The sequence below is a fragment of the Amycolatopsis camponoti genome, from assembly GCF_902497555.1.
GTDB classification, from domain to species: Bacteria; Actinomycetota; Actinomycetes; order Mycobacteriales; family Pseudonocardiaceae; genus Amycolatopsis; species Amycolatopsis camponoti.
In genome coordinates, this window is record NZ_CABVGP010000002.1 from 980,907 (window position 1) to 1,203,939 (window position 223,033).

The following is a 223,033-nucleotide window of genomic DNA, read 5'->3' on the forward strand; positions in this document are numbered from 1 at the left end:
CCAGCACGTCGAGTCCGGCGCGCTCCAGCTCGAACGCGGTCAGCAGGCCGGTGGGCCCGGCGCCCGCGACCAGGACGTCAGGCATCGAGGTTCTCCTTGCGGAGGTACCAGACGTGCCAGACGATCAGCAGGGCCAGCGCGCCGAACCACGCCACGTTGGTGACCAGCGCGATCAGGTCGATCGGCAGCGTGTAGACGAGCACGATGTGCAGCACCGCGCCGGCCAGCAGCACCGCGCCCCAGGCGGCCGTGTTGATCCGCAGGCCACGCCGGAACCGGGCGTCGGTCTCCCAGCGGCCCGCCCACGCTTCCGCGCCCTCGGCACCGCGTTTGACCTCGGCGATCGTGCGCCCCAGCGTCAGCTGCGCCGGACGGCCGACGAACACCGAGACCAGCATCCACGCGCCGAACACCCCGCCCAGCGCCGCGGTCCAGCCTTCGCGGATCACCAGCGTGCGCGGGTCGTCCGAGAGCAGGCCCAGCACCACCGACAGCACCAGGACGCTCAGCGTGACCAGGGCGACGAGGTCGACCTTGCGGTTGCGCACGATCGTCCACACCACGTACGGCGCGGCCACCAGGACACCGGCCATCAGCGCCCACCACTGGCTCACGCCGGCGCCGCGCAGGCCGTAGAACAGCGCCATCGGCACGAGCACTTCGAACACCACGGTCAGCACGTTGGCGCGGACCAGCCGGCGCAGGCCGGCGTCGGGCACGGTCTTCTCTTCGATCATCATGCGGATCCCCCAGCGGATTCGGGTGCGGTCGCCCGCACGTAGAGGTCGGCGAGCTCACGGCCGATGCGCGTGAGCTCGGTGGGTGCCAGCCCGGCGGCGGCCGCCGTGGCGACGACGGCGTCGAGGCCGGAGGTGAAGGCGAGCGCCGTGGTCCGGGGGTCGAGCGGGCCGAACGCGCCCGCCGCCTGCCCGGTGCGGAAGTGCTCTTCGAACAGCGCGAGCCGCCCGTTCACGCCGGCGCTCTGCGAGCCGGCGTTCTTCACCAGGTCGATCAGCGCGCGGATTTCGGCCGGGTGCTCGCCGACGAGCTCGACGTTCGCTTCGACGAAGGCGCGCAGCTGCGCGACGTGCCCGACGGCGGCGTCGATGCGCGGCTGCATGAACGCCCCGGTGATCTCCTCGATCTCCGTGACGCACGCGGCGAGCAGATCGTCCTTGCCTGCGAAGTGGTAGCTGATCATGCCGGTGCTCGACAGGCCCGCCTGCTTCGCGATCCGGCTGAACGACGCCTTGGCGTAGCCGGCCTCGGCGATGACTTCGATCGCCGCCCGCACGATCTGCGCCCGCCTGCCGGACTCGGTGAACGTTCTTGCTCGCATGAGCAAAATTTAGCTCAGGCGAGCAAAAATGACAAGTTGCCTGGTCTAAGCCGAGAATTGGGGGTGTGCTTTAAGCCGTGGCGGTGCCGTCGACGACCTGGTTGCGGCCCGCGTCCTTGGCCCGGTACAGCGCCTTGTCCGCAGCCTGCAGCAGACGCTCGACGGCCGTCCCGCCGTCCGGGTAGGTCGCGACGCCGATCGACGCCGACAGGGCGTCGATCACGCGGAGGTGGCTGCCGTCCTCGTACTCCACTTTCAGCGACTCGATCGCCGACCGGACGCGCTCGGCCACCGCGAGCACCGCCGCCGGGCCGATGTCCGGCAGCAGGACCACGAACTCCTCGCCGCCGAACCGGCCGACCGAGTCGTAGTCGCGGACGGCGCTCTTGATCGTCGCCGCGACCGCGCGCAGCACCGTGTCGCCCGCCAGGTGGCCGTGCTGGTCGTTGATCAGCTTGAAGTAGTCGAGGTCGATCATCAGCACGCCGAACGTGCTGCGCGAGCTGCGCTGGGCGCGGGCCAGTTCGCGGGAAGCGAGCAGGTGCCACCCGGTCGTGTTGAACAGGCCGGTTTTCTCGTCGGTCGTCGCGGCGATCTCCAGCTGCTTGATCAGCACCGCCCGGTGCAGCACCAGCAGCGGCGGCACGATCGCGACGGCGAGCGCGGGCAGCGTCGCCAGCGTCAACGCCGTGAGCAGGCCCAGGCAGAGCGTCGCGACCTCGAGGAGGTTGTCGCCGAGGCCGCCGAAGAACGCCTTGATCGTGCGCTTCGTGATCGTCAGCGCCGGGACGATCGTGATCGCCGAGACCAGGAAGTACGTCACCGCGGCCAGCGCGATCGCCGTGATGCCGCGCCAGCCCGCCGTCAGCGCCGCGTACATGTCGCCGACGCCGAGCCGGGCGAGCACGAGCTCGGCCGAGTAGCAGGTGATGACGACCAGCGTGGCGTTCAGCGTGGTCCGGAACGGGGGGACGCGCTTCATCCGCGCGAGGCTGCGCGTCGCCAGGTGCAGGTAGAGGACGGCGATCAGGGCCGTGACGAGCGCGGGCGGGAGGAGCAGCACGCCGGCGAACGTCCAGACCGACGTCAGGTTGATGTGCGGGGTGTCGGACACCAGCCGCCGGACGCGCTCGATCTGCCGGCCGAGCTCCGCCTGCAGCACGCCGAGGGCGGCGAGGACGCCGAAGACGACGAGATCCCACCCGTGGACGGGCACCACGGCGGCGGTCCAGACGGTGGCGACGAGCGCCACGGACTCGACGAGGAAGCAGTAGAAGATCAGCGACCCGCGCTGCCGCCAGAGGGTCCAGTGAGCAGGGTTCAGCGCCCCACGGATCCGGCCCACGCGGGGTTCGGCCGGACGGGCGCCGTCCATACTCAAGGCGGGTGCAACTCCCCTGGGTGATCCGACGATCCGCGTCCACTTCACCACATCGGGCGACCTCGATCGACGATTGCCACACGTTCGGAGCAGCGAAGGGAGGTCGCCATGCGCAACCGCGAATCCTGAGCCGCTGCGGTCCACCGGAACGCCCGAGAGGAGATGCGCCGTGCGCAACCGCGAGTCGTGAACCAGTCGCCGTCCGCCCCTGCGCCCGAGAGGAGACGTGCCGTGCGCAACCGCGAGTCCTGACCCATGCCCGCCCGCACCCACGTCCGGAAGGAGACGCGCCATGCGCAACCGCGAGTCCTGAACCAGCGCCCGAACGAGCCCTACGCGCGAAAGGAGAGCCCCGTGCGTAACCGCGAGTCGTGAACCCATGCCCGCCCGCACCTACGTCCGGAAGGAGACGTGTCGTGCGCAACCGCGAGTCCTGAGCCCAAGCCCATCCGCCCCGCGCCCGGAAGGAGACGTGCTGTGCGCAACCGCGAGTCCTGACCACGCCGAACACCCGGTCCGTCCAGCAGGAGAGGGGAAACGTCACCATGCGCAACCGTGAGTCGTGAACGGCCGCCGGAAGAGCTCCGGCCTGCCCAGTACCCGCGGGCCCGGGTGGGGCCGCTCAGGCGGTCGCGCCGCCGTCGACCACCAGGTCGTGCCCCACGGTGAAGGCCGCTTCGTCCGAAGCCAGCCACAGCACCGCGGCGGCCACCTCGGCGGTGGCTCCCACCCGGCCCAGCGGGATCGCGTCCTTCAGCCGCGCGGCGCGGTCCGCGTCCGTCTCGCCGGGACGCAGCGACATGTCCGTGTCGGTCGCCCCCGGGCTGACCGCGTTGATGCGGACGCCGTCGGCGATGTGGTCGCGCGCCGCCGTGCGGGTCAGCACGCTGACCGCGGCCTTCGACGCCGCGTACGCCGCCATGTTCGGCAGCCGGCCGTGCGCACCGATGTTCGACGCCATGTTGACGATCTTGCCGCCGCCGTGCGCCCGCATGTGCGCGACCTCGTGCTTCAGGCACCGCCACAACCCGGTCACGTTCGTGGCCAGCACCGCCTCGAAAGCGTCCTCTTCGAGGTCGGCGACCGGGGCCGGCGACCCGAGGATGCCCGCGTTGTTGAACGCGACGTCCAGTGCGCCGTGTCGCGCGACGACCGTCTCGACCATCCGCGCCACGTCCGCCGAGTCGGTCACGTCGACCCTCACCGCACTCGCCGCGTCCCCGATCTCCTTGACCGCGGATGCGAGCCGCTGCTCGTCCCGGCCCGCGACGACCACCGTCGCGCCCTCGGCCGCGAACGCCTTCGCCGTCGCCAGCCCGATGCCCGAGCCGCCGCCGGTCACCAGGACGACCTTGCCCGCGAACCGTGCCCCCATGTCTGCCTTTCTTTCTGGTCTGATCAGTCTCGAATGAGTACGCGCATCGCCTGCGAGACGGCCGAGTGCAGCCGGCTAGCCGCGTCCGTGCCCTTGCCCAGGACGCGCAGCCCCTGGAGCACGGTGAGCAGGAACCGGGCCAGCGTCGCCGGGTCGCTGCCGTCCGGGAGTTCGCCCTGCGAGCGAGCGCGTTCGAGCGCCATCGTCAGCGCGACTTCGAGGGTGTCCCAGCTGCGCTCCACGATCCGGGCGACCGCCGGATCGCGGGGGAGCAGCTCGATCGCCGCGTTGACGACGAAACAGCCGATCGGCCCGTCCTCGCCGAGGATATCCGCCACATAACCGTCGAGAAGCCGCCGGACCGCGGCGACGCCCGGCCCCGGTTTCGACAGCTCGGACATGACCCGCGTGTCGGTCCGCTCGGCGTAGCGCTTCAGCGCCGTCACGTAGAAGTCGTGCTTCGTGCCGAAGGTCGCGTACAGGCTCGCCTTCGCGACGCCGAGGTGTGTGACGAGGTCGCTGACCGACGTCGCTTCGTAGCCTTGACGCCGGAAGAGCGCGAGCGCGGCGTCGCAGGCTTCGTCGACGTCGAACTCCTTGACCCTGGACATGATCGAACCCTAGCCGTATCCAGAACGATCGGTCAAATAAACCGGCCGCGGTGTGTCGCCTCCGATGACGGCTCGTGCGGTGGCACGATGGCTGACCTGACGGCCGGAGGGGGTGAGCGATGCAGGACCTCACGCTGCCGCCGACGGTCGTCGCCACCCACCTGCGCTCCTGCGCCGAAGAGCTCGCCGCGAGCCTGCGCTGCGGCGGCCCGGGCGCCACGACCACCGAGCTGACCGACGTCGTCGCGCACCTGGTCGCGGGCCAGGAAGCCATCTCTCACGCGCTCGCCGGACTCGCCGCCCGCGTCGAAGGCGGCACGAACGCGCTCGCCGCGGCCCCGCCCCTCGACGTCGAGGTCGTCACCGAGGTGCTCCGCGAGGCGGCGATCGCGGCCCGGTGCGCCGCCGAAGCGCTCGACGAGGTCACGCCGTCGTTCGAATGTGTGAGCGAATCCGTGGCGCCTGACACCCGTTTGTAGCTGTCGGGGCGCGCGGGCGCCTGTCTAGCCTGGGAGCTGCGGAGGTGGCTCGCATGCGCGCGATGTGGATGGGCACGATCGGGTTCGGCAGTTACGCCATTCCGGTGAAGGCGTACAGCGCGACCGAGGACCGCGAGATCCCGCTGCACCAGGTGCACGAGGCCGACGGCGGCCGCGTCCGGGTCAAGCGGGTGTGCGAGGTCGACGGTGCCGAGGTGCCGCCCGAGCAGATGGTCCGCGGGTACGTCGTGCCCGGCGGTGACGTCGTCCTACTGTCGGATCACGAGCTCGCGTCGCTCCCGATGCCCGGCCGCACGATCGCCATCCGCGGGTTCGCGCCGCTCGCCGACGTCGACCCGATCTGGTTCGCGAAGAGCTACTACCTCGAGCCGGAGCCGGCGGGCACGAAGCCGTACGTGCTGTTCAGCGAGGCCTTGCAGCAGTCGGGGCGGATCGCGCTGGTCACGGTCGCCCTGCGCCGCCGCGAGACGCTCGGCGCCCTGCGCGTGCGCGACCAGGTGATCGTGCTGGAGACGATGTTGTGGCCCGACGAGGTGCGCACGCCCGACTTCCCGTTCCGGCACGCCGACGTCGACATCCGGCCCGGTGAGCTGCGGCGCGCGGTGAACCTCGTCGAGGAGCTGACCGGCGAGTTCGACCCCGGCCGCTATCCCGACCGTTACCGCGAGGCGTTCCAGGCGTTGGTCCAGGCGAAGATCGACGGCGCGGAGGTCGTCCAGCCGACGGCCGCCGCGCAGGCGGAGGGCGTCACGCGGCTGCTGGCGGCCCTGCAGGAGTCGGCGTCCGAAGCCGAAGACGAGCGCACCGCGTCCGTCGCGAAGGCCAAGGCTGCGGCGTCGAGGGCGGCGAAGGCGCGCACGACGGCGAGGCGGGCCGCGGCCCGCAACCGCGCGAAGACGTCTTGAGTAGTACTACCCACGGGTAATTGAGGGTTCTCCCACTGCTGGCCGGGTGCCCGGCGCGGCAAACTTCGTTCTGCCAGCGGGTACCGGACCGCTGGTGAGGGGGAGGAAACCGGACGGCCCCTGGGGAGGTGAGCCGTCCGGGCACCAGGGTTCCGGGGCGGGCCGACGGAGGAGCGGCCCGTTCCCGGAACCCGTGCCGCACCGCGGGGAGGCGGAGCGGGAAGAGGGGATGGCCCGGAGCCGCCGTGGAGGGATCGAGGGGTCTCCGCGGCGGCTTTCAGGCGTCCGCGACCCGGAGCATCAGCTCCGAAGCCAGGCTCAGCAGCTGCCGCTCGGTCGGCGACAACGTCGACTCGATCGCGCCGGCCAGCCAGCGTTCCCGCCGGATGCTGTACTCGCGCAGCACGGCCAGCCCCGCCGGCGTGATGCTCACCAGCGAACGGCGCCCGTCCGCCGGATCCGGTGAGCGCGTCACCAGCTCGCGTTCGGTCACCCAGGCCAGGATCCGGGTCAGCGACTGCGGCTGCAGCCGCTCCGCCTCGGCCAGCTCGGTCGGCGTGTGCGTGCCCGCCCGGTAGAGCCTGCTCAGCACCGCCAGCACCGCCGGGCCCGGGCCGTTGAGGTCCCGCTCCGAGCGCATCCGCCAGTTCAGCCGTCCGACGCCCTCGCGGACCCGCCGGGCCAGCTCGGCCAGCTCGGGGTCCGCGCTGACCGGTGCTGCGACGTCGGGTTCGGGCTGCATGGCCCCCAGGTTACTGATCCGGCCCAAGGTAGGCCGACCTCCGCGCGGCACGTAACCGCTGCTACGAAGCCATTCGGCCGTGACTGTGGTCGGATCGGTAACGATCGGCTCAGTAGGCGGTTCCCCGCACCAGCCGGGCGTACCGCCCGTCGCGCGCCAGCAGCTCCGCGTGCGTGCCGCGTTCGACGATCCGGCCCTCGTGCAGCACCACGATCTGGTCGGCGTGCTCCACAGTGGACAGCCGGTGCGCGATCGTCAGCGTCGTGCGGCCCGCGGCGAGCCGGTCGAGCTCGGCCTGCACCGAGCGTTCGGTGCGGGTGTCCAGCGCGCTGGTCGCCTCGTCGAGGATGAGCACCGGCGGGTTGCGCAGCAGGATCCGGGCGATCGCCATCCGCTGCTTCTCGCCACCGGAGAAGCGGTAGCCGCGCTGGCCCACGACCGTGTCGTACCCGTCGGGCAGCCCGGCCAGGGTGTCGTGGATGTGCGCGGCCTTCGCCGCCGCCTCGATCTCCTCGTCGGTCGCGTCCGGTTTCGCGAAGCGCAGGTTCTCGCGGACGGTGTCGTGGAACAGGTAGGTCTCCTGCGACACCATCCCGACGCCCGCCGCGAGCGAGGCCAGCGTGACGTCGCGGATGTCGGTGCCGTCGATCTCCACGGACCCGTCGCTCACCTCGTACAGCCGCGCCACCAGGTACGCGAGCGTCGTCTTGCCCGAGCCGGTCGAGCCGACCAGCGCCGTCGTGGTCCCGGCCGGGACGTCGAGGTCGATGTCGTGCAGCGTCAGCGGGCCTTCGTCGTCGTAGCGGAAGGAGACACCGCGCATCGAGACGTCCCCATGCCGGACGTCCAGCGTGCCCGCGCCCGGCTTGTCGCTGATCTCCACCGGCAGGTCGAGGACCTCGAAGATGCGCCCGAACAGCGCCTTCGACGTCGCCACGTTCTGCCCGATCGTCTGCATCGCGCTGGCCGGCGCGACCAGGCGGTTGAGCATGCTGGTGAACGCCACGACCGTGCCGAGCGAGATCGGCGACGCGCCGCCCGCCAGCGCCAGCCCGGCGATCCAGTAGACCAGCGCCGGGATCACGGTCAGGCTCATCGCCCGCGACGCGAGCTGCCAGCGTCCGGCCAGTGCCGCCGCGCGTTCCAGCGACGCGATCTCCCGCGACTCCGCGCCGAACCGCTCGCGCATCGCCCGTTCGTTGCCCATGGTCTTGGCGAGCAGCACGCCGGTGACCGACAGGGACTCCTCGACCATCGTGGTCAGCCGGGCCATCCGCCGGGTCCGGCCGCGGGCCAGCGTCCGCCGCTTCTTGCCGAGCCGCAGCGTGAACAGCAGGAACAGCGGGACGACGATCAGCGAGAGCGCCGCGAGCTGCCAGTCGAGCGCGAACAGCGCCGCGGTGATGGCGATCGTCGTGGTCGCGTTCTGCACCATCGACCCGGCGGTCGTGGTGATGACGTTGTCGACACCGCCGATGTCGTTGAACACCCGCGAGAGCACTTCGCCGCTCTTCGTCCGGGTGAAGAAGCCCAGTGACATCCGCTGCAGGTGGCCGTAGACGGTGACGCGCAGCTCGTTCATCACCCGCTGGCCGATGGTGTTGGACAGCCCGGTCGTGGCGACGCCGAGGGAGCCGCTGCCGACCGCGCAGGCGATCATCCCCGCCGCCAGGACGCTGATCAGGAGCGTGTCGCGGTGCGGCAGCGCGTCGTCGAGGATCTCCCGCAGCAGGAACGGCGAGACGACGCCGAGGCCGGCCTGCAGCACGATCAGCGAGAACAGCGCGGCGAGGGGCCCGCGGTGCGGGCGGAACAGGCCGGCGATCCGCCGGAGGGGGACCGGCTCGTCGGTGTCGGCGGCCGGTTCGGCGAGCGACGGCCGGGGTCTGGTCGCGGAAGTCATACACGCATGTTTACCTATTGCGGCGATAGTCGCCAGTGAATTTCCGCAATTAAAGGCGACTTTACCTCAGTCTCGCCCGTGAAGTGGTAAATCTATGTGTACTAATTGCGTGCGCGAACTTCGCGTACCCGTGAGGTGGGGGAGCCGGAGCGACTACCCTCGGGAGGGCCGGCTTCGTCCGGCGCGCCACTCTCGACCCAGCTGGAGCGTGCACACCCGTGTTCGACACCCTGTCCGATCGGCTCACCGCCGCCCTGCAGACGCTCACGCGCAAGGGCAAGCTGTCCGACGCCGACATCGACGCCACCGCGCGCGAGATCCGCATCGCGCTGCTGGAGGCCGACGTCGCCCTCGGCGTGGTCAAGACCTTCATCGCGCGGATCAAGGAGCGGGCGAAGGGCGCCGAGGTCTCCCAGGCGCTCAACCCCGCCCAGCAGGTCATCAAGATCGTCAACGAGGAGCTCGTCGGCATCCTCGGCGGCGAGACGCGCCGGCTGAACCTGGCCAAGAACCCGCCCACCGTGATCATGCTCGCGGGCCTGCAGGGTGCCGGTAAGACGACGCTCGCCGGCAAGCTCGCGCTGTGGCTGAAGAAGCAGGGCCACGCGCCGATGCTGGTCGCCTGCGACCTCCAGCGCCCGAACGCCGTGACGCAGCTGCAGGTCGTCGGCGAGCGCGCCGGGGTCGTCACCTTCGCGCCGGAGCCCGGCAACGGCGTCGGCGACCCGGTCGACGTCGCCCGCCGCGCCATCGCCGAGGCGAAGCACGCGCAGCACGACGTCGTTGTGGTCGACACCGCCGGTCGCCTGGGCGTCGACGAAGAGCTGATGAAGCAGGCCGCGGACATCCGCGACGCCGTCCAGCCGGACGAGACGCTGTTCGTCGTCGACGCGATGATCGGCCAGGACGCCGTGACCACGGCGGAGGCGTTCCGCGACGGCGTCGGCTTCACCGGCGTCGTGCTGACGAAGCTCGACGGTGACGCCCGCGGTGGTGCCGCGCTGAGCGTCCGCGAGGTCACCGGCCAGCCGATCCTCTTCGCCTCCAACGGCGAGAAGCTCGAGGACTTCGACACCTTCCACCCGGACCGGATGGCGTCGCGGATCCTCGGCATGGGCGACGTGCTGACCCTGATCGAGCAGGCCGAGCAGGCCTTCGACCAGGACCAGGCCGAGAAGGCCGCGGAGAAGCTGTCGAGCGGCCAGCTCACCCTCGAAGACTTCCTCGAGCAGATGCTCGCGGTCCGCAAGATGGGCCCGATCGGCAACCTGCTCGGCATGCTTCCGGGCGCCGGCCAGATGAAGGACCAGCTGGCCCAGGTCGACGACAAGCACCTCGACAAGCTGCAGGCGATCATCCGCGGCATGACGCCCGCCGAGCGCGACAACCCGAAGATGATCAACGGGTCGCGCCGGCTGCGCATCGCCAACGGCTCGGGCGTCTCCGTCCGCGAGGTCAACGACCTGGTCAACCGGTTCTTCGAGGCACGCAAGATGATGGCCCAGATGGCCGGCCGGTTCGGCTTCGGCGGCGGGGGTGGCGGCTCCAAGACGCGCAAGGGCAAGAAGGGCAAGAAGGGCCGCGGCCCGACGCAGCCCAAGGTCCGCGGCGGCTTCCCCGGCGGCATGCCGATGCTGCCTCCCGGCGGGCAGATGCCCGGCGGGATGCCCGACCTTTCGAAGCTGGGCGGCATGAACGACGTCCCGGGCTTCGACCCGTCGAAGTTCAAGCTGCCGAAGAACCCCAAGGACAATTGAGCACCGCGCTCCACGCCGCCGGGGTGGTCCTGCCCGGCGGCGAGTCCCGGGACCTCTGGATCACCGGCGGCCGGATTTCGTTCGAGCCGGTGGCGGACGCCGAGACGCTGGGCCGGGACGTCTTCCTGGTGCCCGGCCTGGTCGACGCGCACTGCCACCCCGGCATCGGCGTCGGCGGGCCGGTCTCCCTGGAAGAGGCGACGGAGCAGGCACTGGCCGACCGCGCCGCGGGCACGTTGCTCATCCGCGACTGCGGCCTGCCGATCGACGTCCGGCCGCTGCAGCGGCGCGCCGACCTGCCGACGATCATCCGCGCCGGGAAGCACCTCGCGCTGGCCAAGCGCTACATCCCCGGCCTCGGCATCGAGCTGGACGATCCCTCGCAGCTGCCCGAGGCGGTCGCCGAGCAGGCTCGTGACGGCGACGGCTGGGTCAAGCTGGTCGGCGACTGGATCGACCGCGGCGCGGGCGACCTGGCGCCGCTCTGGCCCGACGACGTCCTGGCCGAAGCCGTCAAGGTCGCGCACGACCTCGGCGCCCGCGTCACCGCGCACGTGTTCGGCGAAGCCGCCCTGCCCGGGCTGATCGCGTCCGGCATCGACTGCCTCGAGCACGGCACGGGACTGAGCGCCGACCAGCTCGCGGAACTGGCGCGCAACGACGTCGCGCTCGTGCCGACCCTGATCAACATCGAGAACTTCCCGGGCATCGCGGACAAGGCGGGCAAGTACCCGGCGTACGCGGACCACATGCGGGCCCTGCACGCCGGCGTCGGCGAGATGGTCGCCACGGCCATCGAAGCGGGCGTACGCGTCTTCGCGGGCAGTGACGCCGGTGGCATGGTCGAGCACGGCCGGCTCGTCGACGAGATCGAGGCGCTGCACCGCGCGGGCATGACCCGTGAGGCGGCCCTGGCCAGCGCGTCCTGGGCCGCCCGCGACTGGCTCGGCCACCCGGGCATCGCCGACGGCGCACCCGCCGACCTGCTCGTCTACGCGAGCGACCCGCGCGAAGACCTGGGCGTCCTGCGGCACCCGGAGCACATCGTGCTCGGCGGTGTCGTCTACGCGTAGACCCCCGCCGTTTTCCTTGCGGGGTCGGCACTTTAGCGTGGGGCGCGTGACGGACGACGACGGCGCACGACGTGTGCTCAAGGCGCACTGGTGTTTCGTGGCGTTCTTCGCGGGTATCGCCGGCTACTACCTGATCAACCTCGTCATCGCCGCCGCGGTCAACCGCAACGTCGGCGAGTTCGACCCCCTCGAGCTGCACGACATCGGCCCGCTGCTGCTCCTGGCGTTCGTGCCCAACCTCCTGCTCGGCCTCGGCCCGGCGCTGGGTTCGTGGCGCTGGGGGGAGGGCCTGCGCGCGGACTTCGGGCTCAAGCCGACCTGGCGCGACGTCCGGATCGGCCTCGCCTGCGGCGCGCTCGCGCTGGTCGTCGGCTACGGCCTCAACCTGGTGCTGATCGCCGTCTACGGCGCCGACGACGTCTCCGACAGCCCGCTGAGCGACCTCGCCGACACCTTCGACGGCGACACCGTCTGGCTGGTGCTCGCCGCGGTGATCGTCATCGCCGGCGCACCGATCACGGAAGAACTGCTGGTCCGCGGCACGTTGTGGAACGCCCTGCAGTTCCACCGGGTCCCGCCGTGGGTGGTGCTCCTGCTCACCTCGCTGGTGTTCGCCCAGCTGCACGGCGAGCCGACGCGCACGATCGCCCTCTTCGGCCAGGGCATCGCGATCGGGCTGGCCCGGCACCTGTCCGGCCGGGTGAGCGCCGGGGTCATCGCGCACGCGGCCAACAACCTGCCGCCGGCGGTCCTGCTGTTCGTCGCGCACTGAGGGTGTTGCGATGATCGATGGACAGTAGTCGGACGGATACTGTGTGATCACTTCCCGGCCGCTAGGCTCGTCGTAGGAGCCGACCGATCGCGGAGGGCAACGCGTGACCACTTCCCAGCCCCGGGACCCGGCTCCCGACGCCGCGCCGTTCCCCGAGCCCGAGGAACCCGCCGCGACCGCCTTCCTGCCGCCCGCGCGGCGGCACCGGTGGGGCTTCGGGGCCTTCCTGCTCGTCGAGGCGGTGCTGCTGTCCTCGGCCGCGTTCGTGTCCGTCCTGGTCGGCGACACCGGTCCCGGCCCGCTGCCGATCCGGGTCGTGCTGCTCGGCACCATGCTGCCGACGATGATCGCGGCCGGCGTCGCCGTGCTGATCACGTACGTGCGCGGCAACGGGCCCGTGATCGACCTGCGGATCGAGTGGCGCTGGGCCGACGTGAAGACCGGGTTCCGCTTCGGCTGCGTCGGGCTCGTCTTCACCACCCTCGGCGCCTACCTGTGGACGCAGCTGGTCGGCAACGCCAACGCGACGTCGGCGATCAGCGCGTTGGTCGAGGACCGGAAGATGTCGATCTCGGCGGCCATCGTGATGTTCGTCTACCTGTGGCTGCTCGGGCCGATCTGTGAGGAGATCATCTACCGCGGCCTGCTCTGGGGCGCCGCCGAACAGCTGCAGTGGCGCAGCGAGCGCTGGGGCCGCGTCGCGGCGTTCCTGCTGTGCACGGCGGTGTTCGCGGCCAGCCACCTCGAGCCGCTGCGCACGACGTTGCTGCTGGTCATCGCGGTGCCGATCGGGCTGGCGCGGCTCGTCACCGGACGGCTGCCGGCGAGCATCGTCGCGCACCAGGTGAACAACTTCCTGCCGGCGCTCACCATCCTGCTCGGTGCGCTCGGAGTGGCCTCTTTCTGAGCCTCTTCCCAGGCCTCTGTCCCGGTGCGCGGGGGCCGTCTGGCAGAATGAGTCACTGCTTGCTTCCGCCGGACCCTCTCACCGCGCGAAAGCTCCTGACCTTCGGGTGCCCGCGTCCGTGTCCCCACTCGGACCGCGAGTGCCCACCCCAGCATCAGAGAGATACGAGGAGTACCCACACCCGTGGCCGTCAAGATCAAGCTGCAGCGCCTCGGCAAGATCCGTGCGCCGTACTACCGCATCATCGTCGCCGACGCGCGCACCCGCCGGGACGGCAAGGCCATCGAGACGATCGGCAAGTACCACCCGAAGGAAGAGCCGAGCCTCATCGAGGTCGTCTCCGAGCGCGCCCAGTACTGGCTGGGTGTCGGCGCGCAGCCGACCGAGCCGGTCCAGCGTCTGCTCGAGATCACCGGTGACTGGCAGAAGTTCAAGGGCCTGCCGGGCGCCGAGGGCACCCTGAAGGTGGCCGAGCCGAAGCCGTCCAAGCAGGACCTGTTCAACGCGGCGCTGGCCGCGGCCGGCGAGGAGCCCTCCACCGAGGCCACCACGCCGAAGAAGAAGTCCGCCCCCAAGAAGGCCGAGGCCGAGAAGGCCGAAGCCACCGAGGGTGAGAAGGCCGAGTGAGCTTTCTGGCTGACTCCCTCGAGCACCTGGTGCGCGGGATCGTCGACAACCCGGACGAGGTCCGGGTCGAGCTGCTGACCACGCGCCGTGGCCGCACGCTCGAGGTGCACGTGCACCCCGACGACCTGGGCAAGGTGATCGGCCGGGGTGGTCGCACGGCGACCGCCCTGCGCACCGTCATGGGCGGCATCGGTGGCCGCGGCGTCCGCGTGGACGTCGTCGACACCGACCGCTGAAGCCTGTTCGGAAACGGTCATGGACGTCGTAGTCGGTCGCATCGCCAAGGCGCACGGAATCCGCGGGGAACTCGCGGTGGACGTGCGCACGGACTCGCCGCAAGAGCGGTTCCAGGTCGGTGCGGCCGTGACGACCAAGCTGCGTGACGGCAGCAAAAGGGAACTCACCATCGCAGCCGCCCGCGAACACAGCGGGCGGCTGCTGGTGCGTTTCGAGGAGGTCCCGACCCGCGACGTCGCCGAGACGCTGCGGGGCGCCCTTCTGCTCGCCGACACCGACACCCTGCCCCCGACCGGCGACGACGACGAGTTCTACGACCACGAGCTGGCCGGCCTCCGCGCCGAGCTGCTCGACGGCACGGTGATCGGCAAGGTCGTCGAGGTCGTCCACTCGCCCGCCGGCGAGCTGCTGGAGCTCGACGTCGAGGGCCGCGAGGTCCTGGTGCCGTTCGTCCACGCGATCGTCCCCACCGTGGACATCGCGGGCGGCCGGGTCGTGCTCGACCCGCCGGAAGGGCTCCTGGACGCCTGAGATGCGCATCGACGTCGTCACGATCTTCCCCGAGTACCTCGACCCGCTGCGCGCCGCGCTGCTGGGCCGGGCCATCGACCGCGGCCTGATCGAGGTCGGCGTGCACGACCTGCGCGACTGGACTCACGACGTGCACCGCGCGGTCGACGACGCGCCGTACGGCGGCGGCCCGGGCATGGTGATGAAACCGCAGATCTGGGGTCCGGCGCTGGACGACGTCTGCCGTCCGGAGACCCGGCTGGTCGTGCCGACGCCGGCCGGGCGCCCGTTCACCCAGGAGCTGGCTCACGCCTACGCCGCGGAAAAGCACCTGGTCTTCGCCTGCGGGCGGTACGAGGGCATCGACCAGCGCGTCGTCGACGACGCCGCCAAGCGGATGCCGGTCGACGAGGTGTCGATCGGCGACTACGTCCTGGTCGGCGGCGAGGCGGCGGTGCTCGTCATGGTCGAGGCCGTCGTCCGGCTGCTGCCCGGCGTGCTCGGCAACGCGCGGTCCGCGGCCGAGGACTCGTTCTCCGACGGCCTGCTCGAAGGGCCCAGCTACACGCGTCCCGAGGTGTGGCGGGAGCTGCCGGTGCCCGACGTGCTGCGGTCCGGGAACCACGCCCTGATCGACCGCTGGCGGCGCGACCAGGCCCTGGAACGCACCGCCCACCGCCGCCCGGATCTCCTGGCGCGGCTGCCGGAAGGTAGTCTCGACAAGCATGATCGCGGGGTCCTGGAGGGCTTGGACCCCGCGCAGGCGTAGGGCCGGTTACTCCACCGGAACCCGGTCTGTAATACTTGACAGGTTGGCGTGAGTGGACCTCGTCGTCCACGAGCCCGCCAGCAGCCCCCTGGGTCGCCCGCAGCGGCACCGTTGCGCGCCCGGGGACGTGTACGCAAGCCATACGAAGACGAGGACGGACCACCGATGAACACCCTGGACGCGCTGGACAAGCAGTCACTGCGTTCCGACATCCCGGCCTTCCGCCCGGGCGACACGCTCAAGGTGCACGTCCGCGTCATCGAGGGCAACCGTGAGCGCAACCAGGTCTTCCAGGGCGTCGTGATCCGCCGTCAGGGCGGCGGCATCCGGGAGACCTTCACCGTTCGCAAGGTCTCCTTCGGCGTCGGCGTCGAGCGCACCTTCCCGGTGCACTCGCCGAACGTGGCCGAGGTCGAGGTCCACAAGCGCGGTGACGTGCGGCGCGCGAAGCTGTACTACCTGCGCGACCTGCGCGGCAAGAAGGCCAAGATCAAGGAGCGCCGCGAGAACCGCGAGACGGCTTCGGCTAACTGAGTCACAACCCGGTTACCGGTAGCCTGACGACGTGGCCGAACCCGTGTCCCAGAACGCTCCTGAGGATGACCCCGATCGCTCCGAGGAGGACCAGCCGAGGCGGTCCCGCTCCGAGGAGCGCGGGGGGTCCCGACGGCGGCGAGCCAAGCCCGCCAAGAAACGGTCGTTCTGGAAGGAACTGCCGATCCTGCTCGTGATCGCCCTGGTGCTCACGATCTTGATCCAGACGTTCCTCGCCAAGGTCTTCATGATCCCCTCGGGGTCCATGGAGGCCACCTTGCACGGGTGCCCTGGCTGCACCGGTGACCGGATCCTCGTCGATCGGGTCACTTACGACTTCACCGAGCCCTCGCCGGGTGACGTGATCGTGTTCAAGGGTCCGCCGGCGTGGGTCAACAACGAGATCGCGCCGCAGGAGTCGAGCAACATCATCGTGCAGGGCCTGCGCGGTCTCGGCTCGCTGGTGGGGTTCGCCCCGCCGGACGAGCGCGACTTCGTCAAGCGCGTGATCGCGGTCGGCGGCCAGACCGTCCAGTGCTGCGACACGCAAGGTCGCGTCGTGGTGGACGGCAAGGGGCTCGACGAGCCGTACGTCCACTGGGAAGACGCGTCCAACCAGAACGAGCGCGCCTTCGAGCCGGTCAAGGTCCCCGCGGGGACGGTCTGGGTCATGGGCGACAACCGCAACAACTCCGACGACTCCCGGTTCCAGGGCGGCGGCGGCGTGAACGGCGCGGTTCCCGTGGACAACATCATCGGCAAGGCGCGGATCATCGTCCTGCCGCCGGGCCGGTGGGGCGGGATCACCGACCACAACCCGCAGGAAGCGGCCCAGCCGGCGGCGCTCGGCGCCCCGGCGTGGCAGAGCGGCGTCCCGCTCGGAGCCGGCATCGCGGCGGCCTGGCCGGCGCTCTTCCTCGGGCGCAAGCTCAAGTCCGGACTGCGCCGGGCGGCCGGGCGGAAACGCTAGCCACCCCGATCCGTGCCGGCAGACGGGTGATCCAGCCTTGACTCTTCCCGTTCCCCTCACCGCGGCCGAGCCGATCCGGCCGCCGCGGGCCGTGGTGCGCGGCGACCTCTTCTGGGGTCTGCAGGGCGCGCTCGACCGCCGTGGCCTCGGCCCGGTCGCCGGTGTGGACGAAGCCGGCGCCGGGGCGTGCGCGGGGCCGCTGGTGGTCGCGGCCTGCGTGCTCAAGCAGGGCGACGCGGCGAAGCTCACCGAGCTGACGGACTCCAAGCTGATGACGGCCAAGGCGCGTGACCGGGTCTACGACCTGGTCCTCGCCCGGGCCGTCGACTACTCGGTCATCGTCATCCCGACCGCCGAGGTCGACCTCTACGGCATCCGGGTGATGAACCTGGAGGGCATGCGGCGCGCCGCGGCGGCGTTGCGCGTGTCCCCGGGCTACATCCTCACCGACGGTTTCCGCGCTCCGGGCCTCACGGCCCCGAACGCGGCGGTGATCAAGGGCGACCGCTCGGTGGCGTGCATCGCGGCCGCGTCGGTCCTCGCGAAGGTGACGCGCGACCGCATCATGGCGGGCTACCACGACGACCTGCCGCACTACGGTTTCGACGTGCACAAGGGTTACAGCACGTCCGACCACCTGGCGGCGCTGCGCGAGCACGGCCCCAGCGACGTCCACCGCTGGTCGTACACGAACGTCGCGACGGTGGCCGTCAAGCACGGCGTGCGGCCCGCACGACCGGTCCTGCTGACCTACGCGGCGCTGGAAAAGGCCATGGAGGGCGGGGCCGGCGCGGAGCTCGCCGCGGTCCTCGACGAGGCACTCGAGCCACAACTCAGCCTGCCGCTGCATGCCCCGGCCGCGGGTGTGGGTCACAATGAACGCTCCGCCGGCGGAGCAGCAGCACGATCCCGAGGAGGGGCGCGGATTTCATGAGCGCAGAGGATCTCGAGAAGTACGAGACCGAGATGGAGCTCTCGCTGTACCGCGAGTACCGCGACATAGTGGGTCAGTTCTCGTACGTGGTGGAGACCGAGCGGCGGTTCTACCTGGCGAACGCGGTCGACGTCCAGGTCCGCGACGGTGGCGGCGAGGTGTACTTCGAGGTCCGCATGTCCGACGCGTGGGTCTGGGACATGTACCGCCCGGCCCGCTTCGTCAAGCACGTCCGCGTCATCACGTTCAAGGACGTCAACGTCGAGGAGCTCGACAAGCCGGACCTCCGGCTGCCCGAAGACGGCCCGTTCTCGGGCTGAGCCGGTCTTCCACCCGCGCCGGTTCGTCCCTGGACGAGCCGGCGCGGTGCGTTTGGCGTGTCGACCCTCCGGTCAAATGAGTTGCCCCCTTAGCACAGCAGTCGGACGGTTCGGGCCGTTCCGGCGCGTTCGGTGGACCGGTTGTCCACATACCCCCGGTTGTCCACAGTCCGGCGATCCTGCTCTGGTTTCGCCGCCCAGACCCCTGGCATCGTCGAACGCACACGCACCGTGATCACCGAGACCTCCTCGGTGACCGGGCGTGCCGACGAGGGGGCGACCACGATGACGGGCACCGACCAGCTCGCAAGACACCGCCGCGACCTGGGCGCGTGGGGTGAGGACCTCGCTTCCCGGCACCTGCAGGACCGCGGCCTGGTCCTGCTCGGCCGCAACTGGCGCTGCCGCGAAGGCGAGATCGACCTCATCCTCACCGACCGCACCCGCGTCGTGTTCTGCGAGGTCAAGACCCGCACCGGCACCGAGTTCGGCCTGCCGTCGGAGACGGTCTCGGAGGAGAAGGCCGGCCGCGTACGCCGAGCGGCCCAACGCTGGCTGCGCGAGTTCCGGATCGGCTGGTGCCCGGTCCGCTACGACGTGGTGACGATCCTCGCCGAGCCGGGCACGCGCGCCCGCGTCCAGCACATCGAGGCGGCGTTCTGATGCCCATCGCCAAAGCCTGGTCCGTTGCCTTGCTGGGCATCGACGGCCGCGTCATCGAGATCGAGGCCGACCTCGGTGGCGGCCTGAGCCGCGTGACCCTCGTCGGTCTCCCCGACGCCGGGCTGCGCGAGGCCAAGGACCGCGTCCGCTCGGCCGTCCGCAACTCCGGCCAGCCCTGGCCGGACGGCAAGGTGACGCTCGGCCTGTCCCCGGCGAACCTCCCGAAGGTCGGCTCGGCGTACGACCTCGGCATCGCGGCCGCGGTGCTCGCGGCGACGGGCTCGGTCCCGGCGACGCGGTTGCTCGGCACGGTGCTGCTGGGCGAGCTGGCTCTCGACGGCCGCGTCCGTCCGGTCCGCGGCGTCCTCCCGGGTCTCCTGGCGGCCCGCGCGGCCGGGTACGAGCGAGCCGTCGTCCCGGCGGACTCGCTGGTCGAGGCGGGGCTGGTGGACGGCATCGACGTGGCGGGCGCGGCCCACCTGCGCGACCTGGTGGCGTGGCTGAAGAGGGAGGCCGACCTCGTGGCGCCGGAGCCCCCGGTACAGCCCGCACCGCCGGCGGTACCGGACCTCGCCGACGTCGTCGGCCAGCCGGAGGCGTGCTGGGCGCTGGAGGTCGCGGCGGCGGGCGGGCACCACCTCCTGCTCACGGGCCCGCCGGGCGTCGGCAAGACGATGCTGGCGCGGCGGTTGCCCGGTCTCCTGCCGCCGCTGTCCCACGGAGAATCCTTGGAGGTGACGGCGGTGCATTCGGTCGACGGGTCGCTGTCGAGGTCGTCGCCCTTGGTCACGGTGCCGCCGTTCGTGGCCCCGCACCACTCGATCACGGTGGCGGCGCTGATCGGCGGCGGCAGCGGCCTGGCCACCCCGGGGGCGATCAGCCGTGCCCACCGTGGGGTTTTGTTTTTGGACGAGGTTTGCGAGTTCGGCGGCCAGCGCCTGGAGTCGCTGCGCACGGTCCTGGAGGAGGGCGAGGTCCGCATCGCGCGGGTGAAGGGCTCGATCACGTACCCGGCGCGGTTCCAGCTGATCCTGGCGACGAACCCGTGCGCGTGCGCGCCCCCGAAGGAAGTCGACTGCGTGTGCTCCGCGGCGGCCCGCCGCCGCTACCTAGGCCGCCTGTCCGGCCCGCTGCTCGACCGCGTCGACCTCCGCGTCCGCCTGAGGCCCCTGAGCGCGATCAACGCTCACGACACGGGAGCGACGGAGTCGTCGGAGACGGTTCGCACCCGGGTCTTGCAGGCCCGCGACCGGGCAGCCCACCGCTGGCAGGCCCACGGCTGGCGGTCGAACTCGGAGGTTCCCGGCCCAGCTCTGCGGCGCGAGTTCACGCTCTCGCCGGCAGCGACGCAGCCACTGGACCGGGCAATGGACCGCGGAGCCCTGAGCGGCCGCGGAGCAGACCGCTGCTTGCGCATCGCCTGGACCCTGGCCGACCTGGACGGAGAGCCACGTCCAGGCCCAGACCAGGTCGGCTCGGCCTTGGCCTTCCGCGAGCGGGTGGTGGCATGAACCCCGACGAGCCACGCCCCGCCGCAGACGTGAAAATGAGCCTCCTCGAAGCGCACCCTGCTGCGGCTGGCATGAGCCTGGCGGAGTCGGGCCGTGCCGTAGTTGGCGGTACGAGTCCCGACGAGCCACACCCGACTTCGGGCGGCGACACGTGCCCGGCGAAGCCGTGCCCCGCAGTTTGCGGCATGAGCCTTGGGGATTTGCGCACTGCTGCAGCCGTGGGCGCGCGCCCAGAGGAGTCACACCCTGCCGCGGGCGGCGGCAGGAGTCCCGACCAGCCGCGCCCCGCCGCGAGAGGCGGCACGGCTTTCGACGAGTCGCGTAGTGCTGCGTGCGGTGGCCTGAATCCCTGCGAGCAACGCCCTGCCGCAGGTGGGGAGATGAGCCTGGACGAGTCACGCCGTGCTGCTCGCGGCAGCACGAGTTCCGACGATTCACGACCTGCCGTAGGTGGCGGCACGAGTGCCGACCAGCCGCGCCACGCCGCGCGTATCGGCGCGAGTCCCGACGAGTCGCGCCCTGAGGAAGGTGGCGGCAAGAGCCCGGACGGGCAGCCCAAGTCGCTCCCTACCGCAACCGCGGCAGTCGACGAGCTGCGCCGAGCCCGCGCCTACCTCCTGCGGGTGGCCGAACCCCCGGCCGCCGCACTGGTCGCTTTCGTGGCCCGGCACGGTCCGATCGACGCCGCCGCCCGGGTCCGTCGCGGCGACTGTCCGCCGGATGTGCTCAAGGCGACCGAAGCCCGCCGCGAGTACGACCTCGTCGGCCAGGACTTCGCGCGTGCCGCCGCGGCCGGTGCCCGGCTGGTCGTTCCCGAAGACGACGAGTGGCCCGCCTGGCCGCTGCTCGCCCTCGAACTCGCGGCCCGGCGCGGAGTGACCGAAGCCGTGCCTCCGCTGGCGCTCTGGGTCTCCGGTGAGGTCGCGCTCGGCACCGCCGCCGATCGTGCCGTCGCGGTCGTCGGGGCGCGGGCGGCCACCGAGTACGGCGAACACCACGCCGCCGAGCTGTCCTACGGTCTCGCCACCCGGGGTGTCCCCGTGTTCTCGGGTGCGGCCTACGGCATCGACGGTGCCGCTCACCGCGGTGCGCTCGCCGCCGGAGGGGTCACCGTCGCGGTGCTCGGCTGCGCCGTCGACGCGGGCTATCCGGCGGGGCACGTCGGGCTGCTGAACCGGATCGTCCGCAACGGCGGCGCGGTCGTCAGCGAATACCCGCCCGGCACCCCGCCGGCCCGGCACCGCTTCCTCGTCCGCAACCGGCTCATCGCCGCCCTCACCGAGGGGACCCTGGTCGTCGAGGCCGGGCGCCGCAGCGGCGCCCGCAACACCGCCGGCACCGCCAGCGCCCTCGGCAAGGTGGTGATGGCGGTGCCGGGGCCCGTCTCGTCCGGGATGTCCGTCGGCTGCCACGAACTGATCCGCGACGCCCGGGCGACACTCGTCTCGACGGTCGACGAGGTCCTCGAGACCGTGGGCCGCTTCGGCATCGCCGAAGACCAGGCCGCGCGGCCGAAACGACCGACGGACCGGCTGGGACCCGAGGCGTTGCGGGCGTACGAGGCGCTGACCGCACGTTCCGACCGGTCGGACACCGAAATCGCGGCCGAATCCGGGCTTCCGCTGCGGAAAGTACGGGCCCTGTTGCCCGCGCTGGAGATCGACGGATTCGCCGTCCGCGGGGAAGCGGGGTGGCGACGACGGAGGGAAAGCGCGTGAACGCCACGAAATCCGGGCGAAATCGTCGAAAGTGTTCGGCCGGTCCGGTGGGCCCGCGTGGCGATCCTTGACCGATGGCGGTTGTTCGCGCAGCGTGACAGCCATGCCGCCGCCATCACGCTCCGGCCGGGAGCGCCGCCCGGACCTGCGCGCGCTCCGGGCCGCGCTGCCCGCGCCGGTCCAGGACGTCGTCACCGGCTACGAACGGCACCTCGGGCTGGAGCGGGGGCTGTCCGCGCACACCGTCCGGGCGTACGTCGGCGATGCGGTGGCGCTGCTGGGGTTCGTCGTGGACGGCGGCGGCGGGCTCGCGGAGCTGGACCTCGCCCGGCTGCGGGCGTGGCTCGCCGCTCAGCAGTCCGGTGGGGCGAGCCGGACGACGCTCGCGCGGCGCGCCGCCTCGGCGCGGACGTTCACCGCCTGGGCGCACCGCACCGGCGTCCTCGCGACCGACCCGGGCGGGCGGCTCGCCGCCCCGCGGGCGCACCGCACCCTGCCCGGGGTGCTGCGCGCCGCGCAGGCGGGGGAGGTCATGCAGGCGTCGGCGGCCGGCGCGGCCCAGCGCGATCCTGTCGCACTGCGTGATCGCGCCATGGTCGAGCTGCTCTACGCCACCGGCATCCGCGTGTCCGAGTTGTGCGGGTTGGACGTCGGCGAGGCCGATTTCTCCCGTCGTGTCGTGACGGTGCTCGGTAAGGGCGGCAAGGAACGCGTGGTGCCGTTCGGCGTTCCGGCGGCGGAAGCACTGGACGACTGGATCACCGGTGGGCGGCCGAAGATCGTCGCGGAAACCGCCGGTGACGGCGTCGAGCCCGCGCTTTTCCTCGGTGTCCGGGGGAAACGCGTCGACCCGCGCGCGGTACGGCGTGTCGTTCATGACGCCGTCTCGGCGGTGCCCGGAGCGGCCGACATGGGGCCCCATGGCCTGCGGCATTCGGCGGCGACGCATCTGCTGGAGGGGGGTGCCGATCTCAGGAGCGTTCAGGAACTGCTTGGTCACGCTACGCTTGCCACGACGCAGCTCTACACTCATGTGACCGTCGACCGGTTGAAAGCGATCCATGACCGAGCGCACCCCAGGGCCTGAGGCGGCCCGGGGAGTCTCGCCGGGGTCGTCGCCAGCGGGTCCGGCGGCGCACGCGCATCCGCACGAGCACGGAGACGACACTGAGCCGCATGCCGAGAACGACTGTGCAATGACCGCAGGACCGCACGTGACCGACGCCACCGGAGTGACCACTCACGGTGACGCCGCCGTGTCCGCGGAAGCACGGGCCGGCAACGACGTCGACGCCGGGATCGCGGCGCTGTGGCGGCAGTTCGCCGACAGCCCCGACCAGGCGTCGCGCGATCGGCTCGTGCTGCACTACGCCCCGCTGGTCAAGTACGTCGCGGGCCGGGTCGGCACCGGTCTGCCGACCCACGTGGACGTGGGTGACCTCGTGCAGTCCGGCATCTTCGGGCTCGTCGACGCGATCGAGAAGTTCGACCCCGAGCGCGGCCTGCGCTTCGAGACGTACGCGATGCAGCGCATCCGCGGCGCGATCCTCGACGACCTCCGTTCGCAGGACTGGGTGCCGCGGGCCGTCCGCAGCAAGGCCAAGGAGGCCGAGCGTGCGATGGAGCGCCTCGGCGCCCGCCTGAACCGCACCCCGACCGACGCGGAGCTCGCCGCCGAGCTCGGCATCGGCCTCGATGACCTGCGCGACTTCTACGGCCAGCTGCAGCTGACCAGCGTCGTCGCGCTGGAGGACCTGGTGGCCGCGGGCAAGGACAGCGGCTCGCTGGTCGACACGCTGCCCGACGACGACGCCGTCGACCCGGTCGCGGTGCTCGTCGACCAGGACAACCGCCGGCAGCTCGCGCAGGCCATCGCGCAGCTGACCGAGCGCGACAAGATCGTGGTCAGCCTCTACTACTTCGAGAGCCTGACGCTCGCCGAGATCGGCAAGGTCCTCGGCGTGACCGAGTCGCGGGTCAGCCAGCTGCACACGCGGGCGGTCATGCGGCTGCGCGCCAAGCTGGTCGAGCAGACCGGCTCCTGATCAGGGACCACCTCCCCACGGCTTGAGCCGGAACTCGCCCACCTCACCGGTCAGGGCGAGGGGATCGACGTACTCGTCGCCCCGGCGCACGCCCCAGTGCAGGCAGGCGGCGATCGTGCAGCCGGGGTGCCCGGCGAGGACGGACCCGAGCACCTGCCCCCGGTAGACCTGGTCCCCGACGGCCACCTTCGGCTCGACGGGCTCGTAGGTGGTGCGCAGGCCGCCGTCGTGGTCGACGGAGATCACGGGGCGCCCGGCCACGAGCCCGGCGAAGACGACGACACCGGCATCGGCAGCCAGCACGTCCTGGCCGGGCACGGCGGCCAGGTCGACGCCACGGTGGCCGGGACCGTAGGGCGTTTCCGGGGCGTCGAAGTACTTCATGACCACCGGAACGGGTGAAAGTGGCCAGGACAGCCGCGCCTGCGGCACGGCTCGCGGATCGGCTGCCGGGATCCAGTGGCCGGCCGAGGTGCCCGGCCTGACCGGGATCGCCATGAGCGCGACGGCCCACGCTTCGGTCGGCGGCAGCCCGGCCTCGCCGGGGGTGGATGCCGGCAGCTCGGGGCCTGCGCGCCCCGTTTGTGGCGGCGGTGCAGGTGGCGGCCCGAGGCCACCCATCCGCGTAGGAGGTGGCGGCCCGAGGCCACCCATCGGCGCAGTAGGCGTCCCCAGGGCTGGCGTCGCAGCCCCAGCCGAGCCGCCGCCGACTACCACGGCCGTCGCGGCCGACCGGCCACCTGGCGCCGAAGCCCAAGCCCAAGCTCCACCGACCCCGATAAAACCGGCCGTGACCAGGGCGATCACGACCAAACCACCCCCCATCACCCACCGCCGGAAAGCATTGATCAACTCCATCTCTCCAGCCTGCGGCACCGTCGGCTCCCGTGGGGACCCGAAGCGGAATCTGTGGACAACCGGACCCGATGTGGACAACTGCGTCCGTCCGCGGCCGCCGGTGGGGGAGGGGCTGGTGGCAGGGGGTAGAATCTTTTCCGCGGTCCGCGTGAGCGGGCTGACTTCGCGTGCACGTGCGCGATCCCCCGGCTTTCGCACCACCTGGCCGGGCGAGTCGCACGGCGTCCGGCGGTCCCTGGGGTTCCTCACTCCTCGGGGTCCGGACACCGCCGCGGGCACCAGGGCGAGCGGCCACCCGGCCGCGAGCGACAAAACCGAGTAGCGCGTGACCGGCGAACCGCCGCGAGCGCGCACGACACAGAAGAGGTTGATTCCGGCAATGGCCGTCGTCACCATGAAGCAGCTGCTCGACAGCGGCGTGCACTTCGGGCACCAGACCCGTCGGTGGAACCCGAAGATGAAGCGCTACATCTTCACCGAGCGCAACGGCATCTACATCATCGACCTGCAGCAGACGCTGACCTACATCGACCGTGCCTTCGAGTTCATCAAGGAAACCGTCGCGCACGGTGGCACGATCATGTTCGTCGGCACCAAGAAGCAGGCTCAGGAAGCCATCGCGGCCGAAGCCTCGCGCGTGGGCATGCCCTACGTCAACCAGCGCTGGCTCGGCGGCATGCTGACCAACTTCCAGACCGTGCACAAGCGTCTCCTGCGCCTCAAGGAGCTCGAGTCGCGTGAGCAGACCGGCGGCTTCGAAGGTCTCACCAAGCGCGAGATCCTGACGCTGACCCGCGAGAAGGACAAGCTCGAGAAGACCCTCGGCGGTATCCGCGACATGGCCAAGGTGCCGAGCATCGTGTGGATCGTCGACACGAAGAAGGAGCACATCGCCGTCGGCGAGGCTCGGAAGCTGAACATCCCGGTCGTCGCGATCCTGGACACCAACTGCGACCCGGACGAGGTCGACTACCCGATCCCGGGCAACGACGACGCCATCCGGTCGGCCGCGCTGCTGACCAAGGTCGTCGCCGAGGCCGCGGCCGCCGGTCTCATGCAGCGCTCCAGCCGCAACGGTGCTTCCGCCGACTCCAAGCCGGAGCCGGGTGTCGCCACCGACGAGCCGCTGGCCGAGTGGGAGAAGGAGCTGCTCGCCGGCTCCGAGACCGCCGCCGCCGACGCGACCGAGGCCGCCGCGGCCGTCGACGCTCCGGTCGAGACGCCGGCCGAGGCCCCCGCCGAGCAGGCGACCGCCTCCTCCTGATGCACCGCTGCCCGTGCGGCCGGCCCGGTTCCCGGCCCGGCCGCACGGGTGTAGCACCCCCCAAAGATTTCACGTACCTGAAAAGGACGGATTTAGCAGAATGGCGAACTACACCGCCGCTGACGTGAAGCGCCTGCGCGAGATGACCGGCGCCGGCTTCATGGACTGCAAGAAGGCGATGGAGGAGAACGACGGCGACTTCGACAAGGCCGTCGAGTTCCTCCGCATCAAGGGCGCCAAGGACGTCGGCAAGCGCGCCGAGCGCGCCACGGCCGAGGGCCTGGTCGCCGGCGACGGCGGCGTCCTGATCGAGCTCGACTCCGAGACCGACTTCGTCGCCAAGAACGCCGACTTCCAGGCGCTCGCCGCGAAGATCGTCGAGGTCGCGAAGACCGTCAAGACCAGCGACGTGGACGCCCTCAAGGGCGCCGAGCTGGACGGCAAGACCGTCAACGAGGTCGTGCAGGAGCTGTCCGCCCGCATCGGCGAGAAGCTCGAGCTGCGCCGGGTCGTGTCCTTCGAGGGCCAGACCACGAACTACCTGCACCGCCGCGGCTCGGACCTGCCGCCGGCCGTCGGTGTGCTCATCGAGTTCACCGGTGACGACACCGAGGCCGCCCGCGCCGCCGCCATGCAGGTCGCCGCGCTGCGCGCGAAGTACCTGACCCGCGACGAGGTGCCCGCCGAGATCGTCGAGAACGAGCGCTCCATCGCGGAGAAGACCGCTCGTGAAGAGGGCAAGCCGGAGCAGGCCCTCTCGAAGATCATCGAGGGCAAGGTCAACGCTTACTACAAGGACAACGTCCTGCTCGAGCAGCCGTCGGTCAAGGACAACAAGAAGACCGTCAAGGCCCTGCTCGACGCGGCCGGCGTGACGATCACGAAGTTCGCACGCTTCGAGGTCGGCCAGGCCTGAGGCCAGGTCCGGGTATAGGTTTCACCCCCAGTGCCCCGTCTCCGTCCATCGGGGACGGGGCACTGTCAGGTCCAGAAGAAGATTTTTGAGGGTCCAAGGACCTAGGAGGCGACATAGATGGGTGACCGGGTCGAAGGTGGCTACCGGCGGGTGCTGCTGAAGCTGGGCGGCGAGATGTTCGGCGGTGGTTCGATCGGCGTCGATCCGGATGTCGTCCACTCGGTCGCGCAGCAGATCGCCGACGTCGCCCGCACCGGCGTCCAGGTCGCGGTCGTGATCGGCGGCGGCAACTACTTCCGGGGCGCGGAGCTCTCGCAGCGCGGCATGGACCGCGACCGCGCCGACTACATGGCGATGCTGGGCACCGTGATGAACTGCCTGGCGCTGCAGGACTTCCTGGAGAAGGAGGGCCTGCCCACCCGCGTGCAGACCGCCATCACGATGGGCCAGGTCGCCGAGCCCTACATCCCGCGCCGCGCCGAGCGGCACCTGGAGAAGGGGCGCGTCGTGATCTTCGGCGCCGGGGTCGGCATGCCGTACTTCTCCACCGACACCGCGGCCGCGCAGCGGGCGCTCGAGCTCGGCTGCGAAGCCGTGCTGATGGCCAAGGCCGTCGACGGCGTCTACACCGCGGACCCGAAGGCCGATCCGACCGCCGAGATGTTCCGCGAGATCACCCACCGCGAGGTGCTGGAGCGGGACCTCAAGGTCGCCGACGCGACGGCGTTCAGCCTCTGCATGGACAACAACATGCCGATCATCGTGTTCAACCTGCTCACCGAGGGGAACATCGCCCGCGCGGTGAGTGGTGAAAGAATCGGCACGTTGGTCAGCACCCCCGCCGACGGGGTGCCGGCCTAGACCTGCTGGGATCAGCAAGCGCCACACCATCACAACACCGGGAGTAGCCGTGATCGACGAGACCCTCCTCGACGCCGAGGAGAAGATGGAAAAAGCGGTGTCCGTCGCGAAGGACGACCTGACGTCGGTGCGCACCGGCCGGGCCACTTCGTCGATGTTCTCGCGCATCGTGGTCGACTACTACGGCGCGCCGACCCCGCTGAACCAGCTGGCCAGCGTCAACGTGCCCGAGGCGCGGATGGCGCTGATCAAGCCCTACGACCAGACCCAGCTGAACGCCATCGAGAAGGCGATCCGCGAGTCCGACCTCGGGGTCAACCCGAGCAACGACGGCAACGTGATCCGGATCGTCATCCCGCAGCTCACCGAAGAGCGGCGCAAGGAGATGGTCAAGGTCGCGAAGAGCAAGGGCGAGGACGCGCGGGTGACCATCCGCAGCATCCGCCGCAAGGCCAAGGAAGAGCTCGACCGCATCGGCAAGGACGGCGAAGCGGGCGAGGACGAGGTCGTGCGCGCGGAGAAGGAACTGCAGAACCTCACCGACACCTACTCGCACAAGGTCGACGAGCTGGTCAAGCACAAGGAAGCCGAGCTGCTCGAGGTCTGATGGCACAGGTGAGCGAGGAACGCGAGGACCGGGTGGAAGCCACCGGAGACCAGCCGGCGGCCGCTCCCGGGACGCCGGGCACGGCGGACGCCGGCACTCCGGCGACGCCGGAGTTCCCGGGTACCACCGGGGCGGCCCGCACTCCGGACGCTTCGGCGACCTCGGGTTCGGGTTCGGGTTCGGCCGAGACTCCCGCGGTGCCGGGCACTTCCGGAAGCGGCAGCTCGGCGGCGACTCCCGCGGTGCCCGGCACCTCCGGCGCCGGCAACCCGGCGATATCCGGCGACGCGGCGGAAAGTGCCGTGCCGGGAAATGCGGTGCTGGGAACTGGCGAAACGGACCGGCTGTCGGCCGCCGGGAGCGCCACGGCCGGACCGGCGGTGGCGCCCGAGGCCAAGAAGGCCTCCAAGGCCGGCCGGAACCTGCCCGCGGCCATCGGCGTCGCCCTGCTGCTCGGGGCCGCGATCATCGTTTCCCTGCTCACCGTGCGCTTCCTGTTCATCGGGATCATCGCGGTCGCGATCGCCGTCGGCACCTTCGAGTTCGCGGGGGTGCTGCGCCGGGTCGCCGACACCCGGGTCGCCATGATCCCGGTGCTCGTCGGCGGGCAGGCGATGATCTGGCTGGCCTGGCCGTTCGGCCGCGAAGGCGCGCTCACCGCGTTCGTCCTCACCGTGCTCGCCTGCCTGCTGTGGCGCCTGCCCGGCGGTGCGAAGGGCTACCTGCGCGACATCAGCGCGTCGGTGTTCGCCGCCGCCTACCTGCCACTCTTCGGCGCGTTCGCGGCGATGCTCGTGCCGCCGTCGGACGGCGTCGGGCGCGTTCTCACGTTCCTGATCGGCGTCGTCGCGTCGGACACCGGCGGCTACATCGCCGGCGTGCTCGGCGGCAAGCACCCGATGGCGCCCGCCATCAGCCCGAAGAAGACCTGGGAAGGCTTCGCGGGTTCGGTCGTCGGCGGCGTCGTGGCCGGGGCGCTGACCCTCAGCCTGCTGCTGGACGGCCACGTCTGGCAGGGCGTGATCTTCGGTGTCGCGATCGTGCTGACCGCGACCCTGGGCGACCTCGTCGAGTCGCTGATCAAGCGCGACCTCGGCGTCAAGGACATGGGCACGCTGCTGCCCGGGCACGGCGGGATCATGGACCGCCTCGACTCCCTGCTGCCGTCGGCCGTGGTGTCCTGGCTGCTGCTTTCGGCGTTCGTGCCGCTCGGCTGACCTGCGGTGCGAGGCGCCGCCTAACAGACCTAGGCGACGCGTCGTGGACCACCGAAGCTTCCCCGGGTTTGACTGGGGGCATGCTCACCGAAACCCGCGCCCGGCTCGCGCTCGCCGCCGTCTGCCTGGGCTTCGTGATGATCACGCTCGACGCGACCATCGTGAACCTCGCCCTGCCCGCGATCGGCGCCGACCTCGGCGAACCGTCGACGGCGGCGCTGCAGTGGATCGTCGACGCCTACACCGTCACGCTCGCCGCGTTCCTGCTCACCTGGGGCGCCGCCGGTGACCGGTGGGGCTCGCGACGCGTCTTCGAAGTGGGCGTCGCCTTGTTCGTCGTCGCGAGTGTCGCCTGCGCACTCGCCGGTGACGCCGCCTGGCTGATCACCGCCCGGGCGGTGCAGGGCGCGGGCGCCGCCGCGCTGCTGCCGTCGTCGCTCGCGCTGATCGTCCACCAGTTCCCGGACCCGCGGGAGCGCGCCCGCGCGCTTGGCGTGTGGGGCGGCATGAGCGGCGTCGGGCTCGCCGCCGGGCCGGTGCTCGGCGGGCTCGCGGTCGGACTCGCCGACTGGCGGCTCGTCTTCGCGGTCAACGTCCCGGTCGGCATCGTCGCGATCGTCCTGACGCGGCGCGCGGTCGCCGAGCCGCCCCGGCACGAGACGACCCGTCTGGACCTGGCCGGGCAGCTGACGGGCACGGCGTCGCTCGCGGGGCTCGTCGCCGGGCTCATCGAATCCGGGCACGCCGGCTGGCTCGCCCCGACGACGATCGCGCTGCTCGCCGCGGGAGTGGTGGCCGGCGTGGTGTTCGTGGCGGTCGAGCAGCGCGTCGGGGAACCCGTGCTCCCGCTAGGGATCCTGAAGATCCGGAACTTCGCGGTGGCGACGGCGATCGGCGGCCTGTTCAACTTCTGCCTCTACGGCACGCTCTTCTGCCTCGCGCTGTACCTGCAGCGTGCCTGGTCGCTCGGCGCGCTCGCGGCCGGGCTGACCCTGGTGCCGCTGACGGTGGTGGTCGCGCTCAACGCGTTCTTCAGCGGCCGGCTGACCGGGCGGTCCGGCCCGCGCGTCCCGATGATCGCGGGCGCGCTGGCCGGGCTCGTGGGCTCGGCCGGCTTCGCGCTGTTGCCGGCGGACCGCGCGCTCGTGCTGTTCGTCGTGGTCTCGGCCGGGTACGGCTGCTGCTCGCTGGCCATGCCCGCGATGACGTCGCTGGCGATGAACTCCTTGCCGGGCCAGGCCGGGCTGGCCGCGGGCGTGCTCAACGCGTCGCGGCAGACCGGGGGAGCGATCGGGGTCGCGCTCGTCGGCGCGCTGCTGCCCGCCACCGGGATGTGGCTGGTGGCGGGCGGGTTCGCGCTCGTCGCGGGACTCGCGCTGGTCGAGCGTCAGTCGTCGTAGGGGTCGTCGACCTCCGCGCGGCCCCAGTCCTCGGAGACGCGCGAGTGGTCGATCACCGCGAAGACGGCGCCTTCCGGGTCGGCGAGGATCGCCATCCGGCCGAACGGTGTGTCGTAGGGCTGGATCACGACGGTGCCGCCGTTCATCAGCGCTTCGCCGGCGACGGCGTCGACACCGCGGGCCGGGTCGATGTCGAAGTAGACGAGCCAGTGTGGCGGGGTGTCGAGGCTGTACTCCGAGCCCATCACGTACCGGTACAGCACCGGCTCGTGCTCGATGAGCCATTCGACGTAGTCGAGCGACTCGCCGTCGCCGATCTGGTGGCTCCCGTAGGTGAAGAGCTTGGTGTAGAAGTGATCCGCCGCGACGCCGTCGTGGGTGTTGAGGTCCGCGCCGCTGAAGGTGTTGGGGATCCCGGTCACGAACTCCCAGTCCGGCGGCACCTCCCAGAACACCACCGGCGCGCCGCTCGTGTCGTAGGCGTGCAGGATGGTGCCGCGCTCGGGGATCGGCATCGGCCCGAGCGTCAGCCGGCCCCCGAGGTGCTCGACCCATTCGGCCGCGCTCGCGGTGTGCGGTACGGACAGGTGTGGCATCCAGCCCAGCGGCGCGCCCTGGGCGGCGCGGTAGAGACCGCCCACCGGGACGGCGCCGAGCGTCGCGATGGCGTACCGCCCGTCGGACGTCGCCGGGTCGCGCTGAGTGGCGTAGGTCCATCCGAAGAGGGCACCGTAGAATCTTTCCGCCACGGCCTGTTCGCGGCAGGCCAGCTCGATCCAGCACGGGATTCCGGCCGGGATCGGGGACGCGGTGGTGGACGGGTCGATCGCCATGGGTGCTCCTCCCGAGACCCACCGAATTCTATGCGTGAACCGTGTGGTTTCCGCCAAGATTCGGCCGCCGGAAAATCACTGCCGGCGGGGGAAGGCCCCGAAAGGAGCAGCGGTGCGGTGGTCGTCCCGGCGCGCGGAGGTCGTGCCGAGTCCGAACATCTGGTACTACCAGGCCGATTACGAGCTGGAGAACCGGGCGCAGGACAGCGGCGGCGAGATCTGGCGCGTGCTGCGCGAAGAGGGCGACTGGGCCGGCCGGGACGTGCTGGACGTCGGCTGCGGGGACGGGTTCCACTTGCCACGCTTCGCCCGCGACGCGCGTTCGGTGCTCGGGGTGGAGCCGCACGAGCCGCTCGTGCGAAGCGCGCTGAAGCGCGTGGCGGGACTGTCGAACGTGGACGTCAAGATGGGCCGGGCCCAGCGGCTGCCGGTTCGCAGCGCGAGCGTCGACGTCGTCCACGCGCGCACGGCGTACTTCTTCGGGCCCGGCTGCGAGCCGGGGCTGGCGGAGGCCGAGCGGGTGCTGCGGCCGGGCGGGGTGCTGCTGATCGTCGACCTCGACGTGACCAGCGAGCCGTACGGCACCTGGATGCGGGCCGACCTACCGCGCTACGACCCGGCCGCCGTCGAACGGTTCTTCGCCCGGGCCGGCTTCGGGTGCCGCCGGGTCACCACCGAGTGGCGGTTCGAGACGGCGGCGGACCTCGAAGCGGTGCTGAAGATCGAGTTCAGCAAGCGCGTCGCCGAACAGGCGATCGCGGAGTCGGTGCAGCGTAATGGGAATCGCGCGCACGACCTGACGTTGCCGGTGGGCTACCGCGTCCACGCGCGGGCCAAGCCCACCGGCCTCGTCCTGCCAGGTCACTCGGCTGCTTCTTCCGGAGAAGCCGAGGACTCGTCCTCGTCTTCGCCGAGGATGCCGTAGAGCGAGCGCCGGGCGTCGTTGAGCACCTCGGCCGCGCGGGCCTGCTGGCTTTCGGAGCCCGCCCGCATGATCTGCACGACGGCGGCGGCCAGGTTCTTGCCCGCCTTCGCGAGCCCGACCTCGGACGCGTCGACGTCCTGCGCGATGTGCTCCCACGGCGGGGTGCTGTCCTGCTCTTCCGCGGCGGTGCGGCCGGCGTCGGTCAGCTCGAAGAGCTTCTTGCCGTGCTCGTCCTTGCTGATGACCAGGCCTTCGTCGGCCAGCAGCTGCAGCGTCGGGTAGACCGAGCCGGGGCTCGGGCGCCAGAAGCCGCCGGAGCGCTCGCCGATTTCGCGGATGATCTCGTAGCCGTGCCGGGGCTGCTCGGCGAGCAGCGCCAGGATCGCGGCGCGGACGTCACCGCGGCGGCTGCGCCGTCCGCCGTGACCCCGCCGGCCCGGCCCGTGACCGCGACCGCGGCCCCGCCCGCCGGGACCGAAGCCCGGGGGGAAGTCGCCGAAGCCGCCGAAGGGAGCGCGTCCGCGTTCCTGGGCGAAGGGGTGGTCTTGCATGAAGGGGTGTCGTTGCCTACGCATGTCGTTGTTCCTTTCTCGAACGGTTGCGACTGGTTCACGATATATCGGAAACAGTCGGATGGCAACCTTGCTTCGGTGATCCCGCTCACGGAACCCGAGGCGCGCTCGCGGCCGGCGCGCTGCTCGTCGCCTGTGGTCGGCCCGAGAGGTCGAGCGCGTCCGGCGTCGGCGACCAGGTCTTCTGCTCGAGCTACAGCGCGGGCCGTCGCTAGTGGGCTGGGCGTGGTCAAGACCCGGCGCGCCATCGCGGTCGACGACGACGCGGTTCCCCGGCCTCGGCCCGATCCGGGTGAGGCAGGTCCTCGACGACCCGACGAAGGACCTGAACTGAGAAGATCGGGCCGTGCCCGAAACCATCGACGAGATCGACGCGCGCCTGCTGGAAGCGCTGGGGGAGGACCCGCGGTCCACGGCGGTCGCACTGGCCGAGCGGCTGGGCCTGTCCCGCAACACCGTGCAGGCCCGGCTCGCGCGGCTGGAGCAGCGCGGCGTCCTCGGCTCGTTCGAACGCCGCATCGACCCGGCGCGGCTGGGCTACCCGCTGCGGGCGTTCGTCAACGCGCAGGTCGACCAGCGGCGGCTGGCGGAGATCGCCGACGCGCTCTCGACCATCCCCGAGGTCACCGAGGTGTGCGGGCTGACCGGGGCGAGCGACCTGATGGTGCAGGTGGTGGCCGTCGACGCCGACGACCTCTACCGCATCGCCGGGCGGATCCTGGCCTCGCCGGGGGTGGAGCGGACGAACATCTCGCTCGTCATGCGCGAGCTCGTTCCCTACCGCCTGACGCCCCTGCTGGAGCGCGTGCATTCTGCGCACCCGGAGGCCTGAGCCGTCCGATTCCGGTGTGCATTCTGCGCACTCGGCGGGGCATCGGTTGTGCGTTGCGTCCACCAGTGGTGTCCTGGTGTGCGCTTCCTGCACGAAAGGTGTCGACGATGACCCAGACCACCCCGGCGGCTCGGGCGACGGGCACGCTCGCCTCCATCGAGCAGCGGGTGCTGTGGCTCGCGACGGCGATCGTGCACCAGGCCAACCGCGTCCGGCCGAACCCGTCCGGGCTGAAGGTCGGCGGGCACCAGGCGTCGTGCGCGTCGCTGGTGTCGATCATGACGTCACTGTGGTTCCGGCACCTGCGTCCCGAGGACCGTGTCTCGGTGAAGCCGCACGCGTCGCCCGTGCTCCACGCCATCAACTACCTGCTCGGCGAGCTGGACGAGGCCTACCTGCCGACGCTGCGCGAGTTCGGCGGCCTGCAGAGCTACCCGAGCCGCGCCAAGGACCCCGACCCGGTCGACTACTCGACGGGCTCGGTCGGCATCGGCGCGACCGCCCCGATCTGGGGCGCGCTGGCGCGCCGCTACCTGACCGCGCGGGGCAGTGCCGCGGGAAGCGGCCGGCAGTACTCGCTGGTCGGCGACGCCGAGCTGGACGAGGGCGCGATCTGGGAGGCCATCCTCGACCCGGGCGTCGCGGAGCTGGGCGAAATCGTCTGGATCGTCGACCTCAACCGGCAGTCGCTCGACCGCGTCGTGCCGAACATCGCGGCCGGGCGGCTGCAGGGCATGTTCGACGCGGCCGGCTGGCAGGTGCTGACGCTGAAGTACGGGCGGCTGCTGGAAGAGCTGTTCACCCGGCCCGGCGGCACCGAGCTGCGCGCGCGGATCGACGCGATGCCGAACCCCGAGTACCAGCGGCTGCTGCGCTGTGACGCCGCCCAGGTGCGCGACCGGCTGCCCGCGGGGAACGCGGCTCTCTCCGAGCTGGTCGCCTCGCTCGACGACGAGACGCTGCTGGCCGCGATCCGGAACCTCGGCGGCCACGACCTCGGTTCGCTCGACGAGGTCTTCGCGTCCATTTCGGACAGTCGCCCGACGGTGATCTTCGCCTACACCGTCAAGGGGCGCGGTCTCCCCACGCAGGGGCACCCGCAGAACCACTCCTCGCTGCTGACCGTCGCGCAGATGGAAGAGCTGGCGACGTCGCTCGGGACTGACCTCGCTTCGCCGTGGGAGGGCTTCGCACCGGGCTCGCCTGAAGCTGCGTTGTGCACTGAAGTTGCTTCGCGCCTTCGCCGTCCCGCTGTTCCTTCGGCGCCTTCGCTGGAGTTGCCGGTCGACATCGGCCGGACGCCGTCCGGGACCGCGACGACGCAGGCCGCGCTGGGCCGCGTCCTGCTCGACCTGACGCGCGAAGCGCCCGAAGCGGCGAAGCGCGTCGTGACGGTCAGCCCCGACGTCAGCTCGACCACCAACCTCGGCGGCTGGGTCAACAAGGTCGGCGTCTGGTCCGCGACCGAGCGCCGCGACTGGTTCGACGACGATCCCGAGACGATCATGCACTGGCGGGAGAAGCCGACCGGCCAGCACGTCGAGCTGGGCATCGCCGAGACGAACCTGGTCGGCCTGCTGGGCGAGCTGGGCGCGACCTGGAGCCGCTGGGGCGAGCCGCTGCTGCCGATCGGCGTCATGTACGACCCGTTCGTCGAGCGCGCGCTGGAGCCGTGGTCGTTCGGCATCTACGCGGGCGGGCAGTCGATCCTGATCGGCACGCCGTCCGGCGTCACGCTCGCGCCGGAGGGCGGCGCGCACCAGTCGATCACCACGCCCTCGATCGGCATCGAACAGCCCGGCTGCGTCAGCTACGAACCGGCGTTCGCGATCGACACGGAGTGGACGCTGCTGGCGGCGCTCGGCCGGCTCGGCAAGCCGGGCGGCACGTCGTCGTACTTCCGGCTCTCGACGCGGCCGGTCGACCAGACCCTGGCCGACGTGCCCACGGACCCGGCGGCGCGCGAACGGCGCCGCCGTCAGGTCGTCGCGGGCGCGTACCTGCTGCGTCGCGCGGCTTCCCCGGCGGTCACGCTGGTGGCGATGGGCGCGCTGGTGCCGGACACCCTGGCGGCGGCCGAACGGCTGGCCCAGGTGGGCGTCGAGGCCGACGTCGTGTGCGTGACCAGCCCGGGCCTGCTGTTCGAGGCCCTGCAGGCCCGGTCGGGCCGGGGCAGCGGGGAGTCGTGGATCCTCGACCAGGCGTTCCCGGCGTCGCGGGCGAAGCCGCTGGTCACGGTGCTCGACGGCCACCCGCACACGCTGGCGTTCCTGGCGGGGGTCAACCGGGTGCCGTCGGTCGCGCTGGGCGTCACGGGCTTCGGGCAGTCCGGGTCGCTGGAGGACGTGTACCGCCACCACGGCATCGACGCGGACGCGATCATCCGGGCCGCGCTGGACGTCGTCAGCTGAACGTCGCGGCGGCGAGCATCGCGTCCATCTTCGCGTCCCAGTCGGCCGCGGACCCGTACTCGACCACGAGGATCTTGCTCGTCGGCAGCCACCACATCCGGACCTGGTTGTTCCGGGTCGCGTCCTCGCAGGTGACCTGCCACTTGCCGTACTCGGCCTTCTTCGGGCCGATCGGCTTGAACCCGGAGTCGAGCAGGTCGCTGCCGGTCGCGACGGGGGCGTCCCCGGGCGGCGAGGTGGCGGTGATGCACGTCGGGACGTCCGTGCCTGTGTACCAGCCGAAGGGCCGCTTCGCGCTGGGGAGGTTGATGGGCGCGTTGGGGTCCGAAGTGGCTTCGCGCAGGTCCAGCAGCCGCGCCCGGCAGACGGCGCTGCCTTCGGCGACACAGCCGTCGAGCAGGCCGTCCTGGCTCTTGCCGGTGTACGTCGCGCCGGCGGGCAGGGCGACGCGCATGGTCGCGACCTCGACCTGCGGCCCGGCGACCTTGGTCACGGTCGGGACGGGCTGCGCCTGGCCGGCGGTGGAGGTGCTGCAGGCGGCAGCGCCCAGCACCAACGCGACGGCCAGGATGAAACGGCTCCGCACGGGTTCACCTCTTTCGTCCGCTCTTGGACTCACGACCGCCCCGGCCGGTTTCCCGGGCGATCGACAATCTAGCCAGGCGTCCGGACGCGGTGTCGTCCAGGCGGGTGACCTGGCGTACACCCGGCGAGGGCGGCCCGGGCGGCGGCTTCGGGCACATGGGACACTGGTTCGGTTATGACTGCCCTCCCGCTCGTCTTCGACGCTCCCAAGCGTGGCCTGCCGCCGCGCCACCTCGCCGACCTCACGGTGGCCGAACGCGCCGCCGCCGTCGCCGAGCTGGGGGAGAAGCCGTTCCGCGCGAAGCAGCTGTCGAACCACTACTTCTCGCGCCTGACGGTCGACCCCGCGGAGATGACGGACATCCCGGCGGCGTCCCGCTCGCGCCTCGTCGAGTCGTTGATGCCGACGCTGCTGACCGAGGTCCGCGCGCTGGAGGCCGACAACGGCGCGACCCGCAAGACGCTGTGGCGCGCGCACGACGGCACGCTCCTGGAGAGCGTCCTGATGCGCTACCCGGACCGCGCGACGCTGTGCATCTCGAGCCAGGCCGGCTGCGGCATGGCGTGCCCGTTCTGCGCGACGGGCCAGGGCGGTCTCGACCGGAACCTGTCGACGGCGGAGATCGTGGACCAGGTCCGCTCGGCGGCGGCGGTCATGCGCGACGGCACGATGCCCGGTGGCCCGGGGCGGCTGTCCAACATCGTCTTCATGGGCATGGGTGAGCCCCTGGCCAACTACAAGCGCGTGGTGGCGGCGGTCCGGCGGATCACCGATCCGGCGCCGGGTGGGCTGGGGATCGGTCAGCGGTCGGTGACGGTGTCGACGGTGGGTCTGGCGCCGGCGATCCGGAAGCTGGCGGACGAGAAGATGCAGGTGCGGCTGGCGGTGTCGTTGCATACGCCGGATGACGAGCTGCGGGACACGTTGGTGCCGGTGAACGAGCGGTGGTCGGTGGACGAGGTTCTGTCGGCGGCGCGGTATTACGCCGACACTTCCGGACGGCGGGTGTCCATTGAGTACGCGCTCATCCGGGACATCAACGACCAGCCCTGGCGAGCTGAGCTGCTCGCGAAGCGGTTGCGGAAGCATCTGGGTCAGTTGGTGCACGTGAACGTGATTCCGTTGAACCCGACGCCGGGGTCGAAGTGGGATGCGTCGCCGAAGCCGGTGGAGCGGGAGTTCGTGCGGCTGGTGAATGCGGGCGGGGTAGCGTGCACGGTGCGTGATACGCGCGGCCAGGAGATCGCCGCTGCTTGTGGTCAGCTGGCTGCCGAAGGCTGAGTTTTCGTTTCTATGATGGAGTGTTTGTCGTGATGTATGCCCCCAGCCTGCTGGACCCGGCTGCGGAGTCGTTGAAGCTGGCGGACTTCGTCGGCGCGACGGATGTCGCCCGTGAAGCGCGGACGCTGCTCGGTGAGCGGTTCAGCTCGGTGACCTTCATGTACGTGCTGATGCGGGCGTTCGAGGTCGAGTACACGGCGGCTTGTGACGCTTCGCGGTGGCACGAGTTCCACGGCGGGCCGCGGGCGCTGTCGGATGCCGATCTGGAGAAGCTGCTCGCTCCGTGGCTTGATCGCTGATCTTCGCGCACACTCGCACGCAACGGGATTGCATAATCTCGGGGCGGCGCTGGTCAAGCCCGGTGCGGACGAACGCGATGCCTGGCGAGAGTCACCCTCGCCAGGCATCGGTGCGTCAGGCGGGGTTGTCCAGCGTCAACGCCGTGCAGCGGATTCCGCCGCCGCCCTTGCGGAGCTCCGTCGTGTCCAGCTCCGTCACCGCCAAGCCGAGCGAGCGGAGGTCCGCCGCCAGCCGCGGTGCTCCCGTGGTCATCGTCACCGTGCGGCCGTCGCTGATCAGGTTGAGCGCGAACGCCGCCGCCTCGGCCGGCGCCACCTCGATCAGCTCCACGCCCAATCCTCGCAACGTCCGCAGGCTGGGTGCGTCCAGCGCCCGCGGGTTGCAGGCCAGCAGGCCCGGAGCGATCACCGCCACCGCCAGGTCCAGGTCGTACCACTGGGAACTCGTCGTGCGCAGCGGCACGATCTCGTAGTCCAGGTGCCGCGCCAAGGCGCGGAACGCGCGGATGTCCGTGCGCTGTCCGTGTGCCGCCAGCAGCAACGGCCCGCACGCCAGGGCGTCGCCCTGTCCGCTGAACGCGTACCGCGTCGAAGCCACTTCGAACTCGTGGGACTCCAGCCACGCCCGGTGGTGCGGCGTCTCGGGAGCCCGCTCGGCGGGCAGCGTCGCCAGCACCGCGCGGTTTCCCCGGACCACGGCTGCGTTGGCGGTGTAGGTCATGTCGGGGCACGCCGGGTCCGCGTCGACGAACTCGATCTTGCGGCCCGCCGCCAGGTGCGCTTCCACGATGTTCTCGTGTTCCACGATGGCGGCTTCGACGTCGGGCTGGACGTCGACGTGCATGTACGGGTTGATCTCGTAGTCCACGCGGAAATACCGCGCGGAACACATCAGGAGTCGTTGGTGGGTCATGGTTCACTCGATTCGTCGGAGTGGGCGGGCGGTCCGGGGCGGGGGAGAACCCCGCCCGGGAGGCGCGCGGCCGACGAAGCGAGCGAGCCGGGTCAGCCCAGGCCGCGCAGGCGGAACAGCTCGATCGTCATGAGGTAGTCCGGCTGCGACCGGGCCGCGTCGATGCGCTGCGCGACCGTGGTGGCCGACGGGGCCGGACGCAGGGCCGCGCTCACCACGCGCACCAGTTTGGTGATCATTGCTTCTTCCTTTCTCCGGGGAACTCGGGGGAAACCCAGGGTGCCGGTGCGCGGGGCCACCGGTCTGGCCAGATCCGGACAGCTTCATCGGGTGGCGTTCAGGAAGCCGATGACGACCGCGCCCCACCAGCACAGCTGCGAAACCGCCGTGGTGAGCCCGCCCCGCACGAGCAGGCGCACGGGGACCGGGTCGTCGACGAGCGCCATGCGGTGGCCCAGCACCGTCGCGTGCACGCCGTTGACGGCGAGGACGCCGACGAGGCACAGCTTCACGATCGTCGCGGCGGAACCGAGGTCGGGGGAGAGCAGCGCGCCGCTCGCCACCAGGCCCGTCAGCCCGCCCCACACCAACAGGTGCAGCCGGGACGCGCTGTGGACGGCCTCGGCGAACGGCACGCGCCCGAGTGCCCACAGGGCGAAGAGGTAGTCCGCGACGAGGACCGCGCCGAAGCCCAGCACGAGGGACGCGAGGTGCGCGAACAGCGCGATGTCGTGCCACGCCGTGTTCGGCCGCAGCCGCGTCGACAGCCAGATCGCGCCGGCGAGGAGCATGATCGAAGCAGACATGGCGTAATAGGCCGCGTAGCGTCGGTGAACACCGAGCCCCGGCGGACGCGGGGTGGGCGGGATCCGTACCGGGATGCCGTTGTCGAGCATGACCTGTCCTTCCGGGAAATCCGTGGGGGAACGGGTTCCGCCGGAACGACCGGTGCGTCCGACCTGCCTGCGTCAGCGGGAAACCCGTGCTGTGCTGATTACAGGCCATCGCGGACTTGGCTGGGAGCGTTGTCCGCAAAGGACAATCAATCCCGGTCTTTCGGGGAGAAGACAGGGGCGGCGGCGCCGTTGCCGGGCCGTCCCGGGCTAGGCGGACACGGGCCCCGCGAGGGCCGAAAGGTCGTGTCCGCCGGCTTCGGCGGTGCTGAGCACGAAGTCGCGCACCGGCGGGGGCACCCCGCGACCGTCGAGGTACGGGTCGGCGTGGGTGAGCAGGCCGGCGTCGGCGATCTCCTCGACGAGCTCGTCCAGCGCCGCGGTCACCGCGTCGAACCCGCCGGGCGCGGTCCGCGCCAGCTGCTCCAGCAGTTCCCGCGCGGGCGCGCTGAGCGTGCGGTAGGCCGACTCGAAGGAGTCGCGCAGGGAAAGGTCCCCGACGGTCAGCCAGTCCGCGCTGTTGCCGTTCAGGCGCCACTCTTCGACGACCCGCCGCAGCGTCAGCCGCGGCCGCGAGGCGATCTTGCGCAGCGCCAGGTCGAGCGCGAGCGGCAGGTCGCCGCACAGCTCGGCGAGGCGGTCGCAGTCGGGCCCCGCGGAGACGGCGACGTGCGGGAGCGCCGTGGTGATCATCGCGATCGAGTCGCCGCGCGGCAACGGGGTCAGCTGCAGGCGGTGGACGTCGCGCAGGCCCAGCAACCGCTTGCGGCTGACCAGCAGCGTCGTGCTCGTGGTGGTCTCGGCGAGCAGCGGGCGCACCTGCTGCTCGTCCTGGACGTTGTCCAGCACGACCACGAGCCGGCGTTCGGCCAGCAGCGTGCGGTACAGCCCGGCCCGGTGGTCGAAGGTGCCCGCCAGCTGGTCGTCGTCGACGCCGAGCGCCCGCAGGAAACCGTCGAGGACGTCGGTGGGCGCCGGTGCGGGTGGAGCCCCGCCGCCGTGGCGCAGGCCGCCTAGGTCGGCGTAGAGCTGCCCGTCGGTTTGCTCCGCGGCGATCGAGTGCGCGTAGTACAGGGCGAGGTCGCTCTTCCCGACGCCGGCCGGGCCGCTGATCACCAGCGGGGTGTCACGGGGCGACCGCAGCCAGGCCAGCTCGGCCGTGCGGCCGGTGAACCCCCGTGGTCGTTGCGGTAGCTGCGCCGGGTGCGGTGCGCTGCCCCGTCGCTGGAACAGGGTCGGTCTTCTCTTGCGCCCCCCGAACGGAGGCTGCGTATAGCCGCTCGTCGCGACGTGCCAGTGCCGGCGCCACGCCTCGTCGTCGCCGCCGCACGCGGCGACGAACGCGAGCGTCACCTGCAGCGACGGCATCCGGTTGCCGCTCGCGGCGCTGGAGAGCACCGACGACGAGAACATCGCCGACCGGGCCATTTCCCGGTAGGTCGGGTTGCCGGCCCGGGCCCGCAGTTCCCGCAATTCCCGGGCGAACTGGGTCGCGATGCCACCGGACGTGTTGACGGGCTTTTCTGGTCTGCCCATGTGATTCCCCTTCCCCTCACTTACTCAGCGTCGCTCTTCGCGCCCGGTGTCTCTTCCGCTGTCTGGCGGTCTTGTTAGCCCGTTCGTGCATTGCTCTGACGCTTCGTGGATCATTACCGGTGCTTATTTACGTCATTCAGGTGAATTGCGGCAACACTCGACGGCCGCCCGCGTGCAGCGGACGGCCGTCGGGGTGGCGGAGCTCAGGGGGTGGCGGGGCGGGCGGTCATGCCGAGCAAGGCGCACAGCGCCGCGACCAGGCCGAGCGCGCCGCACAGCCACCAGACGCCGTTGCCGAGCGCGACCCACGCGGCGACGCCGAACAGCGGGCCGAGTGCCATGCCGAGGCCGAAAGTCGCCTGGTGGGCACTGATGTAGCGCGCTTTGACGGCGGCGGGGAACGTCGAGGGGTAGGCGAACATCGTCGGTCCGTTGACCATGATCCCGAACACGAACACCACCGTGCACGCGACGAGCGCGACCGCCGAGCCGCCGCTGAGGCCGAAACCCGCGACGCCCAGGCCCATCAGCACGGTCCCGGCGGTGGCGGCGACGTGGCCCGGCCAGCGCGTGACGAAGGAGGTGATCTTCAGCTCGCACAGGATCAGCACGGCCGACGCGGTCACGAGCACGACGCTGTAGAGGCCGGCGGAGTGGCCCTCGGAAGTGATCTTCAGCGGCAGCGAAACCGTGTACTGGACGTAGATGACCGACCCGATCAGCACCGAGGCCAGGAAGAACCAGAAGCGTCCGTCGCGCAGCAGGGTCCCGTACGCGGCCCGGGTTCCGCTCTCCGCCGGCGCCTGCGCTTCGCGGCCGACGCGGAGGTCGGGCAGCAGCCGGCCGGCCAGCACCGCGTAGAGCAGCGCGGTCGCGGCGTCGAACCACAGCAGGAGGTTCCAGTCGAGCAGGATCAGCCCCGCCGCGATCAGCGGGCTGAGCGCCGCGCCGAGGTTGAGGGCGATCCGCATCATCGAGAAGCCCATGACGCGGTCGGAATCGGGCATCAGCTCGCTGAGCAGGACGGCGGCCGCGGGCCGGTAGCTCTGGGTCGTGAGGCCCGCGAGCAGCAACGCGGCCAGCAACGGGACGAAGAGGCCGGGACGGCCGAAGAACGGGACGAGGGCGAGGATCACGGCCGAGCCGGACATCGCGGCGGTGATGGTGGCGCGCGGGCCGATGCGGTGGACCAGCTCGCCGCCGGCCAGGCCGCCGAGCACCGAACCGATGCTGTACGCGGCGATGGCGATGCCGGCCTGTCCCGCGGAGAAGCCGCGGAAGACCAGGTACAGCACCATGAACGTCTGGACGAACGCGCCGAGCTGGTTGACCAGCACACCGCCCAGCAGGTAGCGGACGGGCGTCGGTGTCCGGCGCAGGACGGCCAGTACGCCGGCGGGTTTTTCGGTGGTGGTCACGGCCGAGCCTCCAGGGGCGTGCGAAGGGGGGTGCCGCACCTCGGTCGGGTGCCGGCTTCTCCATTGCAGCGGCCTGGCCGGTTGACCGGCAGAGTTGTTTCCACCGGAAAATCAATTCCCGCGTGACGTGGACTACGCCGGTAATCGGAGCGTAACGCCGTTGTCGCGGAATTCGCCTTACCCGCGCCCGGCCGGACGCGGCGATTGCTGCATCCGGCCGGTAAGCGGGGAAATCAGAGCCCGACGACCAGTTCGTGGTCGATTTCGACGAACTCGGTGATCAGGTCGGCGAACTTGCCGGAGATCAGTTCCTTGTAGGCGGCCGAGCCGGTGTGCGCGTCGTAGGCGGCCTGGTCGGCGAAGTGCTCGACGAACAGCAGGAAGTCCGGCTTGGCGGGGTCGCGGTACACACGGAAGGACAGGGTGCCGTCCTCCTGCCCGGGGCCGAGCGGCGCGAACTCGTGCACGAGCCGCTCGGCCTCGGCCTGCTTGCCCGGCTTGAGGGGGATGGGGAACACCTTCGCCAGCATGGGAAACCTCTCGGTAGTGCGGTGCTTGTCCGGCGACCACTCTGCCGAGCGCGCGCACTCGCGTCCGGCCAGATCCGGACACGTCTCTGCTGGGGCGGGGCTTCGCCACCCGGCCCCCGCGGGAAAGTCTTCTCCCGGGGTGCGGACCTGCGCGGTCATGTCCGGATGTGGCTAGCGCCGGCCGGGGCCGATCCCCTACACCTGGGACATGACGACTTTTTCGGCCGTGGTCACGACCGGCATCTACTGTCGTCCCGGGTGCGGGGCGAAGCCGCTCGCGGAGAACGTGAAGACGTTCGAGCTGGCCGCGGAGGCCGAGGCGGCCGGGTTCCGGGCGTGCCTGCGCTGCCGTCCCTACCGCGTCGCCGGCCCGGTCGGCGCGGACGCGCCGGAGCTCGTCTGCCGCGCGGTGCAGCTGATCATCGCCGGGGCACTGGACACCGGCACCGAAGCGGAGCTGGGCCGGCGGCTGGCGGTGTCCCCGCGGCACCTGCGCCGGCTCTTCCACGACCACCTCGGCGTGACGCCGGACCAGCTCGCCCGCTCCCGTCGCGCCCACTTCGCCCGCCGCCTGCTCGACGACTCCGACCTGACCGTCGCGGACGTCGCGTTCGCCGCCGGGTTCGGCAGCCTGCGCCAGTTCAACCGGGACATGAAGCTGGTCTTCCGCGCTTCGCCGGTGGAGCTGCGCGACCGGCGGCGGCGGACCGACCGGCTCGCCGCGGACGGCGGCCTGATGATGCGGCTGCCGTTCGCGCCGCCGCTGCACTGGGAGGCGCTCAGCGCGTTCCTCGCCGAGCGCGCGGTCCCCGGCGTCGAGTCGGTGCAGGACGGCGTCTACCGGCGCACGATCAGCCTCGACGGCGAGGCCGGCGTCATCGAGGTGCGCCGCGGGGGCGAGGACCACCTGCTGCTGACCGCGCACATTCCGTTCTGGGAGGGCCTGATCCACGTCGTCGACCGCGTCGGGCGGATGGTCGGGGTCGACGCCGACACCGCGCCCGCCGAAGCCGCCTTCGCCGACGATCCGGTCCTGGGCCCGCTGCTGCGCAAGCGGCCCGGCCTGCGGGTGCCGGGCGCCTGGGGCTTCTTCGAGGTCGCGGTGGAAGCCGTGCTCAGCCAGTACGGCGTCCGGACGCGCGTGCGGCGTCAGCTGGCCGCGCTGGTCGAAGCGGCGGGCCAGCGGGTGCCGGGCCTCGAGCACGGCCTGACCCACCTGTTCCCCTCGGCCGAGACCCTGGCCCAGGCGGATCTGGAGGGGGCCCGGCTGCCCGCCGCGACCGCGCGGACGCTGCGCGCGTTCGCCTCCGCCGTGGCCGCGGACGAGACCCTGCTCGACCCCGGGGCGAGCCTGGCCGACTGCACCGCCGCGCTGACGGCGTTGCCCGGCATCGAGCAGAGCACCGCCCAGCAGATCGCGCTGCGGCTGGGGCACGCCGACGCTTTCCCGGCCGCCGAGCGCACGGTCGAGGCGATGCTGCTCGACCACGACGTCTTCGCCGCCGCCGGCCGCCTGGCCGCCGCCTGGCACCCGTGGCGCGCCTTCGCCGCCACCCACCTGATCGCCGCCGGTGTACCGACATCGGCCGCCTGAACACCCAGAAGGAGAACGGATGTCTGCCACCCGGCTCGCCGAACGGCTGCGCGCCCTGCACACCGACCACACCTTGGTGCTGCCGAACGCCTGGGACGCCGCCAGCGCGGCCCTCATCGCGCGGGCCGGCGCCCCGGCGATCGCCACCACCAGCGGCGGGGTCGCCTGGTCCGCCGGGCGCCCCGACGGGCACGGCCTCACGCGCGAAGAGATGGCCGAGCTGGTCGCGCGGATCGTCCGCGTCGTCGACGTCCCGGTGACCGCCGACATCGAGGGCGGCTACGGCCCGTCCGAAGCCGACGTCGCGGCGACCGTCCGCGCGATCGTCGAGGCAGGCGCGGTCGGGATCAACCTCGAGGACTCGACGGCCCCCGGCGGCCCGCTGTTCGACGTCCCGGCCCAGGTCGGGCGGGTCCGCGCGGCCCGTGACGCGGCGACCGCGGCCGGCCTGCCCGAGCTGTGGATCAACATCCGCACCGACGTCTACCTCTTCGGCATCGGCGAGCCCGAAGGCCGCCTGGACGACGTCCTGACGCGGGCGGGCGCGTACGCCGCGGCGGGCGCGGACAGCCTGTTCGTGCCCGGCCTGATCGACCTGGAGACGCTGCGCGTCCTGGTCAAGGAGAGCCCGCTGCCGGTCAACGTGATGGTGTGGCCGGGCGCCCCGACCGTGGCGGAGCTGGAAGCGGTCGGCGTCCGCCGCATCAGCGTCGGCACGGCGATCGCGCAAGGCGCCTACGCGGTCGCCCAGCGCGCCGCGGTGGAGCTGCTGGAGCACGGGACGTACACCGCGCTGGAGGGCGGCCTGGACTTCGGCGCCCTCAACAGCGCCGTGACCGCCTGATCTTCCCCCCGGACAGGGCCGCGACGGATCTCCGTCGCGGCCCTGTCTACTTCCGCTGTGCACCCCGTTGATTTTCCTTGGTGGACAACCGTTTCCATCAATTAAACCGCTGGCTTCAATCACTTCCACGACCGAGAAGAAGACCTCGAGGGAAGTGATGTGATGACCGTAGTCGAGCCGCTGCCGGTGCGTCCGCCGGAAACCGCGGTGGAGATCCTCGCCCGGGCCCAGGCCCTCGCCCCGGTGCTGCGCGAACGCGCCGAGGAGATCGAACGGGCCCGGCGGCTGCCCGCGGACGTCGTGGACCTGCTGCGCGGCACCGGAGTGTTCCGGATGGGGTTCTCCCGCGCTCACGGCGGACCCGAGCTGACGTCGATCGAGCAGACCGAGGTGATCGAGGCACTGGCCTACGGCGACGCCGGGGCCGCGTGGTGCGCGATGATCGGGTCGGACACCGGCCTCTACGCCTCGTTCCTGGACCACGCCGTCGCCGAAGAGATGTTCCCCAGCCTGGACATGGCGACCGCGGGGCTGCTCTTTCCCAACGGCCGGGCGGAAATCGTCCCGGGCGGCTACCGCTTGACCGGCCGCTGGCAGTTCGGCAGCGGCGTCACCCACGCCGACTGGGTCGTCTCCGGAGCGTTCCTGTACCGCGACGGCGAGCCCGTGCACGACTCGATCCTGCTCATGGTGCCGAAGGCGGACGTCGAGGTCCTCGACACCTGGCACACCACCGGCCTGGCGGGCAGCGGCAGCTGCGACTACACGATCACCGACGTGTTCGTCCCGGCCGAGCACACGTTGACGTTCGCCGAGGTCCGCGGCGGTACGGGCCCGTTGGCCCAGCCCGAGGTGCACATGCGGAACATGCCGGGCGTCGCGCTCGGCGTCGCCCGCGCCGCGCTCGACCACGCCACGGACGCCGCCGTCTCCGCGGGTCGCGAAGACGACTACCGCACGCAGACCACGATCGCCGACTGCGAAGGCGACTTCGCCGCGGCTCGCGAGGGCGTCTACGGCGCTCTGCGGCGCCAGCACGAAGTCCTGTCCGCGGGCGGCTCCCTCGACGACCTGACCCCGCGCGAGCGGGCCGCGCTCCCGCTGTCGCGGCGGCACGCGTTCCGCACCGCCCGGGCGATCGTCACCCGCCTCTACGACCTCGTGCAGACCACCGCGATCTACCGGCCCTCGCCGCTGGACCGGTGGCTGCGCGACACCACCACGATGTGCCAGCACATCGTGGCGCAGGACCGGATCCTGCAGACCGCCGGCGCCCACCTCCTCGGTGGCCGCCCCGCGTTCCCGCTGGCCCTCGGCATCACCTCCAGCCGGCGCTGACTCCACCCCAAACCCCACCGAAGAAGGAAGACACCCATGCGAAAGCTCCGGGCCGCCGTGTGCGCGGCCGCCGTGCTGGCCGTCACGCTCAGCGCGTGCAGCACCCCGAGCGGCACCCCCGCCGCTCCGACGCCGGACGGCGCCGCCGCGCCCGCCGCGGCGAACATCGACCGCGACGCGGTCATCAGCTACAGCGAGACCGAGCCGGCCAGCCCGCTGGTGCCGGGCAACACCACCGAAGTCGGCGGCATCAGCGTGCTGGGCACCCTGTTCCGCGGCCTCATCGAGTACGACGCCAAGACGGCCGCCCCGCACAACGCCGTCGCGGACTCGGTCACCACCACCGACTCCAAGGTGTGGACGATCAAGCTGAAGGACGGCTGGACGTTCCACGACGGCACGTCCGTCACCGCGAAGAGCTTCGTCGACGCGTGGAACTACACCGCGTATTCCCCGAACCTGATGGCCGGCGCCAGCTACTTCTCGCACGTCGTGGGCTTCTCCCAGGTCAACAACGCGACCGCGGACGGCAAGCAGCCGGCGGCCCTGCCGGCCGCCAAGACGCTGTCGGGCCTGAAGGTCGTCGACGACAAGACGTTCACCGTCACGCTCGACGCGCCGTTCTCGGAGTTCGGCGTCCAGCTCGGCTACGCGGCGTTCTTCCCGATGCCCGCGAGCTTCTTCGCCGACCGCAAGGCGTTCGAAGCGCACCCCGTCGGCAACGGGCCGTTCAAGTTCGACTCGTACACGCCGGGCAAGGACCTGGTCGTCAAGCGGTTCGACGGCTTCTCCGGCGCGCAGAAGCCGAACATCGGCGGCATCGACTTCCGCTTCTACACCGACCTGGACAAGGCCTACGCCGACGTCCTCGCGAACAAGCTCGACTTCCTCTCCTTCACGCCGTGGACGTCGACCCAGGGCGGCAAGATCAAGAAGGACCTGCCCGACGACCGGCGCAAGACCTACACCTACCTCGGCTACCAGGCGATCGCGTTCCCGCTGTTCGACAAGCGCTACGAGAGCCCGCAGTTCCGCCAGGCCATCTCCATGGCCATCGACCGGAAGGCGCTGATCCAGCAGGTGTTCAACGGCGGCCGCACCCCGGCCGACGGCCTGGTCGCCCCGAACGTCCAGGGCCACCTGGACAACCAGTGCGGCGAGCTGTGCACCTACCAGCCGCAGAAGGCCAAGCAGCTGTTCGACGTGTCGGGCTTCCAGGGTGACATCGAGCTGACGTCGAACATCGACTCCGGCAACCAGGAGTGGATGGAGGTCATCTGCAAGCAGATCCAGGCTTCGCTGGGCCACACCTGCAAGTTCACTCCGCAGACGACCCTGGGCGACTTCCGCAAGCAGCTGAACAACCGGACCGTCACCGGCATCTACCGCTCGGCGTGGGTCGCGGACTACCCGTCCATCGAGAACTTCCTCAACCCGCTGTTCCGCACCGGTGCGGCCTCGAACGTCGGCCAGTACTCGAACCCGAAGGTCGACGACCTGCTCAAGCAGGCCGACGCGGCGCCGTCGCAGCAGCAGGGCCAGGCGCTCTACCAGCAGGCCGAGAAGCTCGTCCTGCAGGACATGCCGACCATCCCGATCTGGTGGCAGTCCGGCACCGCCGCCTGGGCGTCGCGGCTGCACAACGTCCAGCCCACCCAGTTCCGCGAGCTCGACCTCTTCAGCGTCACCGTCAGCAAGTAGTCCCGCGCGAGGTCGTGAGTGAGAAACAGTGTTCTAACCCTGTTTCTCACTCACGACCGGCCGCGGCAGACCGGAAAGAAGAATGCGATGACTGTCCACGAAGTGGATGTCCTGATGATCGGGGCCGGCCCGGCGAACCTCGCGCTGGCCGTGGCCCTCGAGGAGTGCGGCCGGGCCGGGGTGGCCCGCGGCGCGATGATCCTCGAACAGCACGAAGACGTGAAGTGGCAGCGGAACCTGATGCTGCCGTGGGCGCGCAGCCAGGTGTCGTACGTCAAGGACCTGGTGACCCTGCGCAACCCGCGCAGCCGCTTCTCCTTCCTCAACTTCATGCACGAGCGCGGCGAGCTCGACGAGTTCGTCAACCTCGGCACCTTCAACCCCTTCCGCTGGCAGATCTCCGCCTATCTGCAGTGGGTGGCCGACTCGCTGGAGCAGGTCCGGATCCGGTACAACGCCCGCGCCGAGCGGGTCCTGCCGATCCACTCGGAGTCGGGCCAGGTGCTCGGCTTCACCGTCCCGCTGTCCGACGGCGACACGATCCTCTGCCGCGACCTGGTCGTCGGCGGGGGCCGGGACGCCCACGTGCCCGAGGTGTTCCGCGGGCTGCCGGCCGAGCGGGTCGTGCACAGCACCGAGTTCAGCACCCGCGTCGCCGAGACCACCGCGCTCGCCCGCCCGGGCAAGCCGCTGCGGCCGGTCGTGGTCGGCGGCGCGCAGAGCGCGGCCGAGATGTTCATGGCCCTGCACCAGGAGGCGCCGGGCTCGTCCCCGACGCTGCTGCTGCGCGCGATCGCCCTCAAGGACTACCAGACCAGCAAGTTCGTCAACGAGCTGTTCTTCCCGTCCTTCGTCGACGAGTTCTTCACGATGTCCGACGCGGCGCGGGAGAAGGTGCTCGCCGAGATGCACCTGACCAACTACGGCGGCCTGGCCGCGCCGTTCCTCGAAGAGCTCTACACCATGCTCTACAAGCAGAAGATGCTCGGCCAGCCGGTCTCGACGATCCGTGGGTCCGCCGATGTCGTCGGCGCCCGGGCCGAGGGTGACGAGCTCGTGCTCGACGTCCGCGACCTCAAGCACGACACGGTCGAGCAGGTCCGCTGCGACGCGGTGTTCCTCGGCACGGGCTTCGACCCGCGGATGCCGTCGATGGTCCGCGGCCTGGCCGACGCGATCGGGCTGGACGCGGTCTCCGTGAACCGGCGTTACCGCGCCGACCTCGGCGCCGGCGCCTACGGGGCGCTGTACCTGCAGGGCGTCAACGAGGCGACGCACGGCATCTCGGACTCGCTGATCAGCGTGCTGGCCCAGCGGTCGGCCGAGATCGCCGGGGACATGGTCGAACGCCGCGTCACGGGCGCGGGCCCGGACGACGACCTCCGCCGCACCGGCGAGTCCGTGGTGGTGGCGGTATGATCGACGTCCGCCCCCTCGACCGCGCCAACCTGGAACGCGCGTACGGGCTCGATTCGCAGCGGCTGCTGCCCTGGCCGGAGCTCAACGCCCCGTTCGAAGGCGCCTGGTGCGTCCTGCGCCCGCACACCACGTCCACCGCGCACTCCCACCACGAGTACGAGATCTTCATCGCCCTGGCCGGCGTCGCCACGCTGGTCGTCGACGGCGTCCGGCACCTGTTCTCGGCCGGCGACATCGTCCGGCTGCCGCCCGGCTCGACGCACTGCGTCGCCAACGAAGGCGACAAGGACTTCGAGTACTACGGCGTCTGGTGGGACCCCGAGATGTCGGCGCAGTTCACGGCCCGCCACGAAGCGGGCGTGTCATGAGCGCCCGGACGGTCGTCATCTCGCCCGCCCCGACGGCGAACGGCGACCTGCACCTCGGGCACATCGCCGGGCCGTTCCTGGCCGCCGACGTGCACACCCGGTACGCCCGGTCCCAGGGCCGGGAAGTGTTGCTGGGCACGGGTTTCCAGGACACGTCGACGTTCGTGGTGACGACCGCGCACCGCCGCGGCGTCACCCCGGCGGAGCTGGTCTCCACGTCGGCCGCGCAGATTTCCGCCAGCCTCGAGGCCATGGGCATCGGCGTCGACGGCTACACCGGCGACGACGACCGGTTCACCAAGTGGGTCGTCGACTTCGTCGCCCGGCTGCACTCGGCGGGCAAGCTGGAACTGCGCACGATGAAGTTCCCGTACTCGTCGCGTTCGGGCGAGTTCCTCGTGGACGGCTTCGCGTCCGGCAGCTGCCCGGAGTGCCTCGCCGAGTGCTGCGCGGGGCTCTGCGAGAGCTGCGGGCAGCTGGTCGCCGCCGGGGACCTGCTGGACGTCCGGTCCACTTTGGACCCGTCGGACCCGGTGGTGCTGCGGGAAGCCGACGTGCTCGTGCTGCCGGTCGAGCGGTACCGGTCCCGGCTGCGGGCGCATTTCGCCGCGCACGCTTCGGGGATGCGGCCGCACATGGCGCAGGCGATGGCGGCCATGCTGGCGCGGCCGTTGCCGGACTTCCCGGTGACGTACCCGACCTCGTGGGGCATCGAGGTGCCCTTCCCCGAGGTCGCGGGGCAGCGCGTCAACCCCAACGCCGAGCCGATGGCGTGGAGCATGCACTGTTCCGCGCTGTCCGCGGAGAAGCGTTCGGGCCCGGTGTCGTCGGAAGACGCGTTGTGGCTGGCCGGCGCGGGTTCGGAGATCGTGTACTTCCTCGGGTTCGACAACATCTACCCGTTCGCGATCGCCGGCCCGGCCATGCTGCTGGCGCTGGACGGCCGCTACGACCTGCCGACGCGCTACCTCACCAACGAGTTCTACGAGCTGGACCACCGGAAGTTCTCGACCAGCCGCGGGCACGTGGTGTGGAGCCGCGACTTGGCGGCGGAGGTGCCGCGCGACCTGATCCGCTTCCACCTGGCGGCGACGAGTCCCGAGCACCAGCGGACGAGCTTCAGCCGGGACGCGCTGGCGCGGGTGACTTCCGCGCGGCTCGTCGAGCCGTGGAACCGGGTGGCCGACAAGGTCAACCGGTGGGTCGGCCTCGGCCCGCTGCCGGTGTCGTCACGCTCGCGTCGCGCGGCTTCGCGGATGGCTTCGCGGTTCGCGGAGTCGTACGAGCTGGCGGGGTTCAGCCTGAACCGCGCGGCGGAGACGATCGCGGAGCAGCTGGCCCGCTTGGACGGTCGCACGGTGACGGGCGCGGACGCGGGTGACTTCTGCTTCGAGGTCGACCGCCTGGTGCGGGGAGCCGCGCCGATCCTGGCGGACCTGGCATCGCAGGTCCTGGGGGCGGACGCGGGGGTGGACGCGGAGTCGTTCACGCCCGTCGCGCTGCCCCGGCTGCGGGAAGCGGAGGCCGGGAGATGAGCACCGGCATCCGGCAGCGAAGCGCGGCCGTCGCGGTGGACGGTGCACCGTCGCCGCTTTCACGGGAAAGCGGCCACCTGGGCCGGAGCTTGCACGTGAAAGCTCCGGCCGGGGTGCGGCGCGACGGCCTGCGGGTCGTCGTCGTCGGTGGGGGGATCAGCGGGCTGCTCACCTCCATCCGGTGCGTGCTCGCCGGGCATCGCGTCGTCCTCCTCGAACGCGGGCCCGTGCCGCATCCCGGGGCCACCTCCTTCGACCAGCACCGGGCGCTGCGGGCGCTCGTCGTCGGGGATCGGGCCGCCACGCGGCGGGCCGCCGAGCTGCACCGGCGGTGGCGGGAGCTCGATGCCCTGCTCTGCGATCACCTGCCGGGTGCCGGGCTCTACTGGCGCGTCGGAGTGCTTCAGGCCCTGCCGCCCGGGCTCATCCCCGCGGCCGTCGCCACCGCGAGCGCCGCCGGCGTTCCGCTGCGGATCGTCCACCCGTCCGCCTACCCCCTCATCGGGTTCCCGCGGGGCAGCGGTGCCGTGTTCGAGCCGCACGCCGGGACGCTGCTCGCCGACCGCGTGCTGCACGCCGCCGCTCGCTGGCTGCGGCACCACCCGGACGCCGAGCTGCGGCCCGGCCGGGAAGCCGTCGCCGTCGACCCGGACCAGGCGAAAGTCCACCTGGCCGACGGCACGACCGTGCCCGGTGACGTCGTCCTCGTCGCGGCCGGGCCGTGGACCGCGGCGCTGGTCGACCGGCCGGTCGCGCTGCACCGGCAGACGATGGTCTACCTGCGCCCGCCCGCCGCGCTCGCCCACGCCTGGGCGGCGACGCCCACCGCGGGCGGGCTCGGCGCCGACGGGCGGGCGTGGCTGCTGCCTTCGGTGGCGGGCACGCTGCTCAAGGTGAGCACCGACGCCGTCCGGCGCGAGGTGACCACCCTCTCCGGCCCCGACGACGACGCGGGCTGGGCGGCACGCGTCCTCGCGGCCGGCGTCGTGTCCGATGTGGACGGTTACGACGTCGTGCGCGTCAAGCACTGCCACTACGCCACCGCCGAAGGCGGCGACACGGGCTTCGTCCGCGTCGGGCCCGCCGCCTGGGCCCGCCCGGCCAGCGGCCCCGACGGCTTCCGCACCGCTCCGCAGGCCGCGGACGCCGTCGTCGCCGAGCTCGCCGGCGAAGCCCTCGTTCCCTCCATCCGAAAGGACCTTCGATGAACCCGAACCCGGGCGCGCTGCTCGTCATCGGCAGCGGCCTCAAGCTCTACCGCGAATACCTCGTCCGATCCGTCGCCGCCCGCGCCCGCGAAGCCGGGCTGCGGCTGGTCCTGATCAACAACCTCAAGCCGACCTGGCAGCACGAGTACTTCGACGACATCACCGTGGTCAACGTCTTCGACCACGTGCTGCTCACCGAGACCGCGCGCGAGCTGGCGACGCACTACAGCGTGGCCGGCGTGCTCTGCTGGGACGAGCCGCTGGTCATGCCCGCGGCCGAGCTGGCCGCCGAGTTCGGCGTGCCCGGCCTCAGCATCCCCGGCGTGCACGGTTGCCGCGACAAGCACAGCTGCCGCGTCCGGCTCACCGCCGCCGGCCTGCCGCAGCCCGGCTTCCACCTGGCCGTCGACCTCCACGACGCCCGCGCGGCGGTCACCCGCATCGGTTTCCCGGTGGTCGTCAAGCCCCGCGCGCTCGGCGCCAGCATGGGCGTCTCCCTCGCCCGCGACGCGGGGGAGTTCGACGCCGCCTACCGCGTCGCGCACGAGGCCAGCCTCGTCGGCGACGAGCCCTACCGCGGCGGCGCGATCATCGAGGGCTTCGCCGACGGTCCCGAGATCAGCATCGACGGCGCCGTCCACAAGGGCGAGTACCTGCCGATGTTCATCGCCCGCAAGAGCACCGGGATGCCGCCGTTCTTCGAGGAGACCGGTCACCTCGTCGACGCGGGCGACCCGCTGCTGCGCGACGAAGAGCTGCTGCGCGTCCTGACCGAAGCGCACCGCGTGCTCGGCATCGAGAACGGCATCACCCACACCGAAGTCCGGCTCACGACGAACGGCCCGGTGATCATCGAGGTCAACGGGCGCCTCGGCGGCGACCTCATCCCGTTGCTCGGCAAGACGGCCACCGGCATCGACCCGGGCAGCGTGCTGTTCGACGTCGCCACCGGCCAGCGCCCGGACGTCACCCCGACGCGGTCCGGGGTCGCCGGCATCCGGTTCGGCTACCCGGACCACGACTGCGTCGTGCACTCGGTCGAGGTGCCGTGGGACGCCCCCGGCCTGGTCATGGCCTCGCCCATGGTCGAGCCGGGCACCACGCTGCGGCTGCCGCCGGGCGGGTACATCGCGCGGCACTCGTTCGTCGCGTGCGAGGCGGACGACGCCGAGACGTGCCGTCAGCGGCTGGCGCAGGCGGCCTCGCTCGTCGAGGTGGAGGCCGTCGAGATCGAACCGCCGCCCGCCGGCACCACCCTGGCGATGCCGGCCGGACTCCTGGACGTGGACGAATGAGCATCCACTACGACGGCCGCCGGTTCCGCGCGCTGGGCGGCGGCGACGGTACGTACGCGGAGTACCGCCAGCACGGCGACCTGGTGTGGGCCGAGTTCGAGGGCGGCCACGTCCGGCGCGGCACGGTGACCGGCACCTGCGACGCCGCCGGCGTCCTGCGGCTGGCCTACACGATGGTGCTCGAGAGCGGCGAGGTGATCGCGGGGAACAGCGTGAACACCCCGCAGTGGCACGGCGGCACCCTGGTGCTGCGCGAAGTCTGGGAACGCCACGGCGAGCACGCGGCCACCGGCGTCTCCTACCTCGAAGAGGTCGCGCTCGAAAGCCGCGCGTCATGACGACGTGGGACGGCCTGCGCGGCCTGGGCGAACTCCGGTTCGTCGGCGACCCCGGCTTCGCCGCCGCGGCGCCGGTGAACCGGCGGTTCGCCGCCACCCGGCCCGCGGCGGTGCTGACCGTGACGAGCGCGGCCGGCGTCGCCCGGGCCGTCGAGTGGGCCCGCGCGGAGTCCGTGCCGCTCGCGGTCCGCGGCGGCGGGCACAGCTACGCGGGCCACTCGACGGGCCCCGGCCTGGTGCTCGACCTCGGGCGGCTGTCCGGGATCCGCGTCGACCGCGGCACCGGGCTGGTCACCGTCGGCGGCGCGACGCCGATGAAGGCGCTCTACGCCGGGTTGCGGCCGTGGGACCTGACCTTCCCGCTCGGCAACTCCGACACCGTCGGCATCGGCGGCCTGACCCTCGGCGGCGGCGTCACGACGATCTCCCGCGCGCACGGCCTGACGTGCGACGCCCTGGTCTCGACCGACGTCGTGCTCGCTGACGGCTCGCTGGTCACGGCGTCGGCCACGGAGAACCCGGACCTGTTCTGGGCCTGCCGAGGCGGCGGGGGCGGCACCTTCGGCGTCAACACGAGTTTCACGTTCCGGGCGCGCCCCGCGCCGTCCGGCTCGACGTGCGTCGTGCTCTGGGCGTGGCCGCACGCGGTCGAGGTCCTCGCGGTGATGCAGGAGATCATGCTCGCCGCGCCGGAGGAGTTCTCCGCGCGGATCGGCATCGCGCGCTCGGCGGGTGAGGACGGCGTCGTTTCCGTGGTGGGCCACCACCTCGGACCGGCCTCGGAGCTGTGGGAGCTGCTGGCGCCGGCCTTCGCCGTCGCGGCTCCCGACCGCGTCGACATCGAAGACCGGGACTTCTGGGACGCGGCGTCCTTCCTGCACCACAGCAGCGAAGGCGGGGCGTTCGCCGTCCGCACGCGCTGCACCCCGCACGCGATCGCGGACGCCGGGCTGGAGGCGCTGGTCCGGGCCGTCGAGAAGTGGCCCGGCAGCGGCAACCCCGACGGCGCCGGGGCCGCGTTGTTCGCGTGGGGCGGGGCGATCGGCCGGGTCCCGGTGGCGGACACCGCGTTCCCGCACCGCGACACGAAGTTCCTGCTCAGCCTGGACACCTCGTGGACCGAGCGGGACGCGCCCGGCGTCGTCGCGGCGAACCTGGACTGGCTGCACGCACTGCACGCCGAGACGGGCGAGTTCGCGCCGGACGCGTCGTACGTCAACTTCACCGATCCGGACCTCGAAGACTGGCGCGGCGCCTACTACGGCCCGAACGCCGCCCGGCTCGCCGAGGTCAAGCGCCGGTACGACCCGGACCGGTTCTTCTCGCACCCGCAGGGGTTCTGATGGCTCCCGATCTCCGTGGCGCGATGCGCACCTTCGCGACCGGCGTGTGCGTCGCCACGACGTACCGCGACACCCCCGGCGGCCGGCGGCACGACGCCGTCACCGTCAACTCCCTGGGGTCGATCTCCCTCGACCCGCCGCTGGTTTCGCTGTCCTTCCGCAAGGAGTCGGCGTTCCTGGCGGACCTGCTGGACGCCGGCCGCTGGGTGGTGTCGATCCTGCCGGCGGACGCGCGCGACGTGGCCCGCCGGTTCGCCGGCCCGCGTGCGGCGCGGGCGTCCGAAATCGCCGTCCTGGAAGCGAAGCCGGGGTCGCTCACCGGGGCGCTCGTGCTCGAGGGCGCGAGCTGGCTGGAATGCGCCCTGGCCGAGAAGATCGACCTGGGCGACCACACCCTGGTCGTCGGCGAGGTGCTGGCCACGGGCCACGACCGGCACGCGCCGGCGCTGGTGTTCGTGCACGGCGGCTACCACGCGGTCACCGATCCGCGCGCCGTTTCCGGGCCGGGCCAGTGGGGCGAAGCGCTGTAGGGGTCGTGTCCGAATCTGGCTAGCCCGGCCTCGCCGGGCCGGGCATGCTCGGCGGAGTGAGTGGAGAAGCGATGCGCTGGAGCGGCCAGCGCACGGACCGGGTCGACGAAGGAACGCTGCCGGGCCTGGCCCGGCTGACCGGGTTCGTGCGCAGCGTCCGCACGCCGGAGTTCCGGGATGTGACGTTCCACGAGGTGCTCGCGAAGAGCGCGTTGAACCACGTGCCGGCGGACGCGCGCATGCTGCCGGGCGAGTACACGATCAACCCGTACCGCGGCTGCACCCACGCGTGTCAGTACTGCTTCGCGCGCAACACGCACACGCGTCTCGGCCTGAACATCGCCGGCGACTTCGACAACGAGATCATCGTCAAGACGAACATCGTGGAGGTGCTGCGGGGCGAGCTGGCCCGCAAGCGCAAGCTCCCGCCGAGGGTGGCGTTCGGCACGAACACGGACGTCTACCAGCGCGCGGAGGGCCGGTACGAGCTGATGCCGGGCATCATCGACGCCCTGGCGGGGCACCGGGTGCCGTTCTCGGTCCTGACCAAGGGGCCGCTGATCCGCCGGGACCTCGATCACCTGGCCCGGGCCGCCGGGCGGACGACGGTGCACCTGGGCGTGTCGCTGTCGATGCTGGACGAGGAGCTCCAGCAGTCGGTGGAGTTCGGCACGGCGACGACGACGGCCCGGCTGGCGACGGTCCGCGCGATCCGCGACGCGGGGCTGGAGTGCACGGTGTTCCTGTCGCCGATCCTGCCGCACCTGTCGGATTCGGTCTCGCAGCTGGAGTCCTTGGTGGCGGCGGTGGCCGCCGCCGGGGCGACGGACGTGTTGTACCACCCGCTGTACTTGTCGAGCGGGGTGAAGGACGTGTTCTTCGCTTGGCTGCGGCGGTCGTACCCGGCGTTGGTGGGGGAGTACACGAAGCTGTACTCGTCCGGGTCGGAGACGTCCTACCGGCACGAGATCGGGGCCCGGATCCGGCCGCTGATCGCGAAGTACGGGTTCCCGGAGCCCAGCAAGGAGATCGAGGACAAGTTCGCGTTGAACGGCCGGCGGGGTCGGCCACCGCAGGAGGAACCGGCCCAGGCCACGCTGTTCTGACTACCGGGTACCGCCCGGCGCCCACAGGCCGTCGGCGTCCCCGGCGGCCAGACGTCCCCGGTAAACCCCGATCTTCCGGTCGATCAGCCGCAGGTTCTCCTCCAGCTCCGCCAGCCGGGTCAGGACGTCGTCGCGGTGGGACTCCAGCAGTGCCAACCGTTCCTGCTCGTTCCCGTGGCCCGCGCCGACCAGCTCCGCGTAGCGGCGGATCACCTTGATCGGCATGCCGGTGGCCCGCAGCTTGGTGCAGATCTTGATCCAGTCCAGGTCGAGCTTCCGGTACCGGCGCCGGCCGCCCGAAGTGCGGTCGACCCGCGTGACCACCAGGCCGGCTCGTTCGTAGTAGCGCAGCGTGTGCGCGCTGACCCCGGAGCGGCGCGCCGCCTCGGCGATGGTCAGCCCGGCCTCGGGGATCGGTTTGACTTCGAGCACGCTCTAAATCCTACCGTCGGCGGCATGAAGTCTCCCGCGCTCGTGCTGGCCATCTGCTGCACCAGCATCGTCGTCGCCGTCATGGACATCTCGATCGTCACCGTCGCCCTGCCGTCGATCCGCCGGGACCTCGGCGCGTCCGTCGAAGGTCTGCAGTGGACAGTCGACGCCTACACGCTGGTGCTGGCCGGGTTCCTCGTGCTCGCCGGGTCCACCGCCGACCGGTTCGGGCGCAAGCGCGTCTTCCTCACCGGTCTCGCCGTCTTCGGGATCGGGTCGCTGCTCTGCGGCGTGGCGCCCGGCATCGGCTGGCTGATCGCCGCCCGCGCCGTCCAAGCGGCCGGGGGGACCATGCTCAACCCGGTCGCCCTGGCCATCGTCGTCACCACCTTCCCCGCCCCGGCCGAACGCGCCCGCGCGATCGGCGTGTTCGGGGCGATGTCCGGCCTGGCGCTCGCGCTCGGGCCGATCGTCGGCGGCGCGCTCGTCGACGGACTGGGCTGGCGGGCCGTCTTCTGGGTCAACGTCCCGATCATCGCCGCCGCCATCGTGGCCACCGTCCGGTTCGTGCCCGAGTCCCGCGCGGCCCGGGCGCGCCGGTTCGACCCGGCCGGGCAGGTGCTCGTGGTCCTCGTGCTGGGCTGCGTGGTGGAGGCGATCATCGAGGCGCGCCGGCTCGGCTGGACGTCGCCGGTGATCCTCGGCCTGCTCGGCGTCGCCGCGCTCGCCGTGGCCGCTCTCCGCCGCTGCGAACGGCGCCGCGCGGACCCGCTGCTCGAACTGCGGCTCTTCCGCAGCGTCCCGTTCAGCGGCGCGATCGTCATGGCGTTGTTCGCGCTCTGCGGGTTCGGGGCCTTCCTCTTCGCCACCACGCAGTACCTGCAGGACGTCCGCGGCCTGCCTGCCCTCGACGCGGGGCTCTGCCTGCTCCCGGTCGGCGTGCTCGTCCTGGTCCTGTCGCCGCGGACGGGACGGCTGGTCGGCGCGCGCGGGCCGCGGCTGCCGCTGGTCGTCGCCGGGGTCGCGCTCGCACTGGGCGGCGCCGCGACGGCGTGGCTCGGCCCGGCGACGCCGCTGCCGCTCGTGCTGGTGGTCTCCCTGCTGTTCGGCGTCTTCCTCGGCACGGTCAACCCGCCGATCACCACGACGGCCGTCTCCGGGATGCCGGCTTCGATGGCCGGCGTGGCCGGGTCGCTGGCCTCGGCCGGCCGGCAGACCGGCACGACCCTGGGCGTCGCGCTCGCCGGGACGGTCGGGGCGGGACCCGGCGTGTGGTGGCTGGTCGCCGCCCTGGGCGCGGGTGTCCTCGTCCTCGCCCTCGTCAGCACCGGCGAGCGGGCGGCCGCCACCGGCCGGCGCGCCGCGGAGCTGTTCGCCGAGGTGGAAGGAGTCAGCCACCGGCGACCGACGGGATGATCTGCACCTCGCCGCGGTCGCGCAACGCCGTCGACGGGCCGTCGAGCCGGCGGCACTCCTCGCCGTCGACGTAGAAGTTGACGTACCGGCGCAGGCCCGCTTGCTCGTCGCGCAGCCGCCGTTCCAGCGCCGGGTACCGCTGCGCGAGCTCGTCGAGCAGCGCCCCGAGCGTGGCCGCCTCGCCGAGCTCGACCTCCAGCCGGGACTCGCCGCCGGTCTTCGCCCGCAGGGGACCGGGCACCAGCACGGTGATCAGCACGGTCACACCGTCGCGGCGCGGACGCTCAGCACGTCCGGCAGGTGCGAGACGACCAGCTCCCAGCTGTCGCCGTCGTCCCGGCTGGCGTAGACGTCGCCGGTCCGCGAGCCGAAGTACACCCCGGCCGGGTCGGCGTCGTCGGCGCACATCGCGTCGCGCATGACCCCGGCCCAGTACCCGTCCGGCAGGCCGGCGCCCATGGCCTCCCACGACTTCCCGGCGTCTTCGCTGCGGTACACCCGGCACCGGCCTTCGGGCGGGAACCGCATGACGTCGGCGGTCAGCGGGAACGTGTAGATCACCTCGGGCCGGTGCGGGTGGACGACCATCGGGAAGCCGAAGTCGCTGGGCAGGCCGTCGGCGATGGACTGCCAGCTCGCGCCGGCGTCGTCGCTGCGGTAGACGCCGTGGTGCACCTGCGCGAAGAACCGGTCCGGCGCGCTCGGGTGCATCGCGACCTTGTGCACGCAGTGGCCGTACTCGGGGTACGGGTCGGGCACGTGCACGGCCTTGATGCCGGTGTTGCTCGCCCGCCAGGACGCGCCGCCGTCGTCGGTGCGGTAGACGCCGCCGGTCGACATCGCCACGGTGACGCGGCCCGGCTCGACCGGGTCCGGGAGCACCGTGTGGATCGCCTTGCCGCCGCCCCCGGGCGTCCAGTGCTCGCGGTGCGGGTGGTCCCACAGGCCGCGGACCAGCTCGTAGGTGCGGCCGCCGTCCACCGACCGGAACAGCGCGGACGGCTCGGTGCCGGCGTAGACGACGTCCGGTTCGCTCGCCGGCCCGGGCACGAGCTGCCAGGCCCGCACGAGGGACTCGGCGGTGTCCGGCGGGAAGGCGATGGGGGCGTGGTCGGGCTCCTGCCAGGTGGCGCCCAGGTCGTCGCTGGTGGCGACGCTCGGCCCGAAGTGCTCGCTGGTGACCCCGGCGAGCAGCCGCGGCGCCGCCCGGCGCGTGTCGATGCCGACCGCGTACACCTCGGTCATCGGGTGGTGGGGGCCGGTCACCTCCCAGCTCGAGCGGTCGTCCGGGCCGGTCGCCAGCCACAGACCCTTGCGCGTCCCGATCGCGAGCACGACAGCCATCCGGGCACCCTCCCTCGAAGTGACCGGTGTCACAGTACTCTCCCGGAAAAGATCTCCGGGAAAAATGTCGAACGCCGGAAGCGGCCGATCGACGCGGGGGTGAAGGCCGGTCGACGAACCCGGGAGAACCCGGGGCCCGGCCGACGAGAACAGGGAGAACGACCATGCGTTTCCTCATGATGCACCGGATCGACGAGAACGACCCGCAGGCGTGGAACCCCAGCCCGGAGTTCATGCAGAAGATGGGCGGGTTCATCCAGGAGTCGGCCGAGAAGGGCATCCTGATCACCGCCGAGGGCGTCCACCGGTCGGACAAGGGCGCGCTGGTCCGCAAGCCGCGCGGGGCGGCGATCCGCGTCACCGACGGGCCCTTCGCCGAGGCCAAGGAGGTCATCGGCGGGTTCGCCCTGATCAACGCCGCCGACCAGGCGGAGGCGGTCGAGTTCGCGAAGAAGTACACCGAGCTGTTCGACCTCGAGATCGAGGTCGAGGTGCGCCAGGTCGTCGAGTTCGACGACCTGCCGGCGCAGGACTGACGGCCGCCGGTGGCGCTACGCTGGCCGGGAACCGACTCTGGGGGTAGAGCGATGTTCCTGGTCACCGGCGCCACCGGCAACGTCGGCGCGGAAGTGGTCGCGGCACTGGCCGAAGCGGGTGATCCGGTCCGGGCGCTGGTGCGCCGGCCGGACGCCGTGCTCCCGGACGGCGCCGAAGCCGCCGTAGGCGATCTCGACGATCCCGCGAGTCTCGGGGACGCGCTCGACGGCGTCGAAGGGATCTTCTTGCTGCCGGGCTATCAGGACATGCCCGGCATGCTGGCGAAAGCGCGCGACGCGGGCGTCCGCCGGATCGTGCTGCTGTCCGGCGGCTCGGCGGCGCTGGAAAACCTGGACAACGCGGTCTCGGCGTATATGACCCTCGCCGAACGCGCGGTCCGGGAATCGGGGCTGGACTGGACGTTCCTGCGCCCGCGCGCGTTCATGGCGAACGCGCTGCGCTGGCTCCCGCAGCTGCGGGAGGGCGACACGGTCCGCGCGCAGTTCCCGCACGTCGCGGCCGCGTGCGTCGACCCGGCGGACATCGCCGCGGTGGCGGCGCGGGCGCTCGCGGGCGGCCACGAAGGACGGATCCACGACCTGACCGGCCCGGTGGCGCTGCGGCCCGCCGACCAGGTCGCGGTGCTGGCCGAGGTGCTCGGCCGGAAGCTGGAGTTCGTCGGGCTCACGAACGACGAGACGCGCGCCGAGCTGACGGCGAGCATGCCGCGCGAGTACGTCGAAGCGTTCTGGGACTTCTACGTCGGCGGAACGCTGGACGAGGCGACGGTGTACCCGACGGTCGCCGAGGTGACGGGCCGGCCGGCCCGCACTTTCACCGACTGGGCCGAGGCGCACGCGGACGCGTTTTCCTGACAGCTCCCGGACAGTTCGGGCGGACCGTTGTGCTCCGCCCGGCGCCACGCCAAGGTGGATCCGGCGTCGGCCGGGAGGGGAAGCGTGAGCGACAAGGAGCGGGCGCGGATCGATCTTTCCGCGGTCCTGGGCGTGGTGCTCGCCGTCCCGGTGGTCGCCAGCAGCCTGCTGGTGCTGGGCCTGCTCGGGAAGCTGCTCTGGCCGGCGTACTTCTGGGTGCTCCCGGCCGGCTGGGCGCTGGCCGGCGCGATCACGTTCGTCCCCGCCTACGAGTACCTCGTGCTGTCCGTGCTGCTCAAGATGCGCGAGCCGAGCCAACGGGAGCTGACCTGGCTCACGCCGAGCTGGGCGGCCGTCTGCGCCGCGGCCGGCGTCGACGGCGGCCGGTACCGGTTGTGGGTCGAGCCGTCGCGCGAGCTGAACGCCTTCGCCGCCGGGGGCCGGACCGTCGCGGTGACCCGGGCCGCCCTCGACCTGGAGCGCCCGGGCCTGGAAGCGATCCTCGCCCACGAGCTGGGTCACCACCTGTCCGGGCACACGCGGGCGAACCTGCTGGTCCACTGGCTGGGGTTGCCGGCCCGGGTGCTGGCCCGGCTGATCCGGCTGCTCGCCTGGGTGGTGCCGCACGTCGGCCGCGTGTTCCGCTCCTTCGGCCGGTCGGCCGAGGTGCTGGTCACCGTGCTGCTCAGCCTGGGCATCCTCACCGCCCTCGCGTTCCTCGACCCGTGGCTGCTGCTGACGCCGTTGCTCGGCCCGGTGCTCGCGTGGTCGAAGCGGCTCGGCGAGTACCGGGCCGACCGGATGGCGGCGCGGCTGGGCTACGGCCGGGAGCTGGCGCTGCTGCTCAAGGCGTGGAACCTGCGGGACCGCGGCGACGAGCGCCGGCTGTGGTCGCGGCTGATGGCCGGGCACCCCGCCCACATCGACCGGGTCAAGCGGCTGAAGGACCTCGGCGTCAGGCTGTGAGCACGACTTTGCCGGCCGCGCGGCCCGCGTGGAGGTGGCCGATGGCGGCGGCGACGTCGGCGAGGGGGTACGTCCGGTCGAGCGCCGGGGTGAGCTTCCCGGCTTCGATCAGGTCTCGCAGGACTTCGAGGTCTTCGCCGCGCACGCGGGAGACGAGCCCGCACAAGCGGTGCCGGACGAACGGGTTCAGCAGCGCCGCCCGGAACACCCGCTGGATGCCGCCGAGCCACCGGCCGCCGTTTTCGCCGCCGGCGATCACGAGCGTGCCGCGCGGGGTCAGCGCCCGGCGCAGGGTGGTCAGCGAGCGCAGGCCGGCGGTGTCGACGATCAGGTCGTACTGCCGCGCCGCGATGTCCTCGCGCGTGTAGTCGACGACGTGCTCGGCGCCGAGGGTGCGGACCAGGTCCGTCTTGGCGGTGCTGCACACCCCCGTGACCTCCGCGCCGAAGGCCCTGGCCAGTTGCACCGCGAAGGTGCCGATGCCACCCGCCGCCCCGATGACCAGGACGCGCTGCCCGGGCCGGACGCGGCCGGCGTCGCGCAGGGCCTGCAGGGCGGTGCCGCCGGAAACCAGGACGGCCGCTGCCTGCTCGAAGGAGAGACGGGCGGGTTTCGCTGCCACGAGGTCCTGCTTCGCGACGGCGTACTCGGCGAAGGCGCCTTCGCAGACGCCGAACACCTCGTCACCCGGGCGGACCCGCGTGACGCCGTCGCCGGTTTCCTCGACGGTGCCGGCGAAGTCGAGGCCCCGCACCGGCAGCTTCGGCCGGCGCAGCCCGAAACCCAGCAGGCGCAGCAGGTACGGGTGCCCGGTGGTCAGGTGCCGCACGCCCGGGTCGACGCCGGCCGCGTGCACGCGCACGAGGACCTCGCCGGCACCGGGCGACGGTCTGGCGGTGTCGCGGAACTCGAGGACGTCCGGGCTGCCGTAGCGGTCTTGGACGATCGCTTTCATGGTGACTCCTCCGGGTACTGGAACACTTCTTCGAGCGGGACTCCGAACACGTGCGCGATCTGGAACGCCATCTCGAGCGACGGCGAATAGCGGCCCTGCTCGATCGCGATGACGGTCTGGCGGGTGACGCCGATCCGGGCGGCGAGGTCGGCCTGGGTCATCTGGCCGTGCGCGAACCGGAGGGCGCGGAGCGAGTTGGTCACGCGGGTCACCACGGCTGGAAACCCCGGCGGTAGGCGAAGATCCGGGCGACCGACCCGAGGATCGCCGAGAGCGTGAAGGCCAGGTGGACGGCGTTGGCGATCCAGAAGTACGGCGCCTCGGCCATGGCCAGCAGCAGGGCCGCGACGGCGCCGATGACGACGAACGAATGGCCGACGTACTCGCCGAACCGGCCGATCTCGCGATCGCGCTGGTCCTTCCCGCCGTCGCGGGAGATCATCGCGGCGAGGATGCTCGCCACGATCGCCGCCGCGATGGACGCGCCGATCGTCCCCAGCATGGGCGCGATGTAGGGGACTTCGGCCAGTGGCCGCCCGCCGGCCCGGCCGAGGATCAGGACGACGTAGACCGCGTAGCTCGCTATCGCGCAGATCCCGAGGATCCAGGCGCGTTTCTCTTCGTGGGGCACGGCTCGCTCCCGTGTAAAGCAACTTTGACATCCCCAAGGTAAAGCAGAACAGACATCGTGTCAAAGTTTCTTGACATGAGAAAATCTTCGGCGAGGGTGTCCAAGGCGGCGTCGGCCGTTCGTAGTCACCGCGTACGACAACCGAGCCACCGGAGGATCCCGTGAAGTACCTGATGCTGATCAACGCCTCGCTCGACGCGGACGGCGCGCCCACCGGCTGCAGCACGCCCGAGGACTGGATGCTGTTCGACAAGTCCATGAAGGACGCCGGCGTCCACGTCGGCGGGAACTCGCTCGCCGACTTCACCACCGCCGCCGCGGTCCGCGTCGACGAGCACGGCGAGCGGATCGTCACCGACGGGCCGTTCGCCGAGTCCCGGGAGGTGCTCGGCGGCTACTTCGTCGTCGACGTACCGGACTTCGACGTCGCGCTCGACTGGGCGGCGCGCTGCCCCGGCGCCCGCGACGGCGGGCACATCGTCGTCCGGCCGCTCGCTTCCTACGGGGACTGACGGCGGTGGAGGGGCGGGCGGCGGTCGAAGCCGTGTTCCGGGAGGAGCGCGGGCTGCTGCTCGCCGCGCTCGTGCGCCGGTTCGGCGACCTCGACCTGGCCGAAGAGGTGACGTCGGAAGCCATCGAGGCCGCGCTGGTGCACTGGCCCGTCGACGGCGTGCCGCCGAATCCGGGCGCCTGGCTGATGACGACCGCGCGGCGCAAGGCCGTGGACCGGCTGCGCCGCGACCAGGCCTACGCGGCCCGGCTCGCGGTGCTGCAGGTCGAGGCCGACCGCGCGGCGCCCGCCCCGCCGTCCGACGGCGGCCTGCCCGACGAGCGGCTCCAGCTGTTCTTCACGTGCGCCCACCCCGCGTTGCCCGCGGAGGACCGGACGGCGCTGACCCTGCGCTGCCTGGCCGGGCTGACGACACCGGAGGTGGCGCGCGCGTTCCTGGTGCCCAGCGCGACGATGGGCAAGCGGATCGTGCGGGCGAAGAACCGGATCCGCGCGGCCCGGATCCCGTTCCGGGTGCCGGACGCCGCCGAGCTGCCCGGCCGGCTGCCGGGCGTGCTCCAGGTCGTCTACTCGATCTTCACCGAGGGGTACGCGGCCAGTTCCGGCCCGGACCTGCAGCGGCTCGACCTGGCCGAGGAGGCGATCCGGCTGGCCCGGATCCTGCGCCGGCTCCTGCCGGGGGAGCGGGAGGTCGCGGGCCTGCTGGCGCTGATGCTCCTGATCCACGCGCGCCGCGACGCCCGCACGGGTCCGGACGGCGACCTGGTGCTCCTCGACGACCAGGACCGCGGCCGCTGGGACGGCGCGATGATCTCGGAGGGGACGTCCCTGGTCGAGGTCGCGCTGACCGGCGGGCCCCCGGGGCTGTACGGCGTCCAGGCGGCGATCGCGGCCCTGCACGACGAGGCACCGGACGTTTCCCGGACCGACTGGCCGCAGATCGTGGCGCTGTACGACATCCTGCGCGGGCTGGCACCGTCCCCGGTGGTGGAGCTGAACCGAGCGGTGGCGGTGGCGATGCGCGACGGCCCGGCAGCGGGGCTGGTCCTGCTCGAATCGCTGGCGGAGGAGCCCCGGCTGCGCGAGTACAGCCCGTTCCCGGCGGCCCGGGGAGACCTCCTCACCCGAGCGGGCCGCCACACCGAAGCGGCGGCCGCGTACGAAGAGGCGCTGGCGTTGGCGGGCACGGAACCGGAGCGCGCCCACCTGCGCCGCCGCCTGGCCGAGTGCCCGAAGCCGTGAATGGTCCATTGAGAGACCCAGAGTCCTTTGATGGGCCATTCACGGACTTGAGGGCCGAGGGTGCCTTCACGGCATCCGGCCCGGGCGTGCGGTCACCCGGAACTGTCGGTGCCCCAGGGTAAAGTGGATACCGGGGGCCGGAGGCCTACGCGGGTGCGCGCAGCGCCGCCACCGCGGGGGCGAACATCGTCGCCTTGATCGCGCCCAGCGTGCCCTTGTCCTTGCCCGCCAACGCTTCGACCCGCTCGGAAGCCACCTTCACCACGTCACCCTCGGCGGCGATCTCGTCCACCAGCCCCAAGGACAAAGCGTCCGCGCCGCCGAACCGGCGTCCCGTCGTCATCGACGCGATCGCCGCCGCCGGCGTCAGCTTGCCCTGGATCAACGCCGCCATCCCCGGCGTGAACGGGATGTTGATGTCCGCCTCGGGGAAGCAGAAGTAGCCCCGATCGCCGCGCATCACGCGGAAGTCGTGCGCCATCGCCAGCATCGCGCCCGCGCCGAACGCGTGGCCGTTGACCGCCGCGACCGTCGGCACCGGCAGCGTCAGCACGCGCGCGAACAGCTCCTGCACCTCGGCGACGTACTCGGCCGCCTTGTCCCCGTTGGCCATGAGCCAGTCGAGGTCGAGGCCGTTCGAGTAGAACTTGCCGCCGCCGGTGGTCACCAGCACGTCGTCCACATCGTCCAAAGTGGAATGGACGCGCTGCAGCCAGTCCGGTGAGAAGCGGTTTTCGTCGTCGCCCAAGTGCAGAACGGTCAAGGTCGGTCCTTCTCTCGAGGGGGCACGGTCAGCACGGCTCGCACGGCGGCGGCCAGCCGCTCCCGCACCAGGGGGTCGGTGATGTCCCGCCGGAAGAACGCGGTCGGCAGGTCGACGACGCAGGTGGTGATCACCTCGACGGCCAGTCCGTCGCCGCGGTCCCACACCCGGCGCGCCAGCCGCACGAGCAGCGCGACCAGGCGTTTGTCCAGCGCGTGCAACGCCTCCGCCAGCTCGTCCGGCAGTTCCGGCCCGAACAGCCGGTCGCCCCGCACCCGGAGCAGCATCCGGGCCCCGTCGGGACGCAGCAACGCGAACTCCGCCGGGGTGTCCGCGGCCGCGACGACGGCTTCCACCGGCGAGGAAGCGGCGTCCACCCGCGAGGTCTGCAGGTCCAGGAACGCGGTCGCCGCACGCAGCCAGACCTGGGCCAGCAACGCGCTGAGCGACCCGAACGCGTGGTAGATCGTCCCGTTCGGCACGCCCGCGGCGGTGGCCAGGCCACGCACGGTGACCTCTCCCGACGACGCGACCAGCCGTTCGGCGACGTCGAGGAGCGCGTCGAGGTCGTGGACGCGGGGGCGGGGCATGCCGCGACCGTAACAGAACACGTGCTCCAAAACCAGGGCGGTAAGCTGCCGCCGTGGAGATCTGGGTCAACCCGGCGTGCGCGAAGTGCCGGTCCGCCGTGTCGCTGTTGGACGAAGCCGGTGCGCAGTACACCGTGCGCCGCTACCTCGAGGACCCGCCGACCGCGAAGGAAGTGAAGGCCGTCCTGAAGCGGCTCGGCCTGGAGCCGTGGGACATCACGCGCACCGCCGAGCCGATCGCGAAGGAGCTGGGCCTCAAGACGTGGGGCCGCACCCCGGCCGACCGCGCACGCTGGATCGAGGCTCTCAGCGAGCACCCGAAGCTGATCCAGCGCCCGATCATCACGGCCGACGACGGCACGACGGTCGTCGCCCGCGACCCCGAAACGGTGCGCTCGGTCCTTTAAGGAATGCGGCCGTCCCGGGGCAGCAGCGGGACGTCGAGGGGCACCGTCTCCGGGTACTTGATCCCGGCGCCGGTGTTCAAGACCACGACGTCCTCGTCGCCGGAAAGCCACCCCGACGAGCGCAGGTGCCGCAGCGCGGCGAAGCACGCCCCACCCTCGGGACAGATGAACGTGCCCTCGAAGGTGGTCAGTTCCCGTTGCGCCGCGAGCAGTTCCTCGTCGGTGACGGCCACGGCGGTCCCGTCCGTGGCGTAAACGGCGTCGAGCACCAGGAAGTCGCCCAGCGCCTTGGGCACGGTGATACCGAACGCGACGGTCCGGGCGTCCGGGAACGGCACGCTCTCCCGGTCGCCCCGCTCGAACGCGGTGACGATCGGCGCGCACCCGGTCGCCTGGACGGCGACGAGCCGCGGCAGCGGACCGGAAACCCAGCCCAGCTCGCGCATTTCCAGCAAAGCCTTGTAGATCCCGATGATCCCGACCCCGCCGCCGGTGGGGTAGAGGATGACGTCGGGCAGCCGCCAGCCGAACTGCTCGGCGATCTCGTACCCCATCGTCTTCTTGCCCTCGATGCGGTACGGCTCCTTCAGCGTCGAGACGTCCTGCACACCCGGACGCCGCGGAACCGCCGCGGCCACGAGCTTCCCCGCGTCGCCGATGAGACCGTCCACCCGGTACAGCTCGGCCCCTGCCGCGACGCACTCGCGCATGGTGATCGCCGGGGCGTCGTCCGGCATCGCGATCAGGCTCGACAGGCCCGCGCGCGCCGCGTACAGCGCCCACGCCGCGCCCGCGTTGCCGTTCGTCGGCATCGCGATCCCGCCGACACCCAGCTCCGCCGCCCGCGAGACGCCGACCGCGGCGCCCCGGGCCTTGAACGTGCCGGTCGGGACCAGGCCCTCGTCCTTCATCCACAGCCGCGAAAGCCCCAGCTCGCGGCCGTAGCGCGGCAGGCGCAGCAACGGCGTCATGCCCTCGCCCAGGCTCACGACCCGCTCGGGGGAGCGCACCGGCAGCACCTCGTGGTAGCGCCACAGCGTCGGCTCGCGCCCGGAGATCTCCTTCGGCGTCACGGCTTCGCGGACACCGTCGAGGTCGTAGCGCGCCAGCAGCGGCGCACCGGACGGCGAGAGTCCCTGGACGGCGTCGGCCTCGAAGCGCTCGCCGGTCCGGGAGCATTCGAGGTGGCTGAGGAACGAGTACGGCACGGCGCCTCCGGTCAGAAACGGCGGGTGAAGGGGAGTGGCTTGCGCATCCGGACCAGCAGCAGGAGCGGCACCAGGACGTAGGGCAGGTTGAACGCGAGGAACTTCGCCGGGTTGCCGGTGCGGAACGCCGGGTCGCCGAAGAACTCGACGCCGAACACGACGACCCCGGTCAGCGTGACGATCATCGTCGCGTAGATCACCGACGGCAGCTGGATCCAGTTGCGCCCGGTCAGCAGCGCGAAGACGAGCACGACGTAGAACGGCATGTAGACGAACGCCGAGAGCCCGGTGACGATCCGCATCCAGTCCGGCGGGTGCATGAACAGCGCGTCGGCGTCGTGGGCGTACCAGTAGTTCGAGTTCACGAAGAAGTTGTCCGACGGCTTCGAGAAGTCGACGCCGACGGTCGGCAGCAGGTCGCTGATCAGCGACGTCACCGTGAAGGCCGAGAACAGCACCGCGAAGAAGACGTCGATCTTCCGGTCCCGCAGCGGCAGGTTCATGAACGCGATCCTAGGTCCTATTGTGAGCGGATGGACGCGCTGCGGGTCTGCCTGTACGTCTTCGCCGGGGTGACGCTCGGCACCTGGGTCATGTCGGTGCTGACCAGGGAGTATTCCTGGGTCGACCGGATCTGGTCGATCGTCCCGGTCGTCTACGTGGCGATCTTCGCCGGCGCGGCCGGGTTCGGCGACGCCCGGCTCGACGTGATGTTCGCGCTGGTCACCCTGTGGGGGATCCGGCTGACGTTCAACTTCGCCCGGAAGGGTGGTTACGCCCGCGGCGGCGAGGACTACCGGTGGGCGGTGCTGCGCGAGCGGATGGCGCCGTGGCAGTTCCAGGTGTTCAACTTCTTCTTCATCTCGCTCTACCAGAACGCGATCCTGCTGCTGATCACGTTGCCCGCGTACACGGCCTTGGAGAACCGGGGCTCGTTCGGCGTGGCGGACGTCGTCGTCGCGGCGGTCTTCGCCGCGTTCCTCGTCGGCGAGACCGTCGCGGACCAGCAGCAGTGGGTGTTCCACCGGGAGAAGCACGCGGGCCGCGCTTCGACGCGGTTCCTGCAGGAGGGGCTGTTCCGCTGGTCGCGGCACCCGAACTTCTTCTTCGAGCAGGCGCAGTGGTGGGCGGTCGCGGCGTTCGGTGTCGTCGCGGGCGGTCTGCAGTGGACGGTCGCCGGCGCGGTGCTGCTCACGCTGCTGTTCGTCGGCTCGACGAAGTTCACCGAGAGCATCACCCGGTCGCGGTACCCGGAGTACGCGGACTACCAGCGCCGGACGTCCCCGGTGGTGCCGTGGCCGCCGAAGCGCGAACCCGCTCGCTCGTGACGGTCGTCGCCGCGCTGCAGATCGGGCCGGGCGCCGATCTGGAGCGGATCCTGGAGTTCGAAGCCGAAATCCGCGGCGCCTCCCTGGTCGTGCTGCCCGAAGCCGTGCTCGGCGAGTACCCGGGCCGGGTGCCGTTCCCGGAGTACTTCCGCGCGGCGGTGGCGGTCCCGGGGCCCGAGACGAGAGCACTGGCCGGTCTGGCGGCGCGGACCGGGGCGTCGCTCGTCGTCGGGGTAATCGAGCGGGACGGCTCGACGCTGTACAGCACGGCGGTGTTCCTCGACCCCTCGCTCGGGCTCGTCGCGAAGCACCGGAAGCTGGTCCCGACGGAACGCGAACGGCTCTTCTGGGGCCGCGGCGACGGCTCGACGCTCCCGGCGGTGCCGACGGCGGCGGGCCTGGCGGGCGCGGCGATCTGCTGGGAGAACCACATGCCGCTGCTGCGCGCGGCGATGTACGCGAAGGGCGTGGAGATCTGGTGCGCCCCGACGGCGGACGACCGCGACGTCTGGCAAGCCTCGATGCGCCACATCGCCGACGAGGGCCGGTGTTTCGTGATCTCGGCCTGCCCGTACGAGTCGTCCGGTGCGGATCCCTTCCGCGGCGGGAGCGTGATCGTCGGCCCGCTGGGAGACGTGCTGGCGGGCCCGCTGCGCGACGGCGAAGGCCTGATCACGGCATCGATCGACCTGGGGGAGATCGTGACGGCGAGGAAGAGCCTGGACGTCTCGGGTCACTACGCACGGCCGGACGTCTTCGCGCTGACCGTGGACGAGCGGCCCCGGGACGGCGTCACCTTCCTGCGGTGAGGCCGTCCCACACGGGACTCAGACCGCCAGCCGGCCGCCGTCCACCGGGAGGATCGCGCCCTGGACGAAGCTCGACCCCTCCGTCACCAGGAACGCGATCGCCGCCGCGATCTCCTCGGGTGCGGCCACCCGGCCGGCCGGGCCCGCCGAGGCCAGCTCGTCCAGGCCGTCGCCGAACACCGCTGTGCCTTCGGTGCGGGTCGGGCCGGGGCTGACCGCGTTGACGCGCACGCCCGACGGGCCGTACTCCGCCGCCCACGCCTTGGTCATCAGCTCGACCGCCGCCTTCGACGAGCCGTAGAGCGCCATGCCCGCCATGCCCCGCGTCGCGACCATCGTCGACACGTTGACGATCGCGCCGTGGCCGCGCTCGGCCATCTCCGGCGCCAGCTCGGCGGTGAGGAAGAACGGCACCTTCACGTTCGTCTCGTAGACGCGGTCGAAATCGGCCTCGTCAGTGTCCGAAGTGGACCCGGTGGGGAAGATCCCGGCGTTGTTCACCAGCACGTCGACGCGTCCGCCCACCTCACGCGCCCGCGCGGCCAGCGCACGCGCCGACGAGGCGTCCGTCAGGTCGGCCGCGACGAAGTCGGCCTTCCCGCCCGCTTCCCGGATCCGCGAGACGACCTCCGCCCCGCGCACCGCGTCCCGCCCCGACAGCACGATGTGGGCCCCGAGCCCGGCCAGCGCGACCGCTGTCGCCCGCCCGATCCCGCTGGTTCCGCCGGTCACCAGCGCCGTGGTCCCGGACAGTCCTTCAGTCATCACTCAACTCCTCGCGGCCGGGGCGTTTCCCCGGTCACCAGGTGCAAGGACGAGCACCGGACAGGACTTCCGGGCCGGCGTTCGGCGCTGCTTATGCCGGGCATCGGCCGGGGTGATGGGCGGCGCTACCAGGCAGAGCTCCCCGGCACCGCCGCCTTGAGCGCGGCGAGGAACCGGTCTCGGCAGACGATGTTCTCCGGGTTCCAGATCGGCGTGACGAAGTGCGCGGAGATGCTGAACTCCATCTTCTTCTCCTTGCCGTCCCTGTCCCATCGCACCAGCAGGGCGCAGCGACGGGTTGCCGTGGCCGCGATGATCGTGTCCAGGCCGATGTCGATCTCCGCGGTCAGGGGCATCACCAGGGCGTTGAGCAGCCGTTGCGGGTGAAAGTTCCAGTCGTGCAGGTTCGCGCTGTGCTTCGCGGCTCGGTTGGACAGCTGCAGGCCGGACCTCCCGATGAGCGGCACGAACACCAGCCGCTGGCCGGTGAGTATCAGCGTGCCGCCCATCATGGGAACGACTCCGAGCATCCGGCCGCCGTACTGGCTCGCCACCACGGTCTCTTCGGACATCATCGCTTCCTTCCGCCGTTGCCGGTAAGTGGCTACGGCGACCGCGGAAATACGTCCTCCAGCGCGGCGACGAACTTCGCGAGGTCGCGGCGGTGCGACGTCGCCGGCCACACGGCCCAGGTCCGCCGCACCAGCGGGTTCCCGGCCAGCGGCAGCCAGCGGACCGTGTCCGGGATCGGGTACGGCCAGCCGGGCGGCGCGAACGCGTAGGCCCCGCCGGCACTGACCGCCGGGATCTTCAGCTCGACGATCAGCCGCCGGTCTTCCGGCACCTCCGGGCCGACGTCGAGGCCGTGGCTGCGCAGCGTCGCCGCCAGCTCGTCGTACCACGCCGGGCTGCCCGCGCGGGCGAAGGCGAACCACTCCAGCCCGGCCAGGTCCTCCAGCCGGACCGGCGAGCCCAGCTTCTCCGCTAGGTCGGTCGCCAACAGGACGCCGACGTTCTCCTCGACGACGAGCAGCGCGTCGAGGTCGGGCCCGGCCGGGCGCTCACGCACCAGCCCGACGTCCAGCTCGTCCGCTCGCAGCGCCGCCACCTGCGCCACCGACGACAGGTGCCGGGCCTGCACCCGCGTGTCGGGGCAGTCCTCCGCGAGCCGCGCGAGGGCCGACGGCAGCAGCTCCGGCGGCAGTTCCAGGGGGACGCCGACGCGCAGCACGTCGGTCTTCGTGTGCCGGGCCATGGTGGCGACGGCCTGGTCGTGGCGGGCCAGCACCGCGCGGGCCTCGCCCAGCAGCGTCGTCCCGGCGTCCGTCACCTGGACGCCGGTGCTGGTGCGGACCAGCAGCCGGACGCCGAGACGGCGTTCCAGCGCGGTGATCGTCTGGGACAGAGCCGGCTGGCTGACGTGCAGCTGCCGCGCCGCCTTCGACATCGCGCCCGCTTCGACGACCGCGACGAACGCCCGCAGCTCACGGATCTCCATCAGCGCGCCCAGCGGATCGGCAGCGACTTCAGGCCGTTCTGGAAGTTCGACCGCAGCCGCACCGGCTCGCCGGCGAGCGTCACTTCGCCCAGCAGATCGAGCACAGCGCCGAACATGGCCCGCATCTGGACCCTGGCCAGGTGCGAGCCGAGGCAGAAGTGCGGGCCGTGGCCGAAGGTCAGGTGGTCGTTCGGGGTGCGGCCGACGTCGAAGTCGTCCGGCGCGGTGAACACCGAAGGGTCGCGGTTGGCCGCGGAGAACCAGACGACCACCTTGTCCCCGGCCCGGATGTCCACATCGGACAGAGTGACGTCGGCGGTCGCGGTCCGCCGGAAGTTCATCACCGGCGTCCACCAGCGCAGCATCTCTTCGACCGCGGACGGCAGCAGCGACCGGTCGGCCAGCAGCCGCCGGTACTGCGCGGGGTGCGCGAGCAGCGCCAGCAGCCCGCCGGGCAGGCCGTTGCGCAGGGTTTCGTTGCCCGCCACGGAAAACAGCCAGAAGAGGTTCTCGAACTCGGCGAGCGAGACGCGCCCGCCGTCGTCGCCGACGTGCTGCATCAGGTTGCTCATGACGTCGTCACCGGGGTGCTCGCGCTTGTATTCGCCGAGCGCGTTGGCGTACGCGTAGAGGTCCGGCATGCCGGCGCGGGTGCGCGGGTCCGGCATCGCCCCGCCGGGACCGGGGGACGGGCGGACGGCGAGCGCGGCCCGCGCGAGGTCGCTCACCTCGGTTTCGGAGACGGTCGAGCTGACCGCGTACTCGGCGTCCTGGTAGCCGATGACCCGGTTGCTCCAGTCGTACATCAGCCGCCGGTCCTGTTCCGGCACGCCGAACACCCCGGCGAGGGTGAGCAGCGGCAGGTCGGCGGCGACCTTGGCGAAGTCGCACTCACCCCGCTCGGCGACCGCCGCGACGAGGTCCCGCGCCCACGCCTCGATCTGCGACGTCAGCTTCGCGACGGCCCGTGGCGTGAACGCCTTGGTGAGCAGCCCGCGCAGCCGGCCGTGCTCCGGCGGGTCCATGTTGAGCATCATCCGGCGCACGTAGGCGAGGTCGGCCTCCGAAGCGGGATCGCGGATCTGCGTCCCGCCGAGCTGGGAGGAGAACAGGCCCGGATCACGCAGGACGCGCCGCACGTCGGCGTGCCGCAGCACGGCCCAGAAGTCGTCGACGCGCACCACCGGCGACGCGGCGCGCAGCCGCGCCAGCTCGTCGTACGGCACCCCTCGCACGTAGGTGTCCGGATCGGTGATCCCCACGCGCCGACCCTAGCCGCGCCCACCGACAGTTTGGCAGGCTGCTCCGATGGACACGCTGAACATGCGCACCGGCGGCGAGGGCGAACCGGCCGTTCTCCTCCTGCACGGCCTGGGCGCGACCGGAGCCGTGTGGAACCACTTCGCCCCGCCGCTCGGCCGGCGCGTCCTGGTCCCCGACCTGCCCGGCCACGGCCCGTCCTCGCCGCTGCCGCACTACTCCTTCGAGACGCTCACCGCCGCCGTCGCTCGGGCGCTCCCCGACCGCAGGCCACTGGTCGTCGCCGGGCACTCGCTCGGCGGGGTGCTCGCGCTCGAGCTCGCGTCCGGCAAGTACGACGTCGAGGTGCTGGGCGTGCTGGCCCTCGGGGTGAAGGTCGAGTGGACCCAGGACGACCTGGGCCGCGTGGCGACGCTCGCGGCGCGCCCGGCCCGGCTGTTCGAGACGCGCGTGGACGCCGAGCAGGCCTACCTGAAGGTCTCCGGGCTGCTGGGCATCGCGCCCGCGGACCCGGCCGGGCTTCGCGAGACCGAGGGAGGTTGGCGTCTCGCGATGGACCCGGCCGCGTTCGGCGTCGGCGCGCCGGACATGCCGGCGCTGCTCGCCGCGGCGCGGTGCCCGGTCGTGCTGGCGGCGGGCGAGAACGACCCGATGAGCCGTCCCGGCCGGCTACGCGCGCTGGACCCGGACGCGGTCACGCTCGCCGGCCTCGGGCACAACGCCCACGTCGAGGATCCAGCCGCCGTACGCGCTCTCCTGGAACGCTTCGGCGTCTGAAGGCTCGGGTGCAGCCGTCGTACCCCATGCGACGGCTGCTCCGAACCCCTCGCCACCACCGGACCCGAGAAAGCCTAGGAAACCGTGGTGGACGTGCGCCTGTACCCGCGGTCCACGGCGTCGTCACGGTCGGTACCTGCGGAAACGGTTACCTTTCTCCGTTCGGTGGTACAGGTGGAGCGGCACGATCGGAATCCTGGAGGGGTACGTTCCGCTGCGGGGCACGCGGGGAGAGGACGCCTGTGGAAGAAGGCCTGCCGTTCGCCGGGTGGCTGCGGCACCGGCGCGTGCTCGCCGGCCTCACCCAGGCCCAGCTCGCCGAGCGCGCCGGAGTGAGCCAGCGCGCGGTGCGCAACGCCGAGCTCGGCACCGTCCGCCGGCCCCGGCCGGAGACCGAGCGCCGGCTGCGGGAAGCGCTTGCCGAAGCGCCTCCGGAGCCGGTGCGGATCGGCGTCCTGGGCCCGCTCACCGTGCGGTGCGGGGACTCCCCGGTCGAGATCGGCGCCGAGAAGCAACGCCTGCTGCTCGCGATGCTGGCGCTGCAGCCGAACCGCACCGTCCGGCGCGAGGACCTCGTCGACGTCATCTGGGACGAGCCGCCGCCGTCCTGCCTGGAGCTGCTCCACACCTACGTCGCCCGGTTGCGGCGCGCGCTGCGGCCCGCCGACCTCATCACCACCGACAAGGGTGGGTACCGGCTGACCGCCGATGCGGACGCGCTGGACCTGCTGCGGTTCGAGAAGTTCCTGGAAGAGGGCGCCCACCGCGAAGCCCTGGAGCTCTGGCGCGGTCCGGCCCTCGCCGACGTCGGACGGCTCGGGCAGCACCCCGCCCGGCTGGCCCTGGCGATGAAGCGCGCGAAGACGGTGATGGCGTACGCCGAGGCGGCCGACCCCGAGGACGCGGCGGTCCAGCTGCGCGTGCTCACCGCCGAGGAGCCGCTGAACGAGTCCGCGCACGCCCGGCTCATGCTGGTGCTCGCCGCGTCCGGGCGGCAGGCCGCCGCGCTGGCCGTGTTCGAAGAGGTCCGGCAGCGGCTGGACGGCGAGCTGGGCATCGAACCCGGCCCCGAGCTGCGCGCGGCCCAGCGGCAGGTGCTGCGCCAGGACTTCGCCGCCCCGGAACCGCCGGCCCGCGTCCCCGCCCAGCTGCCCGCGGACGTCGCCGGCTTCCGCGGCCGCACCACCCAGCTGGCCGAGCTCGACGCCCTCCGGGACGGCGGCGGCACCGGTGCGCGCATCGCCGTCCTGTCCGGCACGGGCGGGGTCGGCAAGACCGCTCTCGCCGTCCACTGGGCCCAGCGGTCCCTCGATGAGTTCCCGGACGGCCAGCTCTACCTCGACCTGCACGGCTACGGCACGGTCCGGCCGGTCGAGCCGGGCGACGCGCTGTCGGGGTTCCTGCGCGCCCTCGGCGTCGACGGCGCGGACATCCCCGCCGAGCCGGAAGAGCGCGCCGCGAAGTTCCGCACCGCGCTCACCGGCCGGCGGATGGTGCTGCTGCTGGACAACGCCGGCTCGGTCGGGCAGGTCCGCCCGCTGCTGCCCGGCTCGGCGTCGTGCCTGGTGCTCGTGACCAGCCGCGACGCGCTGCCCGGGCTGGTCGCGCGGCACGGCGCCCGCCGCGTGCTCGTCGACCTGCTGACCGACGCCGAGGCCCTCGACCTGCTGCGGACGCTGCTCGGCGCGCGCGTCGACGCCGAGCCGGACGCCACCGAGGCGCTGATCGGCTACTCGGCCCGGCTGCCGCTGGCGCTGCGGCTGGTCGCGGAGCTGGCGCTGAGCCGGCCGGGGGAGCGGCTCGCCGCCCTCGCGGACGAGCTGGCCGACGAACGGCGCCGGCTCGACCTGCTCGACGGCGGCGGCGACCCGCTGACCGCGGTCCGGGCCGTCTTCTCGTGGTCCTACCGGCACCTGGCGGCCGACGCCGCGCGCGTGTTCCGCCTCTGCGGCCTGCACCCGGGCCGCGACCTGACCCCCGCCGCGATCGCCGCGCTCGCCGGCGTCGCCCTGCCGGAGGCGGAACGGCTGACGGCCACGCTGGTCCGCGCCCACCTCGCGCAGGAGACCGGCGACGACCGCTTCCAGCAGCACGACCTCCTGCGCGTCTACGCCGCCGAACTCGCGGCGCGGGACGAGACCGAGAGCCACGACGCGCAGGAGCGGCTGTTCGACTTCTACGTCCGGTCGGCCGCGCAGGCCATGGACGCCGTCCTGCCGCAGGAACGGCACCTGCGCCCCGCCGTCCCGGACCCGGACGTCAAGGTGATCGACGCGCCGGCGTGGCTGGAGGCCGAGCGCCGCAACCTCCTCGCCGTCGCGGCGCACGCGACGCGGCACGGGTGGTCCGACCACCTGCGGCTGCTGTCCGGGATCCTGTGGCACTACCTGGACGTCGGCGGCTACCACGAGGAATCACTGGTGCTGCACTCGCACGCGTCGGCGCTGGCCCACGACGCCGGCGACCGGGTGGCCGAGGCCGAGCCGCTCATCCTGATCGCGGTCGGCCACTGGCGCGTCGGCCGGTCGCGGGAGGCGCGCCGGTACCTGGAGGAGGCGCTCGCCCTCGCCCGCGAGACCGGCGACCGGCGCACCGAGATCCACTCGGTCAACACCCTCGGCCTGGTCTGCCGGGCGCTGGGCCGGTTCGCCGAGGCGATCACGTACTCGACCGAAGCCCTGGCCCTGGCCCGCAAGGCCGGCGACCGCACCAGCGAAGGCCTGGTGCTGGTGGTGCTGGGCTGCTCCTGCCGCGGCATCGGCCGCTACGGCGAAGCGATCGGCTACCTAGAGGAAGCACGCGCACTGGCCCGCGACACGGCCGACCGCACTTCCGAGGGCTACGCGCTGGTCAACCTGGGCGACGCGCTGTCGGCGCTGGGCCGTCACGACGAAGCCGTCCGCTCGCTGGAGGAAGGACTGGAGCACTTCCGCGCGATGGGCGTGTGGGTGAGCGAGGGGTACGCGCTCGGCATCCTCGGCGACATCGAGCACGCACGCGGGCGGTACCCGGAAGCCGCGGCGCACCTCGAGCGGGCGCTGGAAATCGCGCAGGAGACGGGCAGCCCGACCAACCGCAGTGTCGCGTTGAAGCACTTGGGCGACGTCCGGCTGGCGCAAGGCCGGCACACGGAAGCGGCCCAGCACCTCGAAGAGGCACTGGGCCTGGCCCGCGAATGCGGCGACCGGGGCGTGGAGTCCCGGGTGCTCAACAGCCTCGGTGCGTTGGCGGCGGCGACGGGCGCGTCCTCGGACGCGCTCGGCCATCACCGTGAAGCCCTTGCCGTGGCGAAGGAAACGGGCTGCCGTCCCGAGCAGGGCAAGGCCTACTACGGGCTCGGCGAAGTCCATTGTGGACTGGGTGACGTGACGGCCGCGCGCGAGCACTGGGAACGCGCGCTGGCCTGTTACGCCGGGGAGTGCGTGCCCGGCGCGAAGCGGGTCCGGGACCGGCTGGCGGACCTGGCGTAGTGCCGCTCGTCGGCGACGAGATCGCCTTCGAGGCGCTGGGCGTCCCGGTCGTAGACGTTCGTGCTGCCCGCCAAGCGGTTGCGCGGGTACGGACGGCGGCGGTAGGCGTGGTCGAGCGCCCAGGCGAGCAGGACAACGGCGGCGAGAACGGCGATGATCATGACGCTCCTCCCGGAGTGCGAGTTGCTGTTACCTTGAAGAACGTGTAGTGGAAGGTCCCGTATTCCCTGGTGGTGCGGTGAAGAGCGGCGATGCCGCGGGCCCAGTCCGCCTCCGTCATGAGCCCCTTCGCCACGGCGGTTTCGCCGACGCCCTCGACCATCGCGGTGAACGTGTCGCGGGTGAAGCCGGTGACGAGGTCCGGCCGGGACGCGTCCGCGTAGACCGTCCGCGGCTCCACCCGGACGTCGTCGAAACCGGCGTCGGCCAGCAACGGGTAGAGGCGCCGGCCGAGGAGCCCGTCGCCGCCGGCGTCGGCCTGCAGGCGCACGAGGCAGTCGATCGCGGCCTGGGCGTGTTCGCTGCGCGGGTGGAAGAAGGCCGAGCCGTGGTCGCCCTCGATGACGGTGATCGTCCCGCCCGGCCGCAGCAGGGTTTTCAGGTGCGCCAACGCTTTCTCCGGCTCCGGCAGGTGTTCGAGCACGAAGCAGACGAAGAGGTGGTCCCACTCGCCGTCGAGCGCGAAGAGGTCGGCCTGGCGGAACTCGACCTCGGGGACCCTCCTTCCCGCTTGGTCGAGGGAGTCCGCGGAGACGTCGACCGCGGTCAGGTGCGCGTCCGGGCTGCGCGCCACGAGGTGGACGGTCTGGGCGCCGACGCCGCAGCCGACCTCCAGCACGCGGCTCCCGGCGGGGTAGGCCGTCCCGTCGTGCAGCAGCGCGGCCAGGGTGTCGGCCTGGTCGCCGAGGCGGCGGGCCTCGGGGGCGGTGTATCCGTGCACGTAAGTGGTGTCCATACGCCCAGCGTGCTGCGACAATGGCTCGATGGACAGAGCCAAAACACCGTCCTCGGAGGGGTCCATAGGCTCGGACTTCCTGCAGCTCGACGTCCGTGACGCGCCGGCGGGCGGGCTGTCGGACTGGCTCGCCGGGCAGCTGCGCGCCGCCGTGGCCGACGGCCGGCTCCCGATCGGCGGCCGGCTGCCCGCGTCCCGCGTCCTGGCCGCCGAGCTGCGGGTGTCCCGCGGTGTCGTCACCGAGGCCTACCAGCGCCTGATCGATGACGGGCACGCGGCGGGCCGCGGCCGGGCGGGCACGGTGGTGGTGGCCGCGCCGGTGCTCGCCCCCGAACCCGTGCGCGTCCGGCCGCCGTCGAAGGTGATCACGCCGATGCCGGGCGTCGAGGTGTTCGACGCGGTCCGCGCGGCCCCGGCCCGCATCGACCTCACCCCGGGCGTCCCGGACCTGACGGCGTTCCCGCGCGCGGCGTGGCTGCGGGCCGAGCGCGCGGTGCTGGAGGAGCTGGAGCCGTCGCACTTCGGCTACGGCGACCCCCGCGGCGCCCCGGCGATGCGGCTCGCGGTGTCGCACTGGCTGGCGCGCAGCCGCGGCATCCGCGTCGACCCCGGCGAGATCATCGTGGTGGCCGGCGTCGCGCAGGCGCTGACGCTGGTGGGGGAGGTGCTGCGGCAGCACGGCGTCACCGAGATCGCGGTGGAGGACCCGAGTTCGCTGGGCGCGCGGCAGCACCTGCACCACTGCGGCCTGGCGACCCCGCCGGTCCCGGTGGACGACGACGGCTTGCGCGTCGGCTCCCTGAGCGCGCCGGCGGTGCTGGTGACCCCGGCCCACCAGTTCCCGATGGGCGTGGTGCTGGGCGGCGACCGCCGCCGCGACCTGATGCGCTGGGCGGCCGAGGGCGGCATCGTGGTGGAGGACGACTACGACGCGGAGCACCGCTACGACCGCGCGCCGGTGCCCGCCGTCCGGTCGATGCTGCCGGAGGTCTGTTACACGGGAAGCGTTTCGAAGCTGCTGGCGCCGGCGTTGCGGGTGGGCTGGCTGCTGGCGCCGCCGCGGTTCCACGACGACCTGGTGGCGGCGAAGCGGTTCGCGGACCTGGGCAACCCGGTGCTGGCCCAGCTGGTCCTGGCTCGCTTGATGGAGACGGGCGAGCTGGAGCGGCAGCTGCGGGTGGTCCGGGCCCGGCACCGGCGTCGGCGCGACGCGATGATCCGCACGCTTTCTTCGGAAGTGCCGGGTGCGGTGGTCCACGGCGCGGCGGCGGGCCTGCACCTGACGATCACGTTCGGCACGGACCTGGACGACGTCGCGCTGGCGGCGGCCGCGCTGGCGGAGGGGGTGAAGGTCCAGCCGCTGTCGTGGCATCGGCAGTTGCCGGGCCGTCCGGGGCTGGTGCTGGGCTACGCGGCGAGGACGTCGACGGAGATCGCCGAGGGGGTCGCCGTGCTGGGGAAACTCCTGCGCTGACGCACTTTTCGCGCCACCCGCGTGCCTCCGCCCGTGAGGGGGACCCCCGGTTTCAACGTTACCGGCGGCCACCGACGGTTCCGGTCCGGCGCGGGAGAGTTGTCCACAGGCCGCTCGAGCTGTCCCCAGGCCGAAGCCGCGCCACCGTCCCGCACCCTCGAACAAATCCGGCCCTGCGAGTAAAGGGTCTACAAAGGACAGTCAACCGAGTGTGATCATGCTCTCCCAAGCGATTTCGGAACTTGGTTGCCATACGCAAGCAACTTGCTTAGCCTAGCTAAGGGACTTTGCGAGCAGAAGGGTTGCACAGTGGCGGAACGCCGGACGTATTCGATCGCGGAACTGGGGCCGCGGTACAAGTGGATCGCGCTGTCCAACACGACGCTGGGCATGCTGATCGCCACGATCAACTCCTCGATCGTGCTGATCGCGCTGCCCGACATCTTCAAGGGCATCGGCATCAACCCCCTCGAGCCCGCCAACACCAGCTACCTGCTGTGGATGATCATGGGCTTCCTGGTCGTCACCGCGGTGCTCGTGGTGAGCTTCGGCAGGCTCGGGGACATGTACGGCCGCGCGAGGATGTACAACCTCGGCTTCGCCGTCTTCACCGTTTCTTCCATCATGCTGGCCGTCACCTGGTTCGGCGGTGACGCGGCCGCGCTGTGGCTGATCGGCTGGCGGATCGTGCAGGGCGTCGGCGGCGCCTTCCTGATGGCGAACTCCTCGGCGATCCTCACCGACGCCTTCCCGGCCAACCAGCGCGGGCTCGCGCTCGGCATGAACGGCGTCGCGGCCATCGCGGGCTCGTTCCTCGGCCTGGTCGTCGGCGGCGTGCTCGCCCCGGTCGACTGGAACCTGATCTTCCTGGTGTCGGTGCCCTTCGGCGTGATCGGCACGGTCTGGGCGTACCTCAAGCTGCACGACACCGGGATCCGCAAGCACGCGCGGATGGACTGGTGGGGCAACATCACCTTCGCCGTCGGCCTGATCGCGGTGCTGGTCGGCATCACCTACGGCATCCAGCCCTACGGCACGTCGCAGACCGGCTGGACCAGCCCGATGGTGCTGAGCTGCCTGATCGGCGGCGTCGCGGTCCTGATCGGTTTCGTGGTCATCGAGATGAAGGTCGACAACCCGCTGTTCCGGCTGTCGCTGTTCCGGATCCGGTCGTTCACCTGGGGCAACATCGCCAACCTGACCGCGTCACTCGGCCGCGGCGGGCTGCAGTTCATCCTGATCATCTGGCTGCAGGGCATCTGGCTGCCCCAGCACGGCTACACGTTCGAGCAGACGCCGCTGTGGGCGGGCATCTACATGCTCCCGATGACGGTCGGCTTCCTCCTGGCCGCGCCGACGTCGGGCATCCTCGCCGACCGCATCGGCAGCCGCCTGCTCGCGTCCACCGGGCTGCTCATCACGGCGATCACGTTCCTGCTGCTGATCATCCTGCCGGTCAACTTCGACTACTGGGCGTTCGCGGCGATCCTGCTGATCAACGGCATCGGCATGGGCATGTTCTCCTCGCCCAACCGCGCCGAGGTGATGAACAGCCTCCCGGCGGACGCGCGCGGCTCCGGCGCGGGCATGATGACGACCTTCCAGAACGCGGCGATGGTCCTGTCGATCGGCTTCTTCTTCAGCCTGATCATCTCGGGCCTGTCGAGCAGCCTCCCGTCGACGATGCACGACGGGTTGCTGGCCCACGGCGTCCCCGAGGCGGCGGCGTCCCAGGTGGCGAACCTGCCGGCGGTGGCGGTGCTGTTCGCGGCGTTCCTGGGCTACAACCCGATCCAGCAGCTCCTGGGCGGCCAGCTGTCGTCGCTGCCGCCGGACCAGGCGTCGTTCCTGACGGGCCGCAGCTTCTTCCCGAACTTGATCTCGGGGCCGTTCCAGTCGGGCTTGGCGGTGGCGTTCGGCTTCGCGATCGCGGTGTGCCTGATCGGCGCGGTGGCATCGCTGCTGACGAAGGACGCGCGTCCTTCGGCCGGGGAGTCAGTGGGCGAGGAGCTGGCCGCCGTGGCGGGGGAGTCGAGCGGCGGGCCGAGCGAGCTGGTGTCGCCCGCCAGCGAACGCTGACGGTGTTTCGGAAGCCGGGTGCCGCCCTTGCGCGGCGCCCGGCTTTCTCCGTTCGGCTCGGAACGGCGGTGCGGGTCAGGCTGATACGAGCGCGGGTTCGGCGACCTCGGCCACCGGCTCCGCCTTCTTGGCCCGGCGACGCGCGATGATCCGGCGGCCGACGTCGATCATCGGGAGCTCGACCCAGCGGTAGAGCAGGTCGGCGCCCAGCAGCCCGACGATCGTCACGGCGACCGCGGTGAGGGTCCGGTGCGGGGCGAACTGCGGGATCGCGCCCGCGATCGCCACCGCGACGACGCCCTGCATGAGGTAGAGCGAGTACGAGCGTTCCCCGATGAACCGCATCGGCTTCAGCGACAGGAACCAGGCCAGCGGCCCGCCGCCGGCGACCAGGGACGGCACCAGCAGCGCCGCCAGCAGGATGTAGATCGTGCCGGTGATCGAGCCGCCTTCGTCGCTGAGCAGCTCGGCGATCTCGCCGAACATGGTCTGGACCGCGACCAGCGCGGCGGCGACCACCAGCCCGACGGCGGGGTGCGTGAACACCCGCAGCGCGGCGAAGCCCTTGCGGTGGTGCAGCACGATCGCCAGCGTGCAGCCGATGAGGATCGGCGAGTACGCGCCGGCGTAGGGCATGAAGGGGATCAGGGCGAGCATGAGGGCGACGAGCCCGACGGAAAGGCTCAGCCGCTTCACGAAGCCGAGCGCGCCGACGCCGAACGCGAGCAGCGGCCAGACGAGGTAGAACTTCTGCTCGACACCGAGCGTCCAGGCTTGGCCGAACAGGGCCATCTGGTGGTACTCGCCGACGAAGGCGACGTTCCAGGGCAGCGCCTCGATGATCCCGCTGTGCCGCAGGCCCATGCCCCGGAAGTAGGCGAAGACGACGACCACGCCGATGACGACGTAGTAGACGGGCAGAATCCGGAACGCCCGCCGGATGTAGAACTCGGCGAGGGAAACGCGGCCGTTGCGGGCCTCTTCGCGCAGGGCCAGGGTGGTGATGAGGAACCCGGAGAGCACGAAGAAGAGGTGGACGCCGATCCAGCCGTTGGCCCGCACCCAGTTGGGTCCCCCGTAGTGGAAGACGACGACGAGCACGGCGGCGATGGCCCGGACCCCGTCGAGAGCACCGAATCTTCGGGTGGCCAGGTACTGGTCGTGCGTGATCACGAGTCCCCCTCACAGGCTGCTCACAGCTGGCTCAATGTAATCGAGCACGGAGGGCATTCACTCGTTGGGGTGACGATTCGGACGATGTGGCCGGTAGCGTGCTCGACCGTGAGCAAGTTCGCGATCGCGACGCTGCTCGGTGTCGGCCGGTAGAGGCCGACCTACCTACCGGCCGAGCGTGGCCCGCTGGATCTTCACCGGGTGCGCCGGAGCGCCGTCCAGCGGCCCGTTCGGGTCGGTCGGGATGATCCCGTCCGCCACCATGCGGTCGATCGCCGACATGCCGCGGACCACGGTCCCCAGCACCGAATAGTTCGCCGGGATGTTCGCGAACGAATGCACGATGAAGAACTCGGACCCGTTGGTCCCCGGCCCCTGGTTCCCCATCGCGACGGTCCCGCGCGGGTACGTCTCCGCCCCGGAAACCTCGTCCGGGAACTTGTACCCCGGCCCGCCCTTCTCGACCTCGTAGATGTCCCCGCACTGCAGGACACCCAACCGGGAAGAGTTCGACAGCCGCCAGCACTGCGACCGGTCGTAGAACCGCTGAGCGATCAGCGAAACCATGTTGTGCACCGCGCAAGGGGCCGCCCCGGCGCGGTTCAGCCGCACCGTCACCGGGCCGTAGTTGAACCGGAACGTCACGTCCACGGTCCCGCGCGTCAAAGCGAACGGCAGCGGACGGACCACGGGACGCGCGGCCGGATTGTCGGGGGTCGGCGTGAACTCGCACCGAGTTACCACGGGCGACGCGGACGCCGAAGCCGGCGCCACCAGCAACGCACCCAGAACACCGACGAGAGCCAGACCCCAGCGCAGCTTCATGCCGGGGAGGTTAGCCGGTAACGAACTACTTGCGCCAGGCTGTGCGCTGCTTGCGGATGTCCAGCACGAGCAGCAGGATCAGGAACAGCGAGAGGCCGACGAGCCAGACGTTCTCGGTGTTGTTCTCGTGGTTGCCCTTGATCATCACCAGCAGGATGATCGCGCTGACCCAGCCGGCGATGCGGGTGGCCTTCGGGAACGAACCGTGCCAGCCCCAGGCCGCGGACGGCTCGTCGCGGGGGTCGACCTCGGGCCGCTTCTCGACCGCCTTGCCTGCCACGATGAACTCCTCAAGACCCGTGAACCACGTACACGCCGATGATCCCACACCTCCGGGTGCGCCGCGGACACGGCCCGCGTGGCGCCGGACACCCGGCGCCGCCGCTGTCGGAGCGACTCCGGGTGCGTCGCGCCGCCGCGAGAGGGGCGATCGGCGCCGCGGAACCTCCGAGCGCACGGCCCCCGCCGCGGGACGTCCTGCCTCGCGGGTCCGCGTGGCGCGGTCCGGTTCCGCGGGTGTGCGACCCGGTGCGAGGCGAGCGCTCCGCGGGTGCCGGATTCCCCGGCGGCCTCGCCTCGCGCCCGCCCAGGTCCGCGCCACCGAACCTCCGGGTGCGCCGCGGACACGGCCCGCGCGACAATGACCCGCGATGACTACCTCGCGAAGCGTTCTCGTGCTCGGCTCCACCGGGTCCATCGGTGTGCAGGCCCTCGACGTCGCGGCCCGCAACCCGCACCTCTTCCGCGTGGCCGGCATCGCGGCCGGCGGCGCCGACCCGGCCGCGCTCGCCGCGCAGGCGCTCGCCCACGGCGTCGAGGCCGTCGCCGTCACCAAGGCCACGGCCGCCGAAGACGTGCAGCTCGCGCTGTACGCCGAAGCGCAGAAGCGCGGCTACGACCAAGGAGACTTCAAGCTCCCGCGGCTCTTCGCGGGCTCCGACGCCGTCACCGAGCTGATCGACGCGGTGAAGGTCGACACCGTCCTCAACGCCCTGCCCGGCTCCCGCGGCCTGGAGCCGACGCTCAAAGCACTCGCCACCGGCGCCACCCTCGCGCTCGCGAACAAGGAGTCGCTCATCGCCGGGGGGCCGCTCGTCCTCGCCGCCGCGAAGCCCGGGCAGCTCGTGCCCGTCGACTCCGAGCACTCCGCCATCGCGCAGGCCCTGCGCGCCGGGAAGCAGACCGAAGTCGCCCGGCTCGTCCTCACCGCCTCCGGTGGCCCCTTCCGCGGCCGCAAGCGCGCCGAGCTGGCCGACGTGACCGTCGAGCAGGCGATGGCGCACCCGACCTGGTCGATGGGCCCGCTGATCACCATCAACTCCGCCACCCTGGTCAACAAGGGCCTGGAGCTGATCGAGGCGGCGCTGCTGTTCGACATCGAGCCGGAGCGGATCGACGTCACCGTGCACCCGCAGTCGATCGTGCACTCGATGGTGACCTTCACCGACGGCTCGACGATCGCCCAGGCCAGCCCGCCGGACATGCGGCTGCCGATCGCGCTCGCCCTGCACTGGCCCGACCGGGTGCCCGCCGCCGCACCCGCCTGCACCTGGGACAAGGCCGCGACCTGGACTTTCGAGCCGCTGGACGACGACGCTTTCCCCGCCGTCGAGCTGGCTCGCCACTGCGGCACGGTGGGTGGCTGTCTGCCCGCCGTCTACAACGCGGCGAACGAGGAGCTGGTGGCCGCTTTCCTCGCGCAGAACACCCGCTTCACGTCGATAGTGGACACTGTTTCCGAGGTGGTGGGAGCTGCCGACGAGTGGCGTCGCGAACCTCGCGACGTCGAGGACGTTCTCGCCGCCGAGCGCTGGGCTCGCGCGCGGGCCGGTTCGATCATCGAGGGGAAGTAGCGGGTGTCCTACATCATCGGTGTGGTGCTCTTCGCGCTGGGGATCTGTGTCTCAGTCGCACTGCACGAGGCGGGCCACATGGTCACCGCGAAGGCCTTCGGCATGAAGGTCCGCCGGTACTTCGTGGGCTTCGGTCCCACCGTGTTCTCCTGGCGCCGCGGGGAGACCGAATACGGCCTGAAGTGGATCCCGCTCGGCGGGTTCTGCGACATCGCGGGCATGACGGCGCTCGACGAGGTGACGCCGGACGAGGCGCCGCGCGCGATGTGGCGGTTCAAGACCTGGAAGCGCACCGTCGTGATGTCCGCCGGGTCGGTCACGCACTTCATCCTCGGGTTCGTCGTGCTCTACCTGATGGCCGTGACGATGGGGCTGCCGAACCTGGCCGGCCCCACCACGACCGAGCCCGTGCTGGCCGCGACCTCGTGCGCCCGCTCGGCCACGACGAAGGAGCAGGCGCAGGACGCCAACTGCCCGCAGGGCGCCGCGCGTCCCGCGGAGGCGGCGGGGCTGCGGGCCGGGGACAAGATCCTTTCGATCGGCGGCAAGCCGATCGCCACCTGGGACGAGATGCTCGCCACCGTGCAGGCCACCAGCGGCCCGACGGAGTTCGACGTCCAGCGCGGCGACCAGCGCCTGTCGCTCATCGTCGACGTGCCGAAGGTGCAGCGCTGGAGCGCCGCCGGCGTCAAGGAGGTCGGGATGATCGGCGCTTCGCCGCAGCTCCCGGCCGCGACCACGCAGTACGGCCCGATCGCCGCGGTCGGCGCGACGTTCAGCTTCACCGGCACGATGTTCTCCGAGACGGCCCAGCGGCTCGTCGAGTTCCCCGAGCGCATCCCGGCCGTCGTCACCGCGATCTTCGGCGGTGAGCGCGACCCGAACACCCCGGTCAGCGTCGTCGGCGCGAGCCGGATCGGCGGCGAGGCCGTCGAGCGGGGCATCTGGGTGCTGTTCTTCTTCCTGCTGGCCAGCCTGAACTTCTTCATCGGCGTGTTCAACCTGCTGCCGCTGCTGCCGCTCGACGGCGGGCACATCGCGGTGGTCTGGTACGAGCGCGTCCGCGACTGGATCCGCGCCCGGCGGGGCAAGGCGGCCGGCGGACCGGTCGACTACACCCGGTTGTCCGGGATCACGATGGTGCTGGTGCTGATCGGCGGCGCGGTGACTCTACTCACGGTGACAGCCGACATCGTCAACCCGATTCGTCTGCAGTAGCGCCCCGTCACGGAGGGGTTCCGGCTCCTCCGTGACGGGTCGTACGGGGCGTAACGCTGCTCACCGTGACGGTTGACTTGGTGAAGGTGGCCCGGTCGGGGTAGGTACGCTGGAAACCGTGACCGTCGCACTCGGTATGCCCGCCCTGCCCCCGCCCGTCCTCTCCGAGCGCCGCAAGACCCGCCAGCTCCAGGTGGGCTCGGTCGGCGTCGGCAGCGACCACCCGATTTCCGTGCAGTCGATGACGACGACGCTCACCTCCGACGTCAACGCCACCCTGCAGCAGATCGCCGAGCTGACCGCCGCGGGCTGCGACATCGTCCGCGTCGCGTGCCCGTCGGCCGACGACGCCGAGGCGCTGCCCGCGATCGCGAAGAAGTCGCAGATCCCGGTGATCGCCGACATCCACTTCCAGCCGAAGTACGTCTTCGCCGCCATCGAGGCCGGCTGCGCCGCGGTGCGCGTGAACCCGGGCAACATCCGGAAGTTCGACGACCAGGTCAAGGAGATCGCGCAGGCCGCGAAGGACCACGGCACGCCGATCCGGATCGGTGTCAACGCCGGTTCGCTGGACAAGCGGATCATGGACAAGTACGGCAAGGCGACGCCGGAAGCGCTGGCCGAGTCGGCGCTGTGGGAGGCGTCGCTGTTCGCCGAGCACGACTTCCACGACATCAAGATCTCCGTGAAGCACAACGACCCGGTGGTCATGGTGCGCGCGTACGAGCTGCTCGCCGAGCAGTGCACCTACCCGCTGCACCTCGGCGTCACCGAGGCGGGCCCGGCGTTCCAGGGCACGATCAAGTCGGCCGTCGCGTTCGGCGCGCTGCTGCGCCAGGGCATCGGCGACACGATCCGCGTCTCGCTGTCCGCGCCGCCGGTCGAAGAGGTCAAGGTCGGCATCCAGATCCTGCAGTCGCTGAACCTCAAGCAGCGCAAGCTGGAGATCGTGTCGTGCCCGTCGTGCGGGCGCGCGCAGGTGGACGTCTACACGCTCGCCGAGCAGGTCACCGCCGGGCTCGAGGGCATGGAGATCCCGCTGCGCGTCGCGGTCATGGGCTGCGTCGTGAACGGCCCGGGCGAGGCCCGCGAGGCCGACCTCGGTGTCGCGTCGGGCAACGGCAAGGGCCAGATCTTCGTCAAGGGCGAGGTCATCAAGACCGTGCCCGAGCACGCGATCGTCGAGACGCTCATCGAAGAGGCCATGCGCATCGCCGAAGAGGCGGGGGAGTCCCTCGGCGAGGGCGAGCCCGTGGTCACCGCCGGCTGAGTTCCGGACGTTTTGGAAAGCCTCCTCACCGGCCGTGATGGTCGGTGAGGAGGCTTTCCCGGCTTTGCCGGGGTCAACCCTGCAGGTGGTGCTGGGCGGCGTCGCGGATCTGCAGGCGGACGTTCTCCAGCGCGGCGGCGACCTCGTCGATCTGCTGCGACGCCAGCTGGATCGAACCCTGGATCGCGGTCGCGGTCGAGGTCTCCCCGAGCAGGCCGAGCACCTGCGCCTGCAGGTCTTCGAGGTCGCTCTTGGTGGCGAGCGCGATGCCGGTGGGCACCTGGTCGGCGAGCAGCTCCAGCTGCTGCGCCTGCTCCTGGATCGTCATCGGTGGTTCCTTCCGCGGTGGGGACGCACCTCCGTGTTATCAGAACCGGAACTGTCGGTGGTGACGTTTACGCTGGTATTCGTGAGCGTGACCTGGGCTGTCCACCAGCCGCACCCGGTGGTGCGGCCCCTGGTCACGCGCTACGTCGGGTACGCGCAGGACGAGGTGACGCTGCCGGTCCACCGCGGGCTGCCGTCCCGGTACGTGACGCTGGTCATCAGCCTGGCCGGGCCGGTCCGGATGGCCGGGCACAGCCTGCAGGCGCTGGTCGGCGGGCTGCACACGCGCGCGGTGCTGATCCGGCAGGACCGCAGGCAGGAGGGGCTGCAGCTGGAGCTCGACCCGCTGGGCGTGCGGACGCTGTTCGGCGTCACGGCCGCGGAGCTGAGCGGCGAGGTGGTGGACCTGGCCGAGTTCGGCCTCGGCTCACTGCCGGACGAGTTGCAGTCGCTGCGGACCTGGCGCGAGCGGTTCGCCCTGCTCGACGATGTGCTGGCCGCCCGGGCGGTCTCGCCGGTGGCGCCATCGCCGGAGCTGGGGGAGGCCTGGCGGCGGATGCGGGGCGCGGACGGCCGGGTGCGCGTCACGGACCTGGCGGGCGAGGTCGGCTGGAGCCGCCGGCACCTGGGGGAGCGGTTCCGCGCGGAGCTGGGTCTGGCGCCGAAGCAGGCGGCGCGGGTGCTGCGGTTCGAGCGGGCCGGCCGGCTGCTGCGGCAGGGGCACGCGGACCTGGCTTCGCTGGCCGTCGAATGCGGGTACTACGACCAGGCGCACCTGACGAACGAGTGGCGAGCGCTCGCCGGGTGCACGCCGGGGACGTGGATCGCCGAGGAGCTCCCGTTCCTCCAAGACGAGGAGGTGGCGGCGGGGCAAGACTCGCGGCATGACTCCTGAACCGAACGTCTGGCCCGCTCTCCGCTACGACGACGCCCCGGCGGCGGTCCGTTTCCTCGTCGACGTCCTGGGCTTCACCGAGGCTCTGGTGGTGCCCGAAGGCGACCTGATCGCGCACGCGGAGCTGCGCTGGCCCGAGGGCGGCGCGGTGATGCTGGGCAGCGTCCGCCCACCGGACGGAATCCACGACGCGATGAAGCCCGGCACCGGCGCGGTGTACGTGGTGTCGGACAAGGTGGACGAGATCCACGCGCGGGTGAAGTCCGCCGGCGCGGAGGTGACGGCGGAGCTGACGGACACCGAGTACGGCTCCCACACGTTCAGCCTGCGCGACCCGGAAGGCAACGCCTGGACGATCGGCAGCTACCGCGGAGCCTGACCGGGGCGCGCGACGGGCCGCCGCCGAACCGGGCCGGCGTGCGGCGGCGCTCCTGCCGCGGCGGCCGGCCGGGCCGCGAGCCGTCTACTGCACCGGTCGTTCGAAGGTGACCAGCAACCCGTCGACCCCGCCGGGCCCGACCCGGCCCTTGACCTCGGCCGACGTGATGGCCTTGAGCTGCCACCCGTCCCCGGCGTGGTCGTTGAGCAGCTTCTCGAGCTTGTCCCCGGACATCTTGCCGCCCAGGAGCTTCTCGCGGACCTCGACCACCTTGTACGTGTAGCGCTGCATGTCTTCGATTCTGCCCGGATCGCCGGACACCGGCCGTTCATCTGAGCGTGTCGAGAGGCTCGCGTTCCGTTTCGGCTGTTCATCTGGCACCCTGGAGCCCGTGTTGCGGCTTGCAGGTGCACGGCTGCTCGATGATCGGGACTATCCGGCGGTCCGTGCCGCGCTCGCCGCCGACCCGGTGGGCAGCTGCATGGTCAGCGCCCGGGTCGAGGCTGCCGGTCTCGACCCGTGGCGGCTCGGTGGTGAGCTCTGGGCCGCCGACAGCCGTCCGGTCCGGGCCGGACGGCTCCAAGGCCTGTGCTTTTCCGGGCCCAACCTCATCCCCCTCCGCGGCAACGCCCCCGCGTTGCGCTCGTTCGCCGACCGCGCCCTGCGCCGTCAACGCACCTGTTCTTCCCTCGTCGGCCCGGCCGAGCAGGTCCTCGGGCTGTGGGAGGAGCTCGAAGACGAATGGGGCCCGGCCCGCGAGGTCCGTGACGACCAGCCGCTGATGGCCCTCGACAGCACCCCGCTCGTCGCCGCCGACCCGCTGGTCCGCCCGGTCCGGCCGGACGAGCTCGAGCGGTACCTGCCCGCGGCCGTCGCGATGTTCATCGAAGAGGTCGGCGTCGACCCGCGCAGCGGCGACGGCGGCGCCAGCTACCGCGCCCGCGTCACCGAGCTGATCGGCGCCGGGCGCGCGTTCGCGCGGTTCGAGCACGGCGAGGTCGTGTTCAAGGCCGAGATCGGCGCGATGTCGGCGACCGTCGGGCAGATCCAGGGCGTCTGGGTGCACCCCGATCGACGCGGCGACGGCCTCGGCACCGCCGGCACCGCCGCGGTGGTGAACCGGCTGGTCAAAGGCCTCGGCCGCACCGCCAGCCTCTACGTCAACGCCTTCAACACCCCGGCCCTCGCGGCCTACCGCAAGATCGGCTTCCAGCAGGTCGGCCAGTACGCGACGGTGCTCTTCTAGCCACTCTTCCGTGGCGGCGTTTCGACGCTGGGACACCCCTGCTGACCAGGCATCATCCCGCCATGAGTGCACGTCGACGCCGCGGTGCGCTCGCGGTGCTGCTGCTCGTCGCCGCGACCACGGCCGGGTGCTCGGGCAACGATCCCGAGGACGCTCTTTCGGCCTTCCTCGACGCCGTCGCGTCCGGGGACGTCGCCGCCGCGGCCGCGAACACCGACTCGCCGGACGCGGCCGCGACCGTGCTGTCCCAGGTCCGCGGCGTGCTCGAGCCCGAGTCCCTGGACGTCGACGACGAAGAGGTGAAGGAGCCGAACGGCGACACCGTCACCGCCGGCTACCAGCTCACCTGGCACCTGCCGCACGGCCGCACCTGGACCTACCGCGCCGATGCCCTGCTGCGCGCGGCCGAGAACGGCTGGCAGGTGCACTGGCAGCCGACGGTCGTGCACCCGCAGCTCGCTGTGGGCCAGACCCTCGGCCTGCTGCCGCAGCTGCCCGACACCGCGCCGGTCCTCGACCGCGACGGCGTGCCGCTGATGCGCCCGCAGACCGTGATCGGGGTGGCCGTCGACCCGCAGAAGACGGGCAACGCGAGCGCCGTCGCCGGCTCGCTCGCGAAGGCGCTGCACCGCTTCGAGCCGTCGGTCACCGGCCGCTCGGTGCTGGACGGGATGAGCAAGACCAAGCCCGGGGACGCCTACCCGGTGATCAGCCTGCGCGCCGGCGACTACCAGCGGGTCAAGCCGGTGATCTACGACCTGCCCGGCGTCCGGTTCGCCAGCCAGGAGCGGCTGCTGCCGGTCACCCGCGGTTCCGGGCAGCAGGTCCTCCCCGGCATCCGCGCGCTGGTCGAGCAGCAGCTGGCGGGTGCGGCGGGCTGGCGGATCATCACCCGTGGCGTCACCGGCAGCGAGGTCTCCGAGCTGAAAGCGGAGCCGCCGCGGCCGTCGGCGGCCGTCACCAGCACGCTCAGCGCGCGGATCCAGGCCGTCGCCGAGAAGGCCTTGGAAACCGAGCCGTACCCGGCCGCTCTGGTGGCGATCCAGCCCTCGAGCGGCGACATCCTCGCCGTCGCGCAGAACCGGCCCGCCGACGACGAGGGCTCGCTGGCACTGGCCGGCCGCTTCCCGCCCGGGTCGACGTTCAAGATCGTGACGGCGGCGGCCGCGCTGGCGACCGGCGACGTCGACGCCGGCAGCCCGGTCGACTGCCCCGGCACCACGACGATCGAGAACCGCGTCGTCCCGAACGAAGGCCGGTTCGACCTCGGCCGCGTCCCGCTGACGACGGCGTTCGCGCGCTCGTGCAACACGACCTTCGCCCGGCTCGCCGCCGGGCTGCCGTCGTCGGCGCTCACCGACGCCGCCCGCTCGTTCGGGATCGGCGCGGACTTCGTCGTCCCCGGCCTGACCACGGTCACCGGCGCCGTCCCGGCCAGCGACTCGGCCGTCCAGCGCGCCGAGAACGGCTTCGGCCAGGGCACGGTGGTGACCAGCCCGTTCGGCCTGGCACTGGCCGCGGCCACGGTGCAGGCGGGGAAGGTGCCGACGCCGTCGATCGTCAAGGGCCTGCCCGCGACCACGCAGAACGTCGGCGACCCCCCGTCGGACGACGTCCTGGGCGCCCTGCGCGGGATGATGCGCGAGGTCGTCACCGCGGGGACCGCGACCGGGCTGCGGGACATCCCCGACGTCGCGGGCAAGACCGGCACCGCACAGTTCGGCGACGGCTCCCGCTCGCACGGCTGGTTCGTCGGCTACCGCGGTGACCTGGCGTTCGCCGTGCTGCTGACCGAGGCCGGGTCGTCCAAACCGGCGGTGCAGGCCGCGCACCGGTTCCTGGCGGGGGTCGGCTGAGCGGGCCGTCGTAAAGTGGGGGCATGTCCGTTCGTGCCCCGCTGGTTCCCGGCGTCCAGACGCCGCGCCGTGACGTCCCCAGTTCCATCGCCCGTCCCGAGTACGTGGACAAGCCGGCGCCGAAGCGGGACACCGGCAGTGGCGTGCGCACGCCCGAGGTGATCGAGGCGATGCGGGTCGCGAGCCGGATCGCGGCGCAGGCGCTGGAGGAGGGCGGCAAGGCCGTCAAGCCGGGAGCGACCACCGACGACATCGACAAGGTGGTGCACGAGTTCCTGCTCGACCACCACGCCTACCCCTCGACGCTGGGCTACCGCCGGTTCCCGAAGTCGTGCTGCACCTCGCTCAACGAGGTCATCTGCCACGGCATCCCGGACTCGACGGTGATCGAGGACGGCGACATCTGCAACATCGACGTGACGGCCTACATCGGCGGCGTCCACGGCGACACGAACGCGACGTTCCTGGCCGGCGACGTCTCCGAGGAGGCGCGCCTGCTGGTGGAGCGCACCCGCGAGGCGACGATGCGGGCGATCAAGGCGGTCCGGCCGGGCCGGCAGCTCAACGTGATCGGCCGGGTCATCGAGTCCTACGCGAAGCGCTTCGGCTACGGCGTGGTCCGCGACTTCACCGGCCACGGCGTCGGCCCCGCGTTCCACACGCCGCCCACGGTCCTGCACTACGAAGAGCCCTCCGTCGACACGATCATCGAGGAGGGCATGACCTTCACGATCGAGCCGATGATCACCCTGGGCACCATCGACTACGACATCTGGCCCGACGACTGGACCGTCACCACGAAGGACAAGAAGTGGACGGCCCAGTTCGAGCACACCCTCGTGGTGACGGCCGACGGCAGCGAGATCCTCACGCTGCCCTGAGTCAGTGGCTCGTGGCCTTCTTGTAGCAGCGCACCGAAAGCGGCACGAAGATCGCCAGCAGCAGCGCGATCCACAGCACCGACGCCAGGAGCGCGTGCTGCATCGGCCAGACGTCGCGCGGCGGGAGGGCCGCGCTCGTGTTGCCGAACAGCTCCCGCGCCGCCTGCGTGATCGCCGAGACCGGGTTCCAGTCCGCGATCGCCCGCAGCGGGCCGGGCAGCCGGCCGCTGTCGACGAACGTGTTGGCCAGGAACGTCAGCGGGAAGACGACCACCATCGACACGTTGTTGAACACCTCGGGCTTGCGCACGGCCAGCCCGAGCGCGCCCATCACCCACGACAGCGCATAGGAGAAGGCCAGCAGCAGGACGATCCCGCCCAGCGCCTCGAGCACGCTCGTGTGGATGCGCCAGCCGACCAGCAGGCCGACCAGGCCCATGATGAGCAGGCTCGCCGTGCTGAGGATGAGGTCCGCGGTGGTCCGCCCGATCAGCACGGCGGCGGGCGACATCGGCAGTGAGCGGAACCGGTCGATGATGCCCTTCTGCAGGTCGTCGGTCAGTCCGTAGCCGGTGACGATGCCGCCCATCGCCACCGCGAGGGTGAAGATCCCGGGCAGCATGAACTCGCGGTACGACAACCCGGGGACGTCGATCACGCTGCCGAACACGTAGCCGAAGAGCAGCACGAACATCACCGGCGTGAACACGAGGGACCCGAGCAGGTCCAGCGACCGGAAGATCTTGATCGAGTTGCGCTTGGCGATCGTCACGCCGTCGGTGACGGCCATCTGCACCGCGTTCATCACACGGCCTCCTTCACGGTCTCGGCCACGTCGTGGCCGGTCAGGGTGAGAAAAACGTCGTCGAGGGTCGGGCGGCGGAGGCCGACGTCGCGGACGTCGACGCCGTCGGCGGCGAGCAGCGCCAGCGCTTCGGTAAGCGCTTTCGCGCCGTGGGTCACGGGCACGGTGAGGCGGAAGCCCTCGGCCTGCGGCTCACCGCCGCCCAGCCCGGCCAGCGTCCGCCGGGCCACGGCGACGTCGTCGTGCGTGCCGACGGTCAGCTCGATCCGCTCGCCGCCGACGAGGTCCTTGAGCTCGTCGGCGGTGCCGCGGGCGATCACGCGCCCGTGGTCGATGACGGCGATGCTGTCGGCCAGCCGGTCGGCCTCTTCGAGGTACTGCGTGGTCAGCAGCAGCGTGGTGCCGCCGGCGACCAGTTCGGTGATGACGTCCCACAGCTCGGTGCGGGCCCGCGGGTCGAGCCCGGTGGTGGGCTCGTCGAGGAACAGCACCGGCGGGTTCGCCACCAGCGCTCCGGCCAGGTCGAGCCGGCGCCGCATGCCGCCGGAGTAGCCCTTGACCGGGCGGTCGGCGGCGGCGTCCAGGCTGAACCGGGCCAGCAGTTCCCGGCCGCGTGCCTTGGCCCGCTTGGTGCCCAGGTGGTAGAGCCTGCCGACCATCTCGAGGTTCTCGGCCCCGGTCAGCTCGAGGTCGACGGCGGCGTACTGCCCCGACGCGCCGATGTGCGTACGCAGCTGCTGCGCGTCCTTCACGACGTCGAACCCGGCGACCGTCGCACGGCCCGCGTCCGGCTGCTGGAGTGTCGTGAGGATCTGGACGGTGGTGGTCTTTCCGGCGCCGTTCGGCCCGAGCACGCCGAGCACCGTGCCTTCCGGCACCCGCAACGACATCTCGTCGAGCGCGGTGACCTTCCCGTACTTCTTGACCAGTCCCTCGGCCACGATGGCGTCTGACATGGATCTTCCCCTTTGCGTGTGCGGAGTCTTCAGGCGCGGCGGATGACGATGTCGCCGGTGTAGGTGTGGGCCTTGACCTCGACGGTCTCGGTGCTGGCACCGGGGCCGTCGGTGGCGCTGAGCGTGTTGCGCACGCTGCCGGTCAGCGAGTTGAGCTCGAGCCACGCGGCGCTGCCCTCGCGGATGCCGACCTCGATCTCGCCGACGGCGGTCTCGAGGACGACGCGGTCGCGGATGACCTCGCCGATCCGGATGTCGCCGGACGCGGTCTTGGCGTGCACGCCCGCGTGGGCGACGTCGACGAGGATGTCCCCGTTGGCGACGCTGACGCGCAGGTCGCCGGTCACCTCGCCGACGCGGGTCTCGCCGTTGGAGTTCTTCAGCACGGCGGTGCCGTCGATCTCGCGGATCCGCAGCTCGCCGGAGCCGGTGTGGACCTCGGCGTGCCCGGTGGCGCGGTCGACGGTGACGTCGCCGGTGGCGGTGCTCGCCTCGATCACGGCGGCTTCGTCGAGGTGGATGTCGCCGACGGAGGTCTTGAGCCGGCTGTCCCCGATGCGGCCGCCGACGCGGAAGTCGCCCATCGCGGCGGTACCGCGGATCCGGGAGCCGGCCGGCAGCTCGACGGTGATGTGCAGGGCGCCGGCCTTGCCCCAGAGCTTGGTGACGTACTTCGGGCCCTTGACCAGCAGCTCGCCGCCGGCGAACTCGACGTGGGTCCGGGCCACGGCCTTGACGTCCTCGCCGTCGGTCGGGTCGGCGGGTTCGATCTCGACGGTGGTCTCCGCACGCTCGCTGGCGACGATCCGGACGTCCGCGACGCTCACGTCGATCGTGGCCGTGATCGGCTCGGGGGTGGGGAAAACAGGCATGGCTGCGCCCTCCTGGGGTGCTCGGGTGGCGTCTCCGCAGGTCGGAGACGTGAAGGAAGGGGGGGAGTTACTGAACCCAGCCGGTGTACTTCTCACCGAAGGCCGAGCGGCGCGGCGGCGGCTGGCTCCGGCCGGGGCCGAGCGCGCTGTTCGCGGCCCGGACGAGCCAGGCGTTGATGGAGATCCGGTCCCTGGCCGCGGCTTCTTCGACGCGCTGCTTGAGCTGCTCGGGCAGGCGCAGGTTGATCCGCGCGACGGCGCCGTCGTCGGGCTCCGGCGGGGGCGGTGGTGCCTCGGCGGGTGCGGGTTCGGGTGGGGTGGGCAGCGAAACGGCGAACTCGGCCTCGCGGCGGCGAAGGCGCACTTCGACGGAGCCGGGAGCGAGGTCGCGGGTGATCTCGTCGGTCGCGGCCGAAAGCACGTCGAGCAGGGTGAGCCGGATCGCCGATTCGAGCGGCGCGGTGAGCCGCTCGGCGAGAGCGACGGCTTCCTCGCCCGCCGCTTCGGCGGCGACCGCGAGCTCCCGGCGGAGTTCGTCCACGAAGGGCGTCAGGTCCATGGCATTACTGTGGCACTGCAGTGGTGCCACGACAACCCTGAAATGGCACCCTTAAGGGTCAGAAGTGGTGCCATCAGGTCCGAAAGTCCAGGTCAGGAGCGTTCGACGCGCTCCAGGAGCTCGTCCAGGAAGCCGCAGGCCTCGGCCGCCGCGCGATCGGGATCGCGCCGGGCGATGGCTTCGGCAAGACCTTCGTGGCCGATCTCCGGAACGTGCTCGACGCCCGGCGTGATGCTCGACGTCGCCGCGATGCTCGCCGTGATGACCTCGGTGAGGCCGCGGTGGAGCTCGGTGAGCAGTCCGTTGTGCCCGGCGCGCACGACCGCCGAGTGGAACTCGGCGTCGGTGCGCGCGAAGTCCTCCCAGCGCCGTTCGCGCAGCTCGACCTCGCGGCGGACCAGCAGCGACCACAGCTCCGCCACCTCCTCCTCGGTGCGCGACAACGCGGCGAGGCGGGCGCCTTCGGCTTCGAGGGTGCGCCGGACCTGCAGGACCTCGCGCAGCTCGTCGCCGCAGAGGCGGCGGATCGCGCCGGACACCTCGCTGGTGGCGCGCACGTAGGTGCCGTCGCCCTGGCGGACTTCGAGCAGGCCCGTGTGCGCGAGCGCGCGTACGGCTTCGCGGATGGTGTTGCGCCCGACGCCGAGCTGTTCGCCGAGCTCGGCTTCGGTCGGGATGCGCTTGCCGAGGGGCCATTCGCCCTCCGCGACGGCGGTGCGCAGCTGCTCGATGACCTGGTCGACCAGGCCGGCCCGCCGGGTGGTGGCCAAAGGCACAGGAGTTATCCCTTCATCCAATCATCCTACGTATGCGATAGTAGCGGTCATGCGCGTCGAACACCGTGAATCCGCCCTGGAACCCGAGCTGGACGGCGCCATCGAGGTCCGGACGCCGGGCGTGGTCGCCGCCGGCGCGCTCCTCGCGGTCGCGGTGGTGCTCACCGCCCTCAACCTGCGCCCGGCGATCACCGGGGTCGGGCCCATGCTCGAAGAAATGCGCGCGGACCTGGGCACCTCGGGAGTCTGGGCGGGCGTGCTCACGACGTTGCCGACGCTCTGCTTCGCCGGTGCCGGGCTGGCCGCGCCGCTGCTGGCCCGCCGGGCCGGGATCGGCTCCGCGATCGCGCTCGCGCTGGCCACGATCGCGGCCGGGCTGGTCCTGCGCGTGGTCGACGGCCCGGCCGTGGTGCTCGGCGGGACGCTCGTCGCCACCGCCGGGATCGCCCTGATCAACGTGCTCATCCCGGTGGTCATCAAGGACTCCTTCCCGGCCCGCATCGGCGTCATGACCGGCGTCTACACCGCGGCCCTGCAGGGCGGCGGCGCCCTCGGGTCGGCGGTGACCCCGCAGCTCGGCGACACCTTCGGCGGCTGGCGCCCGGCGCTGGGCACCTGGGCGGTGGTGGCCGTCGTCGCGCTGGTCGCGTGGATTCTCGCAGCCCGCGGCACCGGCCGGACACCGCGTCACGCCGACGCCGCCGACGCCGGCCGGTCGCTGCTGCGCAACCGGCTCGCCTGGGTCGTCACGGCCTTCTTCGGCCTGCAGGCGTTCTACGCCTACGCCGCGATGGGCTGGTTCCCGCAGGTGCTGATGGACGCCGGAGTGCCGCGCGACGAAGCCGGCCTGCTGTTCGGCCTGGTCTCGCTGATCGCCGTGCCCATCAGCCTGGTCGTCGCGCCGATGGCGGCCCGCCAGCGCGGCCAGGGCTTGTGGATCGTCACCCTCGGCGTCTTCGGCTTCGCCGGGACGACCGGGCTGATGCTCGCGCCGTCGTGGTCGCCGCTGCTGTGGAGCCTGCTGGTCGGGCTCGGGATGAGCGTGTTCTCCCTGGCTCTGACGGTGATCGCGTTGCGCGCCCGCACCGGCGCCGACACCGCCCGCCTGTCCGGGATGGCGCAGGGCTTCGGCTACCTGTTCGCCGCGCTGGGGCCGTTCCTGTTCGGCCTGCTGCACGACGTCGCGGGTGGCTGGCAGGTGCCGCTGGCGATGCTCCTGGCGTTGCTGCTCGTCCAGATGGTGTTCGGCGCGCTCGCCGGCCGCCGCCGGTTCGTCTGATTCTACTGTGCCGTTCGTCAAGAATCCGACCACAGTCACGGCCGGACGGCTTTCGTGGCAACGGTTGCCTGCCACTCGGCGGCCGGCCTGCTTTTGGCCGGATTCTTAACTGTTAACGGCGTTCGTCCGGCCTGGGCCGCTTAAGATCACCGGGTGGCCGTGCCGTCGCCGGACCTCGGGACGTTGCTGCGCGTGGGCCCGTTCGACGCCGCCCTGCGCGCGGCGATCCGCGCTCGCGGCCTGAGTCTCGACCGGCTGCGCGAGCACCTGCGGGCCCGCGGCGTCACGGTGACGACGGCGACGCTGAGCTACTGGCAGTCCGGCCGCAGCCGCCCCGAGCGGCGGGACTCGGTCCGCGGCCTGCGTCAGCTCGAAGCCGTTCTCGAGGTACCGGAAGGTTCTCTGGTCGCCTTGCTCGGGCCGCCGCGGGCGCGCCGGTCCTCGCTCGCGGAGATCGGGCGGTTCTGGCCGGACGGCCGGCGCATCGACGCCGCCGTGTCCGATGTGGACATCCGCTGGGACGAGCGGCTGACCCGGCTCGGCCAGCACGACGTGGTTGTCGTCGGCCCCGGCCGTGAGGAACTGGAGATCCGGTCGCGGCAGGTGCTGCGTGCGGAAGCCGACGGCCCGGACCGGTGGGTGGTGATCCTGCACCTCGACGAGCACGACCGGCCGCTGCCGGAGCTGCGCGACCTGCGCGGCTGCCGGGCGGGCCGCAGCGTGCACCGGCCCGGGGACGGCCTGCTCGTCGTCGAACTGCTCTTCGACAGGCCGCTGCGGCGCGGCGAAACGGTGCTCACCGAGCACACGCTCGTCAACAAAGCGCCGCACCCGGTCGCGACGAACTACGAACGCAAGTTCCGGCTGCCGGTCCGCGAATACGTGCTCGAAATCCGGTTCTCGCCTGAGGCGGTTCCGGCGGTGTGCCGCCGGTTCGCCGAACCGGGTGAAGCAGCCGACGTCGTCCCGGAATCCGGTGCGGTGCACGGGGTCGCGCTGAACTTCGGCCCCGGCCGGTACGGCTTCGAATGGGACTGGCCCGCCAGTTAACTGTTAAGGACTTCCGGATCTTCAATTCGGTCTTTCCCGCGTTCTAAGGTCTGCGCACTCCACTCGCCGATCCGAGGAGAAACCGATGCGCAGATTCGTTTCCGTCGCGAGCGTGGCCGCGTTGGCCGCGCTCGGACTGGGCGTCACCCCGGCCCAGGCGGCGCCACCGCCGAGTCACCCGCAGGCCGAGGTGGACGGCGTGGCCACCGCCTTCGGGCTCACCGCGGACCAGGCCCGGGCCCAGCTCGCGGCCCAGGACGACGCTCACCGGGTGGCCGCGGCCCTGCCCGCCGCGGTGCGCGCGGCCTCGGCCGGGCAGTGGTTCGACGCGGCCACCGGGAAGCTGACCGTCGCCGTGACGTCGGCCGCCGACGCCGGCCGGGTCGCCGCCGCGGGAGCCGTCGCGAAGGTCGTGACGCGGAGCCAGGCGGACCTGGACCGCACCGACGCCGCCGTCCGCTCGCTGGTCGGAGCGGGCGTGCCGGGCGTCTACGGCTGGGGTGTCGACGTCCGCGGCAACGACGTCGGCGTCGACGTCGACCGCACGAAGAAGACCGCCGCGACCGAAAGCTTCCTTTCCCGGGTGAAGGATCTCGGCGTCCGGATCACCGAGACGCCGACCTCGCCGCGGCAGCAGTCGGGCACGATCCAGACCGGCAACCCGTGGTGGCCGGGCAGCGAGAGCAACTGCTCGGTCGGCTTCCCGGCCACGGATTCCGGCGGTGCCAAGCACTTCCTCACCGCGGGCCACTGCACGAACGACCGTGACCAGGCCGCGTACGGCGCTTCGGGCCAGCAGAACAGGCTCGGCACGTCGAACGTCGGCGGCACACACAGCGTGAACGCCCGCGAAGGCGACATGGGCGTCGTCGCGGTGACGGAAGCGGGCTGGACCCTGTCCGCGTCGGTCAACACCTGGGGCGAGCCGGCGGTCACGCTGTCCGGCGCGGCCGAGGCGATGGTCGGCGACCGCGTCTGCCATTCCGGCAACACCTCGCACTGGCAGTGCGGCGAGGTCAAGTACACGCACAAGTCCGTCGACTACGGCGGCGGCCTGGTCATCGACGACCTGACCTGGACGACGGCGTGCTCCCTCGGCGGCGACTCGGGCGGCGGCTGGCTGCTCGGTGACAAGGCCACCGGCCTGCACGACGGCGGCCCGTCGAAGTGCGTCGACAACCCGAGTGACGGCGACCTCTCCCTGTTCCAGCCGGTGCTCGAGGCGCTGACCAGGTGGCAGCTCACGCTGGTGACCGGCAGCGGCGACACGACCCCGCCGAGCGCGCCCGCCAACCCGCGCGTCACCGGCTCGACAACCACCAGCGTGTCCCTCGCCTGGGACGCGTCGACCGGCGACGCCACCGCGTACGACGTCTACAACGGCTCCGCGCTCGCCACGAGCGTCGCGGGCACCACCGCCACGGTCACCGGGCTCTCGCCGGACACCGCGTACACCTTCACGGTCAAGGCACGCGACGTCGCGGGGAACGCGTCTCCCGCGAGCGCGGCCGTCACCGCGCGCACGCAGGCCGGGGGCGGCGGTCGGACTCTCACCAACGGCACGGACTACCCGATCCGCGACTACCAGCAGGTGTTCAGCCCGATCACGTCCACCCTGACCGGCCAGGCGGCCACACCGCTTTCCGTCGCGGTCACGCTGCGGCACACCTGTGCCGAAGACCTCGGAGTCACGCTCCTCGACCCGAACAGCCGGGCGTACGCGCTCAAGTACAGCGGCGGCGGCAGCACGTGCACGGTGTGGAACGGCACTCGCACGTTCACCGTCCCGGCAACCGCTCCGGCGGGCGGCCGGTGGCAGCTGCGCGTGACCGACTACGGGCCCGGCGACACCGGCACCCTGGACAGCTGGTCGATCACGCTCTAGGGACTCCCGCGGGCCGGGCGGTCGCCCCGCCCGGCCCGCGGTGACTCAGTCCAGGGGCAGGTTGAGCAGGGCGTTCTCGACCAGCTCCGGCATCGCCGGGTGGATCCAGTACTGCCCGCGCGCCATCGAGCGCGCGTCCAGGCCGAAGCTCATCGCCTGGATCAGCGGCTGGATCACCGACGACGCCTGCGGCCCGATGATGTGCGCGCCGAGCAGCTGGCCGGTCGCGGGGTCGGCGAGGAGCTTCGCGAAACCCGTCGTGTCCTCCATCGCCCAGCCGTACGCGATCCCGGCGTAGTCCTGCTTCGAAGTGACGTAGGAGACGCCCTTCGCGCGCGCCTTCTGCTCGGTGAGCCCGACGGAGGCGACCTGCGGGTGGGTGAACACCGCGTGCGGCACGAACCGGTGATCGGCCTTGATCCGCTCGTCCGGGTGCAGCAGGTTGTGCTGCACCACGCGGGATTCGTGGTTCGCGACGTGCTTCAGCTCGTGCGGCGAGGAGAGGTCGCCGAGCGCGTAGATGCCCTCGACCACGGTCTCCTGGTAGTCGTCCACCACGACGTGCCCACTGTCCAAAGTGGTCACTCCGGTGGCGGCGACGTCGAGCAGGTCGGAGTTCGGCTTCCGGCCGGTGGCGATCAGCAGGAGGTCGGCCTCGACGGTTTCCGCGCCCTGCGGGCCTTCGAGGTCCAGCGCGACGCCGCTGTCGGTCTTGCGCGCCCGCACGGTCTTGCGGTCCAGGCGGACGTCGAAGCGTTCCGAAGCCAGCTCGGTGAAGCGCGCGCTGACGTCCTCGTCTTCCGAGCGCAGCAGCCGCCCGGAGCGGTTGACCAGCGTGACCTGCACGCCGAAGGACGCGAAGACGTGCGCGAACTCGGCCGCGATGTACCCGCCGCCGAGGATGACGATGCGCTCGGGCAGCTCGTCGAGGCGCATCACCGTGTCGGACGTGTGGTAGTCGACGTCGCTCAGGCCCGGGATGTCCGGGATGACCGGGCGCCCGCCCGCGGCGAGCACGAACTGGTCGGCGGTGAGCACCTCGTCGGTGCGGCCGTCGGAGAAGCTGACGCGCAGCTCCTTGTGCCCGGTGAAGCGGCCGGTGCCCTCGTAGACGTCGACGTTCTTGTTGTCCTCGTGGCTGCGGCGGTACTCCGCGCCGCCCGCGGCGATCGGGTCGATCCGGCCGAAGATCCGGTCGCGGATGTCGCGCCAGCGCACGCCCTTCAGCTCTTCGTCGACGCCGTACTTCGCGCTGTGCGAAGGCGTGTACGCGACGTCGGCGGCGTACACGAACATCTTCGTCGGGATGCAGCCGACGTTCAGGCAGGTGCCACCGAAGGTGCCCTTCTCCACGATCGCCGTCTTCTTGCCGGCGAAGTCCGGGCCGAGGATGGAGTTCCCCGATCCCGTCCCGACGATCACCAGGTCGTAGTGGGGCACTGCATCCTCCGCGGGGTCGGTTCCGGTCGTTCACCCTAGCCAACCGTCGCCGCGAAGCGCGTGTTCCCGCCTGTGCTTAACGTCGTATTACGTGCTCAGTGGCCGTTGCCGGTGAAGTGCATCCGGTCCTTCGGGCTGGTCCAGGCACCGCCCCAGCTCCACCCGATCGCCGCGAACGCGCGCACGGTCGCGTCCCCGGCCAGGACCATGCCCGGACGGCGGTTCGCGCGGTCGAGGTAGGCCGAGGCCAGCTCGGGCAGCACGAGCGCGCCCTGGGTGTAGGGGTTGCAGAACGGGTTGACGTCCACCGCGAGCCCGTACGCGTGCGCCGACCAGCTGGTCTGCCCGCGTGCCGGGCGGCAGACGAACGCGCTGGTCGAGTTGCCGTCGCCGGTCGGCGGCGCGGTCAGCTCGGCCGGGCTGGTCACGCGCATCTCCTCCAGCGGGAAGCGCGCGGCGAAGAGCTGCCCGAAGACCTGGGTGATGCCGGTGGCGCCTTTCGCGTTGACCAGCATCTCGCCGGTGTGCGCGCGGCCGTCGAACCCGCGGAAGGACATCGTCAGGTAGCGCAGGTCGGCGGACTTGACCGGGCAGGCCGGCTGCCAGGTGCTGCGCGCGAGGACGTCGGCGGGCACCGCGCTGATCGTCGCGTGGTACGCACCGTCGGCCGGCGGCGGTAAGACGTCTTTTGTCGGAAGTGCCCGGTTCACCAGTTCGGGTGGCGTCGGCTCGATCTCCCCGAAGCCGCCGGGGCCGAGGGGGAGCGGACGGGCACCCACCTGCCAGGTGACGGCGGGCGCTTTCGCCGCCGCCGGCGGCGCCGAAGTCACCGGGGCGGGGGGTTTGGCCACCGCGGTCGGGGCCGGCGTCGCGGCCACCGGCTGCGGGCTCTGCGGGACTTCCGACGTGCAGGCGCCCAGCGTGAGAGCCAGGAGCGTGCCGCACGCCGCCGTCGCTGTCGGTCGCATCGAATCAGCTTGACAGAAGCGTTCGGTGAGCGCGGAGTCCACCCGTTTCAGTGACACCGTTTCGGGCCCACTCCGATTAGGGTATTCAGCGCCGCTCGTTCACGCACCGGAGTCATCCGGGTGCCGAGCGCTCTGACTTGTGCTGTTCGCTCGTGTTGATTTGAAAGAGGGGGAACGACCCATGTCCGTGAAGTCCCGCCGATCCCTGCTGCTCGTGAGCGGCGCGCTCCTCGCGGTCGCCGCGGCCGCCGTCCCGGTGGTGGTCGGCACGGCGTCGGCGGACCCGGCGTCCGCCAACCAGCCGCGGATCGTGGGCGGTGACAAGGCCTCGCTCTCCGATCACCCGTACGCGGTGTACCTGACCGACGCGGGCGGCAACCAGTTCTGCGGCGCCGTCATCGTCAGCTCGACGGCGGTCGCGACGGCCGCGCACTGTGCCAAAGCGGTGGGGAAGTCGGACGTCCGCGTGGTGGCCGGCCGGGAGGACAAGCGCACCGACGACGGTGACGTGCTGAGCGTGTCGAAGGTCTGGATCAGCAAGGGCTACACCGACCCGACGCAGGGCGACGACATCGCGGTCCTGACCGTCCGCGGCCAGTTCAACTACCGGCCCGCGAAGCTGCCCGGCAACGGTGACGCGGCGTCGTACAGCGCGGGCACGAAGGCGACGGTGCTCGGCTGGGGCCGCGTCGCCGACGGCGGCGACCGGTCCGACTACCTGCGCAGCGCCCAGGTCCCGGTGGTCTCGGACAGCGCCTGCCGCTCCGACTACTCGGTGTACGACCAGAAGACGATGGTCTGCGCGGGCTACCCCGAGGGCGGCATCGATGCCTGCCAGGGCGACTCCGGCGGCCCGCTCGTGGTGGGCGACACGCTGATCGGGATCGTGTCCTTCGGCGACGGCTGCGGCAAGGCGGGCAAGCCGGGGGTCTACACGCGCGTCTCGGCGTACACCGACGACATCGAGGCCCAGGCCAAGCCGCGCCTCTTCTAGTCGTGGTAAGCAGGGGGCATGCCGACCCTGCACGACGCGACCGGGCCCGAGCTGACCGCCGCCCAGCTCCACGACATCCTCCGCCTGCGCGTGGACGTGTTCGTGGTGGAGCAAAAGGCGGCGTACCCCGAGCTGGACGGCCGTGACCTGCGGCCAGACACCCGCCACCTGTGGTTCTCGGACGCCAGTGGAGTGCTGTCATACCTGCGGGTCCTGGCGGATCCGGGCGGCGTCCGCCGCATCGGCCGCGTGGTGACGGCGCCCTCCGCCCGCGGCCGGGGCCTGGCGGCCCAGCTGATGGACGCGGCCCTGCTCACCCCGGGCGAGTACGTCCTGGACGCGCAAACGTACGTCCAGGGCTTCTACGCGCGCTACGGCTTCGTCCCGGAAAGCGCGGAGTACGAGGACGAAGACGGAATCCCGCACATCACCATGCGCCGCCTCCCGCAGTAATCGGCGTGATCAGAGAGTCGACACGCGTGATCGAAAGGTCGACACGCGTGACTGGAGGGACGACACGGAGAGCGGCCCGCGGTGAAGTCGTGTCGACCCTCTGATCACGCGTGTCGACTCCTCAATCACGCGTGTCGACCCTCTGGGCACGGCTCAGGCGGTCGCACCCCGAGGCGCCGTCGCCGTGATCACCTTCACCGCGCGGTCCACATCGGACTCCGTGAGGTCGGCCCGCGCGGTCAGCCGCAGCCGCGAGATGCCGTCCGGCACCGACGGCGGCCGGAAGCACCCGACGCGGATGCCCTGCTCCGCGCACGCCCCCGCCCACGCGACAGCCGCCTCCGCGGACGGCGCCTGAACCGAGATCACGGCCGCGTCCGGCAGGCTCGCCTTCAGCCCGGCCGCCTGCAACGACATCGCCAGGTTGCCCGCGTTCTCCAGCACCTTCCCCGCCAGCCCCGGCTCCTCCTTCAGCGCGTGCAACGCGGCCAGCGCGGCGGCGGCGCTCGCGGGCGCCAAAGCGGTGTCGAAGATGAAGCTGCGAGCCGTGTCCACCAGGTGCTTGATCACGCGACGCGGCCCCAGCACCGCCCCGCCCTGGGCGCCGAGGGACTTCGACAGCGTCAACGTCGTGACGACGTCGGGCGCGCCCGACAGCCCGGCCGCGTGGACGGCGCCCCGGCCGCCGTCGCCGAGGATGCCGAAGCCGTGTGCGTCGTCGACCAGCATCGCCGCGCCGTGCGAACGGCAGATCCCGGCCAGCTCGGCGAGCGGGGCGAGGTCGCCGTCGACCGAGAACACCGAGTCGGTCACCACCAGCGCCCGCGGTTTCCGCCGGGTCGCCAGCGCGTTCTCGATCGCCGACGGCGTCGCGTGCGCGACCGCGGCGACGTCGGCCCGCGAGAGCCGGCAGCCTTCGATCAGCGACGCGTGGATGTACTTGTCGGTGACGATCGCGGACTCGGACCCCGACAGCGCCGTCACCGCTCCGAGGTTCGCGGCGAAGCCGGAGGAGAACACCAGCGCCGCCTGCACGCCGCAGAACCGGGCGAGGTCCAGTTCCAGCTCGGTGTGCAGCTCGGTGGATCCGGTGACCAGCCGGGAGCCGGTCGACCCGGCGCCCCAGCGCAGCGCGGCGGCCGCGGCGGCCCCGGCGACGCGCTTATCGCGGGCCAGCCCGAGGTAGTCGTTGCCGGCCAGGTCCAGCTCGTCCGTCTTCGCGGGACGCGGGCGCAGCTGCCGCACGAGCCCCGCGTTCGCCCGCTTCTCCGCCTCGGTGTCGAGCCAGTCGAAAACCTCTTCGGGCGGGAGAGCCGGCGGCGTAGTCACGTCCCGCAGTCTCCCACCCGGGCTCCGCGCGGCCGGGAAGCGGGCCCGGAAACGCCGGAAGCCCCGGACCGAGGTCCGGGGCTTCCGAAAACTTCCGAGCAGACGATCAGCTGTCGTAGCCGCGACGCGGGCCACGGCTCGGGCGGCCGTAGCCACCGCCGTTGCCCGAGCGCGGCTGACGGCTGCGGCCACCGAAGCCGGCGGGACGGCCTTCACGGTTGCCGGCACCCTCACGGGAGCCCTGGTGGTACCCGCCGCGGTCGCCCCCGCGGTCACCACGGTCGCCGCCGTAGGTGCCGCGGTCGCCGCCACGGTCACGGTCGCCGCGGTAGCCGCCGCGACCCGAACCGCCGAAGCCACGGTCGCCGCCGCGGAAACCGCCGCCACCGCGACGCGGGTTCTCGCGCCGACGCTCGATGACCGGCTCGCCGCTGGGCTCCTGGGCACCGGTGATGCGGGTCAGCGCTTCGTCACCCGGACGGACCATCGTGGACTCGGCGCGGACGCCGGCCCGGTCGGTCATCCGCTTGACCATGCGGCGCTGGTCGTTGGTGACCAGCGTGACGACGACACCGGACGCCCCGGCGCGCGCCGTGCGGCCCGCGCGGTGGAGGTAGTCCTTGTGGTCGGCCGCCGGGTCGACGTGCAGCACCAGCGAGATGTTGTCGACGTGGATGCCGCGCGCGGCGACGTCCGTGGCGACGAGCACCGGCGAGTGGCCTTCCTTGAAGTCGGCCAGGACGCGGTTGCGCTGCCCCTGCGTCTTGCCGCCGTGCAGGGCCTGCGCGTTCACGCCCTGCTCGCGCAGGCGCTCGGTGAGGCGGTCGACGTGGTGCTTGGTCCGCACGAACATGATCGTGCGGCCCTCGCGGGCGCCGATCTGCGTGATGATGTCCTGCTTGTCCTGGTGCGACACCTGGAGCACGTGGTGGTCCATGGTGTCGACGCTCGCGGTCGACGGCGCGACCGAGTGCGTGACCGGGTCGGTCAGGTACTGCCGGACCAGGCGGTTGACGTCACCGTCGAGCGTCGCCGAGAACAGCAGCCGCTGCCCACCCGGCGGGGTGAGGTCCATGATCTCGCGGACCTGCGGCATGAAGCCCATGTCCGCCATCTGGTCGGCCTCGTCGAGCGCGATGAAGTTGCAGTCGCCCAGGTGCGCGGTGCCCTGCCGGACGTGGTCCGACAGCCGGCCCGGGGTGGCGATCAGCAGGTCGACGCCGCGGGAGAGCGCGTCGGCCTGACGGGCGAACGCCATGCCGCCGACGGCCGTGCGGCACCACAGGCCGAGCGACTTGGCCAGCGGGGTCAGCGAGTCGGCCACCTGCATGGCCAGCTCGCGGGTCGGGACGAGGATCAGCGCGCGGGGGCGCTTCGGGCGGGCCTTGCCGTCGGCGAGCCGGGCCAGCATGGCCAGGCCGAAGGCGAGGGTCTTGCCGGAGCCGGTCTGGGCGCGGCCCAGCACGTCGCGGCCGGCCAGGGCGTCCGGGATGGTCGCGGACTGGATCGGGAAGGGGCTGGTGATGCCCGCGTCGGCCAGCGCGCGGAGCAGCGGCTCCGGCAGGCCGAGCTGGGCGAAGGTCTTGGTGGCCACGGTCTCGACTGCGTCGTCGCGCAGCATGTCCCCACCGGCGGGGCGCTGACGCGGCCGACGGTCGGGACGGTCCGCGTGCGCGGACGTCGAGGAAGGGCCGGAGTTGAACGTGACGGTCACAAATGCCTCTCGGACACGGTTCGTCACAAGGAGGCCCGGGCTCCCCGCGCGCAGGCAGGGCAAGATGGTGTGCAGTGGGCGTTCACAGGGACGGACCCGGCACACTGTGTCTTGCGCTTTCTTGACACTGCGCGCCGCTTGGGGGGTTACGGATCACCGCGAGCCATTCGGTGGCTCTGGAGGCGACGGACACCAACTCATCCACGCCGCCGGTTGCGGTCTGAATCGATAGTACCTGAGGGTGGGCTGGTCCTCCGCATGGAGGTGACCGGTTGTGGGCGGCGTCGCAGGCGTGTTCCACGCCACACCCGCGACGCCGCCGCGAGATCACCCGAGCCCGGCGGCGGAAAAGAGCTCCGCCAGCAGGTCGTCGGTCTTCGTCACGTGCTCGCCGAGGCCGCGGCCGTGGAACCAGCCGGCGAGGTTGCGCACGTCCCGCGCGAGGAACTCGACGCCGGCGGGGTTGGCGACGACGTCGACCACCTGCGGCAGGTCGATCACCACCAGCCGGCCCCGGTGCACCAGCAGGTTGTACGCCGAGAGGTCGCCGTGCGCGAGGCCTTCCGAAGCGAGCAGCTCCAGCGCCGCGGTGGCCTGGAACCACAGGTCGGTCAGCTCGTCCGGCTCCGGGCGCACCTGGGCCAGCCGCGGCGCGGCCGTCCCGTCGTCCTCGCCGAGGAACTCGAGGAGCAGCTCGGTGCCGTTGCGCTGCACCGGGTACGGCACCGGCGCGCCGAGCGTCCACAAGCGACTCAACGCGGCGAACTCCGCGACGGTCCACTGTTCGGCGATCAGGTTGCGGCCGAACGCGCTGCGGTGCTCGATCGCGCGCATCTCGCGGGAGCGGCGCATCCGCCGTCCTTCGAGGTAGCCCGCGTCGCGGTGGAACAGCTTGTGTTCGTCGCTGCGGTAGCGCTTCGCGGCGAGCAGCGTGCCGGGGGTGCCGGGCAGGCCGCGCCGCAGCAGGTGGACGTCGGCCTCCTTTCCGGTCTTGAGGACGCCGAGGTCGGTGTCGACGGCGGCGAGCTCGGTGACGACCCAGTCGGGCCGGGGGAGCGGGCCGTGTTCGGCGTCGTCCCAGGTGGACCAGCGGTCGGCGCCGTCCGGCAGCTGGGTTTCGGTGTAGGCGTCGTCGCGGAGCTTGGCGAGCCGGACGCGTTCGCCTTCGGTGAGCCGGCCGCGGCGGGCCGGTTCGGGTTCGTCGTCGTACCGCGCGCGGCGGTTCGGCCGTTCGCGGGTTTCCTCGTCGAACCGTCCGCGGCGAGCGGGACGCGGGTCTTCGAAGCGCGTGCTCCGGTGTGCAGGGCGCGCGTCGAAAAGATCGAAGTCATCGGAATCGTGCTGGCGCACTGGTGGGTTTCTCCTTGGTCAGGGATGCCCCACCGGGCGCGTGATCAGCCTCGGGGGGCGGGTGGGTGAGGGCGCGAGAAGGCCCGGACATCCATCACGACAGGCACCTCCCGGCTCTCGAACCCCGGCTCCCTGCCGGTTGCGTTCCAGCTTGCCGGACCGGTCCGGGGCCGCGCAACCGAATAGCGCGAAAGGACCGTTCGCGACGTTTCCTTGAATTCCACCCGCCGTCGTGGCCACGATGAACGGGCAGGCAACACCCGAGGAGGGGCGGATGGATTCCTACGACGTCGTGGTCGTCGGCGGTGGTCACAACGGGCTGGTGGCGGCCGCGTACCTGGCTCGGGCGGGCCGGTCGGTGCTCGTGCTCGAACGGCGCGGGGAGACCGGTGGCGCCGCCGTGTCGTTCCGCGCGTTCGACGGCGTCGACGTCCGGCTTTCGCGCTATTCCTACCTGGTCAGCCTGCTGCCGGCGAAGATCGTGGCCGACCTCGGCCTCGACGTGCGGCTGAAGCGGCGCCGGATGTCGTCCTACACACCCACGGGCGACTCGGGTCTCCTTGTCGACACGGGCGACGACGGCCGGACGGCGGAGTCGTTCCGCGCGGTCACCGGGTCCACATCGGACTTCGCCGCGTGGCGCCGGTTCTCGGAGCTGACCGGCGGTGTCGCCGAACGCGTCTTCGGCACGCTCACCGAGCCACTTCTGTCCGAAGTGGACTTCCGCTCGCGGGTGGGCGGCGCCGACGCGTGGTCGGTGTTGTTCGAGCGGCCGATCGGCGAGACGCTCACGTCCTGGTTCGGTGACGACACGGTCCGCGGCGTCGTGCTCACCGACGCGCTGATCGGCACGTTCGCCGCGGCGGGTGACGAGGACCTGCGGCAGAACAGGTGCCTGCTCTACCACGTGATCGGCGGCGGAACCGGCGACTGGGACGTCCCGGTCGGCGGCATGGGCGCGGTGACGAGCTCGCTGGCGGCGGTGGCCGCCGCGGCGGGCGCGCGGCTCGTGACCGGGGCGGAGGTGCTCTCGGTCGATCCGGACTGCGAGGTGCGCTACCGCCGCGACGACACCGAACACGTGGTTCGCGGCGGCCACGTCCTGGCGAACGTCGCACCGGCCACGCTGGCGCGGCTGCTGGGCGAGGAGCCGCCGGAGCGGTCGGAAGGCGCGCAGCTGAAGGTGAACATGGTGCTGTCCCGGCTGCCGAAGCTGCGCGACCCGCACGCGGACCCGGCGGAGGCGTTCGGCGGCACGTTCCACGTCAACGAGACGTTCAGCCAGCTGGAGACGGCCTACCGCGAGGCGGCGGCGGGGAAGATCCCCACGCTGCCGCCGTGCGAGATCTATTGTCATTCGCTGACGGACCCGTCGATCCTCGGGCCGGCCGAACGCGCGGCGGGCGTGCAGACGCTGACGTTGTTCGGCCTGCACATGCCGGCCCGCCTCTTCGAGGGGCGCAACGAAGAGGCGCGCGAAGCGGCGTTGCGCGCGACGCTGGCTTCGTTGAACAGCGTGCTGGCCGAGCCGATCGAGGACTGCCTGCTGACAGCGCCGGACGGGAAGCCGTGCGTGGAGGCGAAGACCCCACTCGACCTGGAGTCCGAGCTGGGTTTGCCGGCCGGGCACATCTTCCACCGCGACCTGGCGTGGCCGTTCGCGACGGACCCGGCCCAGGAGGGCAAGTGGGGAGTGGAGACACCCCACGAGCGCGTGCTGCTGTGCGGCGCGGGAGCGGTGCGAGGAGGTGGTGTCAGCGGCATCCCCGGCCACAACGCGGCGATGGCGGTGCTGGGTGTGGACGCCGGCTGAAGAGCGGGGCCGGCGTGCACCCGGCCGCCGCCCCGCAGTCCGGCGGTTCCCCGGTCAGGCTCGGGCGGCGTCATGCTCGGCGCACAGGCACCCGACACCCGGCTCGATCCACTCTTGTCCGGCCCACTCCGGATGGCGCTCGACGAGCACCGCCCGCACCTCGGCGGCGATGGTCTCCACGCCGAGACCCGAGTCTCGCCGGCGCCAGGTCTCGTCCCGCAGCTCGCTCAGGTAGTCACGGACGTCGGTGAGCACCGCGACGCCGCCGACCTCTCCGTGGCCGGGCACCACCACGCGGGGCCCGTCCGAAACCAGCCGGTCCAGGACCGAAAGCCACCCGGCGCCGGTGACGTCCGTGTCGTGCGGCGGGAACCACGGGAGGATCGCGAACTGCCCGGTCTCGGCCAGGTCGCCGGTGAACAGCACGCCCGCGTCCGGCACCTCGACGACCTGGTCACCGAGGGTGTGGCCCCGGCCCGTGGGCCGCAGCCGGACCGTCCGGCCGCCCAGGTCCAGCTCGTGCGAGCCGTCGTAGACCTCGTCCGGGACCGGGATCCGGACGTCCTCCAGGCGGGCCGCGATCGCCGGGTCCAAGCCTCGGAACATCCGGAGGTAACCCGCGCCCTTGGTGGTCAGGTCGTCCGCTTGGCCGCGGTTGACCAGGTAGGTGGCGGCACCGGCGAACACCTGCGCGCCGTAGGCGTGCTCCGGGTGGAAATGCGTTGTCGTCAAGAAGAGGCGGCGGCCGGCGGCCACCGACGTCGCGAACGCGAGCACCTCCGACGCGTTCGCGGTGCCCAGGCCCGTGTCGACGACCAGCACGGCCTCTGTGCCGCCGATGACGCCGATGTTGGGCACGAGGTCGACGCCGTGGTTCGGGATCACCAGCAGGTCCGGGGCGATTTCGCGGGCGCCGGCCACCTGGACGGCGGGATCGGTCATGTCGGTCATGACCCGATTCCACCGCCGGGGCACCGGCGCCGTCCAAGACCGATTTCGGTGCTCCGATACCCGGCGGACATCGTCGCCGGTCGCGGTTACTGTTCGGGGTTATGGGAGTCGATCAGGAACTGGTGGACGCGGCGATCGCGTTGGCGCGCGGCCGCTTCGGGGGGACACCGTGGTCCGGCGCGGCCGCGCTGCGTCTCGACGACGGCACGATACTGACGAGCACGGCACCGGAGTTCCCGAACCAGGGGGTCAGCCTGTGCCACGAAACCGGTGCGATCTGCGAAGCCTTCAAGCTGGACCGCCGCGTGACGGGCTCGGTGTGCGTCACCGCCGCCGACGAAGACCGCGGCTACTGGGTCCTGGCGCCCTGCGGGGTCTGCCAGGAACGGCTCTTCGCCCACGGCCCGGACGTCGAGGTCGCCGTGCCCGAGCCCGCCGACCCGCGCCGGTGGCGGGCGCTGCGGCTGCGGGACGTCCAGCCGCACTGGTTCGCGCGCGTCTTCCCCGACGACGTCTGGCCCTACGAGACCCGGCAGCCGAGCTGAGGTGGAGCTGCGCACGCTGCGGTACTTCGTGGCCGTCGCCGAAGAACTCCACTTCGGCCGGGCCGCCGCGCGGCTGCACATGAGCCAGCCGCCGCTGAGCCGTGCCATCAAGCAGCTGGAAGCCGACGTCGGGGCCGTGCTGCTGGTGCGGTCGGCCGCGGGCGTCGCGCTCACCCCGGCCGGCGCGGCCCTGCTCGAGGAGGCGCGCTCCCTCCTGGAGCAGGCCGAACGGGCGCGGGCGCGCGTGGCCGGAGTCGCGACGATCACCGTCGGCCTCCTCGCCGACAGCGCCGACCCGGACGCGACGCGGCTGGCCGACGCCTACCGCCGGCAGCACCCGGACGTCGAGGTCCGCGTCCGTGACACGGACCTGACCGACCCGACGTGCGGGCTGCGCGCCGGGCTCGTCGACGTCGCCCTGACCCGCGGGCCGTTCGACGAGACCGGCCTGACCGTGCACCGGCTGCGTGAAGACCGGGTGGGCGCGGTGCTGCGCGCCGACGATCCACTGGCCGGCCGCGACCACCTGGAGCTGGCCGAACTGGCCGGCCGGCGCTGGTTCCGGTTTCCGGACGGCACCGACCCCGTCTGGCAGGAGTACTGGCACGGCGGCGAACCCCGCGAGGGGCCGGTGGTACGCGCGGTGCAGGAGTGCCTGCAGGCCGTGCTCTGGAACGGGACCGTCGGGCTGATGCCGCTCGGCCACCGGCCGCCGGGCGAGCTGACCGTCGTCCCGGTCACCGACCTGGCGCCGAACCCGGTGGTCGTCGCGTGGAAGGACGCGAGCCCGCTGGTCCGGTCGTTCGCGGCGCTCGCGGCGGCGGCGTATCAGACGACCGGCGGGCGCCGGACGTCGTAGAGGTCCCAGTCCAGCTGCCAGAACGCGTCGATGCCGTGCTCGCGGATGTACTTCCGCTCGGTGTCGTGCACCGGGAAGCAGCCGGCGATGCTGATGGGCGCGCCGCCGATGTCGATCAGCGTGTACTGGTGCGCGTCGAGGCCCGCGGGCGCGCACACGGCGAAAGCGGTCATCCGGGACTCTGGCGCGATCGGCTCGCCGAAGTCGATCGTGTCGCCGTAGACGAACGGGCAGGTGCCCCGCAGCTGCTCGGCGAGGTAGCCGATGGCCAGCGCCCACACCGGGTCGTCGGACCGGACGCTGATCCACAGCTCGGGTTTCACGCCGTGCCACTCGGCGTGGTCGGCCAGCGAAAGGCCGTACGTCACCCCGGTCAGGTATCTCGGCTCCGGCTCGTCGGCGTAGACGAACGCGATGACGTCGTCGAGCCCGTCGTGGGTCGACGGGATCGGCTGCAGCCGGGGCTCGGTGCTCCCGGTCAGGGTGTCGAGATGGGCGACATACCGCTCGGCACGGCTCGGCATGGCGCGCAGCATACGGCCGCCCGCCCGGGGGCGCGGGGCAATCCCGGTGGCCCGGGCGCGGCACGGTCGGGCAGGGTGGGGGACATGCGAGTCCTCGTGATCGGCAGTGGAATCGGCGGCGCGGCAACGGCCTGGCACCTGGCGGGCCGGGGCACGGAGGTGGTCGTGGCGGACGCGGCCCGGCCGGGGACGGCCACCGAAGCCGGCGCCGGGATCGTGAGCCCGTGGACGTCGCGCTGGGAAGACGCGCTGTACCCGCTCGCCTCGGCGGCCGGGCGGTACTACCGCGAGTTCACGGCCGCACTCGAGGATTCTTCGTTCGAGGTCGTCGGCGGCATGGTCGTCTCGGCTGAGGAAAGCGAACTGGCCGAGGCCCACGAAAGGCTGACCGCGCGCGCCGCGGACGCGCCCGAAATCGGCGAAATCCGGCGGCTCGACCCGGATCAGGCGCGAGAGCTGTTCCCCGCGCTGGCGCCCGGGCTGGGCGCGGTGCACCTCGCCGGCGCGGGTCGCGTCGACGGCCACCGGTTACGCCGGGCGCTCCTGGCGGATGCCGGGCGACGGGGCGCGAAGTTCGTCGAAGGCGAGGTCGCGTTCCGGGCCGACGGGACGGTCGCGGGTTCCGAAGGCCCGCTGGAAGCGGACAGCATCGTGGTCGCGGCCGGCGCGTGGAGCCGGGAACTGCTGGCACCGCTGGGGATCGACCTGCCGGTGACGCCGCACCGCGGCCAGATCAGCCACTTCGACCTGCCGGACACGGACACGTCGGCGTGGCCGGTGGTGCTGCCCCGCACGAGCCACTACCTCCTGGCGTTCGGCGGCGGCCGGGTGGTGGCGGGCGCGACGCGCGAGGCGGAGTCGGGCTTCGACTACCGCGTGACGGCGGCGGGCCAGCGCGAGGTGCTCGACAACGCGCTGACGGTGGCCCCGGGCCTGGCGAACGCGACACTGGCCGAGACGCGGGTGGGCTTCCGCCCGGGCACGCCCGACGGCTTGCCGATCCTCGGGGCACTGCGGCCGGGGCTGGCGGTGTCGACGGGCTTCGGCGCGGGCGGGCTGACGAACGCGCCGTTCGCGGGGAAGCTGGTCGCCTCGGTGGCGCTGGGGGAGGACCCGGGGTTCGACTTGACACCGTTCGCCCCGGACCGCTTTTGAGCGGCTGGCACCGCGGCCGGGCGACGGAGGCGGATCTCCTGGCCTTGCCGAAGATCCTGGACGGCGCGATCGACTGGCTCGGCCCACGGTTTCCGGCTTGTCCGGGTCGCCGAGGGGAGGTCTTCGAACGGGCCGTCAGCCCTCCGTGACCAGCTCCAGCGCGTGGTCGCCCGTGCGCTCGACCGTCATGCCCGCCCTTCGGATCACCTTCAGCAGCTGGTCCACAGTGGACGGTTCCGCCCGCGTGATCGCCAGTTCGCGCGCCAGGCGGCCCTTGTACGCCTTGTTGAAGTGGCTGACCGTCACGCGCTCGCCGTGGGCGTTCTCCGTCACCACGCGGACCGTCACCGCGTCCGGGCGCAGCTTCGCGAACGCCGAGTACGTGCCCGAGCGCAGGTCCACGACCAGGCCTTCCACCTGCTGCAACACCGGTTCGAGCACCGGCTTCCAGTGCCCGCGGACCGTCCCGAGCGACGGCAGCGAGTTCCCGCCGGACAGCCGGTACGCGGGAATCGGGTCGGTCGCCGACACCACGCCGAACAGCGACGACGTCACCGCCAGCCGCCGGTGGGCCTTCTCCAGGCCCGCCTTCGTGAAGCTCTTCACGTCGAGCGCGTCGTACAGGACGCCGGTGTAGCGGCGCAGTGCCGGCATCGTCGGCGACGTCAGCAGCTCCGCGTTGCGCGCCACCTCGCCGGACTGGCGCTCGGTGAGACCCAGGGCCGCGACGCTGCCCGGGACGTCACGCGCCAGCTCGACGAGCGCGTCGGCGAGCTTCGCGCGGGCCGGGTTCAGCTCGGGGAACGACAGCGCGCCCAGGTCGAGGGGGCCGCCGCGGCCGCCGTCGGCCTTGGTCTCGGAGGGAGGGAGGAGCACCAGCACGCACCGAGCGTACTTTGCCGGCTTTCGCCGATCCGATCACAGCCACGGCCGAAGGCTTTCGTGTCAACGGTCACGAGCCGCGGGTGCCGGCCGGATGGCGAAATCGGGGTGCGCGGACGCCGCCGTCCCGCCTAGCCTCCCGCCATGGACCTCACCTGGCGCCCGTTGACCCTCGACGACGTCCCCGCGTTGACCCGGCTGTACGCCGCGGCCGAGGAAGTCGACCGGACGGGTGACCACTTCAGCGACGAAGACCTCCGCGACGAGCTCGAAGGGCCCAACATCGACCTGGCCCGCGCCACCACCGGCGCCTGGGCGGGCGAGACGCTCGTCGGCTACGGCCTCGTCCGCCGCCGCGACGCCGCCGACCCCGTCCACATGCTCCGGCTCCAGTCGGTCGTGCACCCGGAGTACCGGACCGACGGCGTCGGCGCTCACCTGGTCGAGTGGTTCTCGCGGACGGGCCGCGAGGTCAACGAGCGCACCTTCCCGGACGCGCCGTTCGAGCTGCACCACGGCCGGCACCAGAACGAGCGCTGGATCGCCGGCGTCCTCGCCGGCGCCGGGTACACGCACGCGCGCACGATGGTCACCATGCGCGTCGGCCTCGACGACCTGCCGCCGCAGCCGCCGCTGCCGGACGGTTTCACGGCGGTCCCGTTCGACTTCGAGCACGACCTCGCGGTGCTCGACGCCCGCAACGACACCTTCGCCGGCCACTGGGGCAGCACGCTCTACGAGCCCGGCGCCTGGCGCCACCTGGTCACCGGCTCGAAGGACTTCCGTCCGGAGCTGTCGTACCTGATCCTCGACGGCGACAAGGTCCTCGCGTTCGTGCTGAGCCACTTCTACGCGTCCGAAGCCGCGGCGACGGGCATCCGCGAGCACTACGCCAGCTGGGTGGGAACGCGGGAGGCGCTGCGCGGCCGCGGCGTCGCGTCGGGGTTGCTGGGGCACACCCTTTCCGCGGTGAAAGCGGCGGGATTCGACCGGTCGGCGCTGAGCGTCGACGTCGACAACGCGCACCGCGCCCTGGGCGTTTACGAGCGGTGCGGATATCGCGTCGACGACGAATGGCACGTGTACGTGCTGTCCTGAAATCGGGACGCCCCACCGCCGATCGGGGAATGGACGGCATTCGTACCATCGCCGTATGAAGCCGACTTCCGCGTCCCCGGGTGCCAGAGCATTGGCCGCGTCACTGCGCGAATTGCGGATGACGCGGGGCAAAGGACTGCGCGAACTCGCCCGGATGGTGCGGATTCTCCCGCAGTTGCTGTCGGCGTGGGAAAAGGGGCAACGCGTCCCCGGCCCCGAGGACATCGCCCGGCTGCTGGGCGCGCTCCAGGTCGACGACGCGACCTACGAGCGCATGATGCGCCTGGCCAAGCGGGCGAAGGACGACAACTGGCTCGATTCGAACCCGTCGGACCTGCCGCCCGCGCTGAGCGGCATCGTCGAGTACGAGCGCACCGCCACCCGCATCACCATGTGGTCGCTGGCGGTGCTGCCGGGAATCCTGCAGTCCCCGGACTACGCGCGTGATGTGCTGAGCAATGCGGAAATCGCGCTGGATCAGGCGGACGCGATGCTGGTGGCGCGACTGAACCGCCAGCGGATCCTGGTGAAGCCGGAACCCGTGCGACTGACCGCATTCATCGGCGAAATGGCGATCCGCGAGGAGATCGGCAGCGTCGACATCATGTCCGACCAGATCGATCACTTGCTCGAGGTGGTGGCGTTCTCCAACGTTTCGCTGCGGATCGTGCCCGGGAACATCGGCTACCACCCGGGGCTGATCGGTCCGTTCGTGCTCTACGAGTTCGCCGAGTTGCCGCCCATCGTGCACTTGGAGAGCTCACACGCCACAGCGTTCCTGCACGACGCGAGAGTTGTCGCCGATTACCGGCGCCAGGCTAGGATCTTGGCTGGGAGAGCGTTGAGCGAAAGCGCCACCCGGGATCTGCTCCGGGAGGTCGCGCGATAACTCGGGAGGCCACCGCATGAAGAACGTCAGCTGGCGCAAGTCAAGCTACAGCGGGGGCCAGTCCGAGTGTGTCGAGGTGAAGCTCGACCGTTCCGTCGGCATCCGGGACACGAAGGCCCGTGAGCAGGGGCACCTGACCGTCACCCCCGCCGCGTGGGCCGCCGTCGTCACGGCTCTACGAGGTTGAGCAGCTCCTCACCCTCGACGTACCTCCGCAGCTGCTCGCCCGCCAGCTTCTTCGCGCGCGGATAAAACGACGCCGAGCCGCCCGCGATGTGCGGCGTGATGACCACGCCCGGCACCGTCCACAGTGGATGGTCCGCGGGCAGCGGTTCCGGGTCCACGACGTCGAGGCCCGCGCGCAGGCGGCCGGTGCGCGTCTCGGCCAGGAGGGCGTCCGTGTCGATCGCCGTGCCGCGGCCGACGTTCACCACCAGGGCGTCGTCGGGCAGCGCCGCCAGGGCCTTCGCGTCGAGCAGTCCGCGCGTCGCGGGGGTGTCCGGCAGGACGAGCACCACGATGTCGGCTTCGGGCAGCAGGTCCGGCAGCTCGGCGACGCCGTGGACGCCGTCCGCCGGCCGCGCACGGCTCGCCACCCGCGTCACCACGGCCTCCGCGGCGACGAGCTGGCGTTCGATCGCCTGCCCGATCGAGCCGTGGCCGACCAGGAGCACGCGGCTGTCGGCGAGGGACCGCGTGTGCTCGCGCACCCACTCGCCGCGCGCCTGCTGCGCGAACCAGCGCGGCAGATCACGCTGCGCCGCGTGGATCAACGCGAGCGCGTGCTCGGCGACGCTCAGGTCGTGCAGCCCCCGCCCGTTCGCCAGGCGCACGCCCTCGGGCAGCAGCGGCACCAGCGTCTCGACCCCGGCCGACAGCGACTGCACCACCCGCAGCGACGGCAGCTGTCCGATCAGCTTCGGCGGCTCCGCCCCGCGGTCGTACGGCAGCACGTAGAACTCGACGTCACCCAGCCCGGCCGGCGGCGACGAGACGCCGTCGTAGTAGGCGACCTCGACCCCTTCCGGCACGTCGATGTCGGTCCAGGGCAGCAGTACGCGAGCGCTCATGCCGCCTTTCTACCCGCTGCCGCGCGCCGCGGCCGCACGCCGCGACCGCATGCCACCACCGATCAGTGCTCACCTCCCGAGACGCAGAACTCGTTGCCCTCCGGATCCGTCAGCACCGTCCACGCCAGGCCCGGCACCTCGTGCTCCGCCACCTCCTTCGCGCCCAGCTCCACCAGCCGTTTCACCTCCGCCGCCCGATCGTCCCCGCCGAAGTCGACGTGGACTCTGTTCTTGCCCGCCCGTGGCTCGGGCACCCGTTGCAGGCCCAGTGGCAGCCCGCCCTCCGGGGGCGCCAGCACCAGGAACTCGCCCTCGTAGTCCTGCGCCACCGTCGTGCCCAGCGCCGCCGTCCAGAACTCCGCCAGACCGCGCGGATCCGCGCAGTCGATCGTGATCATGCCCATGTGGATCGCCATGTCCCGAAGCTAGCGGCGACCACCGACAAAAACGGGCCGCCGGGTGAGCCGAGTAACCCGTTGGAGTCAGAGCCGGGGGGTTGACTACCCTGAGCGGGATATGCACACCCGCCCGGAGCAGGGAGCCCCGCAGTGATCACCAGGACTTCGTCGTTGTTCCTTCGCACCTTGCGCGAGGATCCGGCGGACGCCGAGGTACCGAGCCACCGGCTCCTGGTACGCGCCGGCTACGTCCGCCGGGTCGCCCCGGGCGGGTACTCGTGGCTGCCGCTCGGCCTGCGCGTGCTGCGCCGCGTCGAGAACGTCGTGCGCGACGAGATGAACGCCATCGGCGCGCAGGAGATCCAGTTCCCCGCGCTGCTGCCGAAGGAGCCCTACGAGGCGACCGGCCGCTGGACCGAGTACGGCGACAGCCTGTTCCGCCTGAAGGACCGCAAGGGCGCCGACTACCTCCTCGGCCCGACGCACGAAGAGCTCTTCACGCTCACGGTCAAGGGCGAGTTCACCTCCTACCGCGACTACCCCGTCACGCTCTACCAGATCCAGACGAAGTACCGCGACGAAGCGCGTCCCCGCGCCGGCATCCTGCGCGGCCGCGAGTTCGTCATGAAGGACTCGTACTCGTTCGACCTCGACGACGAGGGCCTGGAGCGCTCCTACCAGGCCCACCGCGCCGCCTACACGAAGCTGTTCGACCGCCTCGGTCTCGAGTACGTCGTGGTCAAGGCGACGTCGGGGGCCATGGGCGGCTCGGCGTCCGAGGAGTTCCTCGCGGTCGCGGAGACGGGCGAAGACACCTACGTCCGCAGCACGGAGTCGGGCTACGCGGCGAACGTCGAAGCCGTCGTGACGCCCGCGCCCGCCGCGCAGCCGATCGAGGGCCGTCCCGAGGCGCAGGTGCACCACACGCCCGGCACGCCGACCATCGAAACGCTGGTCAACTTCCTGAACAACGCCGGCCTGGGCCGCACCTTCACCGCCGCGGACACGCTGAAGAACGTCATGCTCAAGGCGCGTCAGCCGGGTGCGAAGGAGTGGGAGCTGGTCTGCGTCGCGCTCCCCGGTGACCGCGAAGTGGACATGAAGCGCCTCGAGGCCTCGCTGGAGCCCGCCGAGGTCGCGCTGCTCGACGAGGCCGACTTCGCCAAGAACCCGTTCCTGGTCAAGGGCTACATCGGCCCGAAGGCGCTGCAGGACAACGGCGTGCGCTACCTCGCCGATCCCCGGATCGTGCCCGGCACCGCCTGGGTCACCGGCGCTGACAAGGTCGACCACCACGTCGTCGACCTGCTGGCCGGCCGCGACTTCACCCCGGACGGCACCATCGAGGCCGCCGAGGTCCGCGAGGGCGACGCGTCGCCGGACGGCCACGGCACCCTGGTCGCCGCGCGCGGCATCGAGATCGGGCACATCTTCCAGCTCGGCCGCAAGTACGCGGACGCGTTCGGGCTCGACGCGCTCGGCCCCGACTCCAAGCCGATCCGGATCACGATGGGCTCCTACGGCGTCGGCGTCTCGCGGCTGGTCGGCGTGCTCGCCGAGCAGAACCACGACGACCTCGGCCTGATCTGGCCGCGCGAGGTGTCGCCGTTCGACGTGCACATCGTCATCGCGGGCAAGGACGACGCGGTGCGCGACGGCGCCGAGAAGCTCGCCGCCGAGCTGGACACCGCCGGTCTCGAGATCATCCTCGACGACCGCAAGGCGAGCCCGGGCGTCAAGTTCGCCGACGCCGAGCTGGTCGGCGTGCCGACCATCCTCGTGGTCGGGCGCGGCCTGGCCAACGGCGTCGTCGAGGTCAAGGACCGGCGCACGGGCGAGCGCGAGGAGATCGCGGTCGACGCCGTCGTCGAGCACCTGGTCAAGCTCGTCCGGTCCTGATGGGCCTGTTCTCCCGGCGCTCGGACGACACGACGCCGGGGTACGAGGACAACGCGGCGCTTCGCGGGTTCGGCGGTTACGAGCCCGCGGACGCGCCGCACGTCCCGTCGCCGGACGCGCCGCGCGCGCGGCCGAAGCGGATCCGCCCGGCGCCGAAGCCGCTGAAGTGGCGGCGGGCGCCGTGGCTCGGGCTGGTGCTCATCGCGCTGATCGCCGGTGTGCTGAACGCGCTGGGCGTCGGCAAGCCGCACCACACGTCGTCGGCGCCGACGTCGCGGCCGCCGCGGGTGGAGACGCCGTCGCCGCGGACGGTCGTCCCCGCGGTGACGAGCGGCTGGCAGTCCGTCGCGGCGCGCGACGGCTCGTACGCCTACGACGTCCCCCCGAGCTGGGAACCCGCGCCGACCACCCAGCACGGCTGGGACGAGCCGTCGATCCGGCTGATCACGAGCGCGTTCCTGGGCCGGGACTTCTGCGCCCGGGACACGCTGGGCGGCGCGGGCGTCACCACCGAGCCACTCGCCGACCCCGAGGCGGCGGCGCGCAAGGCCGCGACGGATCTGGCGACCGGCGCGTACGGCGGGACGTCCCAGGTGGGCCCGGGCACGGACGCCCAGCTCACGAAACCCGACGGCACCCAGGCCCCGGCCCGGATCGTGGTCGCGGAAGTGACTCCGGCCGCCACGGGCGAGTGCGCGGCGAAGCACGCGTTGGTCGCGGCGATGGCGTTCGGGAACGGGAGCGCGTCGGGGGTCGTGGTGGCGTACGCGGACAGCGACCGCTCCGGCCCGACGATCCGCGAAGACCTGGTCGGGATCCTGAAGAGCTACCGGTTCGTGCCGGCCGCCGATCGCCGCACGACGACTCCGCCGCCGACCACCTACCGCTGAGCGCCGGGGTTCGGCAGGCTGAACCCATGGACGAACGCCTCGCCCGCATCCGGATCGCCGCGTTCTCCGTGCTCGGCGTCGCCGGGGTCCTGCTGCTCTTCGGGCCGCTCCTGGCGAAAGCGTGGAGCTGGCTCGTCCGGTCCCGGGAGCCGGACTGGTGGGGCGCGGCCGGGCAGTGGGCCGGCGCCGTCGGGACCGTCGCGGCCGTGGCCGTCGCGCTGTGGATCGCCATCCGGGACGGCCGGGTGACGCGGGCGGACCGCGCGAAGCGGGAGCTGCGCGAGTGGCAGGAGCAGGCCGCGAAGGTCACCGCGTGGATCGAAACCACGGCGGCGGGCGAGGTCTGCATGATCGTGTCCAACGCCAACTCCGAGGCGGTGCACCACGTGGTCGTCTCGTTCGACCTCGTGCGGGTCCTGCCGATGACCGGGTCGACCCTGCACCGCGGGCCGGAGATCGAGCCGGACGAGTACCTCTACGCCGTGCTCCCGCCGGGGAAGTGGCGCATGCCGGTGCGCGACGGCCGGCGGATGGAGCACACCACGCCCGGCGTGATGCTCGCCTTCACCGACTCCCGCAACGGGCACTGGCTCCGGCTGACCGACGGCACCCTGATCGAGAAGACCCAGAACGTCGTCAGTCGCCGGAAGATCCAGTTCCCGCAGCGGATCAGCGTCCCCGAGAGCTACTGACCAGCTTCGCCAGCTCGCGCAGCCGGACGTCGGGCAGGTAGGCCCGGCTCAGCGCCAGCCCGATCCGCGGGAGGTCCGCCTCGTCGCGGTAAGCCAGGTACAGCGGCACGTGCCGCGGCTGGAACTTCGCCTTGAACGCGTGCAGGGAACGGAATCCGTAGTACGGCTCCATGACCTTGCCCAGCGACTCCAGCGCCCGGTCGACTGTGCGCGCCGGGCCGGCGTCGCCCGTGCGGGCCAGCGGCGCGCCCGACAGCGAGACGAACCGCGCGCCCTCCTCTCGGAACCGCACGCACGCCGACGCGATCAGGAACTCCATCACCGGGCGGAATCCGTGCGGGCTGCGCCGCATGACGTCCAGCGTCCAGCCGCCGACCTTGCCCGCGCCCGTGTGGACCGGCAGCCACGACGTCACGCCGTGGACCGTGCCCTCCGCGTCGACCGCCAGGCCGACCCGCGTCGCCGGGTCCATCGCCTCGTCGAGGCCGCCGAGGGTGAAGCCCATCTCGGGCATGGCCTTGTCGGCCATCCACTGCTCCGACAGCGCCCGGACCTGCGCGAGGATGGGTTCCGGCTGGTCGGCCAAGCGGACCAGCCGGAAGTCGATGTCCTGCTTGGCGGCCTTGTTCAGCGCCGACCGGACGTCCTGCCACGCCTTGCCGCGGAACTCCAGCCCCTCCAGGTCGAGCACGTTGTCCTCGGCGACCTGGACGTGCTGCCAGCCCAGCTCGCGCGTCGCCGCGACCGTCTCCTCCGTCGCCGAGAACACGCACGGCACCAGGCCGGTGTTCTCGCACATCAGCGTGAACTCGGTGACGGTGGCCGCCGCCGTGCCGTCCGGCGCGATCGGGTCGCCGAGCGCGACGGCGACGCCCGCGTGCCGGCGGTAGGCGAGGTAGGACCGGCCGTCCTCGCGGACGAAGTAGGTGTTGCGCGGCCAGGTCGTCATCCACGACAGCGTGCTGCCGCCGTGGCGCCCGAGCAGGGTGCGGGCCAGCGCCGGCCCGGGACCCTGCGTGTGCCGCCGCAGGCGTCGCCGCGACGGGACGCGGAAGGCGCGCTGCCCGGCGATCAGGACGACCAGCAGGATCGTCCACAAGAGATTGTCGACGAAGAACAACGGCAGGCCCGTGGTGTCGTAGTCCGCGCCGAAGACGTCGGCCAGCCCGTAGAGCATGGCGTCGGCGAGGGCCTGCAGGGTGACGAAGACCGCCAGCGCGACGGCCCAGCGCCACGCGACGCGGCCGCCCTTGCGCAGCCCGTTGAGCATCGGCACCACGACCAGCACGAGGACCGCCAGCTCCGGCGCCGACAGCGAAACCGCCTCGGTGGAGCCGAACGGGCCTTCACCGGGCACCAGGAACATCACGATCTCGGCGATGGTGAGCAGCAGCAGGCCGGCGACGGTCAGCAGTCGCCATTCCCGCAGGTTCGGCCCCGCCGACGGCACCCGCCGCGAGCCGACGAGCCGGTTGCCGAGCGGGATCGCCGCCAGCAGGGCGAAGAAGTGCACGAGGTCGGCCAGCGTGCCGACGTAGATGATCGCGACCCCGGCGTACACGCAGAGCCCGGCCCGCAGCCGCAGCGCCCACGGCGGCCGCAGCGTCGCGCTGGCGACCGCGACCGCGGCGAGCGCGCCGCCGGAGAACCCGACGTCGAGGCTGCCCGCCATGCGCTCGGCCCACAGCCAGCCGGAGTTGCGGCACAGCGCGAGGAACTGCGTCGCGACGAGCACCGAGACGAACTGGCCGCCGATGGTCACGGCCATCGCGCGCCGCGTGCCCAGCTGCCACTCGGCGAAGCCGGCGAAGAGCGCGAAGCTGCCGACCATCGGGAGGTAGAACCACGGGACGACGGCGAAGAACGGCCCGGTGAGCATGGTCCACCACCGGCCCGACTCCAGCGACGGCAGCCCGTACGCGATGAACGGGTAGGCCGCGCGGTCTTCGGCGGCGCTCCAGAGCGCCCCCGACGCGACAGCCAGCACGAGCATCGCGAGCACGACGGTGCTGGTGAACGGCAGGCGTTGCCTGAGCACCGCGACCGTGCCGCGGATGCGTCCCCCTCCGGCGAGCTCTGCCGCCGACGCTGCTTCAGTCATGTCGGACAGCATGGCGACTGTCCGCCCCTGTCCACATCGGGAATACGAAGGACTTCGACCCCTAAGGGGTCGTCCTTTCGAATGAGGGTTGACCCCCTCTGAAGGACGACTTTCAGCTGAGCACGGCGGTCCGCACGAGGTCGGTGTCGGCGAGGTCCGGCAGCACGACGTGCGCGCCGGCCGCCCGCAGTTCGCCGGCGCTGTAGAGCCCGGTCGCGACCGCGATCGAGAGCGCGCCGTGGGCCAGTGCGGCTTTGACGTCGTTCGGGGTGTCCCCGACGACGACCACCTTGTCGGCGTCGAACGCCGTGCCGTGCTTGGCCGCCGCCAGCCCCACCGCGTGCGGGACCAGGTCGGGGCGGTGCACGGAGAGCGTGCCGTAGCCGCCGATGTCGAGGTCGAGGTGCTCGTGCAGGCCGAACGCGACGAGCTTGTGCCGCGAGATCTCCGGCAGGTTGCCGGTGACGAGCGACTGGACGACGCCGTCGTCGCCGGCGAACGCGGTCAGCGCCTCGGCGGCGCCCGGGAGCGCGCGGGCTTCCGTCGCGAAGCGGTGCGCCGCGCGTTCGGACTCCGCCACCAGGGCCTCGAACATGGCCCGGATCGTGTCCGGGGCGGGGTCGAAGCCGTTCGCGGTGAGCAGTTCGGTGGTGGTCGCCAGTTCGGTGCGGCCGCCGAACACCGGGTGGACGCGCATGGTCCCGCCGGTCGCGGCGGTGAACGCGGCCGCGTACCAGGCCATGCCCAGTCCCGCGAAGTCCACGAGCGTGTGGTCGATGTCCCAGAGCACCAGCCGCTTCTTCGTCACGAGGTCGAGGTTACCGTCGACACTATTCAACACGCGTTGACTTCTTGGCGGCGCGGTCGTACCTTGGCTATTAATTCAACAAGCGACGAATAACTGGAGGTTGTCATGACCGGTCCTGTCCGGCGCCCCGCCGGGGCGCTCGCCCTGGTCGCCGCCGTGGCCGGCGCGCTGGTGGCCGTGGTGCTCGGGTTCCTCACCTTCGGCGCGCAGGCCACGGCCGCGCCGGACGGCGTCCCGGTCGCGGTCGCCGCGCGGCCCGAGATCGCGCAGCGCATCGCGGCGCACGGCGGTGGCCAGCTCGCGTGGACGGTCGCGTCCCCGGCCGACGCACGGAAGCTGCTGGAGGACAAGAAGGTCTACGGCGTGCTCGAAATCGGGCCCGGACCGTCCGCGACCGTCGTGACGTCGGGGGCGGTCAACCCGGCCGGGACCCAGGTCGCGCAGCAGGCCCTGACCGGCGCGGCGTCCGCGCTGGGCGGCGCCCCGAAGCAGGAGGTGGTGCACCCGGTGAGCGTCGCCGGGCGGACCGCGCCGCTGGCCGCGTCCGCGCTGGCCTGGATCGGCGCGCTCGTCGCGGGTCTGGCGCTGACGCAGCTGGCCGAGCGCACCGGCCGCACGGTCGGCGCCGGCGCGCGGTTCCTGCAGGTCGCCGGCGCCGGGGTGCTGGTGACGGCGGCCGTCGCCGGGTTCTTCGCGCTGTGGGACGCCGCGCTGCCGCTCGACGCCGGCGTCCTCGGGTTCGTCTTCCTCGCCGCGACGGCGTTCGCGGCCGTGCAAGCGGGCCTGCTGCGCCTGCTGGGGCTGCGCGCGATGGCCGTGCTCGGCCCGCTCTACCTGGTCGCGCCGGCGGTGGCCGGGCAGGTGCCGGAGCTGCTGAACCCGGCCTACCGCACGCTGCTGTGGTCGTGGACGCCGTTCCGCTTCTCGACCGAAGGCCTGCGAAGCCTGCTTCAGGGCGTGCCGGACGCGCCCGACGTCGCGACCGGGGTCTGGGTGCTCGGCGCGTTGCTGGCGGCGGGGCTGCTGCTCGCGCTGTGGCCCGGCCGGTCAGCCCGCGAGGAGGCTGAACCGCACCTTGCGGACCGGGTTGTCGAGGTTGGTGTCCACTAGGCAGATCGACTGCCAGGTCCCGAGGGCGAGGACGCCGCCGAGCACCGGGATCGTCGCGTAGGGCGGCACCAGTGCCGGGAGCACGTGGTCACGGCCGTGACCCGGGCTCCCGTGCCGGTGCCGCCAGCGGCCGTCGCGGGGGAGCAGCTCGTCGAGCGCGGTGAGGAGGTCTTCGTCGCTGCCGGCGCCGGTCTCGAGGATCGCCAGCCCGGCGGTGGCGTGCGGGACCCAGACGTGCAGCAGCCCGTCGGTCGCGTCCGCGTCGCGCAGGAACGACTCGGCCTCGTGGGTGAGGTCGTGGACGACGGCTTCGGAGCCGGTGCGGACCTCGATCTCGGTGGAGTACATGGGTCCCAGCGTAAGGCTCAGGAGTCCAGGTAGCGCAGCACCGCCAGCACCCGGCGGTTGTCCCCTTCGGACGGTGGCAGGCCGAGCTTGCCGAAGATCGACGTCACGTACTTTTCGACCGACCCGGCCGAGAGGAACAGCTTCGCGGCGATCGCGGAGTTCGACCGGCCTTCCGCCATCAGGCCCAGGACTTCGCGCTCCCGCGGGGTGAGGCCGCCGAGCGCGTCGGTCTGGCGGGTGGCCGAGAAGAGCTGGCTGACGACCTCGGGATCGAGCACGGTCTCGCCGTCCGCGACGCGGCGCAGAGCGTCGAGGAAGTCCGACACCTCGGCGACGCGGTCCTTGAGCAGGTAGCCGACGCCGCCCGCGCGGTCGGCCAGCAGCTGGGCCGCGTACTTGGTCTCGACGTACTGGGAGAACAGCAGGATCGCGCGGCCGGGTGACGCGCGACGCAGCGAGATCGCCGCCCGCAGGCCTTCATCGGTGTGCGTCGGCGGCATCCGGATGTCCACAATGGACACATCAGGAGTGTGCTCTTCGACGGCGGCGTGCAGCGCGTCGGCGTCCTTCACCGCGGCGACGACCTCGTGGCCGCGGAAGGTCAGCAGCTCGACGAGACCCTGGCGCAGGATGGTGGAGTCCTCCGCGATGACGATCCGCATGCCGCGACCCTAGCGGGGCAGCGGCACCCGCGCGGTCACTTCGGTCGGGCCGCCCACCGGGCTCGCGACGGTCAGCTCGCCGTCGACCGTGCGCAGCCGTTCGGCTACCCCGGCCAGCCCGCCACCCGGGACGAGCCGGGCACCTCCCCGGCCACGGTCGCGTACCCGCAGCCACAGCACGTCGCGCTCTTCCGTTACTTCGACGTACGTTGTCGTCCCGCTGTGCTTCGCCGCGTTCGTGAGCAGCTCGGCGGCGCTGAAGTACACGATCGTCTCCAGGGACGGTGGCGGGCGGCGGGGCAGGTCGACCGCCACCCTCGCGTCCATCCCGGACGTCGCGACCAGGGTGGCCAGCGCGACGTCGAGCCCCGCGTCGAGGGCGGCCGGGTGGATGCCGCGGGCGAGGTCGCGCAGCTCGGTCAGCGCCTGCTTCGCGTTCGTGTGGGCGGCCGTGACCAGCTGCTTGACCTGGGGGAGGTCGACGTCTTCGAGCTCGTCCTTGGCCAGCCCGAGCTTCATGGCGAGCGCCACGAGCTGGGCCTGCGCGCCGTCGTGCAGGTCGCGCTCGATGCGTCGCAGCCGGAGCGCGGAATCCTCGACCGCGGTGGCCCGGCTCGCTTCGAGGTCGCGGACGCGTTCGGACAGCTCCCGCGCGCCGAGCAGGCCGACGACGAGCATCCGGTCGAGGGTCACGAACGCGTGCGTCACCCACGGGAGCGCCACGAGCACCAGCAGCCCCGACGCCGACCAGGCGAGCGAACCGACCCAGTTGGCGGCCTGGATGTCGAACACGTCCAGGTGGTCCACGCCGAGCGGCCACCACAAGAAGGCGAACGGGGTCGCGGCCACGGCGTAGACGGTGGCGGAGATCGTCGTGGCCATCCCGGCGAGAGTCAGGGGGACGCGCAGCAGCAGGTAGCCGGCGGCGCGCCAGCCGGCCGGGTCGCCGACGCGGGCGCGGACCCAGGCCCACAACCCGGGCTTCAGCTCGGCCCGCCGCGGGGCGGGCACGCTCACGCCGAGCAGCGCCTTGGCGAGGCCGCGGTGCGCCGCGCCGATGCCGCGGGCGTAGGAGAGGGTGCCGGCGAGGACGAGGAAGCCGAACAGCACCGGGGTCAGGACCAAGCCCAGCGCCAGGAGCACGAGAAAGCTGAACAGCGAGAAGAGGGTCAGCGGGCCGGAGAGCCCCAGCCAGGCGTACTCGGCCCAGAAGTCGCGCGCGGCCAGCGGACCGAACATCCGGCGCAGCGGGCGGGGGCGGGGGACTTCGAGGCTGGTCACGGATCCAGTCTGACCGGGGCGGGAGGCTCTGCCCATCCGGTTTTCCCCCTGGTGCGGCCCGGGGAAAGCGCCGGTTCCCCGCGGGGGCGCCCCCCCGTCTTCCACGTTACCGGGCGGCACCGACAGTTCCGGCGCCGAAAGCCGGCGGGGGCCACCTCTTGTCCCCAAGGTGGCCCCCACCGGCTCGTCTCACGGCGCGTCCGGGTCGTCCACCCGGGCCTTCTGCGCGGCCTCGCGCATCTCGATGACGTCGGTCAGCCAGTCACCCGTCTCGCGGGCGACGTCGCGGATCGCGCCCGTGATGATCGACGCTATGTTGCCGACGTGCGTCGCGGCCGATTCGGTGATCACCTGCAGGGTGTCCTTCTCCCGTTCGAACTGGCCCACCATGTCACCCTCACGCTGCTCGGAGCTGCCGGTCGGGTTCCACGGTAGCCGCCGACGGCGAACTCTGCGGGAGAGCCAGCTTCACGATCTTCTTCGCCACCGACCAGAGCTGCTTGTGCAGCGGGCCCGTGTGGTACGGCAGCCCGTACTTCTCACAGATCGCGCGCACCTCGCCGGCGATCTCCGGGTAGCGGCGGGCCGGGATGTCGGGGAACAGGTGGTGCTCGATCTGGTGCGACAGGTTGCCGCTCATGACGTGGAACAGCGGGCTGCCGGTGATGTTCGCCGAGCCGAGGATCTGGCGCAGGTACCACTGCCCGCGCGACTCGTTCTCGGTCTCTTCTTCGGTGAAGCTCTCGACGTCGGCGGGGAAGTGGCCGCAGAAGATGATCGAGAACGACCACAGGTTGCGGACCAGGTTCGCGGTCGCGTTGCCCGCGAAGGTCAGCGGCGCCAGCGGCCCGGTCAGCAGCGGGAACAGGACGTAGTCCTTGCCGACCTGCCGCGAGGCCTTCCGCACGATCTTCTTCAGGATCGGCACGTTCTCGGCCCACGACCGCTCGCCCTTGACGACGTTCTCGACCTCGAGGTCGTGCAGCATCACGCCCCACTGGAAGAACAGCGCCAGCAGCGTCGCGTACACCGGGTTGCCCAGGTAGTACGGGTGCCACTTCTGCGCGGTGTCCATCCGCAGGATCCCGTACCCGACGTCACGGTCCTTGTCGACGATGTTCGTGTACGTGTGGTGGATGTAGTTGTGCGAGTGCCGCCAGTTCTCCGCCGGCGCCACGGTGTCCCACTCGAACCGCTGCGAGCTCAGCGCCGGGTCGCGCGTCCAGTCGTACTGGCCGTGCATGACGTTGTGGCCGATCTCCATGTTGTCGAGGATCTTGGCCACCGACAGCGCGCCGACACCGGCGAGCCACGCGGGCGGGAAGAACCCGGCGAACAGCAGTGCCCGCCCGGCGACCTCCAGTCCGCGCTGCGTCTTGATGATGCTGTGGATGTAGTCGACGTCTTCCTGGCCCAGGGAGTCGACGGTGCGCTGCCGCAGCGCGTCGAGCTCGCGGCCGAACTCCTCGACCTGTTCCGGGGTCAGGCGGTCCTGCAGACCGGTCATGGCAGTCTCCCTACGCGTCGATCTCGACGTCCCCGACGGGGACGGAGATGCAGAGCTGGATTTCTTCGTCTTCTTCGCCGGAGATCTCGCCCGTCTTGGCGTTGCGGACGCGCCCGGCGGTCTTGAGCTGGGTGCAGGAGAAGCAGATGCCCATCCGGCAGCCGTGCTCCGGTGACAGGCCCGCTTCCTCGGCCTGCTCCAGCAACGGCTTCCCCGAGTTGGCGCACTCGCGCCCGCTGCGCTTGAAGCGGACCTGGCCCTCGGCGTTCGCCGTGTCGAAGGTCAACGCCGGCGGCGTGAACTCTTCGGTGTGCACGCGTTCACCCAGCTGCTCGCGCACGGCGTCCATGAGCGGCTTCGGGCCGCAGACGAACGCCTCCGCGTCGCGGTACCACGGTGCGACGCGCTCGAGGTGCTCCGGCGAGAAGAACCCGCGCAGGTCCCCGCCGCCGGTGTGGGTGTAGGCGTGGACGACCCGCAGGCCCGGGTGCCGGGCCGCGAGCTCGGCCAGTTCCGTGCGGTAGAGCGCGTCGGCCGGGCCGTTCGAGTAATGCAGGAACACGATCTCGCCGGTGTGGCCCTCGTCGACCAGTGTGCGGGCCATGGCGAGCACCGGCGTGACGCCGCTGCCGCCGCTGACCAGCAGCACGCGGTCCGGGCGGGTGGCCGGCAGCGTGAACGTGCCGTCCGGAATGGACAGACCGACCACGGAGCCGGCGCCGAGCGCGCGGTTGAGGTGCCCGGAGACCAGGCCTTGTTCCTTGACGGTGAACTCCAGCTCGCCGTCGTACTGCGAACCGCACGGCGAATAGCAGCGCGTGCGCCGGACGCCGTCGATCTCCACCTGCAGGCGGACGTACTGCCCGGCGGTGAAGCCGGGCCACGCGCGGCTGGGCCGGACGGTGAGGGTGACGGTGCCCGGAGTCTGCTTGCGCACCGCCGTGACCAGGCCGCGGATCTCGCGGCGCACCAGCATCGGGTCGACGAGCTCCAGGTAGCGGTCCATCCCGTGCGGCGTCAGCAACGCCTCGGCCAGCGAAGCGAGGCTGCGTACCCGCCGGGGGATGAGCGCCGTCATCGGGTCCTCCTCGGTTACAGTGAACGACTGTACACTCAACAGTGCACTGCAGGAGTGGACTGCCTGTCAACGCGTGAAGCGGAGGATGTGACGTGAGCAACGCGGTGGACATCCGTACGCTGGACCTCGTGTCGGAAGAGCCGGTGAGCCGCCAGGAGCGCAAGCAGCGCACGCGCCAGGCGTTGCTGGACACCGCCCTGGATCTGCTGGCCGACCGTCCGTTCGCGACGCTTTCCCTGCGCGAGGTCGCGAAGGGCGCCGGGCTCGTGCCGACGGCGTTCTACCGGCACTTCGCCTCGATGGAGGAACTCGGCGTCGCGCTCGTCGAAGAAGCGACGCGCACCCTGCGCGGCATGATGCGTTCGGCGCGCACCGACCCCGACACCTACCAGGGGATGATCAGCGCTTCGGTGGCCACGGTCCACCAATTCGTCCGGGCGAACGAGGACCATTTCCGGTTCCTGACGCGTGAGCGCTACGGCGGCGGCCCGCTCGCCCGGTCCATCGCCGTGGAACTGCGGATGTTCTCCGGCGACCTCGCGATCGACCTCGCCCGGTTCGCCCCGCTGCGCGCGTGGAGCACCGAAGACCTGCACATGCTGGCCGACTTGATCGTTTCCGCGATGATCACGACGACGGTCGAACTCCTGGAAGCCCGCCCCGGTGAAGACCCGAAAATCACCGCGACGGCGGAGAAACGCCTGCGGCTGATCCTGCTCGGGATCCCCCACTGGAAAACGAACTGAACGTACCCCTTACGGCGCTCGTATCTTCTGGCACAACCCCCGGACTTGCGACCCAGGTCACTGGGGACTGTCGGTCCGGCGTGGTACAACCCTCGGATCGTGCCTCGCCGATGAGGAGGTCGTGTGGCCGACAGCGAACAGCATCAGCAGCTCACCGTGGGTGTGGTGACCGAATCACGCCCCGGGGAGCGCCGGGTGGCGATGGTGCCCAAACTGGTCGGGCGGCTCGCGCAACGCGGGTTGCGCGTCCTGGTCGAACCGGGTGCCGGCTCCCGCGCGTACCTGAGTGACGACGCGTTCACCCAGGCGGGCGCCGAGCTCGGCGACGCGTGGGGCGCGGACATCGTCGTGAAGGTGAACCCGCCCGCGCCGGAAGAGGTGGCGAAGCTGGCCCGGGGCACCGTCCTCGTCGGCTTCCTCGACCCGCGCGGCAACCCGGAGGGGCTCGCGAAGCTCGAAGAAGCGGGCCTGCGGGCGTTCGCGATGGAGGCGGTCCCGCGGATCTCCCGGGCGCAGGCGATGGACGCGCTGTCGTCGCAGGCCAGCATCGGCGGCTACCGCGCGGTGCTGCTCGCGGCGCAGAAGCTCCCGCGCTTCTTCCCGATGCTCACCACCGCGGCGGGCACCGTGCCGCCGGCGAAGGTGCTGGTGCTCGGTGCCGGCGTCGCCGGGCTGCAGGCACTGGCCACGGCGAAGCGGCTCGGCGCGCAGACCACCGGCTACGACGTCCGGCCCGAGGTCGGCGAGCAGGTCAAGTCACTCGGCGCGCAGTTCCTGGACCTCGGCATCGAGGCGGTCGGCGAAGGCGGGTACGCCCGCGAGCTGACGCCGGAGGAGCGCGACGAGCAGCAGCGGCGGCTCACCGAGGCGATCACGAGGTTCGACGTCGTGATCACGACGGCGCTGGTGCCGGGCCGCAAGGCCCCGACGCTGGTCACCGCGGACGCCGTCAAGGGCATGCCGGCCGGGTCGGTCGTGGTCGACCTCGCCGGCGAGACCGGCGGCAACTGCGAGCTGACCAAGCCGGGGGAGGACGTCGTGGAGCACGACGTCACGATCTCGTCCCCGCTGAACCTGCCCGCCGAAATGCCTTCGCACGCCAGCGAGCTGTACGCGCGCAACGTCACCGAGCTGCTGGAGCTGCTCGTGACGAAGGAAGGCGCGCTGGAGCTGAACTTCGAAGACGAGATCGTCGCCGGTGCCTGCGTGGCCGGGCGCGAAGGGAGCGCGTCGTGAGCCCACTGGTGCAGAACCTGGCGGTGCTCGTGCTCGCCGGGTTCGTCGGCTTCGCCGTCATTTCCAAGGTGCCCAACACCTTGCACACCCCGCTGATGTCCGGCACCAACGCCATCCACGGCATCGTCCTGCTGGGCGGGCTGGTCGTGCTCGGCCTCGGCGTCGACGGCGTCTTCAACAAGATCCTGCTGGTGATCGCGATCGCCTTCGGCACGATCAACGTCGTCGGCGGCTTCCTGGTCACCGACCGGATGCTGTCGATGTTCAAGGGCAAGAAGCCCGCGCCGGCCGAGGAGGAGGAGAAGTGACCGACTTCGTCGCGATCCTCTACATCGTCGCGTTCGCCCTCTTCATCTACGGCCTGATGGGCCTGACCGGCCCGCGCACCGCGGTCCGCGGCAACTGGATCGCCGCCGTCGGCATGGGCATCGCGGTGATCGCCACCCTGCTCACCCCGGGCATGGGCAACTGGCTGCTGATCGTCCTCGGCGTCGCGATCGGCGCGGTGGTCGGCGTGCCGTCGGCGCGCAAGGTCAAGATGACCGCGATGCCGCAGATGGTGGCGCTGTTCAACGGCGTCGGCGGCGGCGCGGTCGCGCTCATCGCGTGGGTCGAGTTCAACTCCACCGACGGCTACGCGCACGAGCCGGCGTACATCGCGATCGCGTCGCTGTTCGCCGCGATCATCGGCTCGATCTCCTTCTGGGGCTCGAACGTCGCGTTCGGCAAGCTCCAGGAGCTGATCAGCGGCCGCCCGATCACCATGGGCAAGCTGCAGCAGCCGATCAACGCGCTGCTCCTGCTGATCGCGCTCGCGTGCGCGGTGATCATCGTCGCCGGCGGCGACTCGTGGCTGCTGATCGTCGGGCTGCTCGTGGCGGCGGGCATCCTCGGCCTCACCGTCGTGCTGCCGATCGGCGGCGCGGACATGCCGGTGGTCATCTCGCTGCTCAACGCGTTCACCGGGCTCTCGGCCGCGGCGATGGGTCTCGCGCTGGACAACACGGCGCTGATCGTCGCCGGCATGATCGTCGGCGCGTCCGGCTCGATCCTGACCAACCTCATGGCCAAGGCGATGAACCGGTCCATCCCGGCGATCGTCGCGGGCGGCTTCGGCGGCGGACCCGCGGTCGCGGCCGGTGGCGGGGCGAAGGAAGCTCGCCCGGTGCGCGCGACCAGCGCCGCCGACACCGCGATCCAGATGGCGTACGCCAGCAAGGTCGTCGTGGTGCCCGGGTACGGCATGGCCGTGGCGCAGGCCCAGCACACCGTCCGGGAGATGGCGAAGCTGCTGGAGAAGAAGGGCATCACGGTCGCCTACGCGATCCACCCGGTGGCCGGCCGGATGCCCGGGCACATGAACGTGCTGCTCGCCGAGGCCGACGTGCCCTACGAGCAGCTCAAGGAGATGGACGAGATCAACTCCGAGTTCGCCCAGACCGACGTCGCGCTGGTGATCGGCGCGAACGACGTCACGAACCCGGCCGCGCAGACCGACCCGAGCTCGCCGATCTACGGGATGCCGATCCTCAAGGTCAACGAGAGCCGGTCCGTGATCGTGTTGAAACGCGGGATGGCCTCGGGCTTCGCCGGGATCGACAACGACCTGTTCTACGATCCGAAGACCAGCATGCTCTTCGGGGACGCCAAGTCGTCGGTGGGCGAGATCGTGGAGGAACTCAAAGCGCTATGACGACCGGGTCGGACGTCCGTGCCGCGTTCACGGATCCGGCCGAAAACCTGGCGTTCGACGAAGCGCTCCTCCGGGTCGCGCCGGGGTCACCGGTGCTGTGGCTCTGGCGCAACCCGGTCTGCGTCGTCGTGGGGCGCGGCCAGCGGATCGCGCGCGAAGTGCGGGTCGAGGAGTGCGAGCGCGACGGCGTCCCGGTGCTGCGGCGGGCCAGCGGCGGCGGCACCGTGTTCCACGACCCGGGCAACCTGAACGTCACGCTGGTCCAGCCGCTTTCGGGGGTCCGGGTGGCGGAGCCCCCGGCCGGGGCGGAGCCCCGAATGTCACTGCCCGGGCCCACCGACCGGCCGCTGGAGACGCTGGGCAAGGTGATGAGCGCGGCCGTCGACCAGCTCGGGCTGGTTCCGCGGATCGGTGACCGCGGCTTGTTCGTCGAAGACGCGAAGCTGTGCGGCTTCGCGGTGTTCCGGACCAAGACCGGCTTGCTGGCCCACTCGACGTTGCTGGTCGAGACGTCGGCGTCGCTGGTCGGCCGCTACCTGACGAGCGCGCCGGCGGACCCGCGGCCGCTCGACTCCCACCGCAGCCCGGTGGCGTCGCTGGCCGAGCACGGGCTGAACCCCGGGTTCCCGTCGGTCGAGGCGGCGGTGCGGGCGGCGGCGTCGCAGATCCTGGGGACGCTGGTGCCGCGCCCGCCGTCGGCGGCCGAGCTGTCGCGGCAGCGGGCGCTGCTGCACACGCGGTACCGGTACCCGTCCTGGCACGCGGACGGTTCCCAGCGCGCGGCCTGAAACGCCAGGAAGGGCACCCCGTCGAGCAGGGTGCCCCTCGTGACCTGTCTGTCTACTGTGGACTTATTCCGCCGCCGAGAACGTGACGCCCGGCACCTTGCGCGCCGCCGCCCGCGTGGTCTTCTTCGGCTCCGCCGCCTTGCGGGTGCGCGTGGTCTTGGCCGGTTCGGCCTTCGCCTTGGTGACCTTCGCGGTGGCCCTGGTGGTGGTCTTCGCGGGCTCGGCCTTCGCGGTCTTGGCGGACGCCGCGCGACGTCCGGCGACCGGCTTCGCCGCCTTCGTCGTCTTCGGGGCCGCCTTCGCCCGGGGCCGCTTCGCGCCCGGGACGATCCGCGGCCGGCGCTTGCGGCCACCGGTGCGCCGGCCCGCGTCGGCGTAGCGCTGCAGCAGCTCACGCAAGGCGTCGGCGTTGGCGAAGGAGAGGTCGATGTCGTAGTCGATGCCGTCCAGCCCGAACCCGACGGTCTCGGCGGCGGCCTCGCCGGTGAGATCATCCAGGACCCGCACAGCCGTGTTCTTGGCCACGACAAACCTCCCGTGCTCGAACGTGGTATTCGCGCGCACCGGGGCCGACGGCACCCGGGCCGCCGACTTCTTGCAGCTTCCCGACCGAGGATAGCCGCTGGCTTGCGTGATCCCGCGCGGTGGTGTGCGCTGAACGCATGTCTGGACAGACTTTTGACGTAGTGGTGATCGGCGCGGGTCCGGTGGGGGAGGTGGCCGCCGAACGGGCGGCCCGCGGTGGCCTGAAGGTCGCCCTCGTCGAGCACGAGCGTTTCGGCGGCGAGTGCTCCTACTGGGCGTGCATCCCGAGCAAGGCGTTGCTGCGGCCGGGAAACCTCCTGGCCGCGGCGAAGCGGATCCCCGGCGTGCCGGTCGGCGACCGGCTCGACCCCGCGGCGGTGTTCGCACGGCGTGACTGGTTCACCGGCAAGGGCGACGACTCGGGCCAGGTCGAATGGGCCCGCGGCGCCGGCATCGAGCCGATCCGCGGCCACGGCGAGATCACCGGTGAGCGGGAGGTGACCCTCGACGGCGACCGTGTGCTGACCGCGCGGCACGCGGTGATCGTGTGCACCGGCAGCGTGCCGAGCAAGCCGTCGATCCCGGGGCTCGACACGGTCCGGGTGTGGGGTTCGCGGGAGGCGACGTCGGCTTCGTCGGTGCCCGGCCGCCTCGGGGTCCTCGGTGGCGGGGTGGTCGGCGTCGAGATGGCGCAGGCGTTCGCGTCGCTCGGCTCGGAGGTGCACCTGGTGATCACGGGCGAGCGGCCGCTGCCGCGTAACGCCACGATCGCCGGCGACCTCGTGTTGCACGGCTTGCGTGAAGCCGGCGTGTACGTGCACACCATGTCCGGGGTGATCGGGGTGTCCGACACCGGGAGCGGGACCGAACTGGTGCTCAAGAGCGGCGAACGGCTGGTCGTCGACGAGTTCCTGGTGGCGACCGGGCGCCGGCCCGCGACCGCCGGGCTCGGCCTCGAGGCGTTCGGCATCGAGCCCGGCCGCGCGCTGGAGGTCGACGACACGGGCCGGGCGTCCGCAGTGGACGGTGGCTGGCTGTACGCGGCGGGCGACGTCACCGGCCGCGCCCCGCTGACCCACCAGGGCAAGTACGGCGCCCGCGCGGCGGGGGACACGATCGCGGCGCTGGCCGCGGGCAAGCCGGTGTCTTCGGAGCCGTGGAGCCCGTTCACCGCGACCGCCGACCACAGCGCGGTGCCGCAGGTGGTGTTCACCGACCCGGAGGTCGCGGCCGTCGGCCTGGCGGACGCGCGGCCGGGCTCGGCCGACCGGGTCGTCGACATCGACATCGCGGTGGCGGGCTCGTCACTGCACGCGGACGGCTACACCGGCAAGGCCCGGATGGTCGTCGACACCGAGCGGAACGTCCTCCTGGGCGTGACGTTCGTCGGCCAGGACGTCTCGGAGCTGCTGCACTCGGCGACGATCGCGATCGTCGCCGAGGTGCCGCTCGACCGGCTGTGGCACGCGGTGCCGTCGTTCCCGACGATCAGCGAGGTGTGGCTGCGGCTGCTGGAGGCCTACGGGCTCTAGTCACTGAGCGGGCAGGTCCAGGGCGGCTTTCGCGGCCCGGGCCAGGCCGGGATCGTCCGCAGTGGACGGTCCCGGCGCCCAGACCGCCTGCACGACCCGCACGGACGTGCCTTCGATCCGGGACGTGTAGGCGGCGTTCTCGAACCGCGGCGCCGGGGTCGCGCCCCACTTGCCGGTCTCGGAGGCGAGGTCGAGGATCCCGCCCCCGCCGGGCGTGTCCGCGACGGCCTTGAACGCGCCGGCCTGCGCGGCATCGGGGAACTCGACGATCCCGACGGTGACGGCGGCCTCGCGACCGTCGACGGTGGCGGCGTAGGACGCGCGCCGGACGCCGGAGCAGCTGGTCTGCTGCAGGCTGGCCTGGGCATCCCCGAAGGCGTGGGAGGCACACCGCTGGTCCCGATCGGCGGCGCGCAGGGCGAACTGCAGGCTCCGCACCGGAGCGGCACTGGTCCGCGACGGCGGCGGAGTGACGGGAGCGGGCGGCCCGCTGGGCGCGGCGGCGGTGTCATCCCCGGAGGTGGCCACGGCGATGGCCGCGACGACCAGGGCGACCAGGAGCCCGATGGCGCCGAGGGGGAGCCAGCGGACGGTCTTCGAGGTGGAGGCGGTTTCCCGAGGGACCGGCCGCGGAGCGGGTGCGCCGGCGGTGGGGGGTTCGGGCGGCAGGGTGATCTGGGCGAGCGTGACCGGGCGGGGTGCGCTTCGCGGGGTTCGTGCGGGTGGGGTGGGGAAGGCGAGTTTTTCGGTTCGTTCGGTGTCGGTGCCCGGTTCGCGGGACTGCGGCTGCGGGGTGGCGCCGGGGAAGAGGGGGTTTCCCGGCGCGGGAAGCGTCTCGGTGGGTTCCTGGTCTGAGGGAGTTTCGTCGCCGGGGTGTGGCGAGGAGTCGGCGAGATCCGGCTCGGACGCGGCGCTGAAGGCTCGCGATCCGGCGGTCATCGAGTCTTCGGCTTGCGGCGCGGTTCCGGTGGCGGGCGCCGAGTCTTCGGCAGGCGGAACGGTCTCGGCGGGCTCCGGCTCGGCGGGCTCCGCGCCTGCGGCCGGGGGTGCTGATTCGGCGGGCTCCGCGGCTGGGGTTGTCGGCGCGACCGGTTCCGCGCTCGCGGCGGTGGGCGCCGGTTCGGCGGCCTCGGAGTCCGTGGCAGGGATGGCCGCCGGTTCGGAGTCCTCGGTGGGTGCGGGGGCGGGCTTCGGCACGGCCGAAACCGGAGTTGTGGTTTGCCACCCGGCTCGGCCTACCGCGGGCGAACCGAGCGAAGGCGAACCCGCCTCGGCTGAGCTGGCCGCGGGCGAGCCTGCCGTGGGTGAACCCGGCGCGGCTGAGCCTGAATTCGCACTGTCCGAAGTGGGCTTTGCCGAACTCGAGCCTGCCGCTGTGGCAGCAGCGGTCGCGCCTGCCGCTGCAGCCGAACCGGCCGCGCCCGCTGCGGGACTTGCCGCAGCAGCCGAACCAGCCGTGCCCGGAGCCGCGGCCGAGCCCGCCGAACCGGCCGCGCCCGCAGCAGCGGCCGAACCCGCTGAACCCGGCGACCCGTCGGTGCCCGCAGCAGCTGTTCCAGCCGAGCCAGCGGCCGAACCGGTCGCGCCCGCTGTGTTCGCAGCAGCGGCCGAACCCGCAGAACCCCCAGAACCTCCAGAACCCGCCGTGCCCGGGGTTGTCCTTCCCGGCTGGCGGGGCACCGACGGCCCACTGTCCCAAAGGGACTCCGGTGGCGAATCGTCCGTGAAGCGGCTGAAGCCCTCGCCCAGCAGGATCTCGTCCGAAAACTCCGGTGCCTCCGGGGCCAACCCGCGGATCAGGGCCCGGACCTGGTCCACCGATCGGGGCCGGTGCGCCGTTGCCAGGGACACCGTGGCCGCCAGCATCGTCGTCGGGGTCGGGTGCAGGACCCGGACCGGGCCCGCCAAGTCGGCCGCCGGCTGGTCGACCGTCTCCACGTACGGTCCTACCGCGACTATCGTCCCCACCGGGCCCGTTCCCGGCACCAACGAAGCGATCCGCTGCTCGCACGCCTGGGAAATGTCCAGCGCCTCCGTTGCCGGGTTGACCGCGTCGTCGTCCGCGATCAGTGGCCAGCCGTCGGCCTTCCAGGGGGCTCCCAGCGGGGCTTCCAGCCTCAGGGCCGGATCCGGGAGGTCCACGCCGATCACGATGATCACCCCGTGGGGCAGCAGGACCACCGCCTCGATCGGGCGCTCGGTCACCGAACCGACGCCCACCAGCGCGATCCCGCCGATGACGGTGCTGCCACGGCCGAGGGATGCCAGCGCCGCCCGGACGTCGTCGGCCACCCGGGACTGCTGCCGCTCCAGGCGCACCAGTCGCACCGAAACCCCTCCCTGCTCGTCGTTCCGGGTCATCACGCTAGCGCGCGTGGCGGTATCCATCGTGCGACACGGGGACAGCGTGGCCGTGAGCCCACCGAAAGTGGGGCCGTGGGTGACTTGTGGTGTTCATGTGGCCAAACAGCACGGTTGGGGTGCAGAATGTGCTACAACGCATCGGAGGCGGCATTCGGGAGCCGCGCTGAGGCCGCGCTGAAAGCTCGAAGTAGGGCGTAGGGGAAGACGTCCCTCGTCGAGCAACAAGCGGAGGTAGCAGTGAGCACCCGTGGCAGCACCCGAGGTGTGGTGTACGTCCACTCGTCGCCGTCTGCGGTGTGTCCGCACGTCGAGTGGGCTATTTCGGGCACCCTGGGTGCCCGCGTTGACCTGAAGTGGACGGCGCAGCCGGCCAGTCCGGGTCAGCTTCGCGCCGAATGCGGATGGCGCGCGCCCGCGGGCAGCGGCGCCAGACTGGCGTCAGCCCTCAAGGCGTGGCCGATGATTCGGTTCGAAGTCACCGAAGAGCCCAGCGCGGGCCTCGACGGCGAACGGTTCTGCTTCGCGCCCGGCCTAGGCCTGTGGCACGGGCGGACCAGCGCCAACGGTGACATCGTCGTGGGTGAAGACCAGCTGCGCGCGCTCGCCGCCATGACCCGCGGGGGTGAGTCCTTCGCACACAAGCTCGACGAACTCCTGGCCGCTAGCTGGGATGAAGCGCTCGAGCCCTACCGACACGCCGGCGACGGCGCTCCGGTGACCTGGCTGCACCAGGTCGGCTGAACCAAGCCGGCCGACGGCCGGACAGCTCCGGCGGGCGGTCCGGCGCGACCCCGGGTGATCGGGGCGCGCCGGGCCGCCCGTGTGCGTTTCCCGGCACGCCACCGTGCTGCCCCCGGGCGCCTCGCCGGGGCCGGTACGCTCGTCGGCGTGACCACCCCCGCCCCCAGCTCCCGCCAGCGCTGGCTGGTGCCCGTCGTGGCCGTGGTGCTCTCCGTGACCGTGGGCGGCGGCCTGCTCGCGCGTGAGATCTACCGCCGGCCCGACCAGCCCGCCGACGAGACCACCGTCTCGACCTCCGCGCCCTCGTCGGCCAGCAGCGGGGCGTCGGCCGCGACGGGTGCCATCCGGATGACCGACGACGCGAAGGCGCACCCCCAGGCCGAACCCGTCCGCAGGCTGCTGCAGGCGTACTTCGACGCCATCAACACCAAGCAGTACGGGCAGTGGACGGCCGTGGTCAGCTCCCAGCGGATCGCGGAGCAGTCGCAGACGACCTGGCGCAACGGCGTCCGCACCACAAAGGACACTGACGCCCTCGTCTACCGGATCGAGCGCGGATCGGGCACGTCGCTGCGGGTGCTGGTCGGCTTCACCAGCTTCCAGAACCGCGAAGACGCGCCCCTGTTCTTCCCGGAGCCGTGCATCAAGTGGCGGCTCGTGCTGCCCGTGATCGTCGAGAAGTCCGAGCTGAAGATCGACTCCGTCGACAAGGGCCCGCCGCCCGAACACGACAAGTGTTGAGCGCGAGAAGGGGGCCCGGCCGAAGCCGGGCCCCCTTCTCGTTCGTCAGTGCGTTCAGGCCGCCGGGGTGAACAGCAGCGCGGTGTTGTGCCCGCCGAAGCCGAACGAGTTGCTGATCGCCGCGGTCAGCTCGACCTTGCGGGCCTCGCCGGACACGACGTCCAGCTGCACCCGCGGGTCCAGGTCGGTCAGGTTCATCGTGGCCGGCACGATGCCGTGGTAGATCGACAGGATCGTGATGATCCCCTCGACCGCGCCGGCCCCGCCGACCAGGTGCCCCATCGAACCCTTCGGCGCCGTCACGATCGCGTGGTCGCCGACCGCCTTGCGGATGGCCGCCGCCTCGCCGATGTCACCGACCACAGTGGACGTCGCGTGGGCGTTCACGTGCCCGACGTCCGCGGCGGTCACGCCGGCCATCTTCATCGCCGCGCGCATCGCGGCGATCTGGCCGATGCCCTCGGGGTGGTTGCCCGTGATGTGGTAGGCGTCCGAGGTGATGCCGTGCCCGGCGATCGTCGCGTAGATCCGTGCCCCGCGGGCCTTCGCCTGGTCCGCGCGCTCCAGGATGACCACGCCGGCGCCCTCGCCGAGGACGAAGCCGTCGCGGCTCGCGTCGAACGGCCGCGACGCGCTGCCGGGGTCGTCGTTGCGCGTGGACACCGTGCGAGCCTGGGCGAACCCGGCCAGCGTGATCGGGTGGATGCACGCTTCGGCACCACCGGCGACCACGACGTCGGCGCGGCCGGAGCGGATCATCTCCACCCCGCTCGCGATGCCCTCGGCGCCGGAAGCGCAGGCCGAGGCCGGGGAGTGCACCCCGGCCCGCGCCTTCAGGTCGATGCCGACGTGCGCGGCCGGGCCGTTCGGCATCAGCATCGGCACGGTCAGCGGCGACACCTTGCGGAGACCCTGCTGGTGCAACAGATCGTTCTGGGTGAGCAGGGTGACCGGGCCGCCGACGCCGGTGCCGATCGACACGCCGAGGCGGTCGGGGTCGACGTCGGTGTGCTCGTCGGTCGGTTCCGCGTACCCGGCGTCGGCCCACGCCTGCCGGGCGGCGATCAGCGCGACCTGCTCGCAGCGGTCCAGCCGGCGGGCCTGCACCCGCGGGAGGACTTCCGACGGATCGACGGCGAGCATGCCGCCGATCTTGACCGGCAGCTGCAGCTCCTCGACCCAGTCGGCCTCGATCGCCCGGATCCCGCTCCGCCCGGCCAGCAGACCGTCCCAGGTGGACGTCACGTCCCCGCCGAGCGGTGTGGTGGCGCCGAGACCGGTGATCACGACGTCGTGGTTGCTCATGGGAGTCTCCTCAAGGAGGGAAGAGGACTTACTTCGAGTTGGCCGACACGTAGTTCACCGCGTCGCCCACGGTCTTCAGGTTGGCGAGCTCGTCGTCCGGGATCTTGACGCCGAACTTGTCCTCGGCCTGCACGGCGATCTCGACCATCGACAGCGAGTCGATGTCCAGGTCGTCCACGAACGACTTCTCGGCGGTGACGTCGTCCTGAGCCACACCGGCCACCTCTTCGACGATCTCGGCGAGGCCGGCGAGGATCTCAGTGTTGTCAGCCATGGGGTAGTTCCCTTCTCGGTCTTACTCGGGTCTGGTTGCCCTTGGGCGAGTGCCCGCGGGGAGCGTAACGGTGATCAGGGGCAGACGAACGCCTGCCCGGCGTAGGACAGGCCCGCGCCGAACCCGACCGCCAGCACCACATCGCCGGACTTCGCCGTCCCGGCCTTGCGCATGTGGTCCAGCGCGAGGGGGATGGACGCCGACGAGGTGTTGCCGGAGTACTTGATGTCGTCGGCGACGACCATGTCTTCGCGGGCGCCGTTGGCCCGGAGCTTCTTCGCGATCGCCTCGACGATGCGCAGGTTCGCCTGGTGCGGGATCAACACGTCCACATCGGACGGCTTGAGCCCGGCGACCTCGAGCGCGCGCATGGCGATCGGCGCGATCTGGGTCGTCGCCCACCGGAAGACCGACTGGCCCTCCTGGTAGATGAACTTCTCCTCGGTCATCCCGATCAGGTCGACCAGGTCGCCGGCGCTGCCCCAGGAGACCGGGCCGATCAGCGGCTCGTCGGACTCGCCGACGACCGCGGCACCCGCGCCGTCGGCGAAGATGATCGCGTTCGCGCGGTCGGTGGGGTCGACCGAGTCGGTGAGCTTCTCGGCGCCGATCACGAGGACCTTCTTCGCCGAGCCGCCGCGGATCAGGTCGGAGGCGACGCCCAGGCCGTAGCAGAACCCGGCGCACGCGGCGTTGAGGTCGAACGCGCCGGGGCCGGGGATGCCGATCCGCGCGGCCACCTGGGCGGCGGCGTTCGGGATCTGCGTCGGCATGGTGCAGTTCGGCAGGATCACCGTGTCCACTTCGGACGGGTCGACCCCGGCGTCGGCCAGCGCGGCGGTGCCGGCGGCGACGGCGAAGTCGGTGAGCAGCTCGTCCTTCTCGGCGAAGCGGCGCTCGATGATGCCGACGCGCGTGCGGATCCACTCGTCGTTGGTTTCCATGATCTTCGAGAGGTCGTCGTTGGTGACGATCTTCTCCGGCTGCGCGCTGCCGATGCCCAGCACGCGGCTGCCGCGGGAGCCGGGGTTGAGGCTCAGGGTGGGTCGATCGGTCACGAGGCGTCCTCCTGGCGCAGCGCCGCCAGCTCGGCCGGCGTCTTCAGCGCGGTGGTAGTGGTGACGACGCCCTTGAGCTGCCGCTTGACCAGGCCGGTCAGCGTGCCCGCGGGCGCGAGTTCGACGGTGCGGGTGACGCCGAGGGAGACCAGGCCGTCCATCGTCAGGTCCCAGCGGACGGACCGCGTGACCTGTGCGACGAGGCGGTCCAGGTACTCGGCCCCGCTGGTGACGACCGCACCGTCCGCGTTGGACAGCAGCGGGCGCGTCGGGTCGGCCGGGGTCAGCTCGGCGGCGTGGGCGCGCAGCGCCTCTTCGGCGGGCGCCATGTACTGCGTGTGGAACGCGCCGGCGACCTTGAGGGCGCGGATCTTCGTGCCTTCGAGGGGCTCGGCGACGATCTTCGCGATGGTGTCGGCGGCACCGGAGGCGACGATCTGCCCCGCTCCGTTGCGGTTCGCCGCGGTCAGGCCCTGCTCTTCGAGCCACGCGACGACCTGCTCGGGATCCCCGAGCATGACCGCGGCCATCGACGTCGGCTCCAACGCGCACGCCTTCGCCATCTCGGCACCCCGGACGGCGGCGAGCGCGACGGCGTCTTCGGGCTTCAGGACACCGGCGATCGCGGCGGCGGCGAGCTCGCCGACGGAGTGCCCGGCGACGGGCGCGTCCGCGGGCACCGGCGCGGTGGCCTGGAGGTGTTCGAACGTGAGCAGCGACAGCGCGACGATCAGCGGCTGCGCGACCGCCGTGTCCTGGATCTCGTCGGCGTCCGCCTCGGTGCCGAGGCGGAGCAGGTCGAGCCCCGCGCGCTCGGACCACAGCGCCACGCGTTCGCGGGCGCCGTCGAGGTCGAGCCAGGGCGTGAACATGCCGGGGGCCTGGGACCCCTGGCCGGGAGCGAGGACTGCTGCTGTCACCCTTCAAGACAACACGGCGGAGGGTGTTCCCCGGGATGCCGACGCTCACAGTGTCTGCCCGGCGTCTTTGTCGGAAACCTCCAAAGACGCGCCGGAGAAGCTCGCGCGTAACCCGGAAGCCTTGTCGGGTTCAATCACCTTTCGCTGTTAAGTCCATCACGTGACGCCCGTCTCGGGAAGTGCTCACCAGAGGCCGCGGGCGCGGGCCAGCCGTCCCACGGTGAGCGCGATCCGCAACACGAGCGCGTCACGGGGGTCCGTCGGCTGGCAGCCGGTCAGGTCCGCCGCCTTGCGCAGCCGGTACCGGACCGTGTTCGGGTGGACGAACAGCGTCTTGGCGCACGTCTCCAGCACGCCGCCGCTCTCGAGGTAGGCCTCCACCGTGCGCTGCAGCGTGGGGCCCGCCTCCTCCAGCGGCCGCGCGATCGTGTCGATCAGCAGGCGCTCCGCCTCGGCGTCGCCCGTCAGCGCGCGCTCGGGCAGCAGGTCCGCCGACCGCACCGGACGGGGCGCGCCCGGCCAGCCGATCACCGCCCGCAGCCCCGACAGCGCCTCCGTCGCGCTGTGGTGCGCCTCGGCCAGCGACGGCACCGTCGGGCCCGCGACCACCGGGCCGTCGGCGAACGCCACCGACATCCGGGCGAGGATTTCGCGCTCCTTCACCCCGCCCTCGGTCGGGCCGCCGACCACGACCACCAGCCGGGAGCCCTGGACCGACAGCAAGACCGGGCGGCCGACGCGGGCCGCGCGGCTGCGGACCTCGAACACCACCGTCGGCGGGTCCTCCGACGGCGGGTTGCCCACCAGGACCGTCGCGGCCGCCGACGGCTCCCAGCCCAGCGCCGTCGCGCGCGAAAGCACCGACTCCTCGGCGTCGCCGCGGACGATCCCGTCGACGACCAGCGCCTCCAGCCGGGCGTCCCACGCGCCACGGGCCTCCGCCGCCGCCGCGTACGAATTCGCCGCCGCGAACGCGATTTCCCGGCCGTAGCGCAGGATTCCCTCGATCAGCGCGGCCCGCTCCGCCTCGTTCGCGGCGAACTCCGGCAGCTGCTCCTCGAACACCTCGATGGCCAGGCGCACCATGCCGACCGCCTGCCGCAGGCTGACCCACCGGGACAGCTCGGCCGGCGCGTCGCGGAACGCCTCGGTCGTCAGCTTCAGGGCCTCCTTCGCGTCCCGCAGCCAGTCGACGAAGCCCGCGGCGCCCGCCTGCGTGATCAGCAGGACGCTGGCGCGCTGGTCGGCGGGCAGCCGGGCGAACCACGACAGCCGCCGCTCCATCACCGCGACGCTCGCGCTCGCCAAGCTGCCGGAGGCGTGCTCCAGCCGCCGAAGCGTCTTCGCGGAGAGTCCGTGGTGCTTCGGCACCTGGCGCGGGGCGGGGGTTCCATCCATGGCGCCCGCGATCCTACGTGCCCGCAACTTTCGTAGCCCGGGTCGGCAACGCGCGGTGCTATGCGGTGCGTGTACGGACTGCCTAGGATCGCGAACGGGGGCAGCCAGCAATGAACGGGGGAACCGGGATGACCGGTTTGGAGATCGACAGGGTCTCGAAACGCTACGGCGATGTGGTCGCTTTGCGCGAAATGACGTTCGAAGTCCGGCCGGGCGAGCTTTTCGGGTTCGTCGGCAGCAACGGCGCCGGAAAGACCACGACCATGCGGATCGCGCTCGGCGTGCTTTCCGCCGACGGCGGCGAAGTCCGCTACGACGGCCGGCCCGTCACGCACGAAACGCGCCGCCACATCGGGTACATGCCCGAGGAGCGCGGCCTTTACCCGAAGATGAAGGTGGCCGAGCAGCTCACCTACCTCGCGCGGCTGCACGGCATGCCGGCCGCCGCCGCGCGGGCGTCGGCGGACAAGTGGACCGAACGGCTCGGCGTCGCCGGCCGCCGCGACGACGAGGTGCAGAAGCTCAGCCTCGGCAACCAGCAGCGCGTCCAGCTCGCCGCGGCGCTGGTGCACGAGCCGCGGATCCTGGTGCTCGACGAGCCGTTCTCCGGCCTCGACCCGGTCGCGGTCGACGTGATGAGCCAGGTGCTCAAGGAAAAGGCCGCCGAAGGCGTGCCGGTCGTGTTCTCCAGCCACCAGCTCGACCTCGTGGAGCGGCTCTGCGACCGCGTCGGGATCGTCCGGAGTGGACAGATGGTCGAGGCCGGCACGGTCGAAGAGCTGCGGGCCGGCGGCGCCGTCCGGCTGCGGGTCGACGTCCCCGAAGCCGGTGACGGCTGGGCCGACGGCCTGCCCGGTGTGAAGGTGCTGGGCCGGAAGGGCACGGTGACCGAGCTCGAGCTGGGCGAAGGTGCCGACGACCAGGCCGTGCTCAAGGCGGCGCTGGCCACCGGTCCGGTCCGCGAATTCGCGCGCGAGCAGCCGTCCCTGACCGAACTGTTCCGTTCCGTCGTCACGACCGAGGAGGTCCCGGCATGAGCGAGCTTGCGAGCGAATCATCCAACACTGCGCCGGCCGCTCAGGCCGCACCGAGCGTCAGCGAGGTGTGCGCATGAGCACCCCGGTCCAAGACGTCCGGATGAGCCCGGCCGCGGCGGTCGGGCTGGTCGCCTCCCGCGAGATCTCCACCCGCGTGAAGTCGAAGGCCTTCCGGGTCGCCACCGTCGTCATGCTGCTGCTGATCGTGATCGGCATCGTGCTGCTCAAGCTGATCTCGGGCGGCAGCGGCGCCGACTCCACGGTCGGCTACACCCCGGCCACCGCCGTGTTCTCGGCGCCGCTGCAGGCCGGCGGCAAGACGGTCGACGAAAAGATCGACGTCGTCCAGGTCGCCGACGAGGCCGCCGGGCGCGCCAAGCTGGCCGACGGCTCGATCGACGCGCTGCTCACCGGCGACGGCAAGACCGTGCACGTCCAGGTGAAGAAGGACCTCGACGGCAAGCTCGCCAACGTCCTGCAGCTGCTGTCCCAGCAGGTGGCGATCGACCAGCAGATCACGGCGCTGGGCGGCGACCCGGCGCGGTTCAAGGCCGCGATCGCGTCGGCGAAGTTCATCGAGGACACGCCGCTGGAGCAGCCGTACGACTACAACGGCGCGCAGCTGGGGCTCGGCATCGCCGCCGGGATCCTGATCTACCTGTCGCTGATGATCAACGGCCAGACCGTGGCGCAGGGCGTCGTCGAGGAGAAGACGTCCCGGGTCGTCGAGCTGCTGCTGTCGACGATCAAGCCGTGGCAGCTGATGGCCGGGAAGGTGCTCGGCATCGGCGTGGTGGGGCTGATCCAGATGCTCGTCATCGGCGTCGGCGGGCTGGTCACCGTGACCGCCACCGGCGCGCTTCCGGACCTTTCGCTTTCGTCGGCCGTCGGTACCGTCGTGTGGCTGATCGTCTGGTACCTGCTCGGGTTCTTCATGTACTCGATCGTGTTCGCCGCGCTGGGCGCGCTGGTTTCGCGCCAGGAAGACGTCGGCGGCGCGACGATGCCGGCGCTGATGTTCGTGATCGCCGGGTACGTGATCGGCATTTCGGTGCTGCCGTCGAACCCGGGCAGCACGTTCGTCGAGGTGCTTTCGGTGATTCCGGTGTTCTCGCCGACGCTGATGCCGATCCGGCTGGCGATGGGCGGGGTCCCGGTGTGGGAGGCCGCGTTGTCGGTGGTGCTGGTGTTGCTGATGATTCCGGGGCTGATCTGGCTGGCCGCGCGGATCTACCGGAATGCGGTCATGCGCACCGGCGCGAAGGTGAAACTGCGCGACGCCCTGCGCGCCGCCTGACGTTTTCCGGCTGTTCACCGGCCCCCGAGTGCTCCGGCGCTCGGGGGCCTTTTTTCGGGCGGCCGAGGCGCGAGTTCCGCCAAATGCTCGAGGCCGCCCGGCGCTTGCGGTTTACGCTGCGCCGGACGGCCTCGTCTCCCCGGTCCCCACCGGTGAAACCATTATGGCCAACGGTGATCTTCGCGCGCCAGTCGTCTCACTCGATCGTGGGGCGCACGAGTTGCCGCGGCTGGGTACCTGATCAACGATCCGGTGCACAACAGCGCGCACCACCCGAATCGCGACGATTCGGTGCGAAACACCTAGAGGGAGTCGGTATGGGCCAGCAACTGAAGGACGGGCTCGGGCAAGCGTGGAACCTGGTGGCCACGTTCGTCCCGAAACTCGTCGGTTTCCTGATCATCCTGCTGATCGGCTGGCTGATCGCGAAGGCCGTCGCGAAAGGGTTGAGCCTCGTGCTCGGAAAGGTCGGCTTCGGCAAGCTGATCGAGAAGACCGGCCTTTCCGGCAGCATCGGCCAGCAGAAGATCGACGCGGCCGGGATCCTCGTGAAACTGGTCTACTACTTCATCCTGCTGATCGCGCTGCAGCTGGCGTTCGGCGTGTTCGGGCCGACCAACCCGGTGAGCCAGCTGCTCAACGACATCATCGCGTTCCTGCCGCGGATCGTCGTCGCGCTGGTGCTGGTCGTGGTCGCCGCGGCCATCGCGAAGGTCGTCCGTGACGTCGTCTCGTCGGCGATGTCGGGCCGCCCGGCCGGCCGCTACCTGGCCACCGGCGCCTACTGGCTGATCATGGCGTTCGGCATCATCGCCGCGCTCGGCCAGGTGAACATCGCGACCGCCATCACCGGCCCGGTGCTGATCGCGGTGCTGGCGACGATCGGCGGCGTGATCGTCGTCGGCTTCGGCGGCGGCCTGATCAAGCCGGCGCAGGACCGCTGGCGCGGGTGGATCTCGAACATGGAGCACCAGATGGCCGAGACGCCGGCGCAGCGCACCGGCGAGATGGGCACGAGCGCGCAGCCGCGCGCGGCGGTCGGCGCGGACAACACCCCGACGCCGCCGGCGGGCATGCCGCGCTCGCAGGGCTGAGCGGGATCGGCGCGGAAGGGCCCGGCGGACGAGGAAGCCGCCGGGCCCTTCCGCGCGTTACGCTGGGGCGATGGGGGTCGTGGCGGCGCTCTGGCGCTATCCGGTGAAGTCGATGGCGGGCGAGCGGCTGACCGAGGCGACGGTCGGTGAGCGCGGCCTCGACGGCGACCGCCTCTACGCGGTCCACGACGCCGACGGCAAGTTCGGCAGCGGCAAGAACTCCCACCGCTTCCGGCGGATGCCCGGCCTGCACGCGTTCGCCGCGCGCTACGACGGCGACGTCCCGGTGGTGACCTTCCCGGACGGCCGCGTGCTCCGCGGGGACGCGGCGGGCGGCGAGATCGCCGCCGCGCTCGGCATCGCGGGTGCCGAGCTGGCGAAGGAAGCGGAGATCCCGCACCACGACGAAGCGCCCGTCCACCTCGTCACGACGTCGTCGCTGGCCTGGCTGGCCGAGCGCACGCCCGGTGTCGCGCTGGACGAGCGGCGGTTCCGGGCCAACCTCCTGCTGGACACCGGCCCGGCGCCGGACCGGGCCGAGGAGGCCTGGGTGGGGGAGCGCGTCCGCGTCGGCGAGGTCGAGCTGGAGATCCTCCGCAAGGCCGTCCGCTGCGTGATGGTCGGCCTGCCGGCCGACGGGCTGCCGGCCGCGCCCGGGCTGCTCAAGACGATCTCCGACACCAACGGCCTGACGTTCGGCGTGCAGGCCCGCGTCGTCCGCGGCGGCACGATCCGCGTGGGGGACGACGTCCACGCACCGGGATGTTCCGCGGCTCACAGTCCCTAGGGAATTCACCCCCTCCGGAGCATGTTTGATGCGGTAGGACGAAAGGGGCGTCAGGTGGATTTCCTGCTGCACCACGGAATCACGGTGCTCGGTCAGTGGATCTCGATCGCGGAGCTCGCCGGGCAGGTGTTCGCGCTCGCCGTCGTGTTCCTCGCGCAGCGTCGCACCCTGTGGACGTGGCCCGTGCAGGTCGGCGCGACCGTGCTGCTCTTCGCCGTCTACGCCTCCGCGCACCTCGGCGGGCTCGCCGCCCGCCAGGTCGCCATCCTCGCCATCTCCGTCTACGGCTGGTGGGCCTGGACCCGCCGCCAGGACCCGGTGTTCGGCGTGGTCGTGCGGCAGGGCCGGCTCGCCGAGCGGCTGGCCATGCTCGGCGCCTTCGTCGTGGGCACGACCGTGATGGCCCTGGTCCTCGACGCGCTGAACGCGTCCTGGGCGCCCTGGCCGGACGCCGCCATCTTCGTCGGGACGCTCGTCGCCTTCGGCGCGCAGGGAGCGGGGCTCGTCGAGTTCTGGCTGGTCTGGCTGGTCGTCGACGCGATCGGCGTGCCGCTGCAGATCTCGTCCGGGCTGTACTTCTCCGCCGCGATCTACATCGTCTTCGCCGGGCTCGTCATCCACGGCTGGTGGAGCTGGAACCGCTCCGCCAAGAGTGTCGCCGACCGTCAGTTCATGGCAGCATCCAGCTGAGCACCGGCGTGCTCTGCCCGAGCACGATCAGGCACATCACCAGCAGCAGCCCCAGGCTCCACGGGAGCACCTTCCGCAGCAGCTTGCCCTCTTCGCCCGGCAGATTCGCCGCCACGCAGGCGATCGTGAGGTTCTGCGGGGAGACCATCTTGCCGAGGACGCCGCCGGAGCTGTTGGCCGCGGCCAACAGGTCGGCGGCCAGGCCCGTCTTGTTCGCCGCCGTCACCTGCAGCGCGCCGAACAGCGCGTTCGCCGACGTGTCCGAGCCCGAGACGGCGACGCCGAACCAGCCCAGCACCGGGGAGAGGAACGCGAGGCCCGCGCCGGCGGCCGCGATGAACGTGCCGATCGTGGTCGTCTGACCGGACAGGTTCATCACGTAGGCCAGCGCGAGCACGCCGGTGACGGTGAGGATCGCGAACCGCAGCTCCTTGACCGTCGCCAGCCACTCCTGCACGGTCCCGCTCGCGGAGACGGCCAGGATCGCGGCCGTGATGACGCCGGCCAGCAGCACGAGCGTGCCGCCGGTGTTGAGGAACGGCAGCGAGAAGGTGTTGCCGGACACCGGTTTCCCGTTCGGGCCGATGACGTTCAGCCCGGGCCAGTGGAACTTCCAGGTCGCCTTGTCCAGCAGCTTCTTGATCGGTGGCAGCACGGCCAGCGAGAAGATCACGATGATCAGCGCGTAGGGCAGGTAGGCCTTCACGACGTCGTCGCGCGAGTCCTCCGGCGGCGCTTCTTCGGTCGCCGTCCCGCCCCCGCCCATGCTGATCCGGACGGCCTCGGGCACCGGGCGGCGGGTCTGCGGCAGCGCGACCAGCGCGGCGGCGCCGGCGAGCGCGGCGCCGATGTCGGCCAGCTGCGGCGACACGAAGTTCGAGGCGAGGAACTGCACGAGCCCGAACGCGACGCCGCAGACCAGCGCGGGCAGCCAGGTGTCCTTCAGGCCGCGCTTGCCGTCGACGATGATCACCAGCAGCAGCGGCACGACCAGCGCGAGCAGCGGCGTCTGGCGGCCGACGATCGACGAGACGTCCTGCAGGGGCAGCCCGGTGACCTGGGCGAGGGTGACGACGGGCGTGCCCATCGCGCCGAACGCGACCGGCGCGGTGTTCGCGACCAGGGCGACGACCGCGGCCTTCACCGGGTGGAAGCCGACGGCGACCAGCATCACTGCGCTGATCGCGACCGGCGCGCCGAAGCCGGCGAGGGCCTCCATGAGCGCGCCGAAGCAGAACGCGATGATCAGGGCCTGGATGCGCGGGTCGTCGGAGATCCGGCCGAACGAGCGGCGCAGGACGTCGAAGTGCCCGGTCCGCACCGTGAGCCGGTAGATCCACAGCGCGTTGACGACGATCCACATGATCGGCCACAGCCCGAAGGCGGCGCCCTGCAGCGCGCCGGAGACGGCTTGGACGACCGGCATGCCGTAGGCGGCGATCCCGACGACGAGCGCGACGAGCAGCCCGATCAGGGCGGCGTGGTGCGCCTTCATCCGGACGACACCGAGGAGCACGAGAACGGTGGCGAGCGGCAGCACGGCGACGAGCGCCGACAGGCCCAGCGAACCGAGGGGAGTCACGTCTTGCACGAACACGGGCGACCTCCGTTTTCCACGATGCGAAAACGGCCTTTCGGCGAGTGCCCGAGATCTTCGTCACAAACCGGTCGGTCCGTCAAGAACTTGAGACCGGTTGGCCCAACGAGTCAGCGCTTCACGGCCCCGGTGTGTGCGGGTAGGGGCATCACGCGTGACTGGGGAGGCATCACGCGTGATCGGAGGGGCATCACCCGCGATGCCCGCCTGATCACGCGTGATGCCCCGCTGATCACAGGTGATGCCCCGCTGATCACGTGAGGTGCGGCTTGGGTAGGACCGCTAGTGCTGTCTCGGCGATCGCGCGGACGTCGTCCGGCTCGAAGCCGCCCTTGCCCAGTGCTTCGAGGCCGCGCAGGACCGCCAGTACGAGGCCGGCGAGGTGAGCGGGGTCCGCGCCGGCGTCGATGTCGCCCGCGCGCTGGGCGCCCGCGACGCACGCCGTCAGGTGGTTCCGCAGGTCGCGGAACAGCTGCCGGCTGCGGGCCGCGACTGCCTCGTCGTGCTCCGCGCATTCGGCCGTGCTCTTCGCGATCAGGCACCCCCGCCGCGCCTGGTCGGCGGCGACCGATTCGGCGATCGCCCGCACGTGGTCGCCGAGCCGCCGGTAGGCGGTGTCGTCGGGGCCTTCGAGCTGGTGTCGCGCGCCCTCGCCGGCTTCGCCGCAGTAGTAGTCGAAGACGCGCAGGAAGAGCGCGTGCTTGTCGCCGAAGGCGCCGTAGAGGCTGCCCTTGCCGAGGCCGGTCGCGGCGGCGATGTCGTCGACCTTGGTGCCCGCGTAGCCGGTCTCCCAGAACTGGTCCCTGGCCACGCGCAGGACCGCTGCCTCGTCGAAGCTCCGGGGTCTCGCCATGGTCTCAGGATACTCATTCTTGACTGTCTCGTCCAGAACGGCGTACGTTCTGGACGAGACAGTCAAGAACTGGAGGAGCAGCGTGAACCTGGAAAACAAGACCGCGGTCGTGACCGGCGGCAGCACCGGCATCGGGCTCGCCATCGCCAAGCGCTTCGCGGCCGAAGGCGCGCACGTGTTCATCACCGGCCGGCGGAAGGAAGCCCTCGACGACGCGGTCGCCGAGATCGGCGGCGAGGTGACGGCCGTCCGGGCGGATTCGTCGAACCTGGCCGACCTCGACGCGCTCTACCGCGCGGTGGCCGAGCGCGGCCGCGGGCTGGACGTCGTGGTGGCCAACTCCGGCGGCGGGAGCTTCGCCCCGCTCGGCGAAATCACCGAGGAGCAGTTCGACGCGACGTTCGGCACCAACGTCAAGGGAGTGCTCTTCGCGGTCCAGAAGGCGCTGCCGCTGCTGAACGCGAACGCGTCGATCATCCTCACCGGCTCGACGACGTCGACGCGGCCCGGCGCGGCCTTCAGCGTCTACTCGGCGACGAAGGCGGCGGTCCGCAACTTCGCCCGCAGCTGGGCGCTCGACCTGAAGGGGACCGGCACGCGGGTCAACGTCCTGAGCCCGGGACCGACCCGCACGCCGGGCCTGCTGGGCCTGGTACCCGGCGACGCGCAGCAGGGCCTGGTCGACGGCCTCGTGGCGGAGGTCCCGCTGGGCCGCCTCGGGGATCCCGCGGAAATCGCGGCCGCCGCGCTGTTCCTGGCCACCGAAGAGGCGAGCTTCGTCAACGGCGTCGAGTTCTTCGTCGACGGCGGCCAGGCGCAGGTCTAGCGCGGGTTCTAACGCAGGGTGGCGTGCGAGGGCGTCAGGTCCTTCAACGTCCGGACGCCCAGCAGCTGCATCGTGCGGACCATCTCGGTGCGCAGGATGTCGACGCACCGCTGGACCCCGCGCTCGCCGCCGGCCATCAGGCCGTACAGGAACGCGCGGCCGACCAGTACGGCGTCGGCGCCGCGGGCGATGGCCGCCACGATGTCGCCGCCCGACAGGATGCCCGTGTCGATCCAGACCTCGGCGCCGCCCTGGAGCTCGTCGAGCACCGCCGGCAGCAGCTCCAGGGGTGTCGGGGCGCGGTCGAGCTGGCGGCCGCCGTGGTTCGAGATCAGGACCGCGTCGGCGCCGTGCTTGACGACGTCACGCGCGTCGTCGACGTTCTGCACGCCCTTCACCACGAGCTTCCCGGGCCAGGTCCGGCGGACCCAGTCGAGGTCGTCGAAGTTCAGCGTCGGGTCGAAGAGCTTGTTCAGCAGTTCGGCGACCGTGCCGCCGAAGTGGTTGAGCGACGCGAACTGCAGGGGCTCGGTGGTGAGCAGGTTGAACCACCACGCCGGGTGCGTCGCGCCGTCGAGGAACGTCTTGAGCGTCAGCGCCGGCGGGATGGTCAGGCCGTTGCGGACGTCGCGCAGGCGCGCGCCGCCGACCGGGGTGTCCACGGTCAGCATCAGCGTGTCGTAGCCCGCCGCCCACGCGCGATTCATCAGATCTTCGCCCGCGCCGTGGTCGCGCCAGACGTAGAGCTGGAACCACTTGCGGGCTTCCGGCGCCGCCGCGGCGAGGTCCTCGATCGACGTCGTCGCCATCGTCGAGAGACCCACCGGGATGCCGTTGCGCTGCGCCACGCGGCCGACCGCGGCTTCGCCCTCGTGCTGCATCATCCGCGTGAACCCGGTGGGGGCGAAGGCGAACGGCAGCGCCGACGTCTTGCCGAGGATTTCGCGGGTGGTGTCCACATCGGACACTCCGCGCAGCACGTTCGGGTGGAACTCGATCCGCCGGTAGGCCTGGCGGGCGCGCAGCAGGCTGTCTTCCAGCTCGGCCGCGCCGTCGGTGTAGTCGAACGCCGCCCGCGGGGTCCGCTTGCGGGCGATCGTCCGCAGGTCGGCGATGGTGTGGGCGTTCGCCAGCCGCCGGTCGGTCGGGTTCAGCACGATCGGCTTCGGCCGCAGGATCTGCTTCAGCTCGTCCGGCTTGGGCAGTCGGCGCTTCGTCACCCTCATCAACTCCCTGAGCAGGCGGGACCCGGCAGACATCGGATGTCTGCCGGGTCCCTTTCTAGCACGGTGTCTCTAGCACCAGGTCACGCGTTACCGGCTTCCGACGTCTGCGGCCCCGCGGCCGCGATGTCGTCGAGCCGGTACTTCGTGGCCGCGTCGAGGACCTTCGCCTGCTCGACCTCGCCGCGCTTGGCCAGGATCGACAGCGCCCCGACGGTGATCGACTCGGCGTCGACCAGGAACTTCCGCCGCGCCGCCGGCCGGGTGTCGGAGAACCCGAACCCGTCCGTGCCCAGCGTCAGCATGTCCGTCGGCACGTACGGGCGGATCAGGTCCGGCACCGCGCGCATCCAGTCCGACACCGCCACGACCGGGCCGTTCGAGCCCAGGAGCGCCTCGGTGACGTACGGCACGCGCGGCTCGCTGCCCGGGTAGAGCAGGTTGTCGTGGTCGATCTCGACGGCCTCGCGCCGCAGCTCGGTCCACGACGTGGCCGACCACACCGACGCCCGCACGCCCCACTCCTCGGCCAGCATCTTCTGGGCCTTGAGCGCGTCCGGCATCGTGACGCCCGAGACCAGGATCTGCACCTCCGGGCCGTCGCCCTCGGGGGCGCCGGCGTACTTGTACAGACCCTTCAGCAGGCCGTCGACGTCGAGGTTCTCCGGCTCGGCGGGCTGCTGGTACGGCTCGTTGTAGATCGTCATGTAGTAGAAGACGTTCTCGCCGTTGCCGTCCGGGCCCGTCTCGCCGTACATCCGGCGCAGGCCGTCCTTGACGATGTGCGCGATCTCGAACGACCACGACGGGTCGTAGGCCACCGCGGCCGGGTTCGTCGCCGCCAGCAGCAGCGAGTGCCCGTCGGCGTGCTGCAGGCCCTCGCCGGTCAGCGTGGTGCGGCCGGCGGTGGCGCCGATGACGAACCCGCGGGCCATCTGGTCGGCGGCGGCGTACAGGCCGTCACCGGTCCGCTGGAACCCGAACATCGAGTAGAAGATGTAGATCGGGATCATCGGCTCGCCGTGCGTCGCGTACGACGTGCCGACGGCGGTGAACGACGCGGTCGAGCCCGCCTCGTTGATGCCCTCGTGGAGCAGCTGGCCCTTCTCGGACTCCTTGTAGGCCAGCATCAGGCTCGCGTCGACCGACGTGTACGTCTGGCCGTGCGGGTTGTAGATCTTGGCCGTCGGGAACATCGAGTCGAGGCCGAAGGTGCGGGCCTCGTCCGGGATGATCGGGACGACGCGCTTGCCGATCTCGGAGTCCTTCGCCAGCTCGCGGACCAGCCGGACGAACGCCATCGTCGTGGCGACCTCCTGCTTGCCGGAGCCCTTCCGGATGCCCTCGTAGACCTTGTCGCCGGGCAGCACGAGCGCCTTCGAGGCCTTCGGGCGGCGTTCCGGCAGGAAGCCGCCGAGCGCCTTGCGGCGGCCGATCAGGTACTCGATCTCGGGCGAGTTCGCGCCCGGGTGGTAGTACGGCGGCAGCTTCGGGTCGCGCTCGAGCTCCTCGTCGCTGATCGGGATCCGCTGCGAGTCGCGGAACAGCTTCAGGTCGTCGAGGGTGAGCTTCTTCATCTGGTGCGTGGCGTTGCGGCCCTCGAACGCCGGGCCCAGGCCGTAGCCCTTGATCGTGTGGGCCAGGATCACCGTCGGCTGGCCGTGGTGCTCCAGCGCCGACTTGTAGGCCGCGTACACCTTGCGGTAGTCGTGGCCGCCGCGCTTGAGGTTCCAGATGTCGGCGTCGGAGAGGTCCTTGACCAGGTCCTTCGTCCGCGGGTCGCGGCCGAAGAAGTGCTCCCGGACGAAGGCGCCGTCGTTGGCCTTGTACGTCTGGTAGTCGCCGTCCGGCGTGACGTTCATCAGGTTGACCAGCGCGCCGTCGCGGTCGGCGTGCAGCAGCGAGTCCCACTCGCGGCCCCAGATGACCTTGATGACGTTCCAGCCGGCGCCGCGGAAGTACGACTCCAGCTCCTGGATGATCTTGCCGTTGCCGCGCACCGGGCCGTCGAGCCGCTGCAGGTTGCAGTTGATCACGAAGGTCAGGTTGTCGAGGCCTTCGCCGGCGGCGATGTGGATCAGGCCGCGCGACTCCGCCTCGTCCATCTCGCCGTCGCCGAGGAACGCCCAGACGTGCTGGTCGTCCGTGTCCTTGATGCCGCGGTCGCGCAGGTAGCGGTTGAACCGCGCCTGGTAGATCGCGTTCATCGGGCCGAGGCCCATCGACACCGTCGGGTTCTCCCAGAACTCCGGCATCAGCCGCGGGTGCGGGTACGACGGCAGGCCGCCGCCCTCGCCGGCGTGCGAGTACTCCTGGCGGAAGCCGTCGAGCTGCTGCTCGGACAGCCGGCCCTCAAGGAACGCGCGGGCGTAGATGCCCGGGGAGGCGTGGCCCTGGATGTAGATCTGGTCGCCGCCGCCCGAGTGGTCCTTGCCGCGGAAGAAGTGGTTGAACCCGACTTCGTAGAGCGCGGCGGACGAGGCGTAGGTCGAGATGTGGCCGCCGACGCCGACGCCCGGGCGCTGCGCCCGGTGCACCATGATCGCGGCGTTCCACCGGATGTAGGCCCGGTAGCGGCGCTCGATCTCCTCGTCACCGGGGAACCACGGTTCGTTCTCGGTGGGGATGGTGTTGACGTAGTCCGTCGAGGTCAGCGCGGGTACGCCGACGTTGCGTTCACGAGCGCGCTCCAGGATGCGCAGCATCAGGTACCGGGCCCGCTGCTGACCTCCCCTGGCCAGCGCCTCGTCGAAGGAGTCCAGCCACTCGGCGGTCTCCTCCGGGTCGATGTCGGGCAGGTGCGCAGCCAATCCGTCACGGATTACGCGTACGCGTGCCGGGGTCTCCTTGCCGGAGGCGCCGTCGTTCTGCGGGGCCAAGGGGTCTCCTTGCGAAAAGTTGCAGCCGGTGGTGCTCGTACTCGGGGGTGTACGACTCTCCATCGTCGTCTTCCGTCCCGGCTTCCGCACCGCTACTGCGCGGTAACATCGGCCGACCCGGTCGAGCCACTCCCCGCGCGCGGTGTATCGCGCGCGCGTTTTCTTCCTCCCCACCCTAGGGGACGCCCCCCGATGGGGTGGCAGACCGGTCCCGGGAGGTACCCGAAACGCCGTCGCGCGAGGCCGGTCGCGGGCCGTATCCTGCGACACGAGTTGTCACAGATCCGGTGTGGACGGTTGCGCGCGGAGCCCTACCAGTGTTCGCTATCGGCAACCGGGTCGCCGAGTGTGGCGCAGCCGTACCCTCGCGAAGGGGGTCGGACGCCACGCTCCGTCGTAGTTGGAGGAGTGAAAGCAGTGGTCGCCGCGGGAGACGCTGATCAGAGCAGCGTCGCCGAGAGGCTCGGCATCAAGCCCGAGATGGTGGTCCAGGAGATCGGCTGGGACGAGGACGTCGACGACGACGTCCGCGCGGCGATCGAGGAGCAGATCGGCGGGGACATCCTCGACGAGGACGCCGACGAGGTCATCGACGTGGTGCTGCTGTGGTGGCGCCAGGACGACGGTGACCTGGGTGACGCGCTCATCGACGCCAGGGGCCCCCTGGAGGAGACCGGCGTGATCTGGGTGCTCACCCCGAAGACGGGACAGCCCGGGCACGTCGAGCCGAGCGAGATCGCGGAAGCGGTACCCGTCGTCGGGCTCGCCCAGACCGCCAACATGAGTGTGGGACCGAACTGGATCGGCACGCGCCTGGTCTCTCCGAAGTCGAAGTCGAAGCAGCGCTGAACCGGCCCCGCCCGGCGGACACGATAGGGTTGTCCTCGCAGGCACGTGTCCGTACGGGAGAGGAAACGCGGTATGACCGTCGAGGTCGGTTCTGAGGCCCCTGACTTCACGCTCAACGACTACAACAAGCAGCCGGTGCAGCTGTCGTCCTTCCGGGGCGACAAGCCGGTGCTGGTGGTCTTCTACCCGTTCGCGTTCAGCGGCATCTGCACCGGCGAGCTCTGCCAGCTCCGCGACGAGTTCGCCGACTACGACAACAAGGGTGTCCAGATCCTGGGCGTCTCGGTCGACACGCCGTTCTCGCTCAAGGCTTGGGCCGAGAAGGAGGGCTACCAGTTCCCGCTGCTGTCCGACTTCTGGCCCCACGGCGAGGTGGCGAAGGCGTACGGCGTGTTCAACGAGCAGGCGGGCCTGGCGGTCCGCGGCACGTTCCTGATCGACACCACCGGTGTGGTCAGGTTCGCCGAGGTCAACGCGCCCGGCGAGGCGCGCGACCAGCAGGGCTGGAAGAAGGCCGTGGCCGAACTGGCGTGATTTCCCCGGACGGCGGCTTCCATTGCGGAGCCGCCGTCCGAGGGGCGCATAGCTCAGCGGAAGAGCACTCGGTTTACACCCGAGCGGTCGCAGGTTCGAACCCTGCTGCGCCCACCGAACCCCGCCCCATCCGGTGATTCCTCATCGAATGGGGCTTCGTCGTTTTCACCGGCCGGAGCCCGCGTCGGCTCGTGGCCGGCCCGGGAGGCTCGGCACCGCCGGCCGATGTCACGGTTCGGTCTCTCTCGGCGAAGTGGTGTACCAGAATTCCGGTACGCACAGACTTGGGCATCGCACGTGTCTTGACCCAGACCGAATGCTCGACCAGGACGGGACGCAAAAGATGCCAAGTGATGTCATGCGGGTGAGGTCGTCCTTGTCCGTGGGCGAAGTCGCGCGACTGTTCCAGAACGCCTTGGGGGGGCAGACGGGTGGTCTTCGGCAAGATCGACCCGGGCGACGACCCGTTCGCGGGCTTGGAGGTGCAGCCGGCGTTCAGCGCGGTCGCGTCGCACGACAAGAACATCGGCAGCTGGGCGGTGCAGATCTACGTCTACGAGGAGACCGACTCCCGGCTGGTGGAGCTGCACGCCGTTTACCACTCGGGGTTCAACCGGGCGATGAGCGGCACCAAGAACACCTACTCGCGGGCCGCGAGCGTCAAGAACGCCCGTGCGGTCGTCGACGCGCTGCAGAGCTCCGATCCGTCGGTGGTCCTCGTCTGACTCCCCCGACGACGCGGCGTCCCCGAGAACCCGGGGACGCCGCGCGCGGTCAGGCCGCGACGGCCGGCTCCGGGGCGGCCGTCTCCACGCGGCTCATCGCGTGCACCAGCAGCGCCAGCCCCGCGAACAGCACCGCTGCGATCACGCCGGCCACGTTCACCGCCGTGGTGAACGCCTCCTTCGCCTGGTCCGCCACCTCCGCGCGCGTGACGTCCGCCGCGAGCGTCGTCCCCGCCGGGAACACCGCGTGGTAGACCGCCGTCCCCGTCAGGCCGAGCAGGGCCAGCCCCAGCGAGCCGCCCAGGTAGTTGCCCGTGTCCGCCATCGACGCCGCCGACCCCGCGCGCTCCGGCGGGACCGAGCCCAGCACCAGGCTGATGCCCAGCGCGAACAGCGGGCCCGTGCCCAGCGTCAGCACCGCGATCCCGAGCATCGTCAGCGGCAGACCGCCGGTGCAGGCCAGCAGGGCGGCGCCTACCGCCGAGACCACCAGGCCGCCCGCGATCGCCGTCGCCGGGGGCATCCGGCGGGCCAGGGACGGCGCCGCCATCGTGCCCGCCGCGACGCCCAAACCCATCGGGGCGAACAGCACCGCCGAGACGAGCGGCGAGTAGCCCAGGACGCTCTGCAGGTACTGCGTCACGAGCAGCCCGACGCCGGCCATCGCGACCCCGGCGAAGACCAGCGCGACCAGCACCGCGGTGAACGGCCGGTTCCGGAACAGCCGCAGGTCCAGCAACGGCGACGACGTCGTCAGCTGGCGGCGGGCGAAGACGGCGCCGAGCGCGGCTCCGGCGGCGGTCGCGGCGAGCGGCACGAGCAACTCCCCGGTGGTCAGCTGCTTGAGCCCGAACACGATCAGCAGCACGGCGGCCAGCGAAAGGCCGACACCGGCCAAGTCGAGCCGGCCGGACGAGGGGGCGCGGAACTCCGGCAGCAGGATCGGCCCGGCGATCAGCAGCAGGCCCATGGCCGGCACGGCGACCAGGAAGACCGAGCCCCAGGCGAAGTGCTGCAGCAAGAACCCGGCGAGCACCGGGCCGGCCGAGCCGCCCGCGAACTGGCACGTCGCCCAGATCGAGATCGCCTTCCCGCGCTGCTTCTCGTCGCGGAACATGTTCGTGATCAGGGCGAGCGTCGACGGCATCAGCGTCGCCCCGGCGATGCCGAGCGCGCCGCGGGCCACGATGAGCATCGCCGGACTGGTGGAGAACGCGGCGACGACCGATGTCACCGCGAAGGCGGCACCCCCGATCAAGAGCAGCCGGCGCCTTCCGATCCGGTCGCCGAGGGTGCCCATGGTGATCACGAAACCCGCGACTACGAAGCCGTAGCTGTCGGTGATCCACAGCTGCTCGGTGGCGCTCGCCCCGAGGTCGGCGCTCAGCTGCGGCAGGGCGAGGAACAGCGAGGTCATGTCCATCGCGACGAGCAGGGTGGGCAGCACCAGCACCGTCAGCCCGAGCCACTCCCGCCGTCCGGCCGGCTTGTCCATTTCGACTCCTTCTCCGTGGTTCTTCACCCGGGGGTCGGAGCCGCCGGCGCGGACCGGACACGACCGCGAAAACTTTCTCGAGCCGATCTCGAGGAGCCGCGGAGGTCCCCCGAGAACCGCGCGACCGGCGTCCCGCTGATCGGGACCGTTGTCAGGATCCGATGAGAGCTCCCGGAATTTCCTGGCACATAACCAAAAAAGCGCCGCGAGCGGTAACGCGTGATCGGCGGTCACCGACAGGGAGGGCGGCAAGTGACCAACTCACCCGAGGGGGAACCTGTGAAGGGTTCAGGGTTTTTGAAACGAGCCGCCGCCGTCGTGGCGGTGCCCGTGCTCGCCGTGCTCGTGGGGGCCGGTCCGGCGCAGGCGCAGGCGGTCGCCACCGGAACGCTGTCGTTCGGCGGTGACCCGGGCGACTGGATCAGCGGGGGCGGCAGCTACGCCTATTCGACGGACGCGAAGGACCGCCTCACCGTCAACGCGACGGAGGACCACAACCACGTCGCCGTGAGCGTCAGCGCCTTCAACGGCGACTGGTGGACGCTCGACCTGGCCGCACCGGCCGGGACGGGCCTGGCCGCCGGTACCTACGACGGTGCCACCCGGTACCCGTTCGAGGGAGGCGACGCGCCGGGGCTGGACCTGAGCGGGAACGGCCGGGGCTGCAACACCCTGACCGGCACCTTCACCGTCCAGAAGCTGGTGTTCGGGCCGCACGGGTACGTCCAGACGCTCGACGCCACTTACGAGCAGCACTGCGAGGGGGGCACCTCCGCCGCCCGCGGTGAGGTCCACATCGCGAACCCGGTGGCGCCGCCGGAGCTGGCGATCGGGCTGAAGGTCGCCACCGACGGCACCGCGAGCGCGCTCAACGGCAACGCCTACCTGCACGGCACCGTCGGCTGCACCGCCGCGGCGCAGGTCACCCTGAGCGGCACCGCGACGCAGGTCAAGCACAACGTCATCATCCGCGGCAACTACTCCGCCCAGGTCGCCTGCACGCCGGGCGCCCCGGTGCCGTGGACCGCGACCGCGGTCCCGGCGGGTACCACGCCGTTCCAGAAGGGGAAGGCGGAGGTCGTCACCCAGGCGACCGCGCTGGATCCGGTCTACAACTCCAACGTTTCGGTCGACGACACGAGCGTCGTCACCCTGACCAAGGGCTGAGCACCAAGCCGTGGGGCCGCCCGGCGAGGCGGCCCCACGGCCTAAGCCGCGTGCCAGGCGTGGCCGGCGAAGGCCTCGTCCAGGGGTGCGCCCGTCAGGCGGTTCGCGAACGTCGTCAGCGTGTACGTCCCGATGCCCAGCACCACCTCCAGGGCGTTGCGGGCCGTGTAACCCGCGTCGGTGAACGCCGCCAGCTCCGCGGGTGGGACGTCGCCGGTCGTGTCCAGCACCGTCAGCACGAACCTGCGCAGCGCCTCCAGCCTTGGCGACGGCAGCGAAGACTCGGCCCGCAACGCCGAAACCAGCTCCGGTGGGGCGGACAGGCCCTGCAGGGATGCCGTGTGCATCGCCACGCACAGGTGACACCCGTTCCGCGCGGCCACCGTCATGACCAGCACTTCGCGGTCCAGCGCCGGCAGTGTCGCGGACTCGAAGATCGCGTTGAGCTTCAGGAAACCGTTCAGCAGCTCGGGGGACGTCGCCAGGCGCGCGACGGCGGACGGGACGCGGCCGAACTTCTTCGCGGTGGCCGCCATCGCCGGGCGGGCGGCCGGGGGTGCAGACTCCGGGGTGTGATCGGGGAACAAGACGTCTCCAGACGTGGACTCGACAACGTGGTTGTCGAAACCGTAAACCTGGTTGTCGAATTTGGCAAGGGGTCATGACCGACGCGCCCGGCTACGAGCTGCCCTTCCTGCTCTTCGGCGGCTTCCGCACGCTCATCGACCGCCTCCACGCCGAGCTCGCGCGCCGCGGGCACCCGGACGTCCGCCCGTCCTACGGCTTCGCCATGCAGGCCATCGGCGTCCGGGGCGCGACGGCGTCGGAGATCGGCCGCCGCCTCGGCGTGTCCAAGCAGGCGGCGGGCAAAACGGTCGAGCGGCTCGAGCGGCTCGGGTACGCCGAGCGCGCCGACGATCCCGACGACGCGCGGCGCAAGATCGTGCGGCTCACCGCGCACGGCGTCGACGCGCTCACGAAGTCCGCGGAGATCTTCGACGACCTGCGCAAAGACTGGGCGCGCACGGTCGGCGCCGAGCGCATGACCGCGCTCGAGACCGACCTGCGCGCCGTCGTCGGCCCGGCGGCCTACCGGCTCGACGCCGCCGGCTGGTTCAGCAGCTAGAAACCGCAGCCCGGGTCCGGTGCGTCCTCCGAGAGCGGGCTGCCCGCCGGGAGCACGTACAGGACTTCCAGCACCAGCGGCGTCGTTCCGAGGTTGCGGCCGATGTGCACCTGGTCGGGCTTCTCGGTGAACGCGCGCCCGGCCGCGAAGATGCCGTCGATGCTGCAGTCGGCCAGGTTGTGCGTCAGCGTCCCGGCCTTGACGTACGCGTAGAGCGTGCCGTCGTGGAAGTGCCAGCCGGTGTAGCCGCCGGGCTGGACGGTGATCTCCCGCAGGGTGTAGTCGGTGTGGCCGATGGTCTTCTGGGCCAGGATCGTGCCGGCGACGCCGCTGCCGGGCGTCGCGGAAGCGGTCCCGGACGCCAGCGTGAGGGCCAGCGCGGTCGTGGCGAAGAGCGTGACGGTCTTGCGCATCGGGCAGTTCCCCCTCAAGTCTTGCGCAGGGTGCGCCGCATCATCTTGCCCGATTCGGTGCGTGGCAGGCGATCGGTGAAGTCGAACCGCTTCGGGGTCTTGAACCCGGCCAGCTCCGCCCGGCAGTGCTCGGCCAGCCGCACGGCCAGCGCGTCGTCGCCGGCCACCCCGGGCACGGGCTCGACGACGGCGACGACCCGCTGGCCCCACTCTTCGTCCGGCTCGCCGATCACCGCCGCGTCGGCGACGTCGGGGTGGCTCAGCAGCCGCGCCTCGATCTCGGCCGGGTAGATGTTGACCCCGCCCGAGAGGATCAGGTCGGTCCGCCGGTCGAGCAGGAACACGTGGCCGGCGTCGTCGCGGTATCCGAAGTCGCCGACGGTGATGAACTCCCCGGAGCGGGCGGCCGCGGTCTTCCCGGGGTCGCCGAGGTAGTCGATCGCGGTGTGGGCGGAGCTGAACCAGATCGTGCCCGGCTCGCCGTCCGGCAGCTCCGCACCGTCATCGTCGGTGATCTTCAGCCGGACGCCGGTCAGCGGACGGCCCACCGTGCCCGGCGCTGCCAGCCACTCCGACGCCGTGACGCCGCAGATCAGGCCTTCCGACGCGCCGTAGTACTCGTGCACGACCGGGCCGAGCCAGCGGATCATCCGCTCCTTGACCTCGCGCGGGCACGGCGCCGCGCCGTGGATCACGCTCACCAGGCTCGACAGGTCGTACCGCCTGCGGACGTCCTCGGGCAGGCGCAGCATCCGGTGGAACATGGTCGGCACCAGGTGGGTGCCGGTGACCTGGTGCTCTTCGACGAGCCGGAGCGTCTCCTCGGCGTCGAAGCGGTCCATCAGCACCGCGCTGTGCCCGAGGTGCATCGCGTTGACGGCGAACGACCCGGGCGCGGCGTGGTAGAGCGGGCACGCGACCAGGTGCACACCCGGTCCCGGCTCGACGCCGAACATCGCCATCAGGTCGCGGTGGATCGGGTGCAGGGACGGCGGCTTCCCGCTCAACGCGCGCCGGACGCCCTTGGGCCGCCCGGTGGTGCCCGAGGTGTAGAGCATCGTCTGGCCGGCGGTCCGCGGCTCCGGCGCGGTGGACGGCTCGTCCTCGCCCCACGACGCGTAGTCGCCCCAGCCCTCGGTCGCACCGACCGAGAAACGGGGCACGTCGAGGTCGCAGCCGCGCGCGATGTCCGCGTCGGCGACGACCACCCGCGCGCCGCTGTTCTCGACCACGTAGGCGATCTCGGCGGGCGACGACCGGTAGTTGACCGGGGTGAAGTACATCCCGGCCTGCAGCGTGGCGAACAGCAGCTCGAAGTAGGGGAGTCCGTTGTGGACGATCGCGACGACGCCGTCGCCCTCCCCGAGGCCCAGCCGGCGCAGCGCGTGCGTCAGCCGGTTCGCCCGCGCGGCCAGCTCGCCGAAGGTCGCGGCCGTCCCGTCCGGCGCGAGCACCGCGAGCCGGTCCGGGTGCTGCTCTGCCACGTCGAAGAAGGTGCTCACGCACCGCACGCTACCGGGTACGGTGCGACGCATGGACGCGGAGCTTTTCGGGCAGGTGCTCGGTGCGGTGCGGGACTTCGTGCGCAAGGAGGTCGTGCCGCGTGAGGCGGAGATCGACGAGCGCGACGAGATCCCGGCGGAGATCCGGGAGAAGGCCGCCGAGCTGGGCCTGTTCGGCTGGGCGCTGCCGGAGGAGTACGGCGGCCTCGGCCTCGGCATGGCCGAAGACGTCCGGCTCGCCATCGAGCTCGGCCACACGACGCCCGCGTTCCGGTCGCTGTTCGGCACCAACAACGGCATCGCCGGCCAGGCGATCGTCCACTACGGGACGCCGGACCAGCGCACCCGCTGGCTGCCCCGGCTGGCCGCGGGACAGGCGATCGCGTCGTTCGCGCTCACCGAAGCCGAAGCCGGCTCCGACCCGGGCGGGCTGACCAGCCGCGCGGTCCGCGACGGCGACCGCTACCGGCTGTCCGGCACCAAGCGGTTCATCACCAACGCGCCACTGGCCGAGATCTTCGTCGCGTTCGCGCGCACGGACCTCGACAGCACGGGCAGCCGGGGCATCTCGGCCTTCCTGGTGCCCGCGGGCGCGCCCGGCGTCACCGTCGGCCCGCACGACGCCAAGATGGGCCAGGCCGGCGCGTGGACGTCGGAGGTGGTCTTCGACGACGTCGAGGTGTCCGCCGACGCGCTGGTCGGCGCGGAGGGCAAGGGCTTCGGCATCGCGATGGCCTCGCTCGCCCGCGGCCGGCTGCACATCGCGGCCCTGTGCGTCGGCATGGCCGAACGCGCGCTGTCCGAAGCCGTCGAGTACGCGCGGACGGCACGTCAGGGCGGCCGGGTGATCGGCGAGTACCAGCTCGTGCAGGCCCTGCTGGCGGAGTCGCACGCCGAGCTGGCGGCCGGCCGCGCGATGGTGCACGAAGCCGCCGCGAAGTACGACTCGGGCGAGGACCGGAAGCTCGGGCCGTCGTCGGCGAAGCTGTTCTGCACCGAAATGCTCGGCCGCGTCGCCGACCGCGCGGTCCAGGTGCACGGCGGCATGGGGTACGTCCGGGGTGTCACGGTCGAGCGGATCTACCGCGACGCGCGCCTGTTCCGGATCTACGAGGGCACCAGCGAGATCCAGAAGCTCGTCATCGCGCGGCAGCTGCTCAAGGACTGAACTTGCGCTGGAGTCCACTCCAGGACTTAGCGTCACGGCATGACCACTGCACAGCACAAGATCGGCTCCGGTTTCGGAGCCGGGACCACCGCGGCCGAAGCCGTGGCGGGCATCGACCTGACCGGCAAGCTCGCGATCGTCACCGGCGGCTACTCGGGCATCGGCCTGGAGACGACGCGGGCGCTGACCGCCGCGGGCGCGCACGTCGTGGTCCCGGCCCGCCGTCGCGCCACGGCCGAAGAAGCCTTGCGGGGCTTCGAAAACGTCGAGATCGACGAGCTGGACCTCGGTGACCTCGACAGCGTCCGGGAGTTCGCCGAGCGGTTCCTCGCCTCGGGGCGCGGGATCGACATCTTCATCGGCAGCGCCGGGATCATGGCGTCGCCGGAGACACGCGTCGGTCCGGGCTGGGAGGCGCAGTTCGCGACCAACCACCTGGGCCACTTCGCCTTGGTGAACCGGCTTCGGTCCGCGTTCACCACCGGTGCCCGCGTCGTTTCGGTGTCGTCGCGCGGCCACCACTACGGTCCGGTCCGCTTCGACGACCTCGACTTCCGGCAGGGCTACGACAAGTGGCTCGCCTACGGCCAGGCCAAGACGGCGAACGTCCTCTTCGCCGTCCACCTCGACAAGCTGGCGCGCGACCACGGCGTCCGCGCGTTCGCCCTGCACCCGGGCCGGATCCTCACCGACCTGGTGCGCCACCTCGACCGCCAGGAGCTGGTCGACGCCGGCATGGTCGACGAGTCCGGGCAGGTCACCGGGGGCGCGAAGACGCCGGAGCAGGGCGCCGCGACCCAGGTCTGGGCGGCGACGTCCCCGCAGCTCGACGGTCTCGGCGGCGTCTACCTCGAGGACTGCGACATCGCCGAGCCCGCCCCCGCCGACGGCGGCCGCACCGGCGTCAAGGACTACGCGATCGACCCGGCGCAGGCCGAGCGGCTGTGGACGGTGTCGGCCGAGCTGACCGGCGTCGACGCGTTCTAGAGCTTCGCCACCAGCAGGTCGATCTCGTCCTCGGTGTTGTAGTAGTGCACCGACGCCCGGACCATGTCCGGCAGGTCGCGCGCGGTGAAGTCGAACTGCGCCGACGTCCGCGACGAGATCGAGGTGTTGATGTCCGCCTCGGCCAGCCGGGCCTTGACCTCCGCGGCCGGGGTGCCGTCGACGCTGAAGGTGACGATGCCGCACTTGCGGGCGCCGGCGTCGTGCACGCGCGCCCCGGCGTCGGCGAGCCGGGTGCGCAGGGTGGCCGCCAGCGACGCGACGCGCGTTTCGATGGCCGGCAGGCCCCAGCCGAGCGCGTAGTCGATCGCCGCGCCGAGGCCGAACACCGCCGCGAAGTCGCGTTCCCACACCTCGAAGCGCTTGGCGGTCGGGTCGACGACGTACTCCGTGGGCGACTCCCAGGTCGCCGAGTGCAGGTCGAGCATCGCGGGCTCCAGCCGCTCGCGCAGCCGCGGGTGGACGTACAGGAACCCGGTGCCGCGCGGGCCGCGCAGGTACTTGCGGCCGGTCGTCGACAGCGCGTCGCACTTGAGGCGCGTGACGTCGAGGTCGACCTGGCCGGCCGACTGGCACGCGTCGAGCAGGAACGGGATCCCGGCGGCTTCGGCGACCGCGCCGATCTCCTCGGCCGGGTTGACCAGGCCGCCCTGGGTGGGCACGTGGCTGACGGCGATCAGCTTGACGTCGCCGTCGACACGCCGCCGCAGCTCCTCGACGTCCAGCTGCCCCGACTCGTCGTCGCCGATCACCTCCACGACCGCGCCGGTGCGCTTGGCGACCTGCAGGAACGCGATGGCGTTGCTGGCGTACTCCGCGCGGGAGGTGAGGATCCGGTCGCCGGTCCCGAACGGCAGCGCGTAGAACACCGCCTGCCACGAGCGGGTCGCGTTGTCGGTCAGGGCGATGTCGTCGGGCTCGCCGCCGACGAGCCGCGCCGCCGACGCGTACACCGCGTCGAGCCGATCCTGCGCCTCGGCGGCCGCTTCGTACCCGCCGACCAGCGCTTCGTGGCGCAGGTACTCGACGACGGTGTCGGTCACGACGGCCGGCGGGAGCGCGGAACCGGCGTTGTTGAAATGGACCACTTCGGCGCAGCCGGGCGTGTCACGGCGGGCGCGGTCGACGTCGAAGGTCATGTGAACTGAATACAGTAGCGGCCTTCTGTATGCAATACTGGCCGCCATGGCCCGCACCCCGCTGCGCAGCGACCTCATCGAGGAGATCACCGCCCGCGTGCTGGACGGCCGCCTCCCCGCCGGCACCCGCGTCAACGAGGTCCACCTGGCGCGCGAGCTGGGCGTCAGCCGGACCCCGCTGCGGGAGGCGCTGATCGGCCTCGCCGACCGCGGCCTGCTCGTCTCCGCGCCCGGGCGGGGGTTCCTGGTGCCGCCGTTCGACGTCGACGAGGCCCGCCGCCTCTACCCGCTCGTGGCCGAGCTCGAAGCGCTCGCCCTGCGCTGGACGTCGCCGCTGGAGCTGGCCGGCCTGCCCGACGCGCTCGACGCCGTCGCCGACGAGATGACCGCGGCACTGGCGGACGGTGATCTGTCCGAAGTGGACGAACGGTGGCACGCGCTGCTGCTGTCGCGCTGCCCGAACCCCCACCTGCTGCGGCTGATCGAGCAGACCAAGCCGCTGCTCAAGCGGTACGAATCGTGCTACTTCGGCGGGGCGGGCCGCGCGGAGGAGAGCATCGGCGAGCACCGCCGGATCGCCGCCGCCCTGCGCGACGGCGACCTGCCGACGGCGTCCGCGGTGCTCGTCCGCAACTGGGTGAAAGCACTGGCGTACCTGGGGAAGGACGAAAGATGATCATCGCGCACCTGAGCGACCTGCACCTGGACGACGGACCGCGGGCCGAGGATCGCGTCGCCGCCGTGATGGCGTACCTCGGCGGGCTGGCGGTCGACGCGGTGGTCGTCACCGGCGACATCGCCGACCACGGCGCGGCGTCGGAGTACGCGCGCGCCGCCGAGCTGCTGAAGCACCCGGCGCCGGTGCTGGTGTGCCCGGGCAACCACGACGTCCGCGCGGCGTTCCGCACCGGGCTGCTGGGGCTGCCGGCTTCCGACGACCTGATCGACGTCGCCCGTGAGGTCGGCGGCGTCCTGTTCGCGCTGTGCGATTCGACGATCCCGGGCCGCGGCGCGGGTTTCCTCGCGGACTCCAGCTTGGCGTGGCTCGACGAGACGCTCTCCGGCGGCGACGGCCCGGCGTTCGTGGCGTTCCACCACCCGCCGGTCGAGGTGGGTGTGCCGCTGGTGGACGCGATCCGCCAGTCGGGGGAGGACCGCCTGGCGGCGGTGCTGGCCCGCCATCCGCGCGTGGCGGCGCTGCTGGCCGGCCACGTGCACACGGGCGCGTCGACGACGTTCGCGGGCGTGCCGCTGCGGATCGCGCCCGGCGTGGTTTCGCAGTCGCTGCTGCCGGTCGAGCCCGGTGCCGGGCGAGGCTGGGACGAAGGGGGACCGCTGGACTACGAGCGGCCGCCGTCGCTGCTGCTGCACGTCCTGCACGACGACGGCCGGGTCACCAGCCACCACCGCATCGTCGGCGGCTGAGGCTCAGCCGGAGATCTTCGCGTCGTAGACGGTGCTGGGGCAGAAGGCGCCGCCGTAGCCGGTGAATTCGACGCTCCCGGAGACGTCGCCGCCGTCGACCGTCACGCGCAGCCGCCCCGACACCGGATAGTACGGGCAGGCCGCGATGCTCGTCGACGCTGTGAAGAGGTTGCCGCCGGTGGCGGCCATGCTCTCCACGGGTTCGACGTCGATCGTGCCGCCGTCCGCGTCGACGCTCGCCAGGTCGAGGTCCGCGGCGCCGGTACCGGAGAGGCAGCCGGAGTTGGAGCCGAACCGGATCGCGCCCGGCTGGGGCTGGGCGGCGGGGTTGCCGGAAGCCAGGCACACGTCGACCGGGTTGACGTCGTTCGTGCTGCCGGTCGAGGAGATCGTCTCGACGATGCGCAGGGTGGCCGACCGGCGGAACGAGTGGCCCGAGACCGAGCCGGAGATCGTGACGTCGTAGGAGCCGGTGGTGCTCCGGCTCGCTTCCTCGGTCTCGGAGGTCGTGGTTTCTTCCTCGGTCGTGGTTTCCTCGGAGGTTGTTTCAGCGGTCGTTTCGGTGGTCGTGGGGGTGTCCGTCGGCGTCTCGGTCGTCGGGGGCGTGGCGGTCGTCGACACCGCCGCCGGGCTCGCGACCTGCCGGACGCTGTCGCAGCCGGTGGTGAGCAACAGCCCCGCGGCCAGCAAGGTGAGGATCTTTCGGTTGCTGATCAAGGGAAATCCTGACCTCGGCGGCGTGTCACGGCGTAGGTCGGTGGCGGCTGAGGAGACGTTACGACCGGTTTGTAACGGCTTCGCCCGCGAGCGCGACTCCCGGACGGACGCCCGCCCCCGGGCGTCCGTCCACAGTGGAGGATCGGGTGCCGGGCGTCGTCCGCCGCGCGGGGTTCCGCGCCCTCGGGGTGGTCGCGGTCACTCTGCTGCTCGGGTTCGCGCTCCACCTGAGCCGGCCGGAAGCGCCGGTGAGCCCGCCCGAAGCGCCGTCCCCGGCGGCCGTTCCGGCGCGGGGGATCGACCGGGAATGGGAGCTGAGCGGTGCCCGGGTGGGGGACGACGGCACCGGGTTCTTCACCGGTGAGATCACGGTGACGAACCAGGCGGGCCGGGCCCGGACGGGGTTGTTCCGGCTGACGTTGTCCGTCGGCGGGCGGAAGGTCGCGGACCTGGTCGGCCGGACGGAGTCCGCCGTCGCCCCGGGCGTGACGGTGGTGGTCGAGCTGGGCCTCGGGGGCGCGTTCGTGCCCGGCCCGTACGCGGTGGAGTTCCACGAGGCGTTCGCATAGTTCGCACGGGTTCGCACAGGAGGGAAGAGCGGGTGAGCGACGAGGTCGTCGGCTGGGCGGTGCGCTTGGCGGAGGGGGTGACGCCGGACGAGGCGGAGCTGGTGCCGTCGCTGACGGTGGCGTACGTGGCGGGCGGTGCGTCCCGGCGGGAACTGTTCACCCGCACGGACTCGGCGCCGGGCGGCTTCGACGTGACCGCGCCGATCGTGCTGTTCCCGCACGTGCTGGTGGCGGTGTCACTGGCGGGCCCGGCGATCTGGGCGGCATTGGGCGGCAATCTGAGCAGCGTCTCGTCGTTGCTCAAGAACCTGGGCGATTTGTGGGACCGCCGCCGCGCGAAGGCGGCGCCCGAGGAGCCGCAGCTGCCGGAGCTGAGCCGGCTGATCGACGCGATCAGCGCGGAGCTGACGGCAGCGGGGGTACCGCCGATCGACAGCGAAGTGCTGACGTTCCGCATAGTCCGAGCCCTGATCAAGGACGGCGCGGGCACGAGGGCCTTTCTGGCGGCGGCGCCCCCGGAGGAGCGGAAGCGGTGACGGCGGCCGGGTCTCCGGAGGGCGCTCGCCCAAGCGGCCCGCAGCCGCCGCTCTCCCCGGCGCCGCCCTGGTTGCTCTTCTGGTTCCTCACCGCCGTCTGCTGGACCGCACCGCACCGGTTCCCCGGCTGGCGGGACACCGTCCTCGACCTCCTCGGCGCCACCCCGAACCCGGCGGCCACCGTCCCCGGCAGCGATCTCCTCCGGGTGGCCGGGCTGGTCGATCTCGTGCCCGCCTTCGTCCTGCTCGCCGCCGTCGTGACCGTGGCCGGGGCGGGCGTGCGGGGGCGGCTCGTCGAACGCCGGTACCGCCTCGGCGACGATCTCCGCACCCCCACCCTCGCCGCCATCGCCGCGTACGCCCGGGCCCGGCTGCCGGCCGTCGAGGTGCGGGCCAACCTCCGGCGTACCGATCTGCTCGCCTTCGCCTACCTCCGTCGTCCGCGCCGGCCGCGGCTAGCCGTCTTCGCGCCGCTCGTCGTGCTCTGGGGGCGTGATCGCGCTGCCGCCGAAGCCGTCGTGCGGCACGAACTCGCGCACTGCCGGCAGGGCGACACCCTGCTCGCCGGTGCCACCAGCCCGCTGGGCTTCGTCGTCCGGCACTGGTTCGGCCTCTTCGTCTGGACGGCTGTGGTTCCCGTCGGGGCCATATGGTTCGCCGACGTCCTCGACGGCGCCCGGTACGCCCCTGGAGACCTCCTCGCCGGCCTGGGCCTGATGCTGCTCAGCGCGCTCGGGACGCTGCTGGCCGCCGTCACCCTGCCCGTCGCCGGGGCGTGGAGCGCCGAGTTCGCCGCCGATCACGTCGCCGGCGCCGCCGCGGCCACCCGGCTCGGCGCGGCGAAACCCCGGCGGGTGACGGCGCCGCTCACCCACCCGCCGATGGCCCTGCGCCGGCGCCTGCTCGACGCGGGCCCGCGGGCCACCGCACTGGCCGCGATCGCGTGCTACCCGCTCGGCTGGCTGGTCCAGCTCGGCTGGCTGCTGCTCGCCGCCAACGCCGTCTGGCTGCAGCTCGGCGAATCCGGCACTCCGCGCGCGCTCGGGCTCTGGGCGGCCGCCGGGTGGCCGGTCTGGACGGCGGCCGCCGTCTTCCTCGCCGCGTGGCCGCTGCTTCGCCGTCCGTGGGCGCGCCTCGTCAGCCGCCGAACACCGGCAGCGTGATCTTCGACGGCCGGGCCGCGTCGTGGAACACCTCGAACCGGTTCGGCTTCCCGGTGATCGCCGACGTCACCGGCTCGTCGGTCCCGTGGTTGCGCGCGAACCGCGGGAACGCCCCGCCCGCCACCTGGACGCGCAGCCGGTGGCCGCGGCGGAAGCGGTAGGCCGTCGGGTCGAGCGTGACCTCCGCCGTCACCACGCCGTCCGCGTCCGACTCCGGGAACCCGGGCCGCAGCCGGAGGATCCCGTCGGTCACGTTGCGGGACACCCCGTTCGCGTCGACGTCGCACAGCCGGACGTAGACGTCCGCGTGCCCGAGCTCCGTGCGCACGTGGACGGTCGCCGACACCTCGCCGATGACGTCCAGGTCCGACGGCAGTGGCTCGCCGGTGAACACCAGGACGTCCGGGCGCGCCTCGACCTCCTGGTTGTCGCGTTGCTTCCACTCACCGGTCAGCAGCGGGCCGCCGACCGCCGGCGTCGGGTCGGCCGGGTCGTAGGTGAACGTCGTCGGCAGCGCCTCGGCGCCGGCCGCTTCGCCGAGCCCGCCGATCGGGCGCAGGTGGGACGCGATCGCCGTCGACGGCGGCGGCCACGACTCGAAGTCCAGCCAGGTGCCGGCACCCTGCAGGAACAGCCGGACCGGCGCGCGCTGCAGGAACGTCCGGTCGCCGAGCAGGTGCGCGCGCAGGAAGCCGAGCTGGTCCCGGATCATCGGGCCCATGCTGCCGGGCTCGCCGTGCGCCCACGGTCCGATCGTCAGCCGCGGCGTCTTGCCCGCCTCGGCGAGGGTCCGGAAGTCGCGCAGCTGCGAGCCGATGAACAGGTCGTACCAGCCGGTGACCATCGACACCGGGACGTCGAGCTTCGCGACTTCGGCGCTGTGGTCGGACATCGCCCAGTAGTCGTCCTCCGGCACGAAGTGCTCGGTGATGTCCTGGAGGAACTGCACCGGCTTACCGATCGCCGCGACGTCGGCGCGGCTCAGCGGCAGGAACGACATCGCCTTGCGCGTCTTGCGCTTCTGCAACGGGTTCGGCAGGGCCGCGAAGCGCTCTTCCTGCCGGCCGATCATCGCCGACCACGACACCATGTTGTCGGCCGCGAGCACGCCGCCCGGGTAGAACGTCGAGACGAACTCCGACGCCGTGACGCCCAGGCACATCGCCTTGAGGGGAGGGTCGAGGTACGGCCCGACCGCCCACTGCGTGTGCCCGAGGTAGCTGGCGCCCGCCATGCCGAGGGTCCCGTCGCACCACGGCTGCGCGCGCAGCCACTCGGCGGTCGCGACGCCGTCCTCACGCTCGAGGTGGAACGGCCGGAACTCGCCGCCGGAGCCGAACGAGCCGCGGGTGCTCTGGATGACCGTTTGCAGGCCGTGCCGGGCGAACGTGTCGCCGAAGAGCTTCGAGAGGATGCCCTTGCGCCCGTACGGCGTGCGGATCAGCACGACCGGCGCCGACGTCGTCCCGGCCGGGGCATACCGGTCGGCGAGCAGCGTGACGCCGTCGGGCATCGGCACGGCGAGGTCGCGCGTCACGACCGGCGCCGGGCCTTCGGCGCGGGGGAGTCCGAGCATCTTGTCGACAAGTCGGTCCAGCACGGGCGCCCAGCCTTCCGAAGTGGAGTACTGCCTTCCGGATCCGACGATACCGCCTGCCGGGCCCACCCGCCGTCGTCAGCGGACCCGGGCGAGCGTCTCCGGCCGCAGCAGCCTGGCCAGCTCCTCGGCCGGGATCAGGCCTTTCTCGACGACCAGCTCGGCGACGCCGCGTCCGGTCGCCAGCGCCTCCTTCGCGATCTCGGTCGCGGCCGCGTACCCGATGCTCGGGTTGAGCGCCGTCACGAGCCCGATCGAGTTCTCGACGTACCCGCGCAGGACGTCGACGTTCGCCGTGATCCCCGCGACGCACTTCGAGGCCAGCGTCCGGCAGGCCGCGCCCAGGTGCGTGATGCTCTCCGACAGCGCGTGCAGGATGATCGGCTCGAACGCGTTGAGCTGCAGCTGCCCGGCTTCGGCGGCCATCGTCACGGTGACGTCGTTGCCGATGACCTCGAACGCGACCTGGTTCACCACTTCGGGGATCACCGGGTTGATCTTGCCCGGCATGATCGACGACCCGGCCTGCACCGGCGGCAGGTTGATCTCGTTGAGCCCGGCGCGCGGGCCCGACGACAGCAGCCGCAGGTCGTTGCAGCTCTTCGAGAGCTTGACCGCGATCCGCTTGAGCACGCCGGACAGGTGGACGAACGCGCCGCAGTCCTGCGTCGCCTCGACCAGGTCGGCCGCGGTGACGACCGGCAGCCCGGTGATCTCGCGCAGGTGCCGGCACGCGGCTTCGGCGTAGCCCGGCGCGGCGTTGAGGCCGGTCCCGATCGCGGTCGCGCCGAGGTTGATCTCGTGCAGCAGCGCGACGGCTTCCCCGAGGCGCAGCCGGTCCTCGCCGAGCATCACCGCGTAGGTGCCGAACTCCTGGCCGAGCGTCATCGGGACCGCGTCCTGCAGCTGCGTGCGGCCCATCTTCAGGACGTCGTGGAACTCGACGGCCTTGGCGGCGAACGCCTTCTCCAGCACGACCATCGACCCGGCCAGCTCGCGCACGGCGAGGATCGTCGCGACGTTGACCGCGGTCGGGTAGGCGTCGTTCGTCGACTGCCCGAGGTTGACGTGCTCGTTCGGGTGCACGACGTGGTAGTCGCCCTTGGCGTGCCCGAGCAGCTCCAGGGCGCGGTTCGCGATCACCTCGTTGGCGTTCATGTTGGTCGAGGTCCCGGCGCCGCCCTGGATGACGTCGACGACGAACTCGCCGTGCAGCGCGCCTTCGCGGATTTCCCGGCAGGCTTCGCCGATCGCGCCGGCGATCTCGGGCTTCAGCAGCCCCAGTTCGGCGTTGGCGCGCGCCGCGGCCTCCTTGACCGAGGCCAGCGCCTCGATCAGGTGCGGATAGGCGGCGATCGTGGTGCCGGTGATGGGGAAGTTCTCGCGGGCGCGGGCGGTGTGCACGCCCCAGTAGGCGTCGGCGGGAACGTCCTTGTCGCCGAGCAGGTCGTGTTCGCGGCGGGTGGTCATCGCAGGCTCCCCACGGGAAGGTGTCCGGTGAATCGCAGGTTTTCCGGGCCGGGCGGGACGTCGGCGCCGCACAGCTTCAGCGTCGCGGCCAGCACCGGGTAACGCGCCCGGTCACCGCCGTCGGCGATCTTGAAGGCGATCGCCGTGCCGTCCGGCAGCGCGGCGACCTGGACGGCTTCGAAGCCGTCCTTCGCGATCAGCCCGGGCACCGCGCGCATGACGGCGGTGACGTCGCGGCGGCTGCCGCCGACCAGCTCGGGGTGCTTCCGGATCCCGTCGGCGACCAGGTGGTCCGGCGCGCCGGGCGCGGCCGTGGCGATCTTCGCCACGGCGGTGGCTAGCCCCCGCAAGGTCGTCGCGAAGAGCGGCGCGCCGCAGCCGTCGACCGCGACCCGCTCGATGCCGTGCCCGGTCAGGTCCTCGACGGTGGCGGCGATCGCGCGCTGCAGCGGGTGGGCCGGGTCGAGGTAGCCGTCGGTGGTCCAGCCGTTCAGGTCGCACGTCGCGAGCATCGCCGCGTGCTTGCCGGAGCAGTTGTGCGCGAGCCGGCTCGGCGCGCGCCCGGACGCGACCCAGACGTCGCGCTCGACCGGGTCGTACGGGAAGTCGGCCGGGTTGCCCAGCGCGTCGGGGGAGCGGCCGCCGAGGACGTCGAGCGCGGCGTCGAGGTGCCTCGGCTCGCCGGAGTGGCTGGCCGCCGCGATGGCGAACCCGGCGGGGGACAGGCGCAGCCCGAGCCGCGCCATCGCCGTGGCCTGCAGTGGTTTCGCCGTCGACCGCGGGTACATCGCCGCGTCCGGGTCGCCCGCGGTGAAGAGGGTGCTGCCGTCCGGGGCGAGCACGATCGCGGAGCCGTGGTGCACGCCCTCGACCATGCCGTCGCGGACCAGCTCCACCAGGGGTTCGTGGGTCACATGCCCTCCTCGTCGAACGCGCGCATGTCGATCCGCCTGCGGGCCGCGAACCAGCCGGCGACCAGCGCGACGGCGATCACGGGCAGGGCCAGCAGGGTGATCCGGCCGGTCTCGTCGAAGCCCATCAGCACGACGACCGCGGCGAGGAACACGAGCGTCGCGATCTCGGTGTACGGCGAGAACGGCAGCCGGAACGCGGGCCGCTCGAGCCCGTCGCGCCGGGTCTTGCGGACGAACAGCAGGTGGCAGACCACGATGATCGCCCAGGTCGCCAGGATGCCGATCGCGGCGAAGTTGAGGACGATGTCGAAGGCCTCCTTCGGCACCAGGTAGTTCAGCCCGACGCCCAGCACACAGACCGACGCCGTGAGCAGGATCCCGCCGTAGGGGACCTGGTTGCGGTTCATCACGCCGGTGAACTTCGGCGCCGAGCCCGCCTTCGCCATCGACCGCAGGATCCGGCCGGTCGAGTAGAGGCCGGAGTTCAGGCTGGACAGCGCCGCGGTGAGCACGACCAGGTTCATCACGCTGTCGGCGGCGGGCACGCCCAGGTGCGAGAGCACGGTGACGAACGGGCTCTGGTCCTTGGTGTAGGAGCTCCACGGCAGCAGCATCGCCAGCAGCACGACCGAGCCGACGTAGAAGACCAGGATCCGCCACATGATGGAGTTGATCGCCTTCGGCATGATCTTCTCCGGGTGCTCGGTCTCGCCGGCGGCGACGCCGACCAGCTCGACCGAGGCGTAGGCGAACACCACGCCCTGCACGATCAGGACCATCGGCAGCAGCCCGGTGGGGAAGATCCCGCCGTGCTCGGTGATCAGCTGCGGGCCGGGGACGCCGCCGTCGATCGGCGTCTGCGTCACCAGCAGGAAGATCCCGATCACCATGAACAGCACGAGCGCGGCGACCTTGACGATGGCGAACCAGAACTCCATCTCGCCGAACAGCTTCACCGAGACGAGGTTGAGCGTCAGGACCACGGCGAGGGCGATCAGCGCGAGGACCCACTGCGGGACCGGGGAGAAGAACGACCAGAAGTGCGCGTAGAGCGCGATGGCCGTGATGTCGGCGATGCCGGTGGTCGACCAGTTGAGGAAGTGCATCCAGCCGGCGACGTACGCGCCCTTCTCGCCCATGAACTCGCGGGCGTAGGAGACGAAGGCGCCGCTGGAGGGCCGGTACAGGATCAGCTCGCCGAGCGCGCGGACGACGAAGAACGCGAAGAGGCCGCAGACGGCGTAGACGATCGCGAGGGCCGGCCCGGCCTGGGCGAGCCGCCCGCCGGCTCCGAGGAAGAGGCCGGTGCCGATCGCCCCGCCGATCGCGATCATGTTCACGTGCCGGGGCTTGAGGGCCTTGTTGTAGCCGGCGTCCCCCGCGTCCGCGGGAGTGGCCGTGAGGGTCTTTTCGGTCACTGGTCCCCGTTCACGATGCTGGTGAGAGTGGCTTCGACGTGCGTGAGGTGCGCGGTCATGGCTTCGACGGCGTCTTCTTCGGAGCCGCTCTCGATCGCCGCGACGATCGCCCGGTGCTCGACGTTCGACTGCCGGCGCCGGTCGCCGAGCTGGTTGAGGAAGGCGGACTGGCGGGCCAGCGCGTCCCGGATCTCTTCGATCACCTTCCCGAAGACGGGGTTGCCCGAGGCCTGGGCGATGGTGATGTGGAAGAGCGAGTCGAGCGCGACCCAGGCGGTGTTGTCGGTCTCGGCGTCCATCCGCTCGACGAGGTGGCCGAGCAGGTCGAGGTGGTCCTGGTCGCGTCTCAGCGCGGCATAGCCCGCGACGGGGATCTCGACGTGCCGGCGCACCTCGATGAGGTCGCGCGCGGAGTAGGGCCCGAAGGTGGGGTTCTCGGCGGGCCCGGCGGCGGTGACGAAGGTGCCCTTGCCGGTCTTGGACTCGGTCATGCCGAGGGCCTGCAGCCCCCGCAGCGCTTCCCGGATGACCGACCGGCTGACCTCGAACTCCCTGCTCAGGGACGCTTCGGAGGGAAGCTTGGCGCCGACCGGGTAGTCCCCGCGTTCGATGAGCCGCCGCAGGTGGGCCAGCACGGCTTCCATGGCGCTGACCCGCCGGGGACCACCTTGTCCGGCTGTCTGGCTGTCAGACAGGTTCATGCGGGGAATGCTCGGTTCCGGAGGGGCGGCTGTCAACGCGAGCCGGGGCGGCTGTGGCCGACCTCACGGGCCGCGTGACGCCCCCATCGGCGTCCCCGCGTGACCGCCCGACAGCATCCCGTGCCCGCCCGCCGCACCGTGATCACCACCGCCCGAAAAGGGGGCGCGTCGCAGCGGCGGAACACCTCCCGCGAGGAGCAGAATCGACCGGGCGAGCACGTGTCGGGACCGCGAGCGCCACGGGTTAGGGTGAGGGACCCGGGCGCGCCGGTCCCATTCACCTAGGGGAGGTTTTCGCTGGTGTCGAACGATTCCTTCGTCCACCTGCACGTCCACACCGAGTACTCGATGCTCGACGGTGCGGCGAAGATCGCTCCCCTCTTCGCGGAGGCGGCGCGCCTCGGCATGCCCGCGGTCGGCATGACCGACCACGGCAACATGTACGGCGGCGACGAGTTCTACCAGCAGGCGAAGAAGCACGGCCTCAAGCCGATCATCGGCATCGAGGCGTACGTCGCGCCGGAGAGCCGCTTCCACAAGAAGCCGGTCTTCTGGGGCCAGGCGAACCAGCGCGGCTCGGACGAGCTGGGTGAGGGCGGCGACGTCTCGGGCGCCGGCGCGTACACCCACATGACGATGCTCGCGCAGAACGCCACCGGGCTGCGGAACCTGTTCAAGCTGTCCTCGCTGGCCAGCATGCAGGGCTACTACCGCAAGCCCCGGATGGACCGCGAGCTGATCTCGGAGAACCACTCGGGGATCATCGCGACCACCGGCTGCCCGTCGGGCGAGGTGCAGACCCGGCTGCGGCTGGGCCAGAAGGAAGCGGCGATCCAGGCCGCGTCCGACTACAAGGACATCTTCGGCGCCGACAACTTCTTCCTCGAGCTGATGGACCACGGGCTGCCGATCGAGCGGTCGGTCCGCGAGGGCCTGCTCGAGGTCGGCCGGCTGCTCGACCTCAAGCCGATCGCCACGAACGACTCGCACTACGTCACCAAGGACCAGGCCGACACGCACTCGGCGCTGCTGTGCGTCCAGGCCGGCAAGACGCTCAACGACCCGACCCGGTTCAAGTTCGACGGTGACGGCTACTACCTCAAGTCCGCCGCCGACATGCGCGAGTACTGGGACAAGGAAGTGCCCGGCGCGGCCGACACCACGCTGATGATCGCCGAGCGCGTCGAGTCCTACGAAGACGTCTACGCGCACAAGGACCGGCTGCCGTTCTTCGAGGTGCCCGAGGGCTACGACCAGGGCGGCTGGCTGCGCGAAGAGGTCGCGAAGGGCCTCGCGTGGCGCTTCCCGGGCGGTCCGCCCGAGGGGTACCACGAGCGCATCGAGAAGGAGCTCGACGTCATCATCGGGAAGGGCTTCCCGGCCTACTTCCTGATCGTCGCCGACCTCATCAGCTACGCCCGCAAGGTCGGCATCCGCGTCGGTCCCGGCCGTGGTTCCGCCGCCGGCTCGCTGGTCGCGTACGTCCTCGGTATCACCAACCTGGACCCGATCCCGCAGAAGCTGCTGTTCGAGCGGTTCCTGAACCCCGAGCGCGTCTCGATGCCCGACATCGACATCGACTTCGACGACCGCCGGCGCGGCGAGATGATCCGGTACGCGACCGACAAGTACGGCGTCGACAAGGTCGCCCAGGTCATCACCTTCGGCACCATCAAGACCAAGGCCGCGATCAAGGACAGCGCGCGCGTCCACTTCGGCCAGCCCGGCTACGCGATCGCGGACAAGATCTCCAAGGCGCTGCCGCCGCCGATCATGGCGAAGGACATCCCGCTCTCGGGCATCGTCGACAACAAGCACGAGCGCTACGGCGAGGCCGCCGAGGTCCGCGCCCTGGTCGAGACCGACGAAGAGTGCAAGACGATCTTCGAGACCGCCCGCGGTCTCGAGGGCCTGATCCGCAACGCGGGCGTGCACGCCTGCGCGGTCATCATGTCGTGCGACCCGCTGACCGACGCGATCCCGCTCTGGCAGCGTGACGACGGCTCGATCATCACCGGCTGGGACTACCCGTCGTGCGAGGCCATCGGCCTGCTGAAGATGGACTTCCTGGGCCTGCGGAACCTGACGGTCATCGGGGACGCGATCGACAACATCAAGGCCAACCGCGGGATCGACATCGACCTCGACACCCTGGCGATCGACGACCCCGAGACGTACAAGCTGCTCGCCCGCGGCGACACGCTCGGCGTGTTCCAGCTGGACGGCGGGCCCATGCGTGACCTGCTGCGCCGCATGGAGCCCACGGTGTTCGACGACATCGTCGCGGTCGGCGCGCTCTACCGCCCCGGCCCGATGGGCATGAACGCGCACAACGACTACGCCGACCGCAAGAACAACCGGCAGAAGGTCAAGCCGATCCACCCGGAGCTCGACGAGCCGCTGCGGGAGATCCTGGCCGACACCTACGGCCTGATCGTGTACCAAGAGCAGATCATGCACATCGGCCAGAAGGTGGCCGGGTACACGATGGGTCGCGCGGACGTGCTCCGCCGCGCCATGGGCAAGAAGAAGAAGGAAGTCCTCGACCTCGAGTACGAGGGGTTCGAGGCCGGGATGAAGGCCAGTGACCTGGTCCCGGGCGGGTTCTCCGCCGAGGCCGTCAAGGCGCTCTGGGACACGATCCTCCCGTTCGCCGGGTACGCGTTCAACAAGAGCCACGCGGCCGCGTACGGCCTGATCTCCTACTGGACCGCGTACCTCAAGGCGAACTTCACGCCCGAGTACATGGCCGCCCTGCTCACCTCGGTCGGTGACAACAAGGACAAGTCGGCGGTCTACTTGTCCGAGTGCCGCCGGCTCGGCATCAAGGTGCTCCCGCCGGACGTCAACGAGTCCGCCCTGCGGTTCGCGGCCGTCGGGGAGGACATCCGCTTCGGCATGGGCGCCGTCCGCAACGTCGGCGCGAACGTCGTCGAGTCGGTCATCAAGACTCGCGAGGAGAAGGGCAAGTACGCGTCCTTCACCGACTTCCTCGACAAGTCCGAGCTCGTGGCCTGCAACAAGCGGGTCATCGAGTCGCTGATCAAGGCGGGCGGGTTCGACTCGCTCGGGCACACGCGGCTGTCGATGATCCAGGTCCACGAAGACGCGGTGGAAGCCGTCGTCCCGCTCAAGCGCCAGGAGGCGATGGGCCAGTTCGACCTGTTCGGCTTCGGTGGCGACGAGGGCGAGGCGGCCCCGTCGTCATCGCCGCTCGCACACCTGAAGTTCGGCGACGAGGAGTACCCGCGCAAGCAGCTGCTCGCCTACGAACGCGAGATGCTCGGCCTGTACGTCTCGGCGCACCCGCTGGACGGAGCCGAGCGGATCCTGCGCAAGCACGCTCCGAAGCCGATCGCCGGAATCCTCGCCGATCCGCCGCGGGAAGGCGAGATCGTCATCTCCGGGCTGATCACGTCGCTGGAGCGGCGGGTCAACAAGAAGGGCGAGCCCTGGGCGATCTGCACGGTCGAGGACATGGACGCGTCCCTCGAAGTGCTCTTCTTCCCGAAGTCGTACGCGCTGTTCTCGAGTGAGCTGATCGAAGACAACGCGGTGCTGGTCAAGGGCCGGATCAACTGGCGCGAAGACAAGATGTCGATCTTCGGCGGCGGCCTCGCGACGCTGGACCTGTCCGAGGTCGGCACGGGCAACGGCGACGACGAACCGCCGCTGGTCCTGCTCGCCGCGGCCGAGAAGATCGACCAGTCGGTGGTGAGCGAACTGCGGTCCACGCTGCTCGCCCACAAGGGCGAAACGATGGTCCACCTGAAGCTGGTGGGGCGGAACCAGACGGTGTTCGCGCTCAACGACTACCCGGTGAAGGTCAGCTCGATGCTGATCGGCGAGCTCAAGGGCATCCGGGGCATCACGGCTTCGACGTAGGCTCGCGGCTGGGGAGGCGTCCTCGCAAAAAAGCGCTCGCCGCCTCCCTCGCCTACGGTGTCCTGTGGGGGTGCAACCCCCACACCCCGCCCGGGGGCAAGCCCCCGGACCCCCGCCGGGGTCCAGTTTCGAGTCAGCTCCGGTGAGGTAGACCCCTGCGATGACTTACGAACCCGATCCCCGCCGCTGGAAAGCGCTCGCCGTCTCGCTGACGGCCGGGTTCATGGGCCTGCTCGACGTCAGCATCGTCAACGTCGCGCTGCCGTCGATGCAGTCCGGGCTGCACGCGAGCAGCGGCGGGATCCGCTGGGTCGTCTCCGGGTACGCGCTGGCGTTCGGGCTGGTCCTGGTCACCGGCGGCCGCCTCGGCGACGCGTTCGGCCGCCGGACCATGTTCCTCGGCGCGCTCGCGGCGTTCGTCATCACCAGCGCGCTGGCCGGCGCGGCCCCGAACGAGACGACGGTCGTGATCGCGCGCCTCGCCCAGGGCGTGGCCGCGGGCATGCTCACCCCGCAGAACACCGGCCTGATCCAGGACCTCTTCCGCGGCCCCGAGCGCGGCCGCGCGTTCGGGATGTTCGGCGCCGTCGTCGGGATCTCGACGGCCGTCGGCCCGATCCTCGGCGGCGTGATCCTCGCGGTCTTCGGTACCCAGGACGGCTGGCGCTGGGTCTTCTACGTCAACGTGCCGATCGGCGTCGTCGCGTTCGCGCTGGCCCTGCGGCTGCTGCCGCGCAGCGAGAAGAAACAGTTCCGGGTGCGCTCGGAGATCGACTTCCTCGGCATCGTGCTGCTCGCGGTCGCGGTGCTCGGCGTGCTGCTCCCGGTCATCGAATCCGACGACGGCGGGCCCGCGCGGCTGTGGTGGATGTTCGTCGTCGCGCTGGTCTTCGGCTTCGCGTTCGTGCGCTGGGAGCGCGCGGTGGTCCGGCGCGGCCGGACGCCGCTGCTGGACACCCGGCTGTTCACCGGCACGCCGGGGTACGCCTCCGGTGCCGCGGTCGGCGCGCTCTACTTCTGCGGGTTCGCCGGGATCTGGCTGGTCTTCGCGATGTTCTTCCAGCAGGGCCTCGGCTACACGCCGCTGCAGTCCGGGCTGTCGGTGACGCCGTTCGCGCTCGGCTCGGCGGTGTCCGCGGCCGTCGCCGGGCGCTTCGTGCCGACCCTCGGCAGGCGGCTGACCGTCACCGGGCTGGCCATGGTCGCCGTGGGCCTGCTCGCCGTCGCGCTGCTCGCCGAGCTCGTCCCGCCGTCGGCGTCCGGGTGGGCGTTCGCACTGCCACTGCTGTTCGCGGGCGTGGGCGGCGGCATGGTGATCTCGCCGAACACGACGTTGACGCTGGAGTGCGTGCCGGTCCGGATGGCCGGCGTCGCGGGTGGCGCGCTGCAGACCGGGCAGCGGATCGGCACCGCGATCGGCACGGCCGTGCTCGCGTCGGTGTTCGGTGCCGTCGTCGTCGCGGCCGGGGACTACCAGGTGGCGCTCACCGTCGCCCTGTGCTGCGCGGCCGTCGTGACGTGCGGCGCGCTGGGTCTCGCCGTGGGCGAACTGAGGTCGCGGAGACACCGTGCGCAGCTTTCCGAGGACGAGCGGGCCGCTCGCGCGGCCGAGACGTCCGCCGCGGACGTCCACCGGGGCTGAGACACTACTTTCCGCAGATTTGCGATGCTCCAAACGAGTGACGAGCACGGAAAGACACTGGTGCTACGCAGAGCAACCGGGTAGAGCTTATGGAGCCTTCACTGCGCGGCTTCGGCTACCGACAGTGGCAATCGGTCGGCCACCCGGGGATGGGGTGACCGGCACGAGCGATCGGGGCGTCCGGAGTTCGAGGGAATGGACACACTCGGTCACCTTCCATCCAGTGAGTTGTCGGCGTCCGCGGGGGACCGCCCGGCACTCGCGGAAGGGATGCCCATCGGCGGCCGCCGGCGCGTGACGGCAGCGGGCGGGCCCGGGTGAGGGGGAACCGGGCCCGTCCGTTCTTCGTGTCGGGCTTCCACCCGGCTCGTGATCATGTTGGGATGACCGCGTCCGACAGGCACGAGACCGGGAGCTTCGATGACCGAGCAGCCGCTGCGGCCGGGGAGCCGGCTCCGGGTGTGGTACCGGCCGATGCGGTCGCGCGACCGCAGTGAGAGCCACCGCGTCGCGACCCCCTTGGAACTGCTGTTCGACCTCTGTTTCGTCGTCGCCGTCGGCCAGGCCGCGACTTCGCTGCACCACGCGCTGGCCGAAGGCCACGCCGCCCACGGCGTCACGTCGTTCGCCACGGTGTTCTTCGCGGTCTGGTGGGGCTGGCTGAACTTCAGCTGGTTCGCCTCGGCGTTCGACACCGACGACGTCCCGTACCGGCTGGCCACGCTCGTGCAGATCGCCGGCGGGCTGACCGTCGCGGCCTCGGTGCCGCGCGCGTTCGACGGTGACTTCCGGCTGATGGTCATCGGATACGTCCTGATGCGGCTGGCGATGGTGTTCCAGTGGCTGCGGGCCGCGCGGTCGGACCGGGGGTGCCGGCCCGCCGCGCTGCGCTACGCCACCGGGATCGCGGTGGTCCAGGTGCTGTGGATCGCCTACCTGTGGCTGCCGCAGGGAATGCGGCTGGCCGCCTTCATCGTGTTCGCGCTGCTCGAGATGGCCGTCCCGGTCTGGGCGGAGAGCCGCCACGGCACCACGTGGCACCCGCACCACATCGCCGAGCGGTACGGCCTGTTCACCCTGATCGTGCTCGGCGAGGTGATCCTCAGCGCGACGAACGCGATCAAGGAGGGCGCCGCCGAACCCGGGCACGTCGGCGCGCTGGTTTCGCTGGCCGCGGCCGGCCTGGTGCTCGTGTTCTCCATGTGGTGGCTGTACTTCGACCGGCCGGGCCACGCGCGGCTCGTTGCCCGGCCGACCATGTTCACGTCGATGAGCTGGGGGTACGGCCACTACTTCATCTTCGCGTCCGTCGCGGCGGTGGGGGCGGGGCTCGAAGTGGCGGTCGCCTACGACACGGGGACGCTGCACGACCTCGGCGGGGTGGCCGCGGCGCTGCCGACCACGCTGCCGGTCGCGATCTTCCTGCTGAGCGTGTGGCTGCTGCACATCGGCCCGACCAACGAGTGCCGGCCGATCGCCATCGGCTTCCCGGTGACGGCGGTGCTCGTCGTCGCCGCGTCGTTCACGCCGGCGCCGATCCACGTCGCGGCGGTGCTGGCGGCCGCGCTCGTCACGCTGACGGTCGTCTCGACGCACGGGCAGCCTCAGCCGTAGTTTTCGGGGGATCGACGCAGGTCAGCGGCCTGACGCGAATTAAGGGGACCCCCCTGTGCGAGGCCGTTTCGGGGCATGTAAAGTTCTCCAAGTCGCCAGGGAAACCGGGCGGCAGCCGGGGCCACGAACCAAGCTCCCACGAAGGTGGTAGAGTGGGTGGTCCTGAACCGAGGTGTTAGCCTCGGAACAACAAAGCTTGAAACAATCGCCGAGAGTTTCAGCCGCCGACAAAGCGGGTGGATTCGAAGTGTGTTGCTTGAGAACTCAACAGTGTGCTAGTGAACTAAGCCAGTAGAGCTTATGTATTGAACCTCGTATGAGGTTCCTTTGAGAGCATTAAATTGCCTCGATTAAACTGTTCATTGTTGGAGAGTTTGATCCTGGCTCAGGACGAACGCTGGCGGCGTGCTTAACACATGCAAGTCGAACGCTGAACCACTTTCGGGTGGGGATGAGTGGCGAACGGGTGAGTAACACGTGGGTAATCTGCCCTGCACTCTGGGATAAGCCTTGGAAACGAGGTCTAATACCGGATATCACAACTTTTCGCATGGAGAGTTGTTGAAAGTTCCGGCGGTGCAGGATGAACCCGCGGCCTATCAGCTTGTTGGTGGGGTAATGGCCTACCAAGGCGACGACGGGTAGCCGGCCTGAGAGGGTGACCGGCCACACTGGGACTGAGACACGGCCCAGACTCCTACGGGAGGCAGCAGTGGGGAATATTGCACAATGGGCGAAAGCCTGATGCAGCGACGCCGCGTGAGGGATGACGGCCTTCGGGTTGTAAACCTCTTTCGCCAGGGACGAAGCGCAAGTGACGGTACCTGGATAAGAAGCACCGGCTAACTACGTGCCAGCAGCCGCGGTAATACGTAGGGTGCGAGCGTTGTCCGGATTTATTGGGCGTAAAGAGCTCGTAGGCGGTTTGTCGCGTCGGCCGTGAAATCTCCACGCTTAACGTGGAGCGTGCGGTCGATACGGGCAGACTTGAGTTCGGTAGGGGAGACTGGAATTCCTGGTGTAGCGGTGAAATGCGCAGATATCAGGAGGAACACCGGTGGCGAAGGCGGGTCTCTGGGCCGATACTGACGCTGAGGAGCGAAAGCGTGGGGAGCGAACAGGATTAGATACCCTGGTAGTCCACGCTGTAAACGTTGGGCGCTAGGTGTGGGCGACATCCACGTTGTCCGTGCCGTAGCTAACGCATTAAGCGCCCCGCCTGGGGAGTACGGCCGCAAGGCTAAAACTCAAAGGAATTGACGGGGGCCCGCACAAGCGGCGGAGCATGTGGATTAATTCGATGCAACGCGAAGAACCTTACCTGGGCTTGACATGCGCCAGACATCCCCAGAGATGGGGCTTCCCTTGTGGTTGGTGTACAGGTGGTGCATGGCTGTCGTCAGCTCGTGTCGTGAGATGTTGGGTTAAGTCCCGCAACGAGCGCAACCCTTATCCTACGTTGCCAGCGCGTTATGGCGGGGACTCGTGGGAGACTGCCGGGGTCAACTCGGAGGAAGGTGGGGATGACGTCAAGTCATCATGCCCCTTATGTCCAGGGCTTCACACATGCTACAATGGCTGGTACAGAGGGCTGCGATACCGCGAGGTGGAGCGAATCCCTTAAAGCCGGTCTCAGTTCGGATCGCAGTCTGCAACTCGACTGCGTGAAGTCGGAGTCGCTAGTAATCGCAGATCAGCAACGCTGCGGTGAATACGTTCCCGGGCCTTGTACACACCGCCCGTCACGTCATGAAAGTCGGTAACACCCGAAGCCCATGGCCCAACCCGCAAGGGAGGGAGTGGTCGAAGGTGGGACTGGCGATTGGGACGAAGTCGTAACAAGGTAGCCGTACCGGAAGGTGCGGCTGGATCACCTCCTTTCTAAGGAGCACAACACATCCACTCGGCCGGGATACCCGGAACTACCGTGGTGGAGTGGCCATCACCTAGAGGTCGAATGCATCTCTGCGATGGTTGCTCAAGGAATTGTGGAACTACTGGTTATGGTCATTCTTGGTTGGCAATGCCTCGCCTAGTACTGATCGTCTTCGGATGGTCGTGGAACGGGGAGCCGGCGCCTGGGAGGGTGATTGTTCGCGAAGCACACTGTTGGGTCCTGAGGCAACACGCCTCAGGGGCTTACACAGCCCTGGAACGTTGGTTGTTTCTGGTGTGGTGTTTGAGAACTGTAGAGTGGATGCGAGCATCTTTGTGGTCAAGTTGTTAAGGGCACATGGTGGATGTCTTGGCTTCAGGAGCCGATGAAGGACGTAGGAGGCTGCGATAAGCCTCGGGGAGCTGTCAACCGAGCTGTGATCCGAGGATTTCCGAATGGGGAAACCCAGCACCAGTGATGTGGTGTTACCCGCACCTGAATATATAGGGTGTGTGGAGGGAACGCGGGGAAGTGAAACATCTCAGTACCCGTAGGAAGAGAAAACAAAAGTGATTCCGTGAGTAGTGGCGAGCGAAAGCGGAAGAGGCTAAACCGTGTATATGTCAAGCTGTCAGGCGTTGTATATGCGGTGTTGTGGGACCCAGCGTCGAGGATCTGACAGTCCTCGGAATGATCGCGCATGTTAGTGGAACGTCTTGGGATGGACGGCCGGAGTGGGTGAGAGCCCCGTACGCGAAAACATGTTGTTGGTTGTTTGTTTGGTGTTCCCGAGTAGCAGCGAGCTCGTGGAATTTGCTGTGAATCTGCCGGGACCACCCGGTAAGCCTAAATACTTCCTGAAGACCGATAGCGGACGAGTACCGTGAGGGAAAGATGAAAAGTACCCCGGGAGGGGAGTGAAAGAGTACCTGAAACCGTGTGCCTACAAGCCGTCAGAGCTCACTTGTTGGGTGATGGCGTGCCTTTTGAAGAATGAGCCTGCGAGTTAGTGCTGCGTGGCGAGGTTAACCCGTGTGGGGTAGCCGTAGCGAAAGCGAGTCTGAATAGGGCGAATGTAGTCGCGTGGTCTAGACCCGAAGCGGAGTGATCTACCCATGGCCAGGGTGAAGCGACGGTAAGACGTCGTGGAGGCCCGAACCCACTTAGGTTGAAAACTGAGGGGATGAGCTGTGGGTAGGGGTGAAAGGCCAATCAAACTCCGTGATAGCTGGTTCTCCCCGAAATGCATTTAGGTGCAGCGTCACGTGTTTCACTGCGGGGGTAGAGCTACTGGATGGTCTAGGGGCCTTACCGGGTTACCGAAATCAACCAAACTCCGAATACCGTAGTGTGAGAGCGTGGCAGTGAGACGGCGGGGGATAAGCTTCGTCGTCGAGAGGGAAACAGCCCAGAACACCAGCTAAGGCCCCTAAGTGTGTGCTCAGTGGGAAAGGATGTGGGATTGCCCAGACAACCAGGAGGTTGGCTTAGAAGCAGCCACCCTTGAAAGAGTGCGTAATAGCTCACTGGTCAAGTGGTCCTGCGCCGACAATGTAGCGGGGCTTAAGCACACCGCCGAAGCTGTGTCATTCATACAATACATCGGCTTGAGTCCTTGAGACTCTTGTCTAGTGGTGTGGATGGGTAGGGGAGCGTCCTGCATCCAGGGAAGCGGCGGCGGAAGCCAGTCGTGGAGGGTGTGGGAGTGAGAATGCAGGCATGAGTAGCGAATGCAGAGTGAGAAACTCTGCCGCCGGATGACCAAGGGTTCCTGGGCCAGGCTAATCCGCCCAGGGTAAGTCGGGACCTAAGGCGAGGCCGACAGGCGTAGTCGATGGACAACGGGTTGATATTCCCGTACCCGAGCATGTGCGCCCATGACGAGGCGTTTGATACTAACCACCCAAAGCCATGAGCTGAAGTCTTCGGATGGAGGTTTGTGTGTGGAGCGTGGGACCTGATTTCGTAGTAGTCAAGCGATGGGGTGACGCAGGAAGGTAGCTCCGCCAGTGAGTGGTAGTACTGGTGTAAGCGTGTAGGCCGGAACATAGGCAAATCCGTGTTCCATGAGGCTGAGACGTGATGCGTAGCCGTTTGAGGCGAAGTAGAGTGATCCTATGCTGCCGAGAAAAGCCTCTAGTGAGTGCATGCACGGCCCGTACCCCAAACCAACACAGGTGGTCAGGTAGAGAATACCAAGGCGATCGGGTGAACTGTGGTTAAGGAACTCGGCAAAATGCCCCCGTAACTTCGGGAGAAGGGGGGCCAAACACTCTGAAGTCCTTTACGGACTAGGGGTGGGTGGCCGCAGAGACCAGCGGAAAGCGACTGTTTACTAAAAACACAGGTCCATGCGAAGTCGCAAGACGATGTATATGGACTGACGCCTGCCCGGTGCTGGAACGTTAAGAGGACCGGTTAGCCTTTCGGGGCGAAGCTGAGAATTTAAGCGCCAGTAAACGGCGGTGGTAACTATAACCATCCTAAGGTAGCGAAATTCCTTGTCGGGTAAGTTCCGACCTGCACGAATGGCGTAACGACTTTCCGGCTGTCTCAACCACAGGCCCGGCGAAATTGCACTACGAGTAAAGATGCTCGTTACGCGCGGCAGGACGGAAAGACCCCGGGACCTTTACTATAGTTTGGTATTGGTTTTCGGTTCGGCTTGTGTAGGATAGGTGGGAGACTGTGAAGCGGTGACGCTAGTTACTGTGGAGTCGTTGTTGAAATACCACTCTGGTCGAATTGGGAATCTGAACCTCGGGCCATGATCTGGTTCAGGGACAGTGCCTGATGGGTAGTTTAACTGGGGCGGTTGCCTCCTAAAGAGTAACGGAGGCGCCCAAAGGTTCCCTCAGCCTGGTTGGCAATCAGGTGTTGAGTGCAAGTGCACAAGGGAGCTTGACTGTGAGACAGACATGTCGAGCAGGGACGAAAGTCGGGACTAGTGATCCGGCACCTCCTGGTGGAAGGGGTGTCGCTCAACGGATAAAAGGTACCCCGGGGATAACAGGCTGATCTTGCCCAAGAGTCCATATCGACGGCATGGTTTGGCACCTCGATGTCGGCTCGTCGCATCCTGGGGCCGGAGTAGGTCCCAAGGGTTGGGCTGTTCGCCCATTAAAGCGGCACGCGAGCTGGGTTTAGAACGTCGTGAGACAGTTCGGTCCCTATCCGCCGCGCGCGTAGGATACTTGAGGAAGGCTGTCCCTAGTACGAGAGGACCGGGACGGACGAACCTCTGGTGTGCCAGTTGTTCCGCCAGGGGCATGGCTGGTTGGCCACGTTCGGAAGGGATAACCGCTGAAGGCATCTAAGCGGGAAGCCTGTTCCAAGATGAGGTATCCCACCCTTTGTGGGTTAAGGCTCCCAATAGACCATTGGGTTGATAGGCCAGAAATGGAAGCACAGTAATGTGTTGTCGAGTTGACTGGTACTAATAGGCCGAGGACTTGTCTACGAAGGTGTTACGCATCCACTCTACGGTTCTGAAACACCACATGATTCCCCTGTTGGTTGGGGGGTGTGTGTTGTTTCGTAGTGTTTCGGTGGTTTTAGCGTCAGGGAAACGCCCGGTCCCATTCCGAACCCGGAAGCTAAGCCTGATAGCGCCGATGGTACTGCAACCGAAGGGTTGTGGGAGAGTAGGACACCGCCGAACTTACGTGAGGAAGGCCCCGGTCGAGAACTTCGGTTCTCCCGGGGCCTTTCTTCATGCCCGGAAACAGCCGGGCGGCTACGCGGCGGGGCGCCGCAAGAGGTACGCGTCCATGATCCAGCCGTGCCGCTCCCGGGCCTCGGCTCGCACCGTGCGGATCTGAGCCGCGAGCGCCGGCGTGAGCGGGCCGGACAGCAGGATCTCGTCGCGCGTCCCGACGTACGCGCCCCAGTAGATGTGCAGCCCCTCGGCTGTGAAGCGGTCGAACGTCGTGTGGGCGTCCAGCAGCACGAACACGTCGTCGACGTCGGACGGCCAGCCCGATGCCAGCCGGCGGCCCGTCGTCAGCTGGACCGACCGGCCGATCTGGTTCATCGTCGTCCGGTGGCGGGCCACCAGCGCCGAAATACTGCTGATCCCCGGGATCACCTCGTACTCGAACTCCACGTTCCCCCGCGCCAGCACCGCCTCGATCAACGCGATCGTGCTGTCGTACAGCGACGGGTCGCCCCACACCAGGAACGCGCCCGCCGAATCCGGCGAAAGCTCCGACCGCAGGAACTGCTCGTAGACCGCCGCCCGTGCCGCGTGCCAGTCCGCGACCGCCGCCCGGTAGTCGTCGGGCGTCCGGTCACGGGGCGGGTCCGCGACGAGCACCACGCGGTACGGGCGGGTGACGTACCGGTCGAGGATCTCCTGGCGCAACCGGACCAGGTCCGACTTCTCCGCACCCTTGTCGAGCACGAAGAAGACGTCGACGCGGTTGAGGCGGTCGATCGCCTGCACCGTCAGGTGCTCCGGGTCACCGGCACCGATCCCGATCGCGTAGAGCTTGCGCATGGCGCAAGTCTGACGGGGGTCACGAGTGAACCCCTACCCCCGATGGGTATAAAGGAAGGGGAACGAGAGGAGCTGCCGATGACCGAAGCGAGCTACACCGTCGAGGGCATGACCTGCGGACACTGCGCCACGTCGGTCCGTGAAGAGGTCTCCGAACTCGCCGGCGTCCAGAGCGTGGACGTCGACGTCGAGAGCGGACGCGTCACCGTGACCAGCGACACCCCGCTGGCCGCCGACGCCGTCGCCGCGGCCGTCACCGAGGCCGGCTACCGCGTGGTGGCCTGATCGCCATGACCACCGCGCAGTCCGCAGCCAGCGTCGAGCTCGCCATCGGCGGCATGACGTGCGCGTCCTGCGCCGCCCGCGTCGAGCGCAAGCTCAACAAGGTCGACGGCGTAACGGCGACCGTCAACTACGCCACCGAAAAAGCCCAGGTCAGCTACCCGGACAACCTGACGATCGGCGACCTGACGGCCGTCGTCGCGGCCGCCGGGTACTCCGCGCGGCTCCCCGAGCCCGAAGAGCCCGACGAGACGCCCACGCTGCGCAAGCGTTTGCTCCTGTCGGCGGTGCTCACCGTCCCCCTGGTCGTGCTCGCGATGGTCCCGGCCTGGCAGTTCGACTACTGGCAGTGGGTCTCGCTGGTCCTCGCCGCCCCGGTCGTGACGTGGGGCGCGTGGCCGTTCCACCGCGCCGCCGCGGTCAACCTGCGCCACGTCACCGCCACGATGGACACGCTGATCTCGCTCGGCGTCGTCGCTTCGGTGGCCTGGTCGCTCTACGCGCTCTTCTTCGGCATGGCCGGCGAGGTCGGCATGCGCCACGGGATGACCGGCGAGAGCCTGTACCTCGAGGTCGCCGCGGCGGTCACCACGTTCATCCTGGCCGGCCGCTACTTCGAGGCCCGCTCCAAGCGCCGCGCCGGCGCCGCCCTCCGCGCGCTCATGGATCTCGGCGCGAAGGACGTCACGGTGCTTCGCGGCGGTGAAGAGCGACTGATCCCGATCCGAGACCTCCGCGAAGGCGACGTCTTCGTCGCCCGGCCCGGCGAGAAGATCGCCACCGACGGCGTGGTCACCGAAGGCGGCTCCGCGGTCGACACCAGCATGCTCACCGGGGAACCGGTGCCGGTCGAGGTCGGGCCGGGGGACGCGGTCACCGGTGCCACCGTCAACGTCGGCGGGCGGCTGTTCGTGCGTGCCACGCGCGTCGGGGAGGACACCCGGCTGGCGCAGATGGCCCGGCTCGTCGAAGCCGCGCAGAACGGCAAGGCCGAGGTCCAGCGGCTCGCCGACCGGGTGTCGGCGGTGTTCGTGCCGGCCGTCGTCTTTGCCGCGCTGGCCACGCTCGTCGTCTGGCTCGCGACCGGCGGAGTGCCCGAAGACGCGTTCACCGCGGCCGTCGCCGTGCTGATCATCGCCTGCCCGTGCGCGCTCGGCCTCGCGACGCCGACGGCGCTGCTGGTCGGCACCGGCCGCGGTGCCCAGCTGGGCATCCTCATCAAGGGTCCCGAGGTGCTCGAGAACACGCGCCGCGTCGACACCGTCGTCCTGGACAAGACCGGCACCGTCACCACCGGCCGGATGACGCTGGTCGAGGGCGACGGCGAGCCGCTCCGGCTGGCGGGCGCCGTCGAGGCCGGGTCCGAGCACCCGATCGGCCGGGCGATCGCGGACGCGGCGAGGCAGCGCTTCGGCGCGCTCCCCGCCGTCACGGAGTTCCGCAGCACCCCGGGCGTCGGCGTGAGCGGCGTGGTCGAAGGACGCGCGGTCAGCGTCGGGCGGGCCGACGGCGCCATCGGCGTGACCTGGGACGGCGAGGTCCGCGGGCACCTGGTCGTCGCCGACACGATCAAGCCGACGTCCGCGCAGGCCGTCGCCGAGCTGCGCGAACTCGGCCTGACACCGATCCTGCTGACCGGCGACAACGCGGGCGCGGCCCGGGCGATCGCCGCCGAGGCCGGGATCGACCAGGTCGTCGCCGAGGTGCTGCCCGAGGGCAAGGTCGACGTCGTCAAGCGGCTGCAGGCCGAGGGCCGCGTGGTCGCGATGGTCGGCGACGGCGTCAACGACGCGGCCGCGCTCGCCCAGGCCGACCTGGGCCTGGCCATGGGTACCGGCACCGACGCGGCCATCGAGGCGAGCGACCTGACGTTGGTGCGCGGTGACCTGCGCGTCGCCGCCGACGCGATCCGCCTGGCCCGCCGCACCCTCGCCACGATCAAGGGCAACCTGTTCTGGGCGTTCGCCTACAACGTCGCGGCGCTGCCACTGGCGGCGCTCGGCCTGCTCAACCCGATGATCGCGGGCGCGGCGATGGCGTGCTCGTCGGCCTTCGTGGTGAGCAACAGCCTCCGCTTGCGCCGGTTTCGCTGAACCCCGCGCTCATACGCCCGGTGGGTATACTCGAAGCAGAGGGACGCCGACGACGGGGACAGGTGCGCGATGACGGGTTACGGCACTGAGCGGGAGGCCTATCTCAAGCGCCTGCGCCGGATCGAAGGGCAGATCCGCGGGCTGCAGCGCATGGTCGAGCAGGACAAGTACTGCATCGACATCCTGACGCAGGTCTCCGCGGCGACGAAGGCACTGCAGTCGTTCTCGCTCGAACTGCTCGACGAGCACCTGGCGACCTGCGTCGTCCAGGCGGCCGCGGCCGGTGGCGAGGAAGCCGACCTGAAGGTCCGTGAGGCGTCGGACGCGATCGCGCGCTTGGTGCGGTCCTAGCGCACCAGCACGGCCAGCGTGAGGCCGCCGGCGTTCGTCGTGAAGTGCACGATCACCGACGCGAGCACGCCGCGGCCGAGGTGGCGCCACCAGTGCAGGAAGATCCCGGCGACGCCCGCCGCGGCCATCGCCAGCACCTGCAGCACCACCACGGGCGTCGAGCCGAACACGGCGTGCACGGCGGCGTTGCGGCCGATCGCGAGCGCCGGGAGCGCGTGCCAGAGCCCGAACAGGGCCGCGGACCACAGGATCGGCGGCCAGCGCCACCGGTCGTCCGTCGCGCCGAACAGACCCGGGAGCACGCCGCGGAACGCGACCTCCTCGATGAGCACCGTGCCGAACAGGATCCGTCCGCAGGTCAGCCACAGCAGCTGCCCCAGGTCCGGGTCGCCGACGCGGCCGTCCTGGTACACGGTGCGCAGCGCCGGCACGGCCAGCGCGATCCCGAACACGACCGCGACCAGCCCGGCGCCGGCGAGGCCGGCGAGCGCTGGCCGCCGGAGCCGGCTCAGCCCCAGGTCGGTCCACGTGCACCCGGCGAACCGCCCGAGGCCCACCAGGACCAGCGCGGCGACCAGGCCGCAGACGGGGTACGCCCAGCCGGGCAGCACGCGGTTGGCCAGCGTGGTCGACGCGGCGAGCGTGACGACCGCCGCGACCAGCGCGGACAGCCGCCGGAGAGTCCAGCTCAAGGGAGGATTTCCGAGGTTTCGCGGGGGTCGGCCGGGGTCGGTGGCCGGACAGCGGTGCCGGTGAGGTCGAACGCACTCGGCGCGCTCGGCAGTGCTGCGACCAGCGCGGTCTTCGTTCGCCTCACGTGCTGATCATGGGGTCTGCCCGGCCGGTGGGCAAGGGGTCAGCCGGTGGGGTCGATCGTGCTTGGGGTGGCGGGCAGTGCTGCGACCAGCGTGAGGTCATGGGGCCGCCCGGCCGGCGGGCAAGGGCGTCAGCCGACTGCGTCGGTGAGGTCCGCCGGGGAGCGCCGCTGGACGGGGACTCTCTTCGACATCGGCAGGGTCGCCTCGGGATCGAACGGCGCGGGCCGGTCGTCGAGAGCGACGGCCGCGTCGGCCAAGAGGGAACGGCAGCCGGTGAGGTTCGCGTGGAGCTTGTCGCGGACCTCGGTGAGGGCGGTGACCTCGCGCTGGGCGGCTTCGACCAGGGATTCGCCGTGGCGGGTCGCTTCGGCCACGAGGCGTTCGGACTCGGCTTCGGCGGTGGCGACGAGCTTCTTGGCCTGGGCGTCGGCGGCCGCGACCTTCCGCTCGGCTCCCGTCACCAGCTTCTTCGCCTTGGTCTCGGCGGTCGTGACGAGGTTCTCGGACTGGGCTTTCGCGGTGGCGACCAGCTTTTTCGCCTGGGCGTCGGCGGCTGCGACCTGCTCCTCGGCCGCGCCCTCGGCGGTGCTGACCAGCTTCGCGGCCTTCGCTTCCGCCGTCGTGACCAGCGTTTCGCTGCGTTTCGCGGCTTCGGTGACCGCGTTCGCGGCCTGGGCGTCGGCGGCCGCGAGCTTGCGCTGCCCGCTCGTCACCAGGTCCTCGGCGCGCCGGGTCGCCTCGGTGACCAGCTTCTTCGCCTTGGCGCGGGCCTCCGCTTCCTGCTCGGCCAGCTCGCGCATGGCCGTGGCGCGGCGGATCGTCATCGCGCGGGTGTGATCCTCTTCCTGCTGGGCCCGGCGGTGCGCGGCGGCCTCGTCGAGCTCGCGGCGCCGCTGCTCGGCCGCGCGCAGGAGCTCCTCGTGCTCGGTGCGCCGCCGTTCGGCCTCGGCCTCGGCTTCGGCGACCAGCCGGCGTTCCTTCTCCGTGAGGCGGATGGCCTCCTGCTCGGCTTCGCGCCGGGTGCGGTCGGCCGTTTCCGTTGCCCGCGCGGTGATTTCGGTCGCTTCCTCGCGGGTCAGCTCGATCATCCGGCGCGAGCGCTCCTGCAGCGCGTCCGGCTCGATCGGGGTGCGGCTGATCCGGTCGATCTTCACCCGGAGCTCACGGTTGTCCTCGGCGAGCGCGCCGACGCGGTGCCGCGCGGAGTCGCGTTCCTCGGTGAGTCTGCGCATTTCGGCCTCGGCCCACGCGACGTATTCCGCGACCTGCTTGCGGTGGAAACCGCGCCACGCCAGGTCGAATCCGGGCAACGCGTGCTCCGCGTCCTCGCCACCGCCGGGGGCCATGCCTCACCTCCGAATTGGATGGTTTCTCCTCGGCCGCACGTTTTCCTTGCGGTACCGGGGAATTCCGTGTGCACCCCAGTGTGCCGCAAACCCGCCCCCGCGCGCTGCCCGGGCGGGCGATCATTCGTCGAGCGGTTCCCCGGGACCGGTGGACGTGCTCCGCACACCCGGCAGTTCGGCGAGTTCGGCGGCGAGGTCGTAGAGATCACCGCGGCCGTCGAGGCGCAGCGTCACGACCGCGATCCGTTGCCCTTCCTCGGAAAGCGACTCGTGGTCGACGTCGACCTTGTGCACGCTCCAGCCCCGCCCGGTGCAGACGGCGAGCGCCGCGCGCAGCACGCCGTGGCCGTCGAGGTAGCTCAGCTGCACGATCGGCGGCTGACGGCGGTGGCGCGCGACGAAGCGCTGCAGCGGCGGGAAGCCGCGGGTCACCACGAAGTGCGCGATCGTCGTGCCCACGGCGAGCACCGGCAGCCCGGCGCCGCACGCCGTGCCGACCGCGGCGGTGAGCCAGATCGTCGCCGCCGTCGTCAGGCCGCGGACCGCGTCGCGGCGGACGAAGATCAGGCCGCCGCCGATGAAGCCGATGCCGGACACGATCTGCGCGGCGATCCGCGAGGGGTCGAGCGAGACGTGGTCGCTGTTCAGCAGGTCGGCGAAGCCGTACTTCGACACGAGCATGAACACGGCCGAGCCGACGCCGACCAGGCCGTGCGTCCGCAGCCCGGCGGCCTTCATGCCGGCTTCGCGTTCGAGCCCGATGGCGACGCTCAGCACGAGCGCGAGCAGGACCGGCGGCAGCAGCTGCCACTGCGCCGACGTGGACCACAAGGTGGTCAAGATCACTACCTCCCGGAGTCGTCGGTGTCGGCACGCGGGGAGAACCGCCGGGGCCGTCACCTGGGCATACTGGGCCGGAAGCCCCGATCGTGCCAGGTGAGGTGGGACGCGTGACAGCGAGTCGGCCGGCCCCGGACTTCGTGGGCTACCCGGAGGTGCGGCGCGGCGTGCGGGCGCTGCTGGAGTCCCGCGCCGACGTCCACCGGCGCCCGGTGCCGGCGTGTCCGGAGTGGACCGTCGCCGACCTGCTGGGTCACCTCGCCGGCATCGCGGCGCGCGTGCTCGAGCGCCACGGCGGCACGGTCCCGCCGTCGCCGCCGCCGTCGATCCCGGCGCTGCTCGACCACTGGGACGACGTCGGCGAGGACCTGGACCGGCGCCTCGCGGAGGCGGGCGGGCGCAGCGGCGAGATCATGGTGATGGACGCCTACACCCACGAGCTGGACCTGCGCGCGGCGCTCGGCGTGCCCCCGCCGGTCGAGCACGCGGCCTGGGCGCCGAGCTTCGAGGTGCTGGTCCGCGGCTTTTCGGGCTCGGTGGCGGGGCGCGGGCTGCCGGCCCTGCGGGTGCGCACGACGGGCGGCTCCGAGTGGACGGCGGGGGCGGGCCGCCCCACGGCGACGGTGACGGCTCCGGCGCACGAGCTGTACCGGGCGCTGGCCGGACGGCGGTCGCTGGGGCAGCTGGCGGGGCTGGAGTGGACCGCGGCGCCGGGGCCGTGGCTGCCCGCCTTCAGCTGGGGCCCGTTCAGCCCGCCGCGCGCACCCGGGTTCTGACCTGCCGAAAGGGCCCTTCACTGGCCCGCTCAGCCGCCCGGTGGGGTGGCCGACAGCACCGCCGCCAGAGCCAGGACCACCGAGGCCAGCGCCACCTCCGTCGTCACGGCCAGCCGCAGCCTGCGCAGCTCCGTCGTCAGCACCGCCGTGCCGCCCTCGCCGCCGCCCGCCACGCCCTTGAGCACCGCCCGGCGGGCCACGTTCGCCACGAGGAGCAGCACCGCGAACCCCGCGATCTTGCCCAGCAGCAGGAGCCCGTACGTCGTCGTCCACAGGGCGGACACCGACGGGACGATCCGCAGCGCCAGCACCCCGCCGCTGATCGCGATCAGCGCCACGCAGTTCATCGCGAGCCGCGAGAAGCCGGTCACCACCGGGCCCAGGTCCGGGGTCCGGCGGACCAGGCAGAGCGTCAGCTGCACCAGCCCACCCGCCCACACCGCGATCGCGCCCCAGTGGACGAGGTCGGCGGCCACCGAGAAGTACATCACCCGGTCCGTCACCGGGTGGCCGCTCGCCGAGAAGCTCAGCAGCACCGCGAACCCCGTGATCATCGCGAGGTTCTCCAGCCGGCCGCGGCGGGCCGAAGCCGCCGGGGCCGTCAGCACGCGCGGCAGCACCCAGGCCAGCACCCCGGCCGCGACCAGCCGGACCAGCAGCAGCTTGCCGTAGGACAGCCGGAGCGTGTCGCCCAGCAGGCCGGTGTCCAGGAGCGCGCCGAGGCCGCGGCCGGCCGCGTACGGGCCCTGCAGCAGGAACGTCGCGATCGCCGTGGCCGCCGTCAGCCGGACGCCCGCGCGCAGCAGCCGCCGCGCCCGCGGGTCGGCGCGCCCGGCCGGGTGGCAGGTCAGCAGGAACACCAGGCCGCCGAGCAGGACGACGCCGGCGAAGGACAGCCAGCGGACCACCGTGGAGACGACGTCGACCACCGGGTCCGTGCCCGTCGCCGCGGCGACCGCGCCCGCCGACGTGATCAGCGGGCCGGCCCCGACGACGAAGGCGAACGTGCCGCGCACCGGGTGGGAGTCGGACGAGACGAACGCGTACTCGACGAGGTAGCTGCCGTCGGGCAGGTCCGGCCGCAGCCGGACGGCCACCTCCTCGGCGACGTCGCCGGGCTGGAAGACCGGGCCGGTGTCGACGGCGGTGCCCTGGGTGTCGACGACCTTGAGCGAGCCGGGCTGGATGCCGACGTTCTCCGACAGCGTCACCGACACCTGGGCGGGCGAAGCGGTCAGCCGCGAGCCGTCGCCCGGGGTGGACGAGACGATCTCGACGTGCGCCGACGCCGGGGCGGCGGTGAGCACCAGCCAGCCGGCCAGGAAGGCCAGCAGGGCCAGTGCCCGCCGCGCGGCCCGGCCGCTCACGACGCGGCGAGGGCGGGCTTGGGCAGCCCGCAGACGCAGCCGGTCAGCTCGTGCTCGGCCGCCGACGCGCGCCGGTGCAGCACGACCGCGACGATCATCGGGATGGTGACGATCGTGTTGTAGAACAGGTGCAGCTCGACCCGGGGCACGAGCAGCTGGATGATGCTGGTGGGCACCTTCTGCCCGGCCAGCCGCCAACCGCTCTGCGCCTGGATGAACAGCAGCAGGTGCTCGATGTGGTGCCAGAACTGGATGGCCAGCGCGAGGTTCCACCACTGCCGCGACCGGCCGGCGAAGCCGTGGCGCAGGATCCACAGGAACACCAGCATCACGAGCGCGTAGCCGTAGTGCAGCCACTCGGAGCTGATCAGGGCCGGGAACGGCACCCCGAGCACGCCGCGCGCCTTCGAGGTGGGCCAGCCGAGCGCGTAGATCTGGAACGCCTGCACGATGTGCTCGGCCCAGTGCCCGATCACGATCACCATGAACACCGCGAGCGCGCGGTGGTGCCAGCGGCTGTTGAGCGGGCCGAGGAAGCCGGCCGGTCGGGCGAGTTCGGACGTCGACATGCGGACCCCAGTTCACGAAGACGACGATGTGCGTCGACGATAGCGGTTGCGGACGCAGCTTTCGTTACTCCGGATTGCTGATCCCGCAAGGAAAGTTGCGACGCCCGGCGGATTGCGCGGCGCCGGGCGGCCGGACGGGTCAGCCGACGGTGAGCCCGGTCGGGCGCTCGGGTGCCGGGGGGACGTGGAACAGCCGGGTGAACAGGTCGAGGTGCGCCGGGTCGCCCTCGACGCGGACCTTGCCGCTGGAAAGGGCGTCCTGCGCGGAGAGCTTGCCGTTGAGCAGGTCGAGGATCGCCGCGCCCTGCGGCTCGATCACCAGGTCCGCGGCGGGCAGCGCGCCGCTGGAGGCCTTGAGCGCACCGTCGTCGACCATGGCGTGCACGATCATCTCGCCGCCGAGGTGGTGCAGCTCGTAGTTGACGTGCACGCCCGCCGCGGCTTCCTCCTGAAAGGTCGCGTAGAGCGAGATGATCGCGGTGTCGAGGGTGAAGACCTCGTCCGGCTTCGGGTAGGTCAGCGCGCGGGCGCCCCACAGACCGAGGTCCAGCACGATGTGGTCGAGCTCGCAGCCGTACTCGGTGAGCTCGTAGACGACGCCGGCGTCCAGCTGAGACATGACGCGGCGGCGGATCACGCCGGTCTCCTCGAGCTCGTTGAGACGCGAAGTCAGGATGCTCACCGGGATCCGCGGCAGGGTGCGCTGCAGATCGGTGAACCGCTTCGGGCCGAGCATGAGGTCGCGCACCACCAGGAGCGACCACCGTTCGCCGACGATCTCGAGCGCCCGGGCTAGGCCGCAGAACTGTCCGTAGGTGCGAGCAGAGGTAGGCATACTCGGGTCCTCACTTGTCTCGGGGTGCCAGACCGGGCGCCGGCGGAAGTTCGCGCGGGACCGCGAGCTCCGTTACGGTGCCCCTCGACGCGCCGTGCCGCCACGGGTGTCGCTGTCCACGGTGACGGTTCCCCGTGGTGCGCGGCCAGTGAGCGACGCATCGGTGCCCCATGTGTTTTCCACGTCCAAACATGCGTTTCGCATGACTTGCCCGTGTGCTCGGCACTGGCTGAGTAGACCTCCTGGGGAGCACCATTCTGGTCTCGTCCCGCGAAGCCGGACGAGCGGCAGGAGGGGCCCATGCGCACGACAGCGGTGGACGCGCACGGCGGCGGTGTCACGGAGGTTCCGGTGCCCGCGCGCGCCCCGGCGTTCCGGCGGCACCTGCGGGCGGAGGTCCGGGAGGGCAAGGGCGCGTACCTGTTCTCCGAACAGGGCGTGATCGCGATGCGCGGGCCGAAGATCGAGTCGCTGGCGGCGTTGCTGGACGGGACCCACGACCTCGACCGGCTGCTGCGCGACCGGCCCGGCGGGATGGCGCCGGAGGAGGTCGCCGCGCTGCTGGCCCAGCTCGTCGACGCCGGGCTGGTGACGTTGCGCAGCCCCGGCACCGAAGACCGGCCGGGCGACGAACGCGCGCTGGCCTACTGGGACGCGTGCGGGGTCGACGCGGACGTCGTCGCCGCGCGGCGGGGCACCGTGCGGCTGACCGCGGTCGGGGACACCGCGGACGGCGTCGACACCGGTGCCGTCGAGCGGGCACTGGCCGGCGCCGGGCTCGAGGTGGTTCGCACGGACACCGGCACCGCCGACCTGTCGGTCGTGCTGTGCGCCGACTACCTCGATCCGCGGCTGGCCGGGATCGACGCCGAGCACCGGCGGGCCGGGCGGCCGTGGCTGCTGGCGCGCCCGTCCGGGGCCCAGGTGTGGATCGGCCCGGTGCTGCAGCCCGACGGGGCGTGCTGGCACTGCCTGACCCACCGGCTGTGGGGCCACCGGCACGCCGAGGCGTGCGTGCAGGAGGAGCTGGGCCACGCCGGCCCGGCGCGCCGCCCGATGCCGGCGCTGCCGCCGCTGACCGCGGCCGCGGCGCACCTCGTCGCGCTGGAGGCGGCCAAGTGGGTGGCCGGGTACCGCCACCACGGCCAGCGGTGCGTGTGGACCCTGGACTCACTCGACCTCCAAGGACGGCTGCACGAGCTGCGCCGGCGTCCGCAGTGCCGCTGCTGCGGCGATCCCTGGCAGCTGTCGTGGCGCTCGGTGCGCCCGGTCGAGCTGCGGGCGGCGAAGAAGGCGACCACCGGGGGCGGCGGGCACCGGACGGCGACGCCGGCGCAGATGCTCGAGCGGCACCGGCACCTGGTCAGCCCGGTCACCGGGATCGTCAAGGAGATCCAGCGGGACACGGACGCGCCCGCGTTCGCCAACGCGTACCGCTCGGGGCCGAACATCGCCCGCGGGGTCACCGCGATGGCCGCGTTGCGCGCCGGACTGCGCTGCGAGAACGGCGGCAAGGGGGTCAGCCCGCTCGACGCCGAGGTCGGCGCGCTCTGCGAGGCCGCCGAACGGTTCTCCGGCAACTTCCAGGGCGACGAGCTGCGCATCCGCGGCTCCTACGAAGAACTGGGCGAGGAAGCCGTGCACCCCAACGCGTGCATGCTCTTCGCCGACCGGCAGTACGCCGAGCGCGCGACCTGGAACCCCGAGCACGCGGAGTTCCAGCGGGTCGGCGCGCCGTTCGACCCGACCGCCCGCACCGACTGGACGCCGGTGTGGTCGCTGTCCGGGCGCCGCCGCCTGCTGCCGACGTCCTACCTGTACTACGGGACCCCGCGGGAAAGCGCGGCGCGCGGGGTGCGGGCCGACTCGAACGGCGCCGCGGCGGGCAGCAGCCTGGAGGACGCGATCCTGCAGGGCACGCTGGAGCTCGTCGAACGCGACGCCGTGGCGCTGTGGTGGTACAACCGCACGCCGGTGCCGGGCGTCGACCTCGCGTCCTTCGGCGACCCGTGGCTGGACGAGATGATCGCCGGTTACGCGGGGATCGGCCGCGAGATGTGGGTCCTCGACGTCACGTCCGACCTCGGGATCCCGGTGACCGTCGCGCTTTCCCGGCGGATCGGCGGCGCGCACGAGGACATCGTGCTGGGCTTCGGCGCCCACCTCGACCCGCGGATCGCGGTGCGCCGCGCGGTGACCGAGCTCAACCAGATGCTGCCCGTCGTGCAGTCCGCGGGCCACGAAATCGACGACCCGGACGCGCGGCGCTGGCTCGCCTACGCCACCGTCGCGAACCAGCCGTACCTGCGGCCCGTGGCGGGCGAGCGGATGCGGACGGCCGCGGACTTCCCGTTCGTCAACCGGGCCGACGTCCGCGACGACGTCGAGGCGCTGGGCCGGGTGTTCGACCGTGCCGGCCTGGAGCTGCTGGTGCTCGACCAGACGCGCCCGGACGTCGGGATCCCGGTGGTCAAGGTCCTCGCGCCGGGGATCCGCCCGTTCTGGGCCCGGTTCGCGCCGGGCCGGCTCTTCGACGTCCCGGTCCGGCTGGGCCGGCTCGACGCGCCGACCCCGTACGAGCGGCTCAACCCGTTCCCGATGTTCCTTTGAGAGCCTTCGCGGGCGCTCAGTGTTCGCCTCGCGCATGAGGAGTTGGCCGTGCCTGCATACCCCCCGGACGGGATCCCGGAGACCGTCCGGCTCTGGTCCCTCACCGAAGACACCTTGCTGGAGGCGGGGGACGACGACACGCTCGTCGCGATCACCTGGTGGGGCGAGTACGAACTGGTCGGGGTCCCCCGCCCGGTTCGCGAGTCGCTGGGCCGGATGGCGCTCGGCCCGGTCTCGATGGGCAACCTCGCGACGTCGGCGGGTGTCGCCGCCGAGGGCGGGGCGGTGACGCTGCGCAAGGTCCTCGCCCAGCTGTCCGGCTCGGTCGTGCACTCCCTGGCGCTCAACGACGGCCGCGGCCCCCTGCTCTCGGCCATCCCGGTGACCCAGGCCCCGGTCTTCCCGGCCGATCCGGTGCCCGCCGGGCGGCTGATCAAGCTGTCGCGGTACTCGGCGCTGCGCCCGGAAAGCGGTGGGCTGCTGCTGGAGTCGCCCCGCGCCCGGTACCGCGTCGCGCTGCTGCGGCCGCCGGCCGTGACCGTGGCGTCGTCGCTGGCCGGGCCGGTCACCGTCGCGCAGGTCGCCGAGAACTCGGGGCTGGCCGAGCCGGTCGTGGCCGACGTCGTCGCGTTCCTGGTGGCCGCGGGCGTCGTGCTGCTGGCCGACGACTGGGCCGAGTTCGCCGAGGACACCGACACGGACCTGGCCGTCTGGTCGCCCGACGACCTGATGTTCCACGCCCGCAGCCGGACGTGGCTGAAGGGCGCGCCGCCGGACCCGGAGGCGCACCGGGCGGGCGCCGAGCCGCCGGTGGTCAAGCAGATCACCGCCGGCCCGACCTTCCCGTTGCACCGGCCCGACCCCGAGGTGCTCAAGGCGACCGATCCGACGCTGGCCACGCTGCTCGAACACGACCACTCGTGCCCCGAGGTCACCGAACGCGCGTTGTCCGCCGAGCAGGTCGGGGAGTTCCTCTTCCGCGCCGCGCGGGTGCGGTCCATCGGGCCGGCGTACCTGCCCGGCGGGCCCGGCCACGAGGCGTCCCAGCGGCCGTACTTCAGCGTCGCGTGCCTGTACGAGCTCGAGATCTACGTCGGGATCAACCGCTGCGGCGACCTCGCGCGGGGGATCTACCACTACGACCCGCTGTGGCACACGCTCACGCTGATCAACGACGACCTCGGCGTCCTCGACGGCATGCTCGACCTGGCGATGGTCGGGGCCGGCAGCCACCGCCGGCCGTCGGTGCTGCTGACGATGACCGCGCGGATGTCGCGGATCGCGTGGGTGCTCGGCAGCGCCGCGTACGCGACGACGCTGGTGCACGTCGGCGCCCTGCAGCAGGTGCTCTACCTCGCGGCGAAGGCGATGGGACTCGCCGCGCACGCCGTGCCGGTCGACGCGGGCGACCGGGTGGACCGCTCGCTGAAGCTGGAGTGGCCGGCGGAGGTCAGCGTCGGCGAGTGCGTGCTCGACTTCCCCGGCCGGCCGTGACCGGCTGACCGGATGACGCGGCTACCGGAAACCATTCGCCCTGTTACCTTTGACGCACTGGGGTGCAGGGTGAGGTGGGAGGCGCCGTGGCATATCCGGTACGGATCCGCGGAAGATTCCGGGTACGGGTCGCGCCGGCGGGTGAGGCCGGGCAGCCGGACTTCCGCGCGCTCGTCGCGGCCGGCCCGGTGGCGGCCGCCGCCGCGGTCGCGCTCATGGCTTCCTTTCCCGTGCTGGCCGAACGGCAGTCCTGGGTCTCGTGGCTGCTCGCGCTGGCCTGTGCCGGGGCGCTGGCGGGGGTGCACCTGACCGCGTTCGCGCACGGCCGCGTCCGCCGTCCCGGCCTGGTCCTGGGCGTGCAGGCGCTGCTGGGGTACGTGCCGATGTTGCAGCTGGGCGCCTTGTGGAGCACCGCGAGCGGGTTCCTCGCCGGGGGTTTGCTGCTGGCGCTCCGGCCGGCCAGGGCGCTGCCCGCGGCCGGTCTCGTGTGCGTCGCGGCGGGGCTCGTCACCGCACGGGGGACCGCTTCGGCGGACGCCGGGTTCGCGGCCGTGGTCTCAGCCGGGGTCGCGGCGCTGGTGCTGTTCGGGGCGGGCGCGGCGGTGCGGCTGGTCGCCGAGCGCGAGGAGGAGCGGCGCGAGCTGAAGCGGAGCGCGATCGCCGAGGAACGCAAGCGGTTCTCCCGCGACGTCCACGACCTGCTCGGTCTCAGCCTGTCGGCGATCACCCTCAAGGGTGAACTCGTCGACCGGTTGGTGATCGGCCAGCCGGGGCGCGCCAAGGAGGAGCTGGCCGAGCTGCTGACGATGTCGCGGCGCGCGCTGGCCGACGTCCGCACGGTCGCGGCGGGCTACCGCGAGTTGTCGCTGGACGACGAGTGCCGGGCCGCGGCGGCGGTGCTGAGCGCGGCCGGGACCCGGGTGACGGTGGCCCGGTCCGGCACCGGGGACCTGCCACCGGAGGTGGCGACCGCGCTGGCGGCGGTGCTGCGCGAAGGGGTGACGAACGTGGTGCGGCACAGCACCGCGAGCTGGTGCGCGTTCTCGGTGAGCAAGGAGGACGGGACGGCCTGGCTGGAGATCGTCAACGACGGCGCGGGCGGCGCGGGTGGCGGCGGCGCGGAGTCCGGTTCGGGGCTGCGGAACCTCGTCGATCGCGTCGAATCCCTGGGCGGGACGCTGGCGACGGAGGTGGGCGCGGGCGGGACGCACCGGCTGCTCGCGGCCGTGCCCGTGGGGTGTGGCGGCGTGCAGGGGCGGCGGACCCGGGACGAGCTGACGGCGTAAGCGCTTTCCGGCGGGCCGGGGCGCGGGATTTTCTTGGCGGGACGGGCGAATCGTGGCTTCCCACGTACCTGAATGGACGGCTCGCGTGCCTGGATGGACGACTCGCGTGCTGGAGGGTTGGACCAGGGTTCACCCGCGTGGGGTTACAGCCATTCCGCTTCCGTGGCGATGCGGATCGCGTGGACCCGGTTGCGGGCGTTGAGCTTCGTGACCACCGCGGCCAGGTAGTTGCGGACCGTGCCGGCCGACAGGAACAGCTCCGCCGCGATGTCGGCGACGTTGCGCCCGCGCGCGGCCAGGGACAGGATCTCGATCTCGCGCGGGGTGAGCGGGCAGTCGTCGGTCTCCCAGGCGGCCAGCGCCAGCTCGCTGTCGATGACGCGGCGGCCGATCGCGACCGAGCGGACCGCGTTCGCCAGCTTGTCCGACGGCGAGTCCTTGAGCAGGAAGCCGTTCACCTTCGCGTCCAGCGCACGGCGGACCGTGCCCGGCCGGCCGAGGCTGGTCAGGATCAGCGTGTGGACGTCGGGGAGGCTCTCGTGGATCTCCACCGCGGCCGACAGCCCGTCCTTGCCCGGCAGGTCGATGTCGATGACCGCCACGTCGGGCTGGGCCGCCTTGGCTGCGGGCAGGATCTGGTCGCCGGTGGAGACCTCGGCGACCACCTCGATGTCGGACTCCAGGTTCAGCAGGGCGACCAGGGCGCCGCGGACCATGTGCATGTCCTCGGCCAGCAACACCTTGATCACGACGGTACCTCGCACCCCAGTCCGTTGACTCCGAACCGTAATTGTACGCCATTGCCACGCCCCGACGGTGTTTCGAAGAAGCGCACCCGGGAATGGCCGGGAATTCACCGGTGGGGCACGGCGCGTTCCGCCGCCTTCCCGCTGGGCCGAATGGCTGCGGGGAACCCGGAGCGGGTGAGCCCGCCGTCCGCCGATTAACGGACGGCGGATTCGGTGCCGTCGAATTGCACGCTCTCAGACCGCCATCGGGCGGGCCACCGCCGTGCGGCGCAGGTCCGGCAGCGCGAGCAGGACCGGCGGGTCGAAGCCGTGCCGCGGCCGCAGCCGGACGTCGGCCAGGCTCGCCGTGACGCCCCGGTGCACGGTCACCGGGCCGGCGAGCCCGGTGTAGGGCCGGAGGGTGTGGTTGTCGACCTCGCCGCAGCCGTAAGCGTGGGTGAGGACGTACCACGAACCGAGCGGAACGTCTGCCAGTGCATACGGTCCCGGGCCGGGCAGGATGGCGTACCGGGCCGGCGCGCCTTCGGCGATCCGGGCGGCGAACAGCCCGACGAACACCGGCCCGACCTCGGCCGACGTCCCGGCGCGCAGCTGGCCGCGCACAGTCGTCCCCGAGCCCGTCTGGGTCTGCCGGTCGGCGACCCGCGGCGCCATGCCGCGCAGCTGGCGGTAGCCCGACGGCGAAACGCCGACGCTGCCGCTGAAGCGGGCGCTGAACGTGCCGACGCTGTTGTAGCCGACCTGGTGGCTGATGTCGGCCACCGAGATGACCGTGGTCGCGAGCAGGCGCTTGGCCTCCGCGAGCCGAAGGGCCGACAGGAACCGGCCCGGCGAGAGCCCGGTGACCCGCAGGAACACCCGGGTGAAGTGGAATTTGCTGAACATGGCCGCGCGGGCGAGGTCGTCGATCGTGAGCCGCTCACCCAGGTTGTCTCGCATGGTCACGATGGCTCGTGCCACGGCTTGCCGGACGATCTCATCCATGGTGGCCGTCCCTCCCGGTCGACAATGCGCACCCGGACCTTCCCGGTGAAGGTTCTTCGGTGCGGGGGATCCGATTCAGACCAAAACTGTAGGTCGGCGGGCGTCTACTTCTTAAGTGCTCTGTGCACCGGTCCGGATGGATTTCGCGTGTCCCGGACATGCGTTTTGCACATCCGGTGTGAGCGGGCCCCGGACCGGGAACTCTCACCATGAACGCATGTGCGTTTCGCATACCCGTGGTAGCGGCGGGGAGGCGAGCGACCGCGCACCGTGACGAAAAAGCGGTGGATCGAGGGGGTTCGAGGGGGTTGCTAGCCCGTTCGGAGTCTTCACCGAAACCGCACGGACCATGTGTAAGGCACAGCACGGCGATGATGCGGGCACTGGTTGATGCTGCGTCCATTGGCGACGATTTATGGCACGTGAAGCATTCATCTTCGCCACTGGGAGCAGAACATGTCCGCACAGGTTTCCGCCGACGTCCGCGCGCTTTTCACCGATCTGGGTATCGAGTTCGAAAAGGCAGGAACGGACCTCGTGATCGACCGTTTCGAACACTGGAGCATCGAGGCAGGCGCCGGCACGGCGCAGGGGCGCGGTACCTGCTTCTGCCAGGTCGACCTCCTCGAAGCGGCCTGATGCGCGTTTGCGCAGTTCTCGACGCCGCGAGCCGGTCACCGCGGGCGCCCAGCGCGCCCGCGGGGGGCCGGCTCGGCGCACGTCGCGCGCCGGGAAGTCCACAAGCGACCTGGCCGGAAAATTTCCGACACGGGTGACGAGAACTCCGGTGCGTCCGTGACGGCTGGTAGCCGCCCGGGCGCGAGTAGGTATTTTTGACCTGGTCCTAACCCGTGCATGTGCATTTAGCGGCATCGCCGCAAAAGTGGTGCCCGAATGGTGCAACCGATTCGTCAAGCAGAATGTTTAACTGAGCTTCTGGGGAATCGTGAGTGCGGAGGCACCCGTGATCAGAGTGCTGGTGGCCGAGGACATGCACATCGTGCGGGGAGCGCTGGTGGCGCTGCTGCGCCTGGAACCCGACATCGACGTGGTCGCCGAGGTGGCCTCCGGGCTCGAGATCCTGCCCGTCGCGCGCGCCAAGCAGGCCCAGGTCGCCATCATCGACATCGACCTGCCCGGCAAGGACGGCCTCACCGCGGCCGGTGAGCTGCACGAACACCTGCCGGACTGCCGGACCCTGATCCTCACCAGCCTGGGCCGCCCCGGCACGCTCAGGCGGGCGCTGGACGCCAAGGTGGGCGGGTTCCTGCTCAAGGACGCGCCCCCGGCCAAGCTCGCGAACGCGGTGCGCGGCGTGCTCGCCGGCCGTCGCATGGTCGACGGCGACCTGGCGCTGGCCGCCTGGGACACGGTGGACTGCCCGCTGACGGCCCGCGAGCTGGACGTGCTGCGGATGACCGCGCAGGGCTACGGAACCGTGGAGGTCGCTGCCCGGCTGTACCTTTCCGCCGGGACAGTACGGAACTATCTCACGACGGTGGTCGCGAAGCTCAACGCGCGCAACAGGGTCGACGCCATCCGCATCGCCGAGGAGTCCGGCTGGCTGTGAGGCGTCAATGGTCCGGACCAAAGAGGTCCGGACCATTGACGTGTTGGCGAGTCCGACGAGTCCGGACCACCGGTGTTGCCGCGACCCGGGATCACCGAGGCCGTCGGCGAGTCCGGACCACCGATGCCGCTGCCGAGTCCGGCGGAAGTCAGCTGATCCGGCCCACCGATGCCGCCGTCAGGCGGGGACGACCGCCCGCAGCCGGAACCGGCCGTCCGGCTCCACACCCGCCGTCAGCTCGCCGCCGAGATCGGCGACCCGGTGCGACAGGTTGCCGATCCCGCTGCCGGGCGAGGTGTCGCGGGGCGCGGGCACGACCGGTGCCGGCTCCTCGTCCGGCTGCCCGGTGGACGCCGGCCGGTGGCCGTTGCGCTCGACGCCGTCGTTCACGATGTCGAGGCTGATCCCGCCCTCGGTGCGGCGCATCGCGATCTCGCAGCTCTCCACCTTGCTGTGCCGCAGCACGTTCGTCACGCCTTCGCGCAGCACCACGGCCAGCACCGTGCGGACCGGCGTGGGCAGCTCGTCGCCGAGCATCTCCATGCGCACCCGGACGTCGGCGGCCGCCAGCACCGACTTCGCGGTGCGCGACTCGCTGTCGAGGGACAGCTCGCGGTAGCCGCTCGCCACCGACCGGACGTCGGACAGGGCCTGCCGGGTCAGGCCGAGGACCTCGGTCAGCTCCTCGGCGGCGCGGTCGCGATCCAGCGGCAGCACCCGCGCCGTCAGCTCGCTCTTCAGCGCGATCGCGGACAGGCTCATGCCGAGCAGGTCGTGCAGGTCGCGGGCGAACCGCAGCCGCTCCTCGGCCAGGGCCATCTCGGCCAGCCGCCGCCGGGTGCTGGCGAGCTCGGTGACCAGCCGGACCAGCCACAGGAGCCCGAACACGGCCAGGCTCGTCATCACCGTCGCGGCGGTGTAGAAGATCGTGGACGTGATGTTCGCGCCCGAGATCCGCTGGATCTCCGCGTAGGCGGCGATGTTGACGGCGAAGAACACCCAGCCCGCGACCGGCGGCAGCACCAGCAGCGCGCTGCCGATCAGCAGCCCGGGCACGCTGACCCAGTGGGGGCCGAGCGGCAGCAGCGGGAGGTAGATCAGGCAGGCCTGGACCAGGAGCATCCCGTAGCTCTGCGCGGACCGCAGCTGGGTCGAGGGCCGGTTGAAGTACGAGAACTGCAGGGCCAGCAACGCCACGATCGAGCCGACGACCAGCGCGATCTCCCACGGCCGCGAGGTCAGCTGGAGCAGGTGCGCCGTCGCGCCGATGCCCATCAGCACCATGATCACCGGCAGCAGGGTGCGGATCTGCTTCGACGCGCTCTCCGACCGCTCCCCGGTGTCCTGCTCGGCGGGGCCGCCCGCCCCGCCCAGGATCGGGAGCTCGACGCGCAGCCGGAAGCGGCCGTCCGCGCCGGTCCTCGCGGTCGCCGTGCCGCCGAGCGCGGCGACCTCGTCGGGCAGGACCGTCAGCGTGCTGCCGGGGCCGAGCGCCGGGTCGTCCGCGGCCACGCCGTCGTTGACGATCTCGAGGGTGACCTTGCCGTCCTGGTGCCGGACGTCGATCTCGCAGTGTTCGACGTCGCTGTAGCGCAGGACGTTCGTGACACCTTCGCGCAGCACCTTGGCCAGCAGCGTGCGGACCTGGACCGGCAGGTCGCCCTGGTCGAGGTGGATCCGGACGGCGATTTCGGACGCCGACAGCAACGATTCGGCCGTCCGGGACTCCTTTTCCAGCGAGAGTTCGCGGTAGCCGTGGGAAACCGCGCGGACGTCGGACAGGGTGCGCTGGGCGGTGGCGGTGATCTCGCCGAGCTCGGCCTTGGCGCGGTCGGCGGACTTGCGCATCAGGCGGGACACGAGCTCGCCCTTGAGCGCGATCGCGGACAGGCTCAGCCCGAGCAGGTCGTGCAGGTCGCGGGCGAAGGCCAGCCGCTGCTCGGCGACCGCGCGCTGGGCCAGCTCGGTGCGCGCGTCGTGGAGCTCGTGGACCATCCGCGCGAGCCGGGACAGCAGGTAGAAGACCAGGATGTAGAAGAGCGTGCCGAACGAGTTGTAGACGGTCGTCGTCGGCACGACGCCGAACACCTGGTAGATCCCCACGGTGCTGAGCACGACCGCGGCCACCGCCGCCCAGCCGTAGCGCGGGGGCAGGACCAGGAGCGCCGCGCTGCCGACGTAGACGAGCATGGTGGCCCACAGCAGGCCGAAGGTCAGCAGCGGCACGTAGGCGAGCACGACCATGACCACGAGCAGCACCCGGCTGGTCGTGGAGTCGAGCCGGGCCGACGGGCGGCTGAACCACAGCAGCTGGATCGCCAGCAGCGCGGCGGCGGCCACGACGGCGTACCCGGCGTGCAGGGCGTCGACCGACGCTGTCAGCGGGCTGACGACGCCGATCACGGCGAACCCGGTGATGACGACGATGATGATGGCCGCGGACAGGTACGTGGCCAGCCGCGGGCGCCGGTCCGCCGCGGTGGTGCCGCGCGGCTCGGCGGTGGCGGACAGCTCCGCTGCCGGTTCGAGCGCGGCGACCGGCGACATCTGTGGAACCCCCGGGGTCTCGGCGGTGGCCGGACGCCCCAGGTGGCCCGGCCAGGGCGCGGTGTACGTGCTGTCTCCCGATCGTAACCCAAGCGAGGGCCGTTTCTCCGCGCCGAAAAGACGCGGCGCCGGTGCGCGGCGGGCTCGGGACGACGGCACGGGACGACGGGGGTGCGCCGGGTTCAGCGGCGGCCGGTGGCGGGCCGGAGGCGGTCCGGAACCCCGAGCAGGCCCAGGAAGTCCAGGCGGGACACGGCGACCGACCCGGTGTGCAGCACCGAACCGCGCTCCTGCCCGAAGAAGCTGAGCCCGGCTTCGTCGTCGTCCCAGAACACGCCGCCCGCCGCCTCGGAAACGCGCCGGGACGCCGGGAAATCGGTGGTGAAGGCGCCGGTCGCCGAGTACGTGGGCAGGTCGCGCCCGAAGTGCCGGAGGTACTGCTCGAGCTTGGCGTAGGGCGCGCGGGAGACCAGCACCAGCCGCAGGCCCGGGTCGTGCAGCGCGGCGGCGATGTCGGCCGCCGGCGCGACGTCGAAGGGTCCGCTGTGGTCGGGCATCGTGTGGTGCACGGCGAGGCGCGGGCGGCCGTCGAAGAGGTCGGCCAGCGAAATCGGCCCCTGCGGGCCCTCGAACAGGTACGTCGCCGCGGCGACGGCCCGGGGCCGCTCCAGCTCCGGCACGGTCAGCTTCGTCATGGCTAGCCCTCCCTGGGTGTGGTCCCATTCGGAGTGTGGCGCGCGTGCCCGGGCGGGCCCCAGCGTTCGGCCCGGGAACCGCAAGCTGGGAGACGCGCGGGCCGGGGGCTCTGCCACCCAGAACCCCCGAAGACCTCGCCGTGACCTCGGCGTGCCGGTCGGGAGCCCGGACCCTAGGCTCTGCGGTCATGGCACGCTATTTCGACCTGCACCCGGAGAATCCGCAGCGCCGGTCGCTGGGCCAGATCGTCGAGATCCTCCGCGGCGACGGGTTGATCGCCTACCCGACCGACTCGTGCTTCGCGCTCGGGTGCCGGCCGGGCAACCGCGACGGGCTCGACCGGATCCGCACCATCCGCAAGCTCGACCACCGGCACCACTTCACGCTCGTGTGCCAGGACTTCGCCCAGCTGGGTCAGTTCGTCCACGTCGACAACGCGGTGTTCCGCGCGATCAAGGCGTCGACCCCGGGCAGCTACACGTTCATCCTGCCCGCCACCAAGGAGGTGCCGCGGCGGCTGATGCACGAAAAGAAGAAGACGGTCGGCGTGCGCATCCCCGACCACCGCGTCACCCAGGCGCTGCTCGCCGAGCTCGGCGAACCGCTGCTGTCCAGCACGCTGCTGCTGCCCGGCGAGGGCGAGCCGATGACGCAGGGCTGGGAGATCAAGGAAGAGCTGGACCACCAGCTCGACGCGGTGCTGGACTCCGGTGACTGCGGCGTCGAGCCGACGACCGTCGTCGACTTCTCTTCCGGGGAGCCGGAGATCCTGCGCGTGGGTGCCGGAGATCCCACCCCGTTCGAGTGAGGTCGCTCAGTTCTCCAGCAGCTCCAGCCATTCGGCGGTGTGCTCGCCGCTGAACGTCAGGGCGAGGTCCTCGGCGTTGCGGCGGCCGGTCACCAGGAGGCAGAAGTCCTCGGCGGACCCGGCGACGCGGTCGGTCGCCTCCTCGGGCCCGAAGTCCCACCGCGCCCCCGACGGCGCGAGCAGCTCGAACCGGAACGGCCCGGGCGGCGTCCGCTGGTGGCGGCGGTAGGCGCGGTCCCGGGTCCGCACGCCGTAGTAGGCGACGTGGCCGATCTCGTCGTCGCGGCGCGGGCGGACGCCGAGCGCGTCGGCGATGTCCTGGCCGCGGGCGAACAGCTCGGTCAGCGCGGCCGCGGCGAGCACCGACGGGCGCAGCGGGCCGTCGCTCCACGGCAGCTCCGGCTTCGCGGGGGCCGACGCGAGCAGGGCGTTCGCCTTGCGCTGCTCGATCAGCCACGTCACGATCGCCTCGTCGAGCGACGCGTAGGAGATCTGCGGGGTGACGCCGAAGGCGCCCGGGTTCTCGGCGCTGAGCCGGACCAGCCGCGCGGTCGACGTCAGCCGGGCGAAGTACCCGGTGAGGTCGGGGCCGGGGCCGTACCCGTGGCGTTCGGCCAGCTCGGCCAGCGCCTCGGTTTCGGTCTGCAGGTCCGTGAACACGTCGGCCATCGGTGCCACCCTCCAGGGTCCGGGTAACCGGTACTCCAGGCTGGCAGGCGGCCCGGCGGCGGCTCCACTCCGCGCTTGCGACGTGCCGCCGCGGCGGCACGTCGCGGTCGGCTATGTTCATGCCTCGGACGAGGCGAGGGCGGCCGAAGGGAGCCAGGACGTGAAGTACCTGCTGGCGATGTACCTCAACCCCGACGTGATGGCGAACCTGTCCCAGCAGGACATGGACGCCATCATGAGCGGGCACCAGGACTTCATCCGCACGATCCGGGAGTCCGGCGAGATGATCGGCACGCAGGCGCTCGCGCCGGTCGCCGACAGCACCGTGGTGCGGGTGCGCGGGGGCCTGCCGGCCGTCACGGACGGCCCGTTCCTGGAGACGAAGGAGTTCCTGGCCGGGTACTACCTCGTCGAGTGCGCGAGCAAGGAGCGCGCCGTCGAGCTCGCGGCGATGATCCCGGACGCCGCGTTCGACGGCATGGGCGTCGAGGTGCGCGAGATCGTCTTCTTCGCCGACGCCGAAACCGAAATCCCCGGTTCGTGAGGTGACCGCGCCCGCGTCGGTCGCCGAGGTCCTGCGCCCGCTGGTGCCGCAGGTCCTGGGCGTGCTGGTGCGCCGGTACGGCCAGTTCGACGCCTGCGAGGACGCCGTCCAGGAGGCCCTCCTGGCGGCCAGCGAGCAGTGGCCGGTCGAAGGCGTCCCGGACAGCCCGCGCAGCTGGCTGGTCACGGTCGCGACCCGGCGGCTCACCGACCACTGGCGCAGCGAGAGCGCGCGGCGGCGGCGGGAAGAGTCGGTCGCCGTCCGGGAGCCGGTGAGCTCGGCGGTCGTCCCCGGTCCCGGCGAAGAGCGGCCCGCGGGCACCGACGACACGCTGAAGCTGCTGTTCCTGTGCTGTCACCCCGCCGTGTCGCCGCCTTCGCAGGTCGCGCTGACGCTGCGCGCGGTCGGCGGCCTGACCACGGCGCAGATCGCGAGCGCGTTCCTGGTGCCGGAGGCGACGATGACCCGGCGCATCACCCGCGCCAAGGAGAGCATCGCCGCCGCGGGGTCGACGTTCAGCGAGCCTTCGCCGGACGACTTCGGCGACCGGCTGCGCGTCGTCCTGCAGGTGCTGTACCTGATCTTCAACGAGGGCTACACGGCGACGTCGGGGGAGAACCTCGTGCGCGCCGAGCTGGCCACCGAGGCCATCCGGCTGACCCGCGCGGTGCACGCGCTGACACCGGGCGAGGGCGAGGTCGCGGGCCTGCTCGCGCTGATGCTGCTGACCGACGCGCGGCGGGAGGCGCGCACCGGCCCGAACGGCGAGCTGGTCCCGCTGCCGGACCAGGACCGCGGCCGCTGGGACGCGGCGGCGATCGCCGAGGGCACCGGGCTCGTCCGGGCGGTGCTGGGGCGCGGCCCGATCGGCCCCTACCAGGTCCAGGCCGCGATCGCGGCGTTGCACGACGAAGCGCCCGGCACCGCCGAGACCGACTGGCCCCAGATCGTCGAGCTCTACCGCGTGC

General features: G+C 71.4%; 217 protein-coding genes, 1 tRNA gene and 3 rRNA genes (2 of these 221 only partly in view). 125 read left to right on the top strand and 96 right to left on the bottom strand.

The features are described from left to right. From AA23TX_RS25135 to AA23TX_RS25160, 6 genes are all read right to left on the bottom strand, one after another. Positions 1–85 carry the 5' portion of an FAD-dependent oxidoreductase gene (locus tag AA23TX_RS25135; protein ID WP_155545304.1) on the bottom strand. It extends 1,295 nt beyond the left edge of the window, so the window shows 85 of its 1,380 coding nt (coding positions 1–85); the start codon lies at positions 83–85; its stop codon lies off the left edge, out of view. After that, the gene (locus AA23TX_RS25140; RefSeq protein WP_155545305.1) at positions 78–740 is read right to left on the bottom strand and encodes a VC0807 family protein; all 663 of its coding nucleotides are present in this window, start codon (positions 738–740) and stop codon (positions 78–80) included. The genes AA23TX_RS25135 and AA23TX_RS25140 overlap by 8 nt, the downstream gene beginning before the upstream one ends. Beyond that, positions 737–1,339 carry a TetR/AcrR family transcriptional regulator gene (locus tag AA23TX_RS25145; RefSeq protein WP_196425524.1) on the bottom strand — a complete coding sequence of 201 codons (603 nt, stop codon included), beginning with the start codon at positions 1,337–1,339 and terminating at the stop codon, positions 737–739. The genes AA23TX_RS25140 and AA23TX_RS25145 overlap by 4 nt, the downstream gene beginning before the upstream one ends. Before the next feature lie 70 nt (positions 1,340–1,409). Then, complete coding sequence (locus tag AA23TX_RS25150) at positions 1,410–2,714, bottom strand: GGDEF domain-containing protein (protein WP_155547289.1); 1,305 nt, start codon at positions 2,712–2,714, stop codon at positions 1,410–1,412. A gap of 628 nt (positions 2,715–3,342) precedes the next feature. After that, positions 3,343–4,095 (bottom strand): glucose 1-dehydrogenase, encoded by a 753-nt coding sequence (locus AA23TX_RS25155; RefSeq protein ID WP_155545307.1) that lies wholly within the window; start codon positions 4,093–4,095, stop codon positions 3,343–3,345. Positions 4,096–4,118: 23 nt separating this feature from the next. Continuing rightward, positions 4,119–4,706 (bottom strand): TetR/AcrR family transcriptional regulator, encoded by a 588-nt coding sequence (locus tag AA23TX_RS25160; protein WP_155545308.1) that lies wholly within the window; start codon positions 4,704–4,706, stop codon positions 4,119–4,121. 119 nt (positions 4,707–4,825) lie between these two features. Between AA23TX_RS25160 and AA23TX_RS25165 the strand changes: the two genes are divergently transcribed. Both AA23TX_RS25165 and ku read left to right on the top strand, forming a co-directional pair. Continuing rightward, a complete protein-coding gene (locus AA23TX_RS25165; RefSeq protein WP_155545309.1) occupies positions 4,826–5,185 on the top strand; it encodes a hypothetical protein in 360 nt (119 codons plus the stop codon). A gap of 53 nt (positions 5,186–5,238) precedes the next feature. Beyond that, positions 5,239–6,111, top strand: coding sequence for a non-homologous end joining protein Ku (gene ku / locus AA23TX_RS25170; protein ID WP_196425525.1), 873 nt, complete (start codon positions 5,239–5,241; stop codon positions 6,109–6,111). A gap of 277 nt (positions 6,112–6,388) precedes the next feature. On the opposite strand, the gene AA23TX_RS25175 is transcribed toward ku, so the two are convergent. After that, on the bottom strand, positions 6,389–6,853 hold the full coding sequence (locus AA23TX_RS25175; protein WP_155545310.1) for a MarR family winged helix-turn-helix transcriptional regulator: 465 nt from the start codon (positions 6,851–6,853) through the stop codon (positions 6,389–6,391). Positions 6,854–6,962: 109 nt separating this feature from the next. Beyond that, positions 6,963–8,756, bottom strand: a complete 1,794-nt coding sequence (locus tag AA23TX_RS25180; protein ID WP_155545311.1) for an ABC transporter ATP-binding protein — start codon at positions 8,754–8,756, stop codon at positions 6,963–6,965. A 218-nt stretch (positions 8,757–8,974) separates the two neighbouring features. Here AA23TX_RS25180 and ffh point away from each other — a divergent pair, with 218 nt between their 5' ends. From ffh to AA23TX_RS25265, 17 genes are all read left to right on the top strand, one after another. Beyond that, positions 8,975–10,513 carry a signal recognition particle protein gene (gene ffh / locus AA23TX_RS25185; RefSeq protein WP_155545312.1) on the top strand — a complete coding sequence of 513 codons (1,539 nt, stop codon included), beginning with the start codon at positions 8,975–8,977 and terminating at the stop codon, positions 10,511–10,513. Beyond that, entirely contained in the window at positions 10,510–11,586 is a 1,077-nt protein-coding gene (locus AA23TX_RS25190; protein ID WP_155545313.1) for an amidohydrolase family protein, read from the top strand. The genes ffh and AA23TX_RS25190 overlap by 4 nt, the downstream gene beginning before the upstream one ends. 46 nt (positions 11,587–11,632) lie before the next feature. Then, positions 11,633–12,358, top strand: coding sequence for a CPBP family intramembrane glutamic endopeptidase (locus AA23TX_RS25195; protein ID WP_155545314.1), 726 nt, complete (start codon positions 11,633–11,635; stop codon positions 12,356–12,358). Positions 12,359–12,461: 103 nt separating this feature from the next. Beyond that, entirely contained in the window at positions 12,462–13,265 is an 804-nt protein-coding gene (locus tag AA23TX_RS25200; protein WP_155545315.1) for a CPBP family intramembrane glutamic endopeptidase, read from the top strand. A gap of 183 nt (positions 13,266–13,448) precedes the next feature. Further along, positions 13,449–13,892 carry a 30S ribosomal protein S16 gene (rpsP, locus tag AA23TX_RS25205; protein WP_155545316.1) on the top strand — a complete coding sequence of 148 codons (444 nt, stop codon included), beginning with the start codon at positions 13,449–13,451 and terminating at the stop codon, positions 13,890–13,892. Next, positions 13,889–14,128, top strand: coding sequence for an RNA-binding protein (locus tag AA23TX_RS25210; RefSeq protein WP_003103110.1), 240 nt, complete (start codon positions 13,889–13,891; stop codon positions 14,126–14,128). Before rpsP ends, AA23TX_RS25210 begins: the two co-directional genes overlap by 4 nt. A 19-nt stretch (positions 14,129–14,147) precedes the next feature. Then, on the top strand, positions 14,148–14,660 hold the full coding sequence (rimM, locus tag AA23TX_RS25215; protein ID WP_155545317.1) for a ribosome maturation factor RimM: 513 nt from the start codon (positions 14,148–14,150) through the stop codon (positions 14,658–14,660). Position 14,661: 1 nt separating this feature from the next. Continuing rightward, positions 14,662–15,408 carry a tRNA (guanosine(37)-N1)-methyltransferase TrmD gene (gene trmD, locus AA23TX_RS25220; RefSeq protein WP_155545318.1) on the top strand — a complete coding sequence of 249 codons (747 nt, stop codon included), beginning with the start codon at positions 14,662–14,664 and terminating at the stop codon, positions 15,406–15,408. Positions 15,409–15,573: 165 nt separating this feature from the next. Next, positions 15,574–15,942 carry a 50S ribosomal protein L19 gene (rplS, locus tag AA23TX_RS25225; RefSeq protein ID WP_155545319.1) on the top strand — a complete coding sequence of 123 codons (369 nt, stop codon included), beginning with the start codon at positions 15,574–15,576 and terminating at the stop codon, positions 15,940–15,942. Between the two features lie 31 nt (positions 15,943–15,973). Beyond that, a complete protein-coding gene (gene lepB / locus AA23TX_RS25230) occupies positions 15,974–16,912 on the top strand; it encodes a signal peptidase I (RefSeq protein WP_155545320.1) in 939 nt (312 codons plus the stop codon). Positions 16,913–17,003: 91 nt separating this feature from the next. Beyond that, positions 17,004–17,846, top strand: a complete 843-nt coding sequence (locus tag AA23TX_RS25235; protein ID WP_155547291.1) for a ribonuclease HII — start codon at positions 17,004–17,006, stop codon at positions 17,844–17,846. Beyond that, complete coding sequence (locus AA23TX_RS25240) at positions 17,843–18,166, top strand: DUF2469 domain-containing protein (protein WP_003096226.1); 324 nt, start codon at positions 17,843–17,845, stop codon at positions 18,164–18,166. Before AA23TX_RS25235 ends, AA23TX_RS25240 begins: the two co-directional genes overlap by 4 nt. Before the next feature lie 285 nt (positions 18,167–18,451). Next, complete coding sequence (locus tag AA23TX_RS25245) at positions 18,452–18,829, top strand: YraN family protein (RefSeq protein ID WP_155547292.1); 378 nt, start codon at positions 18,452–18,454, stop codon at positions 18,827–18,829. Continuing rightward, the gene (locus AA23TX_RS25250; protein ID WP_155545321.1) at positions 18,829–20,340 is read left to right on the top strand and encodes a YifB family Mg chelatase-like AAA ATPase; all 1,512 of its coding nucleotides are present in this window, start codon (positions 18,829–18,831) and stop codon (positions 20,338–20,340) included. Before AA23TX_RS25245 ends, AA23TX_RS25250 begins: the two co-directional genes overlap by 1 nt. A 623-nt stretch (positions 20,341–20,963) precedes the next feature. Continuing rightward, positions 20,964–22,058: a DNA-processing protein DprA gene (gene dprA / locus AA23TX_RS25255; RefSeq protein ID WP_230862696.1), complete on the top strand. Its 1,095-nt coding sequence runs from the start codon at positions 20,964–20,966 to the stop codon at positions 22,056–22,058. Positions 22,059–22,161: 103 nt separating this feature from the next. Beyond that, complete coding sequence (locus AA23TX_RS25260) at positions 22,162–23,145, top strand: tyrosine recombinase XerC (protein WP_155545322.1); 984 nt, start codon at positions 22,162–22,164, stop codon at positions 23,143–23,145. Positions 23,146–23,254: 109 nt separating this feature from the next. Next, positions 23,255–24,103 carry a FliA/WhiG family RNA polymerase sigma factor gene (locus AA23TX_RS25265; RefSeq protein ID WP_155545323.1) on the top strand — a complete coding sequence of 283 codons (849 nt, stop codon included), beginning with the start codon at positions 23,255–23,257 and terminating at the stop codon, positions 24,101–24,103. Here AA23TX_RS25265 and AA23TX_RS25270 read toward each other — a convergent pair whose 3' ends face one another. Beyond that, positions 24,104–24,601, bottom strand: coding sequence for a M23 family metallopeptidase (locus AA23TX_RS25270; RefSeq protein WP_155545324.1), 498 nt, complete (start codon positions 24,599–24,601; stop codon positions 24,104–24,106). Positions 24,602–25,340: 739 nt separating this feature from the next. Here AA23TX_RS25270 and rpsB point away from each other — a divergent pair. The 6 genes from rpsB (at position 25,341) to AA23TX_RS25300 (ending at position 31,226) form a co-directional block, all read left to right on the top strand. Then, positions 25,341–26,225 (top strand): 30S ribosomal protein S2, encoded by an 885-nt coding sequence (rpsB, locus tag AA23TX_RS25275; RefSeq protein WP_155545325.1) that lies wholly within the window; start codon positions 25,341–25,343, stop codon positions 26,223–26,225. A gap of 100 nt (positions 26,226–26,325) precedes the next feature. After that, a complete protein-coding gene (gene tsf, locus AA23TX_RS25280) occupies positions 26,326–27,141 on the top strand; it encodes a translation elongation factor Ts (RefSeq protein WP_155545326.1) in 816 nt (271 codons plus the stop codon). Positions 27,142–27,258: 117 nt separating this feature from the next. Next, the gene (gene pyrH / locus AA23TX_RS25285) at positions 27,259–28,002 is read left to right on the top strand and encodes a UMP kinase (RefSeq protein ID WP_003065595.1); all 744 of its coding nucleotides are present in this window, start codon (positions 27,259–27,261) and stop codon (positions 28,000–28,002) included. Positions 28,003–28,051: 49 nt separating this feature from the next. Further along, positions 28,052–28,609, top strand: coding sequence for a ribosome recycling factor (frr, locus tag AA23TX_RS25290; protein WP_155545327.1), 558 nt, complete (start codon positions 28,052–28,054; stop codon positions 28,607–28,609). Between the two features lie 344 nt (positions 28,610–28,953). Continuing rightward, entirely contained in the window at positions 28,954–29,826 is an 873-nt protein-coding gene (locus AA23TX_RS25295) for a phosphatidate cytidylyltransferase (protein WP_230862936.1), read from the top strand. A gap of 80 nt (positions 29,827–29,906) precedes the next feature. Continuing rightward, complete coding sequence (locus AA23TX_RS25300) at positions 29,907–31,226, top strand: MFS transporter (protein ID WP_155545329.1); 1,320 nt, start codon at positions 29,907–29,909, stop codon at positions 31,224–31,226. Here AA23TX_RS25300 and AA23TX_RS25305 read toward each other — a convergent pair. Next, the gene (locus AA23TX_RS25305) at positions 31,214–32,059 is read right to left on the bottom strand and encodes a VOC family protein (RefSeq protein WP_155545330.1); all 846 of its coding nucleotides are present in this window, start codon (positions 32,057–32,059) and stop codon (positions 31,214–31,216) included. The genes AA23TX_RS25300 and AA23TX_RS25305 overlap by 13 nt on opposite strands. Positions 32,060–32,171: 112 nt before the next feature. Here AA23TX_RS25305 and AA23TX_RS25310 point away from each other — a divergent pair, with 112 nt between their 5' ends. Further along, positions 32,172–32,984: a class I SAM-dependent methyltransferase gene (locus AA23TX_RS25310; RefSeq protein ID WP_155545331.1), complete on the top strand. Its 813-nt coding sequence runs from the start codon at positions 32,172–32,174 to the stop codon at positions 32,982–32,984. On the opposite strand, the gene AA23TX_RS25315 is transcribed toward AA23TX_RS25310, so the two are convergent. Then, positions 32,921–33,559 carry a PadR family transcriptional regulator gene (locus AA23TX_RS25315; RefSeq protein WP_230862697.1) on the bottom strand — a complete coding sequence of 213 codons (639 nt, stop codon included), beginning with the start codon at positions 33,557–33,559 and terminating at the stop codon, positions 32,921–32,923. The genes AA23TX_RS25310 and AA23TX_RS25315 overlap by 64 nt on opposite strands. 343 nt (positions 33,560–33,902) lie before the next feature. On the opposite strand from AA23TX_RS25315, the gene AA23TX_RS25320 reads away from it, so the two are divergent. Next, entirely contained in the window at positions 33,903–34,388 is a 486-nt protein-coding gene (locus tag AA23TX_RS25320; RefSeq protein WP_155545332.1) for an Lrp/AsnC family transcriptional regulator, read from the top strand. Between the two features lie 107 nt (positions 34,389–34,495). Next, positions 34,496–36,799 (top strand): transketolase-like TK C-terminal-containing protein, encoded by a 2,304-nt coding sequence (locus AA23TX_RS25325; RefSeq protein ID WP_155545333.1) that lies wholly within the window; start codon positions 34,496–34,498, stop codon positions 36,797–36,799. Here the strand turns inward: AA23TX_RS25325 and AA23TX_RS25330 are convergent. After that, positions 36,792–37,385, bottom strand: coding sequence for a hypothetical protein (locus tag AA23TX_RS25330; RefSeq protein WP_155545334.1), 594 nt, complete (start codon positions 37,383–37,385; stop codon positions 36,792–36,794). The two genes, AA23TX_RS25325 and AA23TX_RS25330, sit on opposite strands and share 8 nt — an antisense overlap. Before the next feature lie 174 nt (positions 37,386–37,559). On the opposite strand from AA23TX_RS25330, the gene rlmN reads away from it, so the two are divergent. Beyond that, entirely contained in the window at positions 37,560–38,666 is a 1,107-nt protein-coding gene (rlmN, locus tag AA23TX_RS25335; protein ID WP_155545335.1) for a dual-specificity RNA methyltransferase RlmN, read from the top strand. Positions 38,667–38,698: 32 nt separating this feature from the next. Next, positions 38,699–38,965 (top strand): hypothetical protein, encoded by a 267-nt coding sequence (locus AA23TX_RS25340; RefSeq protein WP_155545336.1) that lies wholly within the window; start codon positions 38,699–38,701, stop codon positions 38,963–38,965. A gap of 115 nt (positions 38,966–39,080) precedes the next feature. On the opposite strand, the gene AA23TX_RS25345 is transcribed toward AA23TX_RS25340, so the two are convergent. The 6 genes from AA23TX_RS25345 to AA23TX_RS25370 form a co-directional block, all read right to left on the bottom strand. Continuing rightward, a complete protein-coding gene (locus AA23TX_RS25345) occupies positions 39,081–39,878 on the bottom strand; it encodes a dimethylarginine dimethylaminohydrolase family protein (RefSeq protein ID WP_155545337.1) in 798 nt (265 codons plus the stop codon). Between the two features lie 92 nt (positions 39,879–39,970). Beyond that, the gene (locus AA23TX_RS25350) at positions 39,971–40,117 is read right to left on the bottom strand and encodes a hypothetical protein (RefSeq protein ID WP_155545338.1); all 147 of its coding nucleotides are present in this window, start codon (positions 40,115–40,117) and stop codon (positions 39,971–39,973) included. An 84-nt stretch (positions 40,118–40,201) separates the two neighbouring features. Beyond that, the gene (locus tag AA23TX_RS25355; RefSeq protein WP_155545339.1) at positions 40,202–40,684 is read right to left on the bottom strand and encodes a hypothetical protein; all 483 of its coding nucleotides are present in this window, start codon (positions 40,682–40,684) and stop codon (positions 40,202–40,204) included. Between the two features lie 297 nt (positions 40,685–40,981). Further along, a complete protein-coding gene (locus tag AA23TX_RS25360) occupies positions 40,982–42,307 on the bottom strand; it encodes a helix-turn-helix domain-containing protein (RefSeq protein ID WP_155545340.1) in 1,326 nt (441 codons plus the stop codon). A gap of 203 nt (positions 42,308–42,510) precedes the next feature. Beyond that, the gene (locus AA23TX_RS25365; protein ID WP_155545341.1) at positions 42,511–43,725 is read right to left on the bottom strand and encodes an MFS transporter; all 1,215 of its coding nucleotides are present in this window, start codon (positions 43,723–43,725) and stop codon (positions 42,511–42,513) included. Between the two features lie 233 nt (positions 43,726–43,958). Beyond that, on the bottom strand, positions 43,959–44,255 hold the full coding sequence (locus tag AA23TX_RS25370) for a putative quinol monooxygenase (RefSeq protein WP_196425526.1): 297 nt from the start codon (positions 44,253–44,255) through the stop codon (positions 43,959–43,961). A 208-nt stretch (positions 44,256–44,463) separates the two neighbouring features. On the opposite strand from AA23TX_RS25370, the gene AA23TX_RS25375 reads away from it, so the two are divergent. The 13 genes from AA23TX_RS25375 (at position 44,464) to AA23TX_RS25435 (ending at position 58,874) form a co-directional block, all read left to right on the top strand. Beyond that, a complete protein-coding gene (locus tag AA23TX_RS25375; RefSeq protein ID WP_155545343.1) occupies positions 44,464–45,849 on the top strand; it encodes an AlkA N-terminal domain-containing protein in 1,386 nt (461 codons plus the stop codon). Positions 45,850–45,868: 19 nt separating this feature from the next. Then, positions 45,869–46,693 (top strand): isocitrate lyase/PEP mutase family protein, encoded by an 825-nt coding sequence (locus tag AA23TX_RS25380; RefSeq protein ID WP_155545344.1) that lies wholly within the window; start codon positions 45,869–45,871, stop codon positions 46,691–46,693. A gap of 162 nt (positions 46,694–46,855) precedes the next feature. Then, the gene (locus AA23TX_RS25385) at positions 46,856–48,031 is read left to right on the top strand and encodes an acyl-CoA dehydrogenase family protein (protein WP_155545345.1); all 1,176 of its coding nucleotides are present in this window, start codon (positions 46,856–46,858) and stop codon (positions 48,029–48,031) included. Between the two features lie 36 nt (positions 48,032–48,067). Beyond that, positions 48,068–49,732 carry a peptide ABC transporter substrate-binding protein gene (locus AA23TX_RS25390; RefSeq protein WP_155545346.1) on the top strand — a complete coding sequence of 555 codons (1,665 nt, stop codon included), beginning with the start codon at positions 48,068–48,070 and terminating at the stop codon, positions 49,730–49,732. An 87-nt stretch (positions 49,733–49,819) separates the two neighbouring features. Then, positions 49,820–51,151 (top strand): SidA/IucD/PvdA family monooxygenase, encoded by a 1,332-nt coding sequence (locus tag AA23TX_RS25395; protein WP_155545347.1) that lies wholly within the window; start codon positions 49,820–49,822, stop codon positions 51,149–51,151. After that, complete coding sequence (locus tag AA23TX_RS25400; protein ID WP_338422510.1) at positions 51,148–51,519, top strand: cupin domain-containing protein; 372 nt, start codon at positions 51,148–51,150, stop codon at positions 51,517–51,519. The genes AA23TX_RS25395 and AA23TX_RS25400 overlap by 4 nt, the downstream gene beginning before the upstream one ends. Further along, complete coding sequence (locus AA23TX_RS25405; protein ID WP_155545348.1) at positions 51,516–53,054, top strand: class I tRNA ligase family protein; 1,539 nt, start codon at positions 51,516–51,518, stop codon at positions 53,052–53,054. Before AA23TX_RS25400 ends, AA23TX_RS25405 begins: the two co-directional genes overlap by 4 nt. After that, positions 53,051–54,262 carry an FAD-dependent oxidoreductase gene (locus tag AA23TX_RS25410; protein ID WP_155545349.1) on the top strand — a complete coding sequence of 404 codons (1,212 nt, stop codon included), beginning with the start codon at positions 53,051–53,053 and terminating at the stop codon, positions 54,260–54,262. The genes AA23TX_RS25405 and AA23TX_RS25410 overlap by 4 nt, the downstream gene beginning before the upstream one ends. Further along, on the top strand, positions 54,259–55,557 hold the full coding sequence (locus AA23TX_RS25415) for an ATP-grasp domain-containing protein (protein WP_155545350.1): 1,299 nt from the start codon (positions 54,259–54,261) through the stop codon (positions 55,555–55,557). Before AA23TX_RS25410 ends, AA23TX_RS25415 begins: the two co-directional genes overlap by 4 nt. Continuing rightward, positions 55,554–55,895 carry an avidin-fold protein gene (locus AA23TX_RS25420; RefSeq protein WP_155545351.1) on the top strand — a complete coding sequence of 114 codons (342 nt, stop codon included), beginning with the start codon at positions 55,554–55,556 and terminating at the stop codon, positions 55,893–55,895. Before AA23TX_RS25415 ends, AA23TX_RS25420 begins: the two co-directional genes overlap by 4 nt. Next, positions 55,892–57,238, top strand: a complete 1,347-nt coding sequence (locus AA23TX_RS25425) for an FAD-binding oxidoreductase (protein WP_155545352.1) — start codon at positions 55,892–55,894, stop codon at positions 57,236–57,238. Before AA23TX_RS25420 ends, AA23TX_RS25425 begins: the two co-directional genes overlap by 4 nt. Next, positions 57,238–57,768, top strand: coding sequence for a flavin reductase family protein (locus AA23TX_RS25430; RefSeq protein ID WP_155545353.1), 531 nt, complete (start codon positions 57,238–57,240; stop codon positions 57,766–57,768). Before AA23TX_RS25425 ends, AA23TX_RS25430 begins: the two co-directional genes overlap by 1 nt. A gap of 56 nt (positions 57,769–57,824) precedes the next feature. Continuing rightward, positions 57,825–58,874 (top strand): radical SAM protein, encoded by a 1,050-nt coding sequence (locus AA23TX_RS25435; protein WP_196425527.1) that lies wholly within the window; start codon positions 57,825–57,827, stop codon positions 58,872–58,874. Here AA23TX_RS25435 and AA23TX_RS25440 read toward each other — a convergent pair whose 3' ends face one another. Further along, complete coding sequence (locus AA23TX_RS25440) at positions 58,875–59,306, bottom strand: MerR family transcriptional regulator (RefSeq protein WP_155545355.1); 432 nt, start codon at positions 59,304–59,306, stop codon at positions 58,875–58,877. 24 nt (positions 59,307–59,330) lie between these two features. Here AA23TX_RS25440 and AA23TX_RS25445 point away from each other — a divergent pair, with 24 nt between their 5' ends. Beyond that, on the top strand, positions 59,331–60,722 hold the full coding sequence (locus AA23TX_RS25445; RefSeq protein WP_155545356.1) for an MFS transporter: 1,392 nt from the start codon (positions 59,331–59,333) through the stop codon (positions 60,720–60,722). On the opposite strand, the gene AA23TX_RS25450 is transcribed toward AA23TX_RS25445, so the two are convergent. Continuing rightward, positions 60,697–60,981, bottom strand: a complete 285-nt coding sequence (locus tag AA23TX_RS25450; protein WP_155545357.1) for a MoaD/ThiS family protein — start codon at positions 60,979–60,981, stop codon at positions 60,697–60,699. The genes AA23TX_RS25445 and AA23TX_RS25450 overlap by 26 nt on opposite strands. A 2-nt stretch (positions 60,982–60,983) precedes the next feature. Then, a complete protein-coding gene (locus tag AA23TX_RS25455; protein WP_155545358.1) occupies positions 60,984–62,066 on the bottom strand; it encodes a WD40/YVTN/BNR-like repeat-containing protein in 1,083 nt (360 codons plus the stop codon). Positions 62,067–62,230: 164 nt separating this feature from the next. Between AA23TX_RS25455 and AA23TX_RS25460 the strand changes: the two genes are divergently transcribed. The 3 genes from AA23TX_RS25460 to AA23TX_RS25470 all read left to right on the top strand — a co-directional run bounded on the left by AA23TX_RS25460 (position 62,231) and on the right by AA23TX_RS25470 (position 64,444). Beyond that, on the top strand, positions 62,231–62,602 hold the full coding sequence (locus AA23TX_RS25460) for a YciI family protein (protein WP_155545359.1): 372 nt from the start codon (positions 62,231–62,233) through the stop codon (positions 62,600–62,602). A gap of 51 nt (positions 62,603–62,653) precedes the next feature. Next, positions 62,654–63,478, top strand: a complete 825-nt coding sequence (locus AA23TX_RS25465; RefSeq protein WP_155545360.1) for an NAD(P)H-binding protein — start codon at positions 62,654–62,656, stop codon at positions 63,476–63,478. An 84-nt stretch (positions 63,479–63,562) separates the two neighbouring features. Beyond that, positions 63,563–64,444 carry a M48 family metalloprotease gene (locus AA23TX_RS25470; RefSeq protein ID WP_155545361.1) on the top strand — a complete coding sequence of 294 codons (882 nt, stop codon included), beginning with the start codon at positions 63,563–63,565 and terminating at the stop codon, positions 64,442–64,444. On the opposite strand, the gene AA23TX_RS25475 is transcribed toward AA23TX_RS25470, so the two are convergent. From AA23TX_RS25475 to AA23TX_RS25485, 3 genes are read right to left on the bottom strand one after another with little or no spacing between them, the layout of a single operon-like run. Next, positions 64,434–65,399 carry an NAD(P)-dependent alcohol dehydrogenase gene (locus AA23TX_RS25475; RefSeq protein WP_155545362.1) on the bottom strand — a complete coding sequence of 322 codons (966 nt, stop codon included), beginning with the start codon at positions 65,397–65,399 and terminating at the stop codon, positions 64,434–64,436. The two genes, AA23TX_RS25470 and AA23TX_RS25475, sit on opposite strands and share 11 nt — an antisense overlap. Then, entirely contained in the window at positions 65,396–65,611 is a 216-nt protein-coding gene (locus tag AA23TX_RS25480; RefSeq protein WP_277875449.1) for a helix-turn-helix transcriptional regulator, read from the bottom strand. The genes AA23TX_RS25475 and AA23TX_RS25480 overlap by 4 nt, the downstream gene beginning before the upstream one ends. After that, positions 65,608–66,030, bottom strand: a complete 423-nt coding sequence (locus AA23TX_RS25485; protein WP_155545364.1) for a hypothetical protein — start codon at positions 66,028–66,030, stop codon at positions 65,608–65,610. Before AA23TX_RS25485 ends, AA23TX_RS25480 begins: the two co-directional genes overlap by 4 nt. Positions 66,031–66,191: 161 nt before the next feature. Here AA23TX_RS25485 and AA23TX_RS25490 point away from each other — a divergent pair, with 161 nt between their 5' ends. Both AA23TX_RS25490 and AA23TX_RS25495 read left to right on the top strand, forming a co-directional pair. After that, on the top strand, positions 66,192–66,542 hold the full coding sequence (locus AA23TX_RS25490) for a YciI family protein (protein WP_155545365.1): 351 nt from the start codon (positions 66,192–66,194) through the stop codon (positions 66,540–66,542). Between the two features lie 5 nt (positions 66,543–66,547). Next, positions 66,548–67,783, top strand: coding sequence for an RNA polymerase sigma factor (locus AA23TX_RS25495; protein WP_230862698.1), 1,236 nt, complete (start codon positions 66,548–66,550; stop codon positions 67,781–67,783). Between the two features lie 145 nt (positions 67,784–67,928). Here AA23TX_RS25495 and AA23TX_RS25500 read toward each other — a convergent pair whose 3' ends face one another. Together AA23TX_RS25500 and AA23TX_RS25505 are read right to left on the bottom strand one after the other, a co-directional pair. Beyond that, the gene (locus tag AA23TX_RS25500; protein ID WP_155545367.1) at positions 67,929–68,546 is read right to left on the bottom strand and encodes an enoyl-CoA hydratase/isomerase family protein; all 618 of its coding nucleotides are present in this window, start codon (positions 68,544–68,546) and stop codon (positions 67,929–67,931) included. Then, positions 68,543–69,136: a TetR/AcrR family transcriptional regulator gene (locus tag AA23TX_RS25505; RefSeq protein ID WP_196425528.1), complete on the bottom strand. Its 594-nt coding sequence runs from the start codon at positions 69,134–69,136 to the stop codon at positions 68,543–68,545. The genes AA23TX_RS25500 and AA23TX_RS25505 overlap by 4 nt, the downstream gene beginning before the upstream one ends. A 53-nt stretch (positions 69,137–69,189) precedes the next feature. Here AA23TX_RS25505 and AA23TX_RS25510 point away from each other — a divergent pair, with 53 nt between their 5' ends. Beyond that, entirely contained in the window at positions 69,190–69,543 is a 354-nt protein-coding gene (locus AA23TX_RS25510) for an arsenate reductase family protein (RefSeq protein WP_155545369.1), read from the top strand. On the opposite strand, the gene AA23TX_RS25515 is transcribed toward AA23TX_RS25510, so the two are convergent. Together AA23TX_RS25515 and AA23TX_RS25520 are read right to left on the bottom strand one after the other, a co-directional pair. Continuing rightward, positions 69,540–70,751 carry a threonine synthase gene (locus AA23TX_RS25515; RefSeq protein ID WP_155545370.1) on the bottom strand — a complete coding sequence of 404 codons (1,212 nt, stop codon included), beginning with the start codon at positions 70,749–70,751 and terminating at the stop codon, positions 69,540–69,542. The two genes, AA23TX_RS25510 and AA23TX_RS25515, sit on opposite strands and share 4 nt — an antisense overlap. Positions 70,752–70,762: 11 nt before the next feature. Continuing rightward, positions 70,763–71,254 carry an EXPERA domain-containing protein gene (locus AA23TX_RS25520; RefSeq protein WP_155545371.1) on the bottom strand — a complete coding sequence of 164 codons (492 nt, stop codon included), beginning with the start codon at positions 71,252–71,254 and terminating at the stop codon, positions 70,763–70,765. A 30-nt stretch (positions 71,255–71,284) separates the two neighbouring features. Here AA23TX_RS25520 and AA23TX_RS25525 point away from each other — a divergent pair, with 30 nt between their 5' ends. Further along, positions 71,285–72,079, top strand: a complete 795-nt coding sequence (locus AA23TX_RS25525; protein ID WP_155545372.1) for a DUF1295 domain-containing protein — start codon at positions 71,285–71,287, stop codon at positions 72,077–72,079. Continuing rightward, complete coding sequence (locus tag AA23TX_RS25530; RefSeq protein WP_230862699.1) at positions 72,046–72,888, top strand: carbon-nitrogen hydrolase family protein; 843 nt, start codon at positions 72,046–72,048, stop codon at positions 72,886–72,888. The genes AA23TX_RS25525 and AA23TX_RS25530 overlap by 34 nt, the downstream gene beginning before the upstream one ends. A gap of 18 nt (positions 72,889–72,906) precedes the next feature. Here AA23TX_RS25530 and AA23TX_RS25535 read toward each other — a convergent pair whose 3' ends face one another. From AA23TX_RS25535 to AA23TX_RS25550, 4 genes are all read right to left on the bottom strand, one after another. Then, positions 72,907–73,653, bottom strand: coding sequence for an SDR family NAD(P)-dependent oxidoreductase (locus AA23TX_RS25535; RefSeq protein WP_155545373.1), 747 nt, complete (start codon positions 73,651–73,653; stop codon positions 72,907–72,909). 125 nt (positions 73,654–73,778) lie between these two features. Further along, positions 73,779–74,225: a hypothetical protein gene (locus AA23TX_RS25540; protein WP_155545374.1), complete on the bottom strand. Its 447-nt coding sequence runs from the start codon at positions 74,223–74,225 to the stop codon at positions 73,779–73,781. 32 nt (positions 74,226–74,257) lie between these two features. Then, the gene (locus tag AA23TX_RS25545) at positions 74,258–75,151 is read right to left on the bottom strand and encodes a LysR family transcriptional regulator (RefSeq protein ID WP_230862700.1); all 894 of its coding nucleotides are present in this window, start codon (positions 75,149–75,151) and stop codon (positions 74,258–74,260) included. Next, complete coding sequence (locus AA23TX_RS25550) at positions 75,151–76,413, bottom strand: cytochrome P450 (RefSeq protein ID WP_155545375.1); 1,263 nt, start codon at positions 76,411–76,413, stop codon at positions 75,151–75,153. Before AA23TX_RS25550 ends, AA23TX_RS25545 begins: the two co-directional genes overlap by 1 nt. A 46-nt stretch (positions 76,414–76,459) precedes the next feature. Between AA23TX_RS25550 and AA23TX_RS25555 the strand changes: the two genes are divergently transcribed. Together AA23TX_RS25555 and AA23TX_RS25560 are read left to right on the top strand one after the other, a co-directional pair. Beyond that, positions 76,460–77,188, top strand: coding sequence for an alpha/beta fold hydrolase (locus AA23TX_RS25555; RefSeq protein ID WP_155545376.1), 729 nt, complete (start codon positions 76,460–76,462; stop codon positions 77,186–77,188). Positions 77,189–77,430: 242 nt separating this feature from the next. Then, entirely contained in the window at positions 77,431–80,658 is a 3,228-nt protein-coding gene (locus AA23TX_RS25560; RefSeq protein WP_155545377.1) for a tetratricopeptide repeat protein, read from the top strand. On the opposite strand, the gene AA23TX_RS25565 is transcribed toward AA23TX_RS25560, so the two are convergent. Both AA23TX_RS25565 and AA23TX_RS25570 read right to left on the bottom strand, forming a co-directional pair. Further along, on the bottom strand, positions 80,595–80,819 hold the full coding sequence (locus tag AA23TX_RS25565) for a hypothetical protein (RefSeq protein ID WP_155545378.1): 225 nt from the start codon (positions 80,817–80,819) through the stop codon (positions 80,595–80,597). The two genes, AA23TX_RS25560 and AA23TX_RS25565, sit on opposite strands and share 64 nt — an antisense overlap. Beyond that, positions 80,816–81,613, bottom strand: coding sequence for an L-histidine N(alpha)-methyltransferase (locus tag AA23TX_RS25570; protein ID WP_155545379.1), 798 nt, complete (start codon positions 81,611–81,613; stop codon positions 80,816–80,818). Before AA23TX_RS25570 ends, AA23TX_RS25565 begins: the two co-directional genes overlap by 4 nt. Positions 81,614–81,641: 28 nt before the next feature. On the opposite strand from AA23TX_RS25570, the gene pdxR reads away from it, so the two are divergent. Both pdxR and AA23TX_RS25580 read left to right on the top strand, forming a co-directional pair. Then, positions 81,642–83,087 (top strand): MocR-like pyridoxine biosynthesis transcription factor PdxR, encoded by a 1,446-nt coding sequence (pdxR, locus tag AA23TX_RS25575; RefSeq protein ID WP_155545380.1) that lies wholly within the window; start codon positions 81,642–81,644, stop codon positions 83,085–83,087. Between the two features lie 309 nt (positions 83,088–83,396). Continuing rightward, a complete protein-coding gene (locus AA23TX_RS25580) occupies positions 83,397–85,166 on the top strand; it encodes an MFS transporter (protein WP_155545381.1) in 1,770 nt (589 codons plus the stop codon). A 75-nt stretch (positions 85,167–85,241) separates the two neighbouring features. Here AA23TX_RS25580 and AA23TX_RS25585 read toward each other — a convergent pair whose 3' ends face one another. The 3 genes from AA23TX_RS25585 to AA23TX_RS25595 form a co-directional block, all read right to left on the bottom strand. Then, the gene (locus tag AA23TX_RS25585; RefSeq protein WP_155545382.1) at positions 85,242–86,339 is read right to left on the bottom strand and encodes an acyltransferase family protein; all 1,098 of its coding nucleotides are present in this window, start codon (positions 86,337–86,339) and stop codon (positions 85,242–85,244) included. 165 nt (positions 86,340–86,504) lie between these two features. Then, positions 86,505–87,164 (bottom strand): peptidylprolyl isomerase, encoded by a 660-nt coding sequence (locus AA23TX_RS25590; RefSeq protein ID WP_155545383.1) that lies wholly within the window; start codon positions 87,162–87,164, stop codon positions 86,505–86,507. Positions 87,165–87,189: 25 nt separating this feature from the next. Next, on the bottom strand, positions 87,190–87,444 hold the full coding sequence (locus tag AA23TX_RS25595; RefSeq protein ID WP_155545384.1) for a DUF2631 domain-containing protein: 255 nt from the start codon (positions 87,442–87,444) through the stop codon (positions 87,190–87,192). A gap of 370 nt (positions 87,445–87,814) precedes the next feature. Here AA23TX_RS25595 and dxr point away from each other — a divergent pair, with 370 nt between their 5' ends. The 3 genes from dxr (at position 87,815) to ispG (ending at position 91,505) form a co-directional block, all read left to right on the top strand. Next, positions 87,815–89,017 (top strand): 1-deoxy-D-xylulose-5-phosphate reductoisomerase, encoded by a 1,203-nt coding sequence (gene dxr / locus AA23TX_RS25600; protein WP_155545385.1) that lies wholly within the window; start codon positions 87,815–87,817, stop codon positions 89,015–89,017. A gap of 3 nt (positions 89,018–89,020) precedes the next feature. After that, on the top strand, positions 89,021–90,235 hold the full coding sequence (locus tag AA23TX_RS25605) for a M50 family metallopeptidase (RefSeq protein WP_155545386.1): 1,215 nt from the start codon (positions 89,021–89,023) through the stop codon (positions 90,233–90,235). Positions 90,236–90,353: 118 nt separating this feature from the next. Continuing rightward, the gene (gene ispG, locus AA23TX_RS25610; RefSeq protein ID WP_196425529.1) at positions 90,354–91,505 is read left to right on the top strand and encodes a flavodoxin-dependent (E)-4-hydroxy-3-methylbut-2-enyl-diphosphate synthase; all 1,152 of its coding nucleotides are present in this window, start codon (positions 90,354–90,356) and stop codon (positions 91,503–91,505) included. Between the two features lie 73 nt (positions 91,506–91,578). Here ispG and AA23TX_RS25615 read toward each other — a convergent pair whose 3' ends face one another. Then, positions 91,579–91,833, bottom strand: coding sequence for a hypothetical protein (locus AA23TX_RS25615; RefSeq protein WP_155545387.1), 255 nt, complete (start codon positions 91,831–91,833; stop codon positions 91,579–91,581). Between the two features lie 81 nt (positions 91,834–91,914). On the opposite strand from AA23TX_RS25615, the gene AA23TX_RS25620 reads away from it, so the two are divergent. Together AA23TX_RS25620 and AA23TX_RS25625 are read left to right on the top strand one after the other, a co-directional pair. Then, positions 91,915–92,727: a helix-turn-helix domain-containing protein gene (locus tag AA23TX_RS25620; protein ID WP_230862701.1), complete on the top strand. Its 813-nt coding sequence runs from the start codon at positions 91,915–91,917 to the stop codon at positions 92,725–92,727. Further along, entirely contained in the window at positions 92,717–93,106 is a 390-nt protein-coding gene (locus AA23TX_RS25625; protein WP_155545388.1) for a VOC family protein, read from the top strand. The genes AA23TX_RS25620 and AA23TX_RS25625 overlap by 11 nt, the downstream gene beginning before the upstream one ends. Before the next feature lie 84 nt (positions 93,107–93,190). On the opposite strand, the gene AA23TX_RS25630 is transcribed toward AA23TX_RS25625, so the two are convergent. Next, on the bottom strand, positions 93,191–93,397 hold the full coding sequence (locus AA23TX_RS25630; RefSeq protein ID WP_155545389.1) for a DUF4177 domain-containing protein: 207 nt from the start codon (positions 93,395–93,397) through the stop codon (positions 93,191–93,193). A 100-nt stretch (positions 93,398–93,497) separates the two neighbouring features. Between AA23TX_RS25630 and AA23TX_RS25635 the strand changes: the two genes are divergently transcribed. The 3 genes from AA23TX_RS25635 to map all read left to right on the top strand — a co-directional run bounded on the left by AA23TX_RS25635 (position 93,498) and on the right by map (position 97,089). Then, positions 93,498–94,352, top strand: a complete 855-nt coding sequence (locus AA23TX_RS25635) for a GNAT family N-acetyltransferase (RefSeq protein WP_155545390.1) — start codon at positions 93,498–93,500, stop codon at positions 94,350–94,352. A 62-nt stretch (positions 94,353–94,414) separates the two neighbouring features. After that, positions 94,415–96,208: a penicillin-binding transpeptidase domain-containing protein gene (locus AA23TX_RS25640; RefSeq protein WP_196425530.1), complete on the top strand. Its 1,794-nt coding sequence runs from the start codon at positions 94,415–94,417 to the stop codon at positions 96,206–96,208. 23 nt (positions 96,209–96,231) lie between these two features. Continuing rightward, positions 96,232–97,089 (top strand): type I methionyl aminopeptidase, encoded by an 858-nt coding sequence (gene map, locus AA23TX_RS25645; RefSeq protein WP_155545391.1) that lies wholly within the window; start codon positions 96,232–96,234, stop codon positions 97,087–97,089. Position 97,090: 1 nt separating this feature from the next. On the opposite strand, the gene AA23TX_RS25650 is transcribed toward map, so the two are convergent. The 5 genes from AA23TX_RS25650 to AA23TX_RS25670 all read right to left on the bottom strand — a co-directional run bounded on the left by AA23TX_RS25650 (position 97,091) and on the right by AA23TX_RS25670 (position 101,057). Then, positions 97,091–97,894 carry an ABC transporter permease gene (locus AA23TX_RS25650; protein ID WP_196425531.1) on the bottom strand — a complete coding sequence of 268 codons (804 nt, stop codon included), beginning with the start codon at positions 97,892–97,894 and terminating at the stop codon, positions 97,091–97,093. After that, entirely contained in the window at positions 97,894–98,850 is a 957-nt protein-coding gene (locus AA23TX_RS25655) for an ATP-binding cassette domain-containing protein (protein WP_155545393.1), read from the bottom strand. Before AA23TX_RS25655 ends, AA23TX_RS25650 begins: the two co-directional genes overlap by 1 nt. A gap of 29 nt (positions 98,851–98,879) precedes the next feature. Then, entirely contained in the window at positions 98,880–99,722 is an 843-nt protein-coding gene (locus tag AA23TX_RS25660; RefSeq protein WP_155545394.1) for a DUF4097 family beta strand repeat-containing protein, read from the bottom strand. Between the two features lie 67 nt (positions 99,723–99,789). Next, the gene (locus AA23TX_RS25665) at positions 99,790–100,281 is read right to left on the bottom strand and encodes a toxin-antitoxin system HicB family antitoxin (protein WP_155545395.1); all 492 of its coding nucleotides are present in this window, start codon (positions 100,279–100,281) and stop codon (positions 99,790–99,792) included. 92 nt (positions 100,282–100,373) lie between these two features. Continuing rightward, the gene (locus tag AA23TX_RS25670; RefSeq protein ID WP_155545396.1) at positions 100,374–101,057 is read right to left on the bottom strand and encodes a FadR/GntR family transcriptional regulator; all 684 of its coding nucleotides are present in this window, start codon (positions 101,055–101,057) and stop codon (positions 100,374–100,376) included. A gap of 49 nt (positions 101,058–101,106) precedes the next feature. Here AA23TX_RS25670 and AA23TX_RS25675 point away from each other — a divergent pair, with 49 nt between their 5' ends. The 3 genes from AA23TX_RS25675 (at position 101,107) to AA23TX_RS25685 (ending at position 105,271) form a co-directional block, all read left to right on the top strand. Continuing rightward, a complete protein-coding gene (locus tag AA23TX_RS25675; RefSeq protein WP_155545397.1) occupies positions 101,107–102,336 on the top strand; it encodes a CynX/NimT family MFS transporter in 1,230 nt (409 codons plus the stop codon). 153 nt (positions 102,337–102,489) lie between these two features. After that, positions 102,490–103,386 carry an XRE family transcriptional regulator gene (locus AA23TX_RS25680; RefSeq protein ID WP_155545398.1) on the top strand — a complete coding sequence of 299 codons (897 nt, stop codon included), beginning with the start codon at positions 102,490–102,492 and terminating at the stop codon, positions 103,384–103,386. A gap of 85 nt (positions 103,387–103,471) precedes the next feature. Continuing rightward, positions 103,472–105,271, top strand: a complete 1,800-nt coding sequence (locus AA23TX_RS25685) for a fibronectin type III domain-containing protein (protein WP_155545399.1) — start codon at positions 103,472–103,474, stop codon at positions 105,269–105,271. 45 nt (positions 105,272–105,316) lie between these two features. Here the strand turns inward: AA23TX_RS25685 and AA23TX_RS25690 are convergent, their stop codons facing one another. Together AA23TX_RS25690 and AA23TX_RS25695 are read right to left on the bottom strand one after the other, a co-directional pair. Further along, complete coding sequence (locus AA23TX_RS25690) at positions 105,317–106,711, bottom strand: mycothione reductase (RefSeq protein ID WP_155545400.1); 1,395 nt, start codon at positions 106,709–106,711, stop codon at positions 105,317–105,319. 95 nt (positions 106,712–106,806) lie between these two features. Then, positions 106,807–107,679: a M15 family metallopeptidase gene (locus AA23TX_RS25695; protein WP_230862702.1), complete on the bottom strand. Its 873-nt coding sequence runs from the start codon at positions 107,677–107,679 to the stop codon at positions 106,807–106,809. A 181-nt stretch (positions 107,680–107,860) separates the two neighbouring features. Here AA23TX_RS25695 and AA23TX_RS25700 point away from each other — a divergent pair, with 181 nt between their 5' ends. Beyond that, entirely contained in the window at positions 107,861–108,673 is an 813-nt protein-coding gene (locus AA23TX_RS25700; RefSeq protein WP_155545401.1) for a S1 family peptidase, read from the top strand. Between the two features lie 18 nt (positions 108,674–108,691). Further along, positions 108,692–109,126, top strand: coding sequence for a GNAT family N-acetyltransferase (locus AA23TX_RS25705; RefSeq protein ID WP_155545402.1), 435 nt, complete (start codon positions 108,692–108,694; stop codon positions 109,124–109,126). A 153-nt stretch (positions 109,127–109,279) separates the two neighbouring features. Here AA23TX_RS25705 and AA23TX_RS25710 read toward each other — a convergent pair whose 3' ends face one another. The 3 genes from AA23TX_RS25710 to AA23TX_RS25720 all read right to left on the bottom strand — a co-directional run bounded on the left by AA23TX_RS25710 (position 109,280) and on the right by AA23TX_RS25720 (position 113,519). Beyond that, positions 109,280–110,455, bottom strand: coding sequence for an 8-amino-7-oxononanoate synthase (locus tag AA23TX_RS25710; protein WP_155545403.1), 1,176 nt, complete (start codon positions 110,453–110,455; stop codon positions 109,280–109,282). Between the two features lie 106 nt (positions 110,456–110,561). Further along, a complete protein-coding gene (locus tag AA23TX_RS25715; RefSeq protein WP_155545404.1) occupies positions 110,562–112,169 on the bottom strand; it encodes a DEAD/DEAH box helicase in 1,608 nt (535 codons plus the stop codon). Positions 112,170–112,496: 327 nt separating this feature from the next. Then, positions 112,497–113,519 carry a serine protein kinase RIO gene (locus AA23TX_RS25720; protein ID WP_155545405.1) on the bottom strand — a complete coding sequence of 341 codons (1,023 nt, stop codon included), beginning with the start codon at positions 113,517–113,519 and terminating at the stop codon, positions 112,497–112,499. Positions 113,520–113,793: 274 nt separating this feature from the next. On the opposite strand from AA23TX_RS25720, the gene AA23TX_RS25725 reads away from it, so the two are divergent. After that, complete coding sequence (locus tag AA23TX_RS25725; RefSeq protein ID WP_155545406.1) at positions 113,794–115,332, top strand: phytoene desaturase family protein; 1,539 nt, start codon at positions 113,794–113,796, stop codon at positions 115,330–115,332. 54 nt (positions 115,333–115,386) lie between these two features. On the opposite strand, the gene AA23TX_RS25730 is transcribed toward AA23TX_RS25725, so the two are convergent. Further along, the gene (locus AA23TX_RS25730) at positions 115,387–116,283 is read right to left on the bottom strand and encodes an MBL fold metallo-hydrolase (RefSeq protein WP_155545407.1); all 897 of its coding nucleotides are present in this window, start codon (positions 116,281–116,283) and stop codon (positions 115,387–115,389) included. Positions 116,284–116,384: 101 nt separating this feature from the next. Here AA23TX_RS25730 and AA23TX_RS25735 point away from each other — a divergent pair, with 101 nt between their 5' ends. Continuing rightward, a complete protein-coding gene (locus AA23TX_RS25735) occupies positions 116,385–116,828 on the top strand; it encodes a cytidine deaminase (RefSeq protein WP_155545408.1) in 444 nt (147 codons plus the stop codon). A 1-nt stretch (position 116,829) separates the two neighbouring features. Further along, a complete protein-coding gene (locus AA23TX_RS25740) occupies positions 116,830–117,687 on the top strand; it encodes a LysR family transcriptional regulator (RefSeq protein WP_155545409.1) in 858 nt (285 codons plus the stop codon). Here the strand turns inward: AA23TX_RS25740 and AA23TX_RS25745 are convergent. Then, a complete protein-coding gene (locus AA23TX_RS25745; protein WP_230862703.1) occupies positions 117,657–118,211 on the bottom strand; it encodes a suppressor of fused domain protein in 555 nt (184 codons plus the stop codon). The two genes, AA23TX_RS25740 and AA23TX_RS25745, sit on opposite strands and share 31 nt — an antisense overlap. A gap of 84 nt (positions 118,212–118,295) precedes the next feature. On the opposite strand from AA23TX_RS25745, the gene AA23TX_RS25750 reads away from it, so the two are divergent. Continuing rightward, complete coding sequence (locus AA23TX_RS25750; RefSeq protein WP_155545411.1) at positions 118,296–119,366, top strand: NAD(P)/FAD-dependent oxidoreductase; 1,071 nt, start codon at positions 118,296–118,298, stop codon at positions 119,364–119,366. A gap of 135 nt (positions 119,367–119,501) precedes the next feature. Here the strand turns inward: AA23TX_RS25750 and yaaA are convergent, their stop codons facing one another. Then, on the bottom strand, positions 119,502–120,248 hold the full coding sequence (gene yaaA, locus AA23TX_RS25755; RefSeq protein ID WP_155545412.1) for a peroxide stress protein YaaA: 747 nt from the start codon (positions 120,246–120,248) through the stop codon (positions 119,502–119,504). 144 nt (positions 120,249–120,392) lie between these two features. Between yaaA and AA23TX_RS25760 the strand changes: the two genes are divergently transcribed. Genes AA23TX_RS25760 through AA23TX_RS25770 form a run of 3 tightly spaced genes read left to right on the top strand, consistent with a single transcriptional unit; the run spans position 120,393 to position 122,422 of the window. After that, a complete protein-coding gene (locus AA23TX_RS25760; protein ID WP_155545413.1) occupies positions 120,393–121,346 on the top strand; it encodes a GNAT family N-acetyltransferase in 954 nt (317 codons plus the stop codon). 55 nt (positions 121,347–121,401) lie between these two features. Continuing rightward, positions 121,402–122,235 carry a helix-turn-helix domain-containing protein gene (locus AA23TX_RS25765; RefSeq protein WP_155545414.1) on the top strand — a complete coding sequence of 278 codons (834 nt, stop codon included), beginning with the start codon at positions 121,402–121,404 and terminating at the stop codon, positions 122,233–122,235. A gap of 16 nt (positions 122,236–122,251) precedes the next feature. After that, complete coding sequence (locus AA23TX_RS25770) at positions 122,252–122,422, top strand: DUF397 domain-containing protein (protein WP_155545415.1); 171 nt, start codon at positions 122,252–122,254, stop codon at positions 122,420–122,422. Here AA23TX_RS25770 and AA23TX_RS25775 read toward each other — a convergent pair. Both AA23TX_RS25775 and AA23TX_RS25780 read right to left on the bottom strand, forming a co-directional pair. After that, positions 122,403–123,305, bottom strand: a complete 903-nt coding sequence (locus AA23TX_RS25775; RefSeq protein ID WP_155545416.1) for a 2-hydroxyacid dehydrogenase — start codon at positions 123,303–123,305, stop codon at positions 122,403–122,405. The two genes, AA23TX_RS25770 and AA23TX_RS25775, sit on opposite strands and share 20 nt — an antisense overlap. Before the next feature lie 62 nt (positions 123,306–123,367). Further along, on the bottom strand, positions 123,368–123,721 hold the full coding sequence (locus tag AA23TX_RS25780) for a VOC family protein (RefSeq protein ID WP_155545417.1): 354 nt from the start codon (positions 123,719–123,721) through the stop codon (positions 123,368–123,370). 132 nt (positions 123,722–123,853) lie between these two features. On the opposite strand from AA23TX_RS25780, the gene AA23TX_RS25785 reads away from it, so the two are divergent. The 3 genes from AA23TX_RS25785 to AA23TX_RS25795 are packed head-to-tail and all read left to right on the top strand — an operon-like array spanning position 123,854 to position 127,184. Further along, positions 123,854–125,602, top strand: a complete 1,749-nt coding sequence (locus AA23TX_RS25785; protein WP_155545418.1) for a proline--tRNA ligase — start codon at positions 123,854–123,856, stop codon at positions 125,600–125,602. Continuing rightward, positions 125,602–126,492, top strand: a complete 891-nt coding sequence (locus AA23TX_RS25790; protein WP_155545419.1) for a DUF8017 domain-containing protein — start codon at positions 125,602–125,604, stop codon at positions 126,490–126,492. The genes AA23TX_RS25785 and AA23TX_RS25790 overlap by 1 nt, the downstream gene beginning before the upstream one ends. A gap of 26 nt (positions 126,493–126,518) precedes the next feature. Then, entirely contained in the window at positions 126,519–127,184 is a 666-nt protein-coding gene (locus tag AA23TX_RS25795; protein WP_155545420.1) for a hypothetical protein, read from the top strand. Here the strand turns inward: AA23TX_RS25795 and AA23TX_RS25800 are convergent. Together AA23TX_RS25800 and AA23TX_RS25805 are read right to left on the bottom strand one after the other, a co-directional pair. Further along, the gene (locus AA23TX_RS25800) at positions 127,162–129,285 is read right to left on the bottom strand and encodes a bifunctional lysylphosphatidylglycerol flippase/synthetase MprF (RefSeq protein ID WP_196425532.1); all 2,124 of its coding nucleotides are present in this window, start codon (positions 129,283–129,285) and stop codon (positions 127,162–127,164) included. The two genes, AA23TX_RS25795 and AA23TX_RS25800, sit on opposite strands and share 23 nt — an antisense overlap. Positions 129,286–129,397: 112 nt before the next feature. Continuing rightward, positions 129,398–130,093 (bottom strand): HAD family hydrolase, encoded by a 696-nt coding sequence (locus AA23TX_RS25805; protein WP_155545421.1) that lies wholly within the window; start codon positions 130,091–130,093, stop codon positions 129,398–129,400. Positions 130,094–130,198: 105 nt separating this feature from the next. On the opposite strand from AA23TX_RS25805, the gene AA23TX_RS25810 reads away from it, so the two are divergent. Continuing rightward, positions 130,199–131,203 carry a YhgE/Pip domain-containing protein gene (locus AA23TX_RS25810; protein WP_155545422.1) on the top strand — a complete coding sequence of 335 codons (1,005 nt, stop codon included), beginning with the start codon at positions 130,199–130,201 and terminating at the stop codon, positions 131,201–131,203. Here the strand turns inward: AA23TX_RS25810 and AA23TX_RS25815 are convergent. From AA23TX_RS25815 to AA23TX_RS25840, 6 genes are all read right to left on the bottom strand, one after another. Further along, entirely contained in the window at positions 131,141–131,551 is a 411-nt protein-coding gene (locus AA23TX_RS25815) for a secondary thiamine-phosphate synthase enzyme YjbQ (RefSeq protein WP_155545423.1), read from the bottom strand. The genes AA23TX_RS25810 and AA23TX_RS25815 overlap by 63 nt on opposite strands. A 17-nt stretch (positions 131,552–131,568) precedes the next feature. Then, the gene (locus AA23TX_RS25820; protein ID WP_155545424.1) at positions 131,569–132,213 is read right to left on the bottom strand and encodes a response regulator; all 645 of its coding nucleotides are present in this window, start codon (positions 132,211–132,213) and stop codon (positions 131,569–131,571) included. Positions 132,214–132,222: 9 nt separating this feature from the next. Then, positions 132,223–133,530, bottom strand: coding sequence for a sensor histidine kinase (locus tag AA23TX_RS25825; RefSeq protein WP_155545425.1), 1,308 nt, complete (start codon positions 133,528–133,530; stop codon positions 132,223–132,225). Positions 133,531–133,683: 153 nt separating this feature from the next. After that, the gene (locus AA23TX_RS25830; RefSeq protein WP_155545426.1) at positions 133,684–133,884 is read right to left on the bottom strand and encodes a hypothetical protein; all 201 of its coding nucleotides are present in this window, start codon (positions 133,882–133,884) and stop codon (positions 133,684–133,686) included. 7 nt (positions 133,885–133,891) lie between these two features. Beyond that, the gene (locus AA23TX_RS25835; RefSeq protein ID WP_155545427.1) at positions 133,892–135,001 is read right to left on the bottom strand and encodes a fatty acid desaturase family protein; all 1,110 of its coding nucleotides are present in this window, start codon (positions 134,999–135,001) and stop codon (positions 133,892–133,894) included. Positions 135,002–135,011: 10 nt separating this feature from the next. Continuing rightward, a complete protein-coding gene (locus AA23TX_RS25840) occupies positions 135,012–136,079 on the bottom strand; it encodes a ferredoxin reductase (RefSeq protein ID WP_155545428.1) in 1,068 nt (355 codons plus the stop codon). Positions 136,080–136,171: 92 nt separating this feature from the next. Between AA23TX_RS25840 and AA23TX_RS25845 the strand changes: the two genes are divergently transcribed. From AA23TX_RS25845 to AA23TX_RS25865, 5 genes are all read left to right on the top strand, one after another. Then, complete coding sequence (locus AA23TX_RS25845) at positions 136,172–136,825, top strand: TetR family transcriptional regulator (protein WP_155545429.1); 654 nt, start codon at positions 136,172–136,174, stop codon at positions 136,823–136,825. A 123-nt stretch (positions 136,826–136,948) separates the two neighbouring features. After that, positions 136,949–138,061: a Re/Si-specific NAD(P)(+) transhydrogenase subunit alpha gene (locus tag AA23TX_RS25850; protein WP_155545430.1), complete on the top strand. Its 1,113-nt coding sequence runs from the start codon at positions 136,949–136,951 to the stop codon at positions 138,059–138,061. A 5-nt stretch (positions 138,062–138,066) separates the two neighbouring features. Then, on the top strand, positions 138,067–138,369 hold the full coding sequence (locus AA23TX_RS25855) for an NAD(P) transhydrogenase subunit alpha part 2 (RefSeq protein WP_155547303.1): 303 nt from the start codon (positions 138,067–138,069) through the stop codon (positions 138,367–138,369). Continuing rightward, positions 138,366–139,754, top strand: coding sequence for an NAD(P)(+) transhydrogenase (Re/Si-specific) subunit beta (locus tag AA23TX_RS25860; RefSeq protein ID WP_155545431.1), 1,389 nt, complete (start codon positions 138,366–138,368; stop codon positions 139,752–139,754). Before AA23TX_RS25855 ends, AA23TX_RS25860 begins: the two co-directional genes overlap by 4 nt. Further along, a complete protein-coding gene (locus AA23TX_RS25865) occupies positions 139,751–140,542 on the top strand; it encodes a lipoate--protein ligase family protein (protein WP_155545432.1) in 792 nt (263 codons plus the stop codon). The genes AA23TX_RS25860 and AA23TX_RS25865 overlap by 4 nt, the downstream gene beginning before the upstream one ends. Positions 140,543–140,605: 63 nt before the next feature. Here AA23TX_RS25865 and AA23TX_RS25870 read toward each other — a convergent pair whose 3' ends face one another. Further along, positions 140,606–141,067 carry an Lsr2 dimerization domain-containing protein gene (locus AA23TX_RS25870; protein WP_230862704.1) on the bottom strand — a complete coding sequence of 154 codons (462 nt, stop codon included), beginning with the start codon at positions 141,065–141,067 and terminating at the stop codon, positions 140,606–140,608. Positions 141,068–141,204: 137 nt separating this feature from the next. Between AA23TX_RS25870 and AA23TX_RS25875 the strand changes: the two genes are divergently transcribed. Next, entirely contained in the window at positions 141,205–142,599 is a 1,395-nt protein-coding gene (locus AA23TX_RS25875; RefSeq protein WP_196425533.1) for a dihydrolipoyl dehydrogenase family protein, read from the top strand. Here AA23TX_RS25875 and AA23TX_RS25880 read toward each other — a convergent pair whose 3' ends face one another. Beyond that, positions 142,600–144,927 (bottom strand): hypothetical protein, encoded by a 2,328-nt coding sequence (locus tag AA23TX_RS25880; protein ID WP_230862705.1) that lies wholly within the window; start codon positions 144,925–144,927, stop codon positions 142,600–142,602. A gap of 273 nt (positions 144,928–145,200) precedes the next feature. On the opposite strand from AA23TX_RS25880, the gene AA23TX_RS25885 reads away from it, so the two are divergent. Both AA23TX_RS25885 and AA23TX_RS25890 read left to right on the top strand, forming a co-directional pair. Further along, positions 145,201–145,704, top strand: a complete 504-nt coding sequence (locus tag AA23TX_RS25885) for a DUF3145 domain-containing protein (protein ID WP_155545434.1) — start codon at positions 145,201–145,203, stop codon at positions 145,702–145,704. A gap of 147 nt (positions 145,705–145,851) precedes the next feature. After that, positions 145,852–146,445 carry a hypothetical protein gene (locus AA23TX_RS25890; RefSeq protein ID WP_155545435.1) on the top strand — a complete coding sequence of 198 codons (594 nt, stop codon included), beginning with the start codon at positions 145,852–145,854 and terminating at the stop codon, positions 146,443–146,445. A gap of 54 nt (positions 146,446–146,499) precedes the next feature. On the opposite strand, the gene AA23TX_RS25895 is transcribed toward AA23TX_RS25890, so the two are convergent. The 5 genes from AA23TX_RS25895 to AA23TX_RS25915 form a co-directional block, all read right to left on the bottom strand. Next, positions 146,500–147,750: a beta-ketoacyl-[acyl-carrier-protein] synthase family protein gene (locus tag AA23TX_RS25895; protein ID WP_155545436.1), complete on the bottom strand. Its 1,251-nt coding sequence runs from the start codon at positions 147,748–147,750 to the stop codon at positions 146,500–146,502. Between the two features lie 28 nt (positions 147,751–147,778). Continuing rightward, positions 147,779–148,024 (bottom strand): acyl carrier protein, encoded by a 246-nt coding sequence (locus tag AA23TX_RS25900; RefSeq protein ID WP_037820481.1) that lies wholly within the window; start codon positions 148,022–148,024, stop codon positions 147,779–147,781. A gap of 74 nt (positions 148,025–148,098) precedes the next feature. After that, positions 148,099–149,082 carry a beta-ketoacyl-ACP synthase III gene (locus AA23TX_RS25905; protein WP_155545437.1) on the bottom strand — a complete coding sequence of 328 codons (984 nt, stop codon included), beginning with the start codon at positions 149,080–149,082 and terminating at the stop codon, positions 148,099–148,101. Next, positions 149,079–150,002 carry an ACP S-malonyltransferase gene (locus tag AA23TX_RS25910; protein WP_155545438.1) on the bottom strand — a complete coding sequence of 308 codons (924 nt, stop codon included), beginning with the start codon at positions 150,000–150,002 and terminating at the stop codon, positions 149,079–149,081. Before AA23TX_RS25910 ends, AA23TX_RS25905 begins: the two co-directional genes overlap by 4 nt. 183 nt (positions 150,003–150,185) lie before the next feature. Continuing rightward, a complete protein-coding gene (locus AA23TX_RS25915; protein WP_155545439.1) occupies positions 150,186–151,400 on the bottom strand; it encodes a PucR family transcriptional regulator in 1,215 nt (404 codons plus the stop codon). A 128-nt stretch (positions 151,401–151,528) separates the two neighbouring features. Between AA23TX_RS25915 and AA23TX_RS25920 the strand changes: the two genes are divergently transcribed. From AA23TX_RS25920 to AA23TX_RS25940, 5 genes are all read left to right on the top strand, one after another. Next, positions 151,529–152,437 (top strand): ABC transporter ATP-binding protein, encoded by a 909-nt coding sequence (locus tag AA23TX_RS25920; protein WP_155545440.1) that lies wholly within the window; start codon positions 151,529–151,531, stop codon positions 152,435–152,437. A gap of 73 nt (positions 152,438–152,510) precedes the next feature. Then, on the top strand, positions 152,511–153,734 hold the full coding sequence (locus AA23TX_RS25925) for an ABC transporter permease (RefSeq protein ID WP_230862706.1): 1,224 nt from the start codon (positions 152,511–152,513) through the stop codon (positions 153,732–153,734). Between the two features lie 317 nt (positions 153,735–154,051). Then, entirely contained in the window at positions 154,052–154,828 is a 777-nt protein-coding gene (locus AA23TX_RS25930; RefSeq protein ID WP_155545441.1) for a mechanosensitive ion channel family protein, read from the top strand. 70 nt (positions 154,829–154,898) lie between these two features. After that, on the top strand, positions 154,899–155,615 hold the full coding sequence (locus tag AA23TX_RS25935) for an MOSC domain-containing protein (RefSeq protein WP_155545442.1): 717 nt from the start codon (positions 154,899–154,901) through the stop codon (positions 155,613–155,615). A gap of 54 nt (positions 155,616–155,669) precedes the next feature. Next, entirely contained in the window at positions 155,670–156,305 is a 636-nt protein-coding gene (locus tag AA23TX_RS25940) for a nicotinamide mononucleotide transporter family protein (RefSeq protein ID WP_155545443.1), read from the top strand. On the opposite strand, the gene AA23TX_RS25945 is transcribed toward AA23TX_RS25940, so the two are convergent. Further along, a complete protein-coding gene (locus AA23TX_RS25945; protein ID WP_155545444.1) occupies positions 156,286–157,902 on the bottom strand; it encodes an L-lactate permease in 1,617 nt (538 codons plus the stop codon). The two genes, AA23TX_RS25940 and AA23TX_RS25945, sit on opposite strands and share 20 nt — an antisense overlap. Positions 157,903–158,155: 253 nt before the next feature. Next, positions 158,156–158,755, bottom strand: coding sequence for a TetR/AcrR family transcriptional regulator (locus tag AA23TX_RS25950; RefSeq protein WP_155545445.1), 600 nt, complete (start codon positions 158,753–158,755; stop codon positions 158,156–158,158). A gap of 82 nt (positions 158,756–158,837) precedes the next feature. On the opposite strand from AA23TX_RS25950, the gene AA23TX_RS25955 reads away from it, so the two are divergent. Continuing rightward, entirely contained in the window at positions 158,838–159,581 is a 744-nt protein-coding gene (locus tag AA23TX_RS25955; protein ID WP_155545446.1) for an SDR family NAD(P)-dependent oxidoreductase, read from the top strand. Between the two features lie 8 nt (positions 159,582–159,589). Here AA23TX_RS25955 and AA23TX_RS25960 read toward each other — a convergent pair whose 3' ends face one another. Both AA23TX_RS25960 and aceE read right to left on the bottom strand, forming a co-directional pair. Then, positions 159,590–160,801: an alpha-hydroxy acid oxidase gene (locus tag AA23TX_RS25960; protein WP_155545447.1), complete on the bottom strand. Its 1,212-nt coding sequence runs from the start codon at positions 160,799–160,801 to the stop codon at positions 159,590–159,592. Between the two features lie 86 nt (positions 160,802–160,887). Then, positions 160,888–163,683, bottom strand: a complete 2,796-nt coding sequence (gene aceE, locus AA23TX_RS25965) for a pyruvate dehydrogenase (acetyl-transferring), homodimeric type (protein ID WP_155545448.1) — start codon at positions 163,681–163,683, stop codon at positions 160,888–160,890. 417 nt (positions 163,684–164,100) lie between these two features. Here aceE and AA23TX_RS25970 point away from each other — a divergent pair, with 417 nt between their 5' ends. The 4 genes from AA23TX_RS25970 (at position 164,101) to AA23TX_RS25985 (ending at position 165,791) form a co-directional block, all read left to right on the top strand. Further along, a complete protein-coding gene (locus AA23TX_RS25970) occupies positions 164,101–164,532 on the top strand; it encodes a DUF3052 domain-containing protein (RefSeq protein ID WP_155545449.1) in 432 nt (143 codons plus the stop codon). Between the two features lie 72 nt (positions 164,533–164,604). After that, positions 164,605–165,066, top strand: coding sequence for a peroxiredoxin (locus AA23TX_RS25975; RefSeq protein ID WP_155545450.1), 462 nt, complete (start codon positions 164,605–164,607; stop codon positions 165,064–165,066). A 42-nt stretch (positions 165,067–165,108) separates the two neighbouring features. Then, positions 165,109–165,180: transfer RNA gene (locus AA23TX_RS25980), tRNA-Val, on the top strand. 317 nt (positions 165,181–165,497) lie between these two features. After that, entirely contained in the window at positions 165,498–165,791 is a 294-nt protein-coding gene (locus AA23TX_RS25985) for a hypothetical protein (RefSeq protein WP_155545451.1), read from the top strand. A gap of 49 nt (positions 165,792–165,840) precedes the next feature. Here AA23TX_RS25985 and AA23TX_RS25990 read toward each other — a convergent pair whose 3' ends face one another. After that, positions 165,841–167,286, bottom strand: a complete 1,446-nt coding sequence (locus tag AA23TX_RS25990) for an MFS transporter (protein ID WP_155545452.1) — start codon at positions 167,284–167,286, stop codon at positions 165,841–165,843. Positions 167,287–167,583: 297 nt separating this feature from the next. On the opposite strand from AA23TX_RS25990, the gene AA23TX_RS25995 reads away from it, so the two are divergent. Further along, the gene (locus AA23TX_RS25995; RefSeq protein ID WP_230862707.1) at positions 167,584–168,453 is read left to right on the top strand and encodes a hypothetical protein; all 870 of its coding nucleotides are present in this window, start codon (positions 167,584–167,586) and stop codon (positions 168,451–168,453) included. 41 nt (positions 168,454–168,494) lie between these two features. On the opposite strand, the gene AA23TX_RS26000 is transcribed toward AA23TX_RS25995, so the two are convergent. After that, complete coding sequence (locus AA23TX_RS26000; RefSeq protein WP_196425698.1) at positions 168,495–168,989, bottom strand: carboxymuconolactone decarboxylase family protein; 495 nt, start codon at positions 168,987–168,989, stop codon at positions 168,495–168,497. A gap of 125 nt (positions 168,990–169,114) precedes the next feature. Between AA23TX_RS26000 and AA23TX_RS26005 the strand changes: the two genes are divergently transcribed. Next, positions 169,115–169,579 carry a MarR family winged helix-turn-helix transcriptional regulator gene (locus tag AA23TX_RS26005; RefSeq protein ID WP_155545455.1) on the top strand — a complete coding sequence of 155 codons (465 nt, stop codon included), beginning with the start codon at positions 169,115–169,117 and terminating at the stop codon, positions 169,577–169,579. Here the strand turns inward: AA23TX_RS26005 and AA23TX_RS26010 are convergent. Both AA23TX_RS26010 and AA23TX_RS26015 read right to left on the bottom strand, forming a co-directional pair. Continuing rightward, a complete protein-coding gene (locus AA23TX_RS26010; protein WP_155545456.1) occupies positions 169,576–169,992 on the bottom strand; it encodes a cupin domain-containing protein in 417 nt (138 codons plus the stop codon). The two genes, AA23TX_RS26005 and AA23TX_RS26010, sit on opposite strands and share 4 nt — an antisense overlap. A 14-nt stretch (positions 169,993–170,006) precedes the next feature. Then, entirely contained in the window at positions 170,007–171,494 is a 1,488-nt protein-coding gene (locus tag AA23TX_RS26015) for an AMP-binding protein (RefSeq protein ID WP_155545457.1), read from the bottom strand. A gap of 31 nt (positions 171,495–171,525) precedes the next feature. Here AA23TX_RS26015 and AA23TX_RS26020 point away from each other — a divergent pair, with 31 nt between their 5' ends. Together AA23TX_RS26020 and AA23TX_RS26025 are read left to right on the top strand one after the other, a co-directional pair. Further along, positions 171,526–172,662 carry an acyl-CoA dehydrogenase family protein gene (locus AA23TX_RS26020; protein WP_155545458.1) on the top strand — a complete coding sequence of 379 codons (1,137 nt, stop codon included), beginning with the start codon at positions 171,526–171,528 and terminating at the stop codon, positions 172,660–172,662. Positions 172,663–172,701: 39 nt separating this feature from the next. Next, the gene (locus AA23TX_RS26025; protein WP_155545459.1) at positions 172,702–173,649 is read left to right on the top strand and encodes an SDR family NAD(P)-dependent oxidoreductase; all 948 of its coding nucleotides are present in this window, start codon (positions 172,702–172,704) and stop codon (positions 173,647–173,649) included. Here AA23TX_RS26025 and AA23TX_RS26030 read toward each other — a convergent pair. Next, on the bottom strand, positions 173,646–174,806 hold the full coding sequence (locus tag AA23TX_RS26030) for an aminotransferase class V-fold PLP-dependent enzyme (RefSeq protein WP_155545460.1): 1,161 nt from the start codon (positions 174,804–174,806) through the stop codon (positions 173,646–173,648). The two genes, AA23TX_RS26025 and AA23TX_RS26030, sit on opposite strands and share 4 nt — an antisense overlap. A gap of 46 nt (positions 174,807–174,852) precedes the next feature. Here AA23TX_RS26030 and AA23TX_RS26035 point away from each other — a divergent pair, with 46 nt between their 5' ends. Further along, entirely contained in the window at positions 174,853–175,482 is a 630-nt protein-coding gene (locus tag AA23TX_RS26035) for a GntR family transcriptional regulator (RefSeq protein WP_155545461.1), read from the top strand. Next, positions 175,479–176,231 (top strand): metallophosphoesterase, encoded by a 753-nt coding sequence (locus AA23TX_RS26040; protein ID WP_155545462.1) that lies wholly within the window; start codon positions 175,479–175,481, stop codon positions 176,229–176,231. Before AA23TX_RS26035 ends, AA23TX_RS26040 begins: the two co-directional genes overlap by 4 nt. 3 nt (positions 176,232–176,234) lie before the next feature. Here AA23TX_RS26040 and AA23TX_RS26045 read toward each other — a convergent pair whose 3' ends face one another. Continuing rightward, a complete protein-coding gene (locus AA23TX_RS26045) occupies positions 176,235–176,948 on the bottom strand; it encodes a hypothetical protein (protein ID WP_155545463.1) in 714 nt (237 codons plus the stop codon). A gap of 146 nt (positions 176,949–177,094) precedes the next feature. On the opposite strand from AA23TX_RS26045, the gene AA23TX_RS26050 reads away from it, so the two are divergent. The 3 genes from AA23TX_RS26050 to AA23TX_RS26060 are packed head-to-tail and all read left to right on the top strand — an operon-like array spanning position 177,095 to position 179,216. Further along, complete coding sequence (locus AA23TX_RS26050) at positions 177,095–177,517, top strand: hypothetical protein (RefSeq protein ID WP_155545464.1); 423 nt, start codon at positions 177,095–177,097, stop codon at positions 177,515–177,517. Positions 177,518–177,549: 32 nt separating this feature from the next. Next, the gene (locus tag AA23TX_RS26055; protein ID WP_155545465.1) at positions 177,550–178,053 is read left to right on the top strand and encodes a hypothetical protein; all 504 of its coding nucleotides are present in this window, start codon (positions 177,550–177,552) and stop codon (positions 178,051–178,053) included. Beyond that, entirely contained in the window at positions 178,050–179,216 is a 1,167-nt protein-coding gene (locus AA23TX_RS26060) for a M48 family metalloprotease (protein ID WP_155545466.1), read from the top strand. Before AA23TX_RS26055 ends, AA23TX_RS26060 begins: the two co-directional genes overlap by 4 nt. On the opposite strand, the gene AA23TX_RS26065 is transcribed toward AA23TX_RS26060, so the two are convergent. The 5 genes from AA23TX_RS26065 to AA23TX_RS26085 all read right to left on the bottom strand — a co-directional run bounded on the left by AA23TX_RS26065 (position 179,191) and on the right by AA23TX_RS26085 (position 185,259). Further along, entirely contained in the window at positions 179,191–180,816 is a 1,626-nt protein-coding gene (locus AA23TX_RS26065) for a CocE/NonD family hydrolase (protein WP_155545467.1), read from the bottom strand. The two genes, AA23TX_RS26060 and AA23TX_RS26065, sit on opposite strands and share 26 nt — an antisense overlap. A 75-nt stretch (positions 180,817–180,891) precedes the next feature. Beyond that, the gene (locus AA23TX_RS26070; protein ID WP_155545468.1) at positions 180,892–182,283 is read right to left on the bottom strand and encodes an aspartate ammonia-lyase; all 1,392 of its coding nucleotides are present in this window, start codon (positions 182,281–182,283) and stop codon (positions 180,892–180,894) included. Continuing rightward, positions 182,280–183,197, bottom strand: coding sequence for an asparaginase (locus tag AA23TX_RS26075; RefSeq protein ID WP_155545469.1), 918 nt, complete (start codon positions 183,195–183,197; stop codon positions 182,280–182,282). Before AA23TX_RS26075 ends, AA23TX_RS26070 begins: the two co-directional genes overlap by 4 nt. After that, a complete protein-coding gene (locus tag AA23TX_RS26080; protein ID WP_155545470.1) occupies positions 183,194–184,615 on the bottom strand; it encodes an amino acid permease in 1,422 nt (473 codons plus the stop codon). The genes AA23TX_RS26075 and AA23TX_RS26080 overlap by 4 nt, the downstream gene beginning before the upstream one ends. After that, positions 184,612–185,259 (bottom strand): FadR/GntR family transcriptional regulator, encoded by a 648-nt coding sequence (locus tag AA23TX_RS26085; RefSeq protein ID WP_155547307.1) that lies wholly within the window; start codon positions 185,257–185,259, stop codon positions 184,612–184,614. Before AA23TX_RS26085 ends, AA23TX_RS26080 begins: the two co-directional genes overlap by 4 nt. Positions 185,260–185,616: 357 nt before the next feature. Here AA23TX_RS26085 and dnaE point away from each other — a divergent pair, with 357 nt between their 5' ends. The 6 genes from dnaE (at position 185,617) to rrf (ending at position 197,994) form a co-directional block, all read left to right on the top strand. Then, positions 185,617–189,201 (top strand): DNA polymerase III subunit alpha, encoded by a 3,585-nt coding sequence (gene dnaE, locus AA23TX_RS26090; protein ID WP_155545471.1) that lies wholly within the window; start codon positions 185,617–185,619, stop codon positions 189,199–189,201. 160 nt (positions 189,202–189,361) lie between these two features. Further along, the gene (locus AA23TX_RS26095) at positions 189,362–190,843 is read left to right on the top strand and encodes an MFS transporter (protein ID WP_155545472.1); all 1,482 of its coding nucleotides are present in this window, start codon (positions 189,362–189,364) and stop codon (positions 190,841–190,843) included. A gap of 420 nt (positions 190,844–191,263) precedes the next feature. Continuing rightward, entirely contained in the window at positions 191,264–192,457 is a 1,194-nt protein-coding gene (locus tag AA23TX_RS26100; RefSeq protein WP_155545473.1) for a low temperature requirement protein A, read from the top strand. A 362-nt stretch (positions 192,458–192,819) separates the two neighbouring features. Then, positions 192,820–194,338 (top strand): 16S ribosomal RNA (locus tag AA23TX_RS26105). A gap of 332 nt (positions 194,339–194,670) precedes the next feature. Beyond that, positions 194,671–197,793: ribosomal RNA gene (locus AA23TX_RS26110) — 23S ribosomal RNA — on the top strand. 84 nt (positions 197,794–197,877) lie between these two features. Next, a 5S ribosomal RNA gene (rrf, locus tag AA23TX_RS26115) occupies positions 197,878–197,994 on the top strand. Together the 16S, 23S and 5S rRNA genes form the textbook arrangement of a ribosomal RNA operon. 75 nt (positions 197,995–198,069) lie before the next feature. Here the strand turns inward: rrf and cobF are convergent. Continuing rightward, the gene (cobF, locus tag AA23TX_RS26120; RefSeq protein WP_155545474.1) at positions 198,070–198,831 is read right to left on the bottom strand and encodes a precorrin-6A synthase (deacetylating); all 762 of its coding nucleotides are present in this window, start codon (positions 198,829–198,831) and stop codon (positions 198,070–198,072) included. Positions 198,832–198,909: 78 nt separating this feature from the next. On the opposite strand from cobF, the gene AA23TX_RS26125 reads away from it, so the two are divergent. The 3 genes from AA23TX_RS26125 to AA23TX_RS26135 all read left to right on the top strand — a co-directional run bounded on the left by AA23TX_RS26125 (position 198,910) and on the right by AA23TX_RS26135 (position 201,557). Next, a complete protein-coding gene (locus tag AA23TX_RS26125; RefSeq protein WP_155545475.1) occupies positions 198,910–199,116 on the top strand; it encodes a heavy-metal-associated domain-containing protein in 207 nt (68 codons plus the stop codon). 5 nt (positions 199,117–199,121) lie between these two features. Beyond that, the gene (locus AA23TX_RS26130; RefSeq protein WP_155545476.1) at positions 199,122–201,206 is read left to right on the top strand and encodes a heavy metal translocating P-type ATPase; all 2,085 of its coding nucleotides are present in this window, start codon (positions 199,122–199,124) and stop codon (positions 201,204–201,206) included. 69 nt (positions 201,207–201,275) lie between these two features. Beyond that, positions 201,276–201,557: a metal-sensitive transcriptional regulator gene (locus tag AA23TX_RS26135; protein ID WP_086678475.1), complete on the top strand. Its 282-nt coding sequence runs from the start codon at positions 201,276–201,278 to the stop codon at positions 201,555–201,557. On the opposite strand, the gene AA23TX_RS26140 is transcribed toward AA23TX_RS26135, so the two are convergent. From AA23TX_RS26140 to AA23TX_RS26150, 3 genes are all read right to left on the bottom strand, one after another. Next, the gene (locus AA23TX_RS26140) at positions 201,554–202,249 is read right to left on the bottom strand and encodes a CPBP family intramembrane glutamic endopeptidase (protein ID WP_155545477.1); all 696 of its coding nucleotides are present in this window, start codon (positions 202,247–202,249) and stop codon (positions 201,554–201,556) included. The genes AA23TX_RS26135 and AA23TX_RS26140 overlap by 4 nt on opposite strands. A gap of 254 nt (positions 202,250–202,503) precedes the next feature. Further along, positions 202,504–203,721 (bottom strand): coiled-coil domain-containing protein, encoded by a 1,218-nt coding sequence (locus AA23TX_RS26145; protein ID WP_155545478.1) that lies wholly within the window; start codon positions 203,719–203,721, stop codon positions 202,504–202,506. Positions 203,722–203,841: 120 nt separating this feature from the next. Then, positions 203,842–204,561, bottom strand: coding sequence for an MgtC/SapB family protein (locus AA23TX_RS26150; protein WP_155545479.1), 720 nt, complete (start codon positions 204,559–204,561; stop codon positions 203,842–203,844). Positions 204,562–204,671: 110 nt separating this feature from the next. Between AA23TX_RS26150 and AA23TX_RS26155 the strand changes: the two genes are divergently transcribed. Next, positions 204,672–205,337, top strand: coding sequence for a maleylpyruvate isomerase family mycothiol-dependent enzyme (locus AA23TX_RS26155; RefSeq protein WP_155545480.1), 666 nt, complete (start codon positions 204,672–204,674; stop codon positions 205,335–205,337). A gap of 29 nt (positions 205,338–205,366) precedes the next feature. Here the strand turns inward: AA23TX_RS26155 and AA23TX_RS26160 are convergent, their stop codons facing one another. From AA23TX_RS26160 to AA23TX_RS26170, 3 genes are all read right to left on the bottom strand, one after another. Next, positions 205,367–206,704, bottom strand: a complete 1,338-nt coding sequence (locus AA23TX_RS26160; RefSeq protein ID WP_155545481.1) for a copper resistance CopC/CopD family protein — start codon at positions 206,702–206,704, stop codon at positions 205,367–205,369. Next, positions 206,701–207,273: a hypothetical protein gene (locus AA23TX_RS26165; protein ID WP_155545482.1), complete on the bottom strand. Its 573-nt coding sequence runs from the start codon at positions 207,271–207,273 to the stop codon at positions 206,701–206,703. Before AA23TX_RS26165 ends, AA23TX_RS26160 begins: the two co-directional genes overlap by 4 nt. A 139-nt stretch (positions 207,274–207,412) precedes the next feature. Continuing rightward, complete coding sequence (locus AA23TX_RS26170) at positions 207,413–208,108, bottom strand: winged helix-turn-helix transcriptional regulator (RefSeq protein ID WP_155545483.1); 696 nt, start codon at positions 208,106–208,108, stop codon at positions 207,413–207,415. A gap of 300 nt (positions 208,109–208,408) precedes the next feature. On the opposite strand from AA23TX_RS26170, the gene AA23TX_RS26175 reads away from it, so the two are divergent. From AA23TX_RS26175 to AA23TX_RS26185, 3 genes are all read left to right on the top strand, one after another. Next, positions 208,409–210,718 (top strand): TOMM precursor leader peptide-binding protein, encoded by a 2,310-nt coding sequence (locus AA23TX_RS26175; RefSeq protein ID WP_155545484.1) that lies wholly within the window; start codon positions 208,409–208,411, stop codon positions 210,716–210,718. Positions 210,719–210,766: 48 nt separating this feature from the next. Next, positions 210,767–212,212 carry a SagB/ThcOx family dehydrogenase gene (locus AA23TX_RS26180; protein WP_155545485.1) on the top strand — a complete coding sequence of 482 codons (1,446 nt, stop codon included), beginning with the start codon at positions 210,767–210,769 and terminating at the stop codon, positions 212,210–212,212. Between the two features lie 86 nt (positions 212,213–212,298). Further along, positions 212,299–213,498, top strand: a complete 1,200-nt coding sequence (locus AA23TX_RS26185) for a sensor histidine kinase (protein WP_230862708.1) — start codon at positions 212,299–212,301, stop codon at positions 213,496–213,498. A gap of 143 nt (positions 213,499–213,641) precedes the next feature. Here the strand turns inward: AA23TX_RS26185 and AA23TX_RS26190 are convergent, their stop codons facing one another. Together AA23TX_RS26190 and AA23TX_RS26195 are read right to left on the bottom strand one after the other, a co-directional pair. Beyond that, a complete protein-coding gene (locus tag AA23TX_RS26190; RefSeq protein WP_086677117.1) occupies positions 213,642–214,247 on the bottom strand; it encodes a response regulator transcription factor in 606 nt (201 codons plus the stop codon). A gap of 234 nt (positions 214,248–214,481) precedes the next feature. After that, positions 214,482–215,231: a helix-turn-helix domain-containing protein gene (locus AA23TX_RS26195; protein WP_155545486.1), complete on the bottom strand. Its 750-nt coding sequence runs from the start codon at positions 215,229–215,231 to the stop codon at positions 214,482–214,484. A gap of 456 nt (positions 215,232–215,687) precedes the next feature. Between AA23TX_RS26195 and AA23TX_RS26200 the strand changes: the two genes are divergently transcribed. Next, a complete protein-coding gene (locus AA23TX_RS26200; protein WP_155545487.1) occupies positions 215,688–215,870 on the top strand; it encodes a hypothetical protein in 183 nt (60 codons plus the stop codon). Positions 215,871–216,195: 325 nt separating this feature from the next. Next, positions 216,196–216,801, top strand: coding sequence for a response regulator transcription factor (locus AA23TX_RS26205; RefSeq protein WP_155545488.1), 606 nt, complete (start codon positions 216,196–216,198; stop codon positions 216,799–216,801). A gap of 177 nt (positions 216,802–216,978) precedes the next feature. Here AA23TX_RS26205 and AA23TX_RS26210 read toward each other — a convergent pair whose 3' ends face one another. Beyond that, complete coding sequence (locus AA23TX_RS26210; protein ID WP_155545489.1) at positions 216,979–219,348, bottom strand: sensor histidine kinase; 2,370 nt, start codon at positions 219,346–219,348, stop codon at positions 216,979–216,981. 182 nt (positions 219,349–219,530) lie between these two features. Next, complete coding sequence (locus AA23TX_RS26215; protein WP_155545490.1) at positions 219,531–220,043, bottom strand: DUF899 family protein; 513 nt, start codon at positions 220,041–220,043, stop codon at positions 219,531–219,533. A 188-nt stretch (positions 220,044–220,231) separates the two neighbouring features. Between AA23TX_RS26215 and AA23TX_RS26220 the strand changes: the two genes are divergently transcribed. Beyond that, positions 220,232–220,852, top strand: coding sequence for an L-threonylcarbamoyladenylate synthase (locus tag AA23TX_RS26220; protein ID WP_155545491.1), 621 nt, complete (start codon positions 220,232–220,234; stop codon positions 220,850–220,852). A 6-nt stretch (positions 220,853–220,858) separates the two neighbouring features. Here the strand turns inward: AA23TX_RS26220 and AA23TX_RS26225 are convergent, their stop codons facing one another. Continuing rightward, positions 220,859–221,521 (bottom strand): maleylpyruvate isomerase family mycothiol-dependent enzyme, encoded by a 663-nt coding sequence (locus AA23TX_RS26225; protein WP_155545492.1) that lies wholly within the window; start codon positions 221,519–221,521, stop codon positions 220,859–220,861. 160 nt (positions 221,522–221,681) lie between these two features. Between AA23TX_RS26225 and AA23TX_RS26230 the strand changes: the two genes are divergently transcribed. Further along, positions 221,682–222,065, top strand: coding sequence for a YciI family protein (locus AA23TX_RS26230; protein WP_155545493.1), 384 nt, complete (start codon positions 221,682–221,684; stop codon positions 222,063–222,065). Position 222,066: 1 nt separating this feature from the next. Continuing rightward, a protein-coding gene (locus AA23TX_RS26235) for an RNA polymerase sigma factor (RefSeq protein ID WP_155545494.1) crosses the window boundary here: on the top strand, positions 222,067–223,033 show its 5' portion. The gene runs 281 nt beyond the window's last position; 967 of the gene's 1,248 nt are visible here — the first part of the coding sequence; it begins with the start codon at positions 222,067–222,069; the stop codon falls past the right edge of the window.

Excerpts from the sequence above, each read along its gene's own strand:
- AA23TX_RS25990 (WP_155545452.1), bottom strand. The coding sequence starts at position 167,286 with ATGGACAAGCCGGCCGGACGGCGGGAGTGGCTCGGGCTGACGGTGCTG.
- AA23TX_RS25360 (WP_155545340.1), bottom strand. The coding sequence starts at position 42,307 with ATGGGCAGACCAGAAAAGCCCGTCAACACGTCCGGTGGCATCGCGACC.
- AA23TX_RS26225 (WP_155545492.1), bottom strand. The coding sequence starts at position 221,521 with ATGGCCGACGTGTTCACGGACCTGCAGACCGAAACCGAGGCGCTGGCC.
- AA23TX_RS25260 (WP_155545322.1), top strand. The coding sequence starts at position 22,162 with ATGCCGCCGCCATCACGCTCCGGCCGGGAGCGCCGCCCGGACCTGCGC.
- AA23TX_RS25735 (WP_155545408.1), top strand. The coding sequence starts at position 116,385 with ATGGGAGTCGATCAGGAACTGGTGGACGCGGCGATCGCGTTGGCGCGC.
- AA23TX_RS25790 (WP_155545419.1), top strand. The coding sequence starts at position 125,602 with ATGGGCCTGTTCTCCCGGCGCTCGGACGACACGACGCCGGGGTACGAG.
- AA23TX_RS25865 (WP_155545432.1), top strand. The coding sequence starts at position 139,751 with ATGACGACCGGGTCGGACGTCCGTGCCGCGTTCACGGATCCGGCCGAA.
- AA23TX_RS25830 (WP_155545426.1), bottom strand. The coding sequence starts at position 133,884 with ATGGTGGGCCAGTTCGAACGGGAGAAGGACACCCTGCAGGTGATCACC.
- AA23TX_RS25630 (WP_155545389.1), bottom strand. The coding sequence starts at position 93,397 with ATGCAGCGCTACACGTACAAGGTGGTCGAGGTCCGCGAGAAGCTCCTG.
- AA23TX_RS26165 (WP_155545482.1), bottom strand. The coding sequence starts at position 207,273 with ATGTCGACGTCCGAACTCGCCCGACCGGCCGGCTTCCTCGGCCCGCTC.
- AA23TX_RS25145 (WP_196425524.1), bottom strand. The coding sequence starts at position 1,339 with ATGCGAGCAAGAACGTTCACCGAGTCCGGCAGGCGGGCGCAGATCGTG.
- AA23TX_RS25665 (WP_155545395.1), bottom strand. The coding sequence starts at position 100,281 with ATGGACCTGACGCCCTTCGTGGACGAACTCCGCCGGGAGCTCGCGGTC.
- AA23TX_RS25745 (WP_230862703.1), bottom strand. The coding sequence starts at position 118,211 with ATGCCGAGCCGTGCCGAGCGGTATGTCGCCCATCTCGACACCCTGACC.
- AA23TX_RS25395 (WP_155545347.1), top strand. The coding sequence starts at position 49,820 with ATGACTGTCCACGAAGTGGATGTCCTGATGATCGGGGCCGGCCCGGCG.
- AA23TX_RS25820 (WP_155545424.1), bottom strand. The coding sequence starts at position 132,213 with ATGCGGATCGTCATCGCGGAGGACTCCACCATCCTGCGCCAGGGTCTC.
- AA23TX_RS25795 (WP_155545420.1), top strand. The coding sequence starts at position 126,519 with ATGGACGAACGCCTCGCCCGCATCCGGATCGCCGCGTTCTCCGTGCTC.
- AA23TX_RS26220 (WP_155545491.1), top strand. The coding sequence starts at position 220,232 with ATGGCACGCTATTTCGACCTGCACCCGGAGAATCCGCAGCGCCGGTCG.
- pyrH (WP_003065595.1), top strand. The coding sequence starts at position 27,259 with ATGGGTGACCGGGTCGAAGGTGGCTACCGGCGGGTGCTGCTGAAGCTG.
- AA23TX_RS25770 (WP_155545415.1), top strand. The coding sequence starts at position 122,252 with ATGAAGAACGTCAGCTGGCGCAAGTCAAGCTACAGCGGGGGCCAGTCC.
- AA23TX_RS26035 (WP_155545461.1), top strand. The coding sequence starts at position 174,853 with ATGGCCCGCACCCCGCTGCGCAGCGACCTCATCGAGGAGATCACCGCC.
- AA23TX_RS25780 (WP_155545417.1), bottom strand. The coding sequence starts at position 123,721 with ATGGCGATCCACATGGGCATGATCACGATCGACTGCGCGGATCCGCGC.
- AA23TX_RS26030 (WP_155545460.1), bottom strand. The coding sequence starts at position 174,806 with ATGACCTTCGACGTCGACCGCGCCCGCCGTGACACGCCCGGCTGCGCC.
- AA23TX_RS25660 (WP_155545394.1), bottom strand. The coding sequence starts at position 99,722 with ATGCCTGTTTTCCCCACCCCCGAGCCGATCACGGCCACGATCGACGTG.
- AA23TX_RS26020 (WP_155545458.1), top strand. The coding sequence starts at position 171,526 with ATGGACGCGGAGCTTTTCGGGCAGGTGCTCGGTGCGGTGCGGGACTTC.
- AA23TX_RS25355 (WP_155545339.1), bottom strand. The coding sequence starts at position 40,684 with ATGTCTGCTTCGATCATGCTCCTCGCCGGCGCGATCTGGCTGTCGACG.
- AA23TX_RS25460 (WP_155545359.1), top strand. The coding sequence starts at position 62,231 with ATGCGTTTCCTCATGATGCACCGGATCGACGAGAACGACCCGCAGGCG.
- AA23TX_RS26125 (WP_155545475.1), top strand. The coding sequence starts at position 198,910 with ATGACCGAAGCGAGCTACACCGTCGAGGGCATGACCTGCGGACACTGC.
- AA23TX_RS25385 (WP_155545345.1), top strand. The coding sequence starts at position 46,856 with ATGACCGTAGTCGAGCCGCTGCCGGTGCGTCCGCCGGAAACCGCGGTG.
- AA23TX_RS25150 (WP_155547289.1), bottom strand. The coding sequence starts at position 2,714 with ATGGACGGCGCCCGTCCGGCCGAACCCCGCGTGGGCCGGATCCGTGGG.
- tsf (WP_155545326.1), top strand. The coding sequence starts at position 26,326 with ATGGCGAACTACACCGCCGCTGACGTGAAGCGCCTGCGCGAGATGACC.
- AA23TX_RS25765 (WP_155545414.1), top strand. The coding sequence starts at position 121,402 with ATGAAGCCGACTTCCGCGTCCCCGGGTGCCAGAGCATTGGCCGCGTCA.
- AA23TX_RS26070 (WP_155545468.1), bottom strand. The coding sequence starts at position 182,283 with ATGACCACCCGCCGCGAACACGACCTGCTCGGCGACAAGGACGTTCCC.
- AA23TX_RS25775 (WP_155545416.1), bottom strand. The coding sequence starts at position 123,305 with ATGAGCGCTCGCGTACTGCTGCCCTGGACCGACATCGACGTGCCGGAA.
- AA23TX_RS25760 (WP_155545413.1), top strand. The coding sequence starts at position 120,393 with ATGGACCTCACCTGGCGCCCGTTGACCCTCGACGACGTCCCCGCGTTG.
- AA23TX_RS25340 (WP_155545336.1), top strand. The coding sequence starts at position 38,699 with ATGTATGCCCCCAGCCTGCTGGACCCGGCTGCGGAGTCGTTGAAGCTG.
- AA23TX_RS25535 (WP_155545373.1), bottom strand. The coding sequence starts at position 73,653 with ATGACTGAAGGACTGTCCGGGACCACGGCGCTGGTGACCGGCGGAACC.
- AA23TX_RS25350 (WP_155545338.1), bottom strand. The coding sequence starts at position 40,117 with ATGATCACCAAACTGGTGCGCGTGGTGAGCGCGGCCCTGCGTCCGGCC.
- AA23TX_RS25725 (WP_155545406.1), top strand. The coding sequence starts at position 113,794 with ATGGATTCCTACGACGTCGTGGTCGTCGGCGGTGGTCACAACGGGCTG.
- AA23TX_RS25545 (WP_230862700.1), bottom strand. The coding sequence starts at position 75,151 with ATGGAGATCCGTGAGCTGCGGGCGTTCGTCGCGGTCGTCGAAGCGGGC.
- AA23TX_RS26095 (WP_155545472.1), top strand. The coding sequence starts at position 189,362 with ATGACTTACGAACCCGATCCCCGCCGCTGGAAAGCGCTCGCCGTCTCG.
- AA23TX_RS25390 (WP_155545346.1), top strand. The coding sequence starts at position 48,068 with ATGCGAAAGCTCCGGGCCGCCGTGTGCGCGGCCGCCGTGCTGGCCGTC.
- AA23TX_RS25455 (WP_155545358.1), bottom strand. The coding sequence starts at position 62,066 with ATGGCTGTCGTGCTCGCGATCGGGACGCGCAAGGGTCTGTGGCTGGCG.
- AA23TX_RS25325 (WP_155545333.1), top strand. The coding sequence starts at position 34,496 with ATGACCCAGACCACCCCGGCGGCTCGGGCGACGGGCACGCTCGCCTCC.
- AA23TX_RS25370 (WP_196425526.1), bottom strand. The coding sequence starts at position 44,255 with ATGCTGGCGAAGGTGTTCCCCATCCCCCTCAAGCCGGGCAAGCAGGCC.
- AA23TX_RS25930 (WP_155545441.1), top strand. The coding sequence starts at position 154,052 with ATGGGCCAGCAACTGAAGGACGGGCTCGGGCAAGCGTGGAACCTGGTG.
- AA23TX_RS25565 (WP_155545378.1), bottom strand. The coding sequence starts at position 80,819 with ATGATCATCGCCGTTCTCGCCGCCGTTGTCCTGCTCGCCTGGGCGCTC.
- AA23TX_RS25675 (WP_155545397.1), top strand. The coding sequence starts at position 101,107 with ATGCGCGTCGAACACCGTGAATCCGCCCTGGAACCCGAGCTGGACGGC.
- AA23TX_RS26210 (WP_155545489.1), bottom strand. The coding sequence starts at position 219,348 with ATGTCGCCGGTCGCCGCGCTCGAACCGGCAGCGGAGCTGTCCGCCACC.
- AA23TX_RS25165 (WP_155545309.1), top strand. The coding sequence starts at position 4,826 with ATGCAGGACCTCACGCTGCCGCCGACGGTCGTCGCCACCCACCTGCGC.
- AA23TX_RS25155 (WP_155545307.1), bottom strand. The coding sequence starts at position 4,095 with ATGGGGGCACGGTTCGCGGGCAAGGTCGTCCTGGTGACCGGCGGCGGC.
- rimM (WP_155545317.1), top strand. The coding sequence starts at position 14,148 with ATGGACGTCGTAGTCGGTCGCATCGCCAAGGCGCACGGAATCCGCGGG.
- AA23TX_RS25915 (WP_155545439.1), bottom strand. The coding sequence starts at position 151,400 with ATGGATGGAACCCCCGCCCCGCGCCAGGTGCCGAAGCACCACGGACTC.
- AA23TX_RS26195 (WP_155545486.1), bottom strand. The coding sequence starts at position 215,231 with ATGGATGAGATCGTCCGGCAAGCCGTGGCACGAGCCATCGTGACCATG.
- map (WP_155545391.1), top strand. The coding sequence starts at position 96,232 with ATGTCCGTTCGTGCCCCGCTGGTTCCCGGCGTCCAGACGCCGCGCCGT.
- AA23TX_RS25465 (WP_155545360.1), top strand. The coding sequence starts at position 62,654 with ATGTTCCTGGTCACCGGCGCCACCGGCAACGTCGGCGCGGAAGTGGTC.
- AA23TX_RS26005 (WP_155545455.1), top strand. The coding sequence starts at position 169,115 with ATGACCGACGCGCCCGGCTACGAGCTGCCCTTCCTGCTCTTCGGCGGC.
- AA23TX_RS26130 (WP_155545476.1), top strand. The coding sequence starts at position 199,122 with ATGACCACCGCGCAGTCCGCAGCCAGCGTCGAGCTCGCCATCGGCGGC.
- AA23TX_RS25650 (WP_196425531.1), bottom strand. The coding sequence starts at position 97,894 with ATGAACGCGGTGCAGATGGCCGTCACCGACGGCGTGACGATCGCCAAG.
- AA23TX_RS25410 (WP_155545349.1), top strand. The coding sequence starts at position 53,051 with ATGAGCACCGGCATCCGGCAGCGAAGCGCGGCCGTCGCGGTGGACGGT.
- AA23TX_RS25430 (WP_155545353.1), top strand. The coding sequence starts at position 57,238 with ATGGCTCCCGATCTCCGTGGCGCGATGCGCACCTTCGCGACCGGCGTG.
- AA23TX_RS25315 (WP_230862697.1), bottom strand. The coding sequence starts at position 33,559 with ATGCGTAGGCAACGACACCCCTTCATGCAAGACCACCCCTTCGCCCAG.
- dxr (WP_155545385.1), top strand. The coding sequence starts at position 87,815 with ATGACTACCTCGCGAAGCGTTCTCGTGCTCGGCTCCACCGGGTCCATC.
- AA23TX_RS25825 (WP_155545425.1), bottom strand. The coding sequence starts at position 133,530 with ATGGGCAGAGCCTCCCGCCCCGGTCAGACTGGATCCGTGACCAGCCTC.
- AA23TX_RS26010 (WP_155545456.1), bottom strand. The coding sequence starts at position 169,992 with ATGCGCAAGACCGTCACGCTCTTCGCCACGACCGCGCTGGCCCTCACG.
- AA23TX_RS25815 (WP_155545423.1), bottom strand. The coding sequence starts at position 131,551 with ATGTACTCCACCGAGATCGAGGTCCGCACCGGCTCCGAAGCCGTCGTC.
- AA23TX_RS25245 (WP_155547292.1), top strand. The coding sequence starts at position 18,452 with ATGACGGGCACCGACCAGCTCGCAAGACACCGCCGCGACCTGGGCGCG.
- AA23TX_RS26215 (WP_155545490.1), bottom strand. The coding sequence starts at position 220,043 with ATGACGAAGCTGACCGTGCCGGAGCTGGAGCGGCCCCGGGCCGTCGCC.
- AA23TX_RS25570 (WP_155545379.1), bottom strand. The coding sequence starts at position 81,613 with ATGGACACCACTTACGTGCACGGATACACCGCCCCCGAGGCCCGCCGC.
- AA23TX_RS25750 (WP_155545411.1), top strand. The coding sequence starts at position 118,296 with ATGCGAGTCCTCGTGATCGGCAGTGGAATCGGCGGCGCGGCAACGGCC.
- AA23TX_RS25640 (WP_196425530.1), top strand. The coding sequence starts at position 94,415 with ATGAGTGCACGTCGACGCCGCGGTGCGCTCGCGGTGCTGCTGCTCGTC.
- AA23TX_RS26040 (WP_155545462.1), top strand. The coding sequence starts at position 175,479 with ATGATCATCGCGCACCTGAGCGACCTGCACCTGGACGACGGACCGCGG.
- AA23TX_RS25240 (WP_003096226.1), top strand. The coding sequence starts at position 17,843 with ATGAGCGCAGAGGATCTCGAGAAGTACGAGACCGAGATGGAGCTCTCG.
- AA23TX_RS25700 (WP_155545401.1), top strand. The coding sequence starts at position 107,861 with ATGTCCGTGAAGTCCCGCCGATCCCTGCTGCTCGTGAGCGGCGCGCTC.
- AA23TX_RS25925 (WP_230862706.1), top strand. The coding sequence starts at position 152,511 with ATGAGCACCCCGGTCCAAGACGTCCGGATGAGCCCGGCCGCGGCGGTC.
- pdxR (WP_155545380.1), top strand. The coding sequence starts at position 81,642 with ATGGACAGAGCCAAAACACCGTCCTCGGAGGGGTCCATAGGCTCGGAC.
- AA23TX_RS25140 (WP_155545305.1), bottom strand. The coding sequence starts at position 740 with ATGATGATCGAAGAGAAGACCGTGCCCGACGCCGGCCTGCGCCGGCTG.
- AA23TX_RS25695 (WP_230862702.1), bottom strand. The coding sequence starts at position 107,679 with ATGCGACCGACAGCGACGGCGGCGTGCGGCACGCTCCTGGCTCTCACG.
- AA23TX_RS26000 (WP_196425698.1), bottom strand. The coding sequence starts at position 168,989 with ATGGCGGCCACCGCGAAGAAGTTCGGCCGCGTCCCGTCCGCCGTCGCG.
- trmD (WP_155545318.1), top strand. The coding sequence starts at position 14,662 with ATGCGCATCGACGTCGTCACGATCTTCCCCGAGTACCTCGACCCGCTG.
- AA23TX_RS25800 (WP_196425532.1), bottom strand. The coding sequence starts at position 129,285 with ATGACTGAAGCAGCGTCGGCGGCAGAGCTCGCCGGAGGGGGACGCATC.
- AA23TX_RS25345 (WP_155545337.1), bottom strand. The coding sequence starts at position 39,878 with ATGACCCACCAACGACTCCTGATGTGTTCCGCGCGGTATTTCCGCGTG.
- AA23TX_RS25415 (WP_155545350.1), top strand. The coding sequence starts at position 54,259 with ATGAACCCGAACCCGGGCGCGCTGCTCGTCATCGGCAGCGGCCTCAAG.
- AA23TX_RS25835 (WP_155545427.1), bottom strand. The coding sequence starts at position 135,001 with ATGACCGGTCTGCAGGACCGCCTGACCCCGGAACAGGTCGAGGAGTTC.
- AA23TX_RS25400 (WP_338422510.1), top strand. The coding sequence starts at position 51,148 with ATGATCGACGTCCGCCCCCTCGACCGCGCCAACCTGGAACGCGCGTAC.
- AA23TX_RS25730 (WP_155545407.1), bottom strand. The coding sequence starts at position 116,283 with ATGACCGACATGACCGATCCCGCCGTCCAGGTGGCCGGCGCCCGCGAA.
- AA23TX_RS25375 (WP_155545343.1), top strand. The coding sequence starts at position 44,464 with ATGACGACTTTTTCGGCCGTGGTCACGACCGGCATCTACTGTCGTCCC.
- AA23TX_RS25840 (WP_155545428.1), bottom strand. The coding sequence starts at position 136,079 with ATGACGGCGCTCATCCCCCGGCGGGTACGCAGCCTCGCTTCGCTGGCC.
- AA23TX_RS25175 (WP_155545310.1), bottom strand. The coding sequence starts at position 6,853 with ATGCAGCCCGAACCCGACGTCGCAGCACCGGTCAGCGCGGACCCCGAG.
- rplS (WP_155545319.1), top strand. The coding sequence starts at position 15,574 with ATGAACACCCTGGACGCGCTGGACAAGCAGTCACTGCGTTCCGACATC.
- AA23TX_RS25445 (WP_155545356.1), top strand. The coding sequence starts at position 59,331 with ATGAAGTCTCCCGCGCTCGTGCTGGCCATCTGCTGCACCAGCATCGTC.
- AA23TX_RS25895 (WP_155545436.1), bottom strand. The coding sequence starts at position 147,750 with ATGAGCAACCACGACGTCGTGATCACCGGTCTCGGCGCCACCACACCG.
- AA23TX_RS25920 (WP_155545440.1), top strand. The coding sequence starts at position 151,529 with ATGACCGGTTTGGAGATCGACAGGGTCTCGAAACGCTACGGCGATGTG.
- AA23TX_RS26025 (WP_155545459.1), top strand. The coding sequence starts at position 172,702 with ATGACCACTGCACAGCACAAGATCGGCTCCGGTTTCGGAGCCGGGACC.
- ku (WP_196425525.1), top strand. The coding sequence starts at position 5,239 with ATGCGCGCGATGTGGATGGGCACGATCGGGTTCGGCAGTTACGCCATT.
- AA23TX_RS25975 (WP_155545450.1), top strand. The coding sequence starts at position 164,605 with ATGACCGTCGAGGTCGGTTCTGAGGCCCCTGACTTCACGCTCAACGAC.
- AA23TX_RS25950 (WP_155545445.1), bottom strand. The coding sequence starts at position 158,755 with ATGGCGAGACCCCGGAGCTTCGACGAGGCAGCGGTCCTGCGCGTGGCC.
- AA23TX_RS25705 (WP_155545402.1), top strand. The coding sequence starts at position 108,692 with ATGCCGACCCTGCACGACGCGACCGGGCCCGAGCTGACCGCCGCCCAG.
- AA23TX_RS25180 (WP_155545311.1), bottom strand. The coding sequence starts at position 8,756 with ATGACTTCCGCGACCAGACCCCGGCCGTCGCTCGCCGAACCGGCCGCC.
- AA23TX_RS26175 (WP_155545484.1), top strand. The coding sequence starts at position 208,409 with ATGCGCACGACAGCGGTGGACGCGCACGGCGGCGGTGTCACGGAGGTT.
- AA23TX_RS25540 (WP_155545374.1), bottom strand. The coding sequence starts at position 74,225 with ATGTCCGAAGAGACCGTGGTGGCGAGCCAGTACGGCGGCCGGATGCTC.
- AA23TX_RS25655 (WP_155545393.1), bottom strand. The coding sequence starts at position 98,850 with ATGTCAGACGCCATCGTGGCCGAGGGACTGGTCAAGAAGTACGGGAAG.
- AA23TX_RS26200 (WP_155545487.1), top strand. The coding sequence starts at position 215,688 with ATGTCCGCACAGGTTTCCGCCGACGTCCGCGCGCTTTTCACCGATCTG.
- AA23TX_RS25615 (WP_155545387.1), bottom strand. The coding sequence starts at position 91,833 with ATGACGATCCAGGAGCAGGCGCAGCAGCTGGAGCTGCTCGCCGACCAG.
- AA23TX_RS26145 (WP_155545478.1), bottom strand. The coding sequence starts at position 203,721 with ATGGCCCCCGGCGGTGGCGAGGACGCGGAGCACGCGTTGCCCGGATTC.
- AA23TX_RS25305 (WP_155545330.1), bottom strand. The coding sequence starts at position 32,059 with ATGGCGATCGACCCGTCCACCACCGCGTCCCCGATCCCGGCCGGAATC.
- AA23TX_RS25475 (WP_155545362.1), bottom strand. The coding sequence starts at position 65,399 with ATGAAAGCGATCGTCCAAGACCGCTACGGCAGCCCGGACGTCCTCGAG.
- AA23TX_RS26100 (WP_155545473.1), top strand. The coding sequence starts at position 191,264 with ATGACCGAGCAGCCGCTGCGGCCGGGGAGCCGGCTCCGGGTGTGGTAC.
- AA23TX_RS25420 (WP_155545351.1), top strand. The coding sequence starts at position 55,554 with ATGAGCATCCACTACGACGGCCGCCGGTTCCGCGCGCTGGGCGGCGGC.
- AA23TX_RS25685 (WP_155545399.1), top strand. The coding sequence starts at position 103,472 with ATGCGCAGATTCGTTTCCGTCGCGAGCGTGGCCGCGTTGGCCGCGCTC.
- AA23TX_RS26170 (WP_155545483.1), bottom strand. The coding sequence starts at position 208,108 with ATGCCTACCTCTGCTCGCACCTACGGACAGTTCTGCGGCCTAGCCCGG.
- cobF (WP_155545474.1), bottom strand. The coding sequence starts at position 198,831 with ATGCGCAAGCTCTACGCGATCGGGATCGGTGCCGGTGACCCGGAGCAC.
- AA23TX_RS25505 (WP_196425528.1), bottom strand. The coding sequence starts at position 69,136 with ATGCCCCGCCCCCGCGTCCACGACCTCGACGCGCTCCTCGACGTCGCC.
- AA23TX_RS25265 (WP_155545323.1), top strand. The coding sequence starts at position 23,255 with ATGACCGCAGGACCGCACGTGACCGACGCCACCGGAGTGACCACTCAC.
- AA23TX_RS26135 (WP_086678475.1), top strand. The coding sequence starts at position 201,276 with ATGACGGGTTACGGCACTGAGCGGGAGGCCTATCTCAAGCGCCTGCGC.
- AA23TX_RS25160 (WP_155545308.1), bottom strand. The coding sequence starts at position 4,706 with ATGTCCAGGGTCAAGGAGTTCGACGTCGACGAAGCCTGCGACGCCGCG.
- AA23TX_RS25875 (WP_196425533.1), top strand. The coding sequence starts at position 141,205 with ATGTCTGGACAGACTTTTGACGTAGTGGTGATCGGCGCGGGTCCGGTG.
- AA23TX_RS25300 (WP_155545329.1), top strand. The coding sequence starts at position 29,907 with ATGCTCACCGAAACCCGCGCCCGGCTCGCGCTCGCCGCCGTCTGCCTG.
- AA23TX_RS25525 (WP_155545372.1), top strand. The coding sequence starts at position 71,285 with ATGGACGCGCTGCGGGTCTGCCTGTACGTCTTCGCCGGGGTGACGCTC.
- AA23TX_RS25590 (WP_155545383.1), bottom strand. The coding sequence starts at position 87,164 with ATGAAGCTGCGCTGGGGTCTGGCTCTCGTCGGTGTTCTGGGTGCGTTG.
- rpsB (WP_155545325.1), top strand. The coding sequence starts at position 25,341 with ATGGCCGTCGTCACCATGAAGCAGCTGCTCGACAGCGGCGTGCACTTC.
- AA23TX_RS25555 (WP_155545376.1), top strand. The coding sequence starts at position 76,460 with ATGGACACGCTGAACATGCGCACCGGCGGCGAGGGCGAACCGGCCGTT.
- AA23TX_RS25405 (WP_155545348.1), top strand. The coding sequence starts at position 51,516 with ATGAGCGCCCGGACGGTCGTCATCTCGCCCGCCCCGACGGCGAACGGC.
- AA23TX_RS25625 (WP_155545388.1), top strand. The coding sequence starts at position 92,717 with ATGACTCCTGAACCGAACGTCTGGCCCGCTCTCCGCTACGACGACGCC.
- AA23TX_RS25810 (WP_155545422.1), top strand. The coding sequence starts at position 130,199 with ATGACCGGTCCTGTCCGGCGCCCCGCCGGGGCGCTCGCCCTGGTCGCC.
- AA23TX_RS25425 (WP_155545352.1), top strand. The coding sequence starts at position 55,892 with ATGACGACGTGGGACGGCCTGCGCGGCCTGGGCGAACTCCGGTTCGTC.
- AA23TX_RS25935 (WP_155545442.1), top strand. The coding sequence starts at position 154,899 with ATGGGGGTCGTGGCGGCGCTCTGGCGCTATCCGGTGAAGTCGATGGCG.
- AA23TX_RS25250 (WP_155545321.1), top strand. The coding sequence starts at position 18,829 with ATGCCCATCGCCAAAGCCTGGTCCGTTGCCTTGCTGGGCATCGACGGC.
- rlmN (WP_155545335.1), top strand. The coding sequence starts at position 37,560 with ATGACTGCCCTCCCGCTCGTCTTCGACGCTCCCAAGCGTGGCCTGCCG.
- AA23TX_RS25270 (WP_155545324.1), bottom strand. The coding sequence starts at position 24,601 with ATGGCGATCCCGGTCAGGCCGGGCACCTCGGCCGGCCACTGGATCCCG.
- AA23TX_RS26085 (WP_155547307.1), bottom strand. The coding sequence starts at position 185,259 with ATGGAAGCCGTGCTGGCCCACCTGCGGCGGCTCATCGAACGCGGGGAC.
- AA23TX_RS25520 (WP_155545371.1), bottom strand. The coding sequence starts at position 71,254 with ATGAACCTGCCGCTGCGGGACCGGAAGATCGACGTCTTCTTCGCGGTG.
- AA23TX_RS25380 (WP_155545344.1), top strand. The coding sequence starts at position 45,869 with ATGTCTGCCACCCGGCTCGCCGAACGGCTGCGCGCCCTGCACACCGAC.
- AA23TX_RS25900 (WP_037820481.1), bottom strand. The coding sequence starts at position 148,024 with ATGGCTGACAACACTGAGATCCTCGCCGGCCTCGCCGAGATCGTCGAA.